Source organism: Parabacteroides bouchesdurhonensis (assembly GCF_900186615.1).
GTDB lineage: Bacteria > Bacteroidota > Bacteroidia > Bacteroidales > Tannerellaceae > Parabacteroides > Parabacteroides bouchesdurhonensis.
Map to the genome: position 1 here is coordinate 3179813 of NZ_LT896588.1, position 230686 is coordinate 3410498.

Sequence of the window (230686 nt, forward strand, 5' to 3'; positions counted from 1 at the left end):
ACATCCAATTATATCAGTCTCCCAAAAGACAGCTAACCTATTCCGTAATTTTTATGACATATTATTCCATTCTATAAAATATCCGAATCTGGTAAATAATAAAGAAATTATAAAATCAGTTTTTACTATATTCGCTCAAAGTCTCGTAGAATTATATACAAAGAATGAAAATCTGGAAGAGTATGAATTAACCCGTAACAATGAAATCTATCAGGATTTCCTATATCTTGCAATGACATACTATACAACACGACATGATGTCACGTTTTATGCAGATCAGTTAGGTCTTACGTTATCTTATCTCAGCACTACAATAAAAAAAACAGTCGGTAAAACTCCTTCAGAAATCATTGCGCAAATAATTATCTCTGACGCCAAGTCTCAATTAAAAGGAAGTGATTCGGGAATAAAAGAGATAGCAATAGACTTAGGCTTTAATAATTTGTCCTTTTTTAATAAATTCTTTCGTCAACATGTAGGAATATCTCCTCTGGAATATAGAGGAAAAGCATATACCTATTAACAGTCTGTCAAGAACGTTTTAAACCAAATCAGGCTACCTGATATTCTTCAAATAGCCTGATTTAATTACTTGTTATAAAGTGCTCATGCATGCATAACCAATAGCGGAGTATCGGTATGGAAAAGCATTTTTCGTGCGATACTTGGATTAAACATTCTCGCTAAAATATTCCTGCGATACGTACTAAGGGCAATTATATCTATATGCTTATCCCTTACAAACTTTTCGATGGCCAACAATAAATCACCGTCGGCTAATACCGTATGAGTTATTTTTGCATCCGGATAATGTTTTTTAAAATACTCTTTGACTCCTGTCAAACGGATTTCATTCCATTCGTCACGGCTCGTTGATATATTAAACAGGTGAATATTTACATCATAAGGTTTTATTATCTCCATAAATTCATCAAACGCAACTAAATCACGTTGATTAAAAGACGTTGCAAATGCAATATTTTTAGCCTCACTTAAATTATTAAAAGGAACATTCTCAGGAATAGCTAAAACCGGAACTCTATTGACTTCGATAACTTCACCTGTAACGCTACCAATCAAGTCCATATCCTTCTGGCTCTTTCCACGAGTACCCATTACAATTAATGTTGGACGGTACTCTTTACTATAAGCTATGATTTCTTCCTCCGGAAGCCCTTCACGTAACACATAATCATATTTTATTTTCGGTAATTGTCCGGAATCCATCTTCCTATTAATATATGTACAAATGTTTTGTATATCAATTTGCACTCTTTTCAATATGTTTTGTACGGATTCTTCTTCATTTACCTGATAAGCCAAGGTATCTCCCATCGGAATTGCAGACGGAAAATACGGACTGAAATAGGCATGCATGATCATCACCTCCGCTCCCACTGCATATGCATAATTTATTCCCAATTCACATGCCTTAATTGAATAATCAGAAAAATCAACAGGGATCAATACCTTTTTTACTTTAGATTCTGTAACCTCTTCCTCATTATCTTCATTCAGCCATTTGTTATCTTCTATTATTCGCAAAGCATGCGGTAGATCGCTTTCCTTAATCCTCACACGTACACCTGCCGATATTACAGGTTGAATCTGATTTACATTATGGAGATAGACATCTATCCCTTCTGTCTCAAGAATCGTTTTAAGGATCTGAGCCTTTTCATACGTGTGAATAGCCAATGTTACAAGTTTATCTTCCATAATCAATACATTTTTATATTAAACAAACGGAATCTGCTATATGTTGGATAAATAAAAAAATCCCAAAGCATACACTATTCAGTCAGCTATGGGATTCTTTTATAAAGTAAAAATTTTCTTTACGCCTCCTGTGCTTCCGATACTTCATCTTTTTCTGCAAGTATCTGTAAAGCACGTTCAAAAATTAATGTATCATCTAAAACAACCAAACCACCATCAGGTCCCGGTTCTATATGTATTCCACAGCTTCTACCATCTTTAAAATTGTGTCCGCCAAAATAATTACGAACTGTTTCAACCGATATACCCAATTCATCTGCGATACGGTGGGTACTGCCGTCAGGCAAGCTATCTTTAATTCTACGCAATTCGTTAAATGTGATCGTTTTTGTCATGGCTTCATTATTTTGAGGTTAAACTTCTGTTTATTTAATGCCACTAACTTAGCAATTATAAATAACAGAAACAAATTATTTCTATGAAATAAGTTTGTAACATATATGCTTTACGACATATATATCAAAAGGTTCTTATCTTAAAAAAGAGACTAACGGTCGATTGAATATCAATAGTACTATAACTGTTAACCACACGGCATACACAATCAGATTTTTCCGTTTTTCAGAATAAATAGAAGAAGGTGGCATCTCTCCTGTTCCATTAATAAAACAGGGACGGATATATAAGTATAACTTATAGGTAAAATATCCGAATATAATTCCTGAAATGGCTCCGGGTATTATATCCGTGATAAAATGTACTCCAAGATAAATACGGGAATAAGCGGTTAACGTAGCCCAAAGAAATATCGTCCACGTAAAGAGTTTATGCCTAAATAACAAGGTCATTAAAGTTGCAAAACCAAATGCGTTAGCTGCATGACTGGAAATAAAACCATATTTGCCTCCATGATAGCCAAATACCGTTTTAACCTGATTCATGAAATCCGGATGGTGCGTAGGGCGAAAGCGCATAAATACCGGTTTACAGAAATGAGATGCAAATTGGTCACAAAGTGTTATCACTAATACGATAGCCATAAGAATAAGTAACCATTCTCTCCAGTTCTTTTTATAAATCAATACACAGAGTATAAAAAAGGCTAATGGCAGCCATACAGCTTTTCCTGAATATAACCACATAAAATGATCCAGAAAATCTGTATGAATGCCATTAAGCATAAAGAACGCATCACGTTCATAAACCAATAATTTTTCTACCATCAATCAGATTTTTTCGATGTCTTTGCTAGGCATCCAACCAATGTTTCCGTCTTCAAGCTCTATTTCGCTCCAATCGCCCAGCGTACTTTTAACAGACACTTTCGTTCCTTCATGAAGAATAAACAAATCTGTTCCACTTGCGTCAGGAGAGCTTTTAACCGTTACTGTCGGAGTGAAAACAATGGCATGCTTACGATTGACAAGTTCGTCTTTTTGATTCTTCGCAAAGATATTCGCAAAGATCACCATAACCAACAATACAAGTCCCAGATAAAATCCTACTTTCTTCAAACGTATCCATCTGGAGAAGAAGAACAGGATGACACATCCGATAAAAAAGATAAAGCAGACTATTCCTATACGAGCCCACGAATCCGCTGCCGCCGTATTCTGGATAGTATCAAACCAATCCGTCAAGAAAAAGTTTTCTACCGGTTCTATCTTATCTACAGATTTCTGACGAGCCAGTTGTAAATTGAATCGGGCATCTGTATCCCCCGGATCTAGAACTAAAGCACGTTCATAGTTCAATATGGCCGGAGCTATCTTGCCGGCTTTATAATAAGCATTACCCAGATTATAAAAAATCTCGGCAGATTCTCCGTTACTTTTCAGGATATTTTCATATAAATCGATAGCCTTATTATAATCTTCCTTTGTATAAGCCTCTTCGGCCTCTTTAATAGCAGTAGTTTGAGCAAATGCCGTACTCCATGCAAAACACTGAATCAATAATAAGAAAAACAATATTTTCTTCATATTTCCTATAGCCTTCATCGTCTTATTTTTTAATTGTATTCTCCATTTTGCCAATGGCATCTACCGTTAAATCATATAATTTATCCATAGCATCCGAAGCTTGAGACGGTGCATAGCGAGCAAACTCACAGGTGTTCAGAATATCCATAAATTCATTTATCAAAGCTTCGTCAACTCCATATTTTGTAAGTTCAGCCTCTACATTATCCTTACTCAAATTAGCCTGCGGTATATTCAGCTTATCACTCAGGTATCCCCATAATGCACGAAGAACTTCATCATAAAACTCTTCTTTTTTATTTTCTTTCATCAGTTTACCCGCAATCTTCAAACGCCTTACGGCCATCTTATTTGCCTTCTTGGTTCTAACCAACGCAATGTTTGAATTTTCTTTTACCTGTTTACGATAAATGAAGAAGAAAACAATAAACAAAATAGCAGGAACCAGATAGCACATAAAATACATAACAGAACCAAAGAATATATCATTGGTTGAAGTAAACGATATATCTTTCGTCTTCAAATAACGAATATCTTTTCCTAAATACTTTACGCTCTCTTTATTACTAAAGGAAGACATAACCGGAGCATTACCCTCTCCATCTTTACCCTTTTCAACATGAAGTTTGTATGGTTCACCCGTCAATGTTTTATAAGAATCACTCTTTACATCAAAGTAAGAAAAGGAAATAGCCGGTATTTCAAAATCACCTGCATAACGAGGAATAGCCATATATTCTATCGTCTTACTGCCGGTTACGCCTGCTGCCGTTGTTTTGAAATCTGTTTCTACCTTCGGATCATAAATGTCGAAATCGTTAGGGAAAACGACTTCCGGATTCTTAATCAATTTAATATTACCCGTACCGGTAATCTTTACTTTGACTGTAACCGCTTCATTTGTTTTTACATTATCGGAGCTAATGCTTGACGTCATTGCAAAGTGTCCTACAGCACCCGAAAAAGAAGCAGGCTTTCCAAATGGCAACGGTTTTACATTGATTGTAACCGGAGATGTAACAAGTGTTTTAGTGACATCCTGGTATGAATCAAAGAAATCATCAAATATACTGCGTACCTTCTGCGGGGTGGCTATACGAATGGCAACATCAAACTTACCGGATTCTATTGTAATATTTCCCGAACGTTGTGGATACAAAACCGTTTGTTTTAGCACCACTGTAAAATAATTACGACCGTTATAATGCTCCTGCGACCATTGTTTTTGATCGGGCAGTTCTACCTCCTGAGCCAGGAATCCTTCAAATTCCGGGAATTTCGGCGGAGCATTAAAGGTACAAGGACGAGCAGCATATAATTTAAATGTAACCAGGAAACCTTCTTGTTCATATACATTACGGTTAGATACATCCATTCTTACAAAGTAGTCATCTTTCCCGATACTTGCAGATGCCGAGCCGCTATTGCCTTCACCTCCATTGTTGCTATTAGTGGATTTATCCGGAGGAAGGACTTTTACGACAAGGCCGTTTGATGTATAATTAGCACCTTTCACTTTAATACTGGCTGGAGCAATGTTGAAAGTTCCCTCTTTCTTCGGCATCAATATATATGTATAAGTAACTGTCGTTTCACTGGAACTCTTACCGTTTACCCAATTGCTACTATAAGACACAGACTGTGATGGCCCCATCAGCACATCAAAATCCGGTATTTCCTGCAGACGAAGCTCCTTGCCTTCTGCATTTAAAGTATAAGTCAGGCGAAACTGCTGTCCCATAACAACAGCATCCGGTGCGGAAGCTTTAAATACTACATCATCAGCTTTAATTGATGCACCTGCCGTTAATATTAGTAAGAATAAGAAAACTAATTTCCTCATTATGACTATATTTTTCATTATTACCATTCTTTATCTGTTTTACGACGTTGCTGTTGCTGCATCTGGGCTTTTTTTACTTTCTCTTGCGTATCCTTTTCATCTTGCAAAAAGGCATCAAGCATTTGCTGGGCATTATCTTTGCTCATTTGCTCATTCTGCTGCTGTTGATCTTGCGTCTTATCCTGCTTGTTATCATCAGGCTGTTGCTGTTGTTGTTGCTGCTGATCATCTTTCTGATCCTGGTTCTCCTGTTTATCCTGATTTTGCTGATCCTGGCTTTGATCATTATTCTGTTGATCTTGCAACAATTTCTGAGCTAACGCCAGATTGTAACGTGTTTCATCATCTTTCGGATTTAAACGAAGAGACTGTTTATAGGCATCCACACTTTTAGCATACTCTTTATTCTGCATAAAGATGTTTCCTATATTATGGTAAAGTTCAGCCAAACGCGTTTTACCTTCCGGAGTTTCTATCATTTTCTCACCTTGTCCGGCTATCAATTGATATTGCTCTGCCGCTTCCGGAAATTTCTTTTGTTTATAGAGAGCATTACCTAAATTAAAAGTGCCTTCCGTTGAACGGGGATTTACCTCCAAACTCTTCCTGTAAGCAATTTCCGCTTCCGTATATTTTTCATTCTGGTAGAGTTTATTTCCCTCACGTACGTTTTTACGTTCAGCCTTTTGGGCAAATACTGTTCCGGTACAGAACAGAAACGCCGATATACATATTATAGATTTTTGCATACGTTTCATCGTCTTATCCATATTAAGAGAATAGTTTTACTTTTCTGAATATACGATTCTTACGATCCAGAGTCATAAAATCAGCAATCAACAGGAATAAAGCAATCCATGCCAATACCTGAAACTGTTCATCGTACTCGGAATAGACTTTACTGTCTAATTCAGATTTATTCATCTTTTCAATCTCTTTTTCCAATGCTTTTAAAGCCGAATTCGTATTATCAGCCCGTGCATACATGCCATTTCCCGCAGCGGCAATCTCCTGACACATTTGTTCGTTCAATTTTGTGATAACTACATTGCCGTCTTTATCTTTCATATAATTATTACTTCCCGGAACAGGTATCGGAGCACCTTTAGGCTCTCCCATTCCGATAATATTTACATGAATGCCTTTTTCGGCCGCCGCTTTGGCAGCACCCACTGCATCATCTTCATGGTTCTCGCCATCCGTAATCAGTACAATCGCCTTATCCGATGCTTCGTTCGGAGTAAACGAGCGGGCAGCCAGATTGATAGCGGCGCCAATTGCCGTACCTTGTGTAGAGACCATTGACGGATTTATAGACGACAAGAACATCTTGGCCGAAATATAATCGGATGTAATAGGTAGCTGCGTAAATGCGTCACCGGCAAAAACTATCAGCCCTACTTTATCATTCGTAAAACCATCTGTTAATTTAGACAACATCTGCTTGGCCTTATCCAAACGGCTCGGGGTCACATCTTCTGCCAGCATAGAATTTGACACATCGAGGCAAACCATGATCTCCACCCCTTGACGCTTTACCGTTTCCAGTTTAGAACCAAACTGAGGCCCTGCAATAACAAAGATAACCAATGTAATGGCCCCGAACAACAGCCAGAATTTAAGATGCTGGCGTTTGAGTGACACCTCAGGCATCAACTCGGCCAACAATTTAGGGTTACCATATTTCTTAATTGCTTTCTTCTTCAAAACCAAGGCATATACATAGAATACCACTAAAACTGGCAAAATAAAAAGCAAGTATAAAAAGTCCGGATGTGCAAAACGAAACATAAGCCTTCTTTATTTACGGTATATTTCTCAACAATGTATTTCTCAACAAGATTTCCACCAGTAACAATGCAAATACAAGTAAAGCCCAGTTTTTATATTCTTCCTGTTTTTTACTGTACTCCTGTACACTGATTTTAGTCTTCTCCATCTTATCAATTTCCGAATATATTTCCTTCAAACTGGCATTGTCAGTAGCACGGAAATACTGTCCGCCGGTAGTCGAAGAGATCTGTTTCAGAGTAGCTTCGTCTATTTCAACCGGTATATTTTGGTATTGAACGCCAAATGCCGTCTGGAACGGATACGGCGCCATTCCTTTTGTCCCTACACCGATTGTATAAACACGAACACCGAATGTCTTGGCAATTTCCGCTGCCGTAACCGGAGCAATCTCACCTGCATTATTAGAGCCGTCGGTCAGTAATATAATTACTTTCGATTTAGCCTGGCTGTCTTTAATACGGCTTACCGCGTTAGCCAAACCTAAACCGATAGCTGTTCCGTCCTGGATCATCCCGCTTTGTATATCTTTAAACAGATTCAATAAAACCGTATGATCCGTCGTTAACGGACATTGTGTAAAGCTCTCAGCCGAGAAAACTACCAGGCCAATATTATCATTCGGACGTCCGTTAATAAAAGAAGCCGCAACATCTTTGGCTGCTTCCAAACGGTTCGGTTTCAAATCCTGAGCCAACATACTGCCTGAAATATCTATTGCCAGCATAATATCGATACCTTCTTTAGACGAATTCTGCCAGCTATTCGTAGATTGGGGACGCGCCAAAACGATAATAAGTAAAACAATGGCGGCCATTCTCAGAATAAAAGGTACATGACGCAGATACACTTTCCATGAAGTTGCTCCCGGAGCACTAAATGCTTCCGAAGAAGAAACCTGCAAGCTGGCCTGGCTTTTGCGTAATTTGTAGATATACCACCCTATCAGCGGGATTAGTAATAACAACAAATACAGATATATAGGATTTGCAAATATCATTTTATTCTTTAATTATATTTGAATCATTCTTTTCTTCCGTTTTCTTCTCCTCCGTAGCCGTTTCAGGAGTTGCCTCCTCTTCCACCCGCGTTGTCTGATTTACAAACAGGTAAGCATTTGTCATACTCAGGTCATTTTCATCAGGCAGCGGATTCATCTTGGCAAACTTCACAAAATCAGACAACTGTAAGATCTGTTTCAAGCTGTTATATACCGGAACTGCGTCTGCTTCTTTTTGAAGTATATCCAATATCTCGGCAGATGTCATTTCCATGGCATTAACGCCAAAACGTTCTACGATGTATTTACGCAACGTATCCGTTATTAATGTATAATACTCTTTACTACGTCCCTGTTGCCATAATTTCTGTTGCTTGATCTCATTCAGTTCCTTCAAGGCCTGTTCATGAGGCGGAAGTTTCGGTTCCGGTTTCTTGAAAGGAATCAACGACTTCTTGCTGCGCAAACGTTTAATAATATAAGCGATTACACATATCAGGAATAAAGCAAGCAGCACTCCATAAATAATAGGATAATAATCAGCCAATACAAACGGAGGTTTCCAAACATCCTTTATATCGTTAAATTCTTCGGGCTTATCCGCATTCACCGGGATTGTTGACACCTTCAATGCCACTTGGTTTGAATAAACAGTATCCAAACCGTCAACAACCTTTAAAGGAGGCAACAGATATAAAGAAGAATCGAACGAAGTAATCAATATATCCTGCTTTATCAGCAAACGATTATTTTCTATAACAGTAGAATCGGGCTTTGAGAGACTCAACACTTCCACTCCGGCCATTAACGTATCGCTAGGAATAACGATTTGCACCGGACGATCCTTATCGCTCGTTACGGTCAAATGAAGCGCAGTCTGTTCTCCAATCAATATGGCAGCCGAATCGATAGAAACATCTATCAATGTTTTCTGCGCATAAGCCTTTCCTCCTATCAGTGATGTCGCCAGGAAAAGAAACAGTATGCTTTTCTTTATTAATTTCATTTGTTTGCTTTAGTTACGTTTGTCAAAAAGAGCAATCAATGCTTTCACATAATCATCTTCCGTACGAATGGAAACAGAATCTACACGGCACTTTTTAAATGAATCACTCATTTCAGCCTGTCTGCTGTCCCACCATTCTTTATAGGTTTCGCGTACCCGGGAAGAAGAACTGTCAATCCATTGTTCCAGTCCCGTTTCGGCATCTTTAATCTTCATCAGTCCTACCGAAGGAAGTTCCGTTTCACGGCGGTCGTATACCTGGATGGCAACAACATCATGCTTTCTATTGGCAATTGTAAGTGCATCCTTAAAACTTCCTTTATTAATAAAATCGGAAATAAGGAAAGCCGTGCAACGCTTTTTTATCGCATTTGTCAAATATTTAAGTACCTGGCTGATATCGGTCTTTGTATCTTCCGGATGAAAGTCTATCAACTCACGAATAATGTAGAGAATATGTTTCTTTCCTTTCTGGGGAGGGATAAACTTCTCTATTTTATCGGAAAAGAACACAACCCCGATTTTATCATTATTCTGTATGGCAGAAAAAGCCAATGTTGCAGCTATCTCTGTAATGATTTCCTTTTTCATCACATTCACAGAACCAAAGTCCCGGCTTCCGGATACGTCTATCATCAACATCACCGTCAGCTCCCGTTCTTCTTCAAATACTTTGACATACGGACGAACATATCGTGCGGTAACGTTCCAGTCTATATCACGGATATCATCACCATATTGATATTCGCGAACCTCACTGAATGCCATACCACGACCTTTAAATGCCGAGTGATATTGGCCGGCAAAGATATTACGCGACAAACCACGGGTTTTTATCTCTATCCGGCGAACCTTCTTTAATAGTTCACTTGTTTCCATTGTTTCATTTCCTTTAATTATTAGACTGCATTTTTAATTCCTTTCGGAAGGAATTGAAATTTCTCCCGGAAGAAACCAAAATTCCTTCCGGATGGGACACTATTAATTAAGGAACTTCAACCTTGTTCAATATTTCACTGATTACTTCTTCGGATGTCAGATTATTTGCTTCCGCCTCGTAGCTCAAACCGATACGATGACGCATTACATCGTGGCATACGGCGCGCACATCTTCCGGAATTACATATCCTCTACGTTTGATGAAGGCATAAGCGCGAGCGGCCAAAGCCAGATTAATTGATGCACGTGGAGAAGCTCCGAATGAAATCATGCCCGACAAATTAGCCAAACCATGTTCTTGCGGGAAACGGGTGGCAAATACAATATCTACTATATATCGTTCAATCTTCTCATCTAGATAAACCTCACGAACCACATTACGGGCTTCAATAATCTCTTCCTTCGTAAGGGTCGGTTTGATCTCCGGTCTGTCACCGCTTATATTCTGGCGAATAATAAGCTTTTCTTCTTCTTTTTTAGGATAGTTGATAATAACCTTCAACATGAAACGGTCTACCTGGGCTTCCGGTAACGGATAAGTACCTTCCTGCTCTATAGGGTTCTGGGTAGCCATTACAAGAAATGGTTTAGGCAGTTTATAGGTATGTTCGCTGATAGTAACCTGACGTTCCTGCATAGCTTCCAAAAGTGCACTCTGCACCTTTGCCGGTGCACGGTTTATTTCATCGGCTAATACAAAATTAGCGAAAATAGGACCTTGTTTTACTTGGAATTCTTCGCTTTTCTGACTGTAAATCATTGTACCGATCACGTCGGCCGGAAGTAAATCCGGAGTGAACTGAATACGGCTATATTTAGCGTCAATCAATGAGGCCATTGTTTTAATGGCAAGAGTTTTTGCCAAACCCGGCACACCTTCCAACAGAATGTGTCCATCTGAAAGCAGACCAATCAATAACGATTCTACCAAATGTTTTTGCCCCACGATAACCTGGTCCATACCCATTGTAATCATGTTCACAAACGAACTCTTGCTTTCAATCCGTTCATTCAACTCACGAATGTCTACTGTTTGACTCATAGAATTTCTTATATTTATTATTACTGTTTAATACCTTCGTTTTTTTCCGATGCACAAAATTAGAAATGTTAAATTCGTAATCTTCACTTTTGCAGTTAAATATTACTAACTTGTCTATTCCGCTTTTGTTTTATTTTACTTAAAAGAAGGTGAAATTCATTTCGCCTCTGACAGTATCCGGGCTTGTAAGGCAGCGGCCTTATCCAGGGATTCACGGCTATGTGCATCTATACCATAAAGTTCCGGTGCAGGAACTACTATTTCCGTACCAATAGGCACATTGTTAGGATCGCTTATTACGTTTTTGTTGTGTTCATACAGATAAACCCAGAATACTTTACTTCCATAGTTTTCCAATGAAATTACGGTCAGTCGGTCACCCGCCTTAATGGTTACCTTGGCTGGCAGTCTACTTGATTGGGCGGATACTGTTTTTTGCTGCTCCGGCTGTTGTTTGATTTCCGGTTGTTTTTTAACCGGTGCAGGCGCAGGAGTTGCTTCCTCTGTTTTTTCCTCCTTTACTACAGGCGTTTCTTCTTGAACCGCTACCTCTTGCTCTATTGTATCCATTGCTAATGCCAAATCCAGAGTATCTGCACTTTCTCCTCTCAAGGAGTCTGTCAACAGCTCACCCAAAGAATCGCCTTCTACCTCTATTTTTGCAACACCGCCTTTGTACGAATAAGAGACAAACGAATTAAAGTTGAGATATAAATAAATACCGATAATAGATATTAATGCCAGAGAAAAAATAGCGACAACCGTATATTTCATCACAGAATGACGAGCCCCCTCTGCGCCGGAATAAGCATCATGAAAAGAATAATCAGGTTCTTCCACCTCTTCTTCCGTAATAATTTCGGATTGGGGTTGATGTATGTGTTCTTCTTTCGTTACTTGAGTTTCTACCGGCTCCGGTATTGAAGAAGACGGTTCGGCAGATTCCTCTTCCGGTAGTTTTTCAGTTTCTTCAACTACAGGTGCAGCCGGAGCTTTAGTTGTTTCCTGTACATCTGTAACAGGCAATTCTTTATCCGGTAAAACATCTTCTACCGATTCATCTTCCGACAGTTTATTTTCTTCGCTCTCTATTGATTCGTCTATATCGGAGAATTCAACATTCTCATTCACCTCCGCCGATTCAAAAAAGGAGAAAGGCTTGTTTACCAATTCTTTCAATTCCTTATCGGGCACGAATGAAAACTTATAATGCTTGGGTATAAGAAAGCGTTCGCCGGTATTCACATGAATACTTTCCCGTTGTTCTACCGGTATTATTTTAAACGTACCCAGTCCTTTTACCTTCACAATCTTGTCGGCAAAAACACCCTTTGTCACAACAGACACAAACGCCTTTAAAAAAGCCTCTGCTTCTTTTTTAGTTTTACCGGTATATCCTGCTAACAAACCGGCCATTTCTGGTATAGACAGCCGATTATTCATTGTCGCTCAATTCTTTTAGTTTTGTTTTAATAGTAGTACCGGGCTTAAATACAGGAACTAATTTAGGCGGGACTAAATAGCGTTTCCCATTTATAGGGTTCACGGATATGCGTTCGGCTTTCTTCTTGATTTCAAATTGTCCGAAGCCTTGAAGATATAAAGAGTCATTATCTATTAACCGGGCACTTATCATTGAATTGAAGGCTGATAACATATCAGAGACTTCCTGATCCGTCAATTCCAACAAGTTCGCCAGTTCTCCTACCAAATCTTTACTTTTCATATATTTTTTATTGCTCGATTCTGCTGCTATATTAGTTATTTTTTCGTTAACAAGCAAACTTATTGACAGTTTTTATATCAACTCAACACTTTGCCATACAAGTCGAAAGCTTGCGCGTCTTCCACCTTTACATCATAAAAATTTCCCGGAATCAGTTGATTCGTTTTATATATCAACATTTCCGGGTCTACCTCCGGCGAGTCGTATTCGGTACGTCCTACGTAAAAATCATCATCTTCCCGGTCTAATATGACTTTAAAAGTCTTGCCTGTTTTCGCCGTATTTATTTCGGCGGATATACGTTCCTGTATACGCATAATCGCATCCAGACGCTCTTCTTTCGTTTCCTGGGGAATCTCATCCTGATAATGCTTGTAAGAATAAGTGCCTTCTTCGTGGCTATAGGCAAAAGCGCCCATACGTTCAAAACGCACCTTACGGACAAACTCCACCAGTGCTTCAAAGTCTTTTTCCGTTTCACCCGGATGGCCAACCATCAGGGTTGTACGCAAATGAATACCGGGCACTTCTTCACGCATACGTTGTATCAAGTCGTACGTTTCCTCTTTCGTGATATTGCGGCGCATCATTTTCAGCATGTCGTTGCTTACATGTTGAAGCGCAATATCCATATATTTGCATACATTTTCACGTTCACGCATCACTCTAAGCAAGTCATAAGGGAAATGAGACGGATAACCGTAATGCAAGCGTATCCATTCCACACCGGGTATGTCGGACATACGTTCTACCAGTTCGGGCAAAGCCATCCGTTTATACAAGTCAAGGCCATAATACGTCAAGTCCTGGGCAATTACCTGAAACTCTTTCACCCCTTGCTCCACCAATAGCCGTACTTCTTTCTCTATATCCTCCATCGGCTTGGACTGATAATGCCCGGTACTGATCGGGATAGCGCAATAGGAACAGGTGCGGTCGCATCCTTCCGCTATTTTCAGATAAGCATAATGACGGGGAGTGGTAATAATACGGTCGGAAGCCAAATCGTTGTAATAGGATTTGCCTATGTCGGACAAGAGTTGTTTCCAGTTAAACTTTCCATAGAAGCGGTCTACTTCGGGCAGTTCTTTTTGTAGGTCTTTCAGGAAGCGTTCCGAAAGGCATCCCATAACGAACAGTTTTCCTATCTTTCCCTTCTTCTTGGCTTCTCCCAGCTCCAGAATCATATTGACCGATTCTTCCTGCGCGTCGCCAATAAAGCCGCATGTATTAACAACAACTATTTCACCGTTTATTTTATGAGGATCATGTTCCACCTTGTAACCGTTAGCCACAAACTGCCGCATGATTTGCTCCGAATCCACCAAGTTCTTAGAACAACCTAATGTAATTATATCTACTTTATTTTTTCTCATTATTACACGAACTGAAGTAACATAGTTCCGCCTTACAACTTGCTTTAATACACCCCCTGCCCCCTCTCAAGAGGGGAAAAGTTTCTCTTTATCCGAATTGATTATTCACCAAATAATGAATTAACGAATTCCTTCTTGCGAAACACCTGTAAATCTTCAATGCCTTCGCCTAAACCGATATACTTAACAGGAATGCGGAAATGATCCGAGATACCGATAACCACACCGCCTTTTGCCGTACCGTCCAGTTTGGTAACGGCCAGGGCATTCACTTCGGTTGCGGCGGTAAACTGCTTTGCCTGTTCAAAGGCATTCTGCCCGGTAGAGCCGTCTAATACCAGCAATACTTCATGAGGCGCGTCCGGCACTACCTTCTTCATCACATTCTTGATCTTGGTAAGCTCGTTCATCAAGTTAATTTTATTATGCAGGCGGCCGGCCGTATCAATAATCACCACATCGGCATTATTCGCCTTGGCCGAACTCAAAGTATCAAAAGCTACAGAAGCAGGGTCCGATCCCATCTTCTGCTTTATAACAGGCACACCTACACGTTCGCCCCAGATAACCAGTTGTTCCACTGCCGCCGCGCGAAATGTATCGGCTGCACCCAGATAAACATTTTTACCGACCTTTTTAAACTGATAAGCCAGTTTCCCGATGGTAGTGGTCTTGCCTACTCCGTTCACGCCAACAACCATAATGACATACGGCGTCTTATCTTCCGGCAAAGTAAAACCTTCCGCATCCTCTGTGTTGTTTTCGGTAAGCAAACCGGCTATTTCATCACGTAACAAAGCCGTCAGTTCCTGAGTGGTGACATATTTGTCCTGCGCAACACGTTTCTCAATACGGGAGATTATCTTCAGAGTAGTGTCCACTCCTACATCGGAGGTTATCAATACTTCCTCCAGATTATCCAATACCTCGTCGTCCACTTTGCTTTTGCCTGCAACGGCCCGCGTAATCTTGGAGAACACGTTTTCTTTCGTTTTGGATAATCCTTTGTCTAATGTTTCTTTCTTTTCTTTACTGAAAAAGCTAAAAATGCCCATATTTAAACTGCTTAATTTATATCTGATTGAACGACACTGCGAAAGTACAACTTTTTTTCTTAACTCATCCGGTTCTTATAATCTTCGTAACCGAAAGAGCGATAAATTTTCAACTCACCGTCTTTGCTCCATAATGCCAACGACGGATGTGGGATACCGTTAAACATCGTTGTCTTCACAATCGTATAGTGAATCATATCTTCAAAAATGAGCTTGTCGCCTGCTTGAAGAGGTTTATCAAACCACCAATCGCCCATATAATCACCACTCAGGCAGCTGTTTCCTCCGATACGGTAAGCATATTTGCCTTCACCCGGCTCTGTGGCCTGGCGAATGACGGGTTTATAGGGCATCTCCAGGCAATCCGGCATATGGCATGTAAACGAGGCGTCTATAATAGCCGTCCGGATACCATGGTTTTCCACAACATCCACCACTGTTGCCAGCAAAAAGCCCGTTTGCCACGCAAAGGCGCTGCCCGGTTCCATAATAATCTCCAGGTTCGGATAATCGGCCTTAAACGATTTCAACAGATTGATAAGATGTTCCACATCATACCCTTTGCGTGTCATCAGGTGTCCGCCGCCCATGTTCAGCCACTTGATATGCGGAAGAAAACGTCCGAAACATTTCTCCACCTCCCGCAATGTCTTTTCCAGATCGTACGAAGTAGACTCGCACAGGGTGTGAAAGTGCAGCCCTTCTATCCCTGCCGGAAGTTTATCGCCCAGCAAATCGCTGACAATTCCCATACGTGAACCCGGAGCACAAGGGTTATACAACTCCGTTTCCACATCCGAATATTCCGGATTAATACGCAATCCGCATGATACGTTGTTGACACCGGCTTGCACCATCGGGTAAAAACGTTCATACTGTGAAAGCGAATTGAACGTTACATGGCTGCTATATTTCAAAATAGCCGGAAAATCCGCTTCCGTGTACGCCGGCGAATAGGTATGTGCTTTGCTTCCCATCTCTTCATAAGCCAGTTGCGCCTCATATTTGGAACTGGCCGTAGAATACGGAATGTATTCACGCACTATAGGAAACGCTTTCCACATAGCAAACGCCTTAAAAGCAAGAATTATATTTACGCCTGCCTGCTCTTTTACATGCTTAATGAGGGAAAGGTTATTCCGGAGCAAACTTTCTTCCATCACATAACATGGTGACGGAATTTTGTTTATATCAATCATTCAGTTCTCGTTTATCCAATGTTAGCGTGCAAATTTACCAAAATACCGGGATATACGCTAATATCCCGTAAATGAAAACTGAAAAAATAAGGCGTCGTTTTCTTACAATCTATCACTTTATTCATTTAATTTGCATCGGATTTAATATTGACAACCGATTGTACACAATCTTGACATACCTAAACAATTGTGGCACAATGTCCCCAACCCGGTTACGATCCATTACTTTGACAGCCGATTGTCCACTCTCTTTAATATAGAATTAATATATATATAATAAATACATAAAAAGGGTTTTTGAAAAAAATAAAAAAACGGAACAGCTTATCCGCTTCTATTTTTTTGGCAAAACATAAACGGCCACTTTCGGTCCGCCTAACCGTTCGATAGCCCCTTGTCCTTTCAGGAATTTCAAATCCAGCTGGGCTGCGTAACGCGAACAACCGTTCAGCCCCATACATATAGCGCTTTGAATCTCGGAATGCGTCTGCAAATAAGAAAGAATGCGCTCCCGTCGCTGACCGGCTGTACAAGCGACTTGCTTACGGTATTCGGAAGCTCGCTCGAACCGCATGGTACTCATCTCCACCCTGAACTCCTTGCAGGCTTTAAAAACCACTCTGGAAAAGCGGATACTTTCCGCTCTTATCTCCTTCGGATCGTGTATGGGCGGACAATGCAGCACGGTTGAAAATGAACCGATTCCATCTATCTCCACCCGATTTCCATCCTTTAGCGAACGAATCAGTTCTTCTTTGAAAAGACTCATTATTCCCATCACCTCGCCACTGCTGAACGTACTCCTTTTTGCTATCAGGTCACACAAATCCGGGAAACGGATTACTTCACCTTCCACAATTCGTGCATGAAGAATATTTTCATCTTTTTTGTCGGATTTAGTTGATGGCGGATTCTTAAAAAACTGATACCTTGTTGTCATAATTAAAGCTTTCTTTTTTTAGTGTTATCTTTAGATGTATTTAATGAAAAACCCTGTACAAATTAAGTCGCAGCCTGCCTCTTTTTCTCTTCTTCACCAGGCTGAACAAGCTTTTTTACCAAGCCCGAAAAGCTTTCGCACCCTGCCGGATAAGCTTTTCTACCTGGGTGAAAAAGCATGGATGTATGCTTTAAAGATACAAATTATTACCAGGTTAACCAAAAATAGCGGGCTGTTTTTAGTTAATAATATACAGGGGCATAGTATACCTACAGCACGGTTAACTTTGCAAACTTCAGCAGCAATTGCTTTTGTCCGAAATGGGTGAACTCTACGGTTGCTTTGGCATTTCCTCCACTACCCTCTATGGCTCTCACTTCACCTTCTCCAAAACGTTCATGGCGAACCCTTGCCCCTACTGTCAAACCGGACAAGTCTACGGAAGGCGCTTGCGGAGTATTCGTGGCAGACGTATCTATCTTTGTTAAACGGGCCGATTGCCGTTGTACGGCCTGGGCTACCGGAGAGGTATATGTTTCTTCTACGGGTCGCGGTTGCCGGAACGGAGAATCGAATGCCGGACGCTTCTGGTATTTCTCGCGCATGGAGGCAAAAGAATCGACGGAGTCGGCAGAACCGGACGGCATATCCAGAAACTTGCCGTCTATATCTTTCAGGAAACGGCTGGGCGAGCACATCGTACTCTGGCCATTGCGAAAACGGCTTTTAGCGTAAGTGAGTATGCAATTCCGCTCTGCACGGGTTATCGCTACATAAAACAGGCGTCTCTCCTCCTCTATGGCGCGCTGGCTGTCTTTAGAAAGTTGCGAAGGAAACAGGTCTTCTTCCAGGCCTACCACAAAGACATTCTTAAATTCTAGCCCTTTAGCCGCATGTACGGTCATCATGGTTACCTTATTGGCCTGCTCCTCTTTATCGTTATCCTGGTCGGTAAGCAGGGCCACTTCCGCAAGAAAATCGGCTAAAGTAACCTGCTCGAGCCCTTCTTCCCGTTTTATTTCACAGAACTCGGCAACCCCTTTCAACAGTTCCTGCACATTTTCCTGTTTGCTCATGCCTTCTACCGAACGGTCTTGCAACAACAGGCCGATTATGCCGCTTTGTTTAATAACATAAGCCGCAATCTCTTCTGCGGATAACTTCCTGTTTTGCTCGATAAAGTCTTCTATCAGTTCCCTGAACAGTTTCAGTTTTCCGGCAGTACCGCTATTGATAGCCACCGCATACTCAAGCGGGGCTTGTAAAACAGTCCATAAGCTCACACTATGCAAGGAGGCTGCCGCAATCAGTTTACCCAGGGTGGTATCGCCTATTCCACGTGCCGGATAATTGATAACGCGCTTAAAGGCCTCTTCATCATGCAGGTTTATTATCAAACGGAAGTAAGAAATAACGTCTTTGATCTCTTTACGTTGATAGAAAGAAAGACCTCCGTATATTTTATAGGGGATTCCTCTTTTACGAAGCGCTTCTTCCAATATACGAGACTGGGCGTTGGTTCGATACAGGATAGCAAAGTCTGAATAATCATAATCATGCCCTCCACCACGCATTTCGCCTATCTTGGAGGCAACGGCATATCCTTCTTCATAATCGGAATAGGATGCTATTACGCCTACCTTATCGCCTTCTTCGTTCTCGGAATAGACGGTTTTCGGTATCTGCTCCTTATTTTTGTCGATCAGGCTATTGGCCGCGTTAACGATATTACGGGTAGAACGATAGTTGCGTTCCAGTTTGAAGATGCGGCAACCGGGGTAAAGATTCTTGAATTGCAAGATATTGTCGATATTAGCCCCCCTGAAAGAATAGATGCTCTGTGCGTCGTCGCCAACCACGCAGATACGACCGTGTTGCTCGCACAAACGCTGAACGATAAGATGCTGGGCGAAGTTGGTATCCTGATACTCGTCTACCAGCACATACTGGAAATAGTTGCGGTACTTCTCCAACACGGCAGGATGGTCGCGGAACAGTATGTTTGTTTGCAGCAGAAGGTCGTCAAAATCCATTGCCCCCGCCTGCAGGCATCGGCTCTGGTAACGTTTGTATATCTCTCGCAGCAACGGTATTTTAGCCTTCATATCGCTTTCTACCAATTCCTTGCTTTGTTCGTATGCTTTCCACGTTATCAACGAGTTCTTTGCATTTGATATCCGGCTCTGAATCATTCCGGGACGGTACACTTTATCATCCAGCTGCATCTCTTTGATGATGGCTTTAAGCAAACTTTTAGAATCTGCCGAATCGTATATCGTAAAATTGGACGGATAACCGATATGCTCCGCTTCGTAACGAAGAATACGGGAGAAAATGGAATGGAAAGTGCCCATCCATAAACGCCGGGCAACCTGCTCGCCGGTAATAGCGGCAATACGTTCTTTCATCTCTCTGGCCGCCTTATTGGTAAAAGTAAGCGCAAGGATGCTTTGAGGAGGCAGTCCTTGCTGTAACAACCAGGCTATTTTATAAGTAAGCACCCTCGTCTTGCCCGAACCCGCACCGGCTACTACCAATGAAGCTCCCTCGCAAAACGTTACTGCTTCACGCTGACTTTCATTTAATTGATTCAGATATTCTTCCACAAATATTCTTTTTTACACATGCAAAGGTATAAATTAGTGATGATTTATACAGATAAAAATTATATCTTTGTTCACACAACAACAAATTCACAAAATAATGAAAAAATCGATTATGAGTCTACTACTGGCAGCAGTGCTTGCATTTCCGGCGTCCGCACAGCCAGGTTACACTCCAACGCAAGAGAACTTGGAAGCCCGGAAAGAATTTCAGGACAACAAATTTGGTATCTTTCTCCATTTTGGTCTTTACAGCATGCTGGCGGACGGAGAATGGGTTATGACAAATAAGAACCTGAATTATAAAGAATACGCAAAGCTGGCCGGCGGTTTTTATCCGTCTAACTTCAATGCTGCCGAATGGGTATCGGCTATTAAAGCGTCCGGAGCTAAATATATCTGTATTACTACCCGGCATCATGACGGCTTTTCGTTGTTCGACAGCAAATACTCCAACTATAACGTAGTTAAGGCAACCCCGTTCAAACGGGATATTATCAAGGAACTTGCCGACGAATGCCATAAACAGGGCATCAATATCCATTTCTACTATTCATTATTAGACTGGTATCGCGATGATTATTATCCGTTAGGACGTACCGGTGGCGGCACGGGGCGCACTACACACGGGGAATGGAAAACATACTATCAGTTTATGAACAACCAGCTTACCGAACTGTTGACGAATTATGGTAAGATTGGCGCTATCTGGTTTGACGGTTGGTGGGATCATGACATTCATCCCGATTTCGACTGGAAGTTCCCGGGCATATACGAGAACATACACAAACTGCAACCGGCTTGCCTGATAGGAAACAACCATCATATCACTCCGTTTGAAGGAGAAGATATCCAAATATTCGAACGTGACCTTCCGGGAGAAAACAGCGCCGGACTTTCCGGACAGGATATCAGCCATCTGCCTCTTGAAACATGTAATACAATGAATGGCATGTGGGGATATAAAATTACCGACCAGGATTATAAATCGCCAAAAACACTAATCCATTATCTGGTAAGAGCAGCGGGAATGAATGCGAACCTTTTGATGAACATCGGCCCGCAGCCCGACGGTGCTCTGCCGGCGGTATCCGTTGAACGACTGAAAGAAATGGGCGACTGGATGAATACTTACAGTGAATCCATTTACGGGACCCGGGGTGGATTGGTTCCTCCGCGTGACTGGGGTGTAACAACGCAGAAAGACAACAAATTGTACGTGCATATCCTCGAACTGCAGGATAAAGGTTTATTCTTGCCTATCACCGATAAGAAAGTGCAGAAAGCAGTTTTATTCAAAGATAAAACACCTGTTAAGTTTACACAGGACAAACAGGGCGTATTATTGAAACTGGCAGAAGTACCTGCGGATATAGATTATGTAGTAGAATTAGAGCTTAAATGATTAATGGCAAAACAGCTCCTGTTATAGAACTGCAACATCAATATGACCTTCTGCAAAAGGAGTACGAATACGAAAAAGAGACTTACAGACAACAGTCGGAAAAGACCGGAATACAAAAGAAAATACAGCAAGGCTTTTGCTGGTATCCGGTCACAACGGGAAAAAGCTATTATAACTCCTTAAACCAACTGGTAATAGAAGTTGAAAGAAAGGAAGACAAAGAAGTAGAACATAACTTTGAATATGGACGTCCGGTTTGTTTCTTTACCACAGGCGAAAGCGGACAAATGCGCTATCTTAATTTCTCGTCTGTAATCAGTTATGTGGAAGAAGACCGGATGGTGGTTTCTTTGCCCAGCCCTTCTGCCCTATTCGACCTGCAGGGAAAAATCAACCTGGGAGTACAATTATACTTTGATGAAACCAGTTATAAAACGATGTTTAGTGCTTTATCCGAAGTTATAAAGGCTAAAAACAACCGGCTTTCCCATATGCGGGATATTTTGTTAGGGCAAGCACCTGCTGACGAAAGAAGCCTTTTTCCCATCCGTTTTCCCTGGTTAAACTCATCACAAGAAGAAGCGGTCAACAAGGTGCTTGCCGCTAAGGAAGTAGCCATTGTACACGGGCCTCCGGGAACGGGTAAGACTACTACGCTGGTTGAAGCTATCTATGAAACACTTCACCGGGAGAACCAGGTAATCGTATGTGCGCAAAGTAATACAGCGGTAGACTGGATTTCGGAGAAACTGGTAGACCGAGGTATCAATGTATTACGCATAGGCAATCCAACCCGTGTGGATGACAAAATGCTGTCTTTTACCTATGAGCGACGCTTTGAAGCGCATCCCGACTATGCCGAATTATGGAGTATCCGTAAAGCGATCCGTGATATACAATCATCCATGCGCAATAAAAACCGGGATGAAAGAGATACTGCCAGAAACCGGTTATCGCGCTTGAAGTTTCGTGCCACAGAACTGGAAGTAAAAATAGACGCCGAATTATTTGGTGAAGCCAGAGTGATTGCCTGTACGCTTGTAGGTTCTGCCAACCGTTTGCTTACGAACAAACAATTTACCACATTATTTATTGATGAAGCAGCGCAGGCCTTAGAAGCGGCTTGTTGGATTGCTATAGAAAAGGCAGACCGCGTTATATTGGCAGGCGACCATCACCAGCTTCCTCCTACTATAAAATGCCCGGAAGCGGCAAGAGGCGGTTTAGACAAAACACTTATACAAAAGATTGCCATCCGAAAACCGGAAACGGTTTCCTTATTAAAAGTGCAATACCGGATGAACGACGATATCATGTATTTTCCTTCCCAATGGTTCTATCACAGCCAATTGGAATCGGCTCCGGAAGTTAAATATCGCGGCATACTGGATTTCGACACTTCTGTTGTATGGTTCGACACGAAGGATTCCGACTTTACCGAAACGCAACAATCCGAAGGTATGAGCCGGATAAACAAACAGGAAGCTTTGCTTCTGGTAGAACAGTTGCAATCTTATATAGAGAAAGTAGGCAAAGAACGGGTCTTGGAAGAAAGCATAGACTTCGGGGTTATATCGCCTTACAAGGCTCAGGTTCATTACTTACGCGGACTTATTAAAAGAACCGCCTTCTTTAAACCATTCCGTAAGCTTATCACCATTCATACGGTAGACGGTTTTCAGGGACAGGAACGGGATGTTATTATGATTAGTCTGGTGCGAGCCAATGAAAACGGGCAAATAGGCTTTCTCAACGATTTGCGCCGTATGAATGTAGCCATCACCCGAGCCCGCATGAAGCTGATGATATTGGGAGATTCGGCTACACTAACCAAACACGCCTTTTATAAAAAGCTCTACAATTATATTTCACAAAGGGGGCAAGTAATCAATATTTAAAAACACATGCTTTTTGTATTCTTTATCTTCTTTACTGTTGGAATGTAACTGCAAAATAGTTACATTTGCAAAAACTTATAAACAAATGGGTAGAAAAGAGAAGCTTATCGAGCGTTTCAAGTCGTTACCGGCAAACTTTACATTTGAGGAAATGGAACACTTGTTGTCGATATTTGGCTATCAGAAATCAAATAAAGGCAAAACATCCGGTTCGAGAGTTATCTTTAAAAATGGAGACAAACGTCCTATAATGATTCATAAACCTCACCCCGATAATATCATCAGGGGATATGCCATGAAGCAGGTGCTAAATGACTTAACTGAGGCAGGTTTTTATAAAATGAAGAAAGGAATATAGTTATGAATACGTTAAAGTACAAAGGATTCATCGGGTCTGTCAACTTCAGTGAAGAAGACAGTGTTTTTTTCGGTAAAATAGAAGGAATAAATGGAATGGTCAATTTTGAAGGGCAAAGTGTTCAAGAATTGATAGAAGCATTTCATGGAGCGGTCGACGATTATTTAGCTTACTGTGAAGAAGAAGGCATACAGCCACACAAAAGCTATTCGGGATTATTGAATGTCCGTTTGACACCAGAAATACATAGTTGTGTGGCAATGTTAGCACAACGTGCCGGCATCTCAATCAATGCCTTTATCAAACAAGCACTGGAAAAACAAATTACAACTATGCTATAAAACGGATCTCGAAATTTATTAAAAGCGTGCGAACTTCAATAAGTGATTTGCACGCTTTTTTGTATAAGTAAAATGAATTTCATATAAAACCATTATGTAGATTTTACAGGTATTCAGCGAAATCTTTCTTATATTTGTAAAACAAAAAACAGAAGCCATGAAGTATAAATTATTAGTTCTCGACGTAGACGGAACGTTACTTAACGATAATAAGGAAATAACGCCTCGTACCCAAGCTGCGCTTTTAAAAGCACAACAGATGGGAGTACATGTTGTATTGGCATCAGGAAGACCAACCAATGGAGTAATGCCTCTGGCCAAAGCGCTGGAATTAAATCATTATGGAGGTTTCATTCTTTCTTATAACGGCGGACAAATTATCAACGCACAGACAGGAGAACTGCTTTTTGAAAAGCGGGTTAATCCGGAAATGCTTCCATATATAGATAAAAAAGCCCAAAAGAACAACTTTGCCATTTTTACATACCATAAAGATTATATCATCACAAACAGACCTGACAATGAACATATAATACAGGAAGCAGCACTTAGTAATATGGAAATCAGAGGTGTTGATGATTTTGTTGAAGCTGTTGACTTTTCTCCCTGCAAGTGTGTACTGGTTAGTGATGACGAAAAAGCATTGGTTGGTTTGGAGAACCACTGGAAGAAACGTTTGGATGGAGTTTTAGACGTATTCCGTTCCGAACCTTATTTTCTGGAAGTAGTGCCCCGATTCATTGATAAAGGAAATACGTTGGGTGTATTGTTAAGCAAACTCGCCCTCTCACCGGAAGAAGTAATTGCTATAGGTGACGGCGTTTGCGACGTTACCATGCTGCAAGGTGCCGGATTAGGCATTGCCATGGGAAATGCGCAGGATTCGGTAAAAGCCTGTGCTGATGTAACCACATTAACAAATAATGAAGATGGCGTTGCCATGGCAATAGAGAAAGCGATCCTGTCTGCCATTCGTCCCACAGAAGTTCCGCTGGATCAGTTAAATCAACGTGCACGCCATGCCTTAATGGGTAATTTGGGGATTCAATATACATACGCTTCCGAAGACCGCATAGAGGCTACTATGCCGGTAGATGAACGTACCCGTCAGCCATTTGGCATCCTGCACGGCGGGGCAACCCTTGCGCTGGCAGAAACCGTAGCCGGGCTAGGCTCTATGATTCTTGCCAAGCCGGATGAAATAGTTGTAGGTATGCAGGTAAGCGGCAACCACATGTCGTCGGCTCATGAGGGTGACACGGTCCGGGCTGTAGGAACTATTATCCACAAAGGACGCTCATCTCATGTTTGGAACGTTGACGTATTTACCTCTACTGATAAGCTGGTATCATCCATTCGGGTAGTAAACAGCATACTAAAAAAGAAATGATACCGGAAGACAGATATAAGGTAATAGATACATTAATCAGACAAAACAGGAGTTTCGCTATCTGGCGTATTCCGGGAGAAGACACGGTACATTTCCGTATGCAGTCGTCCGGTTCTCCTTGCTTGATATATACTATTGAAGATTTAAACAAACGAAGCGGATTTGTGATCGCTCCGTTCCAGGTTAGTAAAAAACGCCCTATCGTATTAATCCAACCGGACTGTTTCGACTTACCTGAATCTATAGAAGAAAAAGAACGCATCCGAGAGAAAAAGGAATTTCTCCCGGAAGAAATTAAAATTCCTTCCGAAAGGGATGAAAAAAAGAAGTATGAGCATTGCTTTGCTTCTTTTACCGAACCGTTATTAAAAGGCAGTCAGGATAAATTGGTATTATCCCGAAATCACACCATTCAGAAAGGTAAAGATTTCTCACCGGGTGCTGCCTTTTATGCCGCGGTAAAACGATACATCCGTTCATACGTTTATTTATGTTATACGCCGGAAACAGGTATATGGATGGGAAGTACACCCGAAATACTTCTTGCCGGTAAAAACGGCCATTGGCAAACGGTAGCTCTTGCGGGGACTCAACCTATACGGAATGAAGAAATTCCACAAAGATGGGATGATAAGAACTGGCGGGAGCAACAGCTAGTCGCCTTTTATATCCGCAGGCAGTTAGCATCACTGGGCATTCAACCGGAAGAAAAAGGCCCGTATGCCATACGTGCCGGAGAAGTATCTCATCTAAAGAGTGATTTCCTTTTCTCCCTGCCTGATAAAGAGAAGTTAGGTGATGTCCTGTCATTACTCCATCCCACTCCTGCCGTATGCGGATTGCCTAAAGAAACGGCTTATCAGTTTATATTAAAACATGAAGGATACGACAGAAGTTATTATTCGGGATTTATAGGTTGGTTAAATCCGGAAGATAAAACAGATTTATATGTCAACTTACGCTGTATGCACATCGGGCAAGAAGTTCTTACGCTATATGCCGGCGGAGGTTTATTAGCATCCTCTGTATTGGAAGACGAATGGCAGGAAACAATGGAAAAGTTACAAACCATGCAAAGATTACTGTAAACTTAATATAGATATGTATTCAGATAAAAAGAACATACTTCAACTAACGGCTTTGCTTATTGAACATGGCATTAGAAATGTGGTATTATGCCCGGGCAGTCGTAATGTGCCGATTGTACATACTCTGGCCAATCATTCTTTCTTTCAGTGCTATTCGGTAACCGACGAGCGCAGTGCAGGCTTCTTTGCCCTTGGACTGGCTTTGCAAAGCGGTAAACCGGCAGCCGTATGTTGTACGTCGGGTACGGCATTATTGAATATTCATCCGGCTGTAGCGGAAGCCTTCTACCAGCAAGTGCCTCTTGTCGTTATCTCGGCAGACCGGCCGGCCGCATGGATTGGACAGATGGACGGACAGACGCTTCCGCAACCAGGCGTGTTCAACTCTCTGGTAAAGAAATCGGTAAATCTGCCCGAAATACATACGGATGAAGATGAGTGGTATTGCAATCGTCTGATAAACGAAGCGCTATTGGAACTCAACCATCACGGCAAAGGGCCTGTGCATATCAATATTCCCATATCCGAGCCGTTGTTCAAGTTCTCAACCGGAGAATTGCCCAAAGTACGTGTTATCACCCGCTATCAGGGATTAAACGTATATGATAAAGAGTACAACGATCTGATTGACCGGATGAATAAGTATAACAAACGTATGATGGTGGTAGGACAGATGAATCTTATTTATCTATTCGAGAAAAAGATATGTAAACTTCTATACAAGCATTTTACCTGGTTGACGGAACACACGGGAAACCGTACTGTTCCGGGAATGCCGATAAAGAATTTCGACGCATTAATCTATTCCATGCCGGAAGACCAGCAAGAAAAACTGATTCCGGAACTTGTTATTACTTACGGAGGGCATGTTGTATCCAAACGTTTGAAACAATTCTTACGAAAGCATCCGCCTAAAGAACATTGGCATGTTTCGTTAGATGGTGAAGTTGCCGATCTTTACGGTTCTATCACTACCGTAATAGAGATGGACCCGTTTGAGTTTTTGGAGAAGATCGCATACATGCTCGAAAGTAACAAGATATATGATTATCCTAAAGTATGGGAAAACCTTTCCAAGAATATTCCCGAACCGGAAGTACCATATTCGGAGATATCGGCAATAGGCTCGCTTATCAAAGCATTACCGGCAGAGGCGGCTTTACATCTTGCCAATAGCTCAACGGTTCGTTATGCACAACTTTTTTCCGTTCCCGAATCCGTAGAGGTTTGTTGCAACCGTGGTACGAGTGGCATAGAAGGTTCTATGTCTACCGCTATCGGATATGCTGCCGGTTCTGAAAAGCTGAACTTTATCATAACCGGAGACTTAAGTTTCTTCTATGATATGAATGCTTTATGGAATAATTATATCCGTAGCAATGTCCGTATTTTATTACTGAATAACGGAGGCGGTGAGATATTCCAGGCATTACCCGGATTTGAGATGACGGAACAAACACGCCGCTTCGTTACAGCCACTCATTCTACAACAGCTCAAGGTTGGGCTACAGAACAGGGATTTCAATATACAAGCGTCCATAATAAAGAGGAACTGGAAGAAGCAATGACACTATTTACCCAAACGGAATCGACCGAAAAACCGTTATTGATGGAAGTGTTTACCGACAAAGCGGAAGATATCAAAATATTAAAAAACTATTATCATAAACTAAAGTAACAATATGGCAACAAACAGAGAATGGAAAACTATTAAAGAATACGAAGAAATTCTATTCGATTCATATAACGGCATAGCCCGCATTACAATCAATCGTGAACGCTACCGTAACGCCTTCACTCCTACTACGACAACGGAGATGAGTGATGCTTTGTATATATGCCGGGAACGTCAGGATATTAATGTTATCGTGTTGACCGGTGCCGGAGACGTTGCTTTCTGTGCCGGAGGCGACATGCACGTAAAAGGGCATGGCGGCTATGTAGGTAAAGATGGAGTGGCCCGCCTGAATGTTCTGGACGTACAGAAGCAAATACGTTCCATACCTAAACCGGTTATAGCGGCGGTGAACGGTTTTGCTATCGGTGGCGGCCATGTGTTACATGTGGTATGCGATCTGACGATTGCTTCGGAAAACGCGATCTTCGGACAGACCGGTCCTCGCGTTGGCAGCTTCGATGCAGGTTTCGGTTCTTCATATCTTGCACGTATCGTAGGACAGAAGAAAGCGCGTGAAATATGGTTTCTTTGCCGTAAATACAATGCACAGGAAGCCTTGGATATGGGATTGGTAAACAAAGTCGTTCCGTTGGACAAGCTGGAAGATGAGTATGTTCAATGGGCAGAGGAAATGATGATGTTGAGCCCGTTGGCTTTACGCATGATAAAAGCAGGATTGAATGCGGAACTAGACGGACAAGCCGGCATACAAGAGTTGGCCGGAGATGCCACCATGCTATATTATATGACAGACGAAGCGCAGGAAGGCGGTAAAGCATTTCTGGAAAAGCGACGTCCCCGGTTTGAAGATTATCCTAAATTCCCTTAATACCCTGATCGTATGAAGAAAGTATTTTATCTGCTTGCATTGCTGGGTTGCATTTCCTATGCCGAAGCACAACCATATTGTAAAGAGGTTGCCTCCCTGAAAGGAGAAAAATGGTGGGGCGGATTTGTAGGTATCGGCAATATGATGCCTTTCCCCTCTTCCACCCGTGAGTTCGATATGAGCAAAGAGAACTTCAACAACCAGATAGTACCGTTCATGCTGTCTTCTGTCGGAAGATACATATGGAGCGAGTACCCGTTTAAGTTTCAATTAAGCAACGACACGATAAAAATAGTTTCCGAATACGAAGAACCTGTATTAGTCCAAGCCGGAAAGACCTTAAAAGAAGCCTATCTGGCAGCATCGGCAAAGCATTTCCCTCCATCAGGCAAACTGCCGGACGAACTTTTCTTCTCCAAGCCTCAATACAATACATGGATAGAGCTGATGTATAATCAGAACCAGAAGGATATACTGGATTATGCCGATAAAGTGATAGAGAACAATTTCCCTACGGGAGTATTCATGGTGGATGATAATTGGCAGAAATATTATGGTAATTTCGAGTTCAAACCGGAAAAGTTTCCCGATCCTAAAGGCATGACAGATCGTTTGCACCAACTCGGATTCAAAATCATGTTGTGGATATGTCCGTTTGTTTCTCCTGACAGTCCGGAATATCGTATGCTTGCGGCTAAAGGCTATTTACTGAAAGCTAAAGGAAGCGACCTGCCTGCAATTGTGCACTGGTGGAACGGAGCAAGCGCCTGTTATGACATGACTAATCCGGAAGCGGTTGCTTTCCTGAAAGAACAGCTCAGGAACACGCAGCGCATGTATGGCATTGATGGATTCAAGTTTGATGCCGGTGATGTTGGATACATGAACGGTGAATATGATTATTATGACAAACAAGCCAATGCCAATACCTTCTCCCAAAGATGGGCGGAGCTTGCACTCGATTTCCCTTTCAACGAATTGCGTACCTCATGGAAACTTGGCGGTAAAGAATTAGTGCAACGTTTAGGAGATAAAGACTACTCATGGAATGCCGTATCTTTACTTATTCCCGATATGACAACGGCCGGCTTATTCGGACATTTGTATACTTGCCCCGATATGATTGGCGGCGGACAGTTCAGTGCATTTCTCAATATAGAAGCCGGTAAATTCGACCAAGAGTTGATTGTCCGTTCTTGCCAGACACATGCGCTTATGCCTATGATGCAATTCTCGGTTGCTCCCTGGCGTATTTTGGATAAAGAACATCAGGAAATATGTGCCCGTTATGCCCATTTACATGAACAGATGGGCGACTATATTTTACAGACGGCTAAAGAATCATCCCAAACGGGAGAACCTATTATCCGCAGTATGGAATATGCTTTTCCGCATCAAGGCTTCACCGAATGCAAAGATCAATTCATGCTGGGAAACAAATATCTGGTAGCACCAATGGTCACCACAGGAAACAATCGCACTGTCATTCTACCGAAAGGTATTTGGAAAGACGATCAGGGAAAAACGTTCCGAGGCCCTAAAACAATACAGACAGAAGTTCCATTAAACAGACTTCCTTATTACGAAAGGATTAAGTAAACAGATAGAAATATGGCATTTCATATACAAATCATCCCCCGCACCTTACATTTCAAGCAGCCGGCAGGAACGTCGAGAGGGGTTTATACCAGCCGGAAATTATGGTATCTGTTATTGACATCCGACGAGCAACCGCAACGCTGGGGGATTGGTGAGTGTGCTCCACTACCCTATTTAAGTTGTGATTATTTGATTGATGATTACGACCGCATACTGGCTAAAGCTTGTGAAAGATTCGAAAAGCAAAGGGAAATAAATGTGGATATTCTTCGTCCCTTCCCTTCTATACTGTTCGGACTGGAAACAGCTCTCCAACATTATCAGAAAGGTAGTTTTGCCTTATGGGATACCGCTTTTTCAAAAGGCGAAACCGGCATCCCTATCAATGGTCTTATATGGATGGACAACTATAAGAACATGTTGGAGCAGATAGAGAAAAAAATGGAAGCAGGCTTCCGTTGCATCAAGCTAAAGATCGGAGCAATTAATTTTGAAGATGAACTGGATTTGTTACGGTATATACGGCAACATTTTTCCGCTCAGGAGATTGAATTACGTGTAGATGCCAATGGCGCTTTCTCACCCGAAGATGCGTTGGATAAATTAAAGCGTCTGGCTGAACTGGATCTGCATTCCATTGAACAACCTATCCGGGCCCATCAATGGAAACAAATGGCACGACTAACGGCCGAATCGCCTTTGCCTGTTGCTTTAGACGAGGAATTGATAGGTTGTAACCTGCCGTACGATAAAGCAGAATTGCTGGAATCCATCCGTCCTCAATACATTATTCTGAAACCCTCTTTGCACGGAGGCTTGGCCGGATGCAAAGAATGGATTGAGGAAGCCGGAAAGTTGGGTATCGGCTGGTGGATCACTTCGGCACTGGAGTCCAATATCGGATTAAATGCCATCGCACAATGGAGCGCTACGTTCCATAATCCGCTTCCTCAGGGGTTGGGCACCGGACAGCTTTTTACGGATAACATCGAAATGCCTCTTACCATCAAAAAAGACTGTCTATGGTATGATCCTGATGGCAAGATGCCGGAGATTTATTCCTTTTGTCATGAATAACTAATCGGATCACAACTGTGATCTAACTAACATATGCAGAACAAAACATTAAAAGGATACATTACCGATATTAAAAAACAACATCTTACTCTGGAAGGAGTTGTTTACACGGCAGAGAATATCCACAAGTTACAGGAAATAACGGACGGAGACGAGACGGATTACAGAATTGATTTATACCATTTCTTGTCCGACTGGTTCAATGATTCGCCTTATATCACTGTTCAAACATCCGGTTCGACAGGCGCGCCCAAGAAGCTCACGGTAAGAAAAGAACAGATGATACAAAGCGCCATCCTCACCTGCTCTTTCCTGAATCTTCGGAAAAACGATAAAGCGTTGCTTTGTATGCCGCTCCAGTATATAGGAGGAAAAATGGTGGTAGTCCGTTCGCTGGTAGCAAGATTGAACCTGTTCATTCGCAAACCCTCCGGACATCCGCTGGCAGATCTGGAAACATCGCTCCGTTTTGCAGCAATGATTCCGTTGCAAGTTTACAACACATTGCAAGTTCCGGAAGAGACAGAACGCTTAAAACAAACAGATATTTTAATCATAGGCGGAGGAGCGATAGATGCAACACTGGAAACGCAAATCCGAAAGTTACCCAACTCCGTTTATTCTACTTACGGAATGACCGAAACACTCTCCCATATTGCACTCCGCCGGCTTAACGGGCCGGAGGCTTCTTCGCGTTACATTCCATTTCCTTCCGTAACTATTTCCCTGTCTGAGGAAGATACGCTGGTGATAGATGCTCCCCTTGTTTGCAGCGAAAGATTGACTACAAACGATGTAGCCCATGTTTTTCCGGATGGCAGCTTCTCCATCCTCGGTCGAAAAGACAATATCATTAACAGCGGAGGAATAAAAATACAAACAGAATCGGTTGAAGAAGCTCTACATTCCATTATTACTTGTAACTTTGCCATTACCTCCGTTCCGCATCCGAAGTTCGGCGAAGCTATCGTTTTGCTTATGGAAAAAAACGAAGAGGTTGAACCGCAGATAAAAGAACAGTTGCCCAAATACCAGCAACCCAAATATATCTGGCAGATAGACGCCATACCGTTTACCGGAAGCGGGAAAATAGACCGTGCGGCTTGCAGGGAGCTGGCATTGGATTTAATGAAACAAAAAATACAACAATAAAATATCATCATAAAAACACTATTAATAACATGAAGTACTTACCTATCATCGCACTCTCGCTCCTGATAAGCGTATCTGCTTACGGACAAGGCCGTTCGTGCTGCCAACTTCCGCCGGACCCCACGACCGAGAAGCAACAAATGTATGCTGCCGCCGATTGTATTACTCTGTTAGACAGCACTGTCGTAACGGTACAACCCACAGGTTCAGGCTCGTTTGATGTATATAAAAAGATAAAGGTACAAACTCCTCGAGGAGCGGTAGATAACAGGATTATCAAATATGATTATGATCCGCTGACAGCCTTTGCCGAGTTTCGTTACGCTACGATATATCGTGCTAACGGAGATATTATCAACCTGGATGTAACGCAGGCATGCGACTATGTAGCTCCCGCGCGTGCTATTTACTGGGGAGCCCGTCAGATTATGCTGGAGGTAGGACGCCTCCAGCCGGGTGATGTAGTGGAATACAAAATCGCTAAAAAAGGATTCACGTACGCCCTTCTGACAGGTGACGACGACGAGTCGCGCTTCATCCCTCCCATGCGCGGACAGTTCTATGATATAGTTCCGTTCTGGGCTACAGAACCAACCGTACGCAAAGTATATAAGGTTTCCATTCCGATGGAAAAAGAAATGCAGTTCCAATTTTATCAGGGAGAATGTACGTCCTCCATGCGTTATGAAGACGGACGAAAAGCATATACTTTTGCCAAAGATGACATTATGCCTTTTAAAGGCGAACCCAATATGGTAGATTTGTTTGATTGCGCACCTAAGTTGATGATGTCTTCAACCCCAAGATGGCAAGATAAATCCATCTGGTTTAATAAAGTGAATGAAGACTACGGGAGCTTTGCCCCTTTCCCGGAAGCCCAAAAGAAAGTAGACGAACTGATAAAGGGTAAGACAACGGAGATGGAGAAAATAGCCGTGCTTACCCATTGGATAGCCGATAACATCCGCTATGCCGGTATCTCCATGGGCAAAGGCGAAGGTTATACACTTCATAACACCGAAATGAATTATACCGACCGTTGCGGAGTATGTAAAGATATTGCCGGAACATTGATTTCTTTCCTTCGCATGGCTGGCTTCGAGGCTTATCCGGCAATGACGATGGCTGGCAGCCGTGTAGAAAGTATTCCGGCCGACCATTTCAATCACTGCGTAACTGTCGTGAAGTTATCCAACGGTACATATATGCCGCTCGACCCGACTTGGGTTCCATTCTGTCGTGAACTATGGAGCAGTGCCGAGCAACAACAGAATTATTTGCCGGGTGTACCCGAAGGTTCAGACCTGTGCCTTACGCCCGTTTCAGCGCCCGAAAACCATTACGTACGGATAACGGCCAACAATAAACTGGATGCCAATGGTACGTTGCGCGGACAATTCACGATTACGGCAGAAGGACAATCGGACAGTAACGTACGCAGTATCTTTACGCGAGGCTGGCAATCGGACTGGCAAAATACAATGGAAAAGCAGCTGTTGAATGTTTCTCCAAAGGCAAAACTTTTACGCGTGGATTATGGCAAAGACCCTAAGAATTATCAGGCAGCTCCTATCAAGATAACTTTCACGTATGAGATTCCGGATTATGCCCTTGTAACCAATGGGCAGATGGTATTCAAACCGATGGTAATGAATAACCAGTACAATCAAGTAAAAAGTTACCTGCGTATAAATACAGACAGGGAAACACGCCAACACGGGTTTAAGGATGCTTGTTCACGTTTGGTAGAACTGGATGAAACAATCCAATTGCCCAAAGGATATACTTTGGCTCAAGCAATAAAAGAAGATAGCAAACAAAGCTCCGCCGCCGATTTTGAAGGCTCTCTTAAACAAGAAGGGAACACACTCAAACTACATCAGAAGTTGGTGTTGAAGAAGCGTGTGTATGATGCTTCTGACTGGGACGGCTTCCGTACGGCTGTAAATGCTCATAAGAGCTATGGTGATTATTTGGTTATCGAAAACAACTAAAAAACTTATAGGACATGACTAAAATAACAAATAAAATACTCCTGCTCCTTAGCTTGCTGACAATAACAATATCTGTCTTTGCGGCTTCGGAAGCTGAATATGGGAAACTAACAAAAGCCTGGACTCTGCATGCCGACGGTAGCCAGGAGTTCCGTTGCAGCAAAGAGCTTACCCTCCTTACGCCCGTAGCCATACATAAACTATATGGAGAAAGCTTTATTGTATACAATCCGGAATATCAAGAGTTGAAAATAAACAGCTCGTACACCAAACAAAAGGACGGTACAATCGTTAAAACGCCTGACAATGCGTTTGTTGAAGTGCTGCCTAATTTTGCTACCGATGCTCCGGCATACAACAAATTGAAAGAAATGGTTGTGGTACATACCGGATTAGAACCGGATGCAACAATCTATCTGGATTACACCATTATTACCAAACCGGGTTATTATCCGGCATTGGATATAGACGAAAAGCTGCAAGAAACTTCGCCGGTAAAAGAATACTCTGTCATGATTTCAGTACCGGAAGATAAAGCGATACAGTATCAACTATATGGTTCTAATGCACAAGCATCGGAAGTTACCCAAAACGGTGCGAAAGAAATAAGCTGGACATTGAAGAATATCCCGGCCGGTTCGCGCGACGCTTTCATGCCCGAGAATGGCAATGACATACCTCGTCTGGCGGCAACCACCTATCCTTCATTAAAAGATGCGCTTTCTACATTAGGCAAACGTTTTAACGAATCAATGGATTATGAAAGTAAAACCTTTGCGCAATATATCACAGAACAAGCTGCCAATGATCAGGAAAAGCTGGAGATTATACATAATCATGTAGTAAACAACCTGGGATATAGCGGCGTTGCTCCGGATAATACAGGTTATACCATACGAGACGTTGACAATGTATTACGTGAAGCGTACGGAACGTATGCGGAAAAAACGCAGCTGCTAAATACAATGTTGAATGCCGCAGGAATAAAAGCGGAAGTCGTTACCCTATATCCAGGTACACTGAATACGGGTATTTGCGGACTTAAGCCTATGAAAAAGATGTTTGTAAAAACTTCATTGAATGGAGAAGACCAATACCTTTCTGCCGTAAGCATGACTACCGCTCCGCTTTCCAACCGGGGAGAACTGGATAAACTATATAACATGAATGGCGAAGAGCTACCTGTTGCAGCAACACCTGTAATTATAAAGGAAACAAAAGAAGTAACAATCGATACTTCCAATGCGAACAACGGATATGCTATATGTAAACTTCCGCCTTTGGCAAAAGGCGTAGACCGTTGGAATATGTCTACATTGAACAGTAGCCGTACAAGCCTGTTTGAAATACCTTCCATGATTAACGAAGAAGTAATTTATATCATAAAGCCGTCCGGTGGTTTACGGCTAAAGACGCCGGTCAATCAAAAGGTTATAAGCAAACCCTTTGGAAAAATAACGAATACGGTCACACCGAAAGGCGACGTTATTGAAGTTGTTCGTACAATAGAGCTGAACAAACAACAATTTTCGCCTGCCGAATATAAAGACTTACGTATGCTGATTAATGAATGGAACGATCCGAATAACCGCGTATTATTGTTCTCGGATAAGTAAAAAGAGGCATCTCGATGAATACAGTTGAGGTTTCAGGAAATCAAAAAAAGAGGTTGTGTCTGATGGACACAACCTCTTTTCATTAATCCTTACTTTTTTATTTATGCAACAGGAATTGTTCCACCAATCAATATAACAACCAGCAACGCTAAGATTGCATACAATTCAGGGAATACGGCCATCACCATAGTTGCACCAAACACATTATGTCCGGCACCTACACCGGCAATACCGTTAGCACAAACCTGAGCTTGGCGAATTGAAGAAAAATATCCGGCAAAACCTAATACTAAACCGGCTCCAAATACAGCTGTAGCAGCTAACATTGAAATACCGTCTACCAGATATTTCTGCATCATAAAGTAACCTACGAATCCATACAGACCTTGTGACGAAGGCAATGCACTCAACGCAATATATGTACCCAGCGCATCCGGGTTTTTCTTCATTGCTCCTACTACGGCATTACCGCAAATAGTTACACCATAACTACTACCGATAAATGTCAAGCCTGTCATAATTGCGATACCAATGTACGCTAATAAAATTGGTTCCATAACTAATTTGATTTTAAATTATTTTTATTGTTATTTAATTACTTGATTTTTATGCCTTCTTAAACGGGGTATATGCTTTACCACCGCCTTCAAATTCGGCATTCTTATAATATTCTACAAAAATCAGACGAAGCGGATGCACCAGTGAACTGATTGTACATAGACCTATATTAATAGTATGTCCAACTAAAAGGATGAACAACATCAATATGATACGCAATACAATGTTTAAACCATCTGTCATCGAAATTGCCAATGTATTAAATACACCGCCTAAAATAGCGCCTGTTAACCCGATTGCGAATAAACGGATATAAGACAACGTATCACCCAGCAAACCGGAAGCCATATTATACGTATTCCATAAACCGGTACCAAAATTCAAGAAAATATTCTTACCCGGTGAATTGTATAAATAGGCAACCAATAATCCGGCTCCGCCTATTACATAAAATACCGTCATCATTGTATCTGATAAATGTACATTCAAGTACGGAAGACCAAATGCACATACCAACGACACAATAACAAATACCCATGCAAACGGAGCAATACTATATTTCACGCCTCTCTGTATCTTGATCTTGAAGGCAGCCACACATTTACCAAAGATAATCTGAACCAAACCGATGATTATAGAAAAAGTCATCAGGTTATCGCTATTTACGAAATAGTCTTTTACCTTCGACAAAGCAGGTACTTTTGCCAATTCGATACCGAAGAATGAACCCGTACAAGTCCCGACAATAAGAGCCGCAAGTCCCAAATATTGGAACAAGGTCAAGAATGGTTTATAATCTGCTTTTACTTTACGTTTTGCTATTGCACAAGCTATTATAAGCAATAAACCATAGCCTCCATCACCAAAACATAAACCGAAAAACAGCATAAAGAACGGTGCGAAAAACGGCGTAGGATCTAACTCTCCGTAGTTAGGCAAAGAGAACATCCGCGTAATAGGTTCATACAATCTATTAAACTTATTGTTACGCAATTTGATTGGCACTTTATCGCCGTCTTCAATCTCCAGCTCCTGGAAGAAATAACCTTGTTTTTCCAGCTCTTTTTCCATTGCAGGAGCATCTTCGGCAGGAACCCAACCTTCCAGCAGCATTAACTTATCAGCAGCCTGTTTATCCGTCTGGACTAAAGCGTTTATCAGATTAAATTCGTTCTGCAAATTCTTATCGAAGGCATCCAATGTCTTATAATCGTCGGATGCGCAACGTTTCAATTCGTTATCTACTTCTTCGATTTCTTTTAAACATTGCTCATGCCGGATAAGCAATTTAGCCATACCCATGGCAGGCATTTTAGGACGGTCGGCATCAATATCTATTAATGTTCCTTCCTTGGTTACTGTAAGAAAATAAGTTACAGACTGGAAATTGTTTATCAGAAAAGCATTGTACAAATCTCCCCAAACAGGCTCATACTTGGCTGTCGGACAAGAAAAGAAGGTTACGTCATACCCTGCTCTTTTCAGGCGGTTAATATTTTGATAACTAAACTCACCCCAGATAGACATATAGTCTATATCTTTTTCCAAAGACTGTCTGTAAGCAAGAAGTTGAAGTTTCTTTTCTTGAAGCTCTTCAATCTTCTCCATTAGTTTCAATCCTTCTTTCTTATCCAGTTCCCGAGCCGGAGCTAATTTAACATCTTTCTTTGCCGCATTCAGATTCTTGAAGAAACGCATTAACGTATTTACGCGTTTACGTTCGGCCAAAAGCTTTTGCAGATGTTCATCATCCGTTATGGATTTTGTTTCTTTAATATGAACAACGCCCAATCCACGCAACGTATTCAAGAAAGTATCATATTCTTTATGGTACACCATAAAGGCGTATTTACTCATCTTTACTATCATACTTCAGCCTCCTCTTTTTCTTCTTTTGCTTTACGCTTTTCCTGATTAGCCCGCATGATCTTCTGTGATGATTTAGACAAACTTTCTTCGTCTTCCATAAATCGTTTCACTTTACGAATCGCATCTTTATATCCCGGAATCTGTACTTTCTCAAAAAGATTCACTTTCTGAGTTGTCTTTTTCCTCGCATGCTCCAGTAACTCCAGCTTCATACTTGAAAATTCAGCTTCTATACCGGTTCTTGCCAACTTCTTTAATAACTCTATGCCATCTGTAAACCAAGCAGGAGTATTAAATAAGCTATAGTGTCCTATCTCAAATTGTATCTCGTTAAGTAGAGGAACTACCACGCCGGCAATCTTCTTTGTAGATAAAGTTACATCTTTTACCCTTATCAGTTCAGGATTAAACTCATTCCACAAAGCAACCATATTTTCGTAACTCTGAATCTCATTTTCAAGCTGAAGTTCCAATTTATTCACTTCATCCTTCGTGCGCTTCACTTCGATACGCAATGCACTTTCCTTGCTCTTGATAGTAGGCAGGGAACGCTCACGCATTTTCAGTTGCTTTTCCAGTTGCTGAAGTGATGTTTTATTATATTGAAACTTTATTGCCATATTAATATGTTTTAGATTCCATTCGGAAGAAAATTAAATTTCTCTCGGAAGAAATTATAATTTCATTCGGAAGGAATTATTTCGGCCAATATTTATCTACCAATGCTTGTTTGATATTTACCTCCGCCGGAGTGAAATAATGAGCAAACAGATTCCATGCCACATCAAGCATTTCTGTTGTATTCAAATTAACATCAATAGCAAGAAGTTTAGATGAATAATCTTTTGCAAAAGCCAGTGTACGATTATCGTAATCGGTCAGGTCAAAACCATTCTCCAGTTTAGTTTTTGCATTCGCAGCATCTGCATACAAACGAACGGCAGCATTCATCACTTGCGGATGGTCTTCACGTGTCTTCTTTCCCGTTACCAGCTGTTTCAAACGAGACAAGCTTCGGAATGGGTCAACAATAACCTTTCCTACATCGCTATCGCGGCGAAGATACAACTGACCTTCGGTAATATAACCGGTATTATCAGGAACTGCATGCGTAATATCACCACCAGACAACGTTGTCACAGCAATAATCGTAATAGAACCGCCGGCAGGGAACTGAACAGCCTTTTCATAAATCTTAGCCAAATCAGAATACAATGAACCCGGCATTGAGTCTTTTGAAGGAATCTGGTCCATACGGTTAGACACAATAGCCAAAGCATCCGCATAATTAGTCATATCCGTTAGCAGTACCAGTACTTTTTCATTCTTCTGTACAGCAAAATATTCAGCTGCGGAAAGAGCCATATCCGGAATCAGGATACGCTCTACAGAAGGGTCTTCCGTCGTATTGATAAAGCTTACAATACGGTCTAATGCACCAGCGTTACTAAATGTATTCTTAAAGAACAGATAGTCATCATTTGTCATACCCATACCACCTAAGATAATCTTATCGGACTGAGCACGCAAAGCCACCATCGCCATTACCTGGTTGAAAGGTTGGTCCGGATCGGCAAAGAACGGAATCTTCTGTCCGGTTACCAATGTATTGTTCAAGTCGATACCTGCAATACCTGTAGCAATCAATTCTGAGGGTTGTTGACGACGAACCGGATTCACAGACGGGCCACCGATTTCCACTTCTTTACCTTCGGGTATCGGACCTCCGTCAATCGGATCGCCATAAGCATTGAAGAAACGGCCGGCCAACTGATCGCCAACTTTCAAAGAAGGAGCTTTGCCCATAAATACCACTTCCGCATTAGTACGGATACCTTCCGTACCGGAGAATACCTGCAACGTTACTTCGTCGCCAATAATCTTTACCACCTGAGCCAGTTTTCCGTCAACAGAGGCTAGCTCATCATACCCAACACCTGTTGCTTTCAACGAACAAGTTGCTTTTGTTATTTGGGTAATCTTTGTATATATTTTTTGAAATGCTTTTGTTGCCATAATCTTGTTTTTAGTTGACAGTTATCATTGTTCAACTCGTTCTTTAATTAATTCATCCAATTCGGTATTGAACTTCTTAAACTGATCGCTCTCATATTCAGAGTAGTTCATTTGTTTGAACAAGTTAATCATCTTCTTAAAGTATTCCATTACTTCAAGGAAGGTATCGAACTTAAAATCAGCGCGACAGATATTTACAACCTTATCCAGCATAAACTCCTGACGAGCCAATGGAGTAACAGCATCAATAGCATCGAAAGCATCTTGCTGCAATATTACGAAGTCAATCAATTCAGATTTCCAAAACGTAACGTGATATTCTACAGGTACGCCATCATCACCTAAAATGTTGATCTGTTCTGCAATTTCCTTACCACGCAACATACGGGTCTTAATTTCATTTACCTTTTCAATCCATGCCGGAGAAATATGCTGGGCAATGTATTCCTGAAATTCAGGATATTCCAGATATTTAGAATAACTTTCAATTGGATTGACAGCCGGATAACGTTTGCGGTCTGCACGCTCCTGCTCTAAGGCATAGAAACAACGAGCTACTTTCTTGGTATTTTCCGTTACCGGTTCTTTCAGGTTACCACCAGCCGGCGATACAGTACCAATAAATGTTACAGAACCCGTTGAACCATTATTTAAATGAACAAAACCTGCGCGTGCATAGAAATTAGCCACAATTGCAGACAAGTCCATTGGGAACGCATCCGGTCCGGGAAGTTCTTCCAGACGATTGGACATCTCACGAAGAGCCTGTGCCCAACGAGAAGTAGAATCCGCCATCAATAACACCTTTAATCCCATGCTCCGGTAATATTCAGCAATAGTCATCGCGGTATATACAGAAGCTTCACGGGCGGCAACCGGCATATTTGAAGTATTGGCAATAATAATAGTACGTTCCATTAACTTACGGCCTGTATGCGGGTCAATCAATTCCGGAAATTCGGTAAAGATTTCCACAACTTCGTTTGCACGTTCACCGCAAGCGGCAATAATAACAATGTCAGCTTCCGCTTGTTTGGAAATGGCATGCTGAAGCACAGTCTTACCCGTACCGAACGGACCAGGAATGAATCCCGTACCACCTTCTACTATCGGATTTACAGTATCAATAGTACGCACGCCTGTTTCCAACAATTTGAATGGACGCGGTTTTTCTTTATAACAGGTAATAGCTTTCTTTACCGGCCATTTCTGAATCATTGTTACATTCACATCTTTGCCAGATTCATCTGTCAAAACAGCCATTGTATCATTGATGGTATATTGTCCGGCCTCTGCCACAGATTTTACAGTGTAAGTTCCTTCAAAAGTAAAAGGCACCATAATCTTATGGGGCTGGAAGTTTTCATCCACTTCACCCAGCCAGTCTCCGGCATTTACTTTATCACCAACTTTCGCTAATGGTTTAAATTCCCATTTTTTATCATTATCCAACGCAAAAGTATAGTCTCCACGTTTCAGGAAAACGCCATCCATCTTGTCCAGGTCATTCTGCAAACCATCATAGTTGCGAGACAGCATACCCGGACCAAGCGTAACTTCCAGCATATGTCCATGGAACTCGGCTTCATCGCCTACACGCATACCACGTGTACTTTCAAATACCTGTACAAAGGCATTCTTACCTATTACCTTAATTACTTCCGCCATCAGCTTTACGCCCCCAACGGAAATGTAACAGATTTCATTTTGAGAAACCGGCCCATCCACCTCTACGGTTACCAGGTTGGATACGATTCCTTTTACAATTCCTTTCGTAGCCATAATTATTTATTATTGTTTCTTTTAAATTCTTCCAACGCATTCTCACTGCCATTCTTCATTGCGCCTACTATCTCACGGAAAGTCTTCTCACCTGTTGTTTTATCAAGGGTAACCCATCGTTCTATCATTTCTAATTTCAACAAATATGCAAAAACACTTTCTATATCAAATGTCTTGAAAAAAGTATTCTCATCAAGCCATTTCCATTTCAGAAGGTCTACTTTCTTTTCACGCACCATCAAGTCCGATTCTTCAGCAATGCGTTGTACCTCGGGCAAATAATCAACGGTATCTCCCAAACCAAAATCACGGGCATTGGATGTACGGATACTTTCAGCAACTTCGTTATGCCCGATTATATAATCCGATTTATCAAGTCCATATTTACGACACGTAATAGCCGTAAGCATATTATTGATATTCAAATTAAGCTCAAACCAATCCGCTACAAACTTATTTCCGCAATTCATTGCATAATCATAATATAAAGCAGCTAAACGGTCTTCCCACGAAATATATACTTTTTCTCCTTTTACATCTGTTGCTTCTTCGGCAAGGTAGAGTTTGAAAAACTCCTCAATATATGGAGGGATATGTTCATTTTTAGGAGGTTTTTCTTCGTCTTTCAACGCTTTATACAAATCGTTGAATTCTTCATATGTTATTCTTCCCCTCGAATCCGAGTCACGATCCGGATATTTGACATGCGACACCACATTCCCATTCTCATATTTGAGAAAGAACAGGTCTATCAACTTCCGGTCTGCTTTAGATAATTGACCTTCTATCTCTTTTCTGAATTCAGAGACAGAATATGTCATTTTACTATCATCTAATGCAATATTAGGAAGTCCTGCAATTAAGTAATAATATTTGCTCATAATCAGAACAGCATTTCTACCAATTGAGGACGAAGAAATTCTTTAAAAAATGCCACAAATTCATCTTCACCGAAAGTGACTTTATAAGAACCGTCGGCCGGAACGATCGTGAAAAATGTTTCTTTACCGTTTACCTTTTCTATTTTAATGCCTTTATTCAATAGCTCTTTCGCATTCGCTTCAAAATATTTGGTAAGAGCTTCCGCATCGCCGGATTGGATTGTGAGAGCTTCGTTTTTAGCCCATTCCTTTGTCATATCCAAAATAACTTTCTGCATGAAATCTTTATCAGAAACAGCAGCTTGTACATTTGAAGAAGCAATCTCTCCGGTAATAAGGTTTACCACTTCGCTCTTCAATGCTTCTACAGATTGGGTAGCAAACAATTTCAGCTCTGCTTCCGTGTTTTTCTTCAATTCGGAAGATTGTTTCTCAGCAGCAGCAACAATACGTTTTGCTTCTGCCTCTGCTTCGCTGATAATAGCTTGTTTTTGTGCATTAGCGTCGGCAATAATCCGTCCTGCTTCTTCATTTCCTTTTTCTACTCCTTCACGGTAGATTTTGTCGGTCAGTTCCTGAATTTTTGTATCCATTTCCTTTATATTATTATAAGTTATATTTCATTGTATAATAAACGTCCACAAAGTTATTCTTTTCCATGTATAAACCTTGAAATAAATGTGAAATCAAACTAAAAAATAACTCTATTCAGATTAATTTGTACATTTGTTCGTCTAAAATTAATATAATATGTTCTCAATCAAAAAAGCAACTGTCGACGACTCTTCGACAATCCATTCACTTGCATCACGAACATGGTCTGATACATATGGAAATATTCTATCCAAGGAGCAATTAGAGTATATGTTCGACATGATGTATGCTCCGGAAAACATCCTAAAACAAATGAATGAGTTACATCACCAATATTTCATTATATATAACAATGGTGAACCATCCGGTTATTTATCCATTGAAAAGAAAGAAGATGGCTTATTCAATTTTCAGAAAATATACTCATTACCGGAGATACACGGGAGTGGTATCGGCAGATATATAATTGAACAAGGTATTGCTTATTTAAAGAATACTTATCCTACACCTTTTACGATTGAGTTATATGTAAACCGTCACAATCCGGCTGTCGGTTTTTATAAGCACATGGGATTCAAAGAAGTTGCGACGCGCGACCATCATATTGGCAATGGATATTATATGAATGATTATATAATGGAAATAAGAATTGATGATTAATTTATTTTCTTCTTTATATCATATATTTCTCTTTTATTTTAGAATTTTGTTATAACTTTGTCGAAAAATATATCTCTTTGACTTATAAATATAGGTAATATGAAAAAGATTGTAATGTTTTTAATGGCAATAGCCATGATAGGAATTATTTCATGTAATAACACCTCTAAACAAAATGAGTCTATGGACAAGAATAGTGCAGAAAAAGAAACGGTTGTTCCTAAAAAGGACAAAAAGACAATTGTTTGCCGCGTATTGGTAAAAGAAGGTCAGGAAATTGCATTTATAGACGTTGCTCAAAAACTGGTTGATGCTACGCGTCAGGAGGCCGGTAATATAAGCTATAATCTATACCAATCTCCTTTCGATCCACAATCATTCATCTTTTATGAAGAATATAAAGATGATGACGCATTTAATTTTCACGCAAACTCAGAACATTTTAAGGCTTTCGCAGCGGCTATCCCCGATATGCTTGCCGCAGACCTGAATATTGAACAGTTCTAAAAAAGCACTGCAGTCTCTTATACAGGGATGTGTTAAAAGTAACTTTTAACACATCCCTGTTTTTTTACCCTTCATACAATATACATCCTCTTCCAATGAAAAACATTGATTATACGCAATGATAACAAAACCACCGGCACACTATTCTTCTGCTTTATAACAGGCTATTTATTTTACATTATGATTCAAAATACGTATATTTGTCTTCAATTCTGAATAATGAATCTTTTATCAATAACATGAAAACAAACAGAAGGGGTTTCCTTAAAACCCTCGGAGGAGTTGCGGCCTTCACAATTATACCGCGGCATGTATTAGGAAAAGGCTTCATTGCCCCAAGTGATCAATTAACAAAAGGAATTATCGGAACCGGCGGTATGGGACGTAATCATGTAAATTACGCAGGTACACGTTTGGTTGCCGTTTGTGACGTAGACAAAAACCACTTGGAATTAGGCAAACAACTGGTGAATGAAAAGATTGCAGCTTATCATGATTTTCGTGATTTAATTCTGGACCCGAATGTCGATATCGTCCATATCGCTACTCCGCCTCATTGGCATGGCATTATGTCGGTAGAAGCAGCGAAAGCAGGCAAAGATATTTGGTGCGAAAAACCGATGACCCGTACTATCGGAGAAGGTAAACGGGTAATGGAGGCTGTAAAGCAATATGGACGCATATTCCGCCTGAACACCCGGTTTCGCTTCATGAGTTCATTCTACGGATTGGGAACACCAATGAAACCATTGAAGAAATTAGTTCAGAGTGGCATGTTGGGTTGGCCGTTGAAGGTAACAATCAGCAAACACACCGGTTTCGACTGGAAATTCTTTTGGGTAGGCAAAGAATACCTTGAGCCACAGCCAGTGCCAAAAGAACTGGATTATGATTTTTGGTTAGGTCCGGCTCCATATAAACCTTATAATGCCCACCGTGTACATCAAACATTCCGTGGTTATTGGGATTATGATGGTGGCGGTTTAGGAGATATGGGACAGCATTATATAGACCCGGTACANAGAAGTTGCGACGCGCGACCATCATATTGGCAATGGATATTATATGAATGATTATATAATGGAAATAAGAATTGATGATTAATTTATTTTCTTCTTTATATCATATATTTCTCTTTTATTTTAGAATTTTGTTATAACTTTGTCGAAAAATATATCTCTTTGACTTATAAATATAGGTAATATGAAAAAGATTGTAATGTTTTTAATGGCAATAGCCATGATAGGAATTATTTCATGTAATAACACCTCTAAACAAAATGAGTCTATGGACAAGAATAGTGCAGAAAAAGAAACGGTTGTTCCTAAAAAGGACAAAAAGACAATTGTTTGCCGCGTATTGGTAAAAGAAGGTCAGGAAATTGCATTTATAGACGTTGCTCAAAAACTGGTTGATGCTACGCGTCAGGAGGCCGGTAATATAAGCTATAATCTATACCAATCTCCTTTCGATCCACAATCATTCATCTTTTATGAAGAATATAAAGATGATGACGCATTTAATTTTCACGCAAACTCAGAACATTTTAAGGCTTTCGCAGCGGCTATCCCCGATATGCTTGCCGCAGACCTGAATATTGAACAGTTCTAAAAAAGCACTGCAGTCTCTTATACAGGGATGTGTTAAAAGTAACTTTTAACACATCCCTGTTTTTTTACCCTTCATACAATATACATCCTCTTCCAATGAAAAACATTGATTATACGCAATGATAACAAAACCACCGGCACACTATTCTTCTGCTTTATAACAGGCTATTTATTTTACATTATGATTCAAAATACGTATATTTGTCTTCAATTCTGAATAATGAATCTTTTATCAATAACATGAAAACAAACAGAAGGGGTTTCCTTAAAACCCTCGGAGGAGTTGCGGCCTTCACAATTATACCGCGGCATGTATTAGGAAAAGGCTTCATTGCCCCAAGTGATCAATTAACAAAAGGAATTATCGGAACCGGCGGTATGGGACGTAATCATGTAAATTACGCAGGTACACGTTTGGTTGCCGTTTGTGACGTAGACAAAAACCACTTGGAATTAGGCAAACAACTGGTGAATGAAAAGATTGCAGCTTATCATGATTTTCGTGATTTAATTCTGGACCCGAATGTCGATATCGTCCATATCGCTACTCCGCCTCATTGGCATGGCATTATGTCGGTAGAAGCAGCGAAAGCAGGCAAAGATATTTGGTGCGAAAAACCGATGACCCGTACTATCGGAGAAGGTAAACGGGTAATGGAGGCTGTAAAGCAATATGGACGCATATTCCGCCTGAACACCCGGTTTCGCTTCATGAGTTCATTCTACGGATTGGGAACACCAATGAAACCATTGAAGAAATTAGTTCAGAGTGGCATGTTGGGTTGGCCGTTGAAGGTAACAATCAGCAAACACACCGGTTTCGACTGGAAATTCTTTTGGGTAGGCAAAGAATACCTTGAGCCACAGCCAGTGCCAAAAGAACTGGATTATGATTTTTGGTTAGGTCCGGCTCCATATAAACCTTATAATGCCCACCGTGTACATCAAACATTCCGTGGTTATTGGGATTATGATGGTGGCGGTTTAGGAGATATGGGACAGCATTATATAGACCCGGTACAGTACCTTTTGGATAAGGATGAAACCAGTCCTGTTAAGGTAGAAGTAGATGCACCACAGCAACATCCTGACGCAGTAGGCACATGGCGTTCTATCACTTATACGTATGACGACGGTTGTCAGATCGTACTTTGGGGAGGAGACTTTGGTGATCCGAATACTCCTTACATAGCCGGTCCTAAAGGAAATGTCTACAAGAACTTCGTATGTGACATTCCAAATTGGGAGAAGAAGTTGGCCGGTTATCCGGAACCTGAACCTCAAATAGAGGACTTCCTTGAGTCTGTTAAAACCCGCCAGCCATTTGCACTGAATGAGCGTAATGGTTTCCGTTCGGCAACGATTGTGAACTTGGGAACAGTTGCTCTTCGCCTGAACCGTACACTACATTTTGATCCGGTCAAGCTGGAGTTCATCGACGATGAAGCTGCCAACAGGTTACTGGACCAACCAATACGTGCTCCGTGGAGCTTATAATTTCGGTTAACGGAGCGATAAAAAAGAGGTTCACAAGCTTCTGTCATTATATAAAAATGATCCCGATGATTTTTATAAATCATCGAGACCATTTTTCCAAATCATCGGGATGATTCCACTTTTTCCGTTTTTACGTCGATTGCCCAGTCGACGGCTTTTTTACCGGTTCGTCCGGTAAACGTACAGTCGTTACCCGTACAGAATATACAATCGACAACTTATCATTAACCGGCTCCGCCAGAGCCAACCGATATTTCATAATTTTTCGTCTTGCCTTTTCTCTATTCATAGCATTGTCGTTTTACAGTTAATACTAAAACTGTAACATCTCTGCATATACGATTGGTTGAAGGCTTTAAGAAACATTTGCAGCTTTTCGTTCTTTTCCCTCGGCGATCTCAACAAAGTAGACACCGGCACAGATGAACAAAATAGCAATTGTCTGCGTCCAGCTAAAACGATCTTGCCCGATCAGTAGAGAAGCCACCGTAGCAACGATCAATATCAAATAACCATAAATAGCAACCAACGTCGTACTCAGGTATTTCAATCCAACCGGTACAAGCAGATACGTCAATACAGTAGGAAATATCAAAACAAACATCAATACGGCAAACGGCCACCACTGAAAAGCATCCGTAAACAGTTTTGCCTCAAAACCATAGGCAGGCAATACCAGCAAACTGGAGAATGCCGCTCCCGTAAAGGTATATTTCAACATCGTCATTACGCCCACATTCTTCAATATCTGTTTGCTCAACACCAAATAAATAGCATAAAACACCGAACTGGCCAGACATAGCATATTTCCATTGAACGCATCCGCAGCCAGATCGTCACTTTTCTGCGTAAGGATACAGACCAACGCGCCGGCCAATCCTACAGCAATACCAATTACCTTCATCATGCTTATTTTCTCTTTATAAAAAATCACCATAATGACAAATACCCAAATTGGCTGCAAACTAGAAAATATGGAACTTGATATTGGTGTTGTCTTACTTAATCCTACCAGGTATAGAAACATAAATCCATAGATTCCCACCGCTCCCAAAAGGAAAAGCAATACTTTCTCACGTGTCGTAGAAGATTCCCGCCCGGTAAACAGGCCGATTATCCAAAAGGCTACCGCCGCAAATACGCACCGCAGAGATGCCCCCGTAAGCGGACTTATCCACAGAGGCAACAAATACTTCAAGGCATTCATATTTAAACCACTGAATGTCTTGGCAATAACCATACAGATATTAGCTTCCGTTTTTTTATTCTTCACTGTCGTTATTTAGTTTTATAGTTTATCATTGAATAAAAAAGAATCCTGTTTCATGTATGCCCATACCGCTGCCGCTATGGCAATACACATATTAAAAATGAATGCAAACTGTTGCGACTTTACATGCAACATTGACTGGAAAAAATCTATTATAAACGGGCAGAGCAAGATAGCCAGATAGTTCATCGACATAACAAATGCTAGTGCCAGCGTCACCTTGCGCGGGATGGCAGTACGGGTGGTTTTGTCGTAAGCAATCGGCTGGATAATACCATATCCGATGCCGGCAAGAATACACCCCAGCCCTATCAACCACTCCGTTCGAGTGACAACAATAAGAGCCATTCCCACAGCTATACTCAGCATGCTGTAAAACTTTGTTTTCTTTTTAAGCAGGCCAACTATCTGGTTCAGGAAAAATCCGGGCGCCATGATAGCGAGAAAGAACAAGGAGATCATCAAACCAGAATTACCACTGTTGAACTTATATTCCTTCATCAAAAAAGGAAGGTTAAAACTCACGATAATCACCAAATAAGTAGACAACCCATAGAACAACATAATCTGTACCAGTTTCTTTATATCCACCCCGAATTTTCCCTGTATAACAGATGTTTCGTCTTCCTGCAGATTCATTTCAGACCGCGTAGGAATCTTCTTTTTCTCCTGTTCCATATTATTTTTCAGATAGAAAGACAAAACAATGGATACCACCGGAAGCAGATACACAGCAAAAGGCAAATGCCAGTTTATCTCAGCCAGATATCCCGTTACGATAGTGGCTAATACCAGCGTAACATTCGTAATGGCCGAGCTCAAGCCGAACTGTTCCGTACGGTAAGGTCCGATAAAGAACTTGGAAATAAGTCCGGTAGACAACGGAACAATCAGCCCCGATCCTACTCCCATTAACGCGCTTACTGCAATAAGCTGCCACATCTTGTTGGACAATAAATACAGCACACCACTTAATGCAAATATTACCAATCCCGATTGCAATAAGATGATAGTGTTCACTTTCTCGTTCAGCTTCCCCGACAAGATGATAAAAGGGATAATCAATAACGAGGGTAATGACGAAAGCATCTGTATATCCAGTTCGGTAGACTGGGGAAAGATAACCGACAACTTTCCAAGTATGGGAGATACCGCCAATCCCGGCAACGCGTTCAATGCCGATATAGACCATATTCCTATTAATATGATAAGAGGGATACTCCCCTGACCTGTTTGTATTCTCATACGATTCGTTTTATATTTTACCAAAACAAATCATATCTGACGAAAGTTTACACTACAACAGTCTTTCAGTCATCATCTTCGCATCCCTAACTAAAAAACACGAAATTATGTAAACGGCCGGAACATTCCGATTAAGTATCTGTTTTGGCATAAACGCTCGATGAATGGTAACTACTTCGTCGGACAAAACTAGAGTATTAACATCAAAAACTAGAAAAAAATGAAAGACGCAAATTTCAGAAATGGTGATGCCAAGACGGCAATCTTCGGTTCCGAAGCAATGTTGAATCCTGCTCCTGTAGACAAAATTCCAGATGGCCCTACTACCCCGGAAATTGCCTACCAAATGGTAAAAGACGAAACTTTCGCACAGACTCAACCTCGTTTAAACCTTGCCACATTCGTAACAACCTATATGGATGATTACGCAACCAAATTAATGAATGAAGCAATCAACATTAACTACATCGACGAGACAGAATACCCTCGCATTGCCGTTATGAATGCTAAATGTATCAACATTATGGCTAATCTGTGGAATTCTCCCGATCCTGAAAAATGGAAAACAGGAGCTCTCGCCATTGGTTCTTCCGAGGCATGTATGCTTGGAGGTGTGGCAGCATGGTTACGTTGGCGCAAAAAGAGATTGGCACAGGGAAAACCGGTTGACAAGCCAAATTTCGTTATATCTACCGGATTCCAGGTAGTTTGGGAAAAGTTTGCACAACTTTGGCAAATCGAAATGCGTCAGGTACCTCTTACGTTAGACAAAACTACGCTTGATCCGGAAGAGGCTCTTAAAATGTGTGACGAAAATACCATCTGTATCGTACCTATCCAAGGTGTTACGTGGACAGGTTTGAATGATGACGTAGAAGCCCTTGATAAAGCGCTAGATGCTTACAATGCAAAAACAGGTTTTGATATTCCTATCCATGTAGATGCAGCCAGTGGCGGATTTATCCTTCCATTCCTGAACCCCGAACAAAAATGGGACTTCCGTTTGAAATGGGTATTGTCCATCAGTACCTCCGGACACAAGTTCGGACTTGTTTATCCCGGTTTAGGTTGGGTTGTATGGAAAGGCAAAGAATATTTACCCGATGAAATGTCATTCAGCGTAAACTATCTGGGTGCAAATATTACACAGGTAGGACTGAATTTCTCACGTCCGGCCGCTCAAATATTGGGTCAATACTATCAATTCATCCGTTTAGGCTTTGAAGGCTACAAACAAATACAGTATAACTGTATGGAGATTTCAAAATACATCCACCAGGAAATCGGAAAGATGGCACCATTCGTAAACTACAGTGAAGATGTAGTGAACCCATTGTTTATATGGTACCTGAAACCGGAATATGCGCATACTGCCAAATGGACTCTTTACGATTTGCAAGACAAACTACAGCAAAGCGGATGGATGGTTCCAGCCTATACCTTACCAAAGAATTTGGATGATTATGTAGTTATGCGTGTAGTGGTACGTCAGGGATTCAGCCGCGATATGGCCGATATGTTGCTGGGTGATATCAAGAATGCTATTACCGACCTTGAAAAGCTGGAATATCCGACTCCTACCCGTATTGCACAGGATAAGAATGTTCCTGTAAAAGGTAAAGTCTTTACACATACTGCCGTCTGCAACGCTAAAAAGAAGTAATTAAAGTATGGAGAAGAAGATAACTATATCACAACTGCAAGAGGTAGCTGCTCAGGCACACGAACAGTTCAAAGACAATACAGACGGTAAAAATGCCGATTATATTCCTTACCTCGCCAATATAAATCCAAATCTGTTTGGTATCAGCATTTGCTTGCTAAACGGACAGGTAATCGAGATTGGCGACACTTCGTATCGTTTCGGAATAGAATCCGTGTCGAAAGTACACACAGCCATTCTTGTATTACGCCAGTATGGTGCCGAAAAGCTCCTGAAAATGATAGGTGCAGACGCTACAGGATTGCCCTTTAATTCAATTATTGCTATCTTGCTGGAAAATGACCATCCTTCCACCCCTCTGGTGAATGCCGGAGCTATTACTGCATGCAGTATGGTAGAACCGATTGGCGATTCAGGCAAAAAATGGGATGCTATCGTGTCTAATATCACCGATTTGTGTGGCAGTGCGCCGCAGTTAATCGACGAGTTGTATAAATCGGAAAGTGAAACAAACTTCAACAACCGCTCCATAGCCTGGCTGTTGAAGAATTACAACCGGATTTACGATGATCCGGATATGTCACTCGATCTCTACACCCGTCAATGTTCGCTCGGCATTACTGCCAAACAGCTTTCGGTAGCTGCCGCCACAATTGCCAACAGAGGTATGAATCCTGTTACCCAAAGACAGATATTCGACCCCGAACTGTCGCCTAAAATTACATCGCTTATCTCCACTGTCGGGTTCTATGAACGTACCGGCGACTGGCTTTACACCTCCGGTATACCTGCCAAGACTGGTGTAGGCGGTGGTGTAATGGGTGTCTTGCCCGGTGTAATGGGTATATCGGCTTTTGCACCTCCATTGGATGAATCGGGCAACTCCGTAAAGGCGCAGCTTGCCATAAAGTACATCATGAACAAGCTTGGGCTGAATGTATTCAACGGTGAGGGCGTAGCCATTGAGTAAACCATAACTAGTGACCTGTAGCCCCGTCGACAGACGCAGGCTACATATACAGCGCAGATGCGCGCAGATTTATGCAATAGAGAAATTCCTTTGGGAACGATTAGGCATACCTCCGCACCGTCTGCGCTCTTTATGTATACCTATCTACAGCTACTCTGTTATCCTAAGGACTGTCGAAGGCTTGTAATTTTTGCGTTATTTTTCAGAATCCGGCGACTTGGTGGTGACTGATACCGTTTTTTCAGCTGATTGCGAGTTGTAATACTCTACTTTATCTTTGTTAGCTTTCTGTACGATACTTGTAACATATACTGTGAAGATTGGAAACATCATCATGCCCAACGCAGCAAGTACAACAGAAAGAATCCGTCCTGTAGTGGTAACAGCTATAATGTTAGACCCTACAGTAGTGACGTCCATAAAGGCCCACCAAAGTGCATCCCCATAATTATTCACTCCGCTGTTTACTTTATGCTCTAATACAAAGAAGATAAGGCTAGCAAAATATACCGTAGCAAACAACATCGTGACGTAAGAGATAAATAAACCGGATGCACGGTTGTACGACAGCCAACCTACCACGATGGCAAGTGCATAGCCGCCTCTAACGAGCGGAACAAAACGAAGAAAGTAATTTACCTCATCTGAAAAGTCTATATGGTAATAACTGATAATATTTTGGTAAGGTATGGCTACCAGAAAGAAGATAAAATGGGTACGGAGGTAACGCATTTTGTCTTTTGATAAGAAAAATTCCAAAAAGAAGTCGAACAGGAAGAAAAGACAGATGTACAATTGTATTTTCTTGTATGAACTCTGTGTGTAAAACGGGATATTCTTAAATGTATCCACTGAAATACTGATCACCAGGAAAAGTGAAAGCAAGAGGATCATGATGTGGAGTATTCCATATATCCCTTTCTTACGCAGGACGAAATCGTAGACGGCCATTTTCATCTTATTATTCTGTTTTATATGTGAACGATTGAGTTTAGAACAACAAAATGCGAAAGGGAATTGTTTCAAAGGGCTATTTGTTAATTAACCAAGTTTCACAGGGAGATACTGAAACATCTGTAATGGTCTATTGTTATAACGACAGACTTAACGCAAAGTGAGCAGTTAGATTCACTTTATAAAAACATAAATCTATGGCAAATATCAACAAAACAGTGAAGTTGGGAGTGTTTACTCTCGCAATTATGAACGTAACGGCGGTTGTTTCTCTGCGTGGACTGCCTGCCGAAGCTGTCTATGGACTAAGCTCGGCGTTCTACTACTTATTCGCGGCTATTGTGTTCCTTATACCAACCTCTTTGGTTGCGGCGGAGTTGGCTGCGATGTTTCAAGATAAACAAGGCGGAGTGTTCCGCTGGGTTGGTGAGGCTTACGGAAAGAAGTGGGGCTTCCTGGCCATCTGGGTGCAGTGGATAGAAAGTACTATCTGGTATCCTACAGTACTTACTTTCGGTGCAGTATCCATTGCTTTTATCGGGATGAATGATGCGCACGACATGGTACTGGCTTCAAATAAAATGTATACGCTGGCAGTAGTGCTTATTATCTATTGGTTGGCAACGTTTATCTCATTAAAAGGTTTGAGTTGGGTAGGTAAAGTGGCTAAAGTGGGTGGTATAGTAGGTACTATTCTTCCGGCAGCGTTGCTTATCATTCTGGGAATTGTTTATTTATCTATGGGCGGTCATTCAAACATGGATTTCAGCGGCAATTTCTTCCCGGACTTTTCCAAGTTCGATAATTTAGTGCTTGCATCCAGTATATTCTTGTTTTATGCAGGTATGGAAATGGGCGGTATCCATGTAAAGGATGTAGAGAATCCTTCTAAGAACTATCCGAAGGCTGTGTTTATCGGTGCTCTTATTACAGTGGTCATTTTTGTACTGGGAACGTTTGCATTGGGTGTTATCATTCCTGAAAAAGACATTAACCTGACACAGAGTTTGCTTGTGGGCTTCGACAATTACTTTAAATTTATCCATGCTTCCTGGTTGTCTCCTATCATTGCCATAGCGTTAGCTTTCGGTGTGCTTGCCGGTGTATTGACATGGGTTGCAGGTCCGTCTAAAGGTATTTTTACAGTGGGAAAAGCAGGTTACCTTCCTCCTTTCTTCCAGAAAACAAACAAGATAGGTGTTCAAAAGAATATTCTATTGGTACAGGGCTGTGCGGTTACTCTTCTGAGCTTGCTGTTCGTAGTAATGCCTTCGGTACAAAGTTTCTATCAGATATTGTCACAGCTTACGGTAATTCTTTATCTGGTGATGTATCTGTTAATGTTCTCCGGAGCTATCGCATTGCGTTATCGGATGAAGAAAGCTAACCGTCCGTTCCGTATCGGTAAACATGGTAACGGCCTGATGTGGTTTATTGGCGGGCTTGGATTCTGCGGATCATTGCTGGCATTTATTCTGAGCTTCATTCCACCAAGTCAGATTGCGGTGGGAAGTAACGCAGTTTGGTTTACTGTACTGATTATCGGAGCAATTATCGTTATTGCTGCCCCATTTGTAATCTATGCTTCCAAAAAACCTTCATGGGTGAGTAAAGATACTGAATTTGAGCCATTCCATTGGGAAACTAACAATAACACAGCCGTAACTGATACGACTGCTGAAACTCCCAAGGCTGAATAAACGATGACTTTTATATAACTGAAAAAGGGTGTATCCTCTCGGACGCACCCTTTTTTGATATAAAATGTACATAGGTAGTTTCAAGGACTATTCAGAGTCCTTCGCCATACTTAAGGCGGTTGTGGTCACATAATATTTCGTAAGCATATTGGGAATTTCCCATTCGGGAATATTCCCTTGATTCAAGTAACCCAGGTACTTCCTGATGACAGACGCGAAATGAGCTTCATGTCCGGCTTTGAAGTTATCGGGCACGATAATCTCCCAACGCTCTCCTTCATCGTTCAGTGACAGTCCGGGATACTCCGTCTGCAGGCTCTCAATAACCTTATCCAACAGCAGACGGTAAGTGGTTCTATTTATCTTGTTATTATTTGTAACGTATAGCTTGGGAACAAAACCTTGTTCTTCTCCTTGCAATATGGAGAGCGTACCCTGCGTACCTTTAATGATACACTTGTGGATATCGCCCGCACCTTTCGGAGCTTCAAAGTTCCAAATCACACTAATGTCGATATACTTTCCTTTCACATTGTAAAGGAATGATCCGTTTGCATAGACGTTCAGATCAGAACCGGAAACATACTTTTGCAGGAAATCCGGATATGTCTGATAGCCCGTGGACAAAGCGAATTGTTCCTTAGACAGAGTGGTAGGCCAATGCTTGGCATTAAGTATGCTGACATCGGTTTTATAATCAATGATCTGATCCGGGAAACATTTCCAATGAATCAAGTCGACCAAGTGGGTGGTGACGTCCACGATACCTTCGCCTTGCTGTTCTACATCGTAATACCATACAGGGCGAATCAGCGGACTCCCCGATACCACTTTATAAAAATGATGAACACTGGAAACGGATACTGCCGGTTCTTGTTCCGTACCATCGATAAGTTCGCCAAATACGTCCGGCGACTGCATCAGACGGCGCTGTATTTCACTCCATATATCATAACGCTCAGTCATGATGTCGTATAAAAGGACTCCGTTCTGTTCAGCAACCTGAAAAGCGTTCACCAGCTTGTCGAAGCTGGGTTTGTCTATCGCCATCGGTTTATCTGCCAAAACATTGAAACCTGCTTTAACGGATTTGAGGATATAGTCGGTTTTGTCACGATTATTACCGGCCAAGATAACGACATTGCCTTTCTTCTCCTTCAACATACGTTGTAGAAAATCGCTACCGCGATAGACTACTTCGTTCCAATGCGTGGGATTCACATCACGGTTATTGTAGGATTGGATAAGTTTCAGATGACTGTCCAACTCAGGTCCGTCGGGAGCATAAACATAGACGGTACTGTCTACCTGTGCCAATGCTTCCTTCTGCACCAGGGCCGCATGAAAGTGGCCGGGAGCCAAAGTTATCAGTTTTACCTCATCCTTTTGATCGGCGGTATTGTCTGTAGTCTTCTTCGATGCCGGATTACAGGCACACAGGAGGAACGACATCATATATAGTGCGTATTTCATAGATACGGGAATCTTTTTATCTTTAATATTTAGCAACAATTTTTGCAGCTTCATACCGGGCCTTATCATATACGGCCTGCATAGAAACAGGGCAACCACCCTGACGCTTGCTTTCGTTAGAAGCTTCCATAAAAGTAAAAATTTCAATGGTTTCTTCAGGAGCAACAGGGACTACCTTTGTCTTGAAAAAATTTACGATCTGAACTAACAGACATTCATAGCCGCTATATTCTCCAACCTGAACTTTACCACCTTCACAATAGGCTGTTCCACCATATGCATCTCTCCCCTGACGAATACCGCGGAAAGTACCAATGCGTCCGCCTTCCCATAAACCGACAACAACATCAGTACCTTTTGTCGACATGCGGGATACTTCCTGACAGCCTGTTCCCATAACGGTATAAAGGGTCTCAACACCGTGGATACCGTACCAGGCAAAGTCGGGATGAGATGGTTCGCCCGGAGCCGGAGAGCAGCAGTCTGCACCTATAATCTTTCCAAACTTTCCATTGCGCAAATCCTGATTCTGTGGAACAAAGCGCAAAGCGGAAGAAGAAAAGATGGGGACATTATATTTATCAGCCAACATAAAGATGGCAATAGCTTCTGTAAGATCAGCAGCAATAGGCTTGTCGATAAACATCGGTTTGCCGGCTTTCAGAACTTCGACAGCTTGTTCAAGATGGAGGTTTCCGTCGTTTGTTTCAAGCATAACGCAGTCTACTTTCTTAATCAAGTCTGCAATGGATTTCACTATCTCAACGCCATTCTCTTTGGCCTTATCAATGTATCCGGGGATACGTTTCTTGCTAACTTCAATTGTTTGAGATCCGTAAGGATAAGCGGCAACTATTTTAAAACCGGCAAACTCAGGTTTAGGATTTTCACTGTTCAGCATACCCATAAAAGCCGGTGAATGGGATGTATCCAACCCAATGATACCAACCTTTATTACTTGTTGTGCATAAGTCATTCCTATGGCTAAACATGCCAGAACTACGATGGATATAATTTTACGTCTCATATCATTTATTTTTTATTGATTCGACATTCTGTTTTGTGTATATCTTCATTATTCATACATCAAAGATCATGCAAAAACTTTCTCTTTGAGTTTGAGGAGAGATGCACTGTCTGCATCCAGGTACAATACGGCCCCATTCTTTTTCCGAAGGATAGACGCCGGACATTCTTCTGTAATAGCCCCATTGATGGTATTATACACAGCCTGAGCTTTTGTTGTAGCCGGTACGATACAATACATATGCGGCGCTGATGTCAACGCAGGGATAGTAAGTGTGAATGCTTGCTCCGGTACTTCGGATAAATCCTTAAAGCATCCGTCGTGTACTTGCTGCATCCGGCATTTATTATCCAAAGATACTACTTTTACCAATACAGGATCGTTAAAGTCTGCTACGTGTGGATCATTGAAAGCAATATGTCCGTTCTCTCCTATACCAAGGCAGACAATGTCTACCGGATATTTTTTCAGAAGTGCGGAGTATCGGTTGCATTCCTCGTCGGCAACGTCAGCCTGACCATTTATATAAGTCACACTCTTAAAAGGCACACGGGCAAAAAGTTTTTCCTTCAGGAAATTCCCGAATCCCTGTGGTGCGTCTTCCTTTAATCCAATGTATTCGTCCATGTGGAAAGCATTAATACGGTTCCATTCAATAGTGGTATCGGCAATCAATGCCCCTAAAAACTCATTTTGTGAAGGAGCGGCTGCAAATATCATATTGATTTCGTCCTTCTCTTGCAACAGGTTGTGTATGCATGCGGCAACATCTTTAGCCGCTTTAATTCCCATTTCTTGACGGGTAGGATATGCCTTAACCGTCAATTCTTCTTTTCTAAACTCCATTATATTTTAAATATTGTGTATTATATTCCCTGCGATTATTGTTGATCTTACATTTATATCTTCATCGAAAATGACAATATCGGCATCCATACCAACAGACAGAAAACCTTTCCTATCGTCTATTTTCAAAATACGGGCCGGAGTGGCTGTTATCATTTGAACAGCTTCCGGAAGTGGGACCTCTGCCAGTTGTACCATGGTTCTGACTAAACGATCGGCAGTGGCAACACTTCCGGCAAATGCTGTACGGTCCGGCAACTTCGCCACACCATCTTCTATAATAACGGACTGACCTCCTTCAAGACTACCCAAAATAGACGGACCATCAGGCATACCTGCCCCACGCATGGAATCAGTGACCAATGCGATTTTATCCGCTCCTTTGAACTTATAGACGAATTGAAGCAGACTTTTTGGTAAATGCACGCCATCGGCAATGATCTCTACCGTCATATCATCTATCATATATGCCGCTTCTACCACTCCTGCATAACGATACGCATTCCTACGTGTAATAGATGACATGCAGGAATACATATGAGTTATATGTGTAAAGCCTGCATCGAAAGCCTGTATGGCTTCTTCATATATAGCATCCGTATGAGCGATAGAAGGAAGGATATTCCGGGATGTCAATTCCCGTCCGAACTCCATGGCTCCGTCTAATTCCGGAGCCAAACTCCAACGGACGATGTCATTCGTGGCATTCAGTATCTCCATATATTCTTCCGGAGAAGGATTCCGAAGGTATTTCGGATCTTGTGCTCCCTTTTGGCTCAAAGCGAAATAAGGGCCTTCCAGATGTAAACCGAGGAAAGCAGCCCCTTTCTTATTCTGTTGTTTCGCATTGGTATAGACTTCAAACGTATGAAACAGTTCTTCATTTGTGCTGGTAAGCGTTGTGGGCAAAAGAGCTGTAGTGCCATGTTTAGCGTGCATTTCTGCCGCTCCCAGATAAGCTTCCAGTGTGGCATCCATGAAATCATATCCGCCGGCACCGTGAGTATGCATATCTATAAAACCCGGTGATACATAATTGTAAGCTGCATCAATAACCAGATCTTCCGGAGAAACAGAGCATTCGCCCTCTCCCAGCCCTACTATTTTCCCATCGGAACAAATCAGAAAACCATTCTTCATCACACCTTGGGGAAGAAGTAGTTTTGCATTCTTTATTATTGTTCGTTGCATATTTATTTTATTTCTTTTTAAACGACCATGACGTGATCTTATGTCCGTATAAGGCAAAGAAGATCAAATAAAGATAACAGGGAATCAATATCCAATAAGCTTCATGTATAGAGAACATATCTGCCAAATGTCCGTATGTTAACGGAAGTACGGCATTACCACACAACCCCATCACCAATAAAGAAGAACCGATTTTGGTGAAACGTCCTAATCCCTTAATTGAAAGAGGCCATATACCTGCATAAATTAATGAGTTAGGGAATCCCAATCCTACCAGAAACCAAATAGAAAGATTAGCCTCATGTCCAAACAGGGAAACATCAATATGGGGGAATAACGCGACTCCAAGTGACAAGATCAATCCTAAAATACAACAGAACTGGAAAGCACGCGTCTGCGATATATACTTAGGAATTAATATTATGCCTAGTAAATATCCGCAAATAGTAGCAGTCAGGGTATACGATGGAAATACTTTAGCTTCAAGTAAGTTTATTCCCATTGAATCGGCATAACCAATAATCGTATCTATTGCTATTACTTGAGTACCAACATGAAGGAACATGGCGAATGCGCCTAAAATTAAATATGGAAATTGAAATATGGAAGTATGTCCTCCTCCACCTACACTATCTTCTTCTTTATTTTCTTCTTCCTGGTTAATCTCCGGTAACACCGAATAACGAATGAATATACCTACTGCAAATAAGAATACACTCAAAACCGTATACGGCCAAATTACCCGGCGAATCAAACCATCAAGAACCAGATTCTTCTCTTCTTCTGTATAAAAACCAGCATCTAATTGGTCGAATATGGCAGCATCGCTTACTTTCAATATAACAGCTGCAAAAATAAGCGGAGCTATAATACCCGCAAACTTATTACAGATACCCATTATACTGATTCGTTTAGCTGCACTCTCTATCGGTCCAACAATTGTAATATAGGGATTGGCTGCTGCTTGTAATATTGTCAATCCGGTACCTATCGAGAAAAGGCCGACAAGAAAAACTACATAAGTACGCATTAATGCTGCCGGTACAAATAGCAATGCACCTGTCGCCATACAAAAGAAACCGTACATAATACCTTTCTTGAAACCAGCCCGCTTCAAAACGTAAGAAGCAGGTATAGACATTACCAGATAGGCTATATAAAAGGAAAATGTTACCAAATAAGATTGGAAATGTGTCAACTCACAAGCAATCCTGAAATACGGTATCAGGATTGCATTCACCCAAGATACAAATCCAAAGATAAAGAACATCATTCCAACAATAGCGATCGCCACATACATGGTTCGCTTCGAGTGAATCGGTGCAGTGTTTTCTACAGACATAATATTATTAAAGGTTTAATTTTATCTACAATTACAATGATCATAATTTCATTTCCCAACCCTTCTCATAGGTACGTCCCCAGTACTTGTTAGCTTCACAATCATTCAATATACGTCCGTTCTGATGATCTATATTTATTGAATGACCGGCACGCTGGGCAATGTTACCTAACTGTACAAGTAATGTACTTTTATGACCGGATAAAATATCGGCATTCAATGGAGCACCATTACGGATTCCGTCAAAAAAGTTCTGGATATGAAGAGCATCCAGTTGTTCCGCCGGATTCATTAAATTACGAGGATCAATAGCTATTTGGCTTTTTACATTTTTCACTACTTTGTCATCCAGATCGTAAATGGTATAGGCATTAGCACCTGTTATCAGCAGGCTACCCTTTTCACCATAAAACATAGCTCCTACAGAACTGCCTTCTACACCACGTCCATTACAACTACGGCCTTCCCATGTCATACATTTATTATTGCCAAATTCGATATTAACCATTTGGGTATCAGGAGTTTCCCAATCGTCTTTATAACAATAACGTCCACCTACAGAAGACACCATTGTAGGATAATCCAATTCCATACCCCAACGGAGAATATCTACCATATGCGTTCCATTATTTAAAGCTTCACCCGTGCCCCAACGCCAGAACCAATGCCAGTTATAATGAACAACATTATCTTTATATGCTACACGGGGAGCAGGACCTTGCCACAATTCCCAATCCAACCAATCGGGAACGGCAACTTCCTTGCCAATGCCAATAGACGGACGGTTATTCGTATACCAACTCTTTCCATAATAAACATTACCGATAATGCCGTTCTTCAATTCCCTTATAGCCTCTTGTACATTCGGCCATGAACGGCGCTGGTTACCCATCTGCAATAATCTGTTATACTTTTGAGCTCCACGAACTAATATTTCTCCTTCTTCCGGAGAATGACTACATGGTTTTTCCAGATATACGTCTTTTCCTGCCTGCATAGCCAGTAAGGCAGCCGGAGCATGCCAATGGTCCGGAGTTGCTATTACAACAGCGTCCAGATCTTTCGATTCCAGCATCTTGCGGAGGTCTTTATCCGTCTTCACTTTATTACCGGCTATCTTTTGAATAGCAGCAGCACATTTTTGTAAAGCACGGGAATCAACATCACATACATGGTTTACTTCGCAACCTTCTTGCTTGGCAAAATTAGAAGCCAAAGCAAATCCTCTGGAGTTAACACCAATAGCGCCGACTCTTAATTTGTTGTTTGCTCCAACAATGTTATTATAACTCTTGGCACTAAAGCCTTCCAATACACCACCAAAAGATATCATTGCCGTTCCAACGGCTGCCTTTTTAATAAAATTACGTCTTGTTGTCATGTTTTCCTGGTATTAATTATTATTACTTTTTACTTCATTTGTTGCCGGAAGAAATCGGCTATCTGATCTGCCATATCCCAGGATATTCTATTTATATCCATAGGTTTTTGTACATTAAATGACGATCTTCTCCCATATACATCATATAAAGAAGCGACAGCATCTATAGATTTCTGTACAGCCTTTTTATCTTCATACCGGTCTAGCGTAGGAGCAACAATCATTAGCGAACGAGGTGCTATGCAAGCCATAATCTCCGCATAGTCTACCGACACTTTAGCCGGTTCATCATTATACCAGCCTAAACGAGGAATGAATCCGTGTGCATCAGCATAGCTACGGATACTTTCATATTGCCTATTACTGGTTCGCCAAGGTGTAACAGAAGCAACTGCAGCAACACCGGAAACACGGGTATCTTGCGCCGCTGCAATCAAAGCCACTGTTCCTCCTATTGTATTACCTAAAATAAATATGTTTTTATTATCAAGGAAAGAGAATGCGTCTACAGCATCCACACAAGCTTTAACATCCTCAACCATTTTCCCCATTTTGCTCCATTGAGGAAACCTATCGTAAAAATATTGAGCTTCCAACATACGCGTACCAAAGCCAAACATGTCAATAGCCAATACAGCAAAACCTTTATTTATTAAATGCTGGAATAAATGACTATTGCCTCTACCTGTAAGGTCTTTATTATATCCTATAGCATATCCATGTGCATAAGAATAAGGATGCAGATAAATAATAACAGGTATTTTAGCATCATCAAATTTCTTCTTTTTAGGGACATATAAATTTCCACACAAGTGGTTACCCATAGCCGTATAAGGTGCAAGATGGATCACCTCTGCATCAGATACAGCCGGGCGTTTGGTTATCCATTCAATCCAATCTGTACGATAATCAGGAGCAGCTGCTATATTTACGGGCTTGACCTGAGGAGGTAGAGTTCCCAACAACCACTCAAGATTATACTGTATACGTTTCTTATCAGATATAAAACGTGTTGTATCCTTGTATTTAGATTGTAATACGACTGGAAGAATTTGATTCTTTACTTGTTTATCCTCCTGATGTGTCTTTGCCCACTGTTCAAAAGAATAATCAAAATAAAGGTTATTGTCCCATTGGTATTGTTTCCTTCCGAATTGTATATCCAGAAAATCCAAGCCCCTCTCTAAATCACGAGCCATAGCAGCATGTTCACCTAAACGGGCGTATACACCTATCTTATCTCCTGCGTGCAAGAAATTATAGACTTTCTTTACCGACTGATAACACTGCTCATTTGCCCACGGGTTCAATTGTTCTTCTATTAACGAATATTGAAACAATAATGGACGTGGAGCTATTAAAGAAATCATCAGGTTCTGATCTACCGGCAGTTTATCTTCCCGCCCAAAGAAAAAACGTAACCGGGGATGAAACCAATGAGCGGCATTAGCCGTTATATCATCCAATGTCTGATTACAATATTGCGGATCACTAAACCGCCAGGGAGTTATTCCTCCTGTACCGCAACTGCTGGTAATTACAGCCGTAATACGATCATCGAATGCCGCAGCCCACAATGATTGTTTACCATTGCGGGAATGACCGGTAATGGCAATTTTTTCTTTATCTACTTCCGGACGGGTATACAGATAATCTACCGCACGTGAAGCTCCCCAAGCTCTACGCATCAAACAGGTAAAATCATAATCCGGATATATTTCCTGATAGGCTTGCGTATCATCTTTATCATCAGCCGCAGCATATACACAAGCAATATATCCCCGTTCTACAGCTAATTGCGCCCAATTACGGTGAGTCCACTGCGTCATATAAACAGGAAGAGGCCGGCTTCCATCCGGAATCATCAGTTCCATCGTCATTTTAGCCTTATTAGAAGGTCCAAAACGCATCTCTACCATCTGAACAAGAACGTTACCCTCTCTATGTTCAGATATTATTTCAGATTGAAAAGACGATGGAGCAGAAGGACAATGACCGGATACCCAATATTGATATTTTTCTTTTATATCTTTTCTTTTATCCTGCCATTGGTCAACGGAAGTAATATTTATTTGCGTTCCATTCTTGTCTATCATCAATGGTTCCGGCAAGAATGGTTCAGATGGCATATTTTCAAAGTCAGGAGGAAGTTCTCCGGTACGGTGCAGCCAGTCGGCCCATGTACTGTCTTGAAGAGATATACGTCGGCTGATATTAGCCCGGTGGTCTTCCGGCACATTTATGGCTAATATTTCCTCCAAATACTGCTTTCTACGCTCTAACTCAGAAGGATTCTGAGCAAATAGCATAGTACTACTCATTATATAGAGTATAGTAAAAGCAGATATTGTTATTCTCCCCATTTTATTTCTATTTTACATATACCTTTTCAGTTATCAAAAATAGAACATTATTATTTCAAATTTTACTCAGAACACGCATCTATGACCTCATAAAACGTCATTTTTCCTCTTTTACTTTTGCAGGTTGATATTGCTTTCTATAATAAATAGGTGAAACGGACATATATTTACGAAATATTCTAAAAACATTTTTATAATCATCGAAACCTGCCATCAAAGCAATCTCTGCCAAAGGCTTGTCTGTAGTAACTAATAAATTGGCAAAACGCTTGATGCGATATTGCTGTATATATTGATAAATAGAAATCCCTGTTTCTTGCTTAAATTTCCTTTCCAACACCCTGCGGGATAACGGCAATTGCTTTATCAGGTCATTTACAGAAATAGGATGCATATAATTATCTTCTATATATTTAAATACCGTATTGATATTTTTATCCAAAACAGCATATTTCTCCGTAGATTTTCTATATTCTATCCGAATCGGATTAATTACAATATCCGTAGGTTCTGCAATTTCTTTATTAATCAATTTATGTAGCATTTGTGCAGCCCTGTAACCGCCATTTTCCACATCCAGCACAATAGATGATAAAGGAGGGTTGGATATATTACAAATCAGCTGGTCATTATCAACCCCCAATACAGTAACCTCATCCGGTATTTGGATATTACAAAGATTGCATGTCTCAGAAATTTGTAACGCAAACGAATCGTCACAAGCAAAAAGAGCGACCGGCTTTGGCAACGATTTCAACCATTCACCAAGCTCCAAAGGATTATATACCCACAGCTCTTTTTGTTGTTTATCTTCTTCAAAGAAACAAACAGAAAAGCCGGCTTCTTCCACTTTGCTTTTAAAACCTTGTCCTCTCTCCCGGCTCCAGATAGTATCGGAGAATCCATAGAAAGCGAAATTACGATACCCGCGCATTAAAAAGAAATCTGCGGCCATCACTCCGGTATTGAAATAATCACCGGTAAGATTAGAAACATCATCTGTACGGTCGTGATAATTCTGAACGATAATAGGAATATTCAGCTTTCGTAACTGCCCCACATCAATGTCTTCCAACTGGGCAATAATAGCATCTATTCTCCATTTCACTACCCATTCCATCACTCCTTTTTCGCCATACAGCATTTTATAATACAAAGGCATTTTGTAGAACACCCATGGTCCAAATTCATTTGAATATCGAACTATACCTTTTAACAAGCTTCTGCTATAGCCACTAGAAAAATCGGTTAACAATAATATTCTTGCCATATTCCAGTCATATCTTTATGGTCCAACGTAACAAAGATATTAAAAAATTATCTACTTTTGAGAAATGAATAATCTTATATAATAATATCAATAATACGATGGAGCTGACACTTCCTAAAAAATTAAATGCGTCTCAACCAATAACATTAGAAACAAAAGGACTTGTAGTTATTGGTGTAAACGGAGCTGGCAAAAGTTCTTTTGGTAAATGTTTGCTTGATCAATATGGGAGCTTAGCCAAGAAAATATCCGGAATACATGCCTTATTTATTAATAATAATGTAGAAGATCCCATCTCCGAGGAAGACAATGAGTTCTCGCGTCTGCAATCTATGATTACAGAAAGGCTTTTCATGCCGCGGCTTTCGGAATATGAAAAACTCATCCTGCATCTGCAAAGTGAAGAATTTGAAGCAGCAGTGAATTATAAAGAAGCGTGTAAAGTCAATCCGGATTTACTACCTCCTGTTACGAAGATCGACCGTATTCAGTCCATATGGGAAAAGATATTTCCCCATAATCGCCTGGTTCGTAAATCCGGATTTATAGAATTAGCTTCGGGCAGCCGCGACAGTGATTCGTACAAGGCGGAAAGAATGAGCGATGGTGAAAAGTTGGTATTTTATCTTATTGGAGCCGTATTATGCACTCCCCTCAACTCTTTATTGATTATTGAAGAACCGGAAACATTATTGCACAATTCCATCAAAAACTTATTATGGGATGAAATAGAAGCTATGCGTCCGGACTGCACATACGTTTATCTCACCCACGATATCGATTTCACAGCGTCCAGACCGGATAGTAAACGAATATGGATACGCTCATACGATGCCGATACCCGTATATGGGATTATGAATTAATAGAAAACAACGAAAGTTTTCCCGAAGAAGTATACATGGAAATATTAGGGAGTCGGAAACCTATACTTTTCATTGAAGGTACCGACACAAACAGTATAGACAGCCGTCTGTATCCCCTTATCTTTCCGGATTATATGGTAAAGCCGATGGGCGGATGCCAGAAAGTAATAGAAACAACCAAGGCTTTCGGACAACTAAAAGATTTCCATAACTTAGAAAGTAAAGGCATTGTAGACCGTGACCGTAGGACGCAGGGAGAAATCACATACTTGCGCGAACAGCATATCTTCGTGCCCAATGTAGCGGAAGTAGAGAACTTACTGATGCTGGAAGAGGTAATTAAAACTGTTGCGCACCGCTTAATGAAAGACCCGGAGAACGTATTCAATCAAGTAAAAGAAAACGTTGTCAAATTATTTGAAAAAGATTTAGAATCGCAAGTTATCCTTCATGCCAAACACCTTGTCCGGAAAAAACTGGAAACGACCGTAGACCGTAAAATAACCACCGTTGAACAGCTTGCCGAACATGTTGAAGGTATACAGCAAAACATCCATGTACAGGATATATACACAAATATAAAGAATGAATTCTCCTTATATGTTGAAACCGGAGACTATAAAAATATTCTCCGCGTATATAATCAGAAAGGCATGTTGCCTCAATGCAGGCTTTGCAACATTTGCGGCATTAGCAATAAAGAAAGTTATTTAAACCTTATCATCTCAATTCTTAAAGAGAATAAAGAAGATGCGGATGCAATACGCAGTGCCATTAAAGAATCTTTAGGAATATAAAAAGTTATCTCAAAGAGAAGGAAAAGTCCGCAAAAAGTAGTTCTTTTGTAACTTGTTTTTAATAAAGAACAGAGTAATATACCTAATTAAAAATATGAGAACACCTACTCTACAATATTTATACCTGCAAAAGCCGGTAACCATGATGGTAATAATTTGCATTATTTCCGTATTGCCATGGATTGGATTAGGAGACTTTTCAACAAAAGGAGAACCCAGGGAAGCGGCTGTTGCCGTATCCATGCTTGAAAGCGGGAACTGGATTTTGCCACAAGTATATGCCAACGACTTTGCCTATAAACCACCTATGGCGCATTGGTTGATGGCTGCCTTTTCTTATCCGCAAGGGTATGTGTCCGAATTCACATCGCGGCTGCCTTCCGCTTTAGCTTTTATCGTATTGATAGGGTTTACTTTGGTATTCTTCGGAAGACGTATTGTCAAATTTCAAGAAGCATTTATAGCCAATCTCTTATTAATAACCTGCGTAGAAATACACAGGGCGGCTATGACTACCCGTGTAGATATGCTGCTAACCACCTTTATTGTCATCGGTTTGTTCCAGCTATACAGGTGGGAAGACAAATTGGAATTAAAAGGGCTGCCTGTCATTATTCCCCTGTTATTAGGATGCGCTGTACTAACAAAAGGTCCGGTAGGTATCATACTTCCGTTATTTGTTTTCGGTGTTTACCTGCTTATATTGAATAAATACAGTTGGCTCACGATATTCAAATCATTATTATATATTGGGGTGTCATCCCTCTTCTTACCGTTACTATGGTACTTATCGGCATGGAAGCAAGGGGGTGACGATTTTTTTAATGTCGTGATGGCAGAAAACTTCGGACGTTTCTTCCACATTTCAACTCCTGCCATTAATTATGATTTAGGACATGAGAACGGAGTATGGTACAACTTCGGAACGCTGGCCGGAGGATTCATTCCTTGGACCATATTCTTTTTCTTTTCTTTATTCGGCCTGAAAATAAAAAAACCGTCCATGTCCTTCAAAGAGATACTTATAGATTGCTGGAAACGGATTCGTTCTATGGAGAAGGTACGGCTATTCAGTTTAGTAGCCTTAGTTTGCATCTTGTTCTTCTATTCGATACCGTCAAGCAAACGCAGTGTATATTTGATGCCCGCATATCCGTTTATCGCATTGTTTCTTGCTCAATATGCCCTTTATATTACCGAATACAGAACAAAGGTTACCCGTGTATTCGCGGCATTTTTAACGTCTGTGGTTTCAGTAGTAATCATCGCGATTCTTTTATCTATGACCGGATTGATTAATCCGGTTGCAATTGCGAAGCAATATTCTTCCAGCCAATCGGTGATATACAATGTAGAACTGGTAGCGAACCTGCTAAACTTCCGGGACGTACTGTCGTCATGTATCGTTTTAATTGTACTGCTTGCTATAGGTACGGTATACTACCAGATGTCTAAAAAAATAAACATCAAAATATTATACGCCACCATAGCCTTGACATTCACAGTCAATTTACTTATTGATGGAGTTATTATGCGTGGGATACGTTGCGGCAATTCATCCCGTCCTTTTGCTGAAAGAATAAGCAAAGAATATCCGTTGGATAATACAAATATGTTCGTAATGAACAATTTGAAAGAATATACAAACATGTACGGACTAAACTTCTATTTGGGCAACAGATTCCATAACTTTGAAATAAACCAACCGGAAACAGGTTACCTTTTGGCTACAGACAGAAGTTTAGAGAAGATACAAAAGAATTACGGAGACAAGTATATATTCAATATACTTACCTCCACCCAACAACCCATCGGCGAACTACGCCAGAATATGGTATTATGTAGTTTCACACGAAATGAATAATGTTTATTATCTCAATTCTTTAAATTGATAAATGAAGACTGCACTTTTTGATTTCGACGGGGTAATAGTAGATACAGAACCTATTTACGATATTTATTGGAATGAAGCCGCCTATCGGTACGGATTAAATATTGATAATTTTGCTTCCCTTATAAAAGGAACTACCCTACCTTATATACTGGACAAATACTTCGCCGATTGTTCTGAAACACTACGCCGAAGAGTTATTGACGAATCGAACGCGTATGAAAAGGAAATGCCCTTCCCTCCTATGCCCGGCTCTATTGAATTTTTACATACGCTTAAAGAACACGGCGTAAAGATGGGATTGGTTACAAGTTCCGATGACGTAAAGGTGAAGCGTGCTTTTAGCCTGCTCCATTTAGACAACATATTCGATACAATAGTAACTGCCGACCGCATAACAAAAGGGAAACCTGATCCTATGTGTTACCTTCTGGCTGCATCCGATCTGCATGAATCGCCCGATAACTGTTTAGTTTTCGAAGATTCTTTTGCAGGCATACAAGCTGGAACATCCGCAAATATGCGTGTTATAGGGTTAAGTACAACGAATCCGGAAGAAACAATAAAGGACAAAGTTTATAAAGTTATTCCAAATTTCGAGAACCTTACATTCGCCGATTACGCGAGCTGGTAACCGCTGAAAATAAAGCGATTAAGTACCCGTTTTAAAAGAGCTATCTTTTGAACATCAAAGTCCCGTCTTAACATTTCAAAAGTCAGCTCTTTTGAAGTCAAAAGTCCCGTCTTTTGAATGCAAAAGATATATCTTTTTAAAAGACTGTATTATAGCTGTTTACAAAGACCATAAAAGAAGACTGCATGGAACAAAAAATCCTTCTGAATAATTGAATATTCAGAAGGATTTCCAGTATAAGAACTTTTATTTATTAAAAATTATATCCTACGCGTACGCCTATCATTGGACGACTTAAATCTTTAATGACAAGATATTTCACTTCCAGCCCAACACTTAAATTATTTGTAGCGTATACTTCGCCACCCAAACCAATATTAGCACCAAAACGTGTCATATTGTGAGATAGTCCGTGTCCGACACTAACTTTCCAGAAAGACATGTCTAAACCGGCCAATGGATAAAAACCAAACATTTCACTCAGCTTCACCACATAATGAGCATTTACATCAATAGCCCAAGCACTTAAAGAGTTGTTCTTTACATGATAAGTAAGAGACGGGGCTATGCGGACATCATCCAATATGCAATACCGGTAATCAATTCCAACGGTTGCATTATCAATATCATCAAATCCATATCCAAGATTAAAACCAATGGATGATTTTCCCTGTTCTGTCTGAGCATAAGCACCTAAGCTTATAACAGCCAGCATAATCATGATTACAAATTTCTTCATACTTTTCCTTTTTAATTCAACATTTGTTCTACAAATATAAACCTTTTATTTTACTTTTAACCTTTCTCCCGCACTCTTTACAATCGAACGATAATAATTTTCGTCATATCCGGGAAATTCAGGAGAAGCAGGCAAACCGTAACCATTTTGTTTAAACCGTCCACATTCTTCTCTCTTTACATTACCGTCCATATATTTTACCAAAAGATATTCGCCAAGTTTTTTCCAACGGGCTGTTGCCGCATCGGCATTTGACGTACTGAACCAAGTGAGAAAACGGATAGCTTCGGCAGGGTTCTTTTCATATAACTTAGCGGCTGCCGCATCAATGGCAGGCAATACCTCCTGATAGCTATTTTCCAGTTCCTGTTGAACTGGGCGGATGTCTTTTATCATATAACTGTACTTTCCGTAAGCCATATTAGCTACCCAATTATGAATCCAGAAAGCAGACGTCCAGGAGAAGTTCATCATGTCACCATTTCCTACATGGTAACATTCCGGAGACTCCGTTACAGAACAATATATAGGAGTAAATACAGCCATATCCGCATCATCCACACCAAACCAAAGAACACCGCCTACAGCATCCGGCAACCAGTTACGCATCTGCGGAACAATAACAAAGCCTGTTTGCTGCGTTGCTATAGCACGTTCGTTTGTATATTCCTGGCCGTCAACTTCAAAAGTCATAGGACGCCAACGATAAGGTACTTTATACGGACCCGCGCCCGCATCTTTGGTCATATCCAGATCCGTACCTTCAAAATGGTCGCGCATGGCATTCTGTACATCTTGAACAGACAGCAAACGATCCGGTTTAATGTACAATGGCATCGGTTCTTTAGAAGGATCGCCTTTAATAAAATCGGCATATTTATCCATTGATTTGTCATATTTACGGAAGAAAGACCATACCCGCGCCTCACATCCGCGTAAAGCGCCAAACTCATACGGACAATATGTTTTGGCAAAGCTGAAATCTTTATCCTTTCCCTTAAAGTATCCCTTTTCACGGGCAAAAGACACGACGTCGGGAGAATACAGGCAGTTTTCTTTATCGCCAAAAGGAATCTGTTGGATACGGGATTGATTAGCATGTGCGGCAATACAATCGTCCGGTATACGGATAGCCACCCACACGGCGCCCTTATTACCAACCCCTTTTCCTATCATTTCCATAATCCAGGCTTCATTCTTATCAGCGATAGAAAACGATTCACCACTACTGTAGTAACCATGTTCTTGTACAAGGTCCGTCATTACCTTAATAGCTTCACGAGCCGATTTAGAACGTTGCAAGGCAATATATATTAGACTTCCATAGTCCATGATGCCCGTAGTATCTACTAATTCGGGCCGGCCTCCGAACGTACTCTCGGTAATTGCTACCTGATGCTCGTTCATATTACCCACAACAGAATAAGTTTGTTCTACTTGCGGAATCTGCCCTAAGGGTTTACCGGTATCCCATTCGTTTACCTGCAACATGCTCCCTTTAGGCCACGTTGCCGCAGGCCAACGGTAAAGTTCGCCGTAAAGCGTATGCGAATCAGCAGCATAACTAATCATAACCGAACCATCCGTAGAAGCTTTTTTTCCTACCAGCAAACCAGTACAAGCTTCTGATTCAAGACTGGTAAACAAAGCTGCAGAGGCAGCTATCAGTATCCATTTTTTCATCATAAATAAGAATAATATTAAGCAAATAATAACATATAAGTACCTGCACCGCAGCAATAACCAATCAGTGCAAGAATGGAAAAGCGTTTTGTATAGTACATGAACTCTATTTTTTCCAGTCCCATAACCGTTACGCCGGTAGCCGAACCTATAATAAGGATACTGCCACCTGTTACGGCACAATAGGCAAGGAATGTCCAGAATCCGCCGTCGGAAACAAAGAACTGGGCATAAGCAGATAAATCGGCAGCATGCGCAGTAAGAGGATACATACCCATTGTAGCTGCCACTAATGCCACATTATCAACACAGGAAGATAACGCTCCGATGACAAAACTTATCAAGTATGGTTCATGCACGTGTTTATCAAGGAACGCAGACATGATGCCCAACTGACCGGCTGTTTCCAATGCTCCTACCGCCATCAGAATGCCGAGGAAAAAGAAGATTGTAGACAAGTCGATATTAGGAAGCAATTGGGATATGCGTAATTTTTGGGATTCGTGCATGTGCAATCTGCTATACATCACATCCGTATATATCCACAAAATTACCAAGCCTGACAAAACACCTAAAAAGGGAGGCAGATTTGTCAACATCTGAAACACCGGCACAAGAGCCAATGAAAGAACTCCTATCACAAATATTACCCGGCGTGAATGAGTTGGTATTTCCGGAATATATTCGTCCGCTTGTTCTTCTTCACTCATCACGCGCAAGGTCGACCCTTTCTTAAAGAGCCAGAAGTTAGCTATAGTAAGCGGAACCAACATATTTATTAACGCAGGAATAAAAACATGCGATATCTGATGCATTGCCGTTACATTCTTTCCTACCCAAAGCAAGATTGTAGTAACATCACCTATAGGAGACCATGAACCTCCCGCATTTGCGGAAATAATAACCATACAGGCATACTTCAAACGATCCGTACGGTCGGGCACGAGTTTACGAAGCACCGCCATAATAACAATAGCGGCAGCAAGATTATCAAGTAATGCTGAAAAGAAAAAAGTGGCAATACTGATGTACCACAACAATTTACGCTTATCCGATGTACGAATATAACCTGTCACGGAACGAAAACCTCCGTGTTTGTCTACAATATCTACAATCAACATGGAACACATGACGAAAAACAGCGTTTCCGACACATTACCCAAATGATAGACAATAGCCCGGTTAGAAATAAAATTAATAAACTGCTCATGGGCAGGCATACTGGCAATATCGGGATTTTCACTTAAGAATTCATGAAATATAGGACTTGAGCGTTCTATAAAAATGTAATACGCATCAAACATCAAAATCATCCACAAAGAAATAGCCATAAACAAGGCTATGGCAGCTTTGTTTATCTTAAACTTGTCTTCCATTGCAATAGCCAGGATTCCCAAGATAAAAATAACAGGCATCAATATGAACATAGGTATATTATTTTAATTAAATACTTAATATAAAAGGATAATTATAAACTATATAATAACTTTATCTCTTCCGCCCAAAGAGATTCATCCGGCGTTTCCAATATCAAAGGTATATCATCAAAACGGCTATCATGCATAATCATTTTAAATGGAGTGATTCCCATCACACCTTTACCTATACTGTCGTGCCTGTCTACTCTTGTTCCCAGATCTTTCTTTGAATCATTCAAGTGCATGCCTTTTAAATACGCGAAACCTATTACCTCATCAAAATGCCGGAATGTTTCCGTAAAACCTTCTTCCGTTTTTATGTCATAACCGGCAGCCAATGTATGGGCTGTATCAATACAGACTCCCACTCTGGTTTTATCGTCTACTTTATCTATAATATAAGCAATCTGTTCAAAGGTATAGCCCAGATTTGTTCCTTGTCCGGCCGTATTTTCTATAACAGCCGTAACCCCTTTTGTCCGTTCCAACGTCCAATTAATAGATTCTGCTATGCGTGCAAGGCATTCTTCAACCGACATCTCATTCAAATGGCTTCCGGGATGAAAATTCAGGCGGTCAAGCCCCAACTGTTCACATCGCTGCATCTCATCCAGAAAAGCATCACGGGATTTTTGCAATCCCTCCGCTTCCGGATGTCCCAGATTAATCAGATAGCTATCATGGGGTAATATATGCTTTGGCAGATAACCTGATTCCGCACAACGTTCTTTAAAAAGCGAAATGCTTTCCGATGACAATGGCGTCGATTTCCATTGCCGCTGATTACGGGTAAAAAGAGCAAAAGCCTTTGCTCCTATAGCTTTGGCATTTAAAGGGGCATTCTCTACACCACCCGAAGCCGATACATGAGCTCCTACATACTTCATTGCATTCAATTATTTATTCATCAACTGTTTTACAACCACAAAAATGAAATTCTTCTTTCGCCCTTTCCGGGTTACTTACGAAATATACTAAGTCGGCACGGGAACATACTTCTTCTGCCGAATTATATATTTCCGTTTCAATAAATATGGCGTTTCGTTTTCTGTCTTTTATTCGTCCACGTACTGTTAACTGAGGTTCAAGCGTCGATATACTTTTAATGAATTTAGCATCTAAACGCGAAGTAACGCCAGACGTTTGTAACTTTCTCATCACAACCCAACCAGCCAGTTCATCCATTAAAGTTGTCTGTATACCACCATGCAGCGTGTTCAGCCAACCTTGATAATATGCTTCCGGTTTCCAAAAAGCAACTATATCATCGCCGTCTTCATAAAATTCCATATGTAAACCTGACGGATTCGCCGGAGCACAGCCGAAACACATATAACCTTCCAAGCCATCCCAAGGATTGATAATCTTTTTCATAACATCAATCATTAAATATTTACTAATCCCTCACATCCGCGCGGTAAAATTGTAATACGATTGGCAAATATAACAAAAAACCGCCTCCCCGAAAGGAAGACGGCCTTATAAAAATGTAATATAAAATTCACACAAAACTTATTCTTCAATTTCCGGTTGCAAAAAATCAACGAAACAAAGAGCAGCAAGAGCTGTACCATACCTCTTTTCAATGGTAATACCTTCCGTTATAAAGTTAAGTTCTCCCAAATAGTACTTACCGTATGTTTTCTGATGAAGATCATTGATTACACGAATCAAACGAGACTCAAGCTCTTCAATACGATAACGACCACTAACTTCACATACAAGTCCTCCAACCTTTTCATCAAAGTTTTCATCCTTATACATCCAGGCGTAAACCACACCAGCAGATACAAACTCATCTTGATAGCCATGAGACATCGCCATGATAGTTTTCATTTCCGAACCAAATGGAGGAAGGTCTAATTCATCCATGGTTGCCAGATGTGCCGTTGCAGGAATAACAGATGAATACGTCATAATGTTGAAATCCGAAATACCTGCATCATAAAGAGCCATGTGATATGAACCTGCATGTTTTTCCAAATCAGATTCTCCACTACCCTTTGTAATAAAAAAGGTGTTTGGAATTAAATTCCCAACTTTCTTTACCATCTACACAATATGTTTTACTAATTAATAAATTATGAGCCAGCAAAAGTATAAACTTATTCGGGATTTTACTCTATTTTTTGGTAGAGAAATATAATATTTAGATTTTAAAACATCCCGATCATTTTTTAAAATCATCGAGATGATTTCAAAAAGTCATCGGGATGATAAACAAATTCAATGTCGCCGCTGTTATGATAATACAAACAACATAAAAACAAATAAGGCCATGCTTACATTATGTCTTAGTTTGTTATTGTTGATTTCCAATAGTCAAATAACAGATAAAAAAGAAGAAATTATGAAATTTGAATTAATCCAATTACCCTATGCAGCCGATGCTCTGGAACCGGTAATATCAAAACAAACAATAGAGTTACATCATGGAAAGCATCTACAAACTTATGTAACCAATTTGAATAACCTCATTGCAGGTACAAAGTTTGAAAATGAGCCATTGGAAACAATTGTAAAAGAATCCGACGGTGCCGTTTTCAATAACGCAGGACAAGTATTGAACCATAATTTATATTTCACCCAATTTTCACCAAAAGGTGGTGGTAAGCCAACAGGAAAACTGGCTGAAGCTATTAATACTGCTTGGGGATCTTTTGAAAATTTCCAAAAAGAATTTGTTACAGCCGGTACAGGCTTGTTCGGATCGGGTTGGGTATGGTTAGCTAAGGATATTAACGGAAAACTTTCAATTACCAAAGAGCCTAACGGAAGTAACCCGGTTGTCAGAGGCCTCACTCCTCTCCTCGGTTTTGACGTTTGGGAACACGCATATTATCTGGATTACCAGAACAAACGTGCAGACCATCTGAATAAACTTTGGGATATAGTAGACTGGGAGGCCGTTGGCAAACGGTATTAAGTTCAAAACAACTGTAAGTTTAGAATGTAATAAAAGCCGCCGAAAATGTTTCCGACGGCTTTTTTATAACATTAAAGGGGAAATATAGCTAACTATAAAGGAAAAATAGCCATTTATCAGTTGAACTAATACCCCTAACTTTGTTATATACTAAAGAAGAAAATAGTATATATTAATTTAAGGAGAACAGATTATGAAAGTAACAGAATTGACAAAAGCTGAATTTCTAAACAAAGTAGCTGATTATGAAACAAGTCCTAATGAATGGAAATACAAAGGAGAAAAACCGTGCATAGTAGATTTTTATGCTACATGGTGCGGTCCTTGTAAGATGGTAGCGCCTGTTCTGGAGGAATTGGCAAAAGAATACGAAGGGAAAATCGATATATACAAAGTAGATACAGAAAAAGAAGAACATCTGGCAGCCGCCTTTGGTATACAGAGCATACCTTCATTACTTTTTTGTCCAATGAACGAGAAGCCTCAGATGGCTAAAGGGGCAATGAGTAAAGCTGACTTCAAAAAGGCTATAAATGAAGTTCTTTTGAAAGGACAATAAGAATAAACAGACCATAAAAAGCAGAAGCCATCAGAGTTTTGAATAACTCTGATGGCTTCTGCTTTTTCAAAAAACATCATGCCCCTATTGTACGGATAAAAACAATTACTACCTTTGCAGCCGCAAACAAAGGAAAAACGCCTCTTTAGCTCAGTTGGCCAGAGCACGTGATTTGTAATCTCGGGGTCGTTGGTTCGAATCCGACAAGAGGCTCAAAGAAATTCTAAATAAAGGGCAGTTACCAGAGTGGCCAAATGGGGCTGACTGTAACTCAGCTGGCTTTCGCCTTCGGTGGTTCGAATCCATCACTGCCCACATCAAAAAGCCATATTCGAAACTCCGGATATGGCTTTTTCATTTTCCTCTATTTATTGTGTTTTTCTATATCCTGCCACTGCAAGTACATTAAATAAAACTGCAAAAAAACATATCATAAAGAAATGTCCTTCTATGTCCGAGAAATGGCTTCCTTTCAAATAAATCATTCGCATCGCTTCTACAAAATAGCGTATCGGATTCAATAATGTAATATTCTGCGCCCATTCCGGCATGCTACTGATCGGAGTAAACAACCCACTAAGCAACGCAAAGATAATCAGAAAGAAAAAAGTGGTAAACATGGCTTGCTGCTGGGTAGAAGATATAGCAGAAATAGCCAAGCCCAAGCCTGTAAAACCAATCATATAAACAGCTGCAAAAAGATATATAGTGCCCAAACTACCTACAGGTATCAAGCCATAAATAAGCCATGCAATCCCTACAGCTATTGTCAAAAGAAAAAAGCCTATAACCCAAAAAGGTATCAACTTGGAAAGCATGAACAGGGATTTCGGAACAGGAGATACATTAATCTGTTCGATCGTTCCTTTTTCCTTTTCACTCACAATATTCAAAGCAGGAACAAAGCCCGCAATAATAGTCAACAAAAAAACCATAATACCCGGAACCATGTAACTTTTATAGTTCAAGTGGGGATTAAAGAGATTTGTCGCAGTCACTTTAACTCCCACGAGATCCGCAGGATAATATCCTTTTTCCGCATTAAAATTCTGCACGATGGATGACAGATATGAACTACCCATCCCTCCCTTTGTTCCATTTACAGCATTAGCGGCAATAAGAAGTTCGTTAGTCCCTTCTCGGCCCAATCGTTTTTCAAATCCCTGAGGAAATTCCAAAATAATATCGGCGTCATTACTTTCGATAGACTTTATCGCTTCATTATAATGAGGAGAATAGTCTGTCAAGCGGAAATAGCCGGACGAAAGAATCTTATTTGTCAGCTGTTGAGAAGTCACAGAATGATCATTATCAACTATACTCAGATTAATATTATGCATTTCAAAATTGGCGGCAAAAGGCAATATGATTAACTGCATCATCGGAATGATAAAGATGATTTTAGGCAAAAAACGGTCGCGACGGATTTGCTTGAATTCTTTCTCCAACAAATATCGTAATGTATTCAGACGCATATTACAGACGTATTTTAAATCGTTTCACACTAATAGCAATCAACACAAAGGCCATAAGAATCAAAATTCCGGTTTCTTTCAAAACCGAAGTAATAGAAAGCCCTTTTATCATAATATCTTTCACTGCAATAATGTACCATTTAGCCGGAACTATATTGGAAAGCCATTGTAACAGCTTGGGCATATTCTCTATAGGAAACATCATTCCGCTAAGCAACATGACCGGCAACATTAAGGCCATTCCACTAATAAGCATAGCTGCCTGCTGTGTGTCGGCAACTGTAGAAATAAGCAGCCCCAAACAGAGAGAGACGATAATATAAAGCACAGTAACCATCACTAAAGAAAACAAGCTCCCCATAATAGGTACTTCCAGAAGGAAATAAGAAAGCAATAGAATAGTAGTAATATTTACCATACTGAGCAATAAATAAGGAACAGCTTTGGCCAAAATAATATAAACCGGTTTCATAGGAGAAACCAACAATATCTCCATTGTACCCATTTCTTTTTCTCTTACAATCCCTACGGAAGTCATCATTGCGCAAATCAAAATAAGGATAAGCCCCATTACGCCGGGTACAAAATTATAGGCTCCCTTCATCAACGGGTTATACAGCAAATGTACAACAGGTATAATACCAATTGGCATAGTTTGTACAATAGCATCCGTCTTGGCGGCAGTAATGATAGCTGTAGCATAGCCTGTAAGTTGAGTTGCTTCATTGGGGTCGGTAGCATCAGCAAGCAATTGGATAGCAGCATCCGGAGAAGAGGCATATTGCGGAGGAAAAACCACTACAAGTCTTACTTTACCCTGACGAAACAAATCTTGCGCCTCTTCTTCGCTATCCAGTAGTTTATACAGATTGAAATATTCACTGGCTCCGATACGGTCAGTCAGCCGGGTAGTTACCTCATCGCGGCTCCGGTCGAGTACCGCAAAAGGCACACTCTTTATTTCCGTTGTAATTGCATATCCAAACAGAATAATGAGTATAATAGGCATAACCAACATGATGAGCATAGTACGTATATCACGAAAAATGTGATAAAACTCTTTACGTATAAATGATGCAAACTGTTTCATATTTATTCTCCTCTCGTTGCTTTACGGGCAAGAGCCTGAAAAACGCCATTCATATCTGCCGCTTGAAATTGACGTTTTAACTCTGCAGGTTCGTCCAAAGCCTCTATCCTTCCGTCCACCATGATAGAAACTCGATTACAATATTCCGCTTCATCCATATAGTGAGTGGTAACAAAGACAGTAATTCCACGCGCGGATGCTTCATATATCAATTCCCAGAATTGCCGGCGGGTAACAGGATCGACCCCACCGGTAGGTTCGTCCAAAAAGACGATATTCGGTTCATGAATAATTGCTACCGAAAAAGCCAATTTCTGTTTCCAGCCCAGCGGAAGAGAATCAACAAGCGTATTACGTTCACTTTCCAGGCCAAGAGTTTGCAACAGTTCATCTGTCTTCTCTCTTAATTTTTTCTCCGGTAAGCCGTATATACCTCCAAACAAACGGATATTCTCCCACACTTTCAAGTCTCCATATAATGAAAACTTCTGGCTCATATAACCAATGTGTTGCTTTATCTGCTCGGCTTCACTATAAACGTTAAAACCGGCTACTACAGCCTCGCCCGATGTGGGCGTAGACAAGCCTGAAAGCATACGCATCGCTGTGGTCTTTCCCGCTCCATTAGCTCCGAGGAAGCCAAATATTTCACCTTCCTCCACCTCAAAACTGATATGATCTACAGCCGTAAAAGTACCGAAGCGTTTGGTAAGTTCTTTCGTTTCTATCGCTTTCATTCTTTTAATCATTAATTCTGTTTATGTACGCTCATGTCGTTCATAGAGCCATGAAGCAATCTTCTACCGATGGTTCAATCTTTCTTAATTCAACACCGGTATATCCATTTGTTTTCAAATATTCTTGCAAAGCGTTTATTTCATTATCCGAAACATTCTGATGTCTGAAAGTGAGATGATGGGCATCCCCAAAAGCATAACAGGAATAAATTTCAGGATAGTTCCGTAGAACATTTAATAATGGATACATTTGTGCGCCCTGCACAGCCCAAAGCGAACGGGTAAACGAACGGCGGATATTCTCCGGCGTATCAACGGACAAACATTTGCCGGCACGCATCAATGCTATCCGGTCACAACGTGAAGCCTCGTCCATATATGGAGTAGAAACAAGGATAGTGATACCCTGTTTTTTCAACCGATCCAGCATATCCCAAAACTCAACACGCGAAACAGGGTCTACACCTGTAGTAGGCTCGTCCAGAAATAACACATCAGGACGATGGATCAAGGCACAGCTCAATGCCAATTTTTGCTTCATTCCACCGGATAATTTTCCTGCACGACGATGCTTGAATGGTTCTATCTGGACATAAATATCACGTACCAAGTCGTAATTTTTTTCTATAGTTGTATTGAATACAGTAGCAAAGAATTGCAAATTTTCCTCTACTGTCAGATCCTGATACAAAGAGAAACGACCTGGCATATAACCAACCCTCTTACGTATCTCACGTAAATCCTTCACTACATCCAATCCACAAACAGATGCAGAGCCGCTGTCTGCCAGCAACAAAGTGGTGAGAATACGAAAAAGCGTAGTCTTTCCTGCTCCATCAGGTCCTATCAGACCAAAAAGCTCACCCGGCTGTATTTCCAAAGAAATATCCTGCAACGCCTCTATCGAAGCATATTTTTTACTGATATGCTGAATACTTACGTTATTCATACCTGTCAACCAGCATTTGTCAATTAATTAAATGTCATTTCACCATATTGTCCTATCTTTAGGAAACCGTCGTTCTTGACAGCTATTTTAATGGCATAAACCAAATTGGCACGTTCATCCTTCGTTTGGATTCCTTTCGGGGTAAATTCTGATTTTTCCGATACCCAAGTAATTATTCCGGGATATTCGCGACGATCATCTCCATAGTCGGCAAATACGCGGACAGACTGCCCGTTTTTTGCTTGTGAAAGCTGATCGGCGGTTACGTAGGCACGCAGATAAAGCAAATCGGTATCAGCTATTTTGTAAAGGGGCTTTCCGGCTGCGGTAACTTCACCAGGTTCTGCATATTTAACAAGTACAATTCCTGTCTGCGGATTTGCAATACGGCACTTCTGCAATTGGTCATCCAGTTGCATTACCTGATACTGAATGCTTTCAGCTTCGGCATCCGCACCTCCCGACGTTTTATCCAGCGATGAATACTGGGCATCTAATTGTTTCTGCAAAAATTTGATATTATTTACGATGTCGTCTACTTGCTTCTGATTTCCGGCCTTGGCACGAACCAGATTTTCCATTCGTTGTTGTTCGCTACGGGCGGTAGCTATTTGTTGCTCAAGAGCGGCAATCTGTTTACGAATATCCGGCTTGCGAATATCTACAGAACGTAGCCCGGCAAGGAGTTGCATTTTCTTCAGGTATAATTGCGTGCTATCTATATATCCCAGCACGGCACCGGCTTCCAAACGATCGCCTTCTTCTATATTAAATTCCATGATTTTACCATTGGCTTCCGATGAAACCAATATTTCTGTAGCCTCAAAAGCTCCTGTTGCATCGAAAGAATCGCTATTTCTGTTACAAGAAACAAAAAGAATGATTGCGCTTGCTATTAGAATGTGTTTCATATCTGTGTATCTTTAATTTATTGTGTACATATAATTATATACGGATAAAAGATGCTGTACACGATGCACAGCGGCTGTTTGACGAGCCATATCTTCGGCATTAATCTCCCGTATCAGATCAGTAACGGAAATAACGCCGTTTTCCAATTTTGTCTCAGCTGCTTTTTTAATACTGGTACGGAGACGGATAATATCGTCATCAGCTTTCATAAGGTCGTTCATCTTTCGTATCTCCGTGTTCTGCTGTATCAGTTGGAGATTGGTATTAAACAGAAAGACATCGCGCTGTACATTAACCATTTGCCGGTTAACATCCAATTTGTGACGATCATTCTTCAAAGTATAAAGCTTGCCCAAATTCCAAGTAAGACGTAAACCTGCCATATAAAAAGCATCAAAATTATTATCCAACATGTTTAAACCCGGACGGCCGTATCCTCCTTGTACAAATGCACCAATTCTGGGCATGATACTTGCAGTAATCTGTTTGTCTTGCATCTCGATCAAACGGTTCTTTGCATCCAATGCCCGAAGTTCAGGACGGTTTATTGATTGTGAGAGGGAATTTCCCGGTAATGCAGGAACTTCCATACGGATATTTTCAGGCAAAGTTTTACCGACCAACGTTCCTAACATCTGACGGTAAGCAGTACGAGAGGATTTCAGTTCTATTTCTTTCTGCTGCGCATTCAATAATTCCACCTGCATACTTTCCAAATCGGATTGATTAGCTACTCCATTCGCCATCATGGCAACAATCCGGTCTATATTTATTTGCAATTCCTTTTGCAAAAGGATATTCTGAGTAAGTAATTCATCTTGTAATAAACAACCAAAGTAAAGTTGGTTTACACGTTCATTAAGCGTGTAAAGATCACTCTCCAACTGTTCACGATTAGCTTCGGCTTCGGCTTTTGTTATTCGTTTGGCAGAATGAATAACACCTCCATCCCAAATAGTTTGGTTCACTTCGGCCACTACCTGATACTGGTCTTTAGCCAATGTCGGTATTTCTATTCCGGGCATGATGGCAGAAAGTTGCTTTGCGTCAAATGGTAGTTTTGTGACATCACTTTGATATGTAGCTTTAGCGTTCAGGGCAATCTGAGGCAGCCAGCCTCTCGATGCATTGGATAAATTATATTCTTCCGTTCGGTCAATAAGCCCGTACTGTTGTATCTGAGGATAGTTACTACGTGCCCATTCGTAACATTGTGAGATGGTTAGAGTATTTTCTTGTGCATGTGCTCCAACAACCATACCTCCAACTAAAAAGAATAATAACAAATAAATCAGTTTCATATACGATTCTATATTATTGGATAAATTTATTCTTTACTATCCGGAGTTAATAAACGGATCATAACTTCGGTAACCAAAGTTTTACGCCGGAATAAAAATTCTTCAAACTGTGAAACATTTCCATCCAACAGAATTACTGTCAATGGCTCACGGATAAGTGTAGGAAAAACAACGAGACTAACCAAAGTTGATGCCACATCAATAAGAGGCATCTTCTTAAGAAGGCCTTTTTCCATTTCGTCTTTAATTTGTTGTTGCAAACGTAAAATAGGCTGCAAACGTTCGGGCTCTTTCATCACCGTACGAAACAGATGTTCCGAGTCCCGATTTATCTCCTGCACGGCAAATATAGGAAAGTAAGGATTTTCATAAACTGTAGAGGTATATTGTTCTACCAGTTTAGGCATCTTCTCAAGAATAGTAGAATCATCGTCCACTATACGACCGATGTTTGGTAATAATTTCCCGATCAATTGACCGAAAATAGCATCAAACAGCATTTCTTTTGTGCGGAAGTAATAATGCAGGGCTGTACGTCCGATGCCAACTTCTGCTGCAATATCACTCATTTTTGTAGCATTAAATCCTTTTCGCACAAATACTTTCTTAGCCGCTTCAATTATCCGGCTTTCCATATCAACTGACTCTTCCATAGATATAATGTATTAAAAGAATACTCCATTATCAACCATTTGTCACTATAGTCTGACACATGCGTCAAAAATAGAATAAAAAAAGAGGAATACAAGCAGTATATTCCTCTTTTAATATAATTTAATATTATCCGCTACTTTATAGTTTGTGCTTCCACTCCCTCAAAAGTCATCTTTACAGGATTAATAAAACCATCTTTATCGAAGGTCATTTTATCTATACAGGTCACACGATGATCACGTCCGGTATCACCTAACGGACGACGATGATAAACAATATAATAGTCTTCCGTACCCGGAACGTGCATTACGGAATGATGTCCGGCACTGGTTGCGACCTTCGGGTCTTGTTGAAGAATCTTGCCAATACGTTTGAACGGACCAAAAGGAGAATCTGCAATTGCGTATGCTACTGAATAATCAGGACCACCCCATCCACCTTCACTCCACATAAAGTAATACTTTCCGTTTTTCTTGAGTACAAAAGGACCTTCCACATAGTTTTCCGGAGTTATTTCTTTATAGATTTCGCCATCCTCAAAAGGAACAAGGCCGGTGAAATCATCATTTAGCATAACGACGTTACAATGTCCCCAGCCTCCATAATACATATAGTAATGTCCGTTGTCATGAAAAACAAACTGATCAATGGGTTGCGCACCATTCACTATTTCATTAATAAGAGGCTTACCCAATAAATCTTTATACGGTCCTTCAGGACGATCGCTTACCGCGACACCGATACCTCCTATTTCACCTTCGTGCACATCGTTTGCACCAAAAAAGAAATAATATTTTCCATCCTTACTGATTACGGAAGGTGCCCACATGGCTATTTTGGCCCATTTTACAGCAGTAGTATCCAATACAGAAGAATGTTTGGTCCATGTTACCAAATCTTTAGAGGAAAAACAATCAAAGAAAGTCTGTTTTTCATATATATCACTCGTCGTAGGATAAATCCAATACGTATCATCGTAGATAATACCTTCCGGATCAGCATACCATCCTTCAAATACAGGATTATCACTTTTTGCAACCTCTTCGGATTGCTGTTGTTTTGGCTGCCCGCATGCAATCAGGGAACTAATAGCCAACAAAGAATAAAACAGGTCTCTTTTCATTTCGAATATAATAAACACAATTAATAAATAATATTTTATCGTTCCATATTTTTAGCCAAACCTCCTTCTGACGTTTCTTTATACAAACTGGGTAAATCATTTCCTGTCTGCCGCATTACTTCCACTACCTGGTCAAAACTTACACGATGTTTTCCGTCTGAAAAATTGGAGAATGTATTTGCATCCAAAGCACGGGCAGCCGCAAAAGCATTACGTTCAATACAAGGAATCTGCACCAATCCGCAAACAGGATCACAAGTCAATCCCAAATGATGTTCCAGTCCCATTTCGGCAGCGTATTCTATTTGTGCAGGTGTACCGCCAAAGAGCTGGCTGGCTGCTGCTGCTGCCATAGCACAAGCAACACCAACTTCGCCCTGACAACCAACTTCCGCTCCGGAAACCGATGCATTCGTACGAACTACATTGCCAAATAACCCTGCTGTTGCCAATGCACGTAAAATACGAGAATCACGAAATTCCCTGGTATCTTTCAAATGATATAGAACTGCGGGCATAACTCCACAGGAGCCACATGTAGGAGCCGTTACAATTTGACCTCCACAAGCATTCTCTTCAGATACAGCCAAAGCAAATGCATAGACCATTCCACGGCTCTTGATACTACTGCCATAGCCTTTCGCACGGATCAAATAATCCGATGCCTTACGACGAATACCCAAACCTCCCGGAAGTATACCTTCGGCTTCCAATCCATTTTGTACAGCCTGTTGCATCACATTCCAGACTTCAGCCAAATAATCCCAGATTTGAGGACCTTCACTTTGTTCAACATATTCCCAGTAGGAATGGCCTGTTCTCTCACACCATGCTTGAATTTCCTTAATAGTGTGCATATCATATATCTTCTCGGTCTTAAGCTCGTTGAACGATTCATTTGCCAATGTACCTCCGCCGATACTATATACAGTCCACGATTCTAACACGTCTCCACTCTCATTAAATGACTCAAACAACATTCCGTTTGGATGAAAAGGGAGGAAAATTTTCGGTTTCCAGGTAATATCCGTTTTAGCTACCGGAGATAATACTTCCAAAATAGCAGTATCCGTCATGTGTCCCTTTCCTGTTGCAGCAAGACTTCCATATAGAGTAACATTAAAACGTACAGCCTCTTTATTGCGTTCAAGAAACATTTGCGCCGCTCGCATCGGTCCCATAGTATGACTACTTGACGGACCATGTCCTATACGGTATATTTGTCTGATTGATTCCATATTTGTGTTTTCTATTATACGATGTTATACCTTTAGAAATATATTACGATTATAAAACAATCGCAAAATTACATAAATAACCAATACATTGCATATGGCAATAAGTACTTGATAATAATTACCTAAATATTGCTGTAAGCCAAAAAACAAAGATTCTCCAATACATTTAAAACTAACGACCATAGTAAGCATATAAGCCAAAATTGAATTCATACCATAAACTTTCAGCCATGTTATATGCTTGCGATGCCCCTTAAAATCTATCCAGTAATAAAACAATCCCATCAATAAAAAACAATATCCACTACTAACCAGTGTCATAGAACTTGTCCAAAGTTTTTTAATAACAGGCATCTGCAATCCCCATAACCAACCGGCTGCGACCATAGCAACACCTATACCAAATAATAATTGAAGTTTTCGTCTCTGAGAATATTCAGCTTTTAATATATGTCCAGCAAAAAGTCCGGTTAATACAGTAACTCCAAAGTTAAGACTACTTAATATCCATGTATACTGATACCATTCCGCAAATACCACCTGGCCGTCTACAACCGATGCTCCATCACGAAAACGGCCTAATACCATCCGGTCTATCCATTCCGCCAAATTTCCTTGCGGCGTATAATTTCCTCCACCGTAACCATCAATGGTAACAAATTGCATTATCGCCCAATAGAGTAATAAGAAAAAGGCGGCAGCACCTACTTGTATAGAAAAACGTACATGGAGAAACAATATGGCCGCAATCAAATACCCCATGGCAATGGCTTGTAATGTATTTGAATAAAAATAAATCTTATCCGGGTCTAATGCCAAAAGATTTCCCTGACACATCATTCCAAATATCCATAAAAGCAATACCCGTTTTCCAATACGTCTATAAACCGCCATTTTATCGGGCATCGCTTTATAACGAGACAATGCAAATGGCATAGAAACACCAGCCATAAACATAAAAAGAGGCATCACCAAATCCCATGAAGAAAAACCTTCCCATTCCATATGAGTAAATCCCCACATAAAAGAGTCAAACCAAGGAGCATGAACAGCATGTGCCAACGGATGCAGTACCATCTCTAAGACAACAAGACAAAACAAGTCGAAGCCGCGAAGAACATCCAACGACTCCAACCGTTTATAAACAGGCTTTTCCATTACTTATACTTTCAAGAAAATACGTTGGCGATATAAGAAATAAAGAAATCCCCAACATACAGAAATATATGCTATTGCACTGATTAATGGCTGAGCTGTCTCAGGGAATAATCCAATTAAACCACCAAAAATAGCCGTTGATGTAAACGAGAAATTTATAAAACGTTGCGCCAGATAAATAGTAATAGAGTTCATTCCTATAACAGTAAAGAACAATGTCCAGTTACGACAATTCTTTACATCTATGATATAATAGAACAAGGCAAACAATAAAGTAGAAATTCCTCCTACGGTACAAACAAAAGAGCTTGTCCATAAATTCTTATTAAGCGGAAAGAAAAGACTCCATATCAAACCAATAACAATTAAAACGCAACCGACAATAGCCATATAAAGCACTTTCTTCGTTCCTGTAAATTCTTTTTTCTGTAATTTAACGAATTCACCGGAGAACATACCAAGTAAGGCTGTTCCTATTGCTGGTAAAGTAGGCAAAATACCTTCCGGATCATGTATCTTCAAATAAAGACGACCCGGCAAAAACATACGATCAATATACCCCACTAAACATCCTTCCATACTATAGACATCCGCACCATTTCCATCGGGAGCCGGAACAAAAGCCAATAATAACCAATATCCAACTAATATTACAGCTACAATCCATATTCTTGTAACTGTACGGGTATTAACAAAAATAATAGCAGCGAACATCCAAGCTAAACCAATACGTCCCAATACACTGGCATAACGCATATTTTCAAAATCGAAAGAAAGCAACCCGCTGTATATAAAACCTAAGACAACAAGGGTAAGGCCACGACGAACTATTTTTTTATAAATAGCGGCATCTGTCATACCAGACAATCTCTGTTTTGCTAAAGAAAAAGGGAATGATATACCGGCAATAAAAAGAAATAGCGGGAATATCATATCTTCAACTGCCAAACCATGCCATTCTACATGGTGCATTTGATTCGCTATAGCTTGAAAAAAAGGATTGGGGAACAAGGTTGCTAAAGCAATAAATAAAGAGCCTCCGCCCATAATAAAAAACATGTCAAACCCTCTGAGGGCATCTAATGACTGTAAACGTTGTGGTTGTTTCTGTATTTCCATTTTATTATAATAATTTAAGCAGTCGCAAATATACTAAAAAAGCAGTACGCCTCTCCTACTTTTTCGCTAGTTTTGCAATCATTTACAGTAATACATAAAATGAAACGATATCTAAATCCAATCATGTTTGTAGGAACTTGTTCAGATGCCGGCAAAAGCGTTATTAATACAGCTTTCTGCCGTATCTTTCGGCAAGATGGTTATCATCCGGCACCTTTTAAAGCTCAAAACATGTCCCTCAACTCCTATTCTACTATTGAAGGCGGTGAAATGGGACGTGCTCAAGTAGTACAAGCCGAAGCATGTGGTATAGAACCTCATACAGATATGAATCCTGTTCTATTAAAACCAACTAATGATAAAAGCTCACAGGTCGTACTTAATGGAAAACCTGTGGGGAATATGTCTGCCAAAGATTATTTCGGTATAAAAAATCAAAAAGAAGAACTTTTCAAAGAAGCTATCAATGCCTTCAAACGGCTTGAAACCCGATATAATCCAATTGTGTTAGAGGGTGCCGGAAGTATTTCCGAACTGAATCTGCGTGATCGTGATATTACAAATATGAGAATGGCCTCGCAAGCCGGAGCCTCCACTTATTTAGTGGCAGACATAGATAAAGGAGGAGTATTTGGTTCCGTATATGGAACTATAGCCCTGCTAAAGCCTGAAGAAAAGGCACTAATGAGAGGTATAATCATCAATAAGTTTCGTGGGGATGCATCTTTATTTGAAGAAGGACGACAATTATTAAAGGAATTAACAGGCATACCGGTTGTCGGTGTCATCCCTTGGTTTCATGATATTAAAATTGAAGAAGAAGATTCTGTTGCGTTGGATGTGAAGAATAATACCTATCGGGATGGAAAAATAAACGTAGCGATCATTCTTCTTAAGCGGATGTCAAACTTCACGGATTTCGATGTACTTGAAATGGATACACGTTTTAACCCCTACTATACAAATAATCTGGATGAAATAGAGAAAGCTGATATTATTCTATTACCCGGTTCTAAAAACACATTAGCCGATTTACAGCATTTACGAGCCAATGGTATAGCAAATGCCATAATCCGTGCCCATAAAACAGGAAAGAAAGTAATAGGTATTTGCGGTGGTTACCAGATGATGGGTATCCGATTAGAAGATCCGGAAGGTATAGAAGGAAGTTTACCGGTTATTCCCGGATTAGGATTATTACCTCAATGTACTGTTATTGAGCAAGAAAAAATCACAAAACAAAGTTCTTTTACTTTTCTGCCCGACACATCCGATTCATTACAAACATGTCGTGGTTATGAAATACATATGGGACGGACTACGCTGCTAAATGATGCCCCTAATCAACCTGTTGTATTATTGGAAGACGGACGACAAGACGGTTACTATCTCAATAATAAATGCTGGGGAAGTTACATGCACGGCATTCTGGACAACCCGGCTGTTTTGGACAATTTAGCCGATGGATTCGACAAAAAAACAGAAAATAAATCGTTTGATTATACTGCTTTCAAAGAAGAACAATATGATAAACTTGCAGCATTAATACGCCAAAATGTGGATATGAAGTACATTTACAGTACTTTATAAAACAGTTTGTCTACTTAATACGATTAACTCTTGCAATTTCCTCCAGTTTGACACAAACTGTAGCACCTAATTGTTCTAAAAATAATAAGGCATGGTTCTTCTTTACCTTTTTCACTTTACCGGAAACATGTTTCATAGCTCCACAGAGTATTTCCACCTCATCTCCCGTACATAGGGGATGTTCGGTAGCTATTTCCAAAAACTCTTTTATGGCATCTATTTCTTTCTGACGTACAATAGCAGGTTTGCCATTATAATAAATAATACGGGACACTCCATACACACGTAACAAATCCCGTAAAACAGGGTCCGTACATTTCACAAAGACATAAGAACTGAACAATGGGACATCCACCATTTTTACACGATCAGACCATACACGAGGCGTTCTATGAAGAGGAAGCCAACACTCCACACCTAAAGCATCAATTCGTTCTTTCACTTGTTTTTCAGCACGGGCAGCGGTATAAAGTACATACCAATTGGTAGTATTATTTAGCATCATTATGTATTTTACATCTTTAGATTAGAGGTGCAAAGATAAAAAATTTCTTATAATGTAAACTTTAATCATTCTGATTATTATCAGTTATTCCTGAATACGAATCCATATCTTAATGAATAATAAGCGGAATAAAATTTAGATAATTTATAAACAATGACTATCTACAATTGTTTGAAATATAAAAGATAACAAGAATAACGTTTCATTCTAAAATTTTATAATTATGGCAAAAGAAACCGTTTCAATTTTAAAGGGAAAGCTGGACGTAGATAACTTATTGAGCCAGTTAAATGCCGCACTATCAGAAGAATGGTTAGCATACTATCAGTATTGGGTAGGAGCTTTGGTGGCAGAAGGAGCTATGCGTAGAGACGTACAAGACGAATTTGAGGAACATGCAGAAGAAGAGCGGGCACACGCACAATTACTCGCCGACCGCATCATTGAATTGGAAGGTATTCCGGTACTTGATCCTAAAAAATGGTTTGAACTTGCAAGATGCAAATATGATGCGCCTACTGCATTTGATACCGTTAGTTTGTTAAAACAAAATATAGATTCTGAAAGATGTGCCATCCTCAGATATCAAGAAATCGCCCAGTTCACAAATGGACTAGACTATACAACTTGTGATATCGCAAAACATATCTTGGCAGAAGAAGAAGAACATGAACAAGATCTACAAGACTACTTACTAGACATCGCCAAAATGAAAGAATCATTCAAAAAGTAAAAAAACGAACAGGCACGAACTTAGAAGTTTGTGCCTGTTTTTCTGTCAATATCCCGGAGCTAGAACAGCTGCTGCAACCTCATTTACTGTTTCTTCTCCTCTTAAATTACGTACTATCAAAAGACCAAAATCAAAAACAAAACCAGGTCCTTTACAAGTAATAATATTACCGTCTTGCTCTACCCCATTGCCTGTAGGCGTTGCACCTGTCATTGTAGGTTCAAAAAACGGAAAACAAGTTGCTTTTTTCCCGTTTAAAAGGCCTAATCCTCCTAATACCATAGGCCCCGCACAAATAGCCGCCAATATTACGCCTTCTTTTTCCTTTTGCAAGATGAGTTCTTTCAAAGGAACATAATCATTCAAATGATTAGAACCCGGAATTCCGCCAGGGATAATTAGAGCATCTGCTAAACTAAAGTCGACATCCTTGAAAAGGGAATCTGCATTAACCGAAATATTATGAGTACCTATTACTTCACAAGTATCCATTATAGATACCATTGTCACGTGAATCCCCCCACGTCTCAATATATCCACTGTACCTAAAGTTTCGATTTCTTCAAAACCTGTTGCTAAAAAAACAAACGCATTTTTCATATTTCTACCGTTTTATTGATTATAATTATACTATTTCAAATCTATATTTTCTTCTATCTCTTCATATTTTCTCAAAGGCAGGGTAAACCAGAAAGTTGAACCTTCACCATACTTGGATATTACCCCAATCTCTCCGCCTAATTTCTCCACAATCGTCTTACATATCGAGAGTCCAAGGCCTGTTCCTTGCTTAAAACTATCTAATTTAATAAAGCGCTCAAAAACGCATTTTTGTTTCTCCTCAGGAATGCCAATACCCGTATCTGTCACCAAAATGCGAACAAAATCTTTCTCTATTTTATACGTCAATGATATTTGCCCTTCTGATGTACACTTAATTGCATTGGAAAGTAAATTTAACAGTACTTGTTCCACTCGTTTAGCATCCGTATAAAGAAGGATGGAAGGCAAATTTTCCTTATCATACAATAATTTGACACTGGATGTTATTTTCAAAGATTGAGAAGAACACACTTCCTGACAAATATCCCTTAACTCTACCTCCTTTTGATTATAATGGAATGTTCCTGATTCTAATTTTGAAAAAACTAAAATATCATCTATCAATTGAAGCAGAAGATCACAATTATTATTGATAATAGACATAAACTCCTTGCGTTCTTCCAAGTTATCAGCCTCCGTAAGAAGACGGGAAAATCCAACTATTGCATTCAGAGGGGTTCGTATTTCATGGCTCATGTTTGCTATAAAGGCATTCATCAGTTTATCGGATTCCTGAGCTTTCAACAAATCAATTTCATTCTGACGTTGTTCCGTAACATCCGTTATCATCGCCAGCAATAAAGGAGAAGCACCCGGATCAGGATTAGTTATTAATAGACGTACAATATTGACGACACGAATTTCACCATTAGGTTTCTCATACTCAACACCATACTTTACAGACCTTTCGTTTTTTATTGTATAATAATCCTCTGTTCGTATTTCATGCGCACGTCTGGAATTAGAAAATATTTCAAAGTCAGTTTTACCTATTGCATCTGAAATTTTTACACCGAGAAATCGCTCTGCAGCCTGATTATAATAAATACACTTAAAACCATTAAACACGTCTTTTACACATATGGCCACATCTATATTAGAAAGTATTGTCTCCATCAGAATATTTAGGAAGTTTATCTTTCGCTGATCTTGAACTCTCCCAGCCTTTTCCAAATCAACTTCCAAACATTCTATACGGGCAATCAATTCATTTCTGGTATAACTATCATATTTCTCCATATACAAAGTAATAAATAACAAATATATAAAATATTTCAGTTACATATTTACTCAAATGCAATATAATTCGCATTTTTTCTATTTATATGTCCAAAAAATCAGAAGAAATGCTACCAAAATTCAAAATAAAAGATACATTTGCAGTTCAAATTATAGGAATTAAACACACTCTAAATATAATATAAAAAGTTATGATGTATTGGCAGAAAGACATTGAAACCTTAAATCGGGAAGACTTACAGAAACTACAGTTAGAACGGTTAATACAAACAATAGAATTAGCCGGACATTCTCCATTTTATAGCAAAGTATTTCATGAACATGGAATCACATCCGATAGTATCCGTTCTTTAGAAGATTTACAAAAGCTCCCTTTCACAACGAAAGATGATTTACGTAATAATTATCCTTTCGGGATGGCAGCTATACCTATCAAAGACTGTGTACGTATCCACTCCTCCAGTGGAACTACAGGCAATCCAACTGTCGTATTACACTCGGCAAAAGATTTAGACCAGTGGGCAAATCAAGTTGCGCGTTGCATGTATATGGTTGGCATACGGGATACTGATGTTTTCCAAAACACTTCCGGTTATGGAATGTTTACCGGAGGACTAGGTTTTCAGTATGGAGCTGAAAAATTAGGAGCATTAACGGTTCCCGCCGCTGCAGGAAACACAAAACGACAAATCAAATTTATTCAGGATTTTGGTACAACCTGTTTGCATATTATTCCCAGTTATGCCACTCGTCTGGCTGAAGTTATGTATGAAATAGGAATAGATCCGCGAAAAGATACCAAACTGCATACCGTATGTATTGGAGCCGAGCCACATTCAGAAGAACAACGCCGCCGAATTGAACAACTTTTAGGTGTAAAAGCATATAACTGTTTTGGTATGTCTGAGATGAATGGTCCCGGTGTTGCCTTTGAATGTACAGAACAAAATGGCCTTCATATTTGGGAAGATAATGTTATTGTCGAAATTATAGATCCGGTTACATTACAACCAACTCCAGAAGGAGAAGTTGGAGAATTGGTTCTTACGACCATAAACCGTGAAGCAATGCCATTGCTTCGTTATCGTACCAGAGACCTGACATGTATACTTCCCGGAGCATGTCCGTGCGGACGTACACATAAACGGCTAGCACGTTTTAAAGGACGTAGTGATGATATGATTATCTTGAAAGGTGTCAATATCTTCCCTATTCAGATAGAAAAAATATTAATGCAGTTCAAAGAATTAGGTAGTAACTATCTGATAACAATTGAAACAATTGGGAACAATGATGAAATGCTCATTGAAGTTGAATTAAGTGATCTATTCACTGACGACTATAGCGTATTACAAAGACTTACCAAAGAAATTACGCGTCAGTTAAAAGACGAACTGTTACTTACGCCACATTTGAAATTAGTGGCCAAAGGTTCACTTCCTTCTCAGGAAGGAGGAAAAGCTATACGCGTAAAAGATCTGCGTAAATTTACATAAAACCCATTATGAACATTAAAATATACAAGCTATGACGGTAAATCAAATTTCTATTTTCCTGGAAAACAAGTACGGAAAGCTAAGTGAAATACTTACCTTACTTGCTGAAGAGAATATACGTATTATAGCAGCTACCGTTGCCGACACTTCCGAATATGGGATTCTCCGAATCATTGTAAGTGACCCTCAAAAAGCATTTAAGATTTTAAAAAATAAGAATGTAAGTGCGAACTTAACAGATGTATTAGCCATTGTCACCGACTCATGTGCAGGAAGTTTTGCAAAAGTATTAACCTACTTTACAAAAGCAGGACTAAGTATTGAATACATGTATTGCTTTTCTATTAAAGATAAGTCTATATTAATTCTTCGCACAAATAATCGTGAAGCTGCCCGTGAAGTAATCCGCCGGCAAAATTTGGAATACATCTGCGAAAACGATTTAATCAATCTATAACCTGTTTTACCCCGAAAATATACTGTTTTTCGGGGTAACTTTTATCTAATCACCATTTAAAACAAATAACAAATGTTCGGAATAGACGATCCCGGTATCTGGTTAGCATATTTGCTTGCATTCGCCTGCCTTTTATTTTCCATCTGGTTTGGCATAACAACATGGAATAAAGAAGAAGAAGAAAATAGTACTAATCCAAAACACGATGAAAAATGAGCACACTTACTTTAGGAATCATCGTAATCATCTATATGTTTATCCTTGCCTGGCTAGGATATCTCGGTTATAAACAAACAAAAAATGCCAGTGACTATTTATTGGGAGGCCGCAAAATTAATCCGGTTATTATGGCATTATCCTACGGAGCTACTTTTATATCCGCATCCGCAATTGTAGGTTTTGGAGGTGTTGCCGCCACTTTCGGCATGGGTATTCAATGGCTTTGTCTTCTCAATATGTTCATGGGCGTCGTTGTTGCATTTATCTTTTTCGGCAGAAAAACCCGGAAAATAGGAGAAGAACATAATGCACGTACATTTCCTCAATTATTAGGCTTACATTACAAGTCCCGTTCTATTCAAATATTTATTGCTACCATTATTTTTATAGGTATGCCATTATATGCCGCGGTTGTAATGAAAGGTGGTGCCGTATTCATTGAACAAATGTTTAATATCGACCTGCATCTGGCTCTTCTAATATTTACGCTAATCGTTGCTACTTATGTTATTACCGGCGGGATTAAAGGCGTATTATATACAGATGCTTTGCAAGCCGTAATTATGTTTATGTGCATGTTATTTTTGTTATTCTGGTTCTATAAAATTATGGATATGGGATTTATTGAGGCCAATAAGAAGTTAACAGAGATAGCTCCAATGGTGCCCGAGCGCTTCCATGCGTTAGGCCATCAAGGATGGACAGCAATGCCTGTAACCGGATCACCTCAATGGTATACTTTGGTAACTTCTCTCATATTAGGAGTTGGCATAGGATGCCTTGCGCAGCCCCAGCTTGTTGTTCGTTTTATGATGGTAGAAAGTACCAAGCAATTGAACCGTGGCGTATTAATAGGCTGTGTTTTTCTAATTATTACCGTAGGGACAATCTACCATGTAGGAGCATTATCAAACCTTTTCTTTCTTAAAACAGAAGGTGTAGTCGCATCCGAAGCCATAAAAGACATGGATAAAATCATTCCTTTATTTATTAATAAAGCTATGCCGGAATGGTTTGGAGCTGTTTTCATGCTTTGTATCCTATCAGCCAGCATGTCTACATTAAGTGCCCAATTCCACACTATGGGAGCAGCTTTTGGAGCCGACGCCTTTCCAAAGTTAGGACGGAATAAGAATCCTAATTCAACAATCGGTGTCCGTATCGGTGTATTATGCTCTATTTTAGTAAGCTATATCATCTGTTATACATTAAGTGCCGGTATAATAGCTCGCGGAACAGCCTTATTCATGGGGATATGTGCAGCAACTTTCTTACCTGCATACTTTTGTGCCTTATATTGGAAAGGGGTCACAAAACAAGGTGCATTAGCAAGTTTATGGGTCGGAGCTTTGGCCAGTTTATTTGCAATGATGTTCCTTCATAAAGCGGAAGCCGCCCCTATTGGATTATGCCAAGCATTGTTTGGTAAAGATGTGCTGATTAATGTATACCCATGGCATGCTATTGATCCGATATTGTTCGGGCTTCCTCTGTCGTGTATCACAATCGTTATAGTTAGTTTATTGACAAAAAGAAAGGAAACTAATGCTTCAAAAGGAGTTATTAGCATTTCTTAGGCATCAAAAAACATTATTTAGCAGTTATAATCTTGACAAATACTAAAAAAGCCATGCATTTGCAATGTGGTTTTTTCATAATAGTATTAGATTTAAGGTTAACAAAGTTGGTTAGGGCTTGTCGTGAGACAGGCTTTAATTGTTTTATAAGGTTTCTTTCTCTAAATATTCTCTTTTACTTTTAGCATAACACTCCCGGCAAAGCGGTTCATATTCCGTTTTTTCACCTAAAAGGACGCGTTTATCATTTTCCACAACCCGATGGGAAACGTAAGCTAGCTGTCCACATTTTACACAAATAGCATGAACTTTAGTCACTTCATCCGCGATAGCGCATAAACCGGGCACAGGACCAAAAGGGATACCTTTAAAATCCATATCCAATCCCGCAACAATTACACGGATTCCTTGATAGGCAAGTTTATTACAAACATCAACCAGACCATTGTCAAAAAACTGTGCTTCATCAATTCCCACAACATCCACTTCCGAAGAAAACAATAAAATGCTGGCAGATGAATCTACCGGAGTAGAAGATATTGCATTTCTATCATGTGAAACTACATTTTCCTCCGAATAGCGCGTATCCATCGCCGGCTTGAATATTTCTACACGTTGTTTGGCAAATGTAGCTCGTTTCAAACGTCTTATTAATTCCTCTGTTTTACCGGAAAACATAGAACCGCAGATAACCTCTATACGTCCTTTTCCGTAATTCCGATATATTTGTTCTTCTGATAACGTAGACATTATTTAATTTTTAGAACTGCAAAGATATTATGTTTCACAATTCAATTGTTTACTTAGATGTAATTAATCGCAGTCATATCTACATTTGTAACAATTCTTTCGCATTAGCCATAGATGCTTCCGTAAGGGAAGCACCACTCAACATACGAGCGACTTCACGTACACGTTCTTCATTAGTAAGCTTTCTAATCCGGGTAATTGTACGATCAGGCATATCTTCTTTATATACAAAATAATGCTCTTTGCCTTTAGCCGCAATTTGAGGTAAATGCGTTATAGCAAACACTTGCATTTTTGTTCCCAGATCTTGCATAATATCACCCATTTTATCAGCAATCTCACCAGAAACACCTGTATCTATTTCATCAAAAAGAATAGTAGGCAATGCTGTAAAACCGGCTATCATCGCCTTTATACAAAGCATTAGGCGAGCTATTTCTCCACCGGATGCCGTCTGGGCTACAGGTTGCAATTCTCCATTTTTATTTGCAGAAAATAAAAACCGAATATCATCCATTCCATCGCTTTCCGGCTCTTCTTTCTGAATTATATCTACTCGAAAACGGATATTCGGCATACCCAATGGAGCAACCATTTTTACTAATTGGGCAGACATTGCATCAGCCGCAAGTTTACGTTGTCCACTAAGCTTTGAAGCTCGTTGAAGCAGTTCTTTATACGATGAATCCAATTGTTTACTTAATATATCAACCTGTTCATCGAATGAATCAATATCTTTCAGCTGATTTTCATATTTTAGCTGTATGGCAAGTAACTCATCTAATGTAGAAACATGATGTTTCTGTTGTAAAGAATATATCATATCCAAACGATCATTTACCCATGCTAAACGATCTGGATTAAATTCTACATCTTCCTTCATTACATCAATTTCTGATGCTAAATCATTCAAATCTATATAGGCAGAACGTAAACGTTCGGATATTTCTTTCGCTTTTGAAAAATATTTTTCCAATGAATCAGAAGTAGAAAGAACTTCCTTCATAAGTTGAAGTCCCCCCATTTCATCGCCATTCAGTAATTCGGTAATCTTATAAAGAGAACCTTTTATCTCCTCAGCATGTGAAAGCATTTCCTGCTCTTGTTCTAATTCTTCCTGTTCTCCGGAAACCAGACGAGCCTCTGACAACTGTTTTAGCTGAAAACGAATATAGTCTTCTTCCTGTTTTGTCTGGATAGCTTTTTCTTTCAGTTTCTTCAATTCACTTTTCAGAGCTTGATAGTGAATAAATTCTTTATGATAATGCGTTAATAATATCTCATTCTCCGCCATTACATCGACAACTTTCAGTTGGAAGCGGTTATCTCCCAACAATAGATTCTGATGCTGTGAATGTATATCTATCAAACGGTTGCCCAGTTCTTTCATGATAGATAAAGAAACTGGAGTATCATTTACAAAAGCGCGTGATTTTCCCGATGAAAACAGTTCACGACGTAGAATACAACTTTCAGCGTCATAGTCCAGGTCGTTTTCAACGAAGAATGGTTCTAACAGGTATTTAGAAATATCAAAAACAGCCTCAATAACACATTTATCCGCACCGGTTTTTATGCTCTTAGCATCAGCACGCTGTCCCAACACCAAAGAAAGTGCACCCAGAATAATAGACTTCCCCGCCCCGGTTTCACCCGTAATCACCGAGAATCCTTCATCAAAACGAATATCCAGGTTATCTATTAAAACAAAATTCTGTATAAATAACGATTTTAGCATGGCATTTACTTTTTAAGCGATTCCAAACGAGTCGTTTCTGTAGGATAAATATTAGAAAGCAGTTTTAATCCTTCTTGTTTCTCCTGGGTTGTTGCTTTGGAGTAGATACTTATCACTTCATCGAGTTTAGCATCCGAAAAAATCTGAAGTAAAACAGATGTAGGACGAGTACTTCTAATCTGTTCCAATGTTGGCAATACCGAAATAATAGTAGCACGTCCACGATCTGGGTTTGCTGCCATTTCATCGAGTCCTTTTCTATGATAAGAATACCACATATCGCTGAAAAGCCCTGACGTATTATCAGTCAATGCCGTAGATACAGCATGTCTGTTTTGATTGCTGTCAAATGCTTTCCATCCGGTCCATGTACCTTGTGATTGGGCCAGATTTACAATTTGTTGTGCTTGTTGATAAAATGCACTACCGCCCTGTGGAGAAAAACTGTCAAAATCCAGTCCTATGATTGTATAAATATAAAATACAACAGTAGCTATTAAATTACTGTTTATCGTATTCTCTGTATATTCCAAAGGCTCAAACTGGGTATATTCAAAATCCAATTGTTTATCCCGGAAATTCAACAACGTCGTAGTATAACTGGAATTATAAACCGGACGGCGCGCCTGCACTTGTATCTCGCCTTTAAAACTATTCTCTGAGGCTTCACTAAGAATAATAGTAAAACTACAATCTATTCTCTCATTTACAGCAAAAGTGGCATCTGTCCATTTCTTATTATTTATAAATTCAGTCAACGCACTTTGCAAAGTAGTAAACACATCCTTATTAGAACCTTGTATCTTGTCGCTATTTATAGTAACACGGGCATTCAGTTCCTGAGCTTTACCGGTTATAGCAAAAGCAGTTAAAAGAAAAACATATAACAGTTTCCTGATCATTCTCATTTTATTAAAGTTACCAGCTTATTTACAATATCTTCTGCAACATCCTGTTTGCTTTTCAGAGGGTACTCAAGCATCTCTCCAAACTTATCGATAATGGCAATTTTATTAGTATCACAACGAAAACCGGCACCTTGATTTCTCAAAGAATTCAAAACAATAAAATCGAAGTTTTTTCGCTTCAATTTATTCTCAGCATGCGAAGTTTCATTATTTGTTTCCAAAGCAAATCCAACCAAAATCTGATCTTCTTTCTTTATTGCACCCAAAGAGGCAGCAATATCTTTGTTCGGAACTAAATGAAGTTGCATATCCCCTTTTGTCTCCCGTTTTATCTTTTCCGTTTCCTGAGACTCCGGACGATAATCCGCTACAGCCGCAGATAAAATCGCAACATCCGAACCGGGAAATTCTTGCATAGCCACATGATACATTTCTTCTGCCGACTCTACATCTATCCTTTTAATATCCGGATGATATACATTCAAAGATACGGGACCGGCTACTAACACCACTTCTGCCCCTCTCCGTGCACATGCCTCTGCCAAAGCAAAACCCATTTTACCGGAAGAATAATTACCTATAAAACGTACAGGATCTATCTTTTCATATGTGGGACCCGCAGTTATTAAGATCTTTTTTTTTTCAAGCTCCTTTTCGGTAGTAAAAAAAGCATCTAAAACCTCAATAATCTTATCGGGCTCTTCCATACGGCCTTTGCCTACCAAATGACTGGCAAGTTCGCCTTCTGCCGGCTCTATAATATAATTACCGAACGAACGTAATTTCTTTAAATTCTCTTGAGTAGTTGGATGAGCAAACATATCCAAGTCCATTGCGGGAGCCACAAATACCGGAGCTTTACATGAAAGATATGTAGTAATGAGCATATTATCAGCTATTCCGTTTGCCATCTTTCCTATGGTAGCAGCAGTTGCAGGAGCTATCAGCATAGCATCAGCCCACAATCCCAAATCAACATGGCTGTGCCACGAACCATCACGATTGGAAAAAAATTCACTTATTACCGGATTACTGCTTAAAGCAGAAAGTGTAACAGGCGTTATGAATTCTTTCCCTGCCGGGGTAATAACGACCTGTACCTCCGCCCCTTTTTTCACCAATGCACGAATAATATAGGCAGCTTTATACGCAGCAATACTTCCTGTAATCCCTAATATGATATGTTTACCTTTCAGCATATTTTTATCACCTGTTTTTAATTCCATTCGGAAGAAAAAGAAATTCCATTCGAGAGAAATTTAAGTTTCTTCCGAATGGAACTAAATTTTATTATAGACGCATAGCCAGAATTTTTCGAGCTACTTCGTAATCTATATTACCATGTTCTCCTAATTTCCATCCCATACGCTTCATTGGTTCTACCAATAAATCTAAATCGGATTCTTTAATGCCGTATTCACTTAAACGGGTTTTCAATCCCATATAAAGGAAAAAATCTTCGCAAGCTTGGATTGATTTCCGTACACGTTCTTCCGTAGTACCTTCGGTAACGCCAAAAACAACTTCTCCCATGCGAAGAATCTTTGCTTGCTTTTCTTTGCACATATATGTCATTACACCCGGTAAAATAACGGCCAATGTCTGTGCATGATCCAGTCCGAACTGAGCGGTTAAGGCATATCCCATACGATGAGAAGACCAGTCTTGGGGAACACCTTGTCCTATCCAACAATTCAAGGCATTGGTTGCAGCCCACATCAAATTGGCACGTATATCATAATCATCAGGATTTTGTAAAACCTTACGTCCTTCCTCTACAATCGTTTCCATCAATCCTTCCGCAAAATAGTCCTGCACTTTTGCATTTACAGGATACGTCAGGTATTGTTCTATTACATGTATAAACGAGTCTACTACACCATTAGCAACCTGACGCGGCGGTAATGAGTAAGTTACTTCCGGGTCTAAAACGGCAAATTTAGGAAAGATAAGAGGACTGGCAAAATTAAGCTTTTCCCGCGTTTCAATACGGGAAATGACAGCCCTTTCATTCATCTCTGAACCTGTTGCCGATAAAGTTAATACAACGCCTAAAGGCAATGCCTGTTTTATCACGCCTCCTTTTGCCAATATGTCCCAAGGTTCACCCTCATAATAAGAAGCAGAAGCTATAAATTTAGTTGCATCTATAACCGAACCGCCACCAACAGCCAATAAAAAATCAATATTTTCCGTACGAACCAGATTCACGGCTTTCATACATGTTTCGTAATGCGGATTCGCTTCAATACCGGAGAATTCATAGACACTAAACCCTTTTAAAGCATCTATAACCTGGGTATAAACTCCATTTTTTTTAATGCTTCCTCCGCCATATACCATCAAAACTTTACTATTGGCAGGAATTAAAGCCGATAAACGTGCAATTGTACCTTTACCGAATACAACCTTTACAGGATTACAAAACTCGAAATTATTCATCTCTTTATTTTGAATTAAAGCCTCTCAATTTTATTTCAGTAAGCATTTTTTTCGTATTCAACGGAAAGTCCCCATTCATTATCCACGCATAATAACCCGGATCCGTTTTCAACACATCCTCTACTAACCGCCCTTTATATTTACCGAAATTGATTACCTCTTCTCCTTTATCATTATAAACCATTCGACCGGCAAAATCCACATTGTTATTATAACTTGAGAACTGAGATAAATAATTGATATCATTTTTCAGATCAGGATAACGGTCTAATTGAGCTTTCAGCACTTCATAGGTAGCAATTGTATCAGCCTCTGCAGTATGTGCATTTTCCAAATCTTTATTGCAATAAAACTTATAGGCGGCAGACAGAGTGCGTTGTTCCATTTTATGAAAAATGGTCTGTACATCAATAAATTTACGCTTGTTTAAATCAATATCCACTTCGGCACGAAGAAATTCTTCCGCTAACAAAGGAATATCGAAACGGTTAGAATTATATCCTGCCAGATCGCAACCTTCTATCTGCGCAGCCAACGTTTTTGCGATTTCTTTAAATGTAGGACAATCTTTAACATCCTCATCTGTAATACCATGAATGGCCGTTGACTCCGGAGGAATCGGCATACCGGGATTCACTCTGCGCGTTTTTGATTCTTCCTTGCCATTTGGAAAAACTTTTACATAAGAAATCTCGATGATGCGATCTTTTACTATATTTATACCTGTAGTTTCCAAATCAAAGAAAACTAAAGGATTTCTCAGGTTTAGTTGCATTTTGTTGTTATTAATCATTCAACATCATTGGCATCAACAACATCAGCAAGTCTTCTTCTTCTTCATTTTCCGAAGGAATGATTAAACCGGCACGCGAAGGATCCGCTAATTCCAATATTACTTCATCAGAATTTATATTACTCAATATTTCAATCAGGTATGTTGCTTTAAAGCCAATATTCAATTCTGTTCCGTCAAATTGGCAAACAATCTTTTCTTCGGCGGATGTAGAAAAATCTATATCTTGTGCAGACACGATCATTTCACCGGTTTTTAATTGAAGTTTCACTAAACTGCTTGCCGGATTAGAAAAAACGGATACACGTTTTAATGCGTTAAGGAAAGACACCCGATCAATGGTTACTTTAAACGGATTTTCCTGAGGAATAACACTATTATAATTTGGATAGCGTCCTTCTATAAGACGACAAACCATTTCAAAATTCGTGCATTTTATATAAGCATTGTTGTCATCAAATTGGATAGCAACAGGTTCTGCTTCTTTTGCCAATAAACCTTTTAATAAATTAGCCGGCTTTTTGGGTAAAATAAAAGAGGCTCTTTCCGGTGATTTAACGGATAGATTACGCAAACGTACCAATTTATGTCCGTCGGAAGCAACAAAAGTCAAATCATCCGTATGGATATCAAAGTAAACACCATTCATCACCGGACGAAGTTCATCATCTGCCGTAGCAAATAAAGAACGGCTAATACCATTCAACAGCGTTTGAGCATCCATAGATACCGAAATAGCATTCTCATTTAATGGTTTCTGCTGCGGATAAGTATCGCCTTTTTGTCCGATAAAATTATACTTACCATTCTGGAAATGAATAAATATTTCCAAATTGTCATCATTAATATCAAACGTAAGCGGCTGTTCAGGCAATTCTTTTAATGGATCTAGCAGAATTTTTGCCGATACGGCAAATAGTCCACCTCCCTGTACGTTCATTACCTCCACAGAAGTAACCAGACGAGTTTCTGCATCAGAAGCAGTCATTGTAAGTTTGTTACCTTCCAGGTTAAATAAAAAACTATCTAATATAGGCAAAGAATTTTTGGATGCGATAACTTTGCTTATAGATTGCAAACGGGATAGTAGCGCAGTGCTGGATACATCAAATCTCATAGCTTTTTAAATTATATATGTTATTATTATTGTCCGAACAAATACGTAGCTACAATAAAATAGAGTATAACTACATATAACCGAACAAAATTAAGAAAATATTTCATTCGGCACACTCTATACTTAAAAAGTTTGGACATAAAAAAAAGCTTCTCCTTAAAATAAAGAAGAAGCTTTTTTCTATTTGCTATTCACTATATTATTTAGCGAAATAATCTTTTACTGCTTCATTAGGTATCATTTCTTCCTGGAAGATATAAGCACCCGTTTTTGGAGACTTAACCATTTTAATTACCTTTGAAAAGGTACGGCCGTCACCTTTCTTAAATGTTGCAACTGCTTTTTTTGCCATCGTTTAAAATCTCCTATTACTTAATTTCTTTATGTAAAGTCATCTTTTTCAAGATAGGATTGTATTTCATCAATTCCAATCTTTGAGTTGTATTCTTTCTATTCTTTGTAGTGATATATCTTGAAGTACCAGGCATACCACTTTCTTTATGTTCGGTACATTCAAGAATAACCTGAACTCTGTTACCTTTTGCTTTCTTTGCCATTTTTCAGTTCCTCCAAATTAAGCGTTTAAATAACCTTTTTCAGCTGCCATTTTAATTGCTGCATCCAAACCAAGTTTGTTAATAGTGCGCAAGCCTGCGGCTGAAATATTCAGGCTAACCCAACAATCTTGTTCTACCCAATAGAACTTCTTAGTAAACAGGTTAACTTCAAACTTACGTTTCGTTCTTCTTTTAGAGTGAGAAACGTTGTTGCCAACCATTGCTTTCTTTCCGGTAATTTGACAAATTTTAGACATCTCTTTTTATATTACATGTAATGATTCAAAAATAAATACACCTCTCGCAATCAGGGCGCAAAGTAAAACATAAAAATCAATTCATGCAAATATTTTGCCCCTTAAATGCACGCAAAACCTCCTTTTCCGAACTAGCATCACGAACAGACTGGGAGATAAATCATGTAACGACTTTCACGTTACGGGGTGCAAAGATATAAATTTATTCTATTTCATCATAGAAAATTCAGAAAAAAACTAGCATTTAATTTCAAAACAAATGAACTAAAGTCTTTGTTTTTACTATATAAACATATAAAACTACAAAAACAAAAGAATTATGGCACGAAATTTTAAAGAAGCAATTAAAAGTCGCAGAACATATTACGGGTTTGTAAATAAATCGCCAATAACAGACGATGCAATCAAGGAACTTATTGAGTTTGCCGTTACTCATACTCCATCTGCATTCAACTCACAATCAACAAGAGTTGTACTTTTATTGGGTGAAAACCATAAAAAGCTATGGAATATCACTAAAGAGATTTTAAAAGCAAAGTTACCCGAAGATGCTTTTAAAACGACAGAAGCAAAAATAAATAATTTATTCGCTTCCGGTTATGGAACAATTTTATTTTATGAAGATATGTCTGTCATAGAAAATCTGCAAAAAACCTATCCCGGCTATAAAGATAACTTTCCAATTTGGTCATATCAGACATCCGGAATGCACCAATTCGCAATCTGGACTTTGCTTGAAGATGCCGGCTTAGGAGCTTCTTTGCAACATTATAATCCATTGATTGATGATGCAGTCGCTAAAGAATGGAATATCAATCCTAAATGGAAACTGATTGCAGAAATGCCGTTTGGTGAACCAACAAATCAACCGGGTAAAAAAGAATATCTGCCATTGAATGAAAGAGTCTTTGTTTATAAATAGCAAATTCATATAGTACATAACGGTAAAACCGAGTTTTTGTTACTCTCCCTTTCCCTGATAAATCAGGAGGATGTCTTTTTCGGCATCCTCTTTTTTATATGAATTCACAGTCCATCTTCCAGCTATTTATTTTCATTCACTTTTTAACAGCAATTCTCACAGCATTCATGCCTTTCGGGCCACGTTCCAATTCAAAAGTCACCATGTTACCTTCTGCAATAAGAGTCGGAGCACTACTGATATGGAAGAAATACTTATTCATGTTATCAGTTTGTTTGATGAAACCAAACCCTTTATCCGGATTAAAATAGTCCACACGACCTTCCAATACAGGATCTTCCACATCTTCTTTTTTGGGAGTAGAAATAGCGATACTTTCGATTCCGACTTCTAATTTATTAGTAGGATCCGGTGGAGTATTGGTAATAACTCCATTCTCGTCTACATAAGCGATCATATCATCAAATGAATCACGACCGCTGGCTTTGCGTTCTTCTTTACGCTTTTGCTTTTCTTGCTTTTTTTGTTCTCTCTTCTTCTGTAGTTCTCTTTTATTAAACGATTCGGCCATAGGCATTATATATTTTATAGTTTTTATTTTTTACGCAGGAACTAACGTTGTATTTAACTTCTTCCCGGTAAGTTTCTGAATATCTTTAACCATTGTATACTCTTCTTGTGAGCAGAAAGTAAGAGCTCTCCCACTATTACCGGCACGTCCGGTACGTCCAATCCGATGTACATACGTTTCTGCCACATCCGGCAAATCATAATTAATTACCAATCCCAAATTAGCAATATCAATACCTCTTGCTGCGATATCAGTAGCTATGATTACCCGTGTTTTTCCGGATTTGAAATTGGCGAGCGTACGTTGTCTTGCCCCTTGGGTTTTATTACCGTGAATAGCTTCACAGCCTATACCCTGTTTGTTCAAAATCCGCGCGATCTTGTCCGCGCCATGCTTTGTTCGCGAAAAGACTAAAACAGCTGTTTCATCTTCCTTTCCCAAAACATCGATAAGAAGTTTACTTTTCTGTGGTTTTTCCACAAAATACAAACTCTGTTCAATAGTATCTACAACGGATGAAACCGGTGCAACTTCCACTCTTACCGGATTGTACAACATGGATTTCGACAAACTGGCAATTGCAGCCGGCATAGTTGCCGAAAAGAAAAGAGTCTGTCTTTTTTTAGGCAACATAGGCAACAATTTCCTTATGTCATGTATAAATCCCATATCAAGCATCCGGTCCGCTTCATCAAGAACAAAATGTTGAATACAAGCAAGTGATATAATATTCTGGCTAATCAAGTCGAGTAATCGTCCCGGCGTAGCAATCAAAATATCAACGCCTTGTTTTAATTTTTCCACTTGTGTCTTTTGGTTTACACCTCCAAATATCACTGTATGATGTAAATTCGTATACCGGGCATAATCACTGAAACACTCGTCAATCTGGATAGCCAATTCGCGCGTAGGTGTAAGGATTAATGCCTTTATTTCCCGTCTTTTATTTTTAATTTCCTTCAGGCTAAGCTGTTGAATAATTGGTATTGCAAATGCAGCCGTTTTACCTGTGCCTGTTTGAGCAATGCCTACCAAATCACGCCCATTAAGGGCAATTGGTATCACGCGTTCCTGGATAGAAGTCGGTGATACATACTTTTTATTTACTAAAGCCTTCAAAATAGGCTCTGAAATGTTTAATTCTTTAAATGTCATAAATTTTCTGACTGTAAATACAGTCATGATATAATAAATAATTTCTAATGAAACAGAATAATAGAACAAAATAGAAAGTACCGGAAAACCCTATTTGTAAAATTACATCTGTTTTTCTACTATGTATAGGTAAGAACCACGAAGGCCAAACCTGTTCAAACAAGAAAGTTGATTTTGATGTCGATTTTGACGATGAAAAGATTCGCCCTATATAGCGAAACAAAGCATTGCTAAGAAGGAGTCAATATAAACTCGATTGTTCAGGTAACAAAGATACGAAATTAATTTGATTAATTATTAGATTTTGAAAGCTATTTATCATTTAGCAACGAATGATAATAAATCTTCATCATTTCTTTAACTCAAAAATCATTAATAAGTCATTACAGATACATCATGGGGATATATTTATATAGATGAAGAACAGAATGAATTATTAATGGTTTCAATACAGGATGACGACCCTTTTTTCCGATACAAACTATTATAGTTTCAAAAAAAGTTCCTTCTATCTCCATCTTATATGTCTCATTGTATATTTGCTCCCAAATATGATCTTCATTAAATTAAATCATCGGGATCTTTTTTTGAAATCATCGGGATGATTTTAGAAAAAGATCCCGATGATTCTGATAATACGGAATACGATCATTTTTTGATTTCCACAAATTATTTAAGCCAAAGCCGCCCTTTCTAAAGCTTTTATTCGATGTCATTGAAATATCATCATCATAATATGCCTATTTGTGATTGTTTTATTTATTTTTGTATTATATCCCAACAATCTAATATGCCATGAAACAGATATACAATTTATATGTAGGAATGAATGCCAGATTGGATATCTGTGCACGAGGTAATTTATTTGTTGATACAATGAATTGGGTAATTGTGACTCTTTTTGGTTTAAAACAAGGAATAAAGCCACTTGTTCGAATTGTTTATTTATGGATTTATGTCCTGCAATTTCTAATTATGGAATAGCGTCAAATAAGTATGATTTTTGTTCAATTAATTCAAACTAAATAAATATGAAGAACTATATACTTTGTCTATTTTTTTTCTCTTTTTGTTTTGCTTGTGATAGCGGTAAACAACAAAAGAATTTGGATATTATAACCTTTAATGTTATCCAAAAGTATGAATTAAAAAAAATAGACATACACGATATTGCAGAAATTGAATATATTGTACCCGTTGCAAAGGATAGTTTCTTGTATACGAATTTTGTTTATATGACGGATCACTATTTTGTCATGTTTAATTATTTTGGGGGAGATTTTGTTTTTCTTGATCGTCAGGGAAATCCACAAAGTTCAATTTCTAAGATGGGGCAAGGACCAACCGAATATCTTCCATATTATTGGTTACAGGTATATGATGAAGACCGGGATGAACTTTTCGTGTTTAGCATTCCGAATGTGCTGAAAGTATATGACCGGTTTGGAAAATATAAACGAACATTGCCTTTAAGAAACAGGGAAAAGATTCCCTGTTCGATAGATGCATTTTATAATTATAATGAAGAATACTTGGTCTGTCACGATAAACTGTCTGAAAGTTGTCCATTTTATCTATTGTCTAAAAAAGATGGAAAAACAAAGGATATAGATATTTATAGGGCTAAAAAATTTGACAGCCAAATTGTAAAAGATTATGGAGATGAGAATACGATGAACGTTTTTTTAAGTAATTCTTATGCGATAAAGGAAGGTGACAATATTCTATTGACAGAATATGGTACGGACACAATATTTGCTTACACGCCAGATTCACGTTTGCTACCTGTATTCGTTCGTACACCATCGATTCATGATATGGAACCTCAAATTGTGGTGCATGGTTTCATTGAAGCAGATCATTATTTGTTCTTCTCCACGCAAAAAAAAGAATATGACTTTCAGGCTCGCAAAGGAATGGAACAACAAGGGTATATGTACGACAAGTTGGCTGAAAAATATTATGAAGTGGAAGTGTATAATCCAGACTATAATGATCAAATTTTGATTGTTACACCTGCTGAAATGATGACGCGGATAGGCGAATGTTCATCCAATCCTCATACCGGAATCAGAGTTTTATGGAAAGAAGATTTGGAGAAAGCGGATGAAGCCGGGAAATTGAGTGGAAACCTGAAACATGCATTCGACAAAATGGGAGATGAAGATTTGTTTATTTTAATGGTATTGAAATTCAAACAGAGCGATTATAAGTAATATAAAAAAAATCTCAAACGAATTCTGATTGACTATAATATAATAAATACAAGGATTTGGGATGAAAGAAGAAATATGAATATCGATAATATTGCCTGTATATAATGAAGAGCAATATATACAGGAAGCGATAGATTCCATTTTACAGCAAGCCTATTCTTTTATAGAATTTATCATTGTATTGCCGTATGTATCCTTATGAGCTTAAGAAACAATTGGAAAAAGTGCTTTCAAAACCAGAAAAAATGACACCAGAGATGAAGGATAAGCTGATGAAATTAAATAACAGGCCATATAAAAAATAATGATTATGAAAAACACTAAAGTATCGTTAGTATATGATATAAAAGTAGTGAAATATAAGGTGTAAATAATGACTTTTAAAGTTCCTATTCGATGTCATTGAAATGTCATCGAGATAATATGCTTATTTGTGATGGCTTTACCTATTTTTATACCATAACCTAATAATATGCCATGAAACAGATATACATATTATATGTAGGAATGAATACAGGATTGGATATTTGGTCAAAAGAGTTGTCTGCTTATTTAGTTAAGCTTCTTTCGGCCCGTTGCCAACTCCATTTGCTGGGAGATTTGTTTTCAAAGCAAAGCTATCAACAGGAGAAGTCATATGATCTGGTTATTGTTCAGAATTCTCTTTGCTTTATACATTATAAAGAACATCTAAGCCGATTAAGTAAATCCCCTGTATTCTTTATTGCTGCCACAAATAATTTGAACGGTTATATAGCTCCATTTAAAAATTTATTTGGGGTACTGAATATGAAAGACGTGGAATTATCGGCTTTTGGCATACCGGAAGAGATCCAACTCCGACTTAATTATCCAGTAGAGAAGGTTTCAAATTACTACTTCTATGAACAACAGCCGGAGTTTTGCCGTATTGTTTATTGTCCGACTGGAAATACAATACAGGAAAGCGATCTTAAATTATTGACTTTTTTACAGAAAACGAATGCATTGTTGACTATCGTTTCGGATGAATATCAATGTTTGAAAAAAGCATTACCTCCTTTTGTAACAATCGTACCAAGATCCTCCTGGCTTTCCATATACAAAAAAGCCCATTTGGTGGTAGCCTCCGGATTCGATGCGATACGTGCCATGGCACTTTGTAAACCCTGTGTTATTTTGGGTGATTACGGTTTAGGAGGAATAGTGACACCTGCCAATTATGATCATCTGCAATCTGTTTCTTTTAGAGGCCGAAAGGGGGCTTGTTTCAGGGAGATGGTTCCTTTGGATTTGCTGGAAGTAGAAATTCGGAAGTATTTTGCGTCTGATGCTGAAGAAGCTTCTTTGGAAATTCAAAAGAAAGTAATGACGGATTATGGTAAAAGTAATTTTGATAAAAAAGTTTTGGAAAAAACAGAACGGATTATCAACCTGTCTGTATCTATTAAAAGTCGAAGCAAACGCCTTTTACTAAAACCATGCTTATCTTCTTTATTTGCCGTGGAAGAATCGAACGGAAAACAATATTTAATGCGTGGACAAGGGTGTTTTGGTGAGATAGATATGGAAATGGTCAACCTGCTTAAACAATGTGACGGAACTTTGTCTGTACAGGGATTAGCCGAACGAAACGGATATAATAAAGAGGAAGCTGGAATACTTTGGTCAAATCTGTATGAGTTGTGGAAAGAGAAACTAATTCTTTTTGCCTTATGAAACAGTTGCAGGATTTTGATTTAAGCATCGTAATGCCATTCCATAAGCAATTGGATGAGTTTAAACGTGTATTCCTAACTAATGCGAAATACTACGAACGAAACGGTATTGAAGTAGTGATTGTAGCCGGTGAACTTTCCGGACAAGAAGAATTATTGGATTATATCCGTACTTATCCCTTCATTAATTGGAAGATAGTAGTCAATACACAATATCATTCGCAACAGAACCCGGCAAAAGCATTTAACACCGGTATCCGGCAGGCAACGAAACAATATGTTTTAATAATGAATCCGGAACTGGAATTTTATACGGATATGATCTATCAGTTACGAGAAAAGTTAGATTCTTATCCGGAACATTATGCTATTTGTCAAGTTCGGTATATGGATAAACTGCTTCCTTATGAAAATATCATGGCTAAAAAAGAATATTTTGAAAAGGTAGGCGGATATAGTGAACATTATACCGAATGGGAAGAAGAAAACAACAATATATGCAGACGCCTGGAATTGGCAGGCATTCATCGGCTGCTATTCCCAGAAATAGAGCTGAACCTAAGAGAGAATTCCTCTCAACAAACAGTTTCAAAAAATAAACAACAGGCACGAATCCCTAATGAGTTATTATCGGAAATGCTTTTGCCTGTAGATATAAAAATAAATAAGTCTTTTAAAATAACTGATTATGATACGGTAATATATGACTGGAAAGAACATCCATTTGCCAAACAACAATGTCAGGATTATCTTTCAACCTTAAAACAATTTGATATATCATCAGATGAGATCTTTGAAAAATCATATCCTTTAATTGCATTAATCCCTACATACAATGAATCCGAACGCATAACTGATTGTTTGCGAAGCGTAGAAAAATATTGTGACGGTATTATTCTGCTGGACGATGATAGCACAGATGATACCTACCGGATAGCCCAATCAGATAAACTATTGATTAAAGCAAAGAAAGTACGTACCGAATTTAATGACAAGCAGAACCGGAATATGTTACTGGATATAGCTTCATTTTTCAAAGCAGAATGGTTTATTTTCATAGATGCGGATGAACGTTTCGACGATCGGTTTGTGGATTTGCGAGAAGTGATGAAGAACCCGGATGTAGATACAGCTGGAATTTGGATTGCAAATTTGTGGGATAGTATGGAAACGTATCGGACAAATATGTTAGATTCTCATCCATTATCTCAAAATGGATTATGGTTTAGATGGAGAATGTTTAGAAATAAGGGGCATATGCAAATACTAAGTGAGAATAAATTGCATTTTGATTCTGTACCTTATTTGGAGAATAGGCACATTAGTCAAACACTTCTTTTGCATACGGGATATTTGACATTAAATAAAAGAAACCAAAAATTCTCATTTTATATGAATGAAGATAAACAAAATAAGCCTTATTACAATGACATTCTATTTAAAACCATCAAAATACAAGATTTAAATACTCTAGCTTCTTTAAAACATGAAAAAGACAGCTATTTAAAAAAAAATAATCATCAAAAAAGTCATCTTTATCTTAAATAGCTTAAGAACAACAGAATATACCTATGAAATATTTTTTGTACGATTAGTTTTCTTGTTAAATTAAATTAAAGTGAAATGAAAACGTTACGATTAAAAAAAGAAGTGATTGCGAAGCTTCAAAATGACGAAATGCGTCGAGTTCAAGGTGGGACAGGTTGTACCACTTCGGCAACATGTGGCCATGAACAATCTGTTGCTTCATGTCTTTGTCAAGTCACTGCAGGTGACTGTGATATGCCGACAATCGGGCATGATGATGGGCCAAACTGTGTGAGTAAATCCGATTGGGGATGGTGTTGGTGCTATGGCAGAGGTTAACCCTAAAAAGTAATTATGATTACTTTTGGTGATTAAATATTTTGTTGTATTTTCTTTTGTCTAAACTCGATAAAAAGAAAATACAACAAATATAGAATATTGAGAAAGAATCAATTAGGCTATCTCGTGAATTTAATGTATGCGAATAGATGGTAATGCTAATATTATGATGAAAATAAAATTCAAAAAAAGGTATTTCTTTTACTCTATCTGTGCTTTATTGATAATTATTCTTCACGCACCTATAGAGGGATGTATTAGAATGTATAAGATTCACTATAAATTTAGTGCTACAATTGATCTAACACGCGATTCGATATTTAGAGAATTTAAAACACAAAAGCCATACTTTCCGGAGGAATTTAATGAGCAAGCCCGCTTGTTCTATTTATGTAAAGTATGGGGATTTGTGAAATACCATGGAGAAAACCCTTTACTCCATTCTGTTATCGACAGTTTATTGATAGTAGCTATACCACATGCAATTAGTTCTACAAATAAAAAAGAGTTTTCAACAATACTGAAAATGTTTATTTCTCCTGCATTAGATTATCCATCTACCAGGGAAAAAACATACACAAATATTAATGATTATGTATTGTTTGATAACCTATGGATGAATGATACACTCTGTTTGTACGATAAAATTAAAGCAGACTTAAATACTATTTGGATAAAGCATACCGGTAAAAATAATTTTGCATTCAATAAGAAGAGTACTGGAAATATTCGTTTAATGAATGAAGTTAATTATCCAGAATTTCCTGATGAGAAAAAACGCCTGTTAGGCCTGTTCAGGTACTGGAATCTCATTAATTATTTCTACGTTTATAAGAATCATATGGATGAAAATTGGGATAAAGTTTTATATGAATCCATTCCTGATTTTAAGAATGCAGATACCCGAAAGAAATACCATCAAGCAATTTATCGATTGACCAATCGATTACGGGATACTCATGCTTCATACCCACCAACAATAGACAAAGTAGTTTTTGGCCCATACAGACCTAATTTTAGATTAATGCTTATTGACAATACATACATTATTAGTAAAATTAGGTTACCACACTATGACAAAGATAATTTCAAAGTGGGAGATATCGTAATAGAAATAGATGGTCAGGATATTCATACTTTAAGCGATAGCTTAGGGCAATATGTTTGTGGAGGAAACTATTGGTCAAATCAATCATTTCTGTGCAATGCTATTTTATCACGAAGAGATTCTTCTACACTTTTTACTCTTGTAAGGAACAAAGACACATTATTTGTAAAATCAAAAAATTATCAAGTATATGAAATGTTTCAAGCTGAAAGAAAAAAAGAAAGGGAAAATGAAAAAAAGCAATTATATAAGTGGATAAACGATAGTATTGCCTATTGGGATTTGCGTTCGGTGACTGCGGATAATTATAATAGAAACTATAAATCTATCCAATCGGCTTCTGTAATTATTTTGGATTTAAGATGTTATCCATGTACAGATTTGATATTATATTTAACCAATTCGTTTGTCCCGCCAAACTCATTCTTCGCATACGGAACCTATCCGGATGCACGTTTCCCCGGTATGATCAGATATCAGAAAACCACTTCTGAAAGTATAGGTAACAAAGATTATTACAAAGGGAAAGTAATTGTTCTGATAAATGAATGGACAGAAAGCTATTCGGAATATACGACAATGGCCTTGCAAGTAAATCCCAAAACAATAACCGTAGGTAATTCTTCATCAGGTTCAGACGGTAATATTACTACTTTTGAATTTCCAGGAGGGGTTAAGACTATTTATTCGGGAATAGGCATTTATTATCCGGATTTTACCTCAACTCAACGGACAGGAGTGAAAATTAACTACACTGTAGAGCCAACCATAAAAAGTATAAAACAAGGTATAGATGTAGCCTATGAAAAAGCTGTGGAAATTGCCAAACAATGATCTTAAAAAGCGAGTGGAAATTAAGTTGAGAGATATGTTAGGAAATATCGATGGCCCTCCTATGTAACTTTTAACAGAGGTTATTGTATTGCCAATATGTATCCTTACGAACTTAAAGAGCAATTGGAAAAAGCGTTATCAAAATCAGATAAAATGACACCAGAGATGAAGGATAAGCTGATAAAATTAAATAACAGCCTCACCGAAGATGACGATAATGTGCTGTTTATTGGAAAACTTAAGCTCTAAACATCTTATTGTAAAACAAGAAATTACTTAACTCTATATGAAGATTATTAGTTCAGAAAGAATAGTTGTTTCATTAACATTATTAATAGCCAGTTTGGCCTGTTCTTATTATAATGAGAATAGCTATGAGCAGATTAATATAGAGCGTGCATTCGTTGATACCGGCGAATTGTCCGTCACGGATATAGGTGATCATATCTCTTACGTTCCATTGGAAACAACAGATGAATCTTTGATAGGCAAAAGGGCTTATGTCAGGATGTTGAAAGATAAATTGTTTGTAGGATCTTTCCAGCAGCCCATAAAGATGTTTGATAAAGAAACTGGTAAATATATTCGGACGGTTGGAAATATAGGTCAAGGAGCAAATGAGTATACATTGCTAGACAATATTCCCGTTTTCTGGATAGATGAAACATCTGAAATTATTTATGTACAAACGGAAGGAAATAGTGTTTTACGTTTTGATGTGAATGGAAATCCATTGGGTAGTATAAATCTGCCTGAGAACTTTCCCCGATTAACGACAGTTTCTCAAATCACAGCGGAAAACAAGCTATATATTTACAAACAAACTCTGTTTAATAAGCTTGATAATAAAATATTAATGTATGATATTCAAAATAAAAACATAGAAAAATATTTCTTGAATAAAGATGAACCCATTTCTACCGATGAGTTTTCTCAACCCCCATTAATCATTTCCGGATTCGGAAATATACCGGTTTCAACCAGGTGTATGATCTTTTCACTGAAAGGCAACCGAATGTTTTTCCACTATACCGAAAATCCATGTTTATGGGCTTTTGGTAAAAATATATATTTTAAAGAACAATTCAATGACACAATCTATCAGGTTCTGGACAGTAAAATGAAGCCTAGGTTTGTTTTTAATCTGGGGGATATGCACTGTGCATATGAAGACAGGTTCAATATTGAAGGAAGCCAGAACAAGATTTTTATCGACTATATATTAGAGGGAAAAAACGTACTGTTTTTTGTATTCCACATAAATTATTATAACCTACAGAATGCGAAGACTTATTGGGGAATCTATAATAAAAAAGACAAGTCTGTTAAAGTGACAGATAAGCTTCAGATTAAGAAGCCGGCAAATGGATATTTTGCCGGAGAACTACAAACTGCCACCTCAGAAGGTCAGTTGCTTGGGCTGGTTGATGCTGCATCTTTTATTGAAAATATAAATGTTGACAATTTACACGACATATCGGAGGATGATAACCACATAGTCATAATAGTTGAATAATCAGCACATTACGAACGGGTTAAAAGGATATATCTTTATAATTTTGATTTTTATAGTTTTAATAAATTATATCCCCTCAGCAAATAATCGAAGTTGAAAGTCCTTCCTAGCTGATATAGTACTTAACTATTGAAGATATAAATAACACAAAAGTCCATTCACTCAAACTTCAAATAGCTGAATCAAATATTTACCTTTAGATATTAAAGCTAAAAAACAAAAATGTCATAATATTAATTCAATATTAACAATTATCAGCTAGTTAAATAAAGAGTTAATAATAGCAAGAGAAAGGAAATGAATATTGATCCTTTCCTATAACGATCCATTTATTATTTGATTTTTACAAATATTCAAGCAAAAAAGTTCCCCTTTTAAGACTTTTATTCGATGTCATTGAAATGTCATTGTAATAACATGTTTGTTTATGATGTTTTTTGATACTTTCACACATAAAATTTTTATAGAATTAAAAAACAGTTTTTACATAAATATGCATGGGGCTTTTTCTAAATAAAACAATATAAAATTACAACTCTAAAAACATCCCACTAAAGAAAGGAGGCTAGGCAAAGATATAGAAAATTTAAAATAAATAGTATATTCTACCATTACGATAGGATGGCATAGAATAAAATTTTATAGAATTTTTAAATTCAACCTTTAATACACAGGCATTTTACTTGTTATAAATAATAAAAACGAATCATCTACTAAAAAACAAAAATTTATATGAAAAATATGATTAAGATTGTTTTTGTTGCAATAGTTGCAGCAATTGCTGGATATGGTGTTTATACTAGCCAAAAATCAAGTATCAAGTTAGGTTGGTCTTCCATTGAAGTAGAAGCCCTTGCAGGATGTGAAGTATCTTCTAGTGGTTCAAGTAACGGAGGATATTGTTCATCAAACTATGGAGGTTCTGGGGATTCATGTACAACTACTGGCGATTCCGGGGCAGTGCGTTGCAGTGGTAATTTTTAAATTAATAGTAAGGAGAGGGGATCCTCTCCTTTTAAAAGAATATTATGAAATTAATAAAATTATATATATATATATTTAGTATCATAATCTTTCATTCATGCATGGGTGAAAGAAATAATTATTACAGAAAAGGGGCAAATGAATATACAATCGAATTGGTGGGAGAAAAAATGTTTCTATTGGATTCAATGACAGCTCAAACGGTTAACTACATGCAATTACTCGGAGATACATCTTTGGCAATTTTTAACTCTCCGATGAATAATATCTGTTTATTTGATTGGACAACAGGGAAAGAAAAATTAAAAATTAATTTGCATAAAGAAGGGCCTAATGCAGTAAGAGGTATCAGGGGCTTTTATTTTCAATCTAAAGATTCTATATGGTTATATAATGAGTGGAAAAAAGAACTATATCTGGTAGATGCAGATGGAAACCTGAAGGAAAAAAGGCATCTACAAGATTTATTATATCCTATAGCTAAACAACTATATTCCGTTTCTCCTTTTCCACAAACAAATGTCCCAATTAGGAAAGTAGATAACAAATTAGTTTTGCAAGGAATGAATGATGTAATATCAGATGAAGTGTTTCCGGCAGTAACAATATTGTATGATTTGAATGTAAGCAAACTGGATATTAAGAATCCATATCCCGCTGTATATTCTAATAAAAATAAAATTAATGATGAATGGAACACTTTTGCATATAGACAGGTTCCTTATACTCTAAATGACAAAAAAGAAATCGTTTCTGGGTTTCCTGCAAGCGACAGTATTGTGGTATATAATATGAATACAGACAGCTATACCTCTGTTTTTGCAGGATATTCTGAAGAAACTAATATAAAACCATATGTGCCGACGTCGCGAACAGCCACACAGAGAAATTACCTAGAACAGTATCAATATACAAGTATTTTATATGATACTTATCGAAATTTATATTATCGGTTAGTTGTACTTCCTAAAACAGATTATGATTTGAATGATGCTGCAACCCAACATAAAGATTTGGCTGTAATAATCCTAAGTAAAGACTTCAAGAAGGTTGGTGAGTATCAATTGGAACACGACCAATATATGTATATAAATTCATTTGTTGCCTCCGACGGGCTTTGTATTAATGTCTTTTCAGAAGACGATGATTATTTGAAGTTTAAAGTATTAAAAGTTACAAAGAATGAAAAATAAAGTTTTATTGTTTCTATTAATGTGCTCAATGTATTCTTGTTCTACTCAATCTGATAATTTGCAAACATATTTGAATGGACAAATAGATAAATATTATGCTTCATCAGCATTATCTAATTATTCTTATATTGTAATTATTCCTAGAAAAGGATGCCATGCTTGCACAATGGAAGCAGATGCATTTTTTTTGAAGAATAAAGATAATGATAGATACTTATTCATTTTTACCAATTTAGTTTCAGAAAAATTGTTAAAAATAGAAATAGGATATGAAAATGTAAACAAAAAAAATGTATTAATTGATAAGATTGGTCGTTTTCATTCCTCTCAATATATAGATAGCGAATATCCTTTATTATTAACAAAGAAAAAAGATGGCCAATATCAATGTAGCTACCTTCTAGATTCAGACGGATCATAATAATTGTAACTTTCTGATGCTTTATTTTTATAGAAAATAGAGAAATACATTTAAAAATGATATTATATCAGATTTATCATTGGAGAATATAAAAATATACATTCAGCTAGCAAAGAAGAAGTCTCAAACTATTATCGCAAATTATGTAAGGGAAGCTTAACAAGCTTAGCGAAATAATACAGCGCAAAGTCAATAATAGCAAAAAATAAATTAACATCAACAAGGATAACGACCTTCAACTGGGACGCTAAATTTTCGAATAATATTTCAAGTTTGATTTTCGCCAATCCAAAGTACGCAGGATGAGACTTGAACTCACACGCCGTAACCGGCACTACCCCCTCAAAGTAGCGTGTCTACCAATTCCACCACCTGCGCATAAAAAATAAGGGTGCCCAGAACAGGACTCGAACCTGCACGATCGCAAAACCACTCGCACCTGAAACGAGCGCGTCTACCAATTCCGCCACCTGGGCATTCATTACATAATGAAGTGATCTCTTCCACTTCTGTTATCTGAGAGCGGAAGACGGGACTCGAACCCGCGACCCTAACCTTGGCAAGGTTATGCTCTACCAACTGAGCTACTTCCGCGATAACGGGTGCAAAGATAGAGGTAATTTTTAATTTCACAAAACATCAATACACTTTTTTCGTATGCCCCCCAGTTGCCTCTTTAGCCCGCTCTAAATAACTAAATTCTAGCGATCAGATCTTTGAACAAAACACTCATTACCGAAGCGGCTTTATCTGCGGCTTTAATAACATCGGCACCGTCATTTACAAAATCATCGGCAAAATGGTAGCCTTCATTGGTGATTACGGACATACCAAATACCCGTATGCCGGCATGACGTGCAACTATTACCTCAGGAACGGTACTCATACCGATGGCATCCCCTCCTACTTTTCCATAAAAAGCATATTCTGAGGGCGTTTCATACGAAGGCCCTGTCAACCCTACATACACGCCTTTCTTTAAAGAGATACTATGTGATGCGGCAATATCTTCCATACAACGGATAAATTCACGGTCATAAGCACGTGTCATATCAGGAAAACGCGTCCCGAATTTTTCATTATTAGGTCCGATCAAAGGATTGGGCATCATATTAATATGGTCACGGATAATCATCAAGTCACCTACTTTAAACGTATTATTGATTCCACCTGCAGCATTTGAAACCAATAAGTTTTCGATTCCCAGCAATTTCATTACACGAACAGGAAAAGTAACCTGCTGCATCGAATATCCTTCATAATAGTGAAAACGGCCCTGCATAGCTAAAACAGTCTTCCCTCCCAACTTTCCGCAAATAAGATTCCCTTTATGTCCTGTTGCCGTAGAATTCATAAAATTAGGAATCTCTTTGTAAGGAATTATTGTAGCATCTTCTATTTGTTCGGCCAACGAACCTAATCCACTACCCAATATAATCGCGGTTTTAGGATTTCCTGAAATATGAGAAACTAAATAATCAGCCGTTTCATCGTATAAATCTTTCATCTTATTCATGCTCTTCTTACTTTATTTATTGTCATTAAAATTATCTGGTCATCAAATTATAAGCGACTTGAGCAGCACGTTCCATAATCTCATCCTCTCCCGGAACTTTTTTATTTTCCATTAGTACTTTACCATTACATATAACTGTATCTATACAACTGCCATTTGCCGCATATACCAAATTGGATACAAAATTAAAATTAGGAGTAAAAGCAGGAATATTCAAATCTACTAAGCTTAAATCCGCAAGATAACCTTCTTCAATACGCCCTGCTTTAATGTCCAGAATAGAAGCACCTGACTCTGTTGCCGCTTTCAACATTTCACCGGCAGTAAGTGCTTCGGGATTTTTTCGCCAGGCTTTACCTAATAAAGAAGCCAACTTCATAGCTTCTACCATATCCAGATTATTAGAGGAAGAACAACCATCCGTACCTAAACCAATCATAATACCGGCCTCTTTCATTTCTTTGAACTGAAAATGAATACCCGAAGCTAACTTCATATTAGAGGCAGGATTATGCACAACCTTTACCCCATGGTCGGCCAACATGCGAATTTCATCTCTATCAACATAGATACCATGGGCAATAACCAGACGAGGAGACAAAACGCCCAGCTTATATAAATAACGTACGGGAGAAAGACCAAAATGTTTAATTGAATTTTCTACCTCCTCTTCCGTTTCCGACAGATGCAGATGGATTAATATATTCCGTTCGGAAGAGAATTTATTGATCCATTGTAAAAGTTCTCCTGATACTGTATATATGGCATGCGGCCCTATAGCATATTTTATACGGTCGCTATATTCATCAAATTCCGAATATAACTTTATATTATTTGATTTACATTTTTCTGCCTGTTCCGGTTGAAAATGATCGAAACAAACGCCAGAAATCACAGCTCTTATCCCCATCTCTTCCACGGCATCAGCTGTTCCACGAAACTTATGGTACATATCGAAAAAAGTAGTAGTTCCGCTTTTTATCATCTCCAGACATGCCAGTTTTGCTCCCCAATATACGTCTTCACGAGTCATTTTTGCTTCATTCGGCCAAATCTTCTGCTCCAGCCAGGGCATTAAAGGCATATCATCCCCATAGCCACGGAAAAGAGTCATAGCCGCATGGGTGTGTGCATTAACAAAACCGGGCACAACGGCTTTCTTTGTGGCATCTATTACTTTATCGGCTTGTACAGAGAAGTCTTTTCCTATTTGTTTTATATACTTACCTTCTATATAAATATCAATTTCCGAGCCATTCAGCTGTGCATTCTTAATCAGTATATTCATCTTTTCAATTGAATTTTGCTTTCATGTTTTTTATCTTTTCATCACGGATACGGGCTAGCAAGACAGATAGTTTATTCCGTTTTATTGCAGCAAAAGAACAACTCTCCTTAACTTCAACCACACCTAATTCGTCTTTCTCCAAGCCTCCTTTTTGGAAAAGGAAGCCAACGATATCCTTCTTACTTAATTTATCACGTTTTCCTTTATTGATTGTAAGTGTGACCCACTCGGAAAGAACCGGCTTTTTTGTCTTTTCCGGAAGATAAAACTCATCCGGCTGACGAATAAGATATTCGGGTATCGTTTCTTGTTCATTCAAAATGATATATGCATTTCCTTCGGCATTCATTCGGGCCGTACGTCCATTTCGGTGGATATAAGCCTCTTCATTAACAGGTAAATGATAATGTATTACATTCTTCACTTCCGGAATATCCAATCCCCTTGCTGCCAGGTCTGTCGAAATAAACACAGTAGTACTGCCGTTACGGAAAAGAGAAAGGGCGCGTTCACGCTCAGATTGCTCCATTCCACCGTGAAAATATTCATTTTCCACCCCCATTTCCGAAAGATAATTACTTACCCTTTCTACTGCTCCACGCAGGTTACAAAAAACTAACGCAGAGCCGCCATTTAACTCTCCCAATAATTTATATAAAGTCTCCAATTTATCCTTTATCGGAGATTTAACTATACGGACCGTCAATCTTTTTATTTCTTTCGTTTCCTTCAAGAAAGATAAACGCACCGGAGAAGTAATACCAATAAAAGAAGGTATATCAACCGCTGCCGTTGCCGAAGTAAGAATCCGGCGGCGTACATTAGGAAGATGCCCTAATATCTCTTTCATTTCAGCAAGAAAACCCAGCTCCAATGATTTATCGAACTCATCCAGGATTAACGTTTTCACCGTATCTAAATTAAGGCTTCCGCGTTCGATGTGGTCTAAAATTCGTCCGGGCGTACCGATAAGTACCGTGGGAGGATGTTCCAGACTTTTTTTCTCAACCCGTATCGGATGCCCGCCATAACAACAATTCACTTTATATCCGGAGCCTAACGAACGGAACACAGTTTCTATCTGCAAAGCTAATTCCCGTGAAGGAGCAATGATTAGTGCTTGTATTTGTTTATCTTCATTCGTAAACAATGTCAATAAAGGTAGCAAAAACGCTAATGTCTTACCTGAACCTGTGGGACTTAACAGTACCAGGTCCTTACTTGTACCGGCATCCAATACCGATTGTTGCATTTCATTCAATGCTTCAATTTTGGCATTAGACAACGCACGTACTATTCTTTCATCCTCTTGTATTTTCATATCTAATTATCGCAGGTATTGCTCTACTCGTTTATAAAAATCGGCGATATGAACGCCGTCTACAAAACTATGATTTACATACAATGCTATAGGAATTACCAAACTACCTCCTCTTATTACAGCCTTTCCAACGTTTATTAGCGGATAATCTCCTCCATTTTTATGTTGTTGTGTATGTGTCACGGATGTAAAGAATAAATCAGGAGTCGCGCTAACCAGAATAACATTATATCTTTCGTCTTCCGAAGCTCCATTCTCGGCAGCATATGGATCACCATCTTCCGGTATATTCCGGATAATAGCAGAAGCGACTTCATGGAATTTTTCAAAGTCCTCTATCCACGGAATACGCACTGTATAAAACTTTCCTTTCTCATTCATCTTTACAGGAGCCAGCACATCAACCTTATCATACAGTATGACTTGTTCTTTGGCATCAAAACGGTATCTTAACTCTTTAATTTCATTTGCAGCACGAAGTATAGCATATAAATAATACAGGAAAAACGATTGTTTGTTAACATGGGCTTTTTCTTTAGCTATCCCGCATTCTATTTCCGAAGTAATTGAGATACATGGATTCAAAAATCCCCGAAAGAACCGGTAGTTATCTCTTCGTTCCCATGTTTCAATATCTATAATTTGCTTCATAACGATGAATTACTTATTACTTAAAGTCCCTATAAAATTCGGCAACAGCCTCTATACCTTTATAAAATATATCCAAACGGCAGCTTTCATTCGGCGAATGAATCGCATTCTGTTCCAAGCCAAATCCCATCAGTATCGTCTTGACTCCCAATACCTGTTCAAATGTGGAAATGATAGGGATACTTCCTCCGCGACGCACAGCTAACGGTTTCTTTCCAAAAGCTGTTTCTACCGCTTTTTCAGCAGCTTGATAAGCCGGTATATCTATCGGACAGACATATCCTTGTCCTCCATGGCTAGGCGTCACCTTTACTGTTACAAAGTCCAGAGCGACACGGGCGATATAATCTTCAAACATTCGGGAAATTTTCTCATGATCCTGATGCGGAACTAACCGACAAGACACTTTGGCATAAGCTTTGGATGGCAAGACTGTTTTACTTCCTTCACCTGTATAGCCTCCCCAAATACCACAAATATCAAATGACGGACGGCAACTATTCCGTTCCAACGTAGAATATCCTTTCTCTCCAAATAATGCCTTTACACCAATTGCCGCCTTATATTTCTCTTCATCAAAAGGAATTTGAGCAATCATTTTTCGTTCAGCGGAAGGCACTTCCTCTACATCATCATAAAATCCAGGAATTGTAATACGACCATCAGCATCCGTCACATCAGCCATCAGCTTACAAAGTATATTGATAGGATTAGCTACAGCGCCTCCAAAATGACCAGAATGCAAATCACGATTAGGGCCGGTTACTTCCACTTCCCAATAAGCAAGACCTCGTAAACCGGTTGTCAACGACGGGGTTTCCGCACTAACCATACTGGTATCGGATACAAGAATAATATCCGCTTGCAATAAATCTTTATTATCACGGCAAAAAGCCTCCAGACTGGGAGAACCGATCTCTTCCTCCCCTTCAAAAATAAATTTCACATTACAAGCCAACAAATCATTCTTCAATGCCGTTTCAAACCCTTTTACCTGAATCATACTTTGACCTTTATCGTCGTCAGCCCCGCGCGCCCAAATACGGCCATCACGAATCTCCGGATCAAAAGGTTTACTCTTCCATAATTCCAATGGCTCTGCAGGCATTACATCATAGTGGGCATAAACCAACACTGTTTTAGCCTTTGGAGAAACCATTTTTTCTGCATAAACCACCGGATTGCCATTTGTTGGCATTATAACTGCTTTATCAACACCGGATAAAAGTAACACCTCCACCCAACGTTGTGCACAAGTCAACATATCGGGTTTATTTTCTTGTTTGGCACTAATTGAAGGAATACGAATAAGTGAGAATAATTCTTCGAGAAAACGATCCTTGTTGGATTCAATATAAGATCTGACAGGCATAATATTTAGTTTTGTGTCAAAGATAGCATCTTTGCGTTTATTTTACAACAATCATTACATCGCAAAAAGCTCTTCTTCTTAATTATATCAATTATATATGAATAAAAAGAACTCTTATCAAGATTTGAAAGTAACTTTCCTATTCATCACGAAATTAATAGCACCATAAACAAAAAGTCCGAGAAATTGAGCAAGATATTCATTCAATTCTATTACTTCCACCATCAAAAGCAAAGAAAGGAACTGGGCTGTATATGCCATTCCGAAAGCGAGTAAAAACAAAGGAATCTCTTTGATAAATTGTCCTTCACCGGTGGAAAACACCCAATACTTACACCAAAAGAAATTATTTATCAAAGCAGCTATATAGCCGGCCACATTCGACCATAAATAATTGCAATCCAACAGATCCATCAATATCCAAATGATCGATGCAGTAATCAGAGCATTCAAAGTTCCTACAATAGCAAAACGAAGAATACGCGTAGATTCTTTCATATTTACATTATATTATTAGGATGCAAATATAAGGAATAACTCTATATAAAAGATAAAAAACATTGCTGCCCCTCACGAAAAGGAGCAGCAATTACTATTACCTAATAACGATACAGGAACTACTTAGTCTAACGTTCGTTAAGTGGAGTATATATTTGCTCGTCAAGCACATTCTTATACGCAGGACGAATAATACGTTTACCTTCAAAGTTCAACTCTTCTATACGGTGTGCCGTCCAGCCCACAATACGAGCCATAGCAAACAAGGGTGTATAAATTTCTTGCGGAAGGCCAATCATTTCATATACGAAGCCTGAATAAAAATCCACATTAGATGACACGCGCTTCTTCGTTCCTTTATGTTTTGCAAAACATTCAATAGCACGTTCCTCCAATAATTCAAGGAAATTAAACTCTTCTTCACGACCTTTTTCCTTTGCCAGCTCACGGGCCAGTTCTTTCAATACAACCGCACGAGGGTCAGAAATGGTATAAACGGCATGTCCAATACCATAAATCAGCCCGGTTTTATTATAGGCTTCCTTATTTAGCATACGCATGAAATAAGTATCGATTTCATCAACATTTGTCCAATCCTCTATATTATCTTTCAGGTGATGAAACATGTCAACCACTTGGATATTTGCACCACCATGTAACGGACCTTTCAGCGAACCAATACCGGCAGCAATTGCAGAATAAGTATCTGTCCCCGTAGAACTGGTTACACGCACTGTGAACGTAGAGTTATTTCCACCACCATGTTCTGCCTGTAATACCAATAATAAATCTAACGTTCGTGCATCCAAATCGGTAAAATCGCGTTTTAACATGTGCAGGAAATTCTCGGCAATGGACAAATTCTCGTGCGGATGACGAATATGTAACGAACGTCCTTGTGTGCTATGACGGTATATATTATAGGCATATGCAATAATTGTTGGGAATTTAGAAATAAGATCGATGGATTGGCGCATCAGATTATCACGGGATGTATCATCCGGATTCGGATCGAATGTATACATTTCCAGCACGCTACGAGCCAGTATATTCATAATATTCTGTCCTTCCAGATCCAAGATATTCATCTTCGTCTTTTGCTCCAAAGGCATATTATCATTTATCAGTTCTTTAAAAGACGCCAATTCTTCTTTATCCGGCAATCTACCGGAAAGCATCAAATAAGCTACTTCTTCAAATCCAAAACGTTTTTCTTTTATAAGACCGTGGGCTATATCCTCCACATCATAACCTCTATAAAACAATTTACCTGGTATAGCTTTCAATCCTCCTTCCGGAAGACGTTCATACCCAACCACATTGCCAATCTTAGTCAATCCAACCAAAACACCGCTACCGTCTTCATTACGCAGACCTCGCTTTACATTATACTTCGGAAATAGTTCGTTGTCTATCTTACATGTATTCTTTGCCTCTTCCGACAGTTTATAAATAATATATTCTTTCTTCATTACGATCAATAAATTTATTGTTACAAAAGCGAGATAATCAGTTCACCAAATTCTTTAGTGCCAAGAGATTTACCATCAGGCATAAAACGTGCCAGATCGTGAGTAGCCAACCCTTTTCCAAAAGCCTCTTCCATTGCCGCAGTTATCAACGAAGCCGCCTCATTCCATCCCATATATTCAAGCATCATAACAGATGAAAGTAAAAGAGATGATGGATTTACTACGTTTTTACCGGCAATATTAGGGGCCGTGCCATGTGTAGCTTCAAAAATAGCATGGCCACTTACATAATTAATATTTGCCCCGGGAGCAATACCAATACCGCCAACCATAGCCGCTAATTGATCTGAAATATAATCTCCATTCAGATTCAGTGTAGCAATTACCGAATACTCTTCGGGCATCAATAGCGTATTTTGCAAAAAAGCATCAGCGATTACATCTTTAATCACCAGCTTACCCTCTGAAATTGCTTTACCAAATTCTCTTTCAGCCAATGCGTAGCCCCATTCTTTAAAACCACCTTCCGTAAATTTCATTATGTTGCCTTTATGAACTAAAGTAACACTGGGCAGTTTATTCTCCAACGCAAACTCAATAGCCGCACGAACTAATCGTTCCGTTCCTTCCACAGACACCGGTTTTACTCCAAAAGAAGACGTTTCCGGAAAACGAACCTTAGTTACTCCCATTTCATCGGTCAGGAATTTATAAAACTTATGAGCTTCCGGTGTACCTTGTTTCCATTCTATACCGGCATAAATGTCTTCCGTATTTTCACGAAAAATATACATATTTACCTTCTGAGGTTCCTTTATCGGAGATACAACTCCTTTAAACCAACGTACAGGACGAAGACAAACATATAAATCCAGCGTTTGTCGAAGTGCAACATTTAAAGAACGGATACCGCCTCCGATTGGTGTGGTAAGCGGCCCTTTTATGCCAACAATATATTCGGTAAAAGCTTGCATTGTTTCATCCGGTAACCAACTGCCGGTTTTAGTAAAAGCCTTTTCACCGGCTAATATTTCTTTCCACTCTATAGCCCGTTTTCCATCATAAGCCTTAATTAAAGCGGCATTTACAATATTCTGACAGACAGGAGTAATTTCTGCTCCTACACCATCTCCTTCTATATAAGGAATGATAACTTTATCCGGTACAATCAAGCGACCGTCTTGTTTCGTTATTTTGTCCATACAATTTTCTATTTTATATTATTCATGTGCTGCATTCAACGCAGAACCAGCTTTAAACCATTTTATCTGTAAATCATTGTATGTATGATTTACCGGAAAAGATTCTTCCGATTCATCAGCATGGCGAAGCACTGCAATAAGCGGTTTACCCGGAGCAAAAGATTGTAATCCGATAATAGATATACGATCGTCTTCTCGAACTTTCTTATAATCGTCTTTATCAGCAAAGGTTAAAGCTAGCATTCCTTGTTTTTTCAAGTTTGTTTCATGAATGCGGGCAAAACTTTTAGCAAGAATTACTTTTACATTCAGAAAACGCGGTTCCATCGCCGCATGTTCACGGGAAGAACCTTCTCCATAATTTTCTTCCGCCACTACAATAGACGAAATATCTTGTTGTTTATATTGCTTAGCAACAGCCGAAACAGCCTCATATTTACCATCTAACTGATTCAATACGGAATTGGTCTTTCCATTGAAAGCATTCACAGCTCCCATCAACATATTATCGGAGATATTTTCCAAATGACCACGGAAACGTAACCACGGACCTGCCATTGATATATGGTCTGTTGTACATTTACCTTCAACCTTAATAAGAAGAGGCATATCCAACAAATCAGCGCCATTCCAAGGAGCAAACGGTTTCAAAGCCTGCAAGCGATTCGATTCCGGACTGATCTTTACATCAACCAAAGAAGCCGAAGGAGCGATGAATCCGTTATCTTTCACATCAAAACCTTTCGATGGAAAATCAATACCCTGAGGTTCTTTCAACTTTACTTTACGTCCATCCGAAGTGTTCAATGTATCTTTAAGCGGATTGAAACAAAGATCGCCGGCAATTGTCAAAGCCAATGTCAGTTCCGGAGAAGCAACAAACGCATGTGTATTTGGATTGCCATCGGCTCGCTTGGCAAAGTTGCGGTTGAAAGAAGTTACTATAGAATTATTACGGGTATTATCACTTGTATGTCTTTTCCATTGCCCGATACAGGGGCCACATGCATTTGCCATGATAACGGCACCTATACGTTCAAAGTCGGCAATAAGACCATCCCGTTCTGCCGTATAACGAATCTGCTCGGAGCCCGGATTAATAATTAACGAAGCATTCACCGGTATTTTATCTTCATAAGCCTGACGGGCAATAGATGCGGCACGACTCAAATCCTGATATGAAGAGTTTGTACACGAACCTATCAATCCAACCTCCATCTTTTGCGGATAACCATTTTCCCGCACCTTTGCAGCAAATTCGGAAATTGGAGTCGCAGCATCCGGGGTAAACGGGCCATTAATATAAGGTTCCAATTCTGAAAGGTTAATAACAATAACGCGATCATAATACATTTCCGGGGTAGCACGAACTTCCTCATCTGCTTCCAGATAAGATGAAATGGCTTCTGCCTTAACAGCAATCTCTTCCCGACCGGTTGCGCGTAAATAAGTTGCCATATTTTTATCAAACGGGAATAAAGATGTTGTTGCCCCGACTTCTGCTCCCATATTGCAAATAGTAGCTTTTCCCGTAGCAGACAAAGAAGAAGCGCCTTCTCCGAAATATTCAATAATAGCATTCGTTCCTCCTTTTACAGTAAGGATGCCTGCCAGTTTCAGAATCACATCTTTAGGAGAAGCCCATCCATTCAGACGTCCGGTAAGTTTAACACCAATAAGTTTAGGCATCTTCAACTCCCACTCCATTCCCGTCATAACATCTACAGCATCAGCACCACCTACACCGATTGCAACCATTCCTAATCCTCCGGCGTTGGGCGTATGAGAATCTGTTCCAACCATCATACCTCCCGGAAAAGCATAGTTTTCTAATACGACTTGATGGATAATTCCGGCTCCGGGTTTCCAAAAACCAATACCATATTTACCTGATACTGTTTTAAGAAAATCATATACTTCCCGGTTACCTTCGGTAGCAATATGGATGTCTTCTTTTGCACCGAGATTCGCTTGAATAAGATGATCACAATGTACAGTAGCAGGTACGGCAGACTTGTCTTTCCCGGCATTCATAAATTGAAGTAGTGCCATCTGTGCTGTAGCATCTTGCATCGCCACACGATCAGGACGGAAATTTACATAATCTTCGCCTCGTTTAAAAAGACGAATATTATTTTCATCATATAAATGAGCATAAAGGATTTTTTCAGACAATGTCATCGGACGACCAATGCTCTTGCGTGCGTTATCAACCCGTTTGGGGAACTTGGAATAGAAGTTTTCCAACATTTCAATATCATGCACCATATATATAGTTTTTTAGATTATCAAACACCTTTCTGTTAGCTTTTTACAAATGTAATAAATAGTATAATTACTTATATTTGATAATTTCTATGAGGATATAGAAGAAATCTATAAGAGCTAAGAAATCGCGCGTATCTTTATCTAAGTAAAAAGGCGTCCATTCGAACGAAATTTGAATTTCTTCCGAGAGAAATTTTATTTTCTTCCGAAAGGAACAAAAATTTCCATCGAACGCATTTTATAAATATAACGGTTGGATAATTTATTTTGTTCAAGTTTTTGGCTAAAATAAAAAGTAGCCCTAAATTCTATTGCCATCAATAAAACAGCAAGAGCTTTAGGGCTATCAAATAATATAATCCTTTAATCAGAAATTTTTCTTCTCATCAATAATATATTCGGGGCGCGCTTTGATTTCATCGAACAAGATTCCGACATATTGACCAAGTACGCCAACCGTCAATAACTGAACTCCGCCAAAGAAAATAACGGAAGTCATAATAGATGTCCATCCTGTCTCTGCATTGCTAAATCCATATATTTTTCCTAATGTAAACCATAGAGCTAATACGATACCGACCAATACAGAAATAAATCCCAAACTCGTTGCCAGTCTTAATGGTTTTTTTGAGAAGTATAACATTGCGGTAGAAGCAAATTTCACCATTTTGCTCAACGGATACTTAGTTTCTCCGGCTATGCGAGCTTCCCGTTCATAATAAAACGGAACCTGATGAAAACCTACCCAACTAATCAAACCACGGATATATTTTCCCCGTTCTTTAAAACGGTCGAATTCATCCATTACTTTACGGTCTACTAAACGAAAATCACCCGTATCTAATGGGAAATGAACCTCACTCATATAATTCATAACCCGATAAAAAGCTTTAGCAGTAAACAACTTAAAAGCACTTTCTCCCTCACGGGATTTGCGTACACAATATACTACATTCGCATTTTCTTTTTCTTGCAATGCTAAAATCTCCGGGATTAATTCAGGAGGATCCTGCATATCCGCGTCTATTATTATTGCTAAATCGGCATCACAATTATTAATTCCTGCAGTAACGGCTGGTTGATGCCCAAAATTACGCGAGAAATGAAGTATTTTTACAGATGGGTCAGAAGCTGCAATATTATTAAGTATCTCACGTGTTTTATCACGACTACCATCATTGATATAAATAATTTCAGTCGGATTCGGCAACGCCTCTAACACTTTTTTCGTTCGTCTATACGATTCCGTTATAACGGCTTCCTCATTATAACAAGGAACAATAACTGCGAGTTTTTTCATCTTTCCCTTATTATGCTTTAAAAGTATAAAACTTATTCATTATGAAATTAATCACTGTATAAAATGCCATCCCAATAAGATGATTATAATAATGATCTATAGACAAATGTTTATTCAGGAGCATTACTAATCCGTATTGTAATAAATAACAAATTATAAAAGCTATTGCAAAACGAAACGCACTTTTACCCCATCCGGAAGAACTGGCTTTAAAAGTCCATTGCTTATTCCAAATAAAACTATTTAAAATACCAGCCACGTAACCTGTAATATTAGATAATCCTTCTCTACATCCAAAAAGTTTCATCATCACCCAAATAACGGCCATTGTTATTAAAGTGTTACTTACTCCTACAACGCCATATTTAATCGCTTGTTTTACCGTCTCCATTCTTATATATAATCTCTTCTATTTCTTCGTGAGTAAGTTCCTTTACATTCGTTATTGTAAAAATATCGGAAAGGAAATTGCCATATTGGTTACATTCAATTATCACTTTGTCCAACGTACCTTTTATATCGGCGCGAACCGGTATCAGGAAAACCAGTTCAACATATTGTTCACCTATAGTAAGACGTTCTATTTCACAATCAGCTTTAGGTAAATAATAAGCAAATTCACGTTCTATCACCTTGCGTTGATAATCAACAAAAGGTTTTCTATCTGCCGACAACATCAACACATAAAAACGTAATTTTTCTCCTTTTCCTCCTAATCCGGTAGAAATATATATCTGTTTTTCTTCCGACAACTCAGATTCTAAAGATATACGACACTCCATCAATGCCATAAACGCCCAGTCTGTAACTTCTTTATCCGGATTTTGCACATATTCTTGTAACAGTTTATATGCCTTTACATTTTTGGATGTTGCCAACAGAGTAAGTTGATCTCTTTTCTCCTCTCTTCCAGATTCTTTATTATCAATCAGGAGAGCGAATACATCTTGACATTCTTGATCCGTTAATGGACGAGGCGGCTGATTTTCCTTACGTTTTTCTTCCGAATGTTTAAAATATTCCATCTGAAGTTCTACAGGAATGCGCTGTTCTAGTATATGGAGATGTCCGTCTATCCTTTCAAAAGAATTTCTGAACTTTTTAAAAATATCACCGTCTTCTTTCATAGATTCTTTTATTAGTTCTACATATCCAATAAACAAGAAACAAAGGCAAATGTACGGCTTTTTCCTGATATAAATACAAAAAAAGGCAAGAACCATACTTTATAGCTCTTGCCTTTCAATTATCGCAAGTATTTTATTTTACTATGCTCCAGCATAAATCAGAAAGCCCAAACCTATAATAAACAGGATAAACATTCCAAGATTCAACTGATCCGAACTTTTAGGCGCTCCTTTAAATTCTTTCCAGATCAAAATACCCCACAAAGCCGATACCAATGTAGCACCTTGACCTAAACCATAAGAAATAGCAGCTCCGGCTTTTTCTGACGCAATCATGCTAAAGGATTGTCCGATACACCATATAACGCCACCTAATATGCCAACTAAATGTGTATTAAAATTGCCTTTAAAATAACCGGAGATAGACACAGGTTGACCTTCTACCGGATGTTTCATAGCCAAGGTATTAAACAAGAAATTACTAATAAATACACCTAATGCAAAGATAAACACCGCCGTATAAGGAGTCAGTTTTCCAGCAGCCGGATGTGCGAAGTTTTCCAAATCCATTGAAGCAGCAACAAAGCGATAGAAAAAGGCCATAATTACACCGGCGGCAATTGAAAGGCCAATACCTTTAGCCGACACACTTCGTGTTCCTACCAACGCTTTCTTATATGCCAGGCCATTCAAAATGATGGCAACCGTAATAAAAGCAACACCAATAAATATAAACATGGGTTCTCCTTTTGCAGCACCAAAATAATTCACCAATACTCCCAATACTAAAGCTAATCCTATTCCTACAGGGAAGGCAACAGACATTCCACAAATAGCAATAGCTGCAGATAATAAAATATTAGCCGCATTAAAAATAATACCACCCAGAAAAGCACTGCCTAAACTAGACATATCCGCTTGTGCCAAGTCCGGAAGAAAACTACGTCCTTCCGCGCCAATACTGCCCAAAGTAAATGCAGAGATAATGGAAAAGAGCAAGACGCCGATCACATAATCCCAATAAAAGAACTCATATCTCCAAGTTCTCGAAGCTAGTTTTTGCGTATTTCCCCACGATCCCCAACAAAGCATCGTTATCACGCAAAATACAATAGCTAATGAATAATTCTGTACTATAAACATATCTTTCTTATTTAACTATAGGTTGATACATCATATAATTCTCAATAATAGCCGTCATTTCAGCAGACGGTACCTTTTCTATCAAACGAAGATCTTTTCCATTTGCGTTCGGTGTCCAACTGTTAGTACCTTCATCGTTTACAATACTGAAAGTACCACGCTCAACATTATAATACGGTTCATATCCTTTGATTGCAACCAGTACAGCTGTAGGGTCCCAACTCATATGTCCATCCGGACCTTCTTCTGCAAAACAGAGTTCATATACTTCTTTTACCGGATTATTTACAGCATTCATCCGAACAAGTTGTTTACCTGTAAGAATTTTCTCTCCTATTTCAAAACCACTAAAAATAATTTCAGTTGGCCATTGTTCCGCTACCACACGCGAAGCTATAGCATCACAATATACATTGAATTCTTTTCCTTCGGGAAACATACCTGCCATAGATACCAACCTCTTAACCTTCTTTGAAACCAGTTCTCTGCCGGACAAAGAACTATATTCATCGCCACCTGATAACAACAAGTCTTTTAAGTTCGTAAAAAAGCCTATTGAACAAATTACAACACTACTATCCGGCTGATCACTCAATAATTTCCGATAGACTTTTACAGCATCCGGAGCATCTGATGTTTCAGCCGTTTTATGCGGATATTTGGAAGGCAACACATCTGTCCATCTGATTTTATGCGGAGAAGTAAGCGAAACACCTCCTTTACTTTTCGGTCCTCCTACAGGAATATCCGGACGGTTGAAATAGGTATTCAGCACCTCAATACATGGTATAACTTGCTCATCATGGTTGGATGAAAGTACACCTAAAATATTTACTTGTCCACTATCAGCCAATGCATGCATCAAAGCCATTGCAGCCACATCATCATAGTCTGGACCTAAGTCCGTATCAAGAATAAGATTGACGGGATGAATAGTTTCAGTTTGCTCCGATTGTTCAGCCTTATTGCCAACACAAGTTGTAAATAATAGTATTAAACCGATTAACAAATATATTTTATTCATATCCATATAATTTATTGATGGGTAATCTGCATTGGAGCATCCGAATAAACGACTGCATCTCCAAAAACAATAGCAGCATCTGGTATAGGATTCAACCATTTGAAAGTAACAACATGCTTTCCTTTTGGTAATTCATATTTCCAGAACAGTTCATTTCGACGCGTAGTATAAGAAGCCGGCAGATTAGCTATTTCCATCAACTCGCCATCAATGTACATTTCCGCTTTTGCTACATAATCCTGCTTTTGACAACGAACATAACCTTTAAACACGACAGAAGTTCCTTCAAATGTAAATTCACCAACATCCGCAAGATCTTTATTTATAGGAATTTTATCTATTGGATATTGTCCGGCAAAGGCCTTTTCATATTTCACAGGAACAGGTTGTTGGCATGCTATTATCACATTATCACCTTCTACTTTTCCTCCGTTACGCTCAATCATCTGAATGGCCTGGTCAAAACTCATTTGGTAAGTCTTATTAAGCGAGATTGTTGTATAGGCGAAATCAATATCTTCTACTTCTTTCAGATTCTTTATCCAATATTCCGGAATATTGCTATATCCAAGCATCGTTCCAAGAATACCGGCTGCAGAAGCCGGATTACAATCTGAATCTTGCCCGCAACGTGTAGAAATATCCATTGTTTTATAGAAATCTCCTTCTCCGTAAAGTAAACCGATAAGGATATATGCACTGTTAATTACAGCATCAATATTAAGTGCGACAAATACTCCGTCAGGACAACCTATATCCTGACTCCATTTCTTTTCACACTCAAACCAAGTACGTTTCCAATCATCGGGGAATTCCTTATGCCAACGGATAACATCACTCATACACTGATAATACGTACTTTGTTCAGGTATCGTCTTAAGAGCCTCCGTTGCAATGTATTCTATATCATCAGAAATAAACGCCAAAGCATACATCGCACCTACATATACGCCGCCATACCAACCATCTCCGTAATTCATTATATGACCTATTTTATCGGAAATAGCAGAAGCTGCATTTGGCATACCGGGAGACATTAACCCTGCATAATCAGCTTCAATCTGATAGTCTATATCATCGGCATGCGGATTATTATGCCAATGTCCGGAAGCCGGAGGCATAATTCCCTGTAAAATATTATATCTTGCCGCTTGATTTGCATGCCACAATGTATATCCAGCCGTAGCAAAAGCCATAGCAAATGAATCTACCGGAGCATCCAAACCAAGCCTGTCAAACACATCAACAAAGGTCAAATCCATATATACATCGTCATACAAGCCAGGGAAATTGTCATACCACCATTTAATATAACCATCTGGCCATTTGATAGGAATATAATCCTGTATCATCGTTCCATTATACCTGAACTCTGTTGGTCCGCCGTAAGTACATCCTATTGTTTGACCGGCCCAACCTCCTTTTATTTTATCCATCAGAACTTCTTTACTAATAGTAAATTTTTCGGGAATCGATGCTTGTTTATTTGCCGTCGGTTGCTGGCTACATGAACTCAAACAAGAAAGTAAAGTTATTAATCCTGCAATTAAGAAAGTTGTCTTTTTCATGATAGTCTTATTTATAATTAACCAAATATATCTACTTCATTACGATATGGTGCGGATGATTGCGCTCCGACACGTGTTACAGAAATTGCGGAAGCTTTACATGCGAAACGCACAGCATCCGACAGATTTCGTTCTTCAGAAAGAGCTACAACTAACGCACCATTAAAAACATCACCGGCAGCTGTTGTATCTACAGCTTGGACTTTATAAGCCGGAATCATTTCTACCATTGAGTCATGATATACCAATGCACCTTTCGATCCTAACGTAATGATTACATATTGTACTCCCATTTTTGATATAAACTTTGCTGCTTCAACAGCAGATGTTTCATCAGTAATTTTTATTCCGGAAATCATTTCAGCTTCCGTCTCATTAGGAGTGATCATATATAAATGTTGAAGTAATGAAGGAGCAAGAGGGCATGCCGGGGCCGGATTAAGAATAACCTTCTTCTTTTTCCGATAAGCCAATTCTGCAACATACTCAACAGTCTCCATTGGAATTTCCAGCTGCATAAGAATTAAATTGGCCTCTTCAACAGCATCTATCGCTTGTTCTAAATCTGAAGGCAAAAGATTCGCATTCGCACCGGAAGCAACAACAATACAATTTTCGGCATGAGCATCTACAGTAATCAAAGCTACGCCGGAAGGATTCATGGAATCAGAAAAAATATATGAAGTATCTATGCCTTCTTCTTCGAATAATTGTTGAGACTGATGACCAAATATATCACTACCGGTCTTACATACAAAAGAGACGTTCCCTCCCAAACGAGATATGGCAACAGCCTGATTAGCACCTTTACCTCCGGGATTCATAAAGAAAGTGCCGCCAAGTACTGTTTCACCCGGACGTGGGAGATGTTGAGTTTTAATAACCATATCGGTGTTGCTACTGCCAACCACCAATATTTTATGTTCCTGTAATTTTTCCACTAATATATTAATTTAGAGATTAACGCTATTTCTATACAATCATTTTAATGCTTTATCCTGAAATGATATACTCAAAAATATAAAACAAAAATAAGTAAATAAATAAACATAAAACAGAGAAATAACAAAGCAAATAGATAAACCCAAATTATTTTTGTTACTTTGTTTTTTATAAAATTCCTAGCTATTATGAATAAAACATCTTCTCTCATCATACTTATCAATTCTCTTACAAAAGCAGAGAAAAGATATTTCCGTTTATATACTAATTTGCAAAACGGAGAAAAGGCTTATTTACACCTTTTCGATCTGTTAGATAAAAAACTTCCTATAGAAGAAATATATACTCAATTTTCGGATATACAGAATGGAAGTAGTTTTGATATGGCAGTCAAACATTTATACAGAGTCATCTTAGATTGCCTGGTTAAACTAAGGGAAAAACAAAATATACAAACAGAAATATTCAACTATATATCTAAAGCAGGTATTTTATATGAAAGAGAATTATTTGAAGACGCATTTTCTGAATTGAATAAAGCCCAAAAGCTAGCAACCATTTATGAAAATGACCCATTGTTATTATTAATTCTTCGTACGGAAATCAAATATTTAAGCGCATTAAATTTTGAAGGAATCGGCGAACGGCAATTAGTAGCTAAACAGATGAAAATTCATGAAGTAATGAAATATTCACGGAACATAAATATGCATTTGCAACTATATGATATCCTGAAATATCGTCTGAATTATAAAGGATATGCCCGTTCCGACAAACAAAAAGAAGATCTAAATGATTTAGTATTGAGTGAACTAAACCTCATCGCTAACAGTTCATACCGTAGTTTTGAATCCAATAAATTACACTTACTATTTCAAGCTACTTATTATTTAAATTCAGGAAACTATAAATCAGCTATACGTTATTATCAAGAACTCATCAATCTATTTGAGAAGAATAAGCATCTATTATCAACTCCACCTATTTATTATGTCAGCGCTATACAAGGAATTTTAAACAGTTTACATATCGCAGGTCTATATCAAGAAATGCCTTTCTTTTTATCAAAACTAAAAAAGATAGAAGCCAGCGATTATCCCACAGAGTTTATTTTAGATATCAGAGCCTGTATTTATCAATATGAATTAGCCGGATTCTTAAATACAGGAAAATTTGTCGAAGCAAAAGAATTGACAAACCAATACGATGATTCTTTATTTAAAAAAAGTAATCTACTAACATTGGAAGTTCAATTGAAACTACACATCAGCTCCACTATATTGTACCTTAGTTGTGAAGACCTGTCCAATGCCAAGAAATGTATAAAAAGAATATTCAGTTCAGGGAAACTGTTTTATGCTTTACCTTCATATAAAATAGCTCGTCTAATTAACCTCCTATTACAAGCTGAGTTAGGTAACTACGATTTTCTTACAAATGAAATCAATTCCATAAAACGTAACATTCGCTACGAAAAGCACATATACATTACCGAAAAACTAATCTTCCGGTTTGTCCAGGCATATCCACTGCCTTCCTATGAAAAAGTAAAGAACAAGCTCTGGCTTCAATATCAGAAAGATATAAATATGATCAAACAAAATAAATACGAACAACAATTACTGAAAACATTCGACTTTTTATCTTGGATAGAAAGTAAGTTAACGAACCGTCCTTTTGCAGAAGTATTAAAAGAAAAGACAAGTTACATGCACTAATAGGCATATATTATCAAATAAAAAAGGACACCATAATAATGGCATCCTTTTTCAAACTATCTCTCTCAATTAAATAATTGAATTTTTCTTCGTAAATTCTATGATTTCGTCGATATATCCGAAAGCCAATCCGGTAACCGTATCAGCACAGCCATAATATACTGCTATACGACGAGTTTCAGGGTCACAAAGTGCAGCACATGGAAATACTACATTCGGAACATCTCCCATACATTCGTAATCTTTTTGCGGAGATAATAAATATGGGCCGGAACGGAATTTCACTTTCCAGGGTTGTTCCAGATCAAGAATAGCTGATCCAAAACTATACACATAACCATTACAGGAATGTAATACACCATGATAAATTAATAACCAACCCTCTGATGTTTCAATAGGAATTGGCCCCGCACCTATTTTCATACACTGCCAGGCACTATCTTCAAAAGGTGCAGGAGACATTACATGACGATGCTTTCCCCAAAAACACGCGTCTGGTGATTCGCTATAGAAAATATCACCAAACGAAGTGTGACCATTATCACTCGGACGGCTTAACATGGCAAAGTTACCGTTTATCTTACGCGGAAACATCACCCCGTTACGGTTGAATGGCAAATAAGCATTTTCCAACTGGTGGAACGTCTCAAAGTCGAATGTATAAGCAACGCCAATTGTTGGACCATGATAACCATTACACCAGGTAACATAGTAACGATCTTCTATGAAACATACACGAGGATCATACGCATAAACAAATTCTCCGATTTCTTTATCGTCACATTCAAATTCCAGCTTCTTTTCTTCAATATTCCAATGAATACCGTCAGCACTAAAACCTACATGCAAACGCATACGGCGGTTCGTATCGTCGCAACGAAACACACCGGCATAACCTCCTTTAAAAGGAACAACCGCACTGTTAAATACGCTATTGGATGTAGGTAATATATCGCGAGGAATCACCGGATTCTGAGAATATCTCCACATTACATTATTACAACCTTCCGGACGATCTTCCCACGGCATATCCGGCAATGCCTTACCAACAATCTTTAATTTGTCCATGTCTATTATTTGTATTAAATGTTAATCTTCCAGTTTTTCTCCTTTATCATTATATGTAAACGGTACAAAATAGGCAACTAAGAACGATGGAATCATTGCAAAAACTGTAAATACGAAGAAGTATTTATAGCCGATCCAGTCGCTGATAAATCCGCTTATCATTCCCGGAATCATTATCCCCAGGTTCATAATACCCGAAGCAAACGCATAATGCGCCATCTGATGTTTGCCCGCAGCAACCTGTTGCATCATGAACAGGATTAGTCCGGCAAATCCGAAGCCATAACCAAAATATTCAAATATGATGGCCGTAGCTATCAATATTCCGTTCGTAGGTTGGTAATAGGCGAGGAACATATATACCAGAAACGGGATATTGAAACAGCAACATAATCTGAACAATACATTACGCAATCCCTTAGCCGAAATGTAATAGCCGGCTAATATAGAGCCAAGTACAAAGGCAGCTGCACCAAATGTTCCGTAATATACTCCAATCTCCTGTTCCGACAATCCTAAACCTTGTTGTTCCACCGGCGCCTTTAAAAACAAGGGAACAATCTTGACAACAAAGCCTTCGGCAAAGCGATACAATATAATGAAGCAAATGTACCATACGATATGTTTTTTGGTAAAAAAATCCTTAAACACACTCCATAGTTCGGTCATACTTTCTTTCAGCGATTTATTATCGCCTGAAGCCTTTTTACCGGACGGCAACATTTTTGTATGATATATTCCGAGTAATATCATAACAACACCGCAGAGAAGCATAACCGACATCCAGGCGTACACGATTGCGCTTTCACCGTCATATTTGCGAGAGAAATAGCTAATCATATAACCGGCCAGATAAACCAATCCTCCGGTTGCAACAAGCTTTGCCAGATTGTAGAAAGCGCCTTGCCAACCTATATATTTAGCCTGATCTTCGGGAGACAGTTCGTCTATATAAACGCCATCGGTAGCGACATCGTGAGTAGCTCCACTAAAAGCGATGATAGCAAGTAGGCCTACAGTAATTGCAAAGAAGTGAGGCATATTCAACACTAAAGCCACTAAACCAAACATGCAACCGGTAAGGAGCTGTGTTAAAACGACAAAGAATTTCTTCGTACGGTACATACCTAACAGCGGACTCCACAAAGGTTTCAATGTCCATGGTATCATTATCAGCGAAGTCCAAAGTGCTATCTGCGAATCGGAGATATTCAACCCTTTAAACATCAATACGGCAACCATATTCAATATAACAAAGGGAAAACCCATTGCAAAGTAGACGCTGGGAATCCATGTCATCGGATTACGGCGGCGTTTAGCAGCATTATCTTCTTTCATATTCCAATTGTGTTTTTCATGTGTACAAATATACTCTTTATATTTAAAAAGCACAACCTGTCCGGTAACCAAAAACCTACGTGGTTTTTATTTCCTTTCGGATGTATTCGAAATTTCTTCCGAGAGAAATTGGAATTTCTTTCGGAAGGAAATAAAACCGACTATAAGAACAATGAATACATAAATATAAAGATAAATGAATATTCCATACACATTATCATTCTGCCCGTAAGAATGCATTCCGCTTAAAAAATAATTCACTCCAAAAAAAGTCATTAATACGGAATAGAATGCTATAATCGAACCGAAATTAAACACCCATGAATTATTCAGACTCTTTATCAGGCGCATATGAATAACTACGGCATATACAACCATCGTGATAAGCGCCCATGTCTCTTTTGGATCCCAGCCCCAATAACGTCCCCAAGACTCGTTCGCCCATACAGCTCCTAAAAATGTTCCGATTGTCATCAATGCCAACCCAATAAGCATTGACATCTCATTTATAATACTCAGTTCGCGTATACGGGCAGATAACATTATCCGGTTACTTTCTTTTATTAAGCACATCATTACAAGGTTAGTTAATCCTATCAGACAACAAATGCCAAAGAAACCATAAGCAGCTACGATAACGGCAACATGAAACATCAGCCAAGGAGATTTCAATACCGGAACCAACGGATTAATCTGAGGATCCATCCAACTTAAACCGGATACGAACAATATGATTCCTCCAAACAAAGTAGCCAACGCAAATGTAATACGGCTACGACGGACAAAAAGCAAACCGGCAAAAACAGTAGCCCAAGCAACATAGACCATTGTCTCGTACGAATTACTCCATGGTGCATATCCGGCAATGTACCAACGCATTCCCATCCCATACATATGGAAAAGAAATACAGCGAAAACAGCGATGCCTAACAACCATGCAACCGACTTAATCCAACGTTGTTGCCTAAACAACAGAACAAATGAAAGAATAAGTAATAAGCCTCCTAAAATCAGATATCCTTTTTTACATTGCCGAAACACATCCATCTGATTATATTTGATTTCCGCTTGTATTTTCTCAGGACTAATATCAACAGAGTTTCCTCTGACTTGTTGGTATTTACTTATCATGTCAACCATTTCATCCGCCTTTTTCCAATCTCCACTATTTAATGCCTCCTGAACTTCCGCCAGATACCAACCCATTATATGAGAAACAAACATCGAATCTTTACCCGAGAACGTTGACAGATCATCACCCGGTGAATACCATTTATGGTTCGGATCATCTTTCTTTGGAAACAGATTCAACATTTGATAATTAATAAGCTGATGAAATATATTGATTTGCTCATCCAGTTTAAGAATATCTTTATCAAAACGGGAACGTTCGGATGGTATTTTATTGTAGGCTTCTTCCAGTTTTTCCTGTAGTTTATAGTTTCCGTTGCTATCAAACATTTCAATATAAGCACACTCTCCTTCCGTCAGATCATAATAGGAGGCTAATTCCTTATTTGACAAAGAAATGAAAGGAACTTGCACCCACATATCCGGCAAAGCCAACAAGCTCACAAGAAACTGGTCCGAATTGAGATTTCCTATTTTATCAGCCTTATGTAGTTTGCGAAGAACCTTGGATGAAAACGTATTGATCGGAATCATCCGTCCATTAACGGATTGTATCGGAAGAGAACCGAACTGTGCCGCATGCCCGGAACTAACTACATATTTCTGTACAGCCTCCATCATAGAAGGAGAAGCAGGCTTAGCTTCTGCTTGCATTACACCGAAAGTAAAAAGACAGAATATTACAAGTGAGTTATTTCTTAACTCCTTCAACCGGCGGCTTAATTGCATAAAACGAGAATTTTTGCCCGCAAAACAAAAGATAAAACCTATTATCAACATCAAATAACCGGTATAGGTAATATTACGTCCGGCTACATCCCTGTTAACCGAAAGGATTGTGCCCTGTTCATCCTGATCATACGAAGCCTGAAAAAAACGATACCCTTTTACATCCAATACATTATTCATATATACCCGTTCATGTGTCGTTTTTCCATCCACATGCACCAATAACTCACTTTCATAAGAAGACGGACTGGCAGAACCCGGGTAACGGGTCAAAGTAAATTTGACCAATTCTACAGTAAAAGGCAGAGTATGAAATGTTGTTTTATCGGCTGTACGAATGGCAATACGGTTACTCGATTCCCCTTCCCGTAAATGAAGAATACCCTCTTCGCCCAGAAGATGAGAAACCAAAGCTCCTGATAATATGACTATAAAAGCGAAATGTGTAACTATTAATCCCCATTTTTTGCTTTTTAAATAGTGACGTTCTACAACAATCGCTATAAAATTGATGACTAATAGAAATTGTAGAAGAAAAAACAAAGGAGAATAATAAATCATCGCTTTTGCGGCCATTGTCCCATGATATTTCTCTATAAAAGTAGCAACAGCCAAACCAAAAGCATAGATTAGTAACAAGGAAATTGTCGTTATATAAGAAGAAAAGAATTTTTCTAAAGTAGATTTCATTATGTTTTATATTATTACTGAGGCTACAAATTTACACAGATTAATCGTTTCTCAAGCTATTGATAAGAAAATACGGACTGATAAATCAGGTGTCCAAGCCCTAAATAGTTTCTCTCATGGATTTTATTGAACTGCAATACCTTCTATTTCAATCAGCAGCTCATTCCTGCATACATCCGCACACATATAAGATACAGGAATATCCAGTTGATATGATTCCATCAATTTCCAGGCTTCTTCATAATAAGACTTATCTTTCAAATACACGCGTAGTATACTCAGCTTTGCGCCATCAAGAAGCTGATCTATATTCTCCATCGTAATACGTAACTGACGTTCCAGCCCCACTCCTTCCAGACTCTCTTCTCCCCGTATAGCCGCAGTGCCCGATATATATACGAGCCGATTCTTACCGCAGGTAATACTTTTTGCACGTTCAAACTTAGGGGTAGTCTTCTTACTTTGCGATACGTCCAAAACCTTATCCGAATAGGCATGAGCGGCAATTTGCAATTTATTATCTATTGGAGTAGCAAAACAGGTTGAATTAGTAAAAACGGCTGCATCCAGATCAACCAATACACCTCCCATATTAGTGCCAATACCGGTAGCAGCCGGATATCCGTTCGTCCAGTTCGTTTTTGCATAAAATTCGCTTCGGGCATTATTGAATGTTTGATAATGCTGATCTTCTTTGTCAAAACCGGTAATCAGTTCTATATAATTCCACTGCCGGACAATACTGTTTATAGGAAAACCTTCTTCTTTTAAAACGTTCGATACGGAGTGAAATATATCGACTGACTGTTGTTCTATTCCGCAATTAACAACATCTCCCTGAAAACCTCCGGCAAAAAGAAAACGCCCACATCCGTTTTCCAAAACAACATAAGACATTTCTCCCATTTTCCGGAATCTAATATGGTCATCAGATTCGGGTCGATAACTATGTACTTCCATAACAAGTGAAGCATTTAACGGAGGTTGGGATACATAACTAAGGGCTGGTTCGTTATTTCCATAGCACTTACGTATCTTTTCACGCAAAACAGCATATCGGGAAATATATTCTTTATTAGACGACGGCGTGCCAAAGAAACACAAACGGATGATAATTTCATCTTCCGGTAACTGAGCTAATAATTGATCCACCATTTCCGGAAACCCGGCAAATCCTGTTGTATATATCTTATATTGTATTTTTTCACAATAGTTCATTCCGTATATCATTAATGATTATCCACTTTAAAATGAATTTCCATGCCAGGCATGAGTCCCAATACTTTTCTCCTAAATCTTCTTGTTGTCAATAGTTAAATTACCATATATGCAACTTATTTACAATATTCGCAAAAATTCCCGATATAAACAAACAGTTCTCAAGAAAACGAGTTATTGATCGGTTTTCCAATGTATAACCACCTCAAAATAACGAGTAAATACACGCTAAATTAACACCTCATATTCAGGCATTTAAAAAGACATGTCTTTTGATGTTAAAAGTCCCGTCTTAACACTTCAAAAGAGCAGACTTTTTAAATGTTAAGACGGGACTTTTGAAAGCAAAAGATATATCCTTTATAAGCCACTGTATACTAATAAGATAAACAGGGATATTTCTCTAAAAACCAGAATCAATAAAAACAAAAAGCTGTGCTCTTACGAAAACACAGCTTTTGCTATCTATTATTTTTATATTACTTATTTCTTACAGACGTTCTTTCAGTTTAGCCAGCATATCCCGGGTCATTGCATCCAAATCATATTCCGGCTTCCATCCCCATTCCTCACGGGCACAAGTGTCATCCAAAGAATTTGGCCAAGAATCGGCAATAGCCTGACGTAACGGATCAACTTTATATTCCATCCGGAAGTCGGGAACATGCTTCTTTATATTATTATAAATGATCTCCGGATCAAAGCTCATAGAGGCTATATTAAAAGAATTACGATGCACAAATTTGGTAGAATCGGCTTCCATTATTTCGATAGCAGCCCTCAAACCGTCAGGCATATACATCATGTCCATAAATGTTTCGGCTGCAATTGGACACACAAACTTTTCACCTTTTACCGCTGCATAATAAATATCAACTGCATAATCGGTAGTTCCACCACCCGGAGGAGTTACATAGGAAATTAAACCGGGAAATCGAACAGAACGGGTGTCTACACCAAAACGGATATTATAATAGTCACTCAATAATTCACCTGAAACTTTTGTTACTCCGTACATTGTACGCGGATTACGAATAGTGTCCTGAGGCGTTTTATCCTTTGGGGTATTGTTTCCAAATACACCAATAGAACTCGGAGTGAACACTGCACAATGCATTTCACGTGCCACTTCCAAAACATTAAACAAACCTCCCATACCAATTTTCCAGGCTAATTGCGGTTTAGCTTCGGCTACTGCAGACAACAATGCGGCCAGATTGTAAATAGTATCTACATTGTACTTTGAAACAGTTTCGGCAATCTGTTGCTCATTCGTAATATCCACGATAGCAGAAGGGCCAGATTCCAATAATTCACCTTTAGGCTCTGCTCCCGGAATATATCCGGCAACTATGTTTCCACCGTAGATACTCCTTAATTTCATGGTTAACTCTGATCCGATCTGACCGGTAGAACCAATTACCAATACATTCTTCATTGCGTTTTTAGCTTTAAGTTTTTTTCAGTGACAAAGATATGGAGAATAAAATGGTTTAAATAGTATTTTCTTCTATTTTTTAATATCAATATTCAAAAAAAAATATCGACATTTGCAAGTATAGTTTAAAGCATACAAGCAGTATACGATAATTCTTTTAACACATTGTCAAATAAAATGTCGACAAACGATCATATGTCAATTATCAACTAAAATATAATACTAACAAAAAACAAAGTTTTATGTACGGAAAACTTAAAGATTTCTTAACAAACGAGCTGGCTAATATTAAGGCTGCCGGTTTATATAAGAACGAAAGAATCATTACCACTCCTCAAAGAGCCGACATTAAAGTAAACGCCGGTGATGAAGTATTAAACTTCTGTGCAAACAATTATTTGGGATTGTCGGACAATCAACGCTTGATTAAGGCAGCTAAAGCGGCCATGGACACACACGGGTACGGAATGTCATCCGTACGATTCATTTGTGGAACTCAAGATTTGCATAAAAAACTGGAAGCAGCTATTTCCGATTATTTCAAAACGGAAGATACTATCTTATACGCTGCTTGTTTCGATGCTAACGGAGGTTTATTCGAACCTTTATTTACCGAAGAAGATGCAATCATTTCAGACGCTTTAAACCATGCTTCCATTATAGATGGTGTCCGTTTGTGTAAGGCAAAACGTTACCGTTACGCCAATGCCGATATGGCGGATCTTGAACGTTGCTTGCAAGAATCACAGGCTCAGCGCCATCGAATCATTGCAACAGACGGTGTATTCTCAATGGATGGCAATGTTGCACCTATGGATAAAATATGCGAACTGGCAGAAAAATATGATGCACTCGTTATGGTAGACGAATCTCACTCCGCTGGTGTTGTAGGCCCAACAGGGCATGGTGTAGCTGAACAGTTCAATGTCTACGGACAGGTTGATATCTTCACCGGTACGTTAGGTAAAGCATTTGGGGGCGCTATGGGTGGTTTTACTACCGGAAAGAAAGAGATTATTGATATGCTCCGCCAACGTTCACGTCCATATTTATTCTCCAATTCCGTAGCACCGGCAATCGTTGGCGCCAGCTTGGAAATGTTTAAGATGCTGAAAGAAAGCGATGCTTTGCATACCAAATTAATAAATAACGTAAGCTATTTCCGCGACAAGATGCTGGCTGCCGGCTTTGATATTAAACCAACCCAATCCGCTATTTGCGCAGTTATGCTATACGATGCTAAATTATCCCAAGACTTCGCTTCTAAAATGCAGGATGAAGGTATTTATGTAACAGGATTCTATTATCCGGTCGTACCTAAAGGACAAGCACGTATCCGCGTACAAATATCTGCCGGTCATGAAAAGGAACACTTGGACAAAGCAATTGCCGCTTTTATTAAAGTTGGAAAAGAATTGAATGTCATTAAATAAGAAATTCCTATCTTTGTAGACAAGGCGAAGACTGTAAAAGAGCCTTCGCCTTTTTTATTTTTACATTTTATAAACAATGCAACTAAGTAACTATCATAGCCACTGTACATTCTGTGACGGACGAAGCTTACCGGAAGACTTCATCAAATTTGCTATCTCCAATGGATTCAGAGCTTATGGATTCTCGTCGCATTCGCCGTTACCTTTTGAAACATTTTGGAATATGCCGAAAGATGATATGCCGGAATATCTGCAAGAAATAGAACGGCTGAAACAGAAATACAGCGATCAGCTAGAAATATATGTCGGCTTAGAGATTGACTATCTGGACAAAACGTATAATGCCTCGATCCCTTATTTCCGGGAATTACCGCTTGATTATCGGATTGGCTCCATCCATTTCATACCTATGTCCGAGCATCTCATCGAAGCTAATATGGTATGTATAGACGGTTCTTTTAACAATTATGCTTATTCGGTAAAGAAATATTTCAACAATGATATACGATTGCTCGTAAAGAAATATTTCGAGACCACGATAGATATGGTTGAAGCCGGAGGCATTGATATTGTAGGTCATATGGATAAAATCTATATGAACGGACAAAAATACACCGATTTCTCTTTTAGTGAGGATTGGTATCAAACTCCTTTCAGAGAATGCCTGCATTTAATCGGAGAAAAAGGACTAATGGTAGAAATAAACACCAAGAACTTCCTTAAAAAGCATGAACTTTATCCCCATATAGAATATCTGTCGTTATTGCAAGAACTAAATATTCCTGTAATGGTAAATTCCGACTGTCATTATCCACAATTGGTAAACGATGGCCGCAAAGAAGCCTTTGAACTTTTAAAAAAGACCGGATTTAAAAGCACACGCGAACTTGTTAACGGCAAATGGCAGGATGTTGCTATTTAGAACTTACGAAAAATATATCGTTTGCCATCACTTTCCAAAATAAGCTTTTTACGATCGGCTTTTTCTATTATAAATACCTTTTGAGGAGTAGGCCAATCTGTGTATTTAAGAAAAGATTCAACAGGCTTCGGATTTGAAGTAAGCTCAATTAACAGCTTGTTATCTCCTTCTTTCGTATTAAAGCCAAAAGATTGACGATAATCATCCAAACCGGGATCATATATCTGATACATAAACAAGGAAGTCTGGAAATTATAATATATAGTATCCACATTTTGAACTATACCATTTTCTTCAACCTGCTGTAACTGCCACTTGCCATCCAGCTTATCATAAATATCATCACTACATGCAGCCAATAATAAAAGACAAACTGCTATCATCCAATTCTTCATCATCATATAACTCCTTTCGTACTAGGTAAACTATAATGGTAAATATCACGTCGTATCGCCATCTTGATAGAGCGGGCCAATGCCTTGAATATCCCTTCTATCTTATGATGTTCATTCTGTCCTTCCGCTTTTATATTCAAATTCATACGGGCTGAATCACTCAGGCTTTTAAAGAAATGAAGAAACATTTCCGTTGGCATCTCTCCTATTTTCTCACGATGGAACTCAACATCCCATACAAGCCAGGGACGTCCGCCAAAATCTAAAGCTACACTACACAAGCAATCATCCATAGGCAACGTATAACCATAGCGTTCTATTCCCCGTTTATCTCCTAATGCCTTCAATAAAGCCTCACCCAAAGCAATGGCTGTATCCTCTATCGTATGATGCTCGTCTACTTCAAGGTCTCCTTTAACCCGGACAGTCAAATCCATTCCGGAATGCTTTCCTATCTGATCCAACATATGGTCGAAAAAACCAAGTCCGGTAGATATGGAAGTCCGGCCGTTTCCATCCAAATTAATCTCTACATATATATCTGTTTCCTTCGTAGTACGTTGCACAACGGCACAACGTTCACCGGCATAAAGGTATTCAGTAATTTTATCCCAATCTTCTGTAATGAGAACCGGAGAAAAATCAATATTATTGGCAGTTAATTCATCTTCCGCTCCATCATAAGGACGTAGCCAGATACCTTTTGCACCTAGATTCTTTGCCAACTCCATATCAGTAAGCCTGTCACCTATAACATAACTGTTTGCTAAATCATACTCTCCATTAAGATAATTGCCCAACATTCCTGTACGGGGTTTTCTATTTGGTGAGTTATCCTCCGGGAAAGACCTGTCTATCAAAATGTCATCAAAGACAATCCCTTCGCCTTCCAATGTTTTTAGCATCTTATTATGAGCCGGCCAGAAAGTATCTTCAGGAAAAGAGGATGTACCCAAGCCATCTTGATTCGTAACCATTACAAACTCAAAATCGAGATTCTTTCGTATAAAATAAAGATTACGGAACACTCCCGGATAAAACTCCAGCTTCTCCAAACTATCTAATTGATAATCTACAGGCGGTTCTACCACTAACGTTCCGTCACGATCTATAAAAAGGGCTCTTTTCATATCGGTAGACTTTTCATAACATCCAGTAAAATGTCATTTTCCTCAGGTGTACCAATTGTAATACGCAGGCAACCACGGCACAAAGTTATATTATTTCGGTTACGAACAACAATACCCTTTTTTACCAGATAATTGTAAGCATTATTAGCGTTACCGACTTCTACCAATAAAAAATTAGCATCAGAAGGATAAACCTTATAGAAATAAGGAGATTCTGTCAAAGCCTTTTCTATACGGGAGCGTTCAAACAAGATCTGACTCAGCTGCTTCTGCATCTTTTCCGTGTCTGACAAAATAGACAATGCCGCTTCCTGAGAAGGCTTACTTACATTATAAGGATATTTTATTTTATTAAAAACACTTATAATTTCAGGAGAAGCGAATGCCATACCCAAACGGATAGCCGCAGCTCCCCATGCTTTTGACAGTGTTTGGAGTACAATCAAATTGGGAAATTTATTTAATTCCGTAAGGAATGAAGGCTGGGATGAGAAATCCACATACGCCTCATCTATTATAACAATGCCATGGAACTTATCCAGAACCTTATAAATCTCATCACGATTCAAACAATTTCCCGTAGGATTATTCGGAGAACATAAAAACACTACTTTTACCCAATCATTATCCAAAGCCAATATTTTATCAGCATCCAGATCAAACTTATCATTCAGTAAAACCTTCTTACATTCTACATTATTCAGATTAGCGCAAACTTCATACATTCCATATGAAGGATCTATCAAAATCACACTATCCATTCCCGGATCACAAAAAGCTCTAAATACAAGGTCTATCGCCTCATCGCTACCATTACCCAGAAAGATAGAATCGGTCTCTACTTCTTTTAGTTTAGAAACGCGTTCTTTCAGTTCCATCTGTAAAGGATCAGGATAACGATTATAAGTAGTATTCCACGGATTCTCATTAGCATCCAAAAATACCGAAGCTGTTCCGTGAAACTCATTTCTTGCCGACGAATATGGTTTCATATTCCGAATATTCCGTCTAACTAGTTTTTCCAAACTCATCATAATGATTTCAATCTAATAGTTACGGCATTCCGATGAGCATCCAAATGCTCATTTGCTGCCATGATTTGAATTGTGCCCCCTAAATTACGTATTCCTTCGGAAGTAATCTCCTGAAAAGTTATCTTTTTAATAAAACTGTCCAAATTTACACCACTATATGCTTTTGCATAACCATTAGTAGGCAATGTATGATTCGTTCCGGAAGCATAATCGCCTGCGCTTTCCGGAGTATATGCTCCCATAAAAACACTACCGGCATTCTCTATCTTACCGGCTATATCGCGATAATTCTTCGTCTGTATAATAAGGTGCTCGGGGGCATATTGATTAGTAAAATCAATCACTTCCTGTTCATTATTTAAAACAATGATACGACTATGGGATAACGCCTTTTCCGTAATCTCTTTACGTAGCAATAAGTCCAATTGTTCCTGTATGGCTCGGACAACATCCTCAACAATACCTTCTGATGCTGTAACCAACATAGCCTGACTGTCAGCTCCATGTTCAGCCTGAGAAAGAAAATCGGCCGCAATGAAATCTGGATTTGCAGTCTCATCAGCAATCACCTCCACTTCCGACGGACCAGCCGGCATATCTATAGCTACCTCTTTCAAACTTACCAATTGCTTAGCAGCAGTTACATATTGATTTCCCGGACCAAATATTTTATATACTTTAGGTACGGATTGTGTACCGTAAGCCATTGAAGCTATGGCTTGTATACCTCCTATCTTAAATATTTTATTCACACCGGCAACTTTTGCGGCAAACAAGATAGCAGGATGTACTTTCCCTTCTTTATCCGGAGGCGTACACAATACAATTTCTCTACATCCGGCAATACGTGCCGGAACAGCAAGCATCAACACCGTAGAGAATAATGGAGCTGTTCCACCCGGGATATAAAGACCGACTTTCTCAATAGCAACAGCTTTTTGCCAGCAAGTCACTCCGGAAGTAGTCTCTATTTTCTGTCCCGTAAAAGATTGAGAAGCATGAAACTTTTCAATATTATCTTTTGCCTGACAAATAGCTTGCTTTAATTCTTCGGAAATAAGTTTATCTGCATCGCGCATTTCTACTTCCGATACCTGCAAATCGGCAAGTACCACTTTATCAAACTTTTCCTCATATCGTTTTACAGCAGCATCACCTTGTTCCTTCACTTCATCCAATACAGTACGAACCGTATCAAATAAAGCAGTCACATCCAATGCAGGTCTGGTTAACAACGCAGGCCAGTCTCTTTTTGAAGGATATTTAATTATTTCCATAATTACAATATCATTTTCTCAATAGGAATTACCAATATACCTTCTGCTCCAATTGATTTGAGTTTTCCGATAATCTCCCAGAAATGTTTTTCTGCTATAACAGATTGTACGGAAACCCACTCGCCATTTGCAAGAGGCGTCACAGTAGGGCTTTTCATACCCGGCAGAACTTCAATAATTTCATCCAGTTTTTCTTTCGGAGCATTCAGTAAAACATATTTTTTCCCTTCCGCCATCTGAATGGCTTCAAAACGGAACAATAATTCATCAAGTATAACCTGTTTTTCCTTAGAAAGTTTATTATTAGCGATCAATAAAGCTTCACTTTCCATAATAACTTCTACCTCTTTCAGCTGGTTGCTGACCAATGTACTGCCGGAGCTCACTATATCAAAAATAGCGTCAGCCAAACCAATACCCGGAGCAATCTCTACTGAACCGCTGATAACATGCAATTCTGCTTTTACGTTGTTTTCCGCCAGATATGTTTTCAGTATTTCGGGATAAGAGGTAGCGATTGTTTTTCCTTCAAACCACTCCACACCATTATATTCTTCATCCTTAGGAATGGCTAAAGACAAACGGCATTTACTGAATCCCAGTCTTTTTACCAATTTAGCATCCTTTCCTTTCTCCACGTATTCATTCTCACCAACTATACCTATATCGGCAACTCCATTGGCCACTGATTGCGGAATATCATCATCTCTAAGGAACAAAACTTCTACAGGAAAACCTTTTGCCGATAATAATAAAATACGTTTTCCTCTGTTCAACTTAATGCCAGCCTCCTCTAGTAATAGCATTGTTTCATCGTATAAACGACCTTTTGATTGTACTGCAATTCGTAACATTGTTATTTTATTTTTAATATAATCATCCCAAAACGAAATAAGGCTCACCGTATAACGGCAAGCCTTATTTTTATTATTGCGTACTTTTACATATCACACAGCCCACCGAACTACTGTCCGTTGTAATGATGATGGTGATGATGTAAAGCAACTGTTTTCATTTATTCTATCATTAATGCCACAAAGTTACAATAATTATTTATTCCACAAATAAATCTAACAAAATAATATTTATTCAGGCTATTTTTTTACGAAGCTAATTTTAGACCTATAATTCCGACTATAATCAATAATGCCGACAACATACGCCACAAACCTGCCGAATCATGGAAAAAAAAGATACCTATCAATAAAGTTCCTATTGCACCTATTCCAGTCCATACAACATAAGCTGTTCCTATTGGTATTGTACGTTGAACCATATATAAAAAATAACCACTTAAAGCCATCGATATAACAGCAGCCGCAAGAAATAGAAAACGAGCTCCGGTTGTCTGCGCCAATTTCATTCCTACCGGCCATCCTATTTCAAAAAGACCTCCTAACAATAAATAAATCCATCCCATATTACTTTTATTTATTATTTAATACAAAAGACTGACTTCTTACTCTCTTAAATACTCAGCGATTCCTTTAAAATTCTTTTCCAGCAAATACATCTGACTGGCCATAAACGAAAAGAATTCGCCCCAATGTTCCCGGCGATGCAAATCTATTCCTTCTTTTTTCGTATATATACGTGCGACCTCATTTCCTGCTTCCCGTACATAACATATATCCCATATCAATCCATCAGGAAAACCTTTTTCCAGAATTTCTTTATACCATGTTAACCGTTCAAACATTTCAAGACGCAAATCTTCACGACGGTGATTTACTTCCAAAATAACATATGCGCCATTCCGGTTTGTATCAAACTTTAGTTCTATACCTTTAACCTTGGTATTTAAACTCCATACTTTCTTTCTTCCCCGCAAATAAGGCTGAACCTCACAGAAAGCGCCAAAACTTTCCCAGAACTCTAACTTTAAGTTCTTCAGTTCGTCTTTACTATACATTTATTTATAAATATCTTTTCTTTTTACTTTCACAATTGTTCCAAAAGAAGCCAGTTTCTTCATGTCGATATGTTTTGAATTACCAACAACAACATAAACTACCGGACGACCTTCAATATATTCCTGATAGAAACGGGTTATATCCTCCATATGCATATTTTCTATATCAGCCAATAAGTCTTTGTTCGGGTCTGTATTAAACCCGTTACGTTGAGACACATATATTCTGGGAGAAATCTCTCGGAAAGAAGGATACTCGTTATTCACATAATTCAGTATCGACTGCTTAACTGCATTAACACGACTTTCCGGACGTTCAGGCATTTTCTTAATCAATGAATCAAGAACAGTAATCGCATCCAGCGTCTTATCACCTTGCGTAGACAACATGGTAACAAAATTCGCAGGTTTATCCGACGAGATTGACGGCGGCATATTAAACCGGGAATTCACCCGATAAGCAAAAGAACGAAACTCGCGTATTTCCTGAAACATCAAAGACGACATATCTCCTCCAAAATAACCGTTAAACAGTCTGGCAACATGCCTTGCCGATCTATCTTTCAATACATCCCCAGGCACATACCCATAAACAATACTTTGAGAGACATCCGGCATATCCATAAAATAAACCATCTGTTCATCGTAAGATTTTGTCTCTCTGTAATACGGATATTTAGAATGTTTTGAAACTTCTTCTATCGGCAAGTTTTCCTTTATCAATAAAGCAACATCATTTATGGGTTGTGAACCACAATAATGCATTGAACATTCTACCCGACGTACTTCGTCGAACATATCCAGCAATTCCTGCCCTTTCAATTTTTTTATTTGTGACAAAGAAAGTTTTGTAAGAAAACGGGAATTCTCTCCATATATCACTTTTTCCAATAAAGCCTTTGCCAAATTATCGCTGGATTTATAAAAAGCTTTTTGCATCACCTTTGCTTCATCCACAATCTGACTTAATTTCTTATTATCGGCTTTAGCATGTCTGAGGAAATCACCTGCTAAAGACAAAGTTTCCTTCAGGTTTGCATCAAATCCTGTTATCCTCACACTAAAATCATTGTCCTTTACATCAAAAGACAATGTACTTCCCAATGTTTGCAATTGATTACGGAAATCATCAAATGAAAGAGAATCCGTACCAAGAAAATGCAGATAATTTACCAATTGTGTAAGTTCAGGTCTTTCCAGACTGCCGATACCGTAAATCAAATGCAATGAAAATATATTATTTACCGGATTGGGACTAACATATAAAGAAACCAATGGATTAATTTGTTGTACCGTCACATCTTTATCAAAGTCCAGCAGACGAGGTTTCACTTTTTCAACCGGCATATCCTGCAATTGTTTCACATAGTCGGATACGGCATCTTTATTTTTCGGTACAACAGGTGTATAATCGGGCTTTTTAAGACTTTCTTTCGGATATTTGCCGGTCTTCTTCGTCACAAACAAATAGTTTTCATTAAAATATTTATTTGCTACAGCTATCACATCATCTTTGGTAAGTGCATCAATACGTGCTATTTCTTCCAGATAATCAGTCCAGCTTTTACCTTGCGAATAAATGCGCATCATTGTTTGGGCACGTGCGCTTATATCTTCCAGAGCAGCATCATATTCCCGTTTCTGTTCCAGTTTCAAACTTTGAAATGTTTCATCACTGAACTCACCGGATTTTATCCGATTTATTTCTTTCCATACTAATTTTTCTGCAGCGGAATAAGATTGAACCAATAGTTTAGGAATCACCAAAACGCCCAATATACCAGCTTCATTCATACTCTGGTTCAAGGCCATAGACGCCATCACTTTATGCTTTACAGTCAATTTATCCAGATAACCGGTTCCATTGGAATTATTCAAAAGAGAAACAGCTATATTCAACGCAACCTGGTCTTTATGATTAGCCGGAACACCCCGAAAGCCTAATGCCATTGCTTTTACGAACGGAATAGGTACTTTTATCTTTATCTTTTCCTTGCCTTTAAACGAGGGTAAAACGACAGCTTTCCTTTTGGGTATGTCTCCACGTCGTATACGTGAAAATGACGATTCTAATATTGGCAAAACTACATTCGTATCAAAATCACCACTCAATACCAAGCCCATATTAGATGCTACATAATAAGTCTCAAAGAATTTCTGCATTTCGGAAAGACGGGGATTTTTCAGATTCTCCGTACTACCTATAATAGGATACGCATAAGGATGTGGATAAAAGTAACGCTCAGTCAATTTTTCTATCGCCTGACTTCCGATCATATCGCTATACATATTTTTCTCTTCATATACAGTCTCCAGTTCACTTTGAAAGAGACGAAAGACCGGATTTATCAGACGTTCACTATTAATTTCCGCCCACTGGGGAAAATATTGTGGCGAAAATGTATTAAAATATACAGTATAGTCATACGAAGTTCCTGCGTTTAGTTTCGTCCCTCCAAAACATGAAATAAGACGGTCAAACTCATTTGGAATAACATATTCGGAAGCACGGACACTCATCTCATTGATCTCTCTCTGTATCACAGAACGCAATTTCAAATCTTTCGTTACCGCCAGTTCATCATATTTTATTGCAATAGAATCCAATAACACTTTCTCTACCTCATAATCCGTTGTGCCAATCTTGTCGGTACCTTTGAACATCATATGTTCAAAGTAATGGGCAATACCCGTATTCGGACAATCTTTAGACCCTGCTTTTACCACAACTGCACCAAAAACTTTAGGCTGTGTATGATCCTCATTCAACCAAACAGTCAATCCGTTACTAAGTGTATATTCCTGCACTCTGAGAGAATTCGGTATCTGCGCCGAAAGAATACCCGTACAACCTGTTATCATCATCATTTGTAAAAAAAATTTCATTTAATCGTAATAGATTAGTAAACTATTATGCAACAAAGATACTATTTTCCACGTTAACTATTTAAACTTAACCTCAATTCATTATGTTATCTAAGTAAAATGAAAACGTTTCTTATGATAAATTTAGGCAGTTGGATGAACAAACTCCTCATAAGTTGGGGAGTAGACCCGAAAATTGCAGATACTTTCGATGAATCTATTATCGCCATTCTCATGATTGCCATAGCTGTAGGGCTTGATTATTTATGCCAGGCTATCTTTGTTGGCAGCGTACGAAAAATAGCGCAAAAAACCCGTTATACTTGGGATACCTTGCTTATCAAACGTAAGGTCGTTCATAATCTAGTACATGCTATTCCTGCCATACTCGTCTATATTATGCTTCCGATTGCTTTTGTTCACGGAAAGGGAATGCTTAATATTTCCCAGAAAATATGTGCGGTCTATATCGTTTTTACATTTCTATTATCATTAAACGGCATTTTATTAGTCATTCTGGATGTGTTCAACCAAAAGGAGAAACTAAAAGACCGTCCTATGAAAGGTTTTATACAAGTACTGCAAGTACTCGTGTTCTTCATCGGAGGTATAGTAATCATTGCAATTATTGTCAATAAGTCTCCGGCTAGTTTATTCGCCGGTTTAGGTGCTTCAGCCGCCATTTTAATGTTGGTATTCAAAGACAGTATTCTGGGGTTTGTCGCAGGTATCCAACTTTCGGCAAATGATATGGTACGTCCGGGTGACTGGATAACCTTACCATCCGGCAACGCGAATGGTGTCGTACAAGAAATCACCCTTAATACCGTAAAGATCCGAAACTTCGATAATACAATCTCTACTGTTCCCCCTTACACATTAGTAAATAACTCTTTTCAGAACTGGAGAGGAATGACCGAATCGGGAGGACGCCGTGTCATGAAATCCATTTTTCTCGACCTGAATACAATTAAATTCTGTACTCCGGAAATGTTGGATACCTTCCGTAAAGAAATCCCTTTATTATCCGACTATAAACCAGAGGAAGGAGTGATTCCCACCAACTCGCAGGTATTCCGCGTATATATTGAACGTTATCTTACCAGTTTACCTGTAGTCAATCAGGATCTCGATTTAATTATCAGTCAACTGCAAGCTACCGAATACGGAGTCCCGGTACAAATTTATTTCTTTTCCCGCAATAAGATATGGAAAGAATACGAACGTATCCAATCAGACATCTTCGATCATTTCTTTGCTATGGTTCCTAAATTTGAGCTAAAGGTTTATCAGTATTCCGAATAAGACAAATTATATGTTTCTTTTTAGTAGATTTGTATTTGAATAATTAGAACAGAGATATTTATGCATACAATACAGGAATGGATAAACGACCGTCTAATGGATTTAGGGTTGATAAGCGATGTAGCCAACAAGTTGGATAACTCCATTATTTTGCTCATTATAATTCTGGTAACCGTAGCTTTTGATTATATCTGCCGTTATATTGTACTCGGTATGTTCAAACGTCTTGCAAAACGGACCAAAAACCAATGGGATGACCTAATTGTAGAACGAAAAATTATCAATAAGATGATGCATATCATCCCAGCAATATTAGTATACATTCTGGTTCCTTTTGCTTTTCCACCGGAAGAATTTCCCAAACTCCTACTCTTTCTTCAGAAGATATGTCTGATATATATCATTGCCGTATCATTACGTTTTATCAATGCCTCCCTGAACATTATCCACGAAATTTATAATCGGAAAGAGTCTTTTAAGGACAAACCTCTGAAAGGTTTTATACAGATTATACAAGTAACGGTATTTTTTATTGGTATTATCTTTATTATCAGCATCCTTATCAATAAATCTCCGGTATCTCTTTTTGCCGGACTTGGTGCATCGGCTGCCATCCTGATGCTGGTATTTAAAGATACCATATTGGGATTTGTGGCAGGCATTCAGCTATCGGCAAATGATATGTTGCGTGCCGGAGATTGGATTACAATGGATAAATACGGAGCAAACGGAACTGTTATGGAAGTGACTCTGAATGCTGTAAAAGTAAAAAACTTTGACAACACGATTACGACAATTCCTCCTTATGCCCTTGTATCCGATGCATTTCAGAACTGGCGAGGGATGAGTGAATCATCCGGACGACGAGTCAAACGTTCCATTAATATTGATATGAACAGTGTTTGTTTCTGTACTGCCGAAATGCTGGATAAATTCCGTAAAATATCCCTAATAACAGATTATATCGACGGAAAAGAAGACGAACTTCATAAATACAACGAAGAACATCATATCGACAATTCCGTCTGGGTAAATGGGCGTCGCCAAACCAATCTTGGTGTATTTCGCGCTTACCTTCTCCGGTATTTACAAAGTCTGCCGGAGGTAAACAAAGAACTGACCTGTATGGTACGCCATTTGCAACCAACAGAAACAGGAATCCCCATTGAACTTTATTTCTTTTCCTCCATCAAAGACTGGGTTCCTTACGAAGGAGTACAGGCAGATGTATTCGACCATATTTTAGCCATTATTCCTGAATTCGGATTAAGTGTATTCCAAAATATTTCAGGAGCAGACCTTAGAAGTTTAAAAGGCAGTTCTTTTTGATATCCGGTTCAACGAACTACAAATAATCAAAACTGGAAATAAATAAACGGTTGAACTCCAGCACTTTTAAATTGTACCACCACAAAAATAACAGCTGCCAAGATAACGGCCTGTACCAATAAAGGAGAACGGGTTACAACTTCTTGTAACATGTTCTCCGCCTTTTTCGGCATAAAGTGTAAAATATAACCAACCATCATCAGAATAAATACACCTTTATATCCCATCACAAATTGCTGAAAGACTTCGGGATGGAAGTTTGTAAATATCTGATGAAGCATCTCTCCTACTGTCTTCATTGAATCAGCACGAAACAATATCCAGCCAAAACATACCAGATGAAACGTTATTAATATGCCAATCAAACGATGTAATAATGACATATCACTGCCCAATTGCTTAAAACCAAAATGAGTCATCATAAACTTATGTACCGCCAAAGCAACACCATGTAATGCACCCCACAAAATAAAACTAATGGAAGCACCATGCCACAAACCTCCCAACAACATTGTTATAAGCAGGTTAACATAAGTACGTACCTGCCCTTTACGATTTCCTCCCAATGATATATACAAATAGTCTTTCAGCCATGAAGATAAAGAAATATGCCACCGGCGCCAAAACTCCGTAATAGTAGCCGACTGATAAGGAGAATCAAAATTCATATTAAAGCGGAATCCCAACAACAAAGCAATGCCAATAGCCATATCGGAATATCCGGAAAAGTCACAATATATCTGTAAGGCATATCCATATACTCCCATCAGATTTTCCACTCCCGTATAAAGTAAGGGAGCATCAAATACACGGTCTACAAAATTCAAGCTGATATAATCGGAAATAACTGTTTTTTTCAGCAAGCCGCAAAGAATCAGAAACAATCCTTCTCCAAACTCTGAACGCGTAAGAACAGGCGTCTTATAAATCTGTGGAATAAAATCACGGGCACGTACGATAGGCCCGGCTACCAGCTGAGGGAAAAAAGAAACATAAAACACATAATCTACCCAACGCGTCAATGGCTGTATCCGTCCCCTGTATACATCAATCACATAGCTGATACTCTGAAATGTAAAAAACGAAATGCCGACAGGCAAGAATATATCCAGTGGCTGGTAACTTATGTTCTGTAAAGCTGTGCTGCCAAACTGATATCCCAGTTCATGGGCAAAAGAAGCAATGATCTCACGTAAGAAATTGAAATATTTAAAATAGCCCAACATGCCCAGATTAACACAAAGACTTAATGTTACAAATAACTTTCTTCCCCACTTGGCTGATGTATGGGAAATACCTTGTGCTATACAAAAATCGGAAGTGGCTGTTAACAGTAGCAAGCCAAACCACAGTCCGCTACTTTTATAATAAAAATAGAGAGAAAACAGAGTAACATATATGATACGTGCCAATAGATGTTTCCGAAGTGACAGATATATAATAAAGAACCCTATAAACAAAAAGAAAAACAATCCGCTACTGAATAATATCGGAGCATTTCCCTGATATGCAAAAAGCTCTTCCAGCTTCTCTATTGAAAATGTGTTACTCATCATCCCTATTCTACATTATCTTCTCTCTGTCGATTATATATACTCATTAAGGCCCGGAACAAGAGAGTTCCCTGTTCCTGATACCCTTCTTTCGTAAAATGAATACGGTCTCGCCCCATCATGCGGGCATTATTCCATTTACGGCTGGAGTTTTCTCCACCGGTAGCCGCAAATAAATCCCAGCAAGCAATGCCTTCTTTAGAAGCTACATTCACTATAGCTTTTGCTGCCCGCTGTGTATTTTCGTTACGTATATATGTACGCTTTTTGTTTACCCATATCTTTTTATAACACTCCGGAGGTGTAGTAAGCAAAATACAAACATCTGGCATATATTTCTTTACCAGTCGGATAAAAGCCTGTATCTGCCCCGCAAACTCCTGTGATGTAAAATGACGGCCGAAAGTTTCATTCGTTCCTAGTGAAATAATGAGTAAATCCGGCCTTAATAAAGCTAACTGACGAACATAATCCGCATCCGTATAATTTACATACATAGCTCCGTTCACTCCTACCGAATGGTATAGAACACCCGGATTTCCATTCGTCAGATTAAATCCATAATAGACATTCTCGAAAGAAGATGCAGGAAGTAAGGTATCTGTTCCTTGTTTGCGACGCGTACTGTGCAACTGCAACGTATCCGTCTGAAAAGAAATACGGAATGTATCGGCAAGCACACCTGCCACAAGAGGTTCTTTACACATATAAACCCGAACCGAATCTTTCAGCTTACCGGCCGGAAGCATAGGCATCGATTTATCGCCACGGTATAATATAGCCTCATTAAAAGCATATCCGGCTCCATTGTTCGGAGCTATACTGACATCCAAATTAACGGAAGGCGATATGGTTTGAATACCGATTCCTCCCAAACCGACAGTACATTTTTTTGTATTCTGTATACATCGTCCGGTAACCCATTCTTTCACTACGGAAGAAATGAAGTAATCGTCAGGTTCATTTGTCTTACTTAATTTGAAGGGAGCTATCCAGCCACGTCCGGCATTGCCGAACTCTTGTTGAAACAAACGCATTGTCCGTCCACTATAATACCCCGCCTGAATATGAGAATCGCCTAGATGTACAATCGTTATCACCGTATCCTTTCCTGCCCGTAAAGAATCAAGTCCGGCAAAAAAAGGTTCAAGTGAATGGTTTTGATCCGACGCATAACATAGTGAATCAACAACCTGAATCGTAGACTTCGGCCACGTAACAGGAACAAACGGACGAACAGTGTCTATTATATGAATCAGCGTATCATTTTCCTGCAACTGCGTAAAATGCCCGTCTACTCCGCCACGCATTAAATGGGGTGTCAATAATGCGGACATCCACATCAACAACAAGATTCCGAGACTAATATACTGTTTTCTCCGCTTCATCATAAAACTTCTTTTCAGACAATAATGCTTTCAGCAGGGAAGATGCTATTTCCTTTCCTCCTCTGAAACTCAAATGTGTATAATCCTTACTCGCCCAATTATTCTCTACATAACGCACCATGCTGTTCTCTCCGCCCATAGCACCGAAAACGTTCCAAAATGGTACACCTGCTTGCTTGGCTGCTAAACGTTGAGCATGTAACAGGGCCAATACGGCAGGCATAGTTTCAAACTTTCCATCCTCTTGCTTGCTACGGTCCGAAACTCCTAACATTAATATATCGGCTTGCGGAAAACATGATTGCAGATGGCAGATAACACGTACCATCCGCTGCCGATACCAACCATACTGTAACATATCGTCACTTACGACATTCAAACCATATTGTAATACGATCAAGTCATACGGACGTATTTTATTCAATGCCTGACAACGGGACATATCCAATCGCTCCAGTATCAGGCCGGAATTACCCCGTAAAGAAAAATTGTCTACAACAACTCCTGTATTATCCTCCAAAGCGATACCTAAGGCATGTAATCCGGCAGCTTTTGTAAATGTAAAACTTACTTCATTAAAATTACCGTCCAATTCATACTGTGTAACAATAGATGTAGGCGGCAACGTTATCTGCAACGTATCTTTTCCATCATTGCAAGCTACAGCCATCTCTGTCTGAGTATTTTGTTCATAGATTAGCTTAAGAGAAGAAACATTTTGCAACTCCGGATAGCGGTTTGTTGTTTTTAAAGAAACGGATGCTTCTTCACTTTCCGCTTCAAACATCATGCCGGAAAGTGTATAGCCATGTTTCCGGTCGGTAAGCATAGACCAGGTAGTCCAGCCTTCACTACTCTGTTCTACAGTAGGACGATATTGCGCTGTTGCCGAGTGAACAGGAATAAAACCAACCCCACGTCCTCCAAATTCTTTTTGCATGCCGGAGCGAAAGTCGGCCACCATAATATCTCCTTCAATAAATGAATCGCCAAGAAAAGCTATACGGACAGGACGCTTCATATGCTGCCGGTTGTTCAAAGCTGAAAAAAAGCGTTTAAGACCGATATGTCCTACAGAGTAATCTTCAATATGCATACCCAGAGAATCTGCTCCTCGAACAGCATAGACGGCTTTGTATAAGGAATCACGTATTGCCAACGCTATAGAGTCAATCCCTGTAGTCCGCATAACAGAATCACGGACAGCTAAAGAATCAATATGTACCGTATCCGTTTTCTCTAACTGTTGCTTCAAAGAATCAAGCAGAAGTGATTGCGGTTTTACACGTATGTCCGAAAGCAAATCAACCTTCTTTATCTTATATCCAAACAACCTATCCGGTAACCAATACATTCCAAGACACATTGCCAGCGTCAGAAGAAGTAACGCCAGCAACCTTCCGAAATAATTATCTTTATTCATCTATCTTCTCTATCGAAGCCGCAAAGGTACGGATTATAATCCAAAACGGGAAAGGAATATACGCAGTAGTGACGGTTCTAATAAAATCGGAAAAATAAAACCGAATACCGCCCCGTAGAAATGGGCATTATGGTTTATATTATCCCCTCCTCTTTTAGACATATACTGGCAATATACCAGATAAAGCACCCCAAAAAGAATACCGGGTATCGGTAAAACAGCAAAAAACAAAATCTTACCCCAAGGATCGAAAAAGATTGAAGAAAACAATACGGCCGACACAGCGCCTGATGCTCCTATCGATACATAATAAGGATCATTACGATGTTTCACCAAATCATACACGGAAGCAACAATCATCCCACCAAAATATAGAACCAGATAAGCTCCGTTTCCAAATCCCATATACTTGTATGTCTGTTCCATATATGTACCGAATGACCAGAAGGTGAACATATTTACCAGCAAGTGCGTCATATCCGCATGTATAAAGCCATGCGTTATAAGCCGGTACCATTCATTGTCTTTAACCGCACGATAAGGTATCAGTGCCAATTTCATAAACAGCGCCTGATTGCCAAAGCATATATAAGAGAGAACGACTGTTATTCCTATAATAATATATGTAATCATATTCTTTCTTTATTTTAAAGGCGCAAATATATAAAAAGCCGGCTGAATATATAGTATCCAGACCGGCTTTTCATAACATTCATGTATTTAATTGCTCTATTTTACAATTGCTTTCAGTTGCTCCATATGATAGTGTAAAGTATCCATATAAGGCTTTACCGAATTATGATACATAATAGCTTTAGCATGCATATCTTCCAACTTATTCACCTGACGGTTAGCCGCACGCATCTTACTTGCGTTGTAACGAATACCGGAAATATGCCCTTTTATATTTTCTATGATTTGATTACCTTTCCTGAACACTTGTTCAGCTTCTTCAGGAGAATATACGGAATAGGCTTGCAAAGATTCATCCAGTAAGCTCTGCTGGTAAGCTCCGGCCATAGGTAAAAGCTGATAAATCGCTTGATGGCATAAAGAATGCACTTCATTTTGAAGCTTTCGCAACTCCGTTTCCCATTTCGATTCACATAATCCTTCTTCCATGTTAGTTTCCGACATTGCGTGACCACCAAAAAGTCCGGATATCACCTTTTCCCAAGCTTCTGCTACCCATGATTTAGTAGCTACCGTTACCAAACTAAATCTTACTGTTGACATAATACCAAATCTTACATAAAATTACACTTTCAACACTTTTACTCCTACAAAAACTTCCGTTTTATTATTTTCAGAAGTATTTATATTACTTTTTATCATCACCACGACACAAAATTAATCAAATTATCACACGCCATACAATAGAATTGAAATTTTAGGATTCTTTAATACAGAATAGATCAAAATGCATGTTTTTTGCCAACTCCAGTAAACAAAACAGCATATTTATGACATATAAACCTGCCAAAAAGAAGCATAACAACCATTTTCAATATCAGAAGCACAAATTGTCAGATAAATATATTCAATATATCTATAACAAACCTTATTACCTATCTTTTTGTTATTAAATAAAAATCTATTTACTTTGTTTTTAATTTAATACTCAATATAAGCACATGAAATCAGATATAGAAATAGCAAGAGAGACATCTCTACGTAAAATTAAAGAAATAGCTTCCGAAATTGGCATTCCGCGCGAAGAAGTTCAAAACTACGGTCGATATATTGCCAAAATCCCCAATCATCTGATAAACGAAGATAAAATAAAGGAACACAACCTTATTCTGGTAACCGCAATTACCCCTACTAAAGCCGGTATCGGAAAGACAACCGTATCCATAGGCCTTACATTAGGATTAAACAAAATAGGAAAAAAAGCGATTGTCGCCTTGCGTGAACCGTCATTAGGTCCGTGTTTCGGGATGAAAGGAGGAGCGGCAGGGGGCGGACATGCCCAAGTATTGCCAATGGAAAATATAAACCTGCATTTTACCGGAGATTTCCATGCTATCACTTCCGCCCATAATATGATAACGGCTTTATTGGATAATTATGTTTATCAAACCCGCAATTCCTGTGAAGGGCTGAAAGAAATTAAATGGAAGCGTGTACTGGATGTGAATGACCGGAGCTTACGTAATATCGTATCCGGACTAGGCGGCTCTGCCAACGGAATACCGACAGAGACAGGGTTCGACATCACTCCCGCTTCCGAAATCATGGCGATTCTCTGTCTGGCAACAGGTCTGGAAGACTTGAAACGCCGCATAGGCAACATTTTATTAGGATACACGTATGAAGACAAACCTTTTACGGTAAATGATCTGGGCGTAGCCGGGGCAATCACGGTATTATTGAAAGATGCACTTTTGCCCAACCTGGTACAAACAACAGAGAACACGCCTGCTTTTGTACATGGCGGACCATTTGCAAACATCGCGCACGGCTGCAATTCTATCCTGGCAACAAAAATGGCTATGACTTATGGAGATTATGTTGTTACCGAAGCCGGATTCGGTGCCGATCTGGGTGCTGAAAAATTCTTCAACATTAAATGCCGTAAAGCAGGACTACATCCTAAGTTAACGATTATTGTTGCAACGGCACAAAGCCTGAAACTGCACGGCGGCGTAGCAGAAGACAAAATAAAAGAACAGAACATTGAAGGGCTGAAAAACGGTCTTGCCAACCTGGATAAGCATATCCATAATATGCAAAGTTTCGGACAACAGGTAATAGTTACTTTCAACCGCTTCGCATCCGACACGGATGAAGAAATCGCACTCGTTGCCGAACATTGCAAACAAAAGGGTGTAGGTTTTGCCACAAACAGCGTATTTGCCGAAGGAGGAGAAGGCGGCACCGAACTGGCCAAATTGGTGGTAGACACAATCGAGAAGAAGCCTTCCGCTCCGTTGAAATATACTTACGACGACACGGACAATGTACGTACTAAAATAAAGAAGATTGCGGAAAATATATATGGAGCATCTTCTATAGTATATACTACATTGGCTGATAAGAAAATCAAACAGATAGAAAAGCTGGGAATCTCCCACTATCCTGTCTGCATAGCCAAAACGCAATATTCATTCTCGTCCGACCCGAAAGCCTATGGCGTTGCTAAAGACTTTGAACTAAAGGTTCGTGATATTATCATCAACAACGGTGCCGAAATGATTGTAGCCGTCACAGGCGAAATCATGCGAATGCCGGGACTACCCAAAGAGCCTCAAGCAAAAAAGATAGACATTGTAAACGGGCTGATAGAAGGATTGAGCTAACCCATAAAACAAGGTTTCCCACCCCGAAAAACCGGAATGGGAAACCCTGTTATTTAGTACTGATATACAGCGCATTAAAAAGAGCTATCTTTTGAACTTAAAAGTCCCGTCTTAACATTTCAAAAGTCAGCTCTTTTGAAGTCAAAAGTCCCGTCTTTTGATTGCAAAAGATAGCTCTTTTTAACGCATTGATTTACACATATATACAAGCAAGACAAATAAAGGTTTTTTATTTATCTTTTTGCATTCTTCTCAAAGAAATCTTTAAAGAATAATATCTGATAACCTATCGAATTGTTCCAATACTCATTCGTATGTCCACCGGGACGGACAATAAAATCATGGCCGATTTTATATTTCAGCAATTTCTTATGAAAGTCATTATTGACTTCAAAGAAGAAATCATCATATCCGCAATCTATAATCAATGCCAGGTCACCACCTCTCAACCGGTCAATCTGGTTAATTGCCGTATGTGTCTCCCATATATCACGGTTAGCCGACTCTGCACCCAGTTTCTCCACCATATCCCAATTGTTCGGGAAAGGACGGATATCCAGCCCTCCGCTCGTACTTCCTGCCGCTCCAAACACATCTTTATGGCGCATAGACAACCACATTGCTCCATGTCCACCCATACTCAAGCCACTAATGGCTCTCCCTTTACGATCTTTAACCGTTGGATAATGAGAATCAACATATTTAATCAACTCATTCGATACAAAAGTTTCATACCGGGAAGAAGGATCTTTCGGGCTATCCCAATACCAACTGTTATAGTTGCCGTCCGGACAAACAAACATGATTCCATACAGGTCTGCCATTTGAGGAAGATCCGGTCTTATAAACAACCACGATTTAGCATTACCGCCATATCCATGTAAAAGATAAACAACCGGATGCGGTTTTTCATTTTTCTCAGGAGTAACAACTACAACCTGCACATCTTTCTTCATCGAAGCACTATATACTTTGATGGTATCAACCACGCCGGCCTGTACAGAAAGGGCAAGCAAAAGAAACAACACAAACAACGTACTTTTGGTCTTTTTCATACCTTAATAATATTGATACAGTTAAACAAAAAAAGGCGGATACAGTTACCGCCTCTCATATTATCCTCAGGAGGAGAAGTAACCAAGCGTTCTTCGTGTCATTGCGGGCTTGACCCGCAAACTCATACTAAACTGATCTTAATCAGGATAAGATGGCGGGTCAAGCCCGCCAAGACATAGACGCTATAAACGTTACTTTTAACGCATCCTGTAAAACATTTTTCCTTCGAGTTAATAAGCTCTTGCAAACAATACGCGACGAGCCGACGGTTTTCCTGTCACCATACATTTACCCGGAGTCATATCTCCTTCCAAAGGCAGACAACGGATGGTGGCTTTCGTTTCATCCTTAATCCGCTCTTCCGTCTCCGGAGTACCGTCCCAATGTGCCATAATGAAGTAGCCTTGTTCAATCTTTTCTTTAAATTCTTCATATGTATCTACGGTAATTGTATTGGCCGTACGATGATCCAAAGCCTTTTTGAAGATATTCTTTTGTATTTCTTCCAACAAGTTTTTTACATATTCTTCTATGCCGTCGCAAGTGATTGTTTCTTTCTCCAACGTATCACGACGCATTACTTCAATTGTATTGTTTTCCAGGTCACGTCCTCCCATAGCCAAACGCACAGGAACGCCTTTCAATTCATATTCGGCAAACTTCCAACCCGGCTTCTTGTTGTCGGCTTCATCATACTTCACCGATATTCCCATAGCTTTTAGATTCGCCATGATACCGGACACCTTTTCACTGATCTGAGCCAATTGCTCTTCACTGCGATAGATAGGAACAATCACTACCTGGATAGGAGCTAAATGAGGAGGCAATACCAAGCCGTTATCATCCGAATGCGACATAATAAGGGCGCCTATCAAACGGGTAGAAACACCCCACGAAGTTGCCCAGGCATAATCAGTCTTGCCATTCTTGTCGATAAAGGTCACATCAAAGGCCTTACCGAAGTTCTGTCCCAGAAAATGAGACGTTCCGGCCTGCAAAGCTTTACCATCCTGCATCATGGCTTCAATCGTATATGTATCAAGAGCACCGGCAAAACGTTCGCTTTCAGACTTCACGCCTTTAATAACCGGCATAGCCATATAATTTTCGGCAAAGTTCGCATATACTTCCTGCATTTTCTTTGCTTCTATCTCGGCCTCTTCGCGGGTTGCATGGGCCGTATGGCCTTCCTGCCATAAGAACTCGGCCGTACGAAGGAATAAACGGGTACGCATTTCCCATCGCATCACGTTCGCCCATTGGTTACATAAAATAGGCAGGTCACGATAAGATTGAATCCAGTTTTTATATGTATTCCAGATGATTGTTTCGGAAGTAGGGCGAATAATCAATTCTTCTTCCAACTTGGCAGCCGGGTCTACAACAACTCCCGTACCATCATGGTTCGTTTTCAAACGATAATGGGTAACCACCGCACATTCTTTAGCAAAGCCTTCCACATGCTCCGCTTCCCGGCTCAGAAATGATTTCGGGATTAAAAGAGGGAAATAGGCGTTTACATGGCCTGTTTCTTTAAACATATCGTCCAGAATACGTTGCATCTTTTCCCAGATAGCGTATCCGTATGGTTTAATCACCATACAACCGCGTACAGCAGAGTTTTCCGCCAGGTCCGCTTTAATTACCAAATCCTGATACCATTGTGAATAGTTCACACTTCTCGGAGTAAGTTCTTTCAGCTCTTTTGCCATTGCCTTATAATTATTTCTTTGTTTTATATTGTAACGGGAGGCAAAGGTACAAAAATATCATATATATTTGTATACCGCTACAGAATAATACAATATACAAAATATAGACCATGGAAAAGAACAAAATCAGTACGTATCTTATCTTATTAAGCGCGTTATTATTAATTCCGTTTTATTCTCAAGCTCAAAATCCGGCACCTCTCAGGCTTGCTGTTGCCGGCGTATCGCACGCTCATTTGCACGAAGTAATAGTCCGTATGGATCGTGGCGACTTCCAGATTGTGGGGGTTGCCGAAAAGGATGCCAAAGTGAGAGAAAACAACGGATTGAGGAAGAAACTCGATCCTTCCCTCTTTTATGCCGATCTGGGAGAAATGCTGGATAAAACAAAACCGGAAGTAGTTGTTGCCTACGGCAGCATATACGATCACCTGGAAGTAGTGGAAGCCTGTGCTCCGAGAGGTATAGACGTTATGGTTGAAAAACCGTTGGCAGTGAATATGCAACACGCGTCACGAATGGCAGAGTTGGCACGTGCCAATAAAACGCTTGTGCTTACTAATTATGAAACCTCGTGGTACGACACGAACCATGAAGCATATCAGTTGATAAAGAACGGGGAGATCGGCAACATCACCCGCATTAACGTGTACGACGGTCATCAAGGCCCGATAGAAATAGGTTGCGGAAGAGAATTTACCGACTGGCTGACCGACCCTGTACAAAACGGTGGAGGCGCCATTATGGACTTCGGTTGCTACGGAGCGAACCTTGTCACCTGGTTATTAAACGGGCAAAAACCCACCAGCGTCTACGCCGTATTGAACCGGCAGAAACCAGCCATCTATCCGAAGGTAGACGACGATGCAACCATCATTGCCGAATATCCGGATATGACCGTACAGATTATGGCTTCCTGGAACTGGCCGATGAACCGGAAAGATATGCATATTTACGGAAGCAAAGGCTATATTTACCAGGACACGCCTACCCAAATGCGCGTCTATACACAAAAAGAAGGAAAGGAAATCTCTAAAGCAGCGCCCCGCTTAGCATCTCCCTACAACGACTCATTCTATTACCTGAAAGCAGCCGTACGAAAACAAATAGAGGTAAAACCGGCCGACCTGGCGTCTTTAGAAAACAACCTGGTTGTCGTGGAGATATTAGAATCTGCTATCAAAAGCGCCCAAACGGGGAAAGCTATAGAAATAAAGTAAATGATAAATCATCGGGATGAAATAAATAAATGCCCCATTTACTCGATAGTATAAATGGGGCATAAAATTAAAACACCTCTTTCCAATGCTTTAAATTCGTCTCAATTGTATCACGCACTTCCTGCGAACGGCCTTCCATCATTAGCTTATACATAGTCTGGGCAAAACCAAACATCTGGTTAAACTCTATCTTCGGAGGCATAGCCAAAGCATTCGGGTCTGTCATAATATTAACAAGAACCGGACCTTTCGTATCAAACGCCGTAACCAATGTAGGCATAACATCATCGGGTTCACTCACATTATATCCGGGCATACCCATAGAAAGGGCGATACGCGAAAAATCAGGGTTATACATATCGGTCTGCCAATCAGGTAAACCGGCAACTTCCATTTCCAGCTTTACCATACCCAATGAACGGTTGTTAAACACAATCAACTTAATAGGCAATTTATATTGTACAATTGTTGCCAAATCGCCCAATAACATCGAAATTCCACCATCGCCACACAAGGCTACCACTTGCCTGCCGGGATAAGCTAAAGCCGCGCCTATAGCCTGAGGCATAGCATTTGCCATAGAACCGTGATTAAACGAACCCAACATTTTACGTTTGCCCGTAGCTTGTAAATAACGGGCACCCCAAACACAGGTCATACCCGTATCGACAGTAAACACAGCATCATGGGCTGCCAATTCATCTACTACGGAAATCACATATTCCGGTTGTATCTTATCTGTTTTCCCTTTTATCTGAGCAGATTCACGAAGATGTTTGATAACTTTCTCATAATGATTTAACTGCTCACGAAGGAAACTATCATTTATTTTACTGTGAGCTAATGGAATCAACGCCTCCAAAGTATCTTTCACATCACCGCAAAGTCCCATTTTCACCTTAGCACGGCGTCCCAAGCGGTTCGGGTTAATATCTACCTGCACAATCGTATTGTTCGTCGGCATAAACGATTCATAGGGGAAATCCGTTCCTAATAACAATAAAACTTCCGCCTCATGCATACTGTAATAACCGGAAGGCATACCCAGCAGACCTGTCATTCCCACCTCATTCGGATTTTCATACTGTATCTCCATCTTGCTCTTGAAGGAGTATGCAACCGGAGCTTTAAGAATTTGAGACAGTTCAACCAATTCTTTATGGGCATCCTTCGCTCCTATCCCGCAATAGATAGTTATTTTATCTGCGTTATTCAGCAAATCAGCCAATTCTTCAATTTCTTTTTGAGAAGGACAAACGCGCTGACGCGTGGCAAATGGTTGAGGAGAAGAAACCGGTATTTGTGCTTCACTGGCAGCCAAATCACCGGGAAGGCCAATAACTCCCACACCTCTGGAAGAAATAGCGGCCTGAATAGCGCCTTGCAACATGCGGGGAAATTGCTCCGCCGTTGTTGCTACCTGATTATAATAACTGCAATCTTCAAAAAGCTTAATGGTATTTGTTTCCTGAAAATACTCGGTTCCGAACTCGTAGGAAGGTAATGTAGAAGCTATCGCCAAAACCGGAGTGCCGGAACGCTGTGCGTCGTATAATCCATTAATCAAATGTACATGTCCCGGGCCACTACTTCCGGCACAACAGGCAAGTTTGCCGGTTAGTTCCGCTTCTGCCGCAGCGGCAAAAGCTCCGGTTTCCTCGTGGCGTACATGAATCCAACTTACTTTACCATTCTTGCGAACAGCTTCGTTTACTTCATTCAAACTATCTCCTGTAACAGCATATATGCGTTTAACGCCTGCCTTTTCCAGTGCCTCTACCAACTGGTCTGCTATTTTCTTTGCCATAACACTATACTTTTTCTTCTGTTTCTATGTTTTATAAAAGAACTATATCCAAAAGGAAAAAGTTTTACAAATGAGGCAAAGAATATCATATGACACTCCGCGCAAAGCCCTTTGTCTTTAAACAGTTCATATCCGGCACGTTCTTTCTCTGTAAATTGGCATCTTCCTTCCTGCCATGCGTCGAACTTTGAGGTAAAAGGACTCATCTCCTCCGAACGTTCATAAGTAGCTATGGCATCATTAATACAGGCATGAATAGAATCGTCGGACAGAGATGCTCCATAGACCTTTATGAACTGAGGATAATAAGAAGCCACCTTCACCTTCTCTACCACCCTGTAAAAGTCCTTGTTTGCCATCTCGAGAGGATTCACAAAAGGTTGCGCGGGCTGTTCTTCCAACGTATTTACACGCCCATCCCAGAAAAGGCCGCCTACGTAAGTTTCCTCTTCTTCATTATAATATAATGCCGGCACGTATGCGGAATAGGCACACGTCATTGAGTTCCGGTTGCTGAACAAACCTTTCACAGCCCCTTCGGAAGTGACACGCGAATATTTATCAGCAAACCCTACTTCCGGCGTATGGCAAGTAGCACAAGATACACCGGCAGGTTCTGATAAGTTCTCATCGAAAAAAATAGCTTTACCTAATAACTCTTTTTCATTCAACGCCTCCTTCTGTTCTTGAGAGCAGGAAGCAAAAGCCAACACAACGTAAACAGATAAAATAACAAACCGCATCTTCCATTCAATTAACAGTGAGACGAAGATACAATTTATTTAAATTACCCTCTACTTCCCAAGCTGTTTTTATCAGGATTAAGCTCCTTCACGGCATCTTTTACTTCTTTTTCGGTCACTTTACCGCAGCAACCCTCTGTAGCTACTTGTTCTACCGGATATTTATCTTCCATAGCCTTCAACTCTTCCTCTTCTTGCAGTTTAATATCTTTTGTTGTCATATTCTTTACTATTAAATTGTTTATGTTACTTCAAAACAGCGTTTACGGAGATATAGTTCAGAGTAAAAGCTAAAATGCGTACGGTACAGGTAATTTAACAGGAATGTAATATATATTTCACCCGGCTGAAACAGAAAAGAGCGTCCTTTGTCAAAAAGAATTATATTTGTAACACGTAGAACGGAACCGTTTCCGTTCGTTTCCAAAAAGAAAGAAGATTATGGCAACAACACGCATTCTTGTAGTAGATGACGAAGAAGACTTGTGCGAAATCCTCAAATTCAATCTTGAGACAGAAGGTTATGAAGTAGATACGGCTTTCAGTGCCGAAGAAGCATTGAAGATGGACCTTTCCGTTTATCAACTTTTATTGCTGGACGTAATGATGGGTGAAATATCCGGATTTAAGATGGCAAGCATCTTGGGCAAGAACGAAAGCACCAGTCATATTCCTATCATATTCCTTACCGCAAAAGATACGGAAAACGATATGCTGACGGGGTTCAACCTGGGTGCGGACGACTATATTTCCAAGCCCTTCTCTATCCGTCAGGTAATAGCGCGCGTAAAAGCAGTATTAAGACGAACCGCCGACAAGGATAGCGAAAAGGAGAATGAACTCCTTACCTACCACACCCTTGTTATGGATACCAAACGCATCAAGGCTACTGTAGACGGAAAGGAAGTAGCTCTTACCAAAAAGGAGTTTGAGATACTAAGGCTATTACTGGAAAACAAAGGGAACGTCTTCTCCCGCGAAGAAATACTGTCACGTATCTGGAAAGACGAAGTATATGTTCTGGACCGCACTATCGACGTCAACATCACGCGGTTGCGGAAAAAGATAGGCGAATACGGAAAGAACATCGTTACCCGTCTGGGCTTCGGTTATTGTTTTGAAAACTAACACAACATTCACCACATGGTTAATATAGAGGGCAAAAAGAAGAACCGTATACCGTTCAGCCAACGGCTGTTCTGGTCTATCTTCTTTATATTTCTGGGATTCACGGTATGCTTCCTGTTGTTTCAATACCAACGGGAACGGGAGTTTGCACAGGAAAAGCTGAATAACGTATTAAGCAACTACAACTACCAGTTATTCCGTAGAAGCCAGCAGACAGACGACCTCAACCAGGCAGTAAAACAATTCATCAGCGATATACCGCAAAAAGAACTCCGTGTAACTATCATAGACCCTTCCGGCAAGGTGCTGTTCGACAACAGCGGGATCGACGAGTTCAACAACCACAACGACCGGAGCGAAGTACGCAAAGCCCGCTTGTATAACGAAGGGTTCGCCATCCGTTCGTCCGCCTCTACGGGAGAGCGCTACTTTTACTCCGCCAATAACATCGGCGGGTACATCTTCCGTTCTGCCCTGCTATACGACCCATACGTAAGAGGCATACTGGCCGTAAACAAAGATTTCATCTACTTTATGGCATTGATGACGCTGATCTTCTTCTTCGTCCTCTCCCGCTTCACGTTCAACATAGGGCGCACCATTTCCAAGCTGAGAGACTTTGCCTTAAATATAGAGAACGGGCAGATACCGGAAATAGACTACACATTCCCCAACGACGAACTGGGCGACATTTCCCAGAATATCGTCACGCTCTACCACCGTCAGCAAAAAGCAAAGAACGAGCTTTCGATGGAACGCGAAAAGCTTATCAAGCACTTCCAGTATTCAAAAGAAGGCTTTGCCATGTTCACCGCCGAAGGCAAAGAGCTGCTTTCCAACATCCTGTTTATCCAGTTTTCCAATGTCATATCCGACACGCAGCTCCACCAGGCCGAAGACCTTCTGGACATTCCGGAAATGGAATCTATCCGCACGTTCCTGAAAAAGAACATCAACATGCCCAACAGGAAGAAGAAAGTGCTCCGGCAGTCTGTTACGGTAGATAAGAACGGGAAAATATTCCTTATAGAATGCATCCTCTTTCTGGATAACAGCTACGAACTCGCCATCAACGACATCTCCCGCCAGGAAGAAGAAAGCCGCATGAAACGCCAACTCACGCAAAACGTGGCCCACGAACTAAAGACCCCCGTCAGCAGCATACAGGGGTATCTGGAAACAATCATGACCAATCCGGAGCTAACGCCCGAGAAACTCCGTTTCTTCCTGGAACGATGCTACTCGCAAAGCACCCGGCTTACCGGACTGCTGCGGGATATCTCCGTGCTTAACAGGCTGGACGAAGCCACCGAAATGTTCGACCTGTCGGAAGTGAATATCACCAAGCTTGTTGGCGAGATTCAAAAAGAATGTTCGAAGGAGATGGAAGAAAGGAAGATAACGACAGAAGTCCTTCTGCCGGGCAATCCTGTCATTTACGGCAATTACTCGCTGCTATACTCCATTTTCCGCAACCTGTTCGACAACGCCATCGCCTATGCCGGCGAAGGCATCAAGATTGCGGTAAACTGCTACCACGAAGACCCTAAGTTCTATTATTTCAGCTTCGCCGACAACGGGGCAGGCATTGCCGAAGAACACATCAACCGTATCTTCGAGCGCTTCTATCGTGTAGACAAAGGGCGCAGCCGCAAAGTAGGTGGTACGGGACTGGGGCTGTCTATCGTAAAGAACGGCGTAAACTTCCACAAAGGGCAAATATCCGTTAAAAGCAGTCCCGGCAAAGGAGTTACCTTCTTCTTCACTCTAAAGAAAAAGATGTAAATCAGGAAGTAAACCATTCCTTAAATTCAGTTACGCGGGCTTTGCTAACCAGAATCTTTTCCGGCACAGGCACTTTCAGATTTACAGACAAACGGCTATTAAACCAAAGATCAATGTCCTTTACAGCCATTCGGGAAATAATATATTGTCTGTTCACACGGAAAAACGTAGACGGGTCCAGATTTTCCCCCAATTCATCCAGCGTCTGAGTAAACTGATATTCCTTGCCGTCTACAGTTACAGCTTTTACGTTTCCCTCATTAATATAAAAGAATAAGATACATTCAACAATGTTAGCTGAGCCGACGCCGCTTCCAACCGGCTCTTCATAGACAGATAATCCGCTTTACTCTGCTGAAAACGTTTTTGTGAGGCAGCCTCCTGTGAACTCAACCGTTGCTGACGCTGATATTCGGCCTCCAGAAATTCTATTTGCGCATGTGCCTCCAGATAATTCTGTTGTAAGGTAATAAAATCAGGATTCTCCAATATAGCCAATACTGCTCCTTTCTTCACATAATCACCCGGAAGCAGAGAAGTGCTGTGCACCGTACCGCCCATAGTAAGAGTAACGGTGGCATGACGATAAGGAGGAACTATCAATATTCCGTTAAATGACGAATGATTGGGTAAAGCCGTTGCAGAAGTAACGGCATCCACCTCATACTGTTTCAGATAACCGCCAAAGCTATTGATCTCCACAATACCCGGAATGCCGCTCAACTGACGCTTCACTATCCAGTCCTGAACGGTACGCAGCTCCATCGCATCATATTTGTCTTCATAGCCGGGAGCTACTCTCAATACATATTGGTATATCTCACCCCGTCCGGATGTCCGGTGTACCCGATGTAAAAGCGAAACGTCCGTTTTCAGCTTTAAAGCAGCTCAAAGAGACATTAAAAATAAAGGGAGGCATTGTTTCACAACAACTCACCTCCCTTTCAACCTATTTAACCAAACTTAATGTAATCAATCTTATTCCTTCATCTGCCGGGCAATCTCCATGTTCTGGCGGGCCAGACGCGGGTTTTGCGGCAAGTACTTGCGGAAGTAACTTATAGCCCCTTCCGGATCGGAAGTCATCAGGCAAAGCACCCCTTCGTTGTTCCATGCGCGAGGGTCATTCTGCACAGACTGCAGGAAATAGCGGGCAGATTCCACATCGCTCAAAGCCAGCGAAGCGGCAGCCGCATTCAGCACCGCCTCCTTGCATGAAGGGTAACGGTAAGCCGCTAGTTCATACACTTCACGGTATTGTTCCGTACCCGGACGGTACAAGCTTGCTACCAGCATCAATTGCTCAAGGTTCAGCTTATCCGGTGCGGTATATACCATCTGTGCCAGTTCCGCCAGATTAACATCCTGCGGTGTTGTCTGTACCTGCGATTTACATGATACCGACAGTTCCATACGGCGCAGACGGGAAAAGAAGTTCTTCTCTATATCTTTATATACATTTCCATTATCCAGTGCACGCAGTTGCTTACGGCAACTATCGGCATCCTTGCGGTCTTTTATGATAGCCAGCGCCTTACGTGCATACGGTTTGCCCGATTCGGCTATAAGGCGGGCCAGTCCGTCCCAGTCTTCGCCCACCCAGTCGATGCTGATCAGGCCATTGTCCAGCTGTTTGAACTGTTTCTGCAGGTAATTCTTGAACTGGATGGCGCGGTTACCGGCCAGACGTTCATTCTCTTTGGTATCTCCGTCGGGGGAAGCATATCCGGTAAGACGGACAGATTTGATTTCATCACCATTACGAAGCAAAGCCGTCATTTCCCCTTGCAGCTTTTCAAGCTCAGCACGGTTGCCGCCGTATGACGGATTGATAGTAATTCCTCCGGCCGGGAAGTCTATAAATGCGGTAAGCTGTTGTGTAGAAGTTGCCGGCAAAGCAGACGTAGCTGTCTCCGGTTCAATATAGTTTATCATCTGCCGGTAGACAGACAGGGCGTCTACCTGAACCATCGGGATATCTGCGCGGCGTACCAGCGTTTGCGCAGGCTTTACAACCTCTTCCGTACCCTGTTGCGAAACAGACCCGGACTGTGTACTCACTCCCTGTTGCTGTGTTCCACACGAAAACAATGCCATCAGCAAGGTCATTCCCGCTATATCTCCTACCAATCTTATTTTCATTATTCTATATATTTATGTCTGCGTGTTGTTTTATTTTATTAAATCGTGTCACAAAAGTAGAAAAAAGAAACAGATAAAAGTTCCTATCAGTCAGTATGTAAACATTCTTTAACCATACCTATGGATAACCATTTAGATAATCCCCGAAGTAAACACATGGCAAAACTGTTCTTTACAAGGTGGCCACACACATGCTATATTACTGAAATACAAAAACATATCCTACACTATATTATCATCTTCACCCGCCCTGTATGGTTACACGGGCAAAGAATAGTTGAAAATCAAACAGAGAAATAACGTCTAAATATTTCACTTTTTTACAGATTGCCTCTCTACTTATAAAAATCGCAACGCAGTGTTCATTCTTCTACTTTAGCTCTTCACTCTTCTTATTTATCGTATCCAATAAGAATTTGCCGGGACGGAACTTTACGCTTACGCGCTCACGTATCATGCAGGGAGTTCCGTTTTTGGGATTACGTCCCAGCCGCTCCGACTGTTTCCACGGTTCCAGAACGCCAAAGCCCTGCAGGGCGATGTCATTCTTTTTGCTCAATGTCTCTGTTATCACTTTACCCAACGAATCGATAAAACGAAGTGCTTCCTGTTGGGTAATGTCCATCTCCGCTGATAATTTTCTAGTTAAATCATACTTATTCATAAATAATATATTTAGTTTGTTATTACTCGCTTCGCTCACTAGTAGTTAAGAACAATATGCTATTTATACTTGACTTCTTCTTCTTTACTACTAACTACTTGCTACCAACTACTCTTCTACTTGCGCTCGCGCTCGCTCTTTCGCCAACCTGTAATCTGCCGTCCGATGTCTTCCATCATCAATACAAGCTTGGCATAGCTGCCGGTATCTATTACCTTTAATTCATTGCACAGGCGTATTTCCAGTTTCAGGAATTCAAACTCGTCGACAAGCTGCATCAAATGCGGCGTCTTGTCTTGCGACACATTAGCCCGGTATATACAACGCGTCAGGTTCATCGCATCCCGCCGGATATCCTGCATCAACGTATACTTGTATTCACGCGGGGCATGATGCGACACAGCGTAAATCATTTTAATCAACTCCACTGTCCGCAGGTAAAGGGGTGTTTCAGTATGTAAAGCCATGATTCAATATTTCTGGACAATTATACCGGACGGCATACACCTCCATGTACAAATCGTCGTAGTTTCCGGGAACCAGCCCGGCCTTTTTCTGACATCTTATAATGTTTGCACATATATTCCGTACCGCCTGGTGGCGCAGCAACCGTACCTTCTCTTTCCGTACGATCTTCTCAGGCGTGAAATAATAGAGCTTATCCAACGCCGGTGAGAACCACTGGCGCACCTTCTGCCTCAGGTTAAAACTGTTATGGTGCCTCATAAGGCCCAGATACGAGTTAAGGCTCTGAAGGAAGTGCTCTTCTTCATCATCACTGAGCGGACGTTTGGAAGCCTTGTAGTTGTACTCCCCAATCGTTTTGCGCATGCCTTTGATGGCGCGCTTTCCCGTCTTTATAGTCCGTCCCTTCACAACAGCGCCCACAAAGCGGACTCCTTGCGAATAATGTGTCAACCGTATCTTTTTAGGATGAAGGGTAAGCCCCAGTTCATCGCGTAAGAATGTCTGAAAAACAGGTATCAGGCTTTTAAGGAACTCCTTGTCCTGATGTACCACAAAGAAATCATCTACATACCGTCCATAGTAACGTAACCCTAGTTTACTTTTGCAATAGTGGTCAAAGCTGTTCAGGTAGAAGTTGGCAAACAACTGGCTCGTCAGGTTACCGATGGGCAACCCCAGTTCTTTATTGCAGACAAACATGTCCAACTGCTTCGGCGCTTTGTCGCACGGCATAGGCATGCCGTTCATCGAGAAGAGGCTCTTGTCTTTGGGCAAGCCTTTCCACAGATGGCGGAATCCCTTAACGTGTACTTTCGACACCGGATTATCCAAAGCAATCATACGGGTGAGATAGAGTATCGTCTCCAAATCATCCCCTTTGTATTTCTCTTTCAGGAATGCATCCAGCTTGTCTGCCAGCAAGCGGCGGTCTATATTCATAAAGAAGCCGCGGATGTCGCATTGCAGCACATAGCAATCCTGTGTATAATTTTCCGAGCATTGGGCTATAAAGCGTTTCAGACGCTTCACCCCAAACAGCGTGCCTTTTCCTACCCTGCACGAATAGCTGTCCAGTATAAACTCCTTCTCAAACAAGGGATTTATGCGGGCAGCCAAATAATGGTGCACCACCCGGTCGCGGAAAGAGGCTGCAAACACCTCCCTCTTTACCGGCTGAAGCACTATAAAAGCATTTGAGCGTGAAATCTTGTATGTCCCCTCTTCTATCTCTTTGTAGAGGTTATACAGATTGCTTTCGGCATCCACCTCGAAGTCCATCGCTACAGGTGTACGTCGTTTAGACCGGCGGCAATCCAGCCACGCTTCCACTAATGATTCAAAGTCTATCTTCATTTCATCCACATTTATCAGATTCGCTAACAAGTCCCGGACACAGCGAACATAGTTGTTGTTGTTGCTCGTGTTGTTGTTATTGATATTGCCATTACTGAATTTCAGTTTGCAACGTATGCCTGAATTACCATTATACACCGAACTACTCCAGTAGTAGCGGTTCGTAGCAAACGGTATAGTTGTCACTTATGACTTACCTGTCGGGGCATCCCGATGTAATCTTTACAGAGCCATAAGCCCTGTGGGCAACCGGATTTGTCCGAATCTTAACTCTACCCTGAGCCGTAACTGCAGGGCATTCCGAAGTTCAAACTACTTTCTCTTTCTCTACATATTATTTCTCTATTTATAAATAATCCGTCCTATCAGCCTAAAGATCCTCAATGAGTCCCGGACACAGCGAACATAGTTATTGTTGCTCGTGTTGTTGTTATTGATATTGCCATTACTGAACAGCAGTTTGCAACGTTTGCCAGTATTACCACTGTAAACCGAACTACTCCAGTACCAACGGTTCGTAGAAAACGGTATAGTTGCCACTTATAACTTACTTACCGGGGCTTCCCGATGTAATCTTTACAGAGCCTCCGCCCTGTGGGCAACCGGATTCATCCAAATCTTACTCTACCCTGAGCCGTAACTGCAAGGCATTCCGAAGTCCAGATTATTGCTGTTGTTTATTACTCTTTGTATCTATTCTGTTTATATCATACTTTACTATAAAATCTGTTCTGTCAACTTTATAAGATTCTCAATGAGTCCCGGACACAGCGAACATAGTTGTTAGCGTTGTTCGTGTTGTTGTTATTGAAATTGCCATTACTGAACAGCAGTTTGCAACGGTTGCTGGAATTACCATTGTAGACCGAACTACTCCAGTAGTAGCGCTTCGTAGCAAACGGTGTAGTTGCCACTTATAACTTATCTATCGGGGCTTCCCGACGTAATCTTTACAGAGCCTCCGCCCTGTGGGCAACCGGATTCATCCGAATCTTAACTCTACCCCGTGCCGTAACTACGAGGCATTCCGAAGTCCAGATTTGATTAATACTCTATTATTTCACTCTAATTCTTTACTTTCAATCTAAATATTCAACTTTCAAAGATTTCCAACGAGTCCCGGACACAGCGAACATAGTTGTTGTTGTTCGTGTTGTTCCAATTGATATTGCCATTATTGAAGTTCAGTTTGCAACGTCTGCCGGTATTACCGTCATAAACAGAACTACTCCAGTAGTTGCGGTTCGTAGCAAACGGTATAGTTGCCACTTATAACTTACCTGTCAGGGCTTCCCGACGGAATATTAACAGAACCGCTGTTCTGTGGGCAACCGGATTCATCCAAATCTTTAAGCTCTGCCCCGTGCCGTAACTACGAGGCATTCCGAAGTCCAGATTAGTTATTCTATTTTTCACTCTCCATTCCATAAGGTCTGGAGTTATAACTGCAGAGTGTCTGGAGTTACCACTCCACAAGGTCTGGAGTTACCACTCCACAAGGTCTGCAGTTATAACTCCATGAGGTCTGCACCCATAACTGCAGACCTCATGGAATTATTAATAGACAGAAACCACTATGGGATACTCATAAGAACGTGCATCCTTTGTAGTATAACTGCCACTGAATTGCGTAGTAACCTTTATCCGCCAGTTGCCTGTTGTAACTTCTGCCGGAAGCACAAATTGCAGTTTGGTAGGCGTATTAGGAGATACTTTTGTTGCAGGAATAAACACAGGGGTATCGCCTGTTTCGGTATCAGCCGGAGTAAAAGTTATACCCACTGCAGGGTCTTCACCCTTCAAAGAAAGACGCATACCCTGTATAAGCGCCATGCCACGGAAAGGCAAGCTATCTGTTTCATTGTTGGTAGGGTCGCACACACTCTGAATAACAGGGCCGGTTGCCCCAGATTGTTCAAAAGCATAAACCGTTGTACTCGAAACGGCCTTAGCTGCCGCCTCTCCCTGCGTAAGATTGACAGAGACTTTCAGGCGCGAAGGTTCTATATTGTGCCCCAAATCACGATCATATATTGTACCTTGTATACTTATAGATGAATGGAAGAAACTAGTCACTACGTTATATCCTTCCGCCGCTACCGCGGCGCATTCATCCAGAAACAACTGCACAAAGGCTGCTCCATTTACATTTTTGGTTGCAATTTCACGTTTTGTCAAACGTGAAATTATATCTTCCAAATACAAAGTACCCGCTACTTGAGGAGTGAGATAGAAATCGTTCTTTACATCTTTTGTAAGTTCGTTTTTGTGCGCGATAGCGTTAATTGTTGCCATACTCGTTTTGTTTTGTTAGATTAAGGAAACTCTATTTTTTTTCGAAGCCGGGGCAAGCCCCGGCTTCTCGTTTAAATTGTTAAATTGTTAAATTGATTATATATCCCGGACACAGCGAACATAGTTGTAGCTGCCCGTGTCGTTCCAACCGATACTGCCATTACCGAAGGCCAGCCTGCAACGTCTGCCGGTATTACCGTCACAAACAGAACTACTCCAGTAGTAGCGGTTCGTAGCAAACGGAGTGAAGCTATTCTGACCGGCAGCCTGTATTTTATACATATAGTACAATTCATACTCTGTAGGAAAACGCCAAGTTTCTCCATTTGTTTTACGATAATTTGCACAGTAATTCTGAGCCGTCTGTCCCAATGTTCCCGTGCCACTATTATAACTTGTATAATAATCATTAGAAGGCTGCCCGCTCGGATCTTCTTTTTGAAGTTCTATACTATAAGATCCACCAGCCTCGACTGTTGTTTTATGACCTTTATAATCTGCATTTCCATCATAATCAAATGGAGGATAAGAAGTCACATTCGCTGCACTTTTATATGCTACATAATGTGTATTATCTATCGTAATCAATGTACCAGTCATACCTGCCGCTTGCTTAACCGTAACCGTTTTTGAATGATTTCCCCCCGTTACTGCAATAGTAAACACAGCGGAACGCTCACCACCCGTGTTGACAGAAGTATTAAACGTTAACGTTTGTGCCGAGCCGGTAGCGGTAGATGAAGTCGTTCCGGCAGAAATATCCGTACTTCCGCTGGCGCGGGTAGCTGTCCACGGCAAACCGCTCGTACCCGTAACATTAACGCTACCGCTCGTGGCGGTGGCTGCTATATTTACGGAGGTGTTGCTTACTGAGAATGTAGAACCGCTTTGCCTGATCGTTACCTTTTCCGACATATTACCGGCCGTTACCGTTACATCGCCACTACGTTCCGCTGAATTAGGATTCACCGAAGCTGTTTTATAAGTAAATGTTTGATTGCTGCCATTAGTCGTACCCGTAGTAGTACCTGTCAATGTTAACCAGGCAGAAGCTGCATTGGTAACACTAAAGCTCAATCCGCTCGTTCCTTTCAGCGTATAAGTACCGCTAGCGCCGGATGTTGCAGCCAATGGGTTCGTATTGGCCGATACGGTAAGCGAAGATGCCGCTTGGGTAACGGCAATTGTTTTTGTAAGTCCGTCATCGGTGCCGCTTACGGCATTTCCGGCCTTCACGGTAATAGTACCGCTGCGAACGGCGGCATTAGGATTTACCGGAGCTGTGTAGGTAATGTTTTGCGCAACGCCGGTAGAATTGTTGGAGCCGGTCAGGGTGCTGGTCAAGGTGAGCCAGTCCATATTATCCGTCACGGCCCACGAAAGACCTTGCGTTGCTGTAAAGGTAGACCCGCCGTTGGTAGTGCCCGTGTTGGGTATCGTAACGGGGGAGTTGCTCACTGCCAGAAAAGCACCGGCCTGATTAACGGTAAGCGTACCTGTCGGGCTATCGGCCTGTCCTCCGGCTGTTACCGTGATAGTTCCGGCGCGTTTGGCACTGCTTGGGTTGGTAGCTGTTGTATTATAAGTTACGCTATTGCTTGCCGCTGTATTGCTTCCGCTGGTAGTACCTACAGTTATCCAAGCTGTACCGGTGGTGGCTGTCCAGGTCAATCCCGGAGTAGCCCCGAAAGTAGCAGTAGCATTTGATACAGGAGTGGCTGCAACCTCTACGGTGCTACCCGTTACGGTAGAACCGGCCTGCGTAACCGTTACGTTTTTAGACAGAGCAAGGTAGCTGCCATTGCTTATAGAGTTTCCGCCCTTCACCACAACCGTTGCCGAGCGGGCATTCTTTGATGGGTTGCTGGTAGTAGCTTTAAACGTCAGGTCTTGATTTGCACCCGTGGCCTCAGTAGCCAAAGGAGATGCGAACGAGAGCCAGTCGGCACTGCTGATTGTGGCCAGCAAAGCCAATCCGTTCGTGGCATTTACCCATCCGTTTGTGCTAACCGAGTTAGCGGCAGCATCCATCTGCCCCAGATTGTTCACTTTCAATTCGGAGCCGTTTTGCTTGATAGTAACGTTCTTGCCGGCTATGCTTAAGGTTTCCGTCCGTTCTTCAGCAGTTGGGTTGGCCGATACGGAAGTAAAGGTTATCTTGGCCGGGCCGTTGTATGTTATCTGGGCTCCTGCCCCTGCCGATGTTCCGCCTATCACAGCCGATAGCCAGGAAGGCAGCATAAACGACCATTCCACCCCCGGACGGGCTGTTATCTGCACCTCCTTGGTGGCGCCTTTGGCAGCGTCCAGATTGTCGGGGTTGGTTATCTCGGGGATAGAACCTACGGTAACGCGCTTGTCGGCAAAGTCGATGCCGGTAAGGGTGATGGTCATGTTGTAGGCGCAGTTGCGGGAAACGTTGTAGTTGTTGTACGTTCCCGTCGTATGGGCGGCATCGCCACCGGGGTATAGTTTGACGGAGACGTCGTTATAGGTCACACCATTTTGAACAGCCGTACCTGTCATTTCAATATAAGTAGCGTTGCTTACACCGGTTCCTACCTTCTCTTTCTCGGAGGTTACGGCATTGGCGCCACTTACTATGCCGGCTTTGTTTTCGGGCAGATACCAGTATATGGTGGCGGTGGAGTTGTCTACCGCTCCGGTATAGCTTGTATATGAAACGGACGCCAGTTGCGCGTCGGGCTCTATCAGTTGAGATTTGGCAGGTACATTGTTCAGTGTCACAGCGGTTGGTGTAAACGAGAATCCGTTGGCATTGCTGATTGTGTACTTAAAGATTATCTTGGCAGCCTGGCGCACCAGGTCTACCGAGCCGGTTATTCCGGCATCCGTTACGGCGCCGCTCCATACTCCGGTCATACCCAAACTACCCGAAGGAAGACCATCGGCCGAGACGGCAAAGTCTTTCGTATAGGTCTTTAATACGGATTCGCCGGTAATAAACGATTCCAGATCACCCGCATTGGCAATGAAGTAAATGCGGCAGGCGGCGGAGGTCTTTAGCTTCAGGTTCACCTCCAAACCGGTAGCGGCGGAGGTAATAGCTCCGCTTTCGAAGTATTGGCTGTATAGCTTTCCGGTATCGTCGTACTGGGCTATCCAGAGGTTGGCAACATTGTCTTCAACGCTTTTATCAAGTGCATTGGTTGCCCTTGTGGAAGGGGCGGACAGGGTATCTGCCACTTCCTTCGTTTCCTTGTCCGTAAACATCAGGCTCCGCGTAGAGGGGAAATTATTAGAAAGAACATTCATCCGGAATGTTGCATCCACCTCTTTTCCTTCACCTCCCGTTATGGGACGTTCTTCTACCTCGGTTTGCGAACATGCGCCCAGCAACATCAGCAAGGCAAAAAGAAGCATACATGCCAGCGACAGGCCGACACGCAGCCTGCGGATGTATATACACTGGCTGTTATCAATATTACTTACCCGTTTCATTGTATTCTGTTTTTCCATAATTTATCCCACATTACCGTTACCACTCCAATCTATATTCGTCCATTCGGCTACTACAACGCCCACGCCCACACCTTCGTTGATGTCGGGGTCGGGATTGGGGTTGTCCGGATCGGCTCCGCCTACATTCCCGTCGGTAAAGACGATGGTGTTCCAGTCCATCACCCGCATAACCAGGCGGCTTACGTCGTTCTTCACTTGCAGGGTAAAGACGTAGCGTTTGCCGGCGTCGAAGGCGATGTTCTTATTAACGATAGCGCTCAGGTCTACCGAAGTGCCGTCGCGTTCTACCGTAACCGCTATATTAAAGGAAGTATCGTTTTTGGGGAGCACAACGCCTGTTACCTTATTCAATCCCAGGTTATTCGGGTCGGAAGCAGGATCAACGGCTTTAAAGTCATCTGCACCAAAAGAGACGGTACCGCTTCCGGTTATATCTCCTCCGGTCTTGTCTATCTCCCAGCTTTCACCGGCTACCAGGCTTGCCGGCGAGCTGGATATGGAGCTTAGTTCCAGCTTCGTTCCTTTAAGGTTTATCATCGAGACTGCGCTCGAGGCATCGGCCGCCACGTTGAACACTACCAGTGCACATTGCCGCCTGAACGTTTGCAGCGTCACCGAGTTCGATGCCTTGGAGACAGTTACCGTACGTGCCCAGGAGGTTATCACGTCTTCTTTGTGCGGTATGCCGTATATGCCGAAAGTCCCGTCCTTTTCCGTTATCGGACGTGCCGGCGAAACGGCATAGAAGTCGTATTTGCCGCTGCGCACAAGCATGCCGGTTGCAGCATTGCCGGTCTTCTTCCCGTCATCGTCTACCACGCAGGGCGACAATGAGCCGTTGGCTTCCACCACATAGGTAGCCTCGAAAGCAGGCTTTGTATTTTCATAAGCTACACTGGATACGTTCTGGTTCAAATGCCCCAGATAATAAGCGGCAATACGTACGGTAGCGCCTTTGGGCAGGTTTGCCGGATCGCCATCGGCACGCGTCACTGTGGTTACTCCCAGTCCCGGACGGCCGAAGCTAAGCTCTACCGGCAGGGCTTCTTCGGGAACGATATCTTCCACCGGACTGCCTGTGCATCCTGCCAACAAAAGGCAACAGGCAGACGCCAGCAGAGTCCGGTATGGCAAGATGATCCGGTATAAATAGAATCGTTTCATTGTTATCTTTCGTTTTGTTCTTGTGAATGGGAGGGGTATCTCTCCCCGCCCACCCTTTTTTATTCCACAGGGATGTCTTCACCGGCACCGTTGCCGGCTATCCAGTCTTCCACCTGCAAATCGGTTATTACAATACCCTGAGGCTGTATCTCTATATTGTAGATATAGTTTTTGCCTCTCTCCCATTGAATGTCGAATGTACTGGGTGAACCGTCGGCATTCGGCTTCATGGTAAATACCCGCTTGGAATCGTCGGTAAACTCGAGGGTCACTCCCGTTGCCGTTACCGGAATAGCCAGCCCGAATGCCTGTATCGGAGCCTGAGCTTTGTCGGCCACATTGGTTGCCACCTTTCGTAGATCGCCGGACGATACGAACGTGAGCTGGTCTACAGGAGTAAGCGTACCGCTAAGTTCACCCGTCTCCAGATTCAGCTTGGCGCCGGTGGACTTCTTAAAAGCTCCTGTTCCTTTCAGAACCACAGAGGCTACATACGTGTCGGACAAAGCTCCCCCGCTGTTGGCCTCGATAATACGGAAGCTAACCTTTGCCAGGGCATGGTGCATGGTAAGCGATACCTGCGGATTCCAACGGTCTACAATGGTAGTGCCCCTACCATAGAGGTAGTCTTCCTGACCATCCAGTTCCCATTGTACATCTGTTGCCACATTTCCCGGCGCACCGGTTCCACCGTCGCTAAATATGAACGACTGCTTGTCTTTTACAGCAATACCGCCCATATAGGGCGCTTTCGCACCATTCACCGTGGTTAAGCTCACACTCTTATCCGAAGGCGAGAAAGCATATACCGTTCCCTTCTCCGAGAAAAGGTAAAGTATCGGATAGAAATCCAGGTCGGGTTCCCAAGCTGCCGCCGGAACAGCAGCATTGTACTTAAATACCTGCCTGTAGTTGCCATCGTAAGTGTACATTACTCCGTTCTTATCCTGTGTGACAAACAGTCCCACTGTTTGGAGCGGATTAGGATTACCCGGCATAGCAACAGGAGGCGCTCCCGTAACAATGCTTCTCGTCTCCACCTCAACAGACAAGCCCAGGCTTTTAACGCTCAGGGGGACACCTTCCTCCGTATTGCCGCCGCCCGTAACAGGCGGCTCAACGCCGAAGGACGTTTCCGCCTCCGTACATGAGCACAGTAACATAAAAGCAACTGCCGGCAGATTATATATGAACCGTTTCATGGGCTTTGTTTTATAGAGGGATTATAGTATGATCTCGCCGCCTTGTTCCTGGTCGTCCCAGTCTGTTACAGCTACACTAACAACGTCCAGTTTGTTCTTACCGGCCATCAATGTATAGATATAGTTGCTACCGGCTACCCATTCTATACCAGGCAAAGAAACGGTGAAGACCATTTCGGCATTCGTAGTAGCGTCTTTCAAGGTAACGGTTACATCTATTTCATTATCACTGAAATTAAGCGGGTAAACCAATGCGCTTACAGCTTTAGAAACAGTCTTGCCATTTACACCGCTAGTAGTGGTTATCTTTGATGTAGAAACAAACTGATTTTCATTTTCTGTTACACCGTCTGCTACCTGGCGTTTGATAACGTAGTTGTTGATGGTACGGGTAATTGATCCGACACTACCGCTCGTTGTAATTGCGCCATCCAGTAAAGACATGGTACCTTCTTTATAGAATTTAGAAACACCTGCGTGATCCTTTATCTCGAACTTCGTAAAGTTCACGTCATTTGTACTCAGGTTACCGCCGTCGTACACACGGAAGGATACCATAGACAGCGCATGCTTCATCTGCAAAGCAATCTTCCAACCCGGATTTTTGTCATTATTATTAGCAGGTTCAGCTTCCGGAGTAACTACTGGTTCACCATCGGCATGACCATTATTTACATAACGGCCACCTATATCAGTTGAATCATGATACATATAATCCTTTTCTGCAAGCGCAGCTATTTTCAGTTTCTTGTTCGTAGCAGAGTTGGTAGCCCAATTTCCTAAAGAAGTCCACACCATGGCAGCATTATTAACATACTGGGCATCAATCGCAACATTATCAACAAGATTAGCCGTAACTTTCATATCAGCCTCCGATGAAAGTGTTAAGGAAGTAAATGCACCGCTGGTATATGGATAATAGGCATAAACACAACCCACGTCTTTCTTCAGATAGAACGGGTTTTCCGTCTTACCTGCGAAATTATCACCTTTGGCAGAGATAGCGGTCCAATTGCCACCATTTGCATCTCCCATAAACCAAACCTGATGATTGGTTTCATAGTCAGTAACAGTACCTTCAGGTGAATACCAGCCGTTCCTGGCTTTATTCAGGATAGCGACACCTATGCCCGGAACGGAATCGCTATCTGTATACTTAGCTGCATTGTAAGTAATCTTAGTACCTTCTACCAACGAACGGGTTACAGCTTTCGTACCGGCATCCACTTTCAGATCGGTAGATATGCCCAATGCCACCTGTCCGTTGTTATTATCCGGCAACGGAAGGTCCGTTTCATTCTCTGAACAGCTTACTGCTGTCAACATGGCAACCGCAAAGGCGCCCATTTTCATAATGTTCTTCATATTCATTTGTTTTTGTGGTTCTCCTTACGGAGCCCCGGATTATTATTGCTCGCGTTGTTTCTTAGTAGTTGGTAGTTAGTAGTTGGTAGTTAGTACTCGCTTCGCTCGCAAGTAGTTAACGCTCGTTCCACTCGCTAGTAGTTAAGTAGTCAAGAACAATTGCTACTTAACTACTTTAACTACTTAACTACTCTCTTCTTCCTTCTTCCTACTAACTACTAACTACTATATTCCTCACACCGGTATCTCCCCCTGTTCCTGATCTGCCCATTCCTTTACGCCTACAGAGACGGCCTCTATCCTGTTCCCTTCGGAAAAACATAAGGATATGACGTGTTTCACTCCGGCCTTCACTCCTCCGTCTATGGAAAGGGAGACCTTGGAAACCGTTTCCTGCACATTGCCTTCTCCGTCTTTCGTAGTGGTAATTTGCAGGTGGAGCGGAGATTCCTTCGTCCCGTTTACCGGCAGCACAGGGAGCAAAACATATCCCTGCGCATCGGGCAATCCTTGCGTATCCATATCTGCCACCGTTTCTATCGGCACATCGGAAAAGTCGTTGACAGTAAGAGTTTTCTCATCCCCTACCGCCGAGACGTCAGCAAGCGCCAATGCTTCCGTTGCCAAAGCAAGCCGTTGGGTGGCATGCACTCCCGTTATCTCTATCTTTACCACACTACCCCACTTATCGGCTGCTTTATCACTATAGCATACAAATTGCAGTTGTGTGAGCAGATGCTGAAAAGTGCAGGTGGTAACAGGACTATATGTATTACCGGTAAGCAAAGGCGTTGCCATAATGTCGGTAGCGCCGTCTACGGTAAATGTAACTGTACCGCCGAAAGCGTCCTTAGTAACATCTTCACCTGCCGCCGGATAGAAGCCCTGTAAACGGGTATTCCCGCCGTTATCCTTATAAAGCTGCGGAATGGTAAACAGAATAGGCCGGTTCCCACTGCCTCCGGTACGCGTTGCCTCCAGAAAAGTCCACATACCATACGTACCTGCCTCGAGGCCTGTTTCATCCTGACGGGCAAAACAGACGTCCAGATCGCTCTTATAGCCGGAGTTTATCACCGCACGGGTAGAAGCGCCTATGCCTCCTTCCAGAGAAACGTCTCTTACCGGAACGGGGTGCGGCGTATTATCGCCACCGTCCGAACAAGACATACTTCCCCAAAGAAGAAGTGCGGTTATTATACGGATTGATTGTTTCATCTCCTGCTATATTAGAAAGCATTAATTACCCGGAACAATTGTAGATCCGCCGCCATTACCCGGTTGCCATTCGGCGATGCCGGCTTTTACCGTGATTTCTCCCGTTACGGTAAAGTTCAGGGTTATCATATGTGACTGACCGGCTTTAACACCGTCTGCTATATTGTTGATAGGAACTATTAATTCCTTATCCACACTTTCATAAGTAGCCTTCACTACCAATGAAATAGCGGCATCCGCAGTTCCCATATTAGTTGTAGGATAAAGCATCAGATAGCCCACTTTGGGATCGGTTGATACAACAGCTTCGGGACAATTCTGAACCGATAAATTGGCATTTACCGGAGCTGAAGCTACTGCCAAAGAAGCTCCGCTTTCTTTATTAAGAGACAGTTCCAATGCAGTAGGTACTTCTTTTACAGTAATAGAAGTAATCTTAGTCCATTTATTTACAGCGTCACTGGAACCTATACATTTGAATTGCAACTGCGTTAACAAATGCTGGAAAGTAAACGGCTGAAAGACATTATTAGCAGCGCCCTTTTGTAATTCAGTAGCCATAATATCTTCATCTCCCGTTATCGTATATGCAACTTTTGCAGGATTAGTCGTACCGCTGAAAGAAGCCTGCGGATAGAAACCTATCAAGGCAGACTCACCATTTTTGTCTGAATATGTTTGCGTCGTACCGAATGTTACCGAAGTATTATTACTACCTCCGGCACGAACGGCATCAATAGCCGCTTCCCAGTCAGTATTACCGCTAGGGTTATCCAAACGTCCGAAAGAGATAGCCAGGTCACTGCTATAGCCGGCCTCTATCACGGCACGCGTAGTTGCGCCGATACCTACGCTTATTTCCATACTTTTAGCCGATCCGCTATCTATCGGGTCTTCATCATTCGAGCAACTACATAAGCCGCATACGGCCAGCATGCCCACGAATAAATACTTGTTCATTCTCATAGTGTTTTCTTTTTATAATAAGTTATCAAATCGTTTTATTCTATTGTACCCGAGCCTTCCGCTCCCACTTTCCACGGAGCAACGGAAGCTGTTCCCTGAATTGCCACTTCACCGTTTGCCTGGAAGGATAAAGAGATCAGGTGGGAAGAGCCGGCTTCGGCCTTTAAGGACTTACTTGTTTCTGCATTATTAATAGTCACTTCATTACTATAGCTATCATCGCCATATTGAACCTTTACCTTTACTTCATCCAACGCCTTTATCATCAACGGTTCGCCAAACGTAACCAACGTAGATGTCAATTTCTGAGGCGTTTCGGGAACTCCGGGTACAGGGATATTTGCAGCCGTGGCATAAGTGATTACCCCATCGCCAATGGTCATGGATTGTGCATATTGCGCACTTTGCACTTCAATTGCTTTTATAGCCTTCCCCATGTTAGCCGCCAAGTAAGCTTCCGTAGCCTGCACCTTAAATACAAGCTGGGTTAAAGCATGTGTAAAAGCAAAAGGCCCTACCTGAGTTGTTTTATTTCCATTCACTATACCTCCCCACATCACATCCTCCGTTCCGGTCTTCTTAAAAGTGACTACACCATCTTTAGAGGCAATATCAGGATGCCAGGCTGCCATATAGACATTCTTTCCCTCCGGATATGTTTTAGAGGTATTCAACGGCGTTTTATTTCCTGCGGCAGTCTCGGCGGCTGTCAGTGTCACCGAGTTTGTCCAGGACGGAGCTACTGTCCAATCCGTTGGCGTACTTGTACCCTCAAAAGCGGTAATAGCTGCTGTAAACTCATCCCCTGTAGTAACGGGGGCTTTGGTAACAGCGCCATACACGGTAGCGCCTACTTTAATTTCAGTACTATCCATTCCGGCAGTTTCATCATCCGATGAGCAACCACTTATCATCACGGCCAACAATGCCGCATAACACCAAGTTCTTTTCATAATTCTTATACTTTCATTTATTTAGTATTAATCTATAACACCGAATCCGTTATCTCCTTTCTTCCATTCCGTAACGACAGAAGAGAGCTCTACAGTCCCTTTCGTATTTATCTTTACGGATAATAAATAGGAAGTACCCGCCAATGGAAGGCCATCGTCTTCATGAAAGACTACCGGCAGATGTTCGAATCTTGTCTCGCCACCGGACGCTGTTTGTGAGGTTATCGTTAGGTAAACAGGCACACCCGGTTGGATCATTATGGCATTCGGAACCGGCACATAGTCCGTATCCAACCCAAACCTATCTCCACCCGAATATTCATATCCGACAATACTATTTCTTGCACCTTTGAATTGGAGTGATTTATTGGTGAGGGACAGAGTTGCCTCCGTTTGTGTACCTTCTATAATAATGGATTGAAGACACAACCCTTTTAGCAGGCCTTCCGCATCGCAGCATACCTGAAACCGGAGTTGCGACAGAAGATGCGAGAACTCAAAGCATTTCTCCTCCTGCCAGAACATATCGGTTAGCGACCCGTCTTTTTCGTCTGTTACCATAACATCTTTCAGGCCGTCCAGCACATAAGCTACCTTGTTATTGTCCGTCAATTCGGCTTCCGGAGCATAACCGCATAAGTACACTTTACTGTCGTCATTAGGATAGTATTGCGGTTCGGCAAAAAAAGTTCGCCCAGCCGATTTAACTGTAGCTTTCCATACATCCGTATATTCCTTCGATTTATCCCCCTTGGCAAAGAAGACAGAATCTTTTGTACTTCCAGCATCTTCCTCCAAAGAATTGTTCATCAATGATTGCAGCACAATCTCCTTGTGTATGGAAAATGGGGAATCTTCCTTTTCCGCCGAACATCCTGTTACTATACAGATAAGCAGCAGTGTCAACGGCAATAACCGAAGAATAAGCGTTTCCTTTTTCATGTCATTTTACCCTTTCTTCTTATCATCCTTTCGATTCGGCATCGGCAGTTCCCTGATGCCAGTCGACGATCTTGATATTAATACCGTCGACACTGTCCGGCGAAACTTCCAAATCGAGAACTATATTAGTAGAGAAACCTTGACTGAATGCGTCGTTAACCTGATCGGTTATGTCGGTGGAAGATGTGAACGACGAACCATCATTCATTGTTACGGTTAGAAGCAAATCGACAAGTTCTTCCTTTCCATTTTCACAAACAAGCCCAAATAAAGTAAGAAATGTAGTATATACCCCGGGAGCTGTTTGCTCCGGGCTAAACGGCATAGAGGCTATACGATCAAAATGCGCCTTTCCCGTTGGGATATGTATCTCGGGAGAGACACCGTTCAACTTGCCGGTTATCGTTTTGACGTTATCCATTCCTACCACCTTGATATTCAATTCTATCTGTTTGGTTAAGCTGCAAGGATACAGTTCGGTGGTTACAGCCTCCGCTCCGCTTACATATAGTTCGTCTTTTCCGGTCCCATACAAATTCACAGGCTGGGCGATATGCGCAACCGAAGACTTTAAAGAAGAAACCGGATGCGCCTTTGCACAAGCGCTTTCATATCCTTTATCCATATCCAGATCGATATTCGTTCCATCCGGATTACAAACAGCCACCTGGTATTTTCCGGCAGGCAACGTCCCCTCATAGCCCGAAGAGGCACCCGTACGGACAACAGGCAAAGTAGAGCCGTCCTTATAGAAATAATACTCCATCCCCGACGGCTGGCTCTTTGTTTTCCAGTTTAAAAGCAAACGGACTTTGCCGTTCTTGTCCCAGTCTTCATCCGTGCTACGGTACACGCACGAAAATGCACCGGCAAGGAACAACAGGGCAACGGCCAAACCTAAGATTTGTGTATATTTTTGTCTACCCATGACTTCTTTTTACTCCTATATTAAAATCCAAAACGGTATAATAAATTCACCTTCAACCCTATCATAAAGCCCGTTGAAGAAAAACGGGTTTCCAGATAATTCTTGCTATCTATATCATCATACCTATACTTTTTCCCATTGAATACAGACCTGTACCCAGCCTGTGCTTCTGCTTCTATACAGAAACCGGAATATATGGGAATCAGGCAACCTATAGAAGCGCCGGCAGACCAAAAACGCCCGGTCCGGCCATACAGGCCACTTGTACTGATCTTTTCGCCACGTACGTCAAAATCTCCATACTCCCCGAACAACCCCACGCTAAGCCACCGGTAATCCGCCATCGGCCAAACCTTCGGAGTTAACGTCAGACCGGAAACAGCCCACTTATTATCCTTATTTCCATTGTACGAAAAGTCAGCATACGTTCCGGACAATGCCACCGACCACCTGTTGGCAAAATAATATTCCAGTTCCAGGTTAGGCATAAAAGAACCGGTTTGTATCTCCGCGTCATTATTACCCAATACTACGGAAGGAACTACCGTACACCAGGGAAGGAGGTTCATTTTGACCGCGAATTTGAAAGGGGCCGTTTCCGTTTCTTTTCTCTCCGCCTTGTGCGGCTTTGCCTTTTGGAGGGGAGCTTGAGATACCGTTTGCTCTTCGGATGCAACAGCCGGAGATACGTTCTTGGAAGCCCCTTTATTTGAAGGTGATGGCATTTCAGTTATAGCCAACCTGTAATCTTCCAATTCGGAAGGATCAAACAAGCCATCCGTAATGACATATACAGCGCGGCTTTCCCCATTAGCTGAACCACGAGGGTATAAATCCACATAAGGAACACTGCCATACCTCTTAACCACCTCCTTCATTGCCCCGGGAAGAGGGCTTTCGGTGTAGTTTATATCCTGGTTAACAAACCAGGGCAATGCCGATTCTACCAGATACACATGTACCTGATCACGGAAGCGTCCGCTCCGGTCAATATAAAAAGCGATACTTTCGTGAGGAATATTCAGCTTGGACTTAATGTACGCACGTATACGGCTTGCGCGCAAAGAAGCTTCATTAACGACAGCCTCGTCGGCATACCGATACGCGTCAACATGAGCTACAATTAAAATATGGTATTTTCCATCCAGCAATTGAGGACGAACAGAGAGAAGACCTTCATTCATTCTCTGTAATGCAAAGGCATTATCCCCATAATCTGCCAACAGCAAGTTCTTCGACTCCTGAAAAGAGAATAAATACGAATCGGCGCGTAAATAATTTTGTGCCTCTACCCCATGTACTCCTAATAAGCAGATTAACAATGTGTATAGAACTTTTTTCATTATTTAAGTATCTATTTTATAATGTGTACCTATTAACAATAGGTGCACATTGGCACACACATACTTATAAATCAATCATATAGAAGTTTTATTAAAATCAAAACACAGGCTTTTCGTGCTATATGTACACTATCAAGATTATCTCAATCACCCTTATTTTGAATAGTTAAATTGTGTTTACGTGTTGAATAATAAAGCTTTTGTTTTTCCCTTTTTGCTATTTTTGTCACAGGATTTACAAAAAATAAGATAATGTGCACCTATTGTTAATAGGCGCACATTATCTTATTTACTCATATAAACTGAAAATCAAAAGCTGTAAGAAAAAGTCGGTATTATATATTTTTACACATTGTTATTTTCACAAACAACTCATAATTCTATTACTTTCTTGTTTATTCGTCTTACCAAAGAAGCATTAAAGGAATCCAAATAAATCTGTGTAGTACGTTCACTGGCATGTCCCAAACAAGCACTGATTACCGCTGTTGGCATTAAACTATTACGTGCAGCTGTAGCCCAGGCATGGCGGGCAACATATGAACTTAATCCTTCTATATTCAACATATTTCCAATACGGGCCAAATTCCGGTTATACGCAGTGAGACCACTACGGTAACGTACATAGTTTTCTTCAGATGTTGCGCTATCCAACAGTATAGGCCAGACATAGCTACTATCTGTTCTTCTATACTTTTCTATCAACGCTTGCATAGGAGGCTCAATAAATATGACTATCTCTCTTTTTGTTTTGACACGATAATAATGAATCATATTGCCCTGTATATTTTTATATTGCAAATATGCCATATCAACATATCCCATTCCGCACGCATAAAAACTAAACATAAACATATCCCGCGTTAAAGCCATAGATGTACCAAAGACCAAATTCAATTCCAATATTTTACGCAGTTTAGACTTACTTAATGACCGCTTAGCCGTAACTTGCGGACTAAAAGACAATCCTTCAAAAGGATTTTTGTCGGAAGAAACTAATCCTGTCGATTGAGCACGATTATATATAGCCTTAATATTGCGTAAATAAAAATGAACCGTATTACGGCTCACACTCCTGTTTTCAAGCCATTCTATATAATGCTTGAAAAAAGCTTTTTTCAGGACATGGAAGGGAAGCCTAGAATTTCCGGCAAATAATACTATTGACTTTAAACTGCTTTTATAAGCCCTGACCGAACCTAAACGTCCGGCTTGTTTCTTTTCCCTTATTAATTGATTTGCAAACCTAATAAAATCTATATGATTGACATTTCCTTTTATTATAAATTCATTCTCCATAACTAACTAATTAAATGCGTATTGAGAATAAACAAATAAAGGAGCTATATAGTATATGTAAATATTAATTTATATAGGTTATTTTATTAACACAGATAAAACTACTGTATTCCAAGAAGAAAGAAAATATTAATGCAGATTAATAAAAAAACAAAACGGTTCGCCTGCTTTTATAATAACAAGCGTTCCATTTGTAAAAAGACTGGATTTTAGGTGGTATACACCGTTGCATCTACGGCATGAGATAATATGTAGGCGGCCGGAGTATCATTTATTGGGGAAAAACGATCGGCCAAATGCTCTATTACAGCCTTTTTATTTTCTCCAAAAACAGGAATCAGCAGAGGTGAGTTATTTAAAATAAGTGTTCCGGTCATTGTAATACGGTATTGATGAGAAACAGGATGCTGAGAAACCGTATAGTTGCGGCTATCCGACAAAATTTCCATAGTGGTAGGAAAAATAGATGCCGTATGTGCATCATCACCTATACCTAATAGGATACAATCGAAAGTTGGCATCAAATTAAACAATGGTAAGTATTCTTTTACTTCCCACGAATAACGCATAGCCTCTGCTCCGGGCTCCTTCTCCCCTTCTATGCGATGGATATGGTCTTTAGGTATGTTCAAAGGTTTGAACAATAAACGATTCGCATGGCCATAGTTACTATCCAGACTTGAAGGGGGAACACATCGTTCGTCAACCCAAAAGAAACGAAGGAGGTTCCAATCTATCTTATCTCTATATTCATCTACCCAAAGGGAAAACATCTGCTTAGCTGTTTCCCCTCCGGACAATGCCAAATTAAAAGGTTCTACCCCTTTTTCCTGCACTAAACGAGCCATATGATCTGTCATAGCCCGAAGTGCACTTTTTGAATCATCACAATATTCTATTTTCATATTTTCTCTTTATTTAGTTTTACAGGAACAGGGCTTTTCCACCATCCCCAACTTTATTCTTTGAAGCGGACCATCTTCTCCCGGACGGTAATGGAACAAATTCTTTTGTCCTTCTTCCTTCCAATGATGAAGAATCGGATCAATAAATTTCCAACTGGTTTCCAAAGCATCGCTACGGGCATATAACGTACTGTCACCTAACATAGCATCCAACAATAGACGTTCGTAGGCATCCGGCAGATATGTTTTGGACAACGAATCATAACGGAAGTCCATACTCACCTGCTTAACCTCAAAACCAGCTCCGGGCATTTTCAATCCAAATTTTAAAGAAATGCTCTCATTAGGCTGTATGCGAATAGTCAGTTTATTACATGAACCGCCCGAACATTGTCCTACAAACAGTTTATGCGGAGTTGATTTAAAATGAATAATAATCTCTGATTTCTTTTCCGGCATCTTTTTCCCTGTGACGAAATAGAAAGGAACGCCACTCCAACGCCAGTTGTCTATAAAGAATTTCATCGCCACATATGTCTCGGTAGTTGAATCCGGGGCTATATTCTTTTCTTCCACGTAACCATCATATTGGGCACGAACAATCTGCGTATCTATTTCTTTCGGTTTATAAGGGCGTAAAGAACGGAAGACTTTTACAATTTCGTCACGAATTGGTTCCGGCTCAAAAATTGACGGTGATTCCATTGCGACGAAAGACATAAGCTGCATCAAATGATTTTGAATCATATCCCGCATAGCTCCTGCCGAATCGTAATATTTGCCACGATTTTCCACTCCAAGCGTTTCCGTTGCGCTTATTTCTATCGAATCAATATAGTTATGGTTCCATAATGGTTCGAATATCCCGTTAGAAAAACGGAGTACCAAAATATTCTGCACCGTTTCCTTTCCCAAATAATGGTCTATACGATATATGTCCTCCTCATTGAAGATATGACGAAGATGTTCACTCAGCGTTCTTGCCGAATCAAAACTGGTTCCAAAAGGTTTTTCTACAATAAGACGCCTCCATCCGTCCGGAGAACCGGAAATATTTAAGCCACTCTCCAACAGACATTGCGGAATCACTTCATACATTACAGGCGGAGTAGCCAGATAATAAATAATCTTATCCGGTAAATGATGATCTCGTTGTAAACGTTCAATACATTCACGCAACTTATAGTATTCGTCCGCATTGGTAGAGTCGAAAGATAAATAATATACAATCCGGAGAAACTGGTCCAATTGCTCTTCACTGTATTGTTTATCCTTTTGTGAATCTACAATATGTTGACGTTCAAATGCACGATACTCTTCATCCGAATATGCGGTACGCGATGCACCTAGTATACAAAAATGCTCGGGAAGCAGACCGCGTACATGCAATTCGAATAAAGACGGGAGTAACTTGCGTCCGGTAAGATCGCCTGATGCTCCAAATATGACTAATAATTGATCATCCGCTTTTTTCATAGAGTTTCTTTTATACATTATAACTACCAGAGACGGTCTTTCCGCCTTCACCAGTCCAATTTGTGTGGAAGAACTTACCTCGTTCCCAATCTACTCGCTCATACGTATGAGCGCCAAAGTAATCACGCTGTGCCTGTATCAGGTTAGCTGCAGAATGCAAAGTTTTCAGTCCGTCAAAATAACTCAATGCCGAACTCATTGCCGGTAAGGCAATTCCACTCATTATACCCTCTGCCACCGATTTACGCCATGCCGGAAGGGTTGCAAGTATTTTACTCCGGAAAAAGTCATCAAACAACAGGTTTTCCAAATTCGGATGTTTGCCATAAGCATCGGTGATTTTCTGTAGAAAGACAGAGCGGATAATACAGCCTTTACGCCATATCATGGCAATTGTTCCATAATCCAACTCCCAGCCATAATGCCCGGAAGCACGACGAAGCAATGAAAATCCCTGGGCATACGATATCAGTTTTGAAGCATACAAAGCTTGGCGAATCTCTTCAGCTGTAATAATAAATTCATCTTGTATGCCACCTGACGGATAAAGTTCGGCTGCCTTCTTCCGTTCATTCTGCATAGCAGAAAGCATACGTGCATAAACAGCCTCCGTTATCAGAGTAAGCGGATCATTCTCATCCATAGCAGCTATAGCACTCCATTTACCGGTCCCTTTCTGCCCGGCTACATCCAATATATTATCTAATAAATACGTATCTTTTTCTTTATAGCGAAGAATATCGGCTGTAATACCTATCAGATAACTGTCTAATTCGCCTTTATTCCAATCGTCAAAAACATGAGCTAATGATTCATTATCCAGACCAATGCGATTCTTCAATAAAGAATATGCTTCTGAGATTAATTGCATATCTCCATATTCTATACCATTATGTACAGTCTTAACGAAATGGCCGGCTCCTCCCGGACCTATCCACTGGCAACAGGGCGTTCCATCATCCAGCTTCGCAGCAATGGCCTGCAATATGTTCTTCACCAAAGGCCATGCAGCAGGAGAACCTCCCGGCATAATAGACGGACCATGCAATGCTCCAATTTCACCGCCGGAAATACCTGTTCCCACAAAATAAAATCCTTTACTTTCCAATTCTTTCACACGCCGTTCCGTATCATGGAAATCGGAATTACCACCATCAATTATAACATCACCGGGCGATAGATAAGGGACAAGTTGAGTTATCAGTTCATCTACCGGAGACCCGGCCTTAACCATCATCATTATTTTGCGAGGTGTCTTTACCGATTCTACGAGATCATTAATTGAATATGCGCCTATAAAATTTTTTCCTTTCCCTCGCCCTTCTATAAAACGCCCTACTATCCCTTCTTCTCCGGGAGCAGTGCGGTTATAGACTGAAACCCGATAACCTTTACTTTCCATGTTGAGAGCAAGATTCTCTCCCATTACGGCTAAACCGATCAATCCAATATCAGCTTTTTCTTTATTATCCATATTATTGTCATTTTAATTTATCAATGAAAACAAATCATTCAGAGCTTCACTCATAGAAGGATGTGTAAAAATATTGTCGCGAAGAAACATATAGTCTTTATCGGCTCGCATAGCAAGAGAAACAATGTTTATTATTTCACTGGAATCAGAACAAAAAAGCGTACAACCCAGAATACGTCCTGTTTCAGCATCAACTACAGCCTTCAACAGTCCGTCTGCTTGCCCTAACGTACGGCTTCTTGGATTTGCGGCAGAAGGCATCTTGGCTACTTTAATACTTTTCCCGGCTTTCAATGCAGTCTCTTCATTCATTCCGACATGCGATAATGGCGGATCAATAAAAACAGAATATGCCACCGCTTTCCGATCATCCAAATTACGATAAGCATTTCCAAATAACTGTTCACGTATAATCCGATAATCATCCAATGATAAATAAGTAAATTGGAGTCCGCCGTGAACATCACCCATTGCCCATATATTTTCTATATTTGTACGCAAATGATTATCCACTTCAATAGCACCCCGGCTATTAGTCTTAATACCGGCCGCATCTAAATTAAGCCCTTCCGTATTAGGACGTCGTCCTGTAGCCAACAGGATGGCATTAACATCAATGTTGTATGTTTCTCCTGTAATAGCGTTTCTATAGATAACAGAAGCCTTAGTTTCATCATGATCAATAGTTTGCACTATTGCGTTCAATTGTATGTCAATCCCTTTTTTCTCCAATACTTCCTTAATTGCCTCTGCAATATCTCTATCCTCCCGAGGGATAAACAGCTCGCCTGCTTCCAGAACAGTAACTTTAGAACCAAATCCGGCAAACATAGAAGCAAACTCTAACCCCACATAGCCACCTCCAACAATAACCAAATGTTCAGGCAATTTTGTTAACTCCATAATAGAGGTACTTGTATAAACAAATGGATTGCCTTCTATCCCGCTTATATTAGGAATAATAGTTGATGCTCCGGTATTGATAAATATCTTCTCGCCTTCAATTTGTAAAATACCGTCAGATGTTTTTATCAGAATTTCATAAGGAGAGCGAAAAGAAGCCTCACCGGTATATATGGTTATTGTATCTTTACTGTATAATTTTTCGTAATTTCTTTTACGCAAAAGGGCTGTCAAATCATTCTTTGCTTTAATTGCATTTTCGTATTCGGCTGCATATTGTTTAAAGCTCGAAGGACGACGGTATTCTGTCACTTTAGACATATGTACCAGTGCTTTCGTAGGAATACAGCCGATATTAGGGCAAGTTCCGCCATACATCAGAGATGAGCGTTCTACCATTGCAACACTCCATCCTCTTGAAGCCAAATCGGCAGCCAAAGTTTTGCCCGCTTTGCCAAAACCAATGATTATAGCATTATATCTTTTCATATCTCCTCCTATTACTAACTATTAAAACAACATTTCTTTTAATCTAATTGTTTGCGCTATTTCTTTAAAATCATACGTGCCGTATCCGAAAGAAGTATAAGCGCTCCGGCCAATATGGCTATATCTTTTATGACCAAACGCCCGGCACCTGACAATAAAGGAAAACCATGCTCCGGCCCACCCAAATCGGGCACCCAGACTTCCGGCGTTGTAATAAGGAAAGAAAGGGTTCCTATTGTCATAATGATCGCTAAAATTTCACCAACAAGTCCTATTTTCGGAAAAAACATTCCCAGAAAAACAAGAATACCTATAGACATTATCATAATTCCCAATCCATGGGAGAATCCGTATGTGTTATTGGCTTCATGCCAAGCATGGTTTTCTGCAACAAATGCGCCTTCTGCATTCTTGTATTGCTTATAATCAGGAGCATCCTGATTATAAAAGAAACTCATAAACGGACTGTTGGCAACAAAAGGTACAATACCGTCAGCCTCATAATTGTAGAATTTTAGTCCGCCAATCCAAACAAATATCACAAGGATAGCAATACGCATCAAATTTAAACCAAAACGATTTGAAGATGCGGCGACTTTAAGAAAGCCATTAAATAGAGTTGTCAATTTTGTTTTCATACCGATTACTTTTTATTCATTAATATTATAATGCAAAAGTAACGACAACACGATCTGAGGGAAATGGTTATTTTCCCTTTAGAATTTGCAATTTTACCCTATTATACTATCTCAGACTTATTTTTAAAGGTTTTACGATAATCAGAGGTACTCATTCCTAGAGCATTTTTGAAAAAACGGCTAAAGGTTGCCTGATCTTCAAAACCCAATATTATAGCTATTTCTTTAGCACTTTTAGAAGTATATAGAAGCAAACGTTGTGCTTCTGCCTCTATACGATTATGAATAATTTTTATTGCCGAAGGTTGCTGATAAGCAGACAATATATTAGCAAGTGTTTTTGGAGATTTATTAAGCATGTCGGCATATTCCTGAACTTGCTTCTTTTCTTTATAATATGTATCTACCAGAACATAAAATTTACGGATTGTTTCAAACTGCAGACCGTTTTCACGAGCTATCCCTTGTCTGTTTTGTGCCATCCGTGTACATAATATAATAAAGCGTTTTAAAAGTACACGAAGCATTTCTTCTTGCAGATAGTCGTAGTTTTCAAATTCATCATGCATAATACCGGTTAAAGTAGCTATCCTTCTTTTTTCTTCTTCATTCAAATTGAAAACAATGATATGAGAAGAACCGTGAAATAATAATCCATTACATGAAACCTCATGATCGTTTTTATGTATACAATAAAAATTACTATTGAACAACAGTGCCATATATTCTCCTTCCACACGGACAAACTCAAGATGATGTAAATGCGATAAAGTCATCAATTGTCCGGCTGTCAGAATAACCGGTTGAAGATCTACAACCAATTCTATCTCTCCGGTAAGAACCCAGATAAATTTATAGAGTCCTTTATCTTTCAGCAAAGGCAAGTTCTCATGTAAAGCGTCGCAAAGAGATATTTTCCCCTTAATTTTTGTGTTTTCAAAAGTTTGATTCATAGAATTTATTATTATATCTTTTTTAAGCTCTCCATTCCGCAGGCAATTCACCCGTTAACCGGCGAAACCATCTTGCAAAAGTATCCTGATTAGAAAAGCCCAGCATAGCAGCAATCTGTCCCAAACGCAAACGCGTTTTTCTAAGCAAGTCTTTTGCCTCCAACAGCACATACTCCCCTATCCATTCCACTGCACTTAACTGCGAATAATAGCGGCATTTATTATTAAGTTCAGTCGATGTCATACCCATTTTTTCTGCATAAAAATAAGCTGGCGCATGATGAAAACGACTGATCAAAGGAACAATATCTCTGAAAAATTGAGGAATATCATTATTCGTTTCTTCCCTATGCATAGAAAATTGTAAACTGACAATCATCGCACGCAATAATGATTCCACAACTTTCGAACGCACCTCTCTGGGCCATTCCAATTGTATTTCAATAAGATGTAAACATGTCAGGGCATATTCTTTCTCCAGATCGGAAATATCCCGGATAATCAAACGTTGTCGATTCAAAAATAATTCTTCCAACACATAAACAACAACACCGCCAAAAGCCGTATCAGTAAAAGGCTTTACATCCAATACCGTTTCACTGGCCGATAGCAAAATCTGTCCGGCACCAATACGACATTCTCCATTATTCATTTTACAAACAAAAGCTCCTGATGTACAAAGAACAAGTAATGTGCCCGATTTAAAAACAGGAAAATCTTCGTTTTGACCAACTGCCACATGATATATTTTCAGTGCTTTATCCACTATCAATTCATTAACAGTAATCGTATGATATAAGTCTATAGGCAATATATTCATTATTTTTGAACCCATAATATTTTGTATTTTAGTATCAAAAAAGAAATTTGCCCAATAAACAGCTAAATGTAGTTATTAGTTTCAATAATAAAAAGCATTTTATGTTTATTCAAATATACAGACGCCATTTTATCAAAATAGTATCTCTTTAAACATTAGCTCATATATTTTAGTTCTATATTTGCATGATCAAAAAGTACTGATTAAATAATGGATATACCTTTTAAACCCATAACAATAGAAGACAGGGAAACTATCACCTCGTTTACTATGCCCAGCAATTACCGCAATTGCGATTTCTCATTCGCAAACATGTGCAGTTGGCGTTTCCTGTACGATAGTGAATATGCTGTTATAAATAAATCTCTCCTAATACGTTTTCATATTGAAGATAAAAGTAGATTGGCTTATATGATGCCGATTGGCGAAGGAGATTTAAAACAAGCCATATCATTATTGGAAGAAGACTCGCTAGCGCACGGACATCCACTTTGTATGCTTGGCATTACTCCTGATGCGAAAGAAAACTTGGAAAAAGTTCTGCCGGGAGATTTTTATTATATCCCTGAACGAGATTATTACGACTATATCTATCTGCGTGAAGACCTCGCATCGTTAAAAGGAAAAAAGCTTCAATCCAAACGCAACCATATAAACAAATTCAAAAAAAAGTATGTTTACGAATATGTGCCGATAACTCCCGATATAGTTCCTTTATGTCTTCGTTTGGAATGTAAATGGTATAAGACAAACAATACGGAAGAAGATGAAGAAGAATTAAATGACGAACGCCGTTCATTGACTTATGCTTTACATCACTATAACGAACTTGGCCTGATTGGCGGAGCAATACGGGTAAATAACGAAATTATCGCATTCACATTCGGAGCTCCGGTCAATCATAATACATTTGCCGTACATGTAGAGAAAGCCGATATAAACTATGACGGGGCTTACACTTTGATTAATCAGGAGTTTGCTTCCCATCTTCCGGAAAAATACATATATGTAAACCGAGAGGAAGATTTGGGAATACCGGGACTCAGACAAGCTAAACTATCCTATAATCCAACTATTCTACTTGAAAAATGCGCTGCAATAAAGAAACCGTTATAAAAAAGATAGGATTATGGATAAAAAACAACAAATCATAGACCTATGGCATACATGCTTCGATGATTCCGAAGCATTCATAAGTCTTTACTTCGACCGTGTATATAATGACAATAATACACTGACAATAGAAAAAAACGGGCAGATTGTATCCACCTTACAAATGCTTCCGTACACCATGAATTTCTATGGAAAAGAAATTTCAGTAGCTTATATCTACGGTGCTTGTACAGCTCCGGAATACCGTAATCAAGGCTTGATGCGGCAGTTAATTGAAGAATCGTTTCAAAAAATGAAAGAACGGACAATCGCTTTAGCTGTCATTGTACCGGCCGATCCGTGGTTGTTTGATTTTTACCGTGAACAGGGTTTTACTGAAGCCTTCGACTATACGCTTGAGGCATATCATCGGTCCAACCAGGTTGTACAAGCTCCTACGCTGACTGTTGTTCCTCCGGAAGTTCCTCCTTTGCAACAACTATATGCCTACTTTGATAAAAAATTACGAGAACGTTCCTGTTGCGTACTGCATACTTACGATGATTTCATCACCATCTTGCGCGACATCCAACAGAGCGGAGATCAAATGCTAACAGTCCTGAATATACAGCAAGAACCGGTAGGAATGATTTTCCTGCGTAAAGATAAAGATCGTATCTTTGTAAAAGAACTACTTTTCGACAACGACCAGGTAAAAGAGCTACTCCTGCAAGAAGCCACTCTTCAAAATAATGTAAAAGAAGCCTCCTATGTATGTATGCCTGTTCCTCCGGGAACTATGCCTTATGGGATGGCCAGGGTTATCGATACAGACCGGCTAATTAATTACTGGATAGAAAAACATCCCCATAGCCCGATATTAAAAAACGATTTAAAAGAAATGGATATCCAAAACCTAACCCGTCACCTGTTAAATTATCCTGAACGAAAAGCCTATATGAGCTTAATGCTGGATTAGAAACATTATATTAACCCCAGAATAAAAAAGTCCCCGATAAAAACATTCAATTTTTATCGGGGACTTTTATTTTTCTTATTTTCTTTTCAGAGAACACTATTTCCCTTCATAAATCTTATCTGAACTTGTCGGATGAAAATACCAATCACCAACAGCAGCCCCATTAGATCTTGCCCACGTTATAAAACCGTCATAAGCATCCATAATGGAAACCCCTTCTTTCGGATATGAAGTAAAACTCCTTGTGGGAATCATCAAAGCCCACATCATATTATCATACTCCGGTTTAGCTCCTTCCGCTTTACCATTATACTTATAATCCTGATTTGTAGTTGCAGAAGAAACGGCATTTTGGGTTGCTTTAAAATTAGGTAAATGTATTTCATTCCATTTTCCCGAATTCACATCCCCCCATACAACGAAGACATTCAGATTCAAAGCATTTACCAGCCCTTTGATACCATTTAAACCAACTGTCTGAACGGTTGTCCTGCTATCACAGGTATAATTATAAGTATTGATTTTATCCCCAACGGTCTTACCCAAGAACTCATGAGCCTCACCATCAAATAATGGAACAATCGTTTCTCCTGCTCCGGGAGCTTCAATTTGGGCAAACGCATACAACGGCTTTGACGCTCCAACGGCACGCACTGTAGTAGTCAAAACTACCGATGTGGCATTATTATTAACAACTCCTACATTGGCAATATTCACATCTAATACCAAATCATTCATATCATAATCACCAAAAGATGGCCAGTTATCTTCAAACAGATATGTATACGTAGGAGTTTCACTGGATTGTTCGTTATATTCCGGATTGTCTGCATCAGGAGTAGTAGCATCCGAAGGTTTGTATTCTACTCCGTAACAATCCCCTTGAGCATTTGTCGGAAGACTGTTATAGTCAAGCTGGAACATACTCGGTTCAAGTGATGCGGAAATAACTTCTTTAGCTGCGTAGCAAACATTTCCGGTGAAAGTTATATAACTATCGCCAACGGTGTAGTCACCTCCGCTTCCGCTATGTAATTTTAGAGAGCCATTCACTTTAAACAAAGGCATATCCTGAAAATCAACATATGCTTCTCCGGTAATATTTGTATGCAATTGATTGCCGTTTCCTGTGATTTGATCCGTTTCAAACAAACTTTTCGGATACATGATAATATAAGAATCGGTGTTTCCGATATAATATTTTGATGATACGATAGAAGAAACCTGATTACATATAATTTGGGATCCCTTTCCTGTCAAATTAAGCGTATTATCGATTTTAAGCAAACAGTTATTCTCTACGAACACGCCATTGAGCGTTAAATTTTTTGCATATATTTTTGAATTTGAATGGTTATATAACTTTACCTCCGTCAATTGAAGGTCATTCAAGGCAAGAGTACCGGCATTATACAATTTACCGCCATTCATATCTAACTTAATCTGTTCTCCGGCAAAAGTTCCTTCGCGAAGAACATAAATTTCAGCATCCCCCCGTAACTGTATGTTCTCTGTCAATGACAATTTAGCCCCGATATACAAGGTAATATTCCCTGTTGGGAGCTGCAATGCACCTTTAAAATCGTTTGTCAGCTTATAGACACCGTTCACTTCCAGTTTTTCAGAACCATTAATTTCTTTTGCTTGGCTTAGTCCACTGGTAAACAATTCATCATAATCACCCGGTTCGCCAGTTATTTCATCATCCGCACGCAGTTCTGCCCCATTAGAAACAGATTTAAGAGTTGTCTTTCCTGACAACACGTCATTATAATCAAAATACAAATCCCCATCTTTCACCTCCATCCCTGTCACTGATTGATAGCCCTTCGGATCTGTTTGACGAAGATAGATTGCTTTAAGCGTCTTTGGTAAAACTAAATTTACTTCAAAAGGAGTATTCACATTTGCTTTTCCACCTGCTAATAAGATAGCAGAAGGATCATTAAATGGATTTGCATCAAATACTTCCACCGTATAATACTTCTTGCCCTCATATACATCCATAACTTTTACTGTCAACTTTTTACTGTCAACAGTAAGGTACTTGAAATCATCAGGAATTCCACTAAGGCTTTCTTCTGGATTCGGATCATCCCCCCCATGATACACATCTGATTGACAAGCGGTCAGGAATAAAATAAAGACAACCGCCGTAATTTTTAAAATGACGTTAAGTAAGTTTTTCATACGCATATTATTTAAAACACCTCAATATTACTAGAATATGTTCAAAAGTAATGTATATTATTAGTACAAAACACATAAAATATAATTTTAACACAACTTTAACACAAACTTAACAATGATTTGATAACTAAATTCAAAAACCCCTTTCAAAGAGACTTTTTCACAAGCCTTATCTTTGAAAGGGGTTTTTCTATTATCCACCTGTAATAACAGATGAACAAATTATTTCTAAAAATTATTTAACAACAATAGTTTTACCTTCTATCGGATTCAGATACCAATTCGGAGTGTTATCTCCGGAAATCCATTTGTCGAAACCGGAATAAGCTTCGCTGATATTCACTGATTCTTTCGGGAAACTGCTGAAATCGATGAACGGAACACAAAGTCCCCACATCCAGCCATCTTCCGTTGAAGTATACACATCGGTGCTAAGCTCACTTGACATTGCTTTATTGGTTCCACGGAAACCAGGAATATGGACTTCATACCGCTTATTTGCATCCGCATCACCCCAAATAGCGAAAAGATTAAAACGTCCTACACTAATAGGTTGATCTAACGGGGTATTGAATTTAATCTGTTTATGGATCTCTTTAACCAAATTATTATCATACTTATAAGTATTAATAATTTCACCAGATGCTCCACCTAGTTCCGCATGTGCATCATCAAACAAACGTATCACGGCATATTGCTGATTGGATTCGGATCCACTTACTGCTCCCGCAGGAACACCATCCAACTGGAATGCTACAGCCAGTTTTTTCCGGGCACCTACTGCATACAACTTAATATCAACATCTAATGCTTTTACTTTTCCGTCAGATGCAGAAGTCGTATTTCTAAGGGTTACCGACATCACAATATCATTCATATCGTAATCACCCTTCTGCGGCCAGTTATCTTCAAAAAGATAAGTATACGGTAAGGTATTCGTCTCTGTAATATCATCATCCGGTCCAGGTTCTTCACCAGGGTTATGATTACCGCCATTACCGTTACATTCGTTCGGGTCAATTTCGGCAAACCCTTGTCCTTCGGAGAAGTTTGCCGGAGCTATCAAACCGTAACATGGATTCCATTGGCTGGGATGCTCTGTATGTGATTTACATTCAATATTGACCATGCCTGAATAGTTCAACAGTTTTCCAGCACCCGTCTTGACCTCTATTGTATTTATTTTCAATAAAGCCCAATCGGTATCTCCACCTCTTACCTTGTTATCCCAACCTGCGAAAGAAGCAGATTCACCTTTCCACATAGATTTAGCATCCATAAAAAGATCCAAATGATCTGCAGAGAGCTTTCCTGCCTCAACGTAAGAAGACGGGAATAAGTTTATATGGGCAACCTGTCCACGAGTTGTTATCTGATTCGCTACCAGATGACAGTAGTTGTCAATAACACCATTAAGCAGGTCAATGCTTTCGGCTTTAATTTTTGATTTGTTTACTATATAATTATTCTGCGTAGCTGTTGATAAATTCGTTACCACCAAATCACCGGAATTATAGATGCTGCATTTATCAGTAACCGATAAGTTTTCTGCATATAAAAGTCCTTCGTTCACAACATTATTCGAAGTATTGAACGATAAAGAAATACGAGCATTAGCATCACCAAATTGACCTCCTTTTTGGACAGCCAGCATGGAACTTTCAACAAATGTCAACGTAGTATTACCGGATGTTTCCACTTTACCGCCATCCAATACATAGATTACCGATTTTTTTTCATATTTAAACGAATTCACCACCTGCCATGTACCTTCTACATAAACAAGGATATCTCCTCCGCCATTTATAGAAACTTGCCCATTAAAGGTTTGATCTTTCGGAATAATATACACTGTACCTGGCTGCAAAGTTATATCCGAACTTCCGGTCAGCTCAACAAGAGTCTTTCCTTCATACGAATAATCAATTTGAGGCATTTCAGCTTCTGCTGCACGAGTACTCATAGCATAGCTTTTGGTCTGGGCGCCGCCCGTTCCAATATTACATACCATATGGCCTTTTATCACGTCAAAACCATAGACACTTACTCGTTTACGGCTATCAGTAACCCGGATATAAATAGTTTCCAATCCAGTAGGAATGGAAATATTCCTTACATACGGAATACTATTATTTACCTTTTGTTGTGAACCGGCTATCAAACGGGCAGTAGGATCTGTTGCAGGATTACCAATATAGGCTTCTACAATATTTTTTTCTTCGCCCAATCCCTCAATATTCACTGTAAGCTCGGTCTCATCACTTAAAGACCATGTAAAATCTCCGGGAAGACTTCCATTTTGTCCCGGATTTGGATCCGGATTTTGTCCCGCATCATAAACATCTTTTGTACATGCTGAGAATGTAACTACAAAGAAGACGGCTAATACTTTAATTATACTCTTCATAATAAAAATAATTGATATAAAATTCCCTCATTAAATATGCACTTATGTAATAAAATTAATAAACATAAAAATCCCTCGCTGCAAAGATAACAAATAAATTGAATTATAAGTTTAAAAAATATCAATGATTATCATATTATTTTGCATTTTTTTGAGAGTTACTCCAATTGATAAAGTTTCAATTTATTATAAAGCGTTTTTCTGTCGATACCTAATAATTGGGCAGCACGTGTTTTATTATTTCCCGATTCCAAAAGAGCCTTTTTAATTAAATCCCGCTCATGTACTTCATTTTTGAGATGGATGCCCCCCCCGGAGTTATCCGGTTCCTTTAATTCTTCGGGTAATTCATTACATGTTATATAGCGCCCGGTAGCAAGTAATGTTGCATACTTAATAACATTTTTCATCTGACGCAAATTGCCCGGCCAGGAATAAGACTGAAACAATTGGATTGTTTCATTGTTAAATCCTATTATATTTTTATTCAATTCATTATTTGCCAAATCAAGAAAATGGTTGGCAAAAAGCAATAAATCTTCCTTTCGTTCCTTCAAATCCGGAATACGAATTGTAAACTCATTAATACGATGATATAAATCTTCTCTAAATTCCCCTTTCTCTATCGCCACGCGCAAGTTTTCATTCGTTGCGGAAATCAAACGCACATCAATAGCTATTTCCTGATTACTGCCAATAGGTTTTACTTTCCTTTCTTGAAGCGCGCGCAACAGTTGTACTTGAACCTCATAAGTCAGGTTACCTATTTCATCTAAGAAAATAGTACCACCTTGTGCCGCTACAAACGCCCCGGTTTTGTTTTCTATAGCTCCGGTAAATGAACCCTTCACATGTCCAAAAAACTCAGAAGCGGCTAATTCTTTAGGAATAGCACCACAATCGACTGCTATAAAAGGGGCTTTATTCCGGTTGCTCTGTTCATGTATACGGCGCGCAACATACTCTTTTCCGGTTCCGCTGGCTCCAGTTATCAATACGGACATATCTGTAGGAGCAACCAAACGAACATATTCATACATTTGTCGTGAAGCCTGACTCTGTCCTTCTATATATAAAGAATTATCAGAAGTACCAACCGGTTTAGACGTCTCGAATAAAGAATCCGGTTTCTGATTTGAAGGTTTAAGTATCTCCCGGATTTTTCCTAGTAATTCTTCCGGATTCAGTGGTTTCGCTATATAATCGGAAGCCCCTAGTTTCATTGCCTGTACCGCTGTCTGTATCTCTGCGTAGCTTGTCATCATAATCAAAGATAAAGAAGCGTGTTTTGCCTTCAGCCATTTCAATAATGCAATACCGTCTTCATCCGGCAAACGTAAATCCGATATAACAAGATTATATTCTTTACCCTCTATCCGGTGCTTAGCATCAATCACTGAAGTTGTACTGTCCACCTCAAACCCTTTCTTGCCAAGCCAAGTAGTAAGCATCAGGGAGAAAGTTATATCATCTTCCACTATAAGAATTGACGGCATAATCATATTTTTTAATTATCATACAAATGTAATCAAGGAATTTTAAAATGACAAATAAAAAAGGTCATACCAAAAGAAACTGGTATGACCTTTCTGTTTTACAGACTTAATAGAATATTCGGACTTGCGAATCTTTTGTTTATAACGGTTTAAATGTAGAAACGCCAAATTTATGATTTTACTTACATATATGACGAATATCGTGCCAAAGTCTGCAAAAAGTAGTCCTAATATCCGTAACATATTATTTTTGAACAGATAACTGGCAAATAATGTTCCGGTACATATCAAAATCTTTTCTTTTTTATGTAGAATCCCCATCCACAGTTGTAGAAAAAATCCACACTTTTAGTACACACATTCACCTTATTCCGGGCATTATCAAATAAACTATTTTCCGTTTATGCTATATAACATCTCCGTTTTCACATTTAAATCTACAAAAAACCGGATATTGAACAAAAGAAAAATATGAGTACAAAATTACCGGACATATCAAAAGAAGTAGAAAAAATGATATTCGACAGATTGGAAACCTTCAACAAAGGAAAAACATCCGATAAAGGTCGTTACTACATCCTCGTTCCAAATACAAAAACACTTTATTATACGTTATGGTTCTACAACCCGTCTGCCGTTCATCATCCTTCCGTCTATTTATCTAATCTGGATTTAAACGCAATTAATTCCGTAAACAAAGCATTACGTATTATATCAAACACTTATTATCCTTTATATATCACGGATAATACAAGCACCATATCCAATAACGGAGATGATATTATCACTTTCGGCAAATACAGAGGTCATCATTTACACGAAATTTATTCCATTGATCCGCGATATGTATGTTGGATCGCCGATAAATATGAAGCTCAAGGGAAAAACGAACAACGGTTTAAAGAAATTGCAACCACTTACAAACAGATATATCTTGATTTATACACAAACCGGAAATATAAAAAGCCAACCAGTCAATATATCGGGACACCCAATGAAAGGTTATCAAACCTGAAACTAATCATAACAAAGGTGCGGTTAGAAGACGATCCGTATAAAACCAAAATAATAGAGGGATGCGCATATTTCTACGTAGACCAACTCATTACAGCAGCAGATGTTGCCGGAAATCTTTTTCTATTCGCAATCAAAGCAAAAAATCACAGTCTGGAATCACGTGTTCTCAGCAGTTATGCCCACGCATATAAAGCAGGAGACAAACTGTCCATCTCTTCAGCAAAAGTAATAAAGCATATTGAATCGCATAACATAAAATATACGAAACTGGGATATATCAGATTTTAATTCCCGGAAACCTGCTTAACAATAAAACAAACATGTTCTATCACTTCCGATAATAAACGATGCCATCCGGAATCAGACAATTCCTCATCATTCTTTTCCAGCAATCTTAGTTGCTGAACCAATGTATTAGCTCCCAACATCGTAAAGATAGGTATCAACTTATGGGAGACTTGTGCCGATCGTATTCTATCGCCTTTTTCTAAAGCCTCTTGCAACAATGCAATACTTTTATTCGTTTCTTCCGTAAAAGTACGAAGAATAAAATCCGAAGCTTCTTTATCCTCTCCCGCGAAGGCTGTTAAAGAAGAAACTTTTAATTCTGTTTTAGATTCAAGGTTCGTCGTCAGTAATTTATTCAACAATGAAATCAACTGCCCTGCCGTAAAAGGTTTATTTAAAAAGGCGGCAAAACCGGCTTCCAGGTAATGTTCCTGCTCCTTAGATACATTTGCCGAAAGAGCAACAACCGGTATGTTTTCCGTACCAGCTATACCTGAATTACGAATTATTTTCAGCAAATGATAACCATCCATGCCCGGCATCTGGATATCTGTTATTACCGCATCAAATTTTGTATTTTTCAATACCTCAGGGACAGCTTGCGGATTCGTACAACATACAACCTGCACATGGCTTTGTTTTAAAAGTTCCTCAGTCAGGGCAAGCTGTATCGGATCATCATCCACCAACAGGCAATGCACTTCCCGTTCTTTAAAGGAAGAAACAGGCATCTCATCGTTTTCCGGCACTTGCGTATGCGGTTGAGCCACAGATACGGACAATGGCATATTCAGCGTAAAATCACTTCCTTTGCCCGGAACGCTTTGCAATGAAAGAGTGCCACCCATCAATGAAATAAGCTTGCGGGTGATAGAAAGTCCAAGTCCAAAGCCCTCCTCTTCTTCCGTTTCGGACAAACGGGTAAACTCTCCGAAAATACGCTCCTGTTCATCCTGAGGTATACCCGGGCCTGAATCGCTTACTATAACTGTTAGCTGGTATAGAGGTTCTTCTTCGCCATTCTTATCAACAAATACGACTAAAACGACCCGGCCTTTTTGGGTAAACTTAATGGCATTAGACAATAAATTCCCAATAACCTGACGGATGCGTATAGGATCACCCATATATAGCTGACCCATATATAGCTGACCCATATATTCGTCTTTCAGGTTTAATACGAACTGTAAATCTTTGGCGTCGGCCAAAGGTTTAAAACTGGCATATATTTCATTAAACAGCGTTGCAATATTAAACGGAACGCGGTGTATCTCCATCTGGCCGGATTCCAACCGGTGAAAATCCAACAAATCATTCACCAATGAAAGAATATGATTGGACGAAGATGTCATATTTTCCAGATAATAGCATTGCCTCTCATCCGGGTGCAATCGAAGCAGCAATTGAATATATCCGATTATAGACGAAAGAGGGGCACGTATATCATGGCTGATAGTCAACATCAGCTTTTCACGACTGCGCAAAAGATTTTCCGCATATTGCTTCGATTTCTCCAATTGCATACGATAATACTGGCTACGGGATATGTCGCGAATGATAAAAAACAGGAATAATACAACCATAATAATGGCAACAATACCTATGCCGGCCAATATATGCGAAGTTTCCCGTAACAGTTGCTGCTTTTTCTCCATTCTCGTTATGGAAGCTTTTACGTCATCTTCTTCTATATCACGCAGCATCTGGTTTATCTTGTTTGTTATTACCGTATTATTATAACGAAGATTTGCCGCGCGCGTCATTAACAAATCAAGTAATTGTTGTCGTTGGCCGGAAACACTATCCTGAATACTTTTCAATACACTTACAATGGTATCGGAAGGGCTAAACGCATTCACCAATGTGTCGGAAACAATTTCCCGCGTTGTATTCACAATTATGTTGGAATCTTGCCCGGAAGGAACGAAAGCTTCAGCCAGCCGGCGAAAGAAACCGCGTCGTTTTTTGGGTATCACTACGGTATCCTGTTTCACCTCTACCCTATCCTGTACGGAAATCTGCTCCGTCACAGTATCTTGTACAGCTATCACCCGTTCTATATTTTCCGTATATAAACGTTCTGCGCTGGTTTCATTCCATGTCTCTAATAAATTACGGGTATTCAAGCGTTTCTGTTCTAATAACCGGTCAATCGTATCAATTTTCAGAAGTTGTACAGAATCGGTTATCAATACGCGGAGGGAATCCATATTCCGGTGTGCTTTATTAAGCGTCCTGTTAAAATGGGTAAACTCATTGTTCGGAGTTCCTATCAATTGTCCCAATGCCTCACTTTCATAGAGAAGGGACAAGGTATTGGTTATATAATAAATTTTACGGCCGGAAGTATTGTCCGGCTCTTCCTCTCCGGCAACCTGGCGTACAATATGGTAAATATAGGCCACTGAACACACAGCTATAGTTATCAATAAGATATAGCCTAAAACAACTTTACTTGTTATATGTCCGTTCTGACCGCTCATCTTCTGTTTAAGAAATAAAAATATCAATCTTTACCATAAGCAATCCGCCATTTATCCATCATCTCAAAATCAAACTTCTTCAAACCAACCTCCCAGAAAGGTATCGGGTCGTCATGATCCCCCAGATACATACGGTCACGTACGGTAAATGCCGGATTCGACAAAGCAAGCGTAGAATCAGCCACTGGAGTATATACGTTAGCTATATCCAACATGGTATGGAAAACAGAGTTTGTACTGACAGGCACAGTCTGATGATTTCTGGTTATCCGGTACTTTTCCGGATATTCTTCTTGATATTCAGATGAAAACCAAACAAGTAACGGTATATGCAATTGATAATAGGTAGGTATTGGGGAAGCATGAAGATAGCGATTACGCGAATCGTCAAATATATCTTCCCCGTGATCGCTCAGATAAATCATCGAGGCACAGGCTTTCGTCTCCGACAACATATTTACAATTTCTCCCAACACATAATCCGTATAACGAATCGAATTATCATACGCATTCCGCAACACTTTTTTATGAGACGCCCTTATACCTTCCACTTTATCCGGTTTATAAACAGAAAACTCTTTCGGATAACGTTCGTGATAATTAAAATGGGAACCATACGTATGCAGTACAATAAACAAATTATCATCGGATTTATTCAATTCTTCCTGCAAATAAGGAAGAATTGCCCCATCATACAACGAAGTCAGATAAGAACCAGTTTTAAATTTACTCATATCTATAAAGGTATCGGCTTCTCGGTAAAAAGCGCCTATCATAGAGGTGGTAAGCTTCTGGTTTGCTATTACAACAGTACGAAAACCGGCTTCCTTAAATGCCGTCACAATACTCTTTTCATTATAAAGCACACTGTAATCTTCGGCCGATGCCGCAGAAAGTATAATAGGTACGCTTTTATGCGTATTGTTAGATTGTGTTACCACATCTGTAAAATGAACCAGGCCGTCCAGTTTTTCCATACAAGGAGTCGTCTCACGATCATAACCGTACAAACTCCATTCCATGGCTCTCGATGTTTCTCCTACCACTAACAGATAGATCTCGCGTCGGCCTTTCGCCCTATCCGGTTTAGTGGCATTAAATGTAAAGTCGGCCGACGTTTGCATGTAGTTGGCATTCTTTTCCGCTTTGTTTATAGCGAAATATAAATTATATAACGCATTTACGGGGAAAATATCATCTTTTACTGAAAACCGGTAATCCTGTAAAGGAGATAGCAAGCAAAGTATAATACCTGTTATAAAAGTACCCAGACTTATCCGCGCCCACTTTCTCCGGAAAGCAGAAGAAAGCTTTTCTTTCAAACGAATCGAACGGAATGCGAGATATAAAGTAGGAAGCGTATAACAAAAGAACACACAACCTATTATCAGAATTAAGTTACCTAACAGTTCACTGGCTTCAGAAACATCGGAACTTGTCAGATTCAAGAACATATCCACAGCTATTACAGACTGGCCAAACATATACAACAACACCAGCTGCCCTCCGTCTAAAATAACTTTCGGCAGCAGACACCATACCACAATGCCCGGCTTACGTGCCAATAACAACAATCCCATCCAGAAAGCGAGAGGTAAAATAATAGAAGCTATCCCTACCACCACAGGCAGAGGTTCTGTAAAAAACAGCACAAAATTGGGAACAACGAATAACAGAGCAAAAATGAAGAAGAGATGCTCTTGTGAAGAAATCCAGCGTAACAACTTTTTATAATGCCCCATTCTATATTGCTATAAAATACCTATTTATCTATTTATTATCACCATCCAAGAAATACAAACACTCGGAATTGGCAAAAGTAGATGTTATCCTGTATATTTCAGTAGTATTAAGGCACAAAAAAAGTTATTTCAATCATATTAAGTTTTTATTAAAATGGGCACTTACTTTTTTATCCTCTTCCAATATTCTGTAACTGAGCCTTTCACCTCTTTATGTAACAACAAAATACCTATTAAATTCGGCAAGGTCATCAACGCAACCGTTACTCCCGAAAAAGTCCAGACAATAGTTGTATCGGTAAACGAAGCCAAAAAGAAGCCTGCAACATAAATAATATGATATAGCCGGACATATTTGCTTCCCCACAAATAAGTCACAGCCCTGTCTCCATAATAAGACCAGGCTATGGAAGTAGAGAATGCAAACAGTAAAAGGGAAAGAGGTATAATATATTGTCCCCAATCGCCCAGGAAACCTCTCTTAAACGCTTCCGTAGAAAGAGGCGCCGAGTGCAATAAAGATTTGCCTGTCAGATATACTTGCTTATCCTTCATCAGAGGCATCTCTACACGCCCGTTTTTAACATCAAGCTCACCTGTATACACCACATTTCCCTGTTTCACCTGTACATTCTCGGCAAAGGAACGGGCATGGAGAAGTGTTACATCCGTATTGGTAATCTTTCCTCCTTCAACATGCAATTTCCCTGTATAAAGAGGCTGCAACTTCTTTCCCAAAATATGATCGGAAACCGTTGCCTTTTCTTCCGGATTGTCTTCATTATACCGGCCGGCAAGCACCACCGTATCCGCCTGTTGAAAACGGTTTTCAAATTTCTCAAGCCACGCGCCGGATGAAAGCAGTACCAGTCCGGTTATGGAGCATATAATAATAGTATCGATAAAAGGCTCCAGCAAAGCTACCATTCCTTCCGAAACAGGCTCTTCTGTTTTTGCCGCAGCATGGGCAATCGGGGCAGATCCTTGTCCTGCTTCATTTGAGAATAATCCTCTGTTCACTCCCCTGTTAAACGCCCATACCACTGTTGCGCCCAAAAAACCTCCGGTAGCCGCTGTTCCACTGAACAAATTAGTAAAGATGGATGCTACCGACGGTATTATATTCTGATAATTATAAGCCAGTATGCTAAACGCCCCCAATAAATAAGCCACAGCCATAAACGGTACCAATTTTTCGGTAACCATAGCAATACGCTTTATGCCGCCGATAACGATTAAAGCCAATAAAACTGACAATATAGCCCCGGTTATGTATTGCTGTATGCCAAAAGAAGAAAACATAGCATTCGATATACTGTTAATCTGAGGCAAACTCCCGGTACCGAATGAAGAACAAATAGTCGCTACGGCAAATAAAGCCGCCAGCCAGCGCAGATGTAAACGATGCTTCATATAATACATCGGTCCGCCCGAGATTGTGCCGTCTTCTGTCTGTTCACGGTATTTATGGGAGAGCGTCACTTCTACCATTTTAGTCGTCATACCCACAAACGCAGTCATTAGCATCCAAAACAAAGCCGATGGTCCGCCCAAATGAATAGCTAAAGCCACTCCTGCTATATTCCCCGTTCCCACTGTTCCCGAAAGAGCCGTAGCGAGCGCTTGGAAATGAGAGGTATCACCCAGTTCATGTTCCTTATCATATTTGCCGCGAACAACAGCTATCGCATGCCTAAAAAAACGGATTTGAGGGAACTTTAAATAAAACGTGAAGAATAAGCCTGTACCCAACAACAGGAGAACAAACCACTGTGAACCTCCAAAATGGGAATCTATAAGAGAGAGTATGTCATTTATTTCTTGCATATATCTAGTCAGGCTTTCGAAATATTCTGAATAACAGCAATAAATTCATCATTCGTCAAACCCAAGTCTATTTCTTTATAGTTCACATAATCTTCAAAATAGTCGCTGGCAATATCTGCTACTATATCTTCTCCATTCAATCCGAAAGAGGTAACCAGCTTTTCCACTTTCAAACGTATTTGCCGGATCACCTGTAAACGATCTTCATATCGCTCCGGTTTTTCCTGTTCCGTTACATGTTCATTACGGGCAATTAAATAAACCACCTTATAGAACTTCTCTATATTGTCAAAAACAGGAATAAACAGAGCCTTCTTATCTTCCGGCAATGCAGCCAGCGTTTCTTGTATTTTTGTCATATTCTTTTATATATCAAGACTAAAAATCATATCAAACATGCAACTTCTTTAGTTATAAATGATTTCAACGCATTCCAATCCACAGACTTCAACATATGAGGCTCCGGATCTAATTCGGCATCTTCAAAATAAGTCAAACTTTTCAATACCATGAACAACGATCCGTCAGCATATTTCAACATATAGTAATCCATCATTTCCTGCATCCCGAACTGTTCAAGCAAAAAATAAATATCAATAAAGTCTTTTCGCGTACCTCTTCCGGTCACTGCCGACAGTTTCATCGCCGCAATATCATCCAATGAGGCCAGACGCAGACCATCCATTTCTTTTACAGGGGATAACCATGGATATTTATAGTTCACAATATCCACTTTAATGCCATCCACTATAAAAACATGAATATTACGTGATCTTTTCAACACAGAACAAGAACCGCAAGTGCTAATCAATTCCACCACTTCCTCCGGCTCCAAATCAATTGAACCAAACAAATCTAAATCCACAGACTTCCGATGCCCCACTTGTAAAGCCATAGAAGTTCCGCCCACCAAACGTAAATTTGCCAGTTCCGGAACAGACATAATCCGTTTCAGAAGTTCCAATGTGCCGGAGTCGATTGTTTCGTAATGTAACATTTATAGTCTTCTTTTGAAGTGTTCGACATTAAAACAATAAAGGATAAAGCTTTAGGGTCTAATTGTCGTATTTGTTTAGCTTGTTCCGCTATTTCAGAAATGGAAAAACGAGAACGAAGCAATTGCCAGTCGGAATACTGGCCATACTCCAGCACGCGTTCAATAATAAAAACACTATGCTTCTCCCAATCCAAATTATTCCGGTCTACATCCCAAAACAGATACGGAGAAAATAGATTGATAATATTTGTTTTTGATAAATCCGGTTGCTTCATAGCACAAATCCATTTCTCGCAAAGATATAGAAAGGATATGAAGTATCCAAAAAAGATATGTTTCATTCAGTTCCGCCGGCATGAAACAAATCGCCTGCAGATACGAAAAAGCCGGCTTCCCGCCGCCCTTTCGGGCGGAAGAAAACCGGCAATCGTTCTCGAGAACCTCTACTAAAAAAATCTCTTTGCCTTTACCTTAATTAGCCTATACTCTGTTTTACGCTCAATCTTCACCGTTGGCGTTGATTGCGTCCAGCAGATACTTGCCCGGTTTGAACTTCACGCTTACACGTTCACGGATCATGCAGGGTGTACCGGTTTTGGGATTACGACCCAAACGCTCCGACTGCTTCCACGGCAGAAACGTTCCGAAGCCTTGAAGGATGATGCTGCCTTTCTGCTGCAATTCGGAGGTTAATACCGCCTGAACCGCATTCATGTAACGGATTGCCTCATAATGAGGAATAGACAATCGCTCTGCTACCTGTTTTGTTAACTCTGTCTTGTTCATACTATATTGCTTTTAGTTGTTAGTAATTTTTATTCATTAAATATCTGCGTTAATCTGCGTATTCTGCGTCATCCGCGTTCCCTGATACCGATCTAAACCACGCCATCCGGCGGTAGGCTTTATTTAACTCAGGGTAACTGTCCTGCTCCATATAAGTAGTAAGGCCGCTGTGCTTGGTGACCGGCACATTCACAAACGAGGGGGTGGCCGCTTTATACAACACTGCTCTAGACAGCGCAGACTCTACCTCCGGGTACAAAGCAGGGTTCAACCGCTCCATATAATCGCCGAAGTCGAAGAACAGTTTATGGCTGCCACGGTCGAAACTCTGAACCGTATTTATATTTATACCGCCTGTTGCAGAGCCGGCATTTTGGAAGACTGTGCGCGTTACTTCCGCCAAATCATCCATGGCACGTAAATCAATCAGGCTCAACGTAGCACTCCGGTAAATGCCCGGAAGCGCGTTGCAATATTCATAATAACGATGGATAAAACCTTTCAGGTTCACATCCTCTTCAAAAAGGTAGTTAATCAACTCCGGATAAACCGGACTAAAACCCGGGCTGAGTATCTCGGCGGAGGAAGCCACCAGATAATCCGCTTTATTACGCAACTCATAAGCCACCTCCACACCGGACATCAGGCAGGCTTCCAAGACGATAAAGCTGAAAGTATGGTCGGGAATGGCGGCGGCAAAGTCTGCCAGCTCCATCTCACGGTCGTTATCGTTCATAATGGAACGCAAGGAAACCGAGCGGGGTGTTGTAAACATCCCCGCCGGCAACCAACCCGTGCCATGACTGAAAACCAAAAGGCCATAACTGGGGGCAGGATATAGAAAAAGGGCATCCTGTATCACTTCCGAAAAAACATCGGCGCTGGCCGAGTTATTCTCCGGATATTCTTTTATTACTTCTGTATAGGGGTTAGTATCATTGGCTATGACGCGTATTAAGGAAGGAGTACCCTTTTCTCCGCGGGCATCCTGATATATCAACAGGTTATCGCGGCCGTTATGCCAACCGGCGGTTATGCTGTCTATTTTTGTGTAGGTTTCATCGCTTAAATTATTATCGCCCGCCATGTAAACCAGGACGGTACGGCGGGGCGAAGGAACATCGATAGAATGCTCCTCGGTGCAGGAAGAAAAGCCCGCCGGAATCAGGGCTACGATGCTATATATCAGGATGTAAAGATGTTTTATCATTTTACAATAATTACAGTAGTTAAGTAGAGAAGTCTAAGCCTCCATGACGGAGAAGCCAGTGTCTCCGCAGTGGAGAAGCCGGGATCTCCGCGGTGGAGATTTTCAGAAGACGGATACCACGAACGGATACTCGTATGAACGAGGCTCTTTCGTATCCGACCCTTTGGCATATTGAGTAGCTATTTTCACCATCCAGTCGCCAATAGAAACCTCGGCAGGCAGGGAGAACTGCAGCTTGGAGGGCTGGTTGGGAGAGCATTGTGCGGCGGTGATAAAGACCGGCTTCTCGCCTCCGGTGGTATCTACGGGGGTGAAGGTGATGCCTACAGCCGGATCGGCGCCACGAAGGGCGATGCGTGTGCCCTCTATCAACACCATACCGCGGAAAGGAAGCTGGTTGGGGGTATCGGGAGTGGTGGAGTCTAGCACCGCGCCTATCACCGGACCGGTTACCACAGCGCCGTCCATCACCACCTCGGTAGCCGAAAGCTGCTCGCGCAGGGTTTTTCCGGCGCTATAGGAAGTAACCAGTTGATGCTTGGTATGGTCGAAAGGCGAGGTAGCGGTATCGAAACCCCCTTTTATCTGCACCATGTACTGCCCTACCCCGTCTACCACGGTTTTGCCTTCGGCAATGGCCAATGATTTCTCTTCGTCGGCCATGCGGAGGATGTTCTCGATGGTTTCGGGACGATATTCGGTACGTTTCTTCACGATACGCTGGGCTATGTCGGCATTATAAACCGTTCCCGTACTCTTTGCTTTGGCGGTATAATCGCCTTCTTTCTCTGTTAACGCATTGTCGTAAAGACCTGCATATAGTTTTGTTTCTGCCATAATTGTAAATGTTTAGTTTGTTAATAAAACAGGAAGGAAGAAGCATCTTCCTCTCCCTTCCTTGAATAGTTTAAGTCAATATATTCGCTCCTTATTCTTGGACACAACGAATTGCGCAAGCGCTCCCAGTACTATCCGAAGTCGTTTGAACACGGTCTGTGTTGAAATTCAGACAAGGAGACTTACCTTTCACCAAATCAGAAGACCAGTAGAGGCCATAGATAGACACGTTGTAGTAGTTACCGCTACCCCCACGGTATCCAGACGCAGGCAAGACGAATAGTGGATTCTCTTTAGATTTCCATATACCATTACTCGTTAGAGGCTTTTCTGCTGCAATTTTATCAAACTCCTCTTTTGTTGGTACACGCCAACCGGCCGGACATGGCTGGTTTTCACGCGGCCATTCAGTCATAGAAGTTGTCGCATAATCATTGAACCATATATAATCAGCATTAGAGTCACCTTTTACAAACTTATTTGTATAAATACCACTCGCATTTGCTATTATTTCCGCATAAGTCTTATCTGGATAATCTACAAGATCAGTATTGCTGTTAGTAGCATCATAACTAAACGGCACATTTCTACCCCATTGATACAAATAACCGCAAGTATTCCGAGACCAAGTAGTAGATACACTGGTAGGTACTTGAGTTGCACCCACATTTACCGGCGCCCAAAACTGGCCTTTATATAATACAGGCTTGATTGTTGTGCCTTCATAATTCGGGCGGAACTGGATGAAAATTGTATCTGCCATAGTTATTTCAGACGCATTCTGGATGATAACCCAGGCATCAGAAGGAACTTTTGCTTTATCACCTTCGAAATCAGTCTTATCCGCCTTCGAAAAGTCTATCGTATAATCACGGGATAAATGAGCAGAGTAATAGCCCTGTAATTCACCTTTTACTACAGCGTCCGCAGGTAACCACGCTGCATTCTTACGGCCGAAATACTGAACCTCAACCTTTGAATCGTGGTTTCCACTGGCTGTAAAGGTTAATGTACCGGCCAATGTAGTAGGATCTGTAATTGTGTAAACTTTATCCGACGTTTTAGATACACCTCCCAAATCGGTTGCTGTAATCGCAGTCAATTC

The 230686-nt window shown here is 40.0% G+C and carries 201 protein-coding genes, 5 tRNA genes and 4 pseudogenes (2 of these 210 cut by a window edge); 59 read left to right on the top strand and 151 right to left on the bottom strand.

The annotated features are described in order from the left end of the window. On the top strand, window positions 1-523 hold the 3' portion of the coding sequence (locus tag C1721_RS13720; RefSeq protein WP_102408789.1) for a helix-turn-helix domain-containing protein. It extends 335 nt beyond the left edge of the window; only the last 523 of its 858 coding nucleotides appear in the window; its start codon lies beyond the left edge, outside the window; it ends in the stop codon at window positions 521-523. An 83-nt stretch (window positions 524-606) separates the two neighbouring features. Here the strand turns inward: C1721_RS13720 and C1721_RS13725 are convergent, their stop codons facing one another. From C1721_RS13725 to C1721_RS13810, 18 genes are all read right to left on the bottom strand, one after another. Beyond that, entirely contained in the window at window positions 607-1719 is a 1113-nt protein-coding gene (locus C1721_RS13725; protein WP_102408790.1) for a universal stress protein, read from the bottom strand. A 119-nt stretch (window positions 1720-1838) separates the two neighbouring features. Next, a complete protein-coding gene (locus C1721_RS13730) occupies window positions 1839-2114 on the bottom strand; it encodes a DNA-binding protein (RefSeq protein ID WP_102408791.1) in 276 nt (91 codons plus the stop codon). A gap of 135 nt (window positions 2115-2249) precedes the next feature. Beyond that, a complete protein-coding gene (locus tag C1721_RS13735; RefSeq protein WP_102409492.1) occupies window positions 2250-2942 on the bottom strand; it encodes a phosphatase PAP2 family protein in 693 nt (230 codons plus the stop codon). A 3-nt stretch (window positions 2943-2945) separates the two neighbouring features. Further along, window positions 2946-3719 (bottom strand): tetratricopeptide repeat protein, encoded by a 774-nt coding sequence (locus C1721_RS13740; protein ID WP_102409493.1) that lies wholly within the window; start codon window positions 3717-3719, stop codon window positions 2946-2948. Between the two features lie 4 nt (window positions 3720-3723). Next, entirely contained in the window at window positions 3724-5544 is a 1821-nt protein-coding gene (locus C1721_RS13745; protein ID WP_102409495.1) for a BatD family protein, read from the bottom strand. 20 nt (window positions 5545-5564) lie between these two features. Then, on the bottom strand, window positions 5565-6302 hold the full coding sequence (locus C1721_RS13750; protein WP_187117306.1) for a tetratricopeptide repeat protein: 738 nt from the start codon (window positions 6300-6302) through the stop codon (window positions 5565-5567). Between the two features lie 13 nt (window positions 6303-6315). Continuing rightward, entirely contained in the window at window positions 6316-7335 is a 1020-nt protein-coding gene (locus C1721_RS13755) for a vWA domain-containing protein (RefSeq protein WP_102408793.1), read from the bottom strand. Window positions 7336-7348: 13 nt separating this feature from the next. Then, a complete protein-coding gene (locus tag C1721_RS13760; RefSeq protein ID WP_102408794.1) occupies window positions 7349-8335 on the bottom strand; it encodes a vWA domain-containing protein in 987 nt (328 codons plus the stop codon). Window position 8336: 1 nt separating this feature from the next. Then, on the bottom strand, window positions 8337-9341 hold the full coding sequence (locus tag C1721_RS13765; RefSeq protein ID WP_102408795.1) for a hypothetical protein: 1005 nt from the start codon (window positions 9339-9341) through the stop codon (window positions 8337-8339). Between the two features lie 9 nt (window positions 9342-9350). Next, window positions 9351-10220 (bottom strand): DUF58 domain-containing protein, encoded by an 870-nt coding sequence (locus tag C1721_RS13770; protein ID WP_102408796.1) that lies wholly within the window; start codon window positions 10218-10220, stop codon window positions 9351-9353. Window positions 10221-10326: 106 nt separating this feature from the next. Beyond that, on the bottom strand, window positions 10327-11322 hold the full coding sequence (locus C1721_RS13775; RefSeq protein WP_102408797.1) for an AAA family ATPase: 996 nt from the start codon (window positions 11320-11322) through the stop codon (window positions 10327-10329). 156 nt (window positions 11323-11478) lie between these two features. Next, window positions 11479-12765: an HU family DNA-binding protein gene (locus C1721_RS13780; protein WP_102408798.1), complete on the bottom strand. Its 1287-nt coding sequence runs from the start codon at window positions 12763-12765 to the stop codon at window positions 11479-11481. Continuing rightward, window positions 12758-13048, bottom strand: a complete 291-nt coding sequence (locus tag C1721_RS13785) for an HU family DNA-binding protein (protein WP_102409496.1) — start codon at window positions 13046-13048, stop codon at window positions 12758-12760. The genes C1721_RS13780 and C1721_RS13785 overlap by 8 nt, the downstream gene beginning before the upstream one ends. Window positions 13049-13125: 77 nt before the next feature. Then, on the bottom strand, window positions 13126-14424 hold the full coding sequence (rimO, locus tag C1721_RS13790; RefSeq protein ID WP_102408799.1) for a 30S ribosomal protein S12 methylthiotransferase RimO: 1299 nt from the start codon (window positions 14422-14424) through the stop codon (window positions 13126-13128). 101 nt (window positions 14425-14525) lie between these two features. After that, window positions 14526-15479, bottom strand: a complete 954-nt coding sequence (gene ftsY, locus C1721_RS13795) for a signal recognition particle-docking protein FtsY (RefSeq protein ID WP_102408800.1) — start codon at window positions 15477-15479, stop codon at window positions 14526-14528. A gap of 59 nt (window positions 15480-15538) precedes the next feature. Further along, window positions 15539-16678 (bottom strand): carboxynorspermidine decarboxylase, encoded by a 1140-nt coding sequence (gene nspC / locus C1721_RS13800; RefSeq protein WP_102408801.1) that lies wholly within the window; start codon window positions 16676-16678, stop codon window positions 15539-15541. A 334-nt stretch (window positions 16679-17012) separates the two neighbouring features. Then, complete coding sequence (locus tag C1721_RS13805) at window positions 17013-17618, bottom strand: HU family DNA-binding protein (protein ID WP_102408802.1); 606 nt, start codon at window positions 17616-17618, stop codon at window positions 17013-17015. Between the two features lie 269 nt (window positions 17619-17887). Further along, window positions 17888-20224 carry an ATP-dependent helicase gene (locus C1721_RS13810; protein WP_102408803.1) on the bottom strand — a complete coding sequence of 779 codons (2337 nt, stop codon included), beginning with the start codon at window positions 20222-20224 and terminating at the stop codon, window positions 17888-17890. Between the two features lie 97 nt (window positions 20225-20321). Here C1721_RS13810 and C1721_RS13815 point away from each other — a divergent pair, with 97 nt between their 5' ends. From C1721_RS13815 to C1721_RS13875, 13 genes are all read left to right on the top strand, one after another. Then, the gene (locus C1721_RS13815) at window positions 20322-21626 is read left to right on the top strand and encodes an alpha-L-fucosidase (protein WP_102408804.1); all 1305 of its coding nucleotides are present in this window, start codon (window positions 20322-20324) and stop codon (window positions 21624-21626) included. Next, window positions 21623-23524, top strand: coding sequence for an AAA domain-containing protein (locus tag C1721_RS13820; RefSeq protein WP_102408805.1), 1902 nt, complete (start codon window positions 21623-21625; stop codon window positions 23522-23524). Before C1721_RS13815 ends, C1721_RS13820 begins: the two co-directional genes overlap by 4 nt. Before the next feature lie 85 nt (window positions 23525-23609). Then, complete coding sequence (locus C1721_RS13825; RefSeq protein WP_102408806.1) at window positions 23610-23882, top strand: type II toxin-antitoxin system HicA family toxin; 273 nt, start codon at window positions 23610-23612, stop codon at window positions 23880-23882. A 2-nt stretch (window positions 23883-23884) separates the two neighbouring features. Then, entirely contained in the window at window positions 23885-24223 is a 339-nt protein-coding gene (locus C1721_RS13830) for a type II toxin-antitoxin system HicB family antitoxin (protein ID WP_102408807.1), read from the top strand. A gap of 157 nt (window positions 24224-24380) precedes the next feature. Next, window positions 24381-25613: a Cof-type HAD-IIB family hydrolase gene (locus C1721_RS13835; protein WP_102408808.1), complete on the top strand. Its 1233-nt coding sequence runs from the start codon at window positions 24381-24383 to the stop codon at window positions 25611-25613. Then, complete coding sequence (locus C1721_RS13840) at window positions 25610-26701, top strand: isochorismate synthase (protein WP_102408809.1); 1092 nt, start codon at window positions 25610-25612, stop codon at window positions 26699-26701. The genes C1721_RS13835 and C1721_RS13840 overlap by 4 nt, the downstream gene beginning before the upstream one ends. Window positions 26702-26714: 13 nt before the next feature. After that, the gene (menD, locus tag C1721_RS13845) at window positions 26715-28379 is read left to right on the top strand and encodes a 2-succinyl-5-enolpyruvyl-6-hydroxy-3-cyclohexene-1-carboxylic-acid synthase (protein WP_102408810.1); all 1665 of its coding nucleotides are present in this window, start codon (window positions 26715-26717) and stop codon (window positions 28377-28379) included. 4 nt (window positions 28380-28383) lie between these two features. Next, window positions 28384-29208, top strand: a complete 825-nt coding sequence (gene menB, locus C1721_RS13850; protein WP_102408811.1) for a 1,4-dihydroxy-2-naphthoyl-CoA synthase — start codon at window positions 28384-28386, stop codon at window positions 29206-29208. A gap of 12 nt (window positions 29209-29220) precedes the next feature. After that, window positions 29221-30807, top strand: coding sequence for a glycoside hydrolase family 31 protein (locus C1721_RS13855; protein WP_102408812.1), 1587 nt, complete (start codon window positions 29221-29223; stop codon window positions 30805-30807). Between the two features lie 12 nt (window positions 30808-30819). Beyond that, the gene (locus tag C1721_RS13860; protein ID WP_102408813.1) at window positions 30820-31884 is read left to right on the top strand and encodes an o-succinylbenzoate synthase; all 1065 of its coding nucleotides are present in this window, start codon (window positions 30820-30822) and stop codon (window positions 31882-31884) included. A gap of 33 nt (window positions 31885-31917) precedes the next feature. After that, entirely contained in the window at window positions 31918-33036 is a 1119-nt protein-coding gene (locus C1721_RS13865) for an AMP-binding protein (RefSeq protein WP_102408814.1), read from the top strand. A 29-nt stretch (window positions 33037-33065) separates the two neighbouring features. Further along, window positions 33066-35030, top strand: coding sequence for a DUF3857 domain-containing protein (locus tag C1721_RS13870; RefSeq protein ID WP_102409497.1), 1965 nt, complete (start codon window positions 33066-33068; stop codon window positions 35028-35030). A 14-nt stretch (window positions 35031-35044) separates the two neighbouring features. Then, a complete protein-coding gene (locus tag C1721_RS13875) occupies window positions 35045-36646 on the top strand; it encodes a DUF3858 domain-containing protein (protein WP_102408815.1) in 1602 nt (533 codons plus the stop codon). 101 nt (window positions 36647-36747) lie between these two features. Here the strand turns inward: C1721_RS13875 and C1721_RS13880 are convergent, their stop codons facing one another. The 7 genes from C1721_RS13880 to C1721_RS13910 all read right to left on the bottom strand — a co-directional run bounded on the left by C1721_RS13880 (window position 36748) and on the right by C1721_RS13910 (window position 44345). Then, entirely contained in the window at window positions 36748-37203 is a 456-nt protein-coding gene (locus tag C1721_RS13880; protein ID WP_102408816.1) for an ATPase, read from the bottom strand. Between the two features lie 49 nt (window positions 37204-37252). Continuing rightward, window positions 37253-39073 carry a V-type ATP synthase subunit I gene (locus C1721_RS13885; protein ID WP_102408817.1) on the bottom strand — a complete coding sequence of 607 codons (1821 nt, stop codon included), beginning with the start codon at window positions 39071-39073 and terminating at the stop codon, window positions 37253-37255. After that, window positions 39070-39693 carry a V-type ATP synthase subunit D gene (locus C1721_RS13890; RefSeq protein WP_102408818.1) on the bottom strand — a complete coding sequence of 208 codons (624 nt, stop codon included), beginning with the start codon at window positions 39691-39693 and terminating at the stop codon, window positions 39070-39072. The genes C1721_RS13885 and C1721_RS13890 overlap by 4 nt, the downstream gene beginning before the upstream one ends. Before the next feature lie 76 nt (window positions 39694-39769). Beyond that, on the bottom strand, window positions 39770-41089 hold the full coding sequence (locus C1721_RS13895) for a V-type ATP synthase subunit B (protein ID WP_102408819.1): 1320 nt from the start codon (window positions 41087-41089) through the stop codon (window positions 39770-39772). A gap of 24 nt (window positions 41090-41113) precedes the next feature. Continuing rightward, window positions 41114-42871 carry a V-type ATP synthase subunit A gene (locus tag C1721_RS13900; RefSeq protein WP_102408820.1) on the bottom strand — a complete coding sequence of 586 codons (1758 nt, stop codon included), beginning with the start codon at window positions 42869-42871 and terminating at the stop codon, window positions 41114-41116. A gap of 2 nt (window positions 42872-42873) precedes the next feature. Beyond that, window positions 42874-43752, bottom strand: coding sequence for a DUF2764 domain-containing protein (locus tag C1721_RS13905; RefSeq protein ID WP_102408821.1), 879 nt, complete (start codon window positions 43750-43752; stop codon window positions 42874-42876). A 2-nt stretch (window positions 43753-43754) separates the two neighbouring features. Then, window positions 43755-44345, bottom strand: a complete 591-nt coding sequence (locus C1721_RS13910; RefSeq protein ID WP_102408822.1) for a hypothetical protein — start codon at window positions 44343-44345, stop codon at window positions 43755-43757. Between the two features lie 157 nt (window positions 44346-44502). On the opposite strand from C1721_RS13910, the gene C1721_RS13915 reads away from it, so the two are divergent. The 5 genes and pseudogenes from C1721_RS13915 to C1721_RS13935 all read left to right on the top strand — a co-directional run bounded on the left by C1721_RS13915 (window position 44503) and on the right by C1721_RS13935 (window position 48620). Further along, the gene (locus C1721_RS13915; protein ID WP_102408823.1) at window positions 44503-45006 is read left to right on the top strand and encodes a GNAT family N-acetyltransferase; all 504 of its coding nucleotides are present in this window, start codon (window positions 44503-44505) and stop codon (window positions 45004-45006) included. 99 nt (window positions 45007-45105) lie between these two features. Further along, entirely contained in the window at window positions 45106-45513 is a 408-nt protein-coding gene (locus C1721_RS13920) for a putative quinol monooxygenase (protein WP_234347481.1), read from the top strand. Window positions 45514-45752: 239 nt separating this feature from the next. Continuing rightward, window positions 45753-46532 (top strand): annotated as a pseudogene (locus C1721_RS13925) (Gfo/Idh/MocA family oxidoreductase); the annotation flags it as partial. Between the two features lie 184 nt (window positions 46533-46716). Continuing rightward, window positions 46717-47124 carry a putative quinol monooxygenase gene (locus C1721_RS13930; protein ID WP_234347481.1) on the top strand — a complete coding sequence of 136 codons (408 nt, stop codon included), beginning with the start codon at window positions 46717-46719 and terminating at the stop codon, window positions 47122-47124. 239 nt (window positions 47125-47363) lie between these two features. Beyond that, window positions 47364-48620 (top strand): Gfo/Idh/MocA family oxidoreductase, encoded by a 1257-nt coding sequence (locus C1721_RS13935; protein ID WP_102409501.1) that lies wholly within the window; start codon window positions 47364-47366, stop codon window positions 48618-48620. 130 nt (window positions 48621-48750) lie between these two features. Here C1721_RS13935 and C1721_RS16130 read toward each other — a convergent pair whose 3' ends face one another. The 3 genes from C1721_RS16130 to C1721_RS13945 all read right to left on the bottom strand — a co-directional run bounded on the left by C1721_RS16130 (window position 48751) and on the right by C1721_RS13945 (window position 51135). Further along, a complete protein-coding gene (locus C1721_RS16130; RefSeq protein ID WP_159063594.1) occupies window positions 48751-48909 on the bottom strand; it encodes a hypothetical protein in 159 nt (52 codons plus the stop codon). A 66-nt stretch (window positions 48910-48975) separates the two neighbouring features. Continuing rightward, complete coding sequence (locus C1721_RS13940; RefSeq protein WP_102408824.1) at window positions 48976-49893, bottom strand: DMT family transporter; 918 nt, start codon at window positions 49891-49893, stop codon at window positions 48976-48978. Between the two features lie 15 nt (window positions 49894-49908). Beyond that, window positions 49909-51135: an MFS transporter gene (locus tag C1721_RS13945; RefSeq protein WP_102408825.1), complete on the bottom strand. Its 1227-nt coding sequence runs from the start codon at window positions 51133-51135 to the stop codon at window positions 49909-49911. 220 nt (window positions 51136-51355) lie between these two features. Here C1721_RS13945 and gad point away from each other — a divergent pair, with 220 nt between their 5' ends. Next, complete coding sequence (gene gad, locus C1721_RS13950; RefSeq protein WP_102408826.1) at window positions 51356-52798, top strand: glutamate decarboxylase; 1443 nt, start codon at window positions 51356-51358, stop codon at window positions 52796-52798. 7 nt (window positions 52799-52805) lie between these two features. Then, window positions 52806-53768, top strand: coding sequence for a glutaminase A (glsA, locus tag C1721_RS13955; protein ID WP_102408827.1), 963 nt, complete (start codon window positions 52806-52808; stop codon window positions 53766-53768). Between the two features lie 195 nt (window positions 53769-53963). On the opposite strand, the gene C1721_RS13960 is transcribed toward glsA, so the two are convergent. After that, entirely contained in the window at window positions 53964-54725 is a 762-nt protein-coding gene (locus tag C1721_RS13960) for a potassium channel family protein (RefSeq protein ID WP_102408828.1), read from the bottom strand. A 194-nt stretch (window positions 54726-54919) separates the two neighbouring features. Here C1721_RS13960 and gadC point away from each other — a divergent pair, with 194 nt between their 5' ends. Continuing rightward, window positions 54920-56422: a glutamine/gamma-aminobutyrate antiporter GadC gene (gene gadC / locus C1721_RS13965; protein WP_102408829.1), complete on the top strand. Its 1503-nt coding sequence runs from the start codon at window positions 54920-54922 to the stop codon at window positions 56420-56422. Window positions 56423-56509: 87 nt separating this feature from the next. On the opposite strand, the gene C1721_RS13970 is transcribed toward gadC, so the two are convergent. The 8 genes from C1721_RS13970 to C1721_RS14005 form a co-directional block, all read right to left on the bottom strand. Further along, on the bottom strand, window positions 56510-57895 hold the full coding sequence (locus tag C1721_RS13970; RefSeq protein ID WP_102409503.1) for a putative oxidoreductase C-terminal domain-containing protein: 1386 nt from the start codon (window positions 57893-57895) through the stop codon (window positions 56510-56512). A 22-nt stretch (window positions 57896-57917) separates the two neighbouring features. Next, window positions 57918-58922, bottom strand: coding sequence for a Gfo/Idh/MocA family protein (locus tag C1721_RS13975; RefSeq protein WP_102408830.1), 1005 nt, complete (start codon window positions 58920-58922; stop codon window positions 57918-57920). Window positions 58923-58988: 66 nt separating this feature from the next. After that, window positions 58989-59768, bottom strand: coding sequence for a glucosamine-6-phosphate deaminase (locus C1721_RS13980; RefSeq protein WP_102408831.1), 780 nt, complete (start codon window positions 59766-59768; stop codon window positions 58989-58991). A 6-nt stretch (window positions 59769-59774) separates the two neighbouring features. Further along, entirely contained in the window at window positions 59775-60959 is a 1185-nt protein-coding gene (nagA, locus tag C1721_RS13985) for an N-acetylglucosamine-6-phosphate deacetylase (protein ID WP_102408832.1), read from the bottom strand. Window positions 60960-60966: 7 nt separating this feature from the next. After that, the gene (locus C1721_RS13990) at window positions 60967-62301 is read right to left on the bottom strand and encodes a sugar MFS transporter (RefSeq protein ID WP_102408833.1); all 1335 of its coding nucleotides are present in this window, start codon (window positions 62299-62301) and stop codon (window positions 60967-60969) included. A gap of 40 nt (window positions 62302-62341) precedes the next feature. Beyond that, window positions 62342-63682, bottom strand: coding sequence for a Gfo/Idh/MocA family protein (locus C1721_RS13995; RefSeq protein WP_102408834.1), 1341 nt, complete (start codon window positions 63680-63682; stop codon window positions 62342-62344). Between the two features lie 29 nt (window positions 63683-63711). Further along, a complete protein-coding gene (locus C1721_RS14000) occupies window positions 63712-66045 on the bottom strand; it encodes a glucuronyl esterase domain-containing protein (protein WP_102408835.1) in 2334 nt (777 codons plus the stop codon). 97 nt (window positions 66046-66142) lie between these two features. After that, window positions 66143-67315 (bottom strand): AraC family transcriptional regulator, encoded by a 1173-nt coding sequence (locus C1721_RS14005; protein ID WP_102408836.1) that lies wholly within the window; start codon window positions 67313-67315, stop codon window positions 66143-66145. A 98-nt stretch (window positions 67316-67413) separates the two neighbouring features. On the opposite strand from C1721_RS14005, the gene C1721_RS14010 reads away from it, so the two are divergent. The 3 genes from C1721_RS14010 to C1721_RS14020 all read left to right on the top strand — a co-directional run bounded on the left by C1721_RS14010 (window position 67414) and on the right by C1721_RS14020 (window position 71501). Further along, entirely contained in the window at window positions 67414-68976 is a 1563-nt protein-coding gene (locus tag C1721_RS14010) for a DUF4435 domain-containing protein (RefSeq protein WP_102408837.1), read from the top strand. A 94-nt stretch (window positions 68977-69070) separates the two neighbouring features. Next, window positions 69071-70840, top strand: a complete 1770-nt coding sequence (locus C1721_RS14015; RefSeq protein WP_102408838.1) for an ArnT family glycosyltransferase — start codon at window positions 69071-69073, stop codon at window positions 70838-70840. 31 nt (window positions 70841-70871) lie between these two features. Next, window positions 70872-71501: an HAD family hydrolase gene (locus C1721_RS14020; RefSeq protein ID WP_102408839.1), complete on the top strand. Its 630-nt coding sequence runs from the start codon at window positions 70872-70874 to the stop codon at window positions 71499-71501. 253 nt (window positions 71502-71754) lie between these two features. Here the strand turns inward: C1721_RS14020 and C1721_RS14025 are convergent, their stop codons facing one another. From C1721_RS14025 to C1721_RS14050, 6 genes are all read right to left on the bottom strand, one after another. Further along, window positions 71755-72240 (bottom strand): porin family protein, encoded by a 486-nt coding sequence (locus tag C1721_RS14025; RefSeq protein WP_102408840.1) that lies wholly within the window; start codon window positions 72238-72240, stop codon window positions 71755-71757. A gap of 45 nt (window positions 72241-72285) precedes the next feature. After that, complete coding sequence (locus tag C1721_RS14030) at window positions 72286-73926, bottom strand: dipeptidase (protein WP_102408841.1); 1641 nt, start codon at window positions 73924-73926, stop codon at window positions 72286-72288. 14 nt (window positions 73927-73940) lie between these two features. Further along, window positions 73941-75350: a sodium:proton antiporter NhaD gene (gene nhaD, locus C1721_RS14035; RefSeq protein WP_102408842.1), complete on the bottom strand. Its 1410-nt coding sequence runs from the start codon at window positions 75348-75350 to the stop codon at window positions 73941-73943. A 41-nt stretch (window positions 75351-75391) separates the two neighbouring features. Then, a complete protein-coding gene (gene nfo / locus C1721_RS14040) occupies window positions 75392-76228 on the bottom strand; it encodes a deoxyribonuclease IV (RefSeq protein ID WP_102409505.1) in 837 nt (278 codons plus the stop codon). A 13-nt stretch (window positions 76229-76241) separates the two neighbouring features. Then, window positions 76242-76715, bottom strand: a complete 474-nt coding sequence (locus C1721_RS14045; protein WP_102409507.1) for a PaaI family thioesterase — start codon at window positions 76713-76715, stop codon at window positions 76242-76244. A gap of 138 nt (window positions 76716-76853) precedes the next feature. Continuing rightward, the gene (locus tag C1721_RS14050; RefSeq protein WP_102408843.1) at window positions 76854-77393 is read right to left on the bottom strand and encodes a pyruvoyl-dependent arginine decarboxylase; all 540 of its coding nucleotides are present in this window, start codon (window positions 77391-77393) and stop codon (window positions 76854-76856) included. A 298-nt stretch (window positions 77394-77691) separates the two neighbouring features. Here C1721_RS14050 and C1721_RS14055 point away from each other — a divergent pair, with 298 nt between their 5' ends. From C1721_RS14055 to C1721_RS14070, 4 genes are all read left to right on the top strand, one after another. After that, complete coding sequence (locus C1721_RS14055) at window positions 77692-78267, top strand: superoxide dismutase (RefSeq protein ID WP_199830409.1); 576 nt, start codon at window positions 77692-77694, stop codon at window positions 78265-78267. Window positions 78268-78460: 193 nt separating this feature from the next. Continuing rightward, entirely contained in the window at window positions 78461-78826 is a 366-nt protein-coding gene (trxA, locus tag C1721_RS14060; RefSeq protein WP_102408844.1) for a thioredoxin, read from the top strand. A gap of 139 nt (window positions 78827-78965) precedes the next feature. Next, window positions 78966-79039: transfer RNA gene (locus C1721_RS14065), tRNA-Thr, on the top strand. 19 nt (window positions 79040-79058) lie between these two features. After that, window positions 79059-79141, top strand: a tRNA-Tyr gene (locus C1721_RS14070). A gap of 53 nt (window positions 79142-79194) precedes the next feature. Here the strand turns inward: C1721_RS14070 and C1721_RS14075 are convergent. The 11 genes from C1721_RS14075 to C1721_RS14125 all read right to left on the bottom strand — a co-directional run bounded on the left by C1721_RS14075 (window position 79195) and on the right by C1721_RS14125 (window position 90582). After that, window positions 79195-80301: an ABC transporter permease gene (locus C1721_RS14075; protein ID WP_102408845.1), complete on the bottom strand. Its 1107-nt coding sequence runs from the start codon at window positions 80299-80301 to the stop codon at window positions 79195-79197. A 1-nt stretch (window position 80302) separates the two neighbouring features. Next, window positions 80303-81391 (bottom strand): ABC transporter permease, encoded by a 1089-nt coding sequence (locus C1721_RS14080; RefSeq protein WP_102408846.1) that lies wholly within the window; start codon window positions 81389-81391, stop codon window positions 80303-80305. 2 nt (window positions 81392-81393) lie between these two features. Beyond that, window positions 81394-82128, bottom strand: a complete 735-nt coding sequence (locus C1721_RS14085) for an ABC transporter ATP-binding protein (protein WP_102409510.1) — start codon at window positions 82126-82128, stop codon at window positions 81394-81396. Between the two features lie 40 nt (window positions 82129-82168). Beyond that, window positions 82169-83077, bottom strand: a complete 909-nt coding sequence (locus C1721_RS14090; RefSeq protein WP_102408847.1) for an ABC transporter ATP-binding protein — start codon at window positions 83075-83077, stop codon at window positions 82169-82171. Window positions 83078-83100: 23 nt separating this feature from the next. Further along, complete coding sequence (locus C1721_RS14095) at window positions 83101-83988, bottom strand: HlyD family secretion protein (protein ID WP_102408848.1); 888 nt, start codon at window positions 83986-83988, stop codon at window positions 83101-83103. 12 nt (window positions 83989-84000) lie between these two features. Further along, entirely contained in the window at window positions 84001-85290 is a 1290-nt protein-coding gene (locus C1721_RS14100; protein ID WP_102408849.1) for a TolC family protein, read from the bottom strand. Between the two features lie 26 nt (window positions 85291-85316). Further along, window positions 85317-85943, bottom strand: coding sequence for a TetR/AcrR family transcriptional regulator (locus tag C1721_RS14105; protein ID WP_102408850.1), 627 nt, complete (start codon window positions 85941-85943; stop codon window positions 85317-85319). A 134-nt stretch (window positions 85944-86077) separates the two neighbouring features. After that, on the bottom strand, window positions 86078-87067 hold the full coding sequence (locus tag C1721_RS14110) for a glycoside hydrolase family 43 protein (protein ID WP_102408851.1): 990 nt from the start codon (window positions 87065-87067) through the stop codon (window positions 86078-86080). Between the two features lie 35 nt (window positions 87068-87102). Continuing rightward, entirely contained in the window at window positions 87103-88305 is a 1203-nt protein-coding gene (locus C1721_RS14115; protein ID WP_102408852.1) for an L-serine ammonia-lyase, read from the bottom strand. A gap of 24 nt (window positions 88306-88329) precedes the next feature. Continuing rightward, the gene (locus C1721_RS14120) at window positions 88330-89463 is read right to left on the bottom strand and encodes an acyltransferase family protein (RefSeq protein ID WP_102408853.1); all 1134 of its coding nucleotides are present in this window, start codon (window positions 89461-89463) and stop codon (window positions 88330-88332) included. Between the two features lie 3 nt (window positions 89464-89466). Continuing rightward, entirely contained in the window at window positions 89467-90582 is a 1116-nt protein-coding gene (locus C1721_RS14125; RefSeq protein ID WP_102408854.1) for an acyltransferase family protein, read from the bottom strand. Between the two features lie 99 nt (window positions 90583-90681). Between C1721_RS14125 and C1721_RS14130 the strand changes: the two genes are divergently transcribed. Then, window positions 90682-92172, top strand: coding sequence for a cobyric acid synthase (locus C1721_RS14130; RefSeq protein WP_102408855.1), 1491 nt, complete (start codon window positions 90682-90684; stop codon window positions 92170-92172). Window positions 92173-92182: 10 nt separating this feature from the next. On the opposite strand, the gene C1721_RS14135 is transcribed toward C1721_RS14130, so the two are convergent. Then, complete coding sequence (locus C1721_RS14135; RefSeq protein ID WP_102408856.1) at window positions 92183-92677, bottom strand: UpxY family transcription antiterminator; 495 nt, start codon at window positions 92675-92677, stop codon at window positions 92183-92185. A 223-nt stretch (window positions 92678-92900) separates the two neighbouring features. On the opposite strand from C1721_RS14135, the gene C1721_RS14140 reads away from it, so the two are divergent. Continuing rightward, on the top strand, window positions 92901-93410 hold the full coding sequence (locus C1721_RS14140; protein ID WP_102408857.1) for a ferritin-like domain-containing protein: 510 nt from the start codon (window positions 92901-92903) through the stop codon (window positions 93408-93410). 45 nt (window positions 93411-93455) lie between these two features. Here the strand turns inward: C1721_RS14140 and C1721_RS14145 are convergent, their stop codons facing one another. Together C1721_RS14145 and C1721_RS14150 are read right to left on the bottom strand one after the other, a co-directional pair. Next, window positions 93456-94010, bottom strand: a complete 555-nt coding sequence (locus C1721_RS14145; RefSeq protein ID WP_102408858.1) for a DJ-1 family glyoxalase III — start codon at window positions 94008-94010, stop codon at window positions 93456-93458. A 30-nt stretch (window positions 94011-94040) separates the two neighbouring features. Continuing rightward, complete coding sequence (locus C1721_RS14150) at window positions 94041-95252, bottom strand: PAS domain-containing sensor histidine kinase (protein ID WP_102408859.1); 1212 nt, start codon at window positions 95250-95252, stop codon at window positions 94041-94043. A 191-nt stretch (window positions 95253-95443) separates the two neighbouring features. On the opposite strand from C1721_RS14150, the gene C1721_RS14155 reads away from it, so the two are divergent. From C1721_RS14155 to C1721_RS14165, 4 genes are all read left to right on the top strand, one after another. Then, on the top strand, window positions 95444-96748 hold the full coding sequence (locus tag C1721_RS14155) for a phenylacetate--CoA ligase family protein (RefSeq protein ID WP_102408860.1): 1305 nt from the start codon (window positions 95444-95446) through the stop codon (window positions 96746-96748). Window positions 96749-96779: 31 nt separating this feature from the next. Further along, a complete protein-coding gene (locus C1721_RS14160; protein WP_102408861.1) occupies window positions 96780-97205 on the top strand; it encodes an acetolactate synthase in 426 nt (141 codons plus the stop codon). Between the two features lie 72 nt (window positions 97206-97277). Continuing rightward, the gene (locus C1721_RS16220) at window positions 97278-97421 is read left to right on the top strand and encodes a symporter small accessory protein (protein WP_199830410.1); all 144 of its coding nucleotides are present in this window, start codon (window positions 97278-97280) and stop codon (window positions 97419-97421) included. Then, complete coding sequence (locus C1721_RS14165) at window positions 97418-99001, top strand: sodium:solute symporter family protein (RefSeq protein WP_102408862.1); 1584 nt, start codon at window positions 97418-97420, stop codon at window positions 98999-99001. The genes C1721_RS16220 and C1721_RS14165 overlap by 4 nt, the downstream gene beginning before the upstream one ends. A 144-nt stretch (window positions 99002-99145) precedes the next feature. Here C1721_RS14165 and C1721_RS14170 read toward each other — a convergent pair whose 3' ends face one another. The 10 genes from C1721_RS14170 to rpmB form a co-directional block, all read right to left on the bottom strand. Continuing rightward, the gene (locus tag C1721_RS14170) at window positions 99146-99751 is read right to left on the bottom strand and encodes a thymidine kinase (RefSeq protein WP_102408863.1); all 606 of its coding nucleotides are present in this window, start codon (window positions 99749-99751) and stop codon (window positions 99146-99148) included. Window positions 99752-99830: 79 nt separating this feature from the next. Then, window positions 99831-101489 (bottom strand): DNA repair protein RecN, encoded by a 1659-nt coding sequence (gene recN, locus C1721_RS14175; RefSeq protein ID WP_102408864.1) that lies wholly within the window; start codon window positions 101487-101489, stop codon window positions 99831-99833. Between the two features lie 5 nt (window positions 101490-101494). Next, window positions 101495-102397: a type IX secretion system protein PorD gene (gene porD / locus C1721_RS14180; RefSeq protein ID WP_102408865.1), complete on the bottom strand. Its 903-nt coding sequence runs from the start codon at window positions 102395-102397 to the stop codon at window positions 101495-101497. After that, window positions 102394-103596: a bifunctional phosphopantothenoylcysteine decarboxylase/phosphopantothenate--cysteine ligase CoaBC gene (coaBC, locus tag C1721_RS14185; RefSeq protein ID WP_102409512.1), complete on the bottom strand. Its 1203-nt coding sequence runs from the start codon at window positions 103594-103596 to the stop codon at window positions 102394-102396. Before coaBC ends, porD begins: the two co-directional genes overlap by 4 nt. 91 nt (window positions 103597-103687) lie before the next feature. Beyond that, entirely contained in the window at window positions 103688-104839 is a 1152-nt protein-coding gene (locus tag C1721_RS14190) for an iron-containing alcohol dehydrogenase (RefSeq protein WP_102408866.1), read from the bottom strand. A gap of 4 nt (window positions 104840-104843) precedes the next feature. After that, complete coding sequence (locus tag C1721_RS14195) at window positions 104844-105614, bottom strand: 3'-5' exonuclease (protein ID WP_102409514.1); 771 nt, start codon at window positions 105612-105614, stop codon at window positions 104844-104846. 10 nt (window positions 105615-105624) lie between these two features. After that, window positions 105625-106749, bottom strand: a complete 1125-nt coding sequence (dnaN, locus tag C1721_RS14200) for a DNA polymerase III subunit beta (protein ID WP_102408867.1) — start codon at window positions 106747-106749, stop codon at window positions 105625-105627. A gap of 199 nt (window positions 106750-106948) precedes the next feature. Next, window positions 106949-107101, bottom strand: a complete 153-nt coding sequence (locus C1721_RS14205; protein WP_099465773.1) for a DUF4295 domain-containing protein — start codon at window positions 107099-107101, stop codon at window positions 106949-106951. 16 nt (window positions 107102-107117) lie between these two features. Then, entirely contained in the window at window positions 107118-107306 is a 189-nt protein-coding gene (gene rpmG, locus C1721_RS14210; protein ID WP_005642977.1) for a 50S ribosomal protein L33, read from the bottom strand. A 17-nt stretch (window positions 107307-107323) separates the two neighbouring features. After that, window positions 107324-107563 (bottom strand): 50S ribosomal protein L28, encoded by a 240-nt coding sequence (gene rpmB / locus C1721_RS14215; protein ID WP_102408868.1) that lies wholly within the window; start codon window positions 107561-107563, stop codon window positions 107324-107326. 319 nt (window positions 107564-107882) lie between these two features. On the opposite strand from rpmB, the gene C1721_RS14220 reads away from it, so the two are divergent. Continuing rightward, the gene (locus C1721_RS14220) at window positions 107883-108485 is read left to right on the top strand and encodes a nitroreductase family protein (RefSeq protein ID WP_102408869.1); all 603 of its coding nucleotides are present in this window, start codon (window positions 107883-107885) and stop codon (window positions 108483-108485) included. A gap of 136 nt (window positions 108486-108621) precedes the next feature. On the opposite strand, the gene C1721_RS14225 is transcribed toward C1721_RS14220, so the two are convergent. Both C1721_RS14225 and C1721_RS14230 read right to left on the bottom strand, forming a co-directional pair. Beyond that, entirely contained in the window at window positions 108622-109062 is a 441-nt protein-coding gene (locus C1721_RS14225; protein ID WP_199830411.1) for a cold-shock protein, read from the bottom strand. 24 nt (window positions 109063-109086) lie between these two features. Continuing rightward, window positions 109087-110211, bottom strand: coding sequence for a DEAD/DEAH box helicase (locus C1721_RS14230; RefSeq protein ID WP_102409518.1), 1125 nt, complete (start codon window positions 110209-110211; stop codon window positions 109087-109089). 1031 nt (window positions 110212-111242) lie between these two features. Between C1721_RS14230 and C1721_RS14240 the strand changes: the two genes are divergently transcribed. The 10 genes from C1721_RS14240 to C1721_RS14280 all read left to right on the top strand — a co-directional run bounded on the left by C1721_RS14240 (window position 111243) and on the right by C1721_RS14280 (window position 122046). Beyond that, complete coding sequence (locus C1721_RS14240) at window positions 111243-112427, top strand: hypothetical protein (RefSeq protein ID WP_102408871.1); 1185 nt, start codon at window positions 111243-111245, stop codon at window positions 112425-112427. Window positions 112428-112518: 91 nt separating this feature from the next. Beyond that, a complete protein-coding gene (locus C1721_RS14245) occupies window positions 112519-112629 on the top strand; it encodes a glycosyltransferase (protein WP_234347484.1) in 111 nt (36 codons plus the stop codon). A 275-nt stretch (window positions 112630-112904) separates the two neighbouring features. Next, window positions 112905-114125 carry a hypothetical protein gene (locus C1721_RS14250; protein ID WP_102408873.1) on the top strand — a complete coding sequence of 407 codons (1221 nt, stop codon included), beginning with the start codon at window positions 112905-112907 and terminating at the stop codon, window positions 114123-114125. Next, window positions 114122-115672 (top strand): glycosyltransferase family 2 protein, encoded by a 1551-nt coding sequence (locus tag C1721_RS14255; RefSeq protein WP_102408874.1) that lies wholly within the window; start codon window positions 114122-114124, stop codon window positions 115670-115672. The genes C1721_RS14250 and C1721_RS14255 overlap by 4 nt, the downstream gene beginning before the upstream one ends. Before the next feature lie 75 nt (window positions 115673-115747). Then, the gene (locus tag C1721_RS16540; protein ID WP_143813340.1) at window positions 115748-115990 is read left to right on the top strand and encodes a class I lanthipeptide; all 243 of its coding nucleotides are present in this window, start codon (window positions 115748-115750) and stop codon (window positions 115988-115990) included. A 166-nt stretch (window positions 115991-116156) separates the two neighbouring features. After that, the gene (locus C1721_RS14260; RefSeq protein WP_234347489.1) at window positions 116157-117932 is read left to right on the top strand and encodes a S41 family peptidase; all 1776 of its coding nucleotides are present in this window, start codon (window positions 116157-116159) and stop codon (window positions 117930-117932) included. A gap of 286 nt (window positions 117933-118218) precedes the next feature. Then, window positions 118219-119448: a 6-bladed beta-propeller gene (locus tag C1721_RS14265; RefSeq protein ID WP_102408875.1), complete on the top strand. Its 1230-nt coding sequence runs from the start codon at window positions 118219-118221 to the stop codon at window positions 119446-119448. 732 nt (window positions 119449-120180) lie between these two features. Then, complete coding sequence (locus tag C1721_RS14270) at window positions 120181-120432, top strand: NVEALA domain-containing protein (protein WP_102408876.1); 252 nt, start codon at window positions 120181-120183, stop codon at window positions 120430-120432. Window positions 120433-120533: 101 nt separating this feature from the next. Continuing rightward, a complete protein-coding gene (locus C1721_RS14275) occupies window positions 120534-121625 on the top strand; it encodes a DUF4221 family protein (RefSeq protein ID WP_118318392.1) in 1092 nt (363 codons plus the stop codon). Continuing rightward, window positions 121615-122046, top strand: a complete 432-nt coding sequence (locus tag C1721_RS14280; RefSeq protein WP_102408878.1) for a hypothetical protein — start codon at window positions 121615-121617, stop codon at window positions 122044-122046. The genes C1721_RS14275 and C1721_RS14280 overlap by 11 nt, the downstream gene beginning before the upstream one ends. 294 nt (window positions 122047-122340) lie before the next feature. Here C1721_RS14280 and C1721_RS14285 read toward each other — a convergent pair. The 19 genes from C1721_RS14285 to rbsK all read right to left on the bottom strand — a co-directional run bounded on the left by C1721_RS14285 (window position 122341) and on the right by rbsK (window position 140737). Beyond that, window positions 122341-122424: transfer RNA gene (locus tag C1721_RS14285), tRNA-Leu, on the bottom strand. Window positions 122425-122438: 14 nt separating this feature from the next. After that, a tRNA-Leu gene (locus tag C1721_RS14290) sits at window positions 122439-122522 on the bottom strand. Between the two features lie 45 nt (window positions 122523-122567). After that, window positions 122568-122640 (bottom strand) — tRNA-Gly (locus C1721_RS14295). A gap of 100 nt (window positions 122641-122740) precedes the next feature. Then, the gene (locus C1721_RS14300; protein WP_420872737.1) at window positions 122741-123553 is read right to left on the bottom strand and encodes a purine nucleoside phosphorylase I, inosine and guanosine-specific; all 813 of its coding nucleotides are present in this window, start codon (window positions 123551-123553) and stop codon (window positions 122741-122743) included. A 40-nt stretch (window positions 123554-123593) separates the two neighbouring features. Next, window positions 123594-124850 (bottom strand): amidohydrolase, encoded by a 1257-nt coding sequence (locus tag C1721_RS14305; protein ID WP_102408880.1) that lies wholly within the window; start codon window positions 124848-124850, stop codon window positions 123594-123596. A 4-nt stretch (window positions 124851-124854) separates the two neighbouring features. Then, window positions 124855-126171, bottom strand: coding sequence for a DEAD/DEAH box helicase (locus C1721_RS14310; protein ID WP_199830412.1), 1317 nt, complete (start codon window positions 126169-126171; stop codon window positions 124855-124857). A 6-nt stretch (window positions 126172-126177) separates the two neighbouring features. Then, on the bottom strand, window positions 126178-126822 hold the full coding sequence (locus C1721_RS14315) for a chloramphenicol acetyltransferase (RefSeq protein ID WP_102408881.1): 645 nt from the start codon (window positions 126820-126822) through the stop codon (window positions 126178-126180). A 16-nt stretch (window positions 126823-126838) separates the two neighbouring features. Then, window positions 126839-128194 carry a dipeptidase gene (locus C1721_RS14320; RefSeq protein ID WP_102408882.1) on the bottom strand — a complete coding sequence of 452 codons (1356 nt, stop codon included), beginning with the start codon at window positions 128192-128194 and terminating at the stop codon, window positions 126839-126841. 117 nt (window positions 128195-128311) lie between these two features. Beyond that, window positions 128312-128692: a GtrA family protein gene (locus tag C1721_RS14325; protein WP_102408883.1), complete on the bottom strand. Its 381-nt coding sequence runs from the start codon at window positions 128690-128692 to the stop codon at window positions 128312-128314. A 128-nt stretch (window positions 128693-128820) separates the two neighbouring features. Continuing rightward, complete coding sequence (locus C1721_RS14330; RefSeq protein WP_102408884.1) at window positions 128821-130164, bottom strand: citrate/2-methylcitrate synthase; 1344 nt, start codon at window positions 130162-130164, stop codon at window positions 128821-128823. A gap of 20 nt (window positions 130165-130184) precedes the next feature. Next, on the bottom strand, window positions 130185-131366 hold the full coding sequence (icd, locus tag C1721_RS14335) for an NADP-dependent isocitrate dehydrogenase (RefSeq protein WP_102408885.1): 1182 nt from the start codon (window positions 131364-131366) through the stop codon (window positions 130185-130187). Between the two features lie 18 nt (window positions 131367-131384). After that, complete coding sequence (locus C1721_RS14340) at window positions 131385-133634, bottom strand: aconitate hydratase (protein WP_102408886.1); 2250 nt, start codon at window positions 133632-133634, stop codon at window positions 131385-131387. A gap of 367 nt (window positions 133635-134001) precedes the next feature. Further along, a complete protein-coding gene (locus C1721_RS14345; RefSeq protein WP_102408887.1) occupies window positions 134002-134934 on the bottom strand; it encodes a glycosyltransferase family 2 protein in 933 nt (310 codons plus the stop codon). 10 nt (window positions 134935-134944) lie between these two features. Next, complete coding sequence (locus tag C1721_RS14350) at window positions 134945-135325, bottom strand: GtrA family protein (protein WP_102408888.1); 381 nt, start codon at window positions 135323-135325, stop codon at window positions 134945-134947. Further along, the gene (locus C1721_RS14355; protein WP_102409524.1) at window positions 135300-136061 is read right to left on the bottom strand and encodes a hypothetical protein; all 762 of its coding nucleotides are present in this window, start codon (window positions 136059-136061) and stop codon (window positions 135300-135302) included. Before C1721_RS14355 ends, C1721_RS14350 begins: the two co-directional genes overlap by 26 nt. Before the next feature lie 141 nt (window positions 136062-136202). Further along, window positions 136203-137204, bottom strand: coding sequence for a GRP family sugar transporter (locus C1721_RS14360; RefSeq protein ID WP_102408889.1), 1002 nt, complete (start codon window positions 137202-137204; stop codon window positions 136203-136205). A gap of 7 nt (window positions 137205-137211) precedes the next feature. Next, window positions 137212-138228 (bottom strand): nucleoside hydrolase, encoded by a 1017-nt coding sequence (locus C1721_RS14365; RefSeq protein ID WP_102409526.1) that lies wholly within the window; start codon window positions 138226-138228, stop codon window positions 137212-137214. 11 nt (window positions 138229-138239) lie between these two features. Next, entirely contained in the window at window positions 138240-139796 is a 1557-nt protein-coding gene (locus C1721_RS14370; RefSeq protein ID WP_102408890.1) for an ADP-ribosylglycohydrolase family protein, read from the bottom strand. A gap of 17 nt (window positions 139797-139813) precedes the next feature. After that, window positions 139814-140737 (bottom strand): ribokinase, encoded by a 924-nt coding sequence (rbsK, locus tag C1721_RS14375; RefSeq protein ID WP_102408891.1) that lies wholly within the window; start codon window positions 140735-140737, stop codon window positions 139814-139816. A 189-nt stretch (window positions 140738-140926) separates the two neighbouring features. Here rbsK and C1721_RS14380 point away from each other — a divergent pair, with 189 nt between their 5' ends. Then, the gene (locus C1721_RS14380) at window positions 140927-142456 is read left to right on the top strand and encodes a hypothetical protein (protein WP_102408892.1); all 1530 of its coding nucleotides are present in this window, start codon (window positions 140927-140929) and stop codon (window positions 142454-142456) included. Between the two features lie 69 nt (window positions 142457-142525). Here C1721_RS14380 and C1721_RS14385 read toward each other — a convergent pair whose 3' ends face one another. The 5 genes from C1721_RS14385 to C1721_RS14405 form a co-directional block, all read right to left on the bottom strand. Next, window positions 142526-143524 carry a glycoside hydrolase family 130 protein gene (locus tag C1721_RS14385; RefSeq protein ID WP_102408893.1) on the bottom strand — a complete coding sequence of 333 codons (999 nt, stop codon included), beginning with the start codon at window positions 143522-143524 and terminating at the stop codon, window positions 142526-142528. A gap of 21 nt (window positions 143525-143545) precedes the next feature. Then, on the bottom strand, window positions 143546-144862 hold the full coding sequence (locus C1721_RS14390) for an MFS transporter (RefSeq protein ID WP_102408894.1): 1317 nt from the start codon (window positions 144860-144862) through the stop codon (window positions 143546-143548). A gap of 87 nt (window positions 144863-144949) precedes the next feature. After that, the gene (locus C1721_RS14395; protein ID WP_102408895.1) at window positions 144950-147412 is read right to left on the bottom strand and encodes a cytochrome c biogenesis protein CcsA; all 2463 of its coding nucleotides are present in this window, start codon (window positions 147410-147412) and stop codon (window positions 144950-144952) included. A gap of 123 nt (window positions 147413-147535) precedes the next feature. Continuing rightward, entirely contained in the window at window positions 147536-148630 is a 1095-nt protein-coding gene (locus C1721_RS14400; RefSeq protein WP_102409528.1) for a chorismate transformation FkbO/Hyg5 family protein, read from the bottom strand. Between the two features lie 490 nt (window positions 148631-149120). Further along, window positions 149121-150068, bottom strand: coding sequence for an NAD-dependent epimerase/dehydratase family protein (locus C1721_RS14405; protein ID WP_102408896.1), 948 nt, complete (start codon window positions 150066-150068; stop codon window positions 149121-149123). Between the two features lie 242 nt (window positions 150069-150310). Between C1721_RS14405 and kbl the strand changes: the two genes are divergently transcribed. Further along, window positions 150311-151501, top strand: coding sequence for a glycine C-acetyltransferase (gene kbl, locus C1721_RS14410; RefSeq protein ID WP_102408897.1), 1191 nt, complete (start codon window positions 150311-150313; stop codon window positions 151499-151501). Window positions 151502-151577: 76 nt separating this feature from the next. Then, on the top strand, window positions 151578-152423 hold the full coding sequence (locus tag C1721_RS14415) for a histidinol-phosphatase (RefSeq protein ID WP_102408898.1): 846 nt from the start codon (window positions 151578-151580) through the stop codon (window positions 152421-152423). Here the strand turns inward: C1721_RS14415 and C1721_RS14420 are convergent. From C1721_RS14420 to C1721_RS14455, 8 genes are all read right to left on the bottom strand, one after another. Further along, the gene (locus tag C1721_RS14420) at window positions 152420-152824 is read right to left on the bottom strand and encodes a lipocalin-like domain-containing protein (protein WP_227472102.1); all 405 of its coding nucleotides are present in this window, start codon (window positions 152822-152824) and stop codon (window positions 152420-152422) included. The two genes, C1721_RS14415 and C1721_RS14420, sit on opposite strands and share 4 nt — an antisense overlap. Next, window positions 152821-153948, bottom strand: coding sequence for a bifunctional histidinol-phosphatase/imidazoleglycerol-phosphate dehydratase HisB (gene hisB, locus C1721_RS14425; RefSeq protein WP_102408899.1), 1128 nt, complete (start codon window positions 153946-153948; stop codon window positions 152821-152823). Before hisB ends, C1721_RS14420 begins: the two co-directional genes overlap by 4 nt. Further along, window positions 153945-154982, bottom strand: a complete 1038-nt coding sequence (gene hisC, locus C1721_RS14430) for a histidinol-phosphate transaminase (protein ID WP_102408900.1) — start codon at window positions 154980-154982, stop codon at window positions 153945-153947. Before hisC ends, hisB begins: the two co-directional genes overlap by 4 nt. Next, a complete protein-coding gene (gene hisD, locus C1721_RS14435) occupies window positions 154979-156259 on the bottom strand; it encodes a histidinol dehydrogenase (RefSeq protein ID WP_102408901.1) in 1281 nt (426 codons plus the stop codon). The genes hisC and hisD overlap by 4 nt, the downstream gene beginning before the upstream one ends. A 2-nt stretch (window positions 156260-156261) precedes the next feature. Next, window positions 156262-157113, bottom strand: a complete 852-nt coding sequence (gene hisG, locus C1721_RS14440; protein WP_102408902.1) for an ATP phosphoribosyltransferase — start codon at window positions 157111-157113, stop codon at window positions 156262-156264. Between the two features lie 248 nt (window positions 157114-157361). Further along, complete coding sequence (locus C1721_RS14445) at window positions 157362-157679, bottom strand: DMT family transporter (protein WP_102408903.1); 318 nt, start codon at window positions 157677-157679, stop codon at window positions 157362-157364. 39 nt (window positions 157680-157718) lie between these two features. Beyond that, window positions 157719-158171: a DUF4268 domain-containing protein gene (locus tag C1721_RS14450; RefSeq protein ID WP_102408904.1), complete on the bottom strand. Its 453-nt coding sequence runs from the start codon at window positions 158169-158171 to the stop codon at window positions 157719-157721. After that, window positions 158172-161039 (bottom strand): M16 family metallopeptidase, encoded by a 2868-nt coding sequence (locus tag C1721_RS14455; RefSeq protein WP_102409533.1) that lies wholly within the window; start codon window positions 161037-161039, stop codon window positions 158172-158174. Between the two features lie 132 nt (window positions 161040-161171). Between C1721_RS14455 and C1721_RS14460 the strand changes: the two genes are divergently transcribed. Next, the gene (locus C1721_RS14460; RefSeq protein ID WP_102409535.1) at window positions 161172-162341 is read left to right on the top strand and encodes a mechanosensitive ion channel family protein; all 1170 of its coding nucleotides are present in this window, start codon (window positions 161172-161174) and stop codon (window positions 162339-162341) included. 60 nt (window positions 162342-162401) lie between these two features. Then, window positions 162402-163670: a mechanosensitive ion channel family protein gene (locus C1721_RS14465; protein ID WP_102408905.1), complete on the top strand. Its 1269-nt coding sequence runs from the start codon at window positions 162402-162404 to the stop codon at window positions 163668-163670. A 26-nt stretch (window positions 163671-163696) separates the two neighbouring features. On the opposite strand, the gene C1721_RS14470 is transcribed toward C1721_RS14465, so the two are convergent. From C1721_RS14470 to C1721_RS14490, 5 genes are all read right to left on the bottom strand, one after another. After that, entirely contained in the window at window positions 163697-165226 is a 1530-nt protein-coding gene (locus tag C1721_RS14470) for an MBOAT family O-acyltransferase (RefSeq protein WP_102408906.1), read from the bottom strand. Window positions 165227-165228: 2 nt separating this feature from the next. After that, window positions 165229-166614, bottom strand: coding sequence for a GDSL-type esterase/lipase family protein (locus tag C1721_RS14475; RefSeq protein ID WP_102408907.1), 1386 nt, complete (start codon window positions 166612-166614; stop codon window positions 165229-165231). Next, window positions 166586-168034: an SGNH/GDSL hydrolase family protein gene (locus C1721_RS14480; protein WP_102408908.1), complete on the bottom strand. Its 1449-nt coding sequence runs from the start codon at window positions 168032-168034 to the stop codon at window positions 166586-166588. Before C1721_RS14480 ends, C1721_RS14475 begins: the two co-directional genes overlap by 29 nt. Before the next feature lie 33 nt (window positions 168035-168067). Continuing rightward, window positions 168068-168667, bottom strand: coding sequence for a rhomboid family intramembrane serine protease (locus C1721_RS14485; protein WP_102408909.1), 600 nt, complete (start codon window positions 168665-168667; stop codon window positions 168068-168070). A 96-nt stretch (window positions 168668-168763) separates the two neighbouring features. After that, window positions 168764-169270: a glutamine synthetase gene (locus C1721_RS14490; RefSeq protein WP_102408910.1), complete on the bottom strand. Its 507-nt coding sequence runs from the start codon at window positions 169268-169270 to the stop codon at window positions 168764-168766. A 398-nt stretch (window positions 169271-169668) separates the two neighbouring features. On the opposite strand from C1721_RS14490, the gene C1721_RS14495 reads away from it, so the two are divergent. Next, window positions 169669-171336, top strand: a complete 1668-nt coding sequence (locus C1721_RS14495; RefSeq protein WP_102408911.1) for a formate--tetrahydrofolate ligase — start codon at window positions 169669-169671, stop codon at window positions 171334-171336. Between the two features lie 233 nt (window positions 171337-171569). On the opposite strand, the gene C1721_RS14500 is transcribed toward C1721_RS14495, so the two are convergent. After that, a complete protein-coding gene (locus tag C1721_RS14500) occupies window positions 171570-172391 on the bottom strand; it encodes an alpha/beta hydrolase (protein WP_102408912.1) in 822 nt (273 codons plus the stop codon). A 231-nt stretch (window positions 172392-172622) separates the two neighbouring features. Continuing rightward, window positions 172623-174104 (bottom strand): proline--tRNA ligase, encoded by a 1482-nt coding sequence (gene proS, locus C1721_RS14505; protein WP_102408913.1) that lies wholly within the window; start codon window positions 174102-174104, stop codon window positions 172623-172625. A 110-nt stretch (window positions 174105-174214) separates the two neighbouring features. On the opposite strand from proS, the gene C1721_RS14510 reads away from it, so the two are divergent. Beyond that, window positions 174215-175324 (top strand): Gfo/Idh/MocA family protein, encoded by a 1110-nt coding sequence (locus C1721_RS14510; protein ID WP_102408914.1) that lies wholly within the window; start codon window positions 174215-174217, stop codon window positions 175322-175324. 67 nt (window positions 175325-175391) lie between these two features. Here the strand turns inward: C1721_RS14510 and C1721_RS14515 are convergent, their stop codons facing one another. The 3 genes from C1721_RS14515 to C1721_RS16230 are packed head-to-tail and all read right to left on the bottom strand — an operon-like array spanning window position 175392 to window position 178095. After that, window positions 175392-177131: a thiamine pyrophosphate-dependent enzyme gene (locus C1721_RS14515; protein ID WP_102408915.1), complete on the bottom strand. Its 1740-nt coding sequence runs from the start codon at window positions 177129-177131 to the stop codon at window positions 175392-175394. Beyond that, window positions 177116-177874, bottom strand: coding sequence for a cytochrome-c peroxidase (locus C1721_RS14520; protein WP_102408916.1), 759 nt, complete (start codon window positions 177872-177874; stop codon window positions 177116-177118). The genes C1721_RS14515 and C1721_RS14520 overlap by 16 nt, the downstream gene beginning before the upstream one ends. Before the next feature lie 44 nt (window positions 177875-177918). Beyond that, complete coding sequence (locus tag C1721_RS16230) at window positions 177919-178095, bottom strand: hypothetical protein (protein ID WP_199830413.1); 177 nt, start codon at window positions 178093-178095, stop codon at window positions 177919-177921. 220 nt (window positions 178096-178315) lie between these two features. Between C1721_RS16230 and C1721_RS14530 the strand changes: the two genes are divergently transcribed. Together C1721_RS14530 and C1721_RS14535 are read left to right on the top strand one after the other, a co-directional pair. Then, window positions 178316-179002, top strand: a complete 687-nt coding sequence (locus tag C1721_RS14530) for a response regulator transcription factor (RefSeq protein ID WP_102408918.1) — start codon at window positions 178316-178318, stop codon at window positions 179000-179002. Between the two features lie 15 nt (window positions 179003-179017). Then, window positions 179018-180787 (top strand): sensor histidine kinase, encoded by a 1770-nt coding sequence (locus C1721_RS14535; protein ID WP_102408919.1) that lies wholly within the window; start codon window positions 179018-179020, stop codon window positions 180785-180787. Between the two features lies 1 nt (window position 180788). Here C1721_RS14535 and C1721_RS14540 read toward each other — a convergent pair. From C1721_RS14540 to C1721_RS14660, 27 genes and pseudogenes are all read right to left on the bottom strand, one after another. Beyond that, window positions 180789-181076: pseudogene (locus C1721_RS14540) on the bottom strand (LytTR family DNA-binding domain-containing protein); the annotation flags it as partial. Next, a pseudogene (locus C1721_RS14545) lies at window positions 181049-181450 on the bottom strand (efflux RND transporter periplasmic adaptor subunit); the annotation flags it as partial. The pseudogenes C1721_RS14545 and C1721_RS14540, both read right to left, overlap by 28 nt. Then, window positions 181445-181624: pseudogene (locus C1721_RS16545) on the bottom strand (hypothetical protein); the annotation flags it as partial. The pseudogenes C1721_RS14545 and C1721_RS16545, both read right to left, overlap by 6 nt. A gap of 141 nt (window positions 181625-181765) precedes the next feature. Beyond that, window positions 181766-182929 (bottom strand): OmpA family protein, encoded by a 1164-nt coding sequence (locus C1721_RS14550; RefSeq protein WP_102408921.1) that lies wholly within the window; start codon window positions 182927-182929, stop codon window positions 181766-181768. 370 nt (window positions 182930-183299) lie between these two features. Continuing rightward, a complete protein-coding gene (locus tag C1721_RS14555; RefSeq protein WP_102408922.1) occupies window positions 183300-183593 on the bottom strand; it encodes an HU family DNA-binding protein in 294 nt (97 codons plus the stop codon). A 116-nt stretch (window positions 183594-183709) separates the two neighbouring features. Next, complete coding sequence (locus C1721_RS14560; RefSeq protein ID WP_102408923.1) at window positions 183710-184060, bottom strand: four helix bundle protein; 351 nt, start codon at window positions 184058-184060, stop codon at window positions 183710-183712. Further along, on the bottom strand, window positions 184044-185600 hold the full coding sequence (locus C1721_RS14565; protein WP_147399597.1) for an RNA-directed DNA polymerase: 1557 nt from the start codon (window positions 185598-185600) through the stop codon (window positions 184044-184046). Before C1721_RS14565 ends, C1721_RS14560 begins: the two co-directional genes overlap by 17 nt. Window positions 185601-186683: 1083 nt before the next feature. Further along, a complete protein-coding gene (locus C1721_RS16135; RefSeq protein ID WP_159063595.1) occupies window positions 186684-186842 on the bottom strand; it encodes a hypothetical protein in 159 nt (52 codons plus the stop codon). A 129-nt stretch (window positions 186843-186971) separates the two neighbouring features. Further along, window positions 186972-187709 (bottom strand): DUF4469 domain-containing protein, encoded by a 738-nt coding sequence (locus tag C1721_RS14570; RefSeq protein ID WP_102408925.1) that lies wholly within the window; start codon window positions 187707-187709, stop codon window positions 186972-186974. Between the two features lie 96 nt (window positions 187710-187805). Next, entirely contained in the window at window positions 187806-191171 is a 3366-nt protein-coding gene (locus C1721_RS14575; protein ID WP_234347492.1) for a BACON domain-containing protein, read from the bottom strand. Window positions 191172-191192: 21 nt separating this feature from the next. Further along, window positions 191193-192356 carry a BF2992 family fimbrillin-A clan protein gene (locus C1721_RS14580; protein WP_102408927.1) on the bottom strand — a complete coding sequence of 388 codons (1164 nt, stop codon included), beginning with the start codon at window positions 192354-192356 and terminating at the stop codon, window positions 191193-191195. Window positions 192357-192415: 59 nt separating this feature from the next. Beyond that, entirely contained in the window at window positions 192416-193558 is a 1143-nt protein-coding gene (locus C1721_RS14585) for a fimbrillin family protein (protein ID WP_102408928.1), read from the bottom strand. Between the two features lie 21 nt (window positions 193559-193579). Next, complete coding sequence (locus C1721_RS14590; protein ID WP_234347500.1) at window positions 193580-194923, bottom strand: fimbrillin family protein; 1344 nt, start codon at window positions 194921-194923, stop codon at window positions 193580-193582. Window positions 194924-195157: 234 nt separating this feature from the next. Next, window positions 195158-196141: a fimbrillin family protein gene (locus C1721_RS14595; RefSeq protein ID WP_102408929.1), complete on the bottom strand. Its 984-nt coding sequence runs from the start codon at window positions 196139-196141 to the stop codon at window positions 195158-195160. A 21-nt stretch (window positions 196142-196162) separates the two neighbouring features. Next, window positions 196163-197101 (bottom strand): fimbrillin family protein, encoded by a 939-nt coding sequence (locus C1721_RS14600; RefSeq protein ID WP_234347504.1) that lies wholly within the window; start codon window positions 197099-197101, stop codon window positions 196163-196165. A gap of 41 nt (window positions 197102-197142) precedes the next feature. Continuing rightward, window positions 197143-198060 (bottom strand): fimbrillin family protein, encoded by a 918-nt coding sequence (locus C1721_RS14605; protein ID WP_102408931.1) that lies wholly within the window; start codon window positions 198058-198060, stop codon window positions 197143-197145. A gap of 27 nt (window positions 198061-198087) precedes the next feature. After that, window positions 198088-199002, bottom strand: a complete 915-nt coding sequence (locus tag C1721_RS14610; protein ID WP_102408932.1) for a fimbrillin family protein — start codon at window positions 199000-199002, stop codon at window positions 198088-198090. 22 nt (window positions 199003-199024) lie between these two features. Continuing rightward, window positions 199025-199930: a DUF5119 domain-containing protein gene (locus C1721_RS14615; protein ID WP_102408933.1), complete on the bottom strand. Its 906-nt coding sequence runs from the start codon at window positions 199928-199930 to the stop codon at window positions 199025-199027. A gap of 20 nt (window positions 199931-199950) precedes the next feature. Beyond that, window positions 199951-201273 (bottom strand): DUF3575 domain-containing protein, encoded by a 1323-nt coding sequence (locus C1721_RS14620; protein WP_102408934.1) that lies wholly within the window; start codon window positions 201271-201273, stop codon window positions 199951-199953. Between the two features lie 372 nt (window positions 201274-201645). Then, a complete protein-coding gene (locus C1721_RS14625) occupies window positions 201646-202572 on the bottom strand; it encodes a tyrosine-type recombinase/integrase (protein ID WP_102408935.1) in 927 nt (308 codons plus the stop codon). 209 nt (window positions 202573-202781) lie between these two features. Beyond that, window positions 202782-203477 carry a 6-phosphogluconolactonase gene (gene pgl, locus C1721_RS14630; protein WP_102408936.1) on the bottom strand — a complete coding sequence of 232 codons (696 nt, stop codon included), beginning with the start codon at window positions 203475-203477 and terminating at the stop codon, window positions 202782-202784. 9 nt (window positions 203478-203486) lie between these two features. Next, entirely contained in the window at window positions 203487-204953 is a 1467-nt protein-coding gene (zwf, locus tag C1721_RS14635) for a glucose-6-phosphate dehydrogenase (protein ID WP_102409538.1), read from the bottom strand. Between the two features lie 10 nt (window positions 204954-204963). Next, the gene (gene gnd, locus C1721_RS14640; RefSeq protein WP_102408937.1) at window positions 204964-206427 is read right to left on the bottom strand and encodes a decarboxylating NADP(+)-dependent phosphogluconate dehydrogenase; all 1464 of its coding nucleotides are present in this window, start codon (window positions 206425-206427) and stop codon (window positions 204964-204966) included. Window positions 206428-206439: 12 nt separating this feature from the next. Then, the gene (locus tag C1721_RS14645; protein WP_102408938.1) at window positions 206440-207819 is read right to left on the bottom strand and encodes an FAD-dependent oxidoreductase; all 1380 of its coding nucleotides are present in this window, start codon (window positions 207817-207819) and stop codon (window positions 206440-206442) included. A gap of 56 nt (window positions 207820-207875) precedes the next feature. Then, window positions 207876-208457, bottom strand: coding sequence for a DUF417 family protein (locus C1721_RS14650; protein WP_102408939.1), 582 nt, complete (start codon window positions 208455-208457; stop codon window positions 207876-207878). 101 nt (window positions 208458-208558) lie between these two features. Next, window positions 208559-209410: an AraC family transcriptional regulator gene (locus tag C1721_RS14655; RefSeq protein ID WP_102409540.1), complete on the bottom strand. Its 852-nt coding sequence runs from the start codon at window positions 209408-209410 to the stop codon at window positions 208559-208561. Between the two features lie 22 nt (window positions 209411-209432). Next, a complete protein-coding gene (locus C1721_RS14660; RefSeq protein ID WP_234347506.1) occupies window positions 209433-210245 on the bottom strand; it encodes an AraC family transcriptional regulator in 813 nt (270 codons plus the stop codon). Between the two features lie 195 nt (window positions 210246-210440). Here C1721_RS14660 and C1721_RS14665 point away from each other — a divergent pair, with 195 nt between their 5' ends. Both C1721_RS14665 and C1721_RS14670 read left to right on the top strand, forming a co-directional pair. Continuing rightward, window positions 210441-211346: a DUF2156 domain-containing protein gene (locus tag C1721_RS14665; RefSeq protein ID WP_102408940.1), complete on the top strand. Its 906-nt coding sequence runs from the start codon at window positions 210441-210443 to the stop codon at window positions 211344-211346. Window positions 211347-211359: 13 nt separating this feature from the next. Further along, window positions 211360-212301, top strand: coding sequence for a GNAT family N-acetyltransferase (locus C1721_RS14670; protein ID WP_102408941.1), 942 nt, complete (start codon window positions 211360-211362; stop codon window positions 212299-212301). 96 nt (window positions 212302-212397) lie between these two features. Here the strand turns inward: C1721_RS14670 and C1721_RS14675 are convergent, their stop codons facing one another. The 3 genes from C1721_RS14675 to C1721_RS14685 all read right to left on the bottom strand — a co-directional run bounded on the left by C1721_RS14675 (window position 212398) and on the right by C1721_RS14685 (window position 218394). Continuing rightward, on the bottom strand, window positions 212398-214491 hold the full coding sequence (locus C1721_RS14675) for an LruC domain-containing protein (RefSeq protein WP_159063596.1): 2094 nt from the start codon (window positions 214489-214491) through the stop codon (window positions 212398-212400). Between the two features lie 235 nt (window positions 214492-214726). Then, window positions 214727-216898 (bottom strand): LruC domain-containing protein, encoded by a 2172-nt coding sequence (locus C1721_RS14680; RefSeq protein WP_102408943.1) that lies wholly within the window; start codon window positions 216896-216898, stop codon window positions 214727-214729. Window positions 216899-217056: 158 nt separating this feature from the next. Next, window positions 217057-218394: a sigma-54-dependent transcriptional regulator gene (locus tag C1721_RS14685; protein WP_102409544.1), complete on the bottom strand. Its 1338-nt coding sequence runs from the start codon at window positions 218392-218394 to the stop codon at window positions 217057-217059. Window positions 218395-218865: 471 nt separating this feature from the next. On the opposite strand from C1721_RS14685, the gene C1721_RS14695 reads away from it, so the two are divergent. After that, the gene (locus tag C1721_RS14695) at window positions 218866-219699 is read left to right on the top strand and encodes an exodeoxyribonuclease X C-terminal domain-containing protein (RefSeq protein ID WP_102408945.1); all 834 of its coding nucleotides are present in this window, start codon (window positions 218866-218868) and stop codon (window positions 219697-219699) included. Here C1721_RS14695 and C1721_RS14700 read toward each other — a convergent pair. From C1721_RS14700 to C1721_RS14725, 6 genes are all read right to left on the bottom strand, one after another. Next, a complete protein-coding gene (locus C1721_RS14700; RefSeq protein ID WP_102408946.1) occupies window positions 219696-222182 on the bottom strand; it encodes an ATP-binding protein in 2487 nt (828 codons plus the stop codon). The two genes, C1721_RS14695 and C1721_RS14700, sit on opposite strands and share 4 nt — an antisense overlap. Before the next feature lie 23 nt (window positions 222183-222205). After that, a complete protein-coding gene (locus tag C1721_RS14705) occupies window positions 222206-223924 on the bottom strand; it encodes a phosphoethanolamine transferase family protein (protein ID WP_102408947.1) in 1719 nt (572 codons plus the stop codon). A gap of 162 nt (window positions 223925-224086) precedes the next feature. Further along, a complete protein-coding gene (locus C1721_RS14710; RefSeq protein WP_102408948.1) occupies window positions 224087-225751 on the bottom strand; it encodes an alanine/glycine:cation symporter family protein in 1665 nt (554 codons plus the stop codon). Between the two features lie 8 nt (window positions 225752-225759). Next, window positions 225760-226110, bottom strand: coding sequence for a hypothetical protein (locus C1721_RS14715; RefSeq protein WP_102408949.1), 351 nt, complete (start codon window positions 226108-226110; stop codon window positions 225760-225762). A gap of 26 nt (window positions 226111-226136) precedes the next feature. Then, window positions 226137-226748, bottom strand: a complete 612-nt coding sequence (locus C1721_RS14720; RefSeq protein ID WP_102408950.1) for a nucleotidyl transferase AbiEii/AbiGii toxin family protein — start codon at window positions 226746-226748, stop codon at window positions 226137-226139. Then, complete coding sequence (locus tag C1721_RS14725) at window positions 226703-227023, bottom strand: DUF6922 domain-containing protein (protein ID WP_102409546.1); 321 nt, start codon at window positions 227021-227023, stop codon at window positions 226703-226705. The genes C1721_RS14720 and C1721_RS14725 overlap by 46 nt, the downstream gene beginning before the upstream one ends. A gap of 37 nt (window positions 227024-227060) precedes the next feature. On the opposite strand from C1721_RS14725, the gene C1721_RS16355 reads away from it, so the two are divergent. Beyond that, window positions 227061-227198, top strand: a complete 138-nt coding sequence (locus C1721_RS16355) for a hypothetical protein (RefSeq protein WP_234347508.1) — start codon at window positions 227061-227063, stop codon at window positions 227196-227198. Between the two features lie 48 nt (window positions 227199-227246). Here C1721_RS16355 and C1721_RS14730 read toward each other — a convergent pair whose 3' ends face one another. The 4 genes from C1721_RS14730 to C1721_RS14745 form a co-directional block, all read right to left on the bottom strand. Then, on the bottom strand, window positions 227247-227534 hold the full coding sequence (locus tag C1721_RS14730) for an HU family DNA-binding protein (protein ID WP_102408951.1): 288 nt from the start codon (window positions 227532-227534) through the stop codon (window positions 227247-227249). Between the two features lie 49 nt (window positions 227535-227583). Then, window positions 227584-228744, bottom strand: coding sequence for a clostripain-related cysteine peptidase (locus C1721_RS14735; RefSeq protein WP_102408952.1), 1161 nt, complete (start codon window positions 228742-228744; stop codon window positions 227584-227586). Window positions 228745-228846: 102 nt separating this feature from the next. Further along, window positions 228847-229581, bottom strand: coding sequence for a DNA-binding domain-containing protein (locus tag C1721_RS14740; RefSeq protein WP_102408953.1), 735 nt, complete (start codon window positions 229579-229581; stop codon window positions 228847-228849). Window positions 229582-229672: 91 nt separating this feature from the next. Further along, on the bottom strand, window positions 229673-230686 hold the final stretch of the coding sequence (locus tag C1721_RS14745; protein WP_102408954.1) for a FimB/Mfa2 family fimbrial subunit. The gene runs 1143 nt beyond the window's last position; only the last 1014 of its 2157 coding nucleotides appear in the window; the start codon falls outside the window, past its right edge; the stop codon is at window positions 229673-229675.

Excerpts from the sequence above, each read along its gene's own strand:
- C1721_RS14015 (WP_102408838.1), top strand. The coding sequence starts at position 69,071 with ATGAGAACACCTACTCTACAATATTTATACCTGCAAAAGCCGGTAACC.
- C1721_RS14020 (WP_102408839.1), top strand. The coding sequence starts at position 70,872 with ATGAAGACTGCACTTTTTGATTTCGACGGGGTAATAGTAGATACAGAA.
- C1721_RS14115 (WP_102408852.1), bottom strand. The coding sequence starts at position 88,305 with ATGGAATCAATCAGACAAATATACCGTATAGGACATGGTCCGTCAAGT.
- C1721_RS14250 (WP_102408873.1), top strand. The coding sequence starts at position 112,905 with ATGAAACAGATATACATATTATATGTAGGAATGAATACAGGATTGGAT.
- C1721_RS14725 (WP_102409546.1), bottom strand. The coding sequence starts at position 227,023 with ATGAAGCAACCGGATTTATCAAAAACAAATATTATCAATCTATTTTCT.
- C1721_RS14110 (WP_102408851.1), bottom strand. The coding sequence starts at position 87,067 with ATGAAAAGAGACCTGTTTTATTCTTTGTTGGCTATTAGTTCCCTGATT.
- C1721_RS14030 (WP_102408841.1), bottom strand. The coding sequence starts at position 73,926 with ATGATGAAAAAATGGATACTGATAGCTGCCTCTGCAGCTTTGTTTACC.
- C1721_RS14655 (WP_102409540.1), bottom strand. The coding sequence starts at position 209,410 with ATGAATCAAACTTTTGAAAACACAAAAATTAAGGGGAAAATATCTCTT.
- C1721_RS14740 (WP_102408953.1), bottom strand. The coding sequence starts at position 229,581 with ATGGCAGAAACAAAACTATATGCAGGTCTTTACGACAATGCGTTAACA.
- C1721_RS14240 (WP_102408871.1), top strand. The coding sequence starts at position 111,243 with ATGAAGAACTATATACTTTGTCTATTTTTTTTCTCTTTTTGTTTTGCT.
- C1721_RS13890 (WP_102408818.1), bottom strand. The coding sequence starts at position 39,693 with ATGGCAATAAAGTTTCAATATAATAAAACATCACTTCAGCAACTGGAA.
- trxA (WP_102408844.1), top strand. The coding sequence starts at position 78,461 with ATGAAAGTAACAGAATTGACAAAAGCTGAATTTCTAAACAAAGTAGCT.
- C1721_RS13910 (WP_102408822.1), bottom strand. The coding sequence starts at position 44,345 with ATGGATACAAAAATTCAGGAACTGACCGACAAAATCTACCGTGAAGGA.
- C1721_RS14400 (WP_102409528.1), bottom strand. The coding sequence starts at position 148,630 with ATGAACTATTGTGAAAAAATACAATATAAGATATATACAACAGGATTT.
- C1721_RS13885 (WP_102408817.1), bottom strand. The coding sequence starts at position 39,073 with ATGATAGTAAAGATGAGTAAATACGCCTTTATGGTGTACCATAAAGAA.
- C1721_RS14000 (WP_102408835.1), bottom strand. The coding sequence starts at position 66,045 with ATGGGGAGAATAACAATATCTGCTTTTACTATACTCTATATAATGAGT.
- C1721_RS13855 (WP_102408812.1), top strand. The coding sequence starts at position 29,221 with ATGAAGAAAGTATTTTATCTGCTTGCATTGCTGGGTTGCATTTCCTAT.
- C1721_RS14155 (WP_102408860.1), top strand. The coding sequence starts at position 95,444 with ATGATGTATTGGCAGAAAGACATTGAAACCTTAAATCGGGAAGACTTA.
- gnd (WP_102408937.1), bottom strand. The coding sequence starts at position 206,427 with ATGGATAATAAAGAAAAAGCTGATATTGGATTGATCGGTTTAGCCGTA.
- C1721_RS14730 (WP_102408951.1), bottom strand. The coding sequence starts at position 227,534 with ATGAACAAGACAGAGTTAACAAAACAGGTAGCAGAGCGATTGTCTATT.
- C1721_RS14560 (WP_102408923.1), bottom strand. The coding sequence starts at position 184,060 with ATGGCTTTACATACTGAAACACCCCTTTACCTGCGGACAGTGGAGTTG.
- C1721_RS14645 (WP_102408938.1), bottom strand. The coding sequence starts at position 207,819 with ATGAAAAGATATAATGCTATAATCATTGGTTTTGGCAAAGCGGGCAAA.
- C1721_RS14365 (WP_102409526.1), bottom strand. The coding sequence starts at position 138,228 with ATGAATAAAATATATTTGTTAATCGGTTTAATACTATTATTTACAACT.
- C1721_RS16130 (WP_159063594.1), bottom strand. The coding sequence starts at position 48,909 with ATGAATAGAGAAAAGGCAAGACGAAAAATTATGAAATATCGGTTGGCT.
- C1721_RS13740 (WP_102409493.1), bottom strand. The coding sequence starts at position 3,719 with ATGAAGGCTATAGGAAATATGAAGAAAATATTGTTTTTCTTATTATTG.
- recN (WP_102408864.1), bottom strand. The coding sequence starts at position 101,489 with ATGCTAAAATCGTTATTTATACAGAATTTTGTTTTAATAGATAACCTG.
- C1721_RS14685 (WP_102409544.1), bottom strand. The coding sequence starts at position 218,394 with ATGCCGTCAATTCTTATAGTGGAAGATGATATAACTTTCTCCCTGATG.
- C1721_RS16540 (WP_143813340.1), top strand. The coding sequence starts at position 115,748 with ATGAAAACGTTACGATTAAAAAAAGAAGTGATTGCGAAGCTTCAAAAT.
- C1721_RS14190 (WP_102408866.1), bottom strand. The coding sequence starts at position 104,839 with ATGAATAATTTCGAGTTTTGTAATCCTGTAAAGGTTGTATTCGGTAAA.
- C1721_RS14315 (WP_102408881.1), bottom strand. The coding sequence starts at position 126,822 with ATGAAGCAAATTATAGATATTGAAACATGGGAACGAAGAGATAACTAC.
- C1721_RS13915 (WP_102408823.1), top strand. The coding sequence starts at position 44,503 with ATGTTCTCAATCAAAAAAGCAACTGTCGACGACTCTTCGACAATCCAT.
- C1721_RS13735 (WP_102409492.1), bottom strand. The coding sequence starts at position 2,942 with ATGGTAGAAAAATTATTGGTTTATGAACGTGATGCGTTCTTTATGCTT.
- nagA (WP_102408832.1), bottom strand. The coding sequence starts at position 60,959 with ATGCAACGAACAATAATAAAGAATGCAAAACTACTTCTTCCCCAAGGT.
- C1721_RS13775 (WP_102408797.1), bottom strand. The coding sequence starts at position 11,322 with ATGAGTCAAACAGTAGACATTCGTGAGTTGAATGAACGGATTGAAAGC.
- zwf (WP_102409538.1), bottom strand. The coding sequence starts at position 204,953 with ATGAAAAAAGCGGATGATCAATTATTAGTCATATTTGGAGCATCAGGC.
- C1721_RS14490 (WP_102408910.1), bottom strand. The coding sequence starts at position 169,270 with ATGTCAACAGTAAGATTTAGTTTGGTAACGGTAGCTACTAAATCATGG.
- C1721_RS13945 (WP_102408825.1), bottom strand. The coding sequence starts at position 51,135 with ATGAGAATACAAACAGGTCAGGGGAGTATCCCTCTTATCATATTAATA.
- C1721_RS14325 (WP_102408883.1), bottom strand. The coding sequence starts at position 128,692 with ATGAAAGAATCTACGCGTATTCTTCGTTTTGCTATTGTAGGAACTTTG.
- C1721_RS13975 (WP_102408830.1), bottom strand. The coding sequence starts at position 58,922 with ATGAGACGTAAAATTATATCCATCGTAGTTCTGGCATGTTTAGCCATA.
- C1721_RS14165 (WP_102408862.1), top strand. The coding sequence starts at position 97,418 with ATGAGCACACTTACTTTAGGAATCATCGTAATCATCTATATGTTTATC.
- C1721_RS14085 (WP_102409510.1), bottom strand. The coding sequence starts at position 82,128 with ATGAAAGCGATAGAAACGAAAGAACTTACCAAACGCTTCGGTACTTTT.
- C1721_RS13725 (WP_102408790.1), bottom strand. The coding sequence starts at position 1,719 with ATGGAAGATAAACTTGTAACATTGGCTATTCACACGTATGAAAAGGCT.
- C1721_RS13900 (WP_102408820.1), bottom strand. The coding sequence starts at position 42,871 with ATGGCTACGAAAGGAATTGTAAAAGGAATCGTATCCAACCTGGTAACC.
- C1721_RS14100 (WP_102408849.1), bottom strand. The coding sequence starts at position 85,290 with ATGAAACTGATTTATTTGTTATTATTCTTTTTAGTTGGAGGTATGGTT.
- C1721_RS14735 (WP_102408952.1), bottom strand. The coding sequence starts at position 228,744 with ATGATAAAACATCTTTACATCCTGATATATAGCATCGTAGCCCTGATT.
- C1721_RS13905 (WP_102408821.1), bottom strand. The coding sequence starts at position 43,752 with ATGAGCAAATATTATTACTTAATTGCAGGACTTCCTAATATTGCATTA.
- menB (WP_102408811.1), top strand. The coding sequence starts at position 28,384 with ATGGCAACAAACAGAGAATGGAAAACTATTAAAGAATACGAAGAAATT.
- C1721_RS14260 (WP_234347489.1), top strand. The coding sequence starts at position 116,157 with ATGATGAAAATAAAATTCAAAAAAAGGTATTTCTTTTACTCTATCTGT.
- C1721_RS13865 (WP_102408814.1), top strand. The coding sequence starts at position 31,918 with ATGCAGAACAAAACATTAAAAGGATACATTACCGATATTAAAAAACAA.
- C1721_RS14145 (WP_102408858.1), bottom strand. The coding sequence starts at position 94,010 with ATGAAAAATGCGTTTGTTTTTTTAGCAACAGGTTTTGAAGAAATCGAA.
- C1721_RS13765 (WP_102408795.1), bottom strand. The coding sequence starts at position 9,341 with ATGAAATTAATAAAGAAAAGCATACTGTTTCTTTTCCTGGCGACATCA.
- C1721_RS14650 (WP_102408939.1), bottom strand. The coding sequence starts at position 208,457 with ATGAAAACAAAATTGACAACTCTATTTAATGGCTTTCTTAAAGTCGCC.
- C1721_RS14515 (WP_102408915.1), bottom strand. The coding sequence starts at position 177,131 with ATGGCAAAGAAAATAGCAGACCAGTTGGTAGAGGCACTGGAAAAGGCA.
- hisD (WP_102408901.1), bottom strand. The coding sequence starts at position 156,259 with ATGGAAATAATTAAATATCCTTCAAAAAGAGACTGGCCTGCGTTGTTA.
- C1721_RS14600 (WP_234347504.1), bottom strand. The coding sequence starts at position 197,101 with ATGAACAAGTATTTATTCGTGGGCATGCTGGCCGTATGCGGCTTATGT.
- C1721_RS13980 (WP_102408831.1), bottom strand. The coding sequence starts at position 59,768 with ATGGAGTTTAGAAAAGAAGAATTGACGGTTAAGGCATATCCTACCCGT.
- C1721_RS14555 (WP_102408922.1), bottom strand. The coding sequence starts at position 183,593 with ATGAATAAGTATGATTTAACTAGAAAATTATCAGCGGAGATGGACATT.
- C1721_RS14610 (WP_102408932.1), bottom strand. The coding sequence starts at position 199,002 with ATGAAAAAGGAAACGCTTATTCTTCGGTTATTGCCGTTGACACTGCTG.
- C1721_RS14680 (WP_102408943.1), bottom strand. The coding sequence starts at position 216,898 with ATGAAGAGTATAATTAAAGTATTAGCCGTCTTCTTTGTAGTTACATTC.
- C1721_RS13825 (WP_102408806.1), top strand. The coding sequence starts at position 23,610 with ATGGGTAGAAAAGAGAAGCTTATCGAGCGTTTCAAGTCGTTACCGGCA.
- C1721_RS13760 (WP_102408794.1), bottom strand. The coding sequence starts at position 8,335 with ATGATATTTGCAAATCCTATATATCTGTATTTGTTGTTATTACTAATC.
- C1721_RS14715 (WP_102408949.1), bottom strand. The coding sequence starts at position 226,110 with ATGACAAAAATACAAGAAACGCTGGCTGCATTGCCGGAAGATAAGAAG.
- C1721_RS14270 (WP_102408876.1), top strand. The coding sequence starts at position 120,181 with ATGAAAAATATGATTAAGATTGTTTTTGTTGCAATAGTTGCAGCAATT.
- C1721_RS14720 (WP_102408950.1), bottom strand. The coding sequence starts at position 226,748 with ATGTTACATTACGAAACAATCGACTCCGGCACATTGGAACTTCTGAAA.
- icd (WP_102408885.1), bottom strand. The coding sequence starts at position 131,366 with ATGGACAAAATAACGAAACAAGACGGTCGCTTGATTGTACCGGATAAA.
- C1721_RS14520 (WP_102408916.1), bottom strand. The coding sequence starts at position 177,874 with ATGCGGTTTGTTATTTTATCTGTTTACGTTGTGTTGGCTTTTGCTTCC.
- C1721_RS14670 (WP_102408941.1), top strand. The coding sequence starts at position 211,360 with ATGGATAAAAAACAACAAATCATAGACCTATGGCATACATGCTTCGAT.
- C1721_RS14620 (WP_102408934.1), bottom strand. The coding sequence starts at position 201,273 with ATGAAAAAAGTTCTATACACATTGTTAATCTGCTTATTAGGAGTACAT.
- C1721_RS14095 (WP_102408848.1), bottom strand. The coding sequence starts at position 83,988 with ATGAAACACATTCTAATAGCAAGCGCAATCATTCTTTTTGTTTCTTGT.
- C1721_RS13835 (WP_102408808.1), top strand. The coding sequence starts at position 24,381 with ATGAAGTATAAATTATTAGTTCTCGACGTAGACGGAACGTTACTTAAC.
- nspC (WP_102408801.1), bottom strand. The coding sequence starts at position 16,678 with ATGATTGATATAAACAAAATTCCGTCACCATGTTATGTGATGGAAGAA.
- C1721_RS13830 (WP_102408807.1), top strand. The coding sequence starts at position 23,885 with ATGAATACGTTAAAGTACAAAGGATTCATCGGGTCTGTCAACTTCAGT.
- C1721_RS13730 (WP_102408791.1), bottom strand. The coding sequence starts at position 2,114 with ATGACAAAAACGATCACATTTAACGAATTGCGTAGAATTAAAGATAGC.
- C1721_RS14135 (WP_102408856.1), bottom strand. The coding sequence starts at position 92,677 with ATGATGCTAAATAATACTACCAATTGGTATGTACTTTATACCGCTGCC.
- C1721_RS14510 (WP_102408914.1), top strand. The coding sequence starts at position 174,215 with ATGGAAAAGAACAAAATCAGTACGTATCTTATCTTATTAAGCGCGTTA.
- C1721_RS14580 (WP_102408927.1), bottom strand. The coding sequence starts at position 192,356 with ATGAAACGATTCTATTTATACCGGATCATCTTGCCATACCGGACTCTG.
- dnaN (WP_102408867.1), bottom strand. The coding sequence starts at position 106,749 with ATGAGATTTGATGTATCCAGCACTGCGCTACTATCCCGTTTGCAATCT.
- C1721_RS14445 (WP_102408903.1), bottom strand. The coding sequence starts at position 157,679 with ATGGGATGGATTTATTTATTGTTAGGAGGTCTTTTTGAAATAGGATGG.
- C1721_RS13880 (WP_102408816.1), bottom strand. The coding sequence starts at position 37,203 with ATGGAACCAATTTTATTAGCGTACATTGGTATCGCAATTATGACAGGC.
- hisC (WP_102408900.1), bottom strand. The coding sequence starts at position 154,982 with ATGATGAGTTTGGAAAAACTAGTTAGACGGAATATTCGGAATATGAAA.
- C1721_RS14415 (WP_102408898.1), top strand. The coding sequence starts at position 151,578 with ATGCAACTAAGTAACTATCATAGCCACTGTACATTCTGTGACGGACGA.
- C1721_RS14075 (WP_102408845.1), bottom strand. The coding sequence starts at position 80,301 with ATGCGTCTGAATACATTACGATATTTGTTGGAGAAAGAATTCAAGCAA.
- C1721_RS13970 (WP_102409503.1), bottom strand. The coding sequence starts at position 57,895 with ATGAAATACGCACTATATATGATGTCGTTCCTCCTGTGTGCCTGTAAT.
- C1721_RS14055 (WP_199830409.1), top strand. The coding sequence starts at position 77,692 with ATGAAATTTGAATTAATCCAATTACCCTATGCAGCCGATGCTCTGGAA.
- C1721_RS14665 (WP_102408940.1), top strand. The coding sequence starts at position 210,441 with ATGGATATACCTTTTAAACCCATAACAATAGAAGACAGGGAAACTATC.
- C1721_RS14585 (WP_102408928.1), bottom strand. The coding sequence starts at position 193,558 with ATGAAACGGTTCATATATAATCTGCCGGCAGTTGCTTTTATGTTACTG.
- gad (WP_102408826.1), top strand. The coding sequence starts at position 51,356 with ATGAAAGACGCAAATTTCAGAAATGGTGATGCCAAGACGGCAATCTTC.
- C1721_RS14345 (WP_102408887.1), bottom strand. The coding sequence starts at position 134,934 with ATGAAAAAACTCGCAGTTATTGTTCCTTGTTATAATGAGGAAGCCGTT.
- C1721_RS14300 (WP_420872737.1), bottom strand. The coding sequence starts at position 123,553 with ATGAAAGATTTATACGATGAAACGGCTGATTATTTAGTTTCTCATATT.
- C1721_RS14010 (WP_102408837.1), top strand. The coding sequence starts at position 67,414 with ATGGAGCTGACACTTCCTAAAAAATTAAATGCGTCTCAACCAATAACA.
- C1721_RS16135 (WP_159063595.1), bottom strand. The coding sequence starts at position 186,842 with ATGGAATGGAGAGTGAAAAATAGAATAACTAATCTGGACTTCGGAATG.
- C1721_RS14310 (WP_199830412.1), bottom strand. The coding sequence starts at position 126,171 with ATGAAAATACAAGAGGATGAAAGAATAGTACGTGCGTTGTCTAATGCC.
- C1721_RS14090 (WP_102408847.1), bottom strand. The coding sequence starts at position 83,077 with ATGAATAACGTAAGTATTCAGCATATCAGTAAAAAATATGCTTCGATA.
- pgl (WP_102408936.1), bottom strand. The coding sequence starts at position 203,477 with ATGAAAATAGAATATTGTGATGATTCAAAAAGTGCACTTCGGGCTATG.
- C1721_RS13805 (WP_102408802.1), bottom strand. The coding sequence starts at position 17,618 with ATGACAACAAGGTATCAGTTTTTTAAGAATCCGCCATCAACTAAATCC.
- C1721_RS13820 (WP_102408805.1), top strand. The coding sequence starts at position 21,623 with ATGATTAATGGCAAAACAGCTCCTGTTATAGAACTGCAACATCAATAT.
- C1721_RS14370 (WP_102408890.1), bottom strand. The coding sequence starts at position 139,796 with ATGAAAAAGACAACTTTCTTAATTGCAGGATTAATAACTTTACTTTCT.
- C1721_RS13785 (WP_102409496.1), bottom strand. The coding sequence starts at position 13,048 with ATGAAAAGTAAAGATTTGGTAGGAGAACTGGCGAACTTGTTGGAATTG.
- C1721_RS14615 (WP_102408933.1), bottom strand. The coding sequence starts at position 199,930 with ATGGGTAGACAAAAATATACACAAATCTTAGGTTTGGCCGTTGCCCTG.
- C1721_RS13870 (WP_102409497.1), top strand. The coding sequence starts at position 33,066 with ATGAAGTACTTACCTATCATCGCACTCTCGCTCCTGATAAGCGTATCT.
- hisG (WP_102408902.1), bottom strand. The coding sequence starts at position 157,113 with ATGTTACGAATTGCAGTACAATCAAAAGGTCGTTTATACGATGAAACA.
- C1721_RS13930 (WP_234347481.1), top strand. The coding sequence starts at position 46,717 with ATGAAAAAGATTGTAATGTTTTTAATGGCAATAGCCATGATAGGAATT.
- C1721_RS14450 (WP_102408904.1), bottom strand. The coding sequence starts at position 158,171 with ATGTATAGTAAAGACGAACTGAAGAACTTAAAGTTAGAGTTCTGGGAA.
- C1721_RS14265 (WP_102408875.1), top strand. The coding sequence starts at position 118,219 with ATGAAGATTATTAGTTCAGAAAGAATAGTTGTTTCATTAACATTATTA.
- C1721_RS14130 (WP_102408855.1), top strand. The coding sequence starts at position 90,682 with ATGAAACGATATCTAAATCCAATCATGTTTGTAGGAACTTGTTCAGAT.
- C1721_RS14465 (WP_102408905.1), top strand. The coding sequence starts at position 162,402 with ATGCATACAATACAGGAATGGATAAACGACCGTCTAATGGATTTAGGG.
- C1721_RS13990 (WP_102408833.1), bottom strand. The coding sequence starts at position 62,301 with ATGTCTGTAGAAAACACTGCACCGATTCACTCGAAGCGAACCATGTAT.
- gadC (WP_102408829.1), top strand. The coding sequence starts at position 54,920 with ATGGCAAATATCAACAAAACAGTGAAGTTGGGAGTGTTTACTCTCGCA.
- C1721_RS14025 (WP_102408840.1), bottom strand. The coding sequence starts at position 72,240 with ATGAAGAAATTTGTAATCATGATTATGCTGGCTGTTATAAGCTTAGGT.
- C1721_RS13755 (WP_102408793.1), bottom strand. The coding sequence starts at position 7,335 with ATGTTTCGTTTTGCACATCCGGACTTTTTATACTTGCTTTTTATTTTG.
- C1721_RS14480 (WP_102408908.1), bottom strand. The coding sequence starts at position 168,034 with ATGAATAAAGATAATTATTTCGGAAGGTTGCTGGCGTTACTTCTTCTG.
- kbl (WP_102408897.1), top strand. The coding sequence starts at position 150,311 with ATGTACGGAAAACTTAAAGATTTCTTAACAAACGAGCTGGCTAATATT.
- menD (WP_102408810.1), top strand. The coding sequence starts at position 26,715 with ATGTATTCAGATAAAAAGAACATACTTCAACTAACGGCTTTGCTTATT.
- C1721_RS13875 (WP_102408815.1), top strand. The coding sequence starts at position 35,045 with ATGACTAAAATAACAAATAAAATACTCCTGCTCCTTAGCTTGCTGACA.
- nfo (WP_102409505.1), bottom strand. The coding sequence starts at position 76,228 with ATGAAGTATGTAGGAGCTCATGTATCGGCTTCGGGTGGTGTAGAGAAT.
- C1721_RS13840 (WP_102408809.1), top strand. The coding sequence starts at position 25,610 with ATGATACCGGAAGACAGATATAAGGTAATAGATACATTAATCAGACAA.
- C1721_RS14385 (WP_102408893.1), bottom strand. The coding sequence starts at position 143,524 with ATGGACAAATTAAAGATTGTTGGTAAGGCATTGCCGGATATGCCGTGG.
- C1721_RS14230 (WP_102409518.1), bottom strand. The coding sequence starts at position 110,211 with ATGACATTTAAAGAATTAAACATTTCAGAGCCTATTTTGAAGGCTTTA.
- C1721_RS14395 (WP_102408895.1), bottom strand. The coding sequence starts at position 147,412 with ATGAAATCTACTTTAGAAAAATTCTTTTCTTCTTATATAACGACAATT.
- C1721_RS14705 (WP_102408947.1), bottom strand. The coding sequence starts at position 223,924 with ATGGGGCATTATAAAAAGTTGTTACGCTGGATTTCTTCACAAGAGCAT.
- C1721_RS14350 (WP_102408888.1), bottom strand. The coding sequence starts at position 135,325 with ATGGAGACGGTAAAACAAGCGATTAAATATGGCGTTGTAGGAGTAAGT.
- C1721_RS14080 (WP_102408846.1), bottom strand. The coding sequence starts at position 81,391 with ATGAAACAGTTTGCATCATTTATACGTAAAGAGTTTTATCACATTTTT.
- porD (WP_102408865.1), bottom strand. The coding sequence starts at position 102,397 with ATGAGAATGATCAGGAAACTGTTATATGTTTTTCTTTTAACTGCTTTT.
- C1721_RS14330 (WP_102408884.1), bottom strand. The coding sequence starts at position 130,164 with ATGAAGAAAGAATATATTATTTATAAACTGTCGGAAGAGGCAAAGAAT.
- C1721_RS14045 (WP_102409507.1), bottom strand. The coding sequence starts at position 76,715 with ATGAAAAAGATTATCAATCCTTGGGATGGCTTGGAAGGTTATATGTGT.
- C1721_RS13745 (WP_102409495.1), bottom strand. The coding sequence starts at position 5,544 with ATGAGGAAATTAGTTTTCTTATTCTTACTAATATTAACGGCAGGTGCA.
- C1721_RS13770 (WP_102408796.1), bottom strand. The coding sequence starts at position 10,220 with ATGGAAACAAGTGAACTATTAAAGAAGGTTCGCCGGATAGAGATAAAA.
- C1721_RS13815 (WP_102408804.1), top strand. The coding sequence starts at position 20,322 with ATGAAAAAATCGATTATGAGTCTACTACTGGCAGCAGTGCTTGCATTT.
- C1721_RS14340 (WP_102408886.1), bottom strand. The coding sequence starts at position 133,634 with ATGGTGCATGATATTGAAATGTTGGAAAACTTCTATTCCAAGTTCCCC.
- rimO (WP_102408799.1), bottom strand. The coding sequence starts at position 14,424 with ATGAGAAAAAATAAAGTAGATATAATTACATTAGGTTGTTCTAAGAAC.
- C1721_RS14160 (WP_102408861.1), top strand. The coding sequence starts at position 96,780 with ATGACGGTAAATCAAATTTCTATTTTCCTGGAAAACAAGTACGGAAAG.
- C1721_RS14225 (WP_199830411.1), bottom strand. The coding sequence starts at position 109,062 with ATGCCTATGGCCGAATCGTTTAATAAAAGAGAACTACAGAAGAAGAGA.
- C1721_RS16220 (WP_199830410.1), top strand. The coding sequence starts at position 97,278 with ATGTTCGGAATAGACGATCCCGGTATCTGGTTAGCATATTTGCTTGCA.
- C1721_RS14535 (WP_102408919.1), top strand. The coding sequence starts at position 179,018 with ATGGTTAATATAGAGGGCAAAAAGAAGAACCGTATACCGTTCAGCCAA.
- C1721_RS14595 (WP_102408929.1), bottom strand. The coding sequence starts at position 196,141 with ATGAAACAATCAATCCGTATAATAACCGCACTTCTTCTTTGGGGAAGT.
- C1721_RS14380 (WP_102408892.1), top strand. The coding sequence starts at position 140,927 with ATGAATAAAACATCTTCTCTCATCATACTTATCAATTCTCTTACAAAA.
- C1721_RS14120 (WP_102408853.1), bottom strand. The coding sequence starts at position 89,463 with ATGGAAAAGCCTGTTTATAAACGGTTGGAGTCGTTGGATGTTCTTCGC.
- C1721_RS14455 (WP_102409533.1), bottom strand. The coding sequence starts at position 161,039 with ATGATGATGATAACAGGTTGTACGGGTATTCTTTCGGCGCAGATACCG.
- coaBC (WP_102409512.1), bottom strand. The coding sequence starts at position 103,596 with ATGCTGAAAGGTAAACATATCATATTAGGGATTACAGGAAGTATTGCT.
- C1721_RS14405 (WP_102408896.1), bottom strand. The coding sequence starts at position 150,068 with ATGAAGAATGTATTGGTAATTGGTTCTACCGGTCAGATCGGATCAGAG.
- C1721_RS14125 (WP_102408854.1), bottom strand. The coding sequence starts at position 90,582 with ATGGAAATACAGAAACAACCACAACGTTTACAGTCATTAGATGCCCTC.
- C1721_RS13920 (WP_234347481.1), top strand. The coding sequence starts at position 45,106 with ATGAAAAAGATTGTAATGTTTTTAATGGCAATAGCCATGATAGGAATT.
- proS (WP_102408913.1), bottom strand. The coding sequence starts at position 174,104 with ATGGCAAAAGAGCTGAAAGAACTTACTCCGAGAAGTGTGAACTATTCA.
- C1721_RS14550 (WP_102408921.1), bottom strand. The coding sequence starts at position 182,929 with ATGAAAATAAGATTGGTAGGAGATATAGCGGGAATGACCTTGCTGATG.
- C1721_RS14485 (WP_102408909.1), bottom strand. The coding sequence starts at position 168,667 with ATGATTACATATATTATTATAGGAATAACAGTCGTTCTCTCTTATATA.
- C1721_RS13895 (WP_102408819.1), bottom strand. The coding sequence starts at position 41,089 with ATGGCAACAAAAGCATTTCAAAAAATATATACAAAGATTACCCAAATA.
- C1721_RS16355 (WP_234347508.1), top strand. The coding sequence starts at position 227,061 with ATGAAGTATCCAAAAAAGATATGTTTCATTCAGTTCCGCCGGCATGAA.
- C1721_RS13780 (WP_102408798.1), bottom strand. The coding sequence starts at position 12,765 with ATGAATAATCGGCTGTCTATACCAGAAATGGCCGGTTTGTTAGCAGGA.
- C1721_RS14575 (WP_234347492.1), bottom strand. The coding sequence starts at position 191,171 with ATGAAACGGGTAAGTAATATTGATAACAGCCAGTGTATATACATCCGC.
- rpmB (WP_102408868.1), bottom strand. The coding sequence starts at position 107,563 with ATGTCTAAAATTTGTCAAATTACCGGAAAGAAAGCAATGGTTGGCAAC.
- C1721_RS14675 (WP_159063596.1), bottom strand. The coding sequence starts at position 214,491 with ATGAAAAACTTACTTAACGTCATTTTAAAAATTACGGCGGTTGTCTTT.
- C1721_RS13860 (WP_102408813.1), top strand. The coding sequence starts at position 30,820 with ATGGCATTTCATATACAAATCATCCCCCGCACCTTACATTTCAAGCAG.
- C1721_RS14475 (WP_102408907.1), bottom strand. The coding sequence starts at position 166,614 with ATGATGAAGCGGAGAAAACAGTATATTAGTCTCGGAATCTTGTTGTTG.
- C1721_RS14050 (WP_102408843.1), bottom strand. The coding sequence starts at position 77,393 with ATGGTAAAGAAAGTTGGGAATTTAATTCCAAACACCTTTTTTATTACA.
- C1721_RS14460 (WP_102409535.1), top strand. The coding sequence starts at position 161,172 with ATGATAAATTTAGGCAGTTGGATGAACAAACTCCTCATAAGTTGGGGA.
- C1721_RS13750 (WP_187117306.1), bottom strand. The coding sequence starts at position 6,302 with ATGAAACGTATGCAAAAATCTATAATATGTATATCGGCGTTTCTGTTC.
- C1721_RS14530 (WP_102408918.1), top strand. The coding sequence starts at position 178,316 with ATGGCAACAACACGCATTCTTGTAGTAGATGACGAAGAAGACTTGTGC.
- C1721_RS14420 (WP_227472102.1), bottom strand. The coding sequence starts at position 152,824 with ATGATGATGAAGAATTGGATGATAGCAGTTTGTCTTTTATTATTGGCT.
- C1721_RS14695 (WP_102408945.1), top strand. The coding sequence starts at position 218,866 with ATGAGTACAAAATTACCGGACATATCAAAAGAAGTAGAAAAAATGATA.
- C1721_RS14570 (WP_102408925.1), bottom strand. The coding sequence starts at position 187,709 with ATGGCAACAATTAACGCTATCGCGCACAAAAACGAACTTACAAAAGAT.
- C1721_RS13995 (WP_102408834.1), bottom strand. The coding sequence starts at position 63,682 with ATGACAACAAGACGTAATTTTATTAAAAAGGCAGCCGTTGGAACGGCA.
- C1721_RS14320 (WP_102408882.1), bottom strand. The coding sequence starts at position 128,194 with ATGCCTGTCAGATCTTATATTGAATCCAACAAGGATCGTTTTCTCGAA.
- C1721_RS14305 (WP_102408880.1), bottom strand. The coding sequence starts at position 124,850 with ATGAATATACTGATTAAGAATGCACAGCTGAATGGCTCGGAAATTGAT.
- ftsY (WP_102408800.1), bottom strand. The coding sequence starts at position 15,479 with ATGGGCATTTTTAGCTTTTTCAGTAAAGAAAAGAAAGAAACATTAGAC.
- C1721_RS14710 (WP_102408948.1), bottom strand. The coding sequence starts at position 225,751 with ATGCAAGAAATAAATGACATACTCTCTCTTATAGATTCCCATTTTGGA.
- C1721_RS14605 (WP_102408931.1), bottom strand. The coding sequence starts at position 198,060 with ATGAAAAGAACTTGGTGTTATGCGGCATTGTTGGCCGTGATGATAAGT.
- C1721_RS14150 (WP_102408859.1), bottom strand. The coding sequence starts at position 95,252 with ATGGAGAAATATGATAGTTATACCAGAAATGAATTGATTGCCCGTATA.
- C1721_RS14195 (WP_102409514.1), bottom strand. The coding sequence starts at position 105,614 with ATGCAACTAAACCTGAGAAATCCTTTAGTTTTCTTTGATTTGGAAACT.
- C1721_RS14205 (WP_099465773.1), bottom strand. The coding sequence starts at position 107,101 with ATGGCAAAAAAAGCAGTTGCAACATTTAAGAAAGGTGACGGCCGTACC.
- C1721_RS14280 (WP_102408878.1), top strand. The coding sequence starts at position 121,615 with ATGAAAAATAAAGTTTTATTGTTTCTATTAATGTGCTCAATGTATTCT.
- C1721_RS14495 (WP_102408911.1), top strand. The coding sequence starts at position 169,669 with ATGAAATCAGATATAGAAATAGCAAGAGAGACATCTCTACGTAAAATT.
- C1721_RS14355 (WP_102409524.1), bottom strand. The coding sequence starts at position 136,061 with ATGAAAGAAGACGGTGATATTTTTAAAAAGTTCAGAAATTCTTTTGAA.
- C1721_RS14255 (WP_102408874.1), top strand. The coding sequence starts at position 114,122 with ATGAAACAGTTGCAGGATTTTGATTTAAGCATCGTAATGCCATTCCAT.
- C1721_RS14360 (WP_102408889.1), bottom strand. The coding sequence starts at position 137,204 with ATGTTTATAGTACAGAATTATTCATTAGCTATTGTATTTTGCGTGATA.
- C1721_RS14590 (WP_234347500.1), bottom strand. The coding sequence starts at position 194,923 with ATGAAGAACATTATGAAAATGGGCGCCTTTGCGGTTGCCATGTTGACA.
- nhaD (WP_102408842.1), bottom strand. The coding sequence starts at position 75,350 with ATGTTCATATTGATGCCTGTTATTTTTATCTTGGGAATCCTGGCTATT.
- C1721_RS14170 (WP_102408863.1), bottom strand. The coding sequence starts at position 99,751 with ATGTCTACGTTATCAGAAGAACAAATATATCGGAATTACGGAAAAGGA.
- C1721_RS14660 (WP_234347506.1), bottom strand. The coding sequence starts at position 210,245 with ATGGGTTCAAAAATAATGAATATATTGCCTATAGACTTATATCATACG.
- C1721_RS14625 (WP_102408935.1), bottom strand. The coding sequence starts at position 202,572 with ATGGAGAATGAATTTATAATAAAAGGAAATGTCAATCATATAGATTTT.
- C1721_RS14390 (WP_102408894.1), bottom strand. The coding sequence starts at position 144,862 with ATGAAAGAAGATAATGCTGCTAAACGCCGCCGTAATCCGATGACATGG.
- C1721_RS13935 (WP_102409501.1), top strand. The coding sequence starts at position 47,364 with ATGAAAACAAACAGAAGGGGTTTCCTTAAAACCCTCGGAGGAGTTGCG.
- glsA (WP_102408827.1), top strand. The coding sequence starts at position 52,806 with ATGGAGAAGAAGATAACTATATCACAACTGCAAGAGGTAGCTGCTCAG.
- hisB (WP_102408899.1), bottom strand. The coding sequence starts at position 153,948 with ATGAAAAGAGCCCTTTTTATAGATCGTGACGGAACGTTAGTGGTAGAA.
- C1721_RS14275 (WP_118318392.1), top strand. The coding sequence starts at position 120,534 with ATGGGTGAAAGAAATAATTATTACAGAAAAGGGGCAAATGAATATACA.
- C1721_RS14500 (WP_102408912.1), bottom strand. The coding sequence starts at position 172,391 with ATGAAAAAGACCAAAAGTACGTTGTTTGTGTTGTTTCTTTTGCTTGCC.
- C1721_RS16230 (WP_199830413.1), bottom strand. The coding sequence starts at position 178,095 with ATGACAACAAAAGATATTAAACTGCAAGAAGAGGAAGAGTTGAAGGCT.
- C1721_RS14105 (WP_102408850.1), bottom strand. The coding sequence starts at position 85,943 with ATGGAAGAGTCAGTTGATATGGAAAGCCGGATAATTGAAGCGGCTAAG.
- rpmG (WP_005642977.1), bottom strand. The coding sequence starts at position 107,306 with ATGGCAAAGAAAGCAAAAGGTAACAGAGTTCAGGTTATTCTTGAATGT.
- C1721_RS14005 (WP_102408836.1), bottom strand. The coding sequence starts at position 67,315 with ATGGCAAGAATATTATTGTTAACCGATTTTTCTAGTGGCTATAGCAGA.
- C1721_RS14140 (WP_102408857.1), top strand. The coding sequence starts at position 92,901 with ATGGCAAAAGAAACCGTTTCAATTTTAAAGGGAAAGCTGGACGTAGAT.
- C1721_RS14700 (WP_102408946.1), bottom strand. The coding sequence starts at position 222,182 with ATGAGCGGTCAGAACGGACATATAACAAGTAAAGTTGTTTTAGGCTAT.
- C1721_RS13960 (WP_102408828.1), bottom strand. The coding sequence starts at position 54,725 with ATGAAAATGGCCGTCTACGATTTCGTCCTGCGTAAGAAAGGGATATAT.
- C1721_RS14470 (WP_102408906.1), bottom strand. The coding sequence starts at position 165,226 with ATGATGAGTAACACATTTTCAATAGAGAAGCTGGAAGAGCTTTTTGCA.
- C1721_RS14220 (WP_102408869.1), top strand. The coding sequence starts at position 107,883 with ATGGCACGAAATTTTAAAGAAGCAATTAAAAGTCGCAGAACATATTAC.